Source organism: Pseudomonas vranovensis DSM 16006 (genome assembly GCF_000425805.1).
GTDB classification, from domain to species: Bacteria; Pseudomonadota; Gammaproteobacteria; order Pseudomonadales; family Pseudomonadaceae; genus Aquipseudomonas; species Aquipseudomonas vranovensis.
Genome location: NZ_AUED01000002.1, coordinates 450918 through 644013, shown reverse-complemented (window position 1 = coordinate 644013; position 193096 = coordinate 450918). Strand labels below are relative to the sequence as shown.

The 193096-nt window shown below is 59.9% G+C and carries 181 protein-coding genes (1 of these 181 running past the window's edge); 104 read left to right on the top strand and 77 right to left on the bottom strand.

Annotated features, from left to right (window positions below):
• Positions 1 to 144: 144 nt before the first annotated feature.
• A complete protein-coding gene (locus H621_RS0106955; RefSeq protein ID WP_028942682.1) occupies positions 145 to 1365 on the bottom strand; it encodes a CaiB/BaiF CoA transferase family protein in 1221 nt (406 codons plus the stop codon).
• Positions 1366 to 1379: 14 nt separating this feature from the next.
• The gene (locus tag H621_RS0106950) at positions 1380 to 2561 is read right to left on the bottom strand and encodes an acyl-CoA dehydrogenase (RefSeq protein WP_028942681.1); all 1182 of its coding nucleotides are present in this window, start codon (positions 2559 to 2561) and stop codon (positions 1380 to 1382) included.
• Positions 2562 to 2721: 160 nt separating this feature from the next.
• On the opposite strand from H621_RS0106950, the gene H621_RS0106945 reads away from it, so the two are divergent.
• The 10 genes from H621_RS0106945 to H621_RS0106900 all read left to right on the top strand — a co-directional run bounded on the left by H621_RS0106945 (position 2722) and on the right by H621_RS0106900 (position 12480).
• A complete protein-coding gene (locus H621_RS0106945; protein WP_028942680.1) occupies positions 2722 to 3648 on the top strand; it encodes a LysR family transcriptional regulator in 927 nt (308 codons plus the stop codon).
• A gap of 406 nt (positions 3649 to 4054) precedes the next feature.
• Positions 4055 to 5176, top strand: a complete 1122-nt coding sequence (locus H621_RS0106940; protein WP_028942679.1) for a Re/Si-specific NAD(P)(+) transhydrogenase subunit alpha — start codon at positions 4055 to 4057, stop codon at positions 5174 to 5176.
• An 11-nt stretch (positions 5177 to 5187) separates the two neighbouring features.
• On the top strand, positions 5188 to 5505 hold the full coding sequence (locus tag H621_RS0106935; RefSeq protein ID WP_028942678.1) for an NAD(P) transhydrogenase subunit alpha part 2: 318 nt from the start codon (positions 5188 to 5190) through the stop codon (positions 5503 to 5505).
• Positions 5506 to 5507: 2 nt separating this feature from the next.
• Positions 5508 to 6944, top strand: a complete 1437-nt coding sequence (locus tag H621_RS0106930; protein WP_028942677.1) for an NAD(P)(+) transhydrogenase (Re/Si-specific) subunit beta — start codon at positions 5508 to 5510, stop codon at positions 6942 to 6944.
• Between the two features lie 177 nt (positions 6945 to 7121).
• Entirely contained in the window at positions 7122 to 8615 is a 1494-nt protein-coding gene (scpC, locus tag H621_RS0106925; RefSeq protein WP_028942676.1) for a succinyl-CoA:acetate CoA-transferase ScpC, read from the top strand.
• A gap of 319 nt (positions 8616 to 8934) precedes the next feature.
• Complete coding sequence (locus H621_RS0106920; RefSeq protein ID WP_028942675.1) at positions 8935 to 9150, top strand: DUF1127 domain-containing protein; 216 nt, start codon at positions 8935 to 8937, stop codon at positions 9148 to 9150.
• Between the two features lie 296 nt (positions 9151 to 9446).
• Positions 9447 to 9764, top strand: coding sequence for a DUF2388 domain-containing protein (locus tag H621_RS0106915; RefSeq protein WP_028942674.1), 318 nt, complete (start codon positions 9447 to 9449; stop codon positions 9762 to 9764).
• A 120-nt stretch (positions 9765 to 9884) separates the two neighbouring features.
• Positions 9885 to 10178 (top strand): DUF2388 domain-containing protein, encoded by a 294-nt coding sequence (locus H621_RS0106910; protein ID WP_028942673.1) that lies wholly within the window; start codon positions 9885 to 9887, stop codon positions 10176 to 10178.
• A 26-nt stretch (positions 10179 to 10204) separates the two neighbouring features.
• Complete coding sequence (locus tag H621_RS0106905; RefSeq protein WP_028942672.1) at positions 10205 to 10525, top strand: DUF2388 domain-containing protein; 321 nt, start codon at positions 10205 to 10207, stop codon at positions 10523 to 10525.
• Positions 10522 to 12480, top strand: coding sequence for a DUF7844 domain-containing protein (locus H621_RS0106900; protein WP_028942671.1), 1959 nt, complete (start codon positions 10522 to 10524; stop codon positions 12478 to 12480). Before H621_RS0106905 ends, H621_RS0106900 begins: the two co-directional genes overlap by 4 nt.
• 3 nt (positions 12481 to 12483) lie before the next feature.
• Here H621_RS0106900 and H621_RS26965 read toward each other — a convergent pair whose 3' ends face one another.
• A complete protein-coding gene (locus tag H621_RS26965) occupies positions 12484 to 12885 on the bottom strand; it encodes a GFA family protein (protein ID WP_036989540.1) in 402 nt (133 codons plus the stop codon).
• A gap of 305 nt (positions 12886 to 13190) precedes the next feature.
• On the opposite strand from H621_RS26965, the gene H621_RS0106890 reads away from it, so the two are divergent.
• The 9 genes from H621_RS0106890 to H621_RS0106850 all read left to right on the top strand — a co-directional run bounded on the left by H621_RS0106890 (position 13191) and on the right by H621_RS0106850 (position 23274).
• The gene (locus H621_RS0106890) at positions 13191 to 14498 is read left to right on the top strand and encodes a CitMHS family transporter (protein WP_028942670.1); all 1308 of its coding nucleotides are present in this window, start codon (positions 13191 to 13193) and stop codon (positions 14496 to 14498) included.
• A 73-nt stretch (positions 14499 to 14571) separates the two neighbouring features.
• On the top strand, positions 14572 to 15345 hold the full coding sequence (locus H621_RS0106885; protein WP_028942669.1) for a TerC family protein: 774 nt from the start codon (positions 14572 to 14574) through the stop codon (positions 15343 to 15345).
• Positions 15346 to 15562: 217 nt separating this feature from the next.
• A complete protein-coding gene (locus H621_RS0106880) occupies positions 15563 to 17221 on the top strand; it encodes a Na/Pi cotransporter family protein (RefSeq protein ID WP_028942668.1) in 1659 nt (552 codons plus the stop codon).
• 37 nt (positions 17222 to 17258) lie between these two features.
• Complete coding sequence (locus H621_RS0106875; protein WP_028942667.1) at positions 17259 to 18650, top strand: M16 family metallopeptidase; 1392 nt, start codon at positions 17259 to 17261, stop codon at positions 18648 to 18650.
• A 50-nt stretch (positions 18651 to 18700) separates the two neighbouring features.
• Positions 18701 to 19723, top strand: a complete 1023-nt coding sequence (locus tag H621_RS0106870; RefSeq protein ID WP_028942666.1) for a DUF5924 family protein — start codon at positions 18701 to 18703, stop codon at positions 19721 to 19723.
• A gap of 51 nt (positions 19724 to 19774) precedes the next feature.
• A complete protein-coding gene (locus tag H621_RS0106865; RefSeq protein ID WP_371919694.1) occupies positions 19775 to 20908 on the top strand; it encodes an ABC transporter permease in 1134 nt (377 codons plus the stop codon).
• A 29-nt stretch (positions 20909 to 20937) separates the two neighbouring features.
• On the top strand, positions 20938 to 21708 hold the full coding sequence (locus tag H621_RS0106860; RefSeq protein WP_371919696.1) for an ABC transporter ATP-binding protein: 771 nt from the start codon (positions 20938 to 20940) through the stop codon (positions 21706 to 21708).
• Between the two features lies 1 nt (position 21709).
• Positions 21710 to 22648 (top strand): MlaD family protein, encoded by a 939-nt coding sequence (locus tag H621_RS0106855; protein ID WP_028942663.1) that lies wholly within the window; start codon positions 21710 to 21712, stop codon positions 22646 to 22648.
• The gene (locus H621_RS0106850; protein ID WP_028942662.1) at positions 22645 to 23274 is read left to right on the top strand and encodes an ABC-type transport auxiliary lipoprotein family protein; all 630 of its coding nucleotides are present in this window, start codon (positions 22645 to 22647) and stop codon (positions 23272 to 23274) included. Before H621_RS0106855 ends, H621_RS0106850 begins: the two co-directional genes overlap by 4 nt.
• Here H621_RS0106850 and H621_RS0106845 read toward each other — a convergent pair.
• The 6 genes from H621_RS0106845 to H621_RS0106820 form a co-directional block, all read right to left on the bottom strand.
• Positions 23256 to 24485, bottom strand: coding sequence for a nucleoside recognition domain-containing protein (locus H621_RS0106845; RefSeq protein WP_028942661.1), 1230 nt, complete (start codon positions 24483 to 24485; stop codon positions 23256 to 23258). The genes H621_RS0106850 and H621_RS0106845 overlap by 19 nt on opposite strands.
• A gap of 126 nt (positions 24486 to 24611) precedes the next feature.
• Positions 24612 to 25943: a glutamate/aspartate:proton symporter GltP gene (gltP, locus tag H621_RS0106840; protein ID WP_028942660.1), complete on the bottom strand. Its 1332-nt coding sequence runs from the start codon at positions 25941 to 25943 to the stop codon at positions 24612 to 24614.
• Positions 25944 to 26693: 750 nt separating this feature from the next.
• Entirely contained in the window at positions 26694 to 27164 is a 471-nt protein-coding gene (locus H621_RS0106835; RefSeq protein ID WP_028942659.1) for an inhibitor of vertebrate lysozyme family protein, read from the bottom strand.
• A gap of 2 nt (positions 27165 to 27166) precedes the next feature.
• Positions 27167 to 27331, bottom strand: coding sequence for a DUF1328 domain-containing protein (locus H621_RS28005; RefSeq protein WP_009401691.1), 165 nt, complete (start codon positions 27329 to 27331; stop codon positions 27167 to 27169).
• Positions 27332 to 27370: 39 nt separating this feature from the next.
• Positions 27371 to 27643 carry a hypothetical protein gene (locus H621_RS0106825; protein WP_028942658.1) on the bottom strand — a complete coding sequence of 91 codons (273 nt, stop codon included), beginning with the start codon at positions 27641 to 27643 and terminating at the stop codon, positions 27371 to 27373.
• A 172-nt stretch (positions 27644 to 27815) separates the two neighbouring features.
• Positions 27816 to 28652: a BON domain-containing protein gene (locus H621_RS0106820; RefSeq protein ID WP_051270467.1), complete on the bottom strand. Its 837-nt coding sequence runs from the start codon at positions 28650 to 28652 to the stop codon at positions 27816 to 27818.
• Between the two features lie 208 nt (positions 28653 to 28860).
• Here H621_RS0106820 and algB point away from each other — a divergent pair, with 208 nt between their 5' ends.
• Together algB and H621_RS0106810 are read left to right on the top strand one after the other, a co-directional pair.
• Entirely contained in the window at positions 28861 to 30207 is a 1347-nt protein-coding gene (gene algB, locus H621_RS0106815) for a sigma-54-dependent response regulator transcription factor AlgB (protein WP_028942656.1), read from the top strand.
• The gene (locus H621_RS0106810) at positions 30204 to 31991 is read left to right on the top strand and encodes a KinB sensor domain-containing domain (RefSeq protein ID WP_028942655.1); all 1788 of its coding nucleotides are present in this window, start codon (positions 30204 to 30206) and stop codon (positions 31989 to 31991) included. Before algB ends, H621_RS0106810 begins: the two co-directional genes overlap by 4 nt.
• A gap of 12 nt (positions 31992 to 32003) precedes the next feature.
• Here the strand turns inward: H621_RS0106810 and H621_RS0106805 are convergent, their stop codons facing one another.
• From H621_RS0106805 to H621_RS0106775, 7 genes are all read right to left on the bottom strand, one after another.
• Positions 32004 to 33623: an EAL domain-containing protein gene (locus tag H621_RS0106805; protein ID WP_028942654.1), complete on the bottom strand. Its 1620-nt coding sequence runs from the start codon at positions 33621 to 33623 to the stop codon at positions 32004 to 32006.
• A gap of 75 nt (positions 33624 to 33698) precedes the next feature.
• The gene (locus tag H621_RS0106800; protein ID WP_028942653.1) at positions 33699 to 34475 is read right to left on the bottom strand and encodes an N-acetylmuramoyl-L-alanine amidase; all 777 of its coding nucleotides are present in this window, start codon (positions 34473 to 34475) and stop codon (positions 33699 to 33701) included.
• A gap of 61 nt (positions 34476 to 34536) precedes the next feature.
• Positions 34537 to 36498 carry a GGDEF domain-containing protein gene (locus H621_RS0106795; protein ID WP_028942652.1) on the bottom strand — a complete coding sequence of 654 codons (1962 nt, stop codon included), beginning with the start codon at positions 36496 to 36498 and terminating at the stop codon, positions 34537 to 34539.
• Between the two features lie 28 nt (positions 36499 to 36526).
• On the bottom strand, positions 36527 to 37381 hold the full coding sequence (locus tag H621_RS0106790; protein ID WP_028942651.1) for an endonuclease/exonuclease/phosphatase family protein: 855 nt from the start codon (positions 37379 to 37381) through the stop codon (positions 36527 to 36529).
• 12 nt (positions 37382 to 37393) lie between these two features.
• Complete coding sequence (gene dsbA / locus H621_RS0106785) at positions 37394 to 38026, bottom strand: thiol:disulfide interchange protein DsbA (RefSeq protein WP_028942650.1); 633 nt, start codon at positions 38024 to 38026, stop codon at positions 37394 to 37396.
• A gap of 173 nt (positions 38027 to 38199) precedes the next feature.
• Positions 38200 to 38817 (bottom strand): c-type cytochrome, encoded by a 618-nt coding sequence (locus tag H621_RS0106780; RefSeq protein WP_028942649.1) that lies wholly within the window; start codon positions 38815 to 38817, stop codon positions 38200 to 38202.
• 33 nt (positions 38818 to 38850) lie between these two features.
• Positions 38851 to 39153 carry a c-type cytochrome gene (locus H621_RS0106775; protein ID WP_028942648.1) on the bottom strand — a complete coding sequence of 101 codons (303 nt, stop codon included), beginning with the start codon at positions 39151 to 39153 and terminating at the stop codon, positions 38851 to 38853.
• Positions 39154 to 39346: 193 nt separating this feature from the next.
• Between H621_RS0106775 and yihA the strand changes: the two genes are divergently transcribed.
• The gene (gene yihA, locus H621_RS0106770) at positions 39347 to 39979 is read left to right on the top strand and encodes a ribosome biogenesis GTP-binding protein YihA/YsxC (RefSeq protein ID WP_028942647.1); all 633 of its coding nucleotides are present in this window, start codon (positions 39347 to 39349) and stop codon (positions 39977 to 39979) included.
• Positions 39980 to 40280: 301 nt separating this feature from the next.
• Here the strand turns inward: yihA and polA are convergent, their stop codons facing one another.
• The gene (gene polA / locus H621_RS0106765; RefSeq protein WP_028942646.1) at positions 40281 to 43043 is read right to left on the bottom strand and encodes a DNA polymerase I; all 2763 of its coding nucleotides are present in this window, start codon (positions 43041 to 43043) and stop codon (positions 40281 to 40283) included.
• 74 nt (positions 43044 to 43117) lie between these two features.
• Here polA and H621_RS0106760 point away from each other — a divergent pair, with 74 nt between their 5' ends.
• Complete coding sequence (locus H621_RS0106760; protein ID WP_028942645.1) at positions 43118 to 43405, top strand: DUF2782 domain-containing protein; 288 nt, start codon at positions 43118 to 43120, stop codon at positions 43403 to 43405.
• A gap of 64 nt (positions 43406 to 43469) precedes the next feature.
• Positions 43470 to 44420: a homoserine kinase gene (locus H621_RS0106755; protein ID WP_028942644.1), complete on the top strand. Its 951-nt coding sequence runs from the start codon at positions 43470 to 43472 to the stop codon at positions 44418 to 44420.
• Between the two features lie 61 nt (positions 44421 to 44481).
• Here the strand turns inward: H621_RS0106755 and H621_RS0106750 are convergent, their stop codons facing one another.
• Positions 44482 to 45405 carry a zinc ABC transporter substrate-binding protein ZnuA gene (locus H621_RS0106750; protein WP_028942643.1) on the bottom strand — a complete coding sequence of 308 codons (924 nt, stop codon included), beginning with the start codon at positions 45403 to 45405 and terminating at the stop codon, positions 44482 to 44484.
• A 66-nt stretch (positions 45406 to 45471) separates the two neighbouring features.
• Here H621_RS0106750 and zur point away from each other — a divergent pair, with 66 nt between their 5' ends.
• The 4 genes from zur to H621_RS0106730 all read left to right on the top strand — a co-directional run bounded on the left by zur (position 45472) and on the right by H621_RS0106730 (position 48351).
• A complete protein-coding gene (gene zur / locus H621_RS0106745; RefSeq protein WP_028942642.1) occupies positions 45472 to 45954 on the top strand; it encodes a zinc uptake transcriptional repressor Zur in 483 nt (160 codons plus the stop codon).
• Positions 45954 to 46733: a zinc ABC transporter ATP-binding protein ZnuC gene (znuC, locus tag H621_RS0106740; RefSeq protein ID WP_028942641.1), complete on the top strand. Its 780-nt coding sequence runs from the start codon at positions 45954 to 45956 to the stop codon at positions 46731 to 46733. Before zur ends, znuC begins: the two co-directional genes overlap by 1 nt.
• Complete coding sequence (gene znuB / locus H621_RS0106735; RefSeq protein ID WP_028942640.1) at positions 46726 to 47508, top strand: zinc ABC transporter permease subunit ZnuB; 783 nt, start codon at positions 46726 to 46728, stop codon at positions 47506 to 47508. Before znuC ends, znuB begins: the two co-directional genes overlap by 8 nt.
• 129 nt (positions 47509 to 47637) lie before the next feature.
• Positions 47638 to 48351: a PA5502 family lipoprotein gene (locus H621_RS0106730; protein ID WP_028942639.1), complete on the top strand. Its 714-nt coding sequence runs from the start codon at positions 47638 to 47640 to the stop codon at positions 48349 to 48351.
• Between the two features lie 37 nt (positions 48352 to 48388).
• Here the strand turns inward: H621_RS0106730 and katE are convergent, their stop codons facing one another.
• Entirely contained in the window at positions 48389 to 50611 is a 2223-nt protein-coding gene (katE, locus tag H621_RS0106725) for a catalase HPII (protein ID WP_084167935.1), read from the bottom strand.
• A gap of 141 nt (positions 50612 to 50752) precedes the next feature.
• Between katE and H621_RS0106720 the strand changes: the two genes are divergently transcribed.
• From H621_RS0106720 to H621_RS0106710, 3 genes are all read left to right on the top strand, one after another.
• Positions 50753 to 51760, top strand: a complete 1008-nt coding sequence (locus H621_RS0106720; protein ID WP_028942637.1) for a methionine ABC transporter ATP-binding protein — start codon at positions 50753 to 50755, stop codon at positions 51758 to 51760.
• Positions 51760 to 52431, top strand: a complete 672-nt coding sequence (locus tag H621_RS0106715; protein ID WP_028942636.1) for a methionine ABC transporter permease — start codon at positions 51760 to 51762, stop codon at positions 52429 to 52431. The genes H621_RS0106720 and H621_RS0106715 overlap by 1 nt, the downstream gene beginning before the upstream one ends.
• A gap of 62 nt (positions 52432 to 52493) precedes the next feature.
• Positions 52494 to 53264, top strand: a complete 771-nt coding sequence (locus H621_RS0106710; RefSeq protein WP_028942635.1) for a MetQ/NlpA family ABC transporter substrate-binding protein — start codon at positions 52494 to 52496, stop codon at positions 53262 to 53264.
• Positions 53265 to 53330: 66 nt separating this feature from the next.
• On the opposite strand, the gene H621_RS0106705 is transcribed toward H621_RS0106710, so the two are convergent.
• The 5 genes from H621_RS0106705 to H621_RS0106685 are packed head-to-tail and all read right to left on the bottom strand — an operon-like array spanning position 53331 to position 57235.
• Positions 53331 to 53963, bottom strand: a complete 633-nt coding sequence (locus tag H621_RS0106705; protein ID WP_028942634.1) for an SCO family protein — start codon at positions 53961 to 53963, stop codon at positions 53331 to 53333.
• Positions 53960 to 54859, bottom strand: a complete 900-nt coding sequence (gene cyoE / locus H621_RS0106700) for a heme o synthase (RefSeq protein WP_028942633.1) — start codon at positions 54857 to 54859, stop codon at positions 53960 to 53962. The genes H621_RS0106705 and cyoE overlap by 4 nt, the downstream gene beginning before the upstream one ends.
• On the bottom strand, positions 54844 to 55926 hold the full coding sequence (locus H621_RS0106695; protein WP_028942632.1) for a COX15/CtaA family protein: 1083 nt from the start codon (positions 55924 to 55926) through the stop codon (positions 54844 to 54846). Before H621_RS0106695 ends, cyoE begins: the two co-directional genes overlap by 16 nt.
• Before the next feature lie 9 nt (positions 55927 to 55935).
• Complete coding sequence (locus H621_RS0106690) at positions 55936 to 56529, bottom strand: hypothetical protein (protein ID WP_028942631.1); 594 nt, start codon at positions 56527 to 56529, stop codon at positions 55936 to 55938.
• Entirely contained in the window at positions 56495 to 57235 is a 741-nt protein-coding gene (locus tag H621_RS0106685) for an SURF1 family protein (RefSeq protein WP_028942630.1), read from the bottom strand. Before H621_RS0106685 ends, H621_RS0106690 begins: the two co-directional genes overlap by 35 nt.
• A gap of 63 nt (positions 57236 to 57298) precedes the next feature.
• Between H621_RS0106685 and H621_RS0106680 the strand changes: the two genes are divergently transcribed.
• Positions 57299 to 57502 (top strand): twin transmembrane helix small protein, encoded by a 204-nt coding sequence (locus tag H621_RS0106680; protein ID WP_028942629.1) that lies wholly within the window; start codon positions 57299 to 57301, stop codon positions 57500 to 57502.
• 6 nt (positions 57503 to 57508) lie between these two features.
• Here H621_RS0106680 and H621_RS0106675 read toward each other — a convergent pair whose 3' ends face one another.
• Genes H621_RS0106675 through coxB form a run of 4 tightly spaced genes read right to left on the bottom strand, consistent with a single transcriptional unit; the run spans position 57509 to position 61773 of the window.
• Positions 57509 to 58396 (bottom strand): cytochrome c oxidase subunit 3, encoded by an 888-nt coding sequence (locus tag H621_RS0106675; protein ID WP_028942628.1) that lies wholly within the window; start codon positions 58394 to 58396, stop codon positions 57509 to 57511.
• 12 nt (positions 58397 to 58408) lie between these two features.
• Positions 58409 to 58978, bottom strand: coding sequence for a cytochrome c oxidase assembly protein (locus H621_RS0106670; protein ID WP_028942627.1), 570 nt, complete (start codon positions 58976 to 58978; stop codon positions 58409 to 58411).
• A gap of 25 nt (positions 58979 to 59003) precedes the next feature.
• Positions 59004 to 60593 (bottom strand): cytochrome c oxidase subunit I, encoded by a 1590-nt coding sequence (ctaD, locus tag H621_RS0106665; RefSeq protein WP_028942626.1) that lies wholly within the window; start codon positions 60591 to 60593, stop codon positions 59004 to 59006.
• A gap of 52 nt (positions 60594 to 60645) precedes the next feature.
• Positions 60646 to 61773 (bottom strand): cytochrome c oxidase subunit II, encoded by a 1128-nt coding sequence (coxB, locus tag H621_RS0106660; protein WP_028942625.1) that lies wholly within the window; start codon positions 61771 to 61773, stop codon positions 60646 to 60648.
• Positions 61774 to 62142: 369 nt separating this feature from the next.
• Between coxB and H621_RS0106655 the strand changes: the two genes are divergently transcribed.
• Complete coding sequence (locus H621_RS0106655; RefSeq protein ID WP_028942624.1) at positions 62143 to 62790, top strand: hypothetical protein; 648 nt, start codon at positions 62143 to 62145, stop codon at positions 62788 to 62790.
• 56 nt (positions 62791 to 62846) lie between these two features.
• Here H621_RS0106655 and H621_RS0106650 read toward each other — a convergent pair whose 3' ends face one another.
• The 5 genes from H621_RS0106650 to prlC all read right to left on the bottom strand — a co-directional run bounded on the left by H621_RS0106650 (position 62847) and on the right by prlC (position 69000).
• A complete protein-coding gene (locus H621_RS0106650; protein WP_028942623.1) occupies positions 62847 to 64379 on the bottom strand; it encodes a SulP family inorganic anion transporter in 1533 nt (510 codons plus the stop codon).
• Positions 64380 to 64566: 187 nt separating this feature from the next.
• Positions 64567 to 65286, bottom strand: a complete 720-nt coding sequence (locus H621_RS0106645; RefSeq protein ID WP_028942622.1) for a carbonic anhydrase — start codon at positions 65284 to 65286, stop codon at positions 64567 to 64569.
• A gap of 246 nt (positions 65287 to 65532) precedes the next feature.
• Positions 65533 to 66594: a PA0069 family radical SAM protein gene (locus H621_RS0106640; protein WP_028942621.1), complete on the bottom strand. Its 1062-nt coding sequence runs from the start codon at positions 66592 to 66594 to the stop codon at positions 65533 to 65535.
• Positions 66595 to 66670: 76 nt separating this feature from the next.
• Positions 66671 to 66952, bottom strand: a complete 282-nt coding sequence (locus H621_RS0106635) for a YheV family putative zinc ribbon protein (protein ID WP_028942620.1) — start codon at positions 66950 to 66952, stop codon at positions 66671 to 66673.
• Positions 66949 to 69000 (bottom strand): oligopeptidase A, encoded by a 2052-nt coding sequence (prlC, locus tag H621_RS0106630; protein ID WP_028942619.1) that lies wholly within the window; start codon positions 68998 to 69000, stop codon positions 66949 to 66951. The genes H621_RS0106635 and prlC overlap by 4 nt, the downstream gene beginning before the upstream one ends.
• Before the next feature lie 91 nt (positions 69001 to 69091).
• Here prlC and H621_RS0106625 point away from each other — a divergent pair, with 91 nt between their 5' ends.
• Positions 69092 to 69640: a gamma carbonic anhydrase family protein gene (locus H621_RS0106625; protein ID WP_028942618.1), complete on the top strand. Its 549-nt coding sequence runs from the start codon at positions 69092 to 69094 to the stop codon at positions 69638 to 69640.
• 29 nt (positions 69641 to 69669) lie between these two features.
• Positions 69670 to 70320 carry an HAD family hydrolase gene (locus tag H621_RS0106620; RefSeq protein WP_028942617.1) on the top strand — a complete coding sequence of 217 codons (651 nt, stop codon included), beginning with the start codon at positions 69670 to 69672 and terminating at the stop codon, positions 70318 to 70320.
• A 5-nt stretch (positions 70321 to 70325) separates the two neighbouring features.
• Here the strand turns inward: H621_RS0106620 and H621_RS26960 are convergent, their stop codons facing one another.
• Positions 70326 to 71447 (bottom strand): aminopeptidase, encoded by a 1122-nt coding sequence (locus H621_RS26960; RefSeq protein WP_156905600.1) that lies wholly within the window; start codon positions 71445 to 71447, stop codon positions 70326 to 70328.
• A 68-nt stretch (positions 71448 to 71515) separates the two neighbouring features.
• On the opposite strand from H621_RS26960, the gene H621_RS0106610 reads away from it, so the two are divergent.
• Together H621_RS0106610 and H621_RS0106605 are read left to right on the top strand one after the other, a co-directional pair.
• Positions 71516 to 71929: a PA0061/PA0062 family lipoprotein gene (locus H621_RS0106610; RefSeq protein WP_028942616.1), complete on the top strand. Its 414-nt coding sequence runs from the start codon at positions 71516 to 71518 to the stop codon at positions 71927 to 71929.
• A gap of 53 nt (positions 71930 to 71982) precedes the next feature.
• A complete protein-coding gene (locus H621_RS0106605; RefSeq protein WP_028942615.1) occupies positions 71983 to 72396 on the top strand; it encodes a PA0061/PA0062 family lipoprotein in 414 nt (137 codons plus the stop codon).
• A 3-nt stretch (positions 72397 to 72399) separates the two neighbouring features.
• On the opposite strand, the gene H621_RS0106600 is transcribed toward H621_RS0106605, so the two are convergent.
• Complete coding sequence (locus H621_RS0106600) at positions 72400 to 72633, bottom strand: DUF1161 domain-containing protein (RefSeq protein WP_028942614.1); 234 nt, start codon at positions 72631 to 72633, stop codon at positions 72400 to 72402.
• A gap of 73 nt (positions 72634 to 72706) precedes the next feature.
• Positions 72707 to 73132, bottom strand: a complete 426-nt coding sequence (locus H621_RS0106595) for an OsmC family protein (protein WP_028942613.1) — start codon at positions 73130 to 73132, stop codon at positions 72707 to 72709.
• 183 nt (positions 73133 to 73315) lie between these two features.
• On the opposite strand from H621_RS0106595, the gene H621_RS0106590 reads away from it, so the two are divergent.
• Positions 73316 to 74320, top strand: coding sequence for an LLM class flavin-dependent oxidoreductase (locus tag H621_RS0106590; RefSeq protein WP_028942612.1), 1005 nt, complete (start codon positions 73316 to 73318; stop codon positions 74318 to 74320).
• Between the two features lie 66 nt (positions 74321 to 74386).
• Here the strand turns inward: H621_RS0106590 and H621_RS0106585 are convergent, their stop codons facing one another.
• Both H621_RS0106585 and H621_RS0106580 read right to left on the bottom strand, forming a co-directional pair.
• Positions 74387 to 74608 (bottom strand): DUF1161 domain-containing protein, encoded by a 222-nt coding sequence (locus H621_RS0106585; RefSeq protein ID WP_028942611.1) that lies wholly within the window; start codon positions 74606 to 74608, stop codon positions 74387 to 74389.
• A 105-nt stretch (positions 74609 to 74713) separates the two neighbouring features.
• Complete coding sequence (locus H621_RS0106580; RefSeq protein WP_028942610.1) at positions 74714 to 74929, bottom strand: dodecin; 216 nt, start codon at positions 74927 to 74929, stop codon at positions 74714 to 74716.
• 154 nt (positions 74930 to 75083) lie between these two features.
• Between H621_RS0106580 and H621_RS0106575 the strand changes: the two genes are divergently transcribed.
• Positions 75084 to 75410: an ElaB/YgaM/YqjD family protein gene (locus H621_RS0106575; protein ID WP_028942609.1), complete on the top strand. Its 327-nt coding sequence runs from the start codon at positions 75084 to 75086 to the stop codon at positions 75408 to 75410.
• Here the strand turns inward: H621_RS0106575 and H621_RS0106570 are convergent.
• Complete coding sequence (locus tag H621_RS0106570) at positions 75407 to 76303, bottom strand: LysR family transcriptional regulator (RefSeq protein ID WP_028942608.1); 897 nt, start codon at positions 76301 to 76303, stop codon at positions 75407 to 75409. The genes H621_RS0106575 and H621_RS0106570 overlap by 4 nt on opposite strands.
• A 108-nt stretch (positions 76304 to 76411) precedes the next feature.
• Between H621_RS0106570 and trpB the strand changes: the two genes are divergently transcribed.
• Both trpB and trpA read left to right on the top strand, forming a co-directional pair.
• Positions 76412 to 77629 (top strand): tryptophan synthase subunit beta, encoded by a 1218-nt coding sequence (trpB, locus tag H621_RS0106565; protein WP_028942607.1) that lies wholly within the window; start codon positions 76412 to 76414, stop codon positions 77627 to 77629.
• Positions 77626 to 78438 carry a tryptophan synthase subunit alpha gene (gene trpA, locus H621_RS0106560; protein WP_028942606.1) on the top strand — a complete coding sequence of 271 codons (813 nt, stop codon included), beginning with the start codon at positions 77626 to 77628 and terminating at the stop codon, positions 78436 to 78438. The genes trpB and trpA overlap by 4 nt, the downstream gene beginning before the upstream one ends.
• 48 nt (positions 78439 to 78486) lie before the next feature.
• On the opposite strand, the gene H621_RS0106555 is transcribed toward trpA, so the two are convergent.
• Positions 78487 to 78816: a DOPA 4,5-dioxygenase family protein gene (locus H621_RS0106555; RefSeq protein WP_028942605.1), complete on the bottom strand. Its 330-nt coding sequence runs from the start codon at positions 78814 to 78816 to the stop codon at positions 78487 to 78489.
• 77 nt (positions 78817 to 78893) lie between these two features.
• Here H621_RS0106555 and H621_RS0106550 point away from each other — a divergent pair, with 77 nt between their 5' ends.
• Positions 78894 to 79511: an NAD(P)-dependent oxidoreductase gene (locus H621_RS0106550; RefSeq protein WP_028942604.1), complete on the top strand. Its 618-nt coding sequence runs from the start codon at positions 78894 to 78896 to the stop codon at positions 79509 to 79511.
• Here the strand turns inward: H621_RS0106550 and H621_RS0106545 are convergent.
• Positions 79508 to 80413, bottom strand: a complete 906-nt coding sequence (locus tag H621_RS0106545) for a choline sulfate utilization transcriptional regulator (RefSeq protein WP_028942603.1) — start codon at positions 80411 to 80413, stop codon at positions 79508 to 79510. The two genes, H621_RS0106550 and H621_RS0106545, sit on opposite strands and share 4 nt — an antisense overlap.
• A gap of 114 nt (positions 80414 to 80527) precedes the next feature.
• Between H621_RS0106545 and betC the strand changes: the two genes are divergently transcribed.
• The 3 genes from betC to H621_RS0106530 all read left to right on the top strand — a co-directional run bounded on the left by betC (position 80528) and on the right by H621_RS0106530 (position 84622).
• A complete protein-coding gene (gene betC, locus H621_RS0106540; protein ID WP_028942602.1) occupies positions 80528 to 82039 on the top strand; it encodes a choline-sulfatase in 1512 nt (503 codons plus the stop codon).
• 18 nt (positions 82040 to 82057) lie between these two features.
• Positions 82058 to 82978: a choline ABC transporter substrate-binding protein gene (choX, locus tag H621_RS0106535; protein ID WP_028942601.1), complete on the top strand. Its 921-nt coding sequence runs from the start codon at positions 82058 to 82060 to the stop codon at positions 82976 to 82978.
• Between the two features lie 72 nt (positions 82979 to 83050).
• Positions 83051 to 84622, top strand: coding sequence for a SulP family inorganic anion transporter (locus tag H621_RS0106530; protein ID WP_028942600.1), 1572 nt, complete (start codon positions 83051 to 83053; stop codon positions 84620 to 84622).
• Positions 84623 to 84683: 61 nt separating this feature from the next.
• Here H621_RS0106530 and aroE read toward each other — a convergent pair whose 3' ends face one another.
• Positions 84684 to 85508 carry a shikimate dehydrogenase gene (gene aroE / locus H621_RS0106525; RefSeq protein WP_028942599.1) on the bottom strand — a complete coding sequence of 275 codons (825 nt, stop codon included), beginning with the start codon at positions 85506 to 85508 and terminating at the stop codon, positions 84684 to 84686.
• Between the two features lie 55 nt (positions 85509 to 85563).
• A complete protein-coding gene (hemF, locus tag H621_RS0106520; RefSeq protein WP_028942598.1) occupies positions 85564 to 86490 on the bottom strand; it encodes an oxygen-dependent coproporphyrinogen oxidase in 927 nt (308 codons plus the stop codon).
• Positions 86491 to 86617: 127 nt separating this feature from the next.
• On the opposite strand from hemF, the gene H621_RS0106515 reads away from it, so the two are divergent.
• A complete protein-coding gene (locus tag H621_RS0106515; protein WP_028942597.1) occupies positions 86618 to 87595 on the top strand; it encodes an NADPH:quinone reductase in 978 nt (325 codons plus the stop codon).
• A 67-nt stretch (positions 87596 to 87662) separates the two neighbouring features.
• Here the strand turns inward: H621_RS0106515 and tsaC are convergent, their stop codons facing one another.
• Together tsaC and dprA are read right to left on the bottom strand one after the other, a co-directional pair.
• The gene (gene tsaC / locus H621_RS0106510) at positions 87663 to 88220 is read right to left on the bottom strand and encodes an L-threonylcarbamoyladenylate synthase type 1 TsaC (RefSeq protein WP_028942596.1); all 558 of its coding nucleotides are present in this window, start codon (positions 88218 to 88220) and stop codon (positions 87663 to 87665) included.
• 37 nt (positions 88221 to 88257) lie between these two features.
• Positions 88258 to 89364 (bottom strand): DNA-processing protein DprA, encoded by a 1107-nt coding sequence (gene dprA / locus H621_RS0106505; protein ID WP_028942595.1) that lies wholly within the window; start codon positions 89362 to 89364, stop codon positions 88258 to 88260.
• A 242-nt stretch (positions 89365 to 89606) separates the two neighbouring features.
• On the opposite strand from dprA, the gene def reads away from it, so the two are divergent.
• From def to H621_RS0106480, 5 genes are read left to right on the top strand one after another with little or no spacing between them, the layout of a single operon-like run.
• Positions 89607 to 90113, top strand: a complete 507-nt coding sequence (gene def, locus H621_RS0106500; protein ID WP_028942594.1) for a peptide deformylase — start codon at positions 89607 to 89609, stop codon at positions 90111 to 90113.
• Positions 90114 to 90170: 57 nt separating this feature from the next.
• Positions 90171 to 91103, top strand: coding sequence for a methionyl-tRNA formyltransferase (gene fmt / locus H621_RS0106495; protein WP_028942593.1), 933 nt, complete (start codon positions 90171 to 90173; stop codon positions 91101 to 91103).
• Positions 91100 to 92410 (top strand): 16S rRNA (cytosine(967)-C(5))-methyltransferase RsmB, encoded by a 1311-nt coding sequence (rsmB, locus tag H621_RS0106490; protein WP_028942592.1) that lies wholly within the window; start codon positions 91100 to 91102, stop codon positions 92408 to 92410. Before fmt ends, rsmB begins: the two co-directional genes overlap by 4 nt.
• A gap of 19 nt (positions 92411 to 92429) precedes the next feature.
• Positions 92430 to 93803, top strand: a complete 1374-nt coding sequence (gene trkA / locus H621_RS0106485; RefSeq protein ID WP_028942591.1) for a Trk system potassium transporter TrkA — start codon at positions 92430 to 92432, stop codon at positions 93801 to 93803.
• Between the two features lie 11 nt (positions 93804 to 93814).
• Positions 93815 to 94126 (top strand): tetratricopeptide repeat protein, encoded by a 312-nt coding sequence (locus H621_RS0106480; protein WP_028942590.1) that lies wholly within the window; start codon positions 93815 to 93817, stop codon positions 94124 to 94126.
• 61 nt (positions 94127 to 94187) lie between these two features.
• Here the strand turns inward: H621_RS0106480 and H621_RS0106475 are convergent, their stop codons facing one another.
• On the bottom strand, positions 94188 to 95075 hold the full coding sequence (locus H621_RS0106475; RefSeq protein ID WP_028942589.1) for a lysophospholipid acyltransferase: 888 nt from the start codon (positions 95073 to 95075) through the stop codon (positions 94188 to 94190).
• 39 nt (positions 95076 to 95114) lie between these two features.
• On the bottom strand, positions 95115 to 95666 hold the full coding sequence (locus H621_RS0106470; RefSeq protein ID WP_028942588.1) for a DNA-3-methyladenine glycosylase I: 552 nt from the start codon (positions 95664 to 95666) through the stop codon (positions 95115 to 95117).
• 82 nt (positions 95667 to 95748) lie between these two features.
• On the opposite strand from H621_RS0106470, the gene glyQ reads away from it, so the two are divergent.
• The 4 genes from glyQ (at position 95749) to H621_RS0106450 (ending at position 100116) form a co-directional block, all read left to right on the top strand.
• Positions 95749 to 96696 carry a glycine--tRNA ligase subunit alpha gene (glyQ, locus tag H621_RS0106465; protein WP_028942587.1) on the top strand — a complete coding sequence of 316 codons (948 nt, stop codon included), beginning with the start codon at positions 95749 to 95751 and terminating at the stop codon, positions 96694 to 96696.
• Positions 96693 to 98747, top strand: coding sequence for a glycine--tRNA ligase subunit beta (glyS, locus tag H621_RS0106460; RefSeq protein WP_028942586.1), 2055 nt, complete (start codon positions 96693 to 96695; stop codon positions 98745 to 98747). The genes glyQ and glyS overlap by 4 nt, the downstream gene beginning before the upstream one ends.
• A 3-nt stretch (positions 98748 to 98750) precedes the next feature.
• Positions 98751 to 99284, top strand: coding sequence for a D-glycero-beta-D-manno-heptose 1,7-bisphosphate 7-phosphatase (gene gmhB / locus H621_RS0106455; protein ID WP_028942585.1), 534 nt, complete (start codon positions 98751 to 98753; stop codon positions 99282 to 99284).
• A gap of 61 nt (positions 99285 to 99345) precedes the next feature.
• A complete protein-coding gene (locus tag H621_RS0106450; protein WP_028942584.1) occupies positions 99346 to 100116 on the top strand; it encodes a lysophospholipid acyltransferase family protein in 771 nt (256 codons plus the stop codon).
• A gap of 173 nt (positions 100117 to 100289) precedes the next feature.
• Here the strand turns inward: H621_RS0106450 and H621_RS0106445 are convergent, their stop codons facing one another.
• Together H621_RS0106445 and H621_RS0106440 are read right to left on the bottom strand one after the other, a co-directional pair.
• Entirely contained in the window at positions 100290 to 101912 is a 1623-nt protein-coding gene (locus H621_RS0106445; RefSeq protein WP_028942583.1) for an MFS transporter, read from the bottom strand.
• A 100-nt stretch (positions 101913 to 102012) separates the two neighbouring features.
• Complete coding sequence (locus H621_RS0106440; protein WP_028942582.1) at positions 102013 to 103662, bottom strand: GMC family oxidoreductase; 1650 nt, start codon at positions 103660 to 103662, stop codon at positions 102013 to 102015.
• Positions 103663 to 103800: 138 nt separating this feature from the next.
• Between H621_RS0106440 and H621_RS0106435 the strand changes: the two genes are divergently transcribed.
• Positions 103801 to 104688, top strand: coding sequence for a LysR family transcriptional regulator (locus H621_RS0106435; RefSeq protein WP_028942581.1), 888 nt, complete (start codon positions 103801 to 103803; stop codon positions 104686 to 104688).
• A 3-nt stretch (positions 104689 to 104691) separates the two neighbouring features.
• Here H621_RS0106435 and H621_RS0106430 read toward each other — a convergent pair whose 3' ends face one another.
• From H621_RS0106430 to H621_RS0106420, 3 genes are read right to left on the bottom strand one after another with little or no spacing between them, the layout of a single operon-like run.
• Complete coding sequence (locus H621_RS0106430; protein ID WP_028942580.1) at positions 104692 to 105510, bottom strand: sulfite exporter TauE/SafE family protein; 819 nt, start codon at positions 105508 to 105510, stop codon at positions 104692 to 104694.
• Positions 105507 to 106781 (bottom strand): NAD(P)/FAD-dependent oxidoreductase, encoded by a 1275-nt coding sequence (locus tag H621_RS0106425; protein WP_028942579.1) that lies wholly within the window; start codon positions 106779 to 106781, stop codon positions 105507 to 105509. The genes H621_RS0106430 and H621_RS0106425 overlap by 4 nt, the downstream gene beginning before the upstream one ends.
• Positions 106782 to 106819: 38 nt before the next feature.
• Positions 106820 to 107704, bottom strand: a complete 885-nt coding sequence (locus H621_RS0106420; protein WP_028942578.1) for an MBL fold metallo-hydrolase — start codon at positions 107702 to 107704, stop codon at positions 106820 to 106822.
• A 270-nt stretch (positions 107705 to 107974) separates the two neighbouring features.
• Here H621_RS0106420 and H621_RS0106415 point away from each other — a divergent pair, with 270 nt between their 5' ends.
• Positions 107975 to 109273, top strand: coding sequence for a sigma-54 interaction domain-containing protein (locus H621_RS0106415; protein WP_028942577.1), 1299 nt, complete (start codon positions 107975 to 107977; stop codon positions 109271 to 109273).
• A gap of 206 nt (positions 109274 to 109479) precedes the next feature.
• Entirely contained in the window at positions 109480 to 110097 is a 618-nt protein-coding gene (locus H621_RS0106410) for a hypothetical protein (RefSeq protein WP_028942576.1), read from the top strand.
• A gap of 160 nt (positions 110098 to 110257) precedes the next feature.
• On the opposite strand, the gene H621_RS0106405 is transcribed toward H621_RS0106410, so the two are convergent.
• The 5 genes from H621_RS0106405 to H621_RS26955 all read right to left on the bottom strand — a co-directional run bounded on the left by H621_RS0106405 (position 110258) and on the right by H621_RS26955 (position 116006).
• Complete coding sequence (locus tag H621_RS0106405; protein ID WP_028942575.1) at positions 110258 to 111205, bottom strand: SphA family protein; 948 nt, start codon at positions 111203 to 111205, stop codon at positions 110258 to 110260.
• Positions 111206 to 111217: 12 nt separating this feature from the next.
• On the bottom strand, positions 111218 to 112621 hold the full coding sequence (locus H621_RS0106400) for a DUF1254 domain-containing protein (protein WP_028942574.1): 1404 nt from the start codon (positions 112619 to 112621) through the stop codon (positions 111218 to 111220).
• Between the two features lie 19 nt (positions 112622 to 112640).
• Positions 112641 to 114083: a DUF1254 domain-containing protein gene (locus H621_RS0106395; RefSeq protein WP_028942573.1), complete on the bottom strand. Its 1443-nt coding sequence runs from the start codon at positions 114081 to 114083 to the stop codon at positions 112641 to 112643.
• 9 nt (positions 114084 to 114092) lie between these two features.
• The gene (locus tag H621_RS0106390; protein WP_028942572.1) at positions 114093 to 114881 is read right to left on the bottom strand and encodes a hypothetical protein; all 789 of its coding nucleotides are present in this window, start codon (positions 114879 to 114881) and stop codon (positions 114093 to 114095) included.
• Between the two features lie 69 nt (positions 114882 to 114950).
• The gene (locus H621_RS26955) at positions 114951 to 116006 is read right to left on the bottom strand and encodes a helix-turn-helix transcriptional regulator (RefSeq protein ID WP_084167934.1); all 1056 of its coding nucleotides are present in this window, start codon (positions 116004 to 116006) and stop codon (positions 114951 to 114953) included.
• 131 nt (positions 116007 to 116137) lie between these two features.
• Here H621_RS26955 and H621_RS0106380 point away from each other — a divergent pair, with 131 nt between their 5' ends.
• The 4 genes from H621_RS0106380 (at position 116138) to H621_RS0106365 (ending at position 121912) form a co-directional block, all read left to right on the top strand.
• A complete protein-coding gene (locus H621_RS0106380; RefSeq protein WP_051270463.1) occupies positions 116138 to 117958 on the top strand; it encodes a DUF1302 domain-containing protein in 1821 nt (606 codons plus the stop codon).
• 35 nt (positions 117959 to 117993) lie between these two features.
• The gene (locus H621_RS0106375; RefSeq protein WP_028942570.1) at positions 117994 to 119307 is read left to right on the top strand and encodes a DUF1329 domain-containing protein; all 1314 of its coding nucleotides are present in this window, start codon (positions 117994 to 117996) and stop codon (positions 119305 to 119307) included.
• A gap of 71 nt (positions 119308 to 119378) precedes the next feature.
• Positions 119379 to 120767 carry a DUF1254 domain-containing protein gene (locus tag H621_RS0106370; RefSeq protein WP_028942569.1) on the top strand — a complete coding sequence of 463 codons (1389 nt, stop codon included), beginning with the start codon at positions 119379 to 119381 and terminating at the stop codon, positions 120765 to 120767.
• 104 nt (positions 120768 to 120871) lie between these two features.
• Positions 120872 to 121912: an AraC family transcriptional regulator gene (locus tag H621_RS0106365; protein WP_256585714.1), complete on the top strand. Its 1041-nt coding sequence runs from the start codon at positions 120872 to 120874 to the stop codon at positions 121910 to 121912.
• A 127-nt stretch (positions 121913 to 122039) separates the two neighbouring features.
• Here the strand turns inward: H621_RS0106365 and H621_RS28710 are convergent, their stop codons facing one another.
• The 9 genes from H621_RS28710 to dnaA all read right to left on the bottom strand — a co-directional run bounded on the left by H621_RS28710 (position 122040) and on the right by dnaA (position 135528).
• A complete protein-coding gene (locus tag H621_RS28710) occupies positions 122040 to 122540 on the bottom strand; it encodes an HAD domain-containing protein (RefSeq protein WP_084167932.1) in 501 nt (166 codons plus the stop codon).
• A 378-nt stretch (positions 122541 to 122918) separates the two neighbouring features.
• The gene (locus H621_RS27995; protein ID WP_158259216.1) at positions 122919 to 124763 is read right to left on the bottom strand and encodes a TniQ family protein; all 1845 of its coding nucleotides are present in this window, start codon (positions 124761 to 124763) and stop codon (positions 122919 to 122921) included.
• An 85-nt stretch (positions 124764 to 124848) separates the two neighbouring features.
• Positions 124849 to 125790 carry a TniB family NTP-binding protein gene (locus tag H621_RS0106360; protein ID WP_028942567.1) on the bottom strand — a complete coding sequence of 314 codons (942 nt, stop codon included), beginning with the start codon at positions 125788 to 125790 and terminating at the stop codon, positions 124849 to 124851.
• Complete coding sequence (locus H621_RS0106355) at positions 125783 to 127747, bottom strand: DDE-type integrase/transposase/recombinase (RefSeq protein ID WP_028942566.1); 1965 nt, start codon at positions 127745 to 127747, stop codon at positions 125783 to 125785. The genes H621_RS0106360 and H621_RS0106355 overlap by 8 nt, the downstream gene beginning before the upstream one ends.
• On the bottom strand, positions 127728 to 128366 hold the full coding sequence (locus H621_RS27990; RefSeq protein ID WP_084167930.1) for a TnsA endonuclease N-terminal domain-containing protein: 639 nt from the start codon (positions 128364 to 128366) through the stop codon (positions 127728 to 127730). The genes H621_RS0106355 and H621_RS27990 overlap by 20 nt, the downstream gene beginning before the upstream one ends.
• A gap of 958 nt (positions 128367 to 129324) precedes the next feature.
• Positions 129325 to 131742, bottom strand: a complete 2418-nt coding sequence (gene gyrB / locus H621_RS0106345) for a DNA topoisomerase (ATP-hydrolyzing) subunit B (RefSeq protein ID WP_028942564.1) — start codon at positions 131740 to 131742, stop codon at positions 129325 to 129327.
• 4 nt (positions 131743 to 131746) lie between these two features.
• Positions 131747 to 132850 carry a DNA replication/repair protein RecF gene (recF, locus tag H621_RS0106340; RefSeq protein WP_028942563.1) on the bottom strand — a complete coding sequence of 368 codons (1104 nt, stop codon included), beginning with the start codon at positions 132848 to 132850 and terminating at the stop codon, positions 131747 to 131749.
• A 19-nt stretch (positions 132851 to 132869) separates the two neighbouring features.
• Positions 132870 to 133973, bottom strand: a complete 1104-nt coding sequence (gene dnaN / locus H621_RS0106335; RefSeq protein ID WP_028942562.1) for a DNA polymerase III subunit beta — start codon at positions 133971 to 133973, stop codon at positions 132870 to 132872.
• Positions 133974 to 134013: 40 nt separating this feature from the next.
• Entirely contained in the window at positions 134014 to 135528 is a 1515-nt protein-coding gene (gene dnaA / locus H621_RS0106330) for a chromosomal replication initiator protein DnaA (protein ID WP_028942561.1), read from the bottom strand.
• Positions 135529 to 136108: 580 nt separating this feature from the next.
• On the opposite strand from dnaA, the gene rpmH reads away from it, so the two are divergent.
• The 22 genes from rpmH to H621_RS0106230 all read left to right on the top strand — a co-directional run bounded on the left by rpmH (position 136109) and on the right by H621_RS0106230 (position 157872).
• Entirely contained in the window at positions 136109 to 136243 is a 135-nt protein-coding gene (rpmH, locus tag H621_RS27985; RefSeq protein WP_002551315.1) for a 50S ribosomal protein L34, read from the top strand.
• Positions 136244 to 136256: 13 nt separating this feature from the next.
• Positions 136257 to 136661 (top strand): ribonuclease P protein component, encoded by a 405-nt coding sequence (rnpA, locus tag H621_RS27980; protein WP_167332096.1) that lies wholly within the window; start codon positions 136257 to 136259, stop codon positions 136659 to 136661.
• Positions 136654 to 136899 carry a membrane protein insertion efficiency factor YidD gene (yidD, locus tag H621_RS27975; RefSeq protein WP_082071379.1) on the top strand — a complete coding sequence of 82 codons (246 nt, stop codon included), beginning with the start codon at positions 136654 to 136656 and terminating at the stop codon, positions 136897 to 136899. Before rnpA ends, yidD begins: the two co-directional genes overlap by 8 nt.
• Positions 136900 to 136901: 2 nt before the next feature.
• The gene (yidC, locus tag H621_RS0106320; RefSeq protein WP_028942559.1) at positions 136902 to 138584 is read left to right on the top strand and encodes a membrane protein insertase YidC; all 1683 of its coding nucleotides are present in this window, start codon (positions 136902 to 136904) and stop codon (positions 138582 to 138584) included.
• Between the two features lie 83 nt (positions 138585 to 138667).
• On the top strand, positions 138668 to 140038 hold the full coding sequence (mnmE, locus tag H621_RS0106315; protein ID WP_028942558.1) for a tRNA uridine-5-carboxymethylaminomethyl(34) synthesis GTPase MnmE: 1371 nt from the start codon (positions 138668 to 138670) through the stop codon (positions 140036 to 140038).
• Positions 140039 to 140555: 517 nt separating this feature from the next.
• On the top strand, positions 140556 to 142448 hold the full coding sequence (gene mnmG / locus H621_RS0106310) for a tRNA uridine-5-carboxymethylaminomethyl(34) synthesis enzyme MnmG (RefSeq protein WP_028942557.1): 1893 nt from the start codon (positions 140556 to 140558) through the stop codon (positions 142446 to 142448).
• Entirely contained in the window at positions 142445 to 143089 is a 645-nt protein-coding gene (gene rsmG / locus H621_RS0106305; protein ID WP_028942556.1) for a 16S rRNA (guanine(527)-N(7))-methyltransferase RsmG, read from the top strand. The genes mnmG and rsmG overlap by 4 nt, the downstream gene beginning before the upstream one ends.
• An 18-nt stretch (positions 143090 to 143107) precedes the next feature.
• Positions 143108 to 143899, top strand: a complete 792-nt coding sequence (locus H621_RS0106300; RefSeq protein WP_028942555.1) for a ParA family protein — start codon at positions 143108 to 143110, stop codon at positions 143897 to 143899.
• Positions 143900 to 143908: 9 nt separating this feature from the next.
• Entirely contained in the window at positions 143909 to 144781 is an 873-nt protein-coding gene (locus H621_RS0106295; RefSeq protein ID WP_028942554.1) for a ParB/RepB/Spo0J family partition protein, read from the top strand.
• Positions 144782 to 144930: 149 nt separating this feature from the next.
• Positions 144931 to 145338: a F0F1 ATP synthase subunit I gene (locus tag H621_RS0106290; RefSeq protein ID WP_010222722.1), complete on the top strand. Its 408-nt coding sequence runs from the start codon at positions 144931 to 144933 to the stop codon at positions 145336 to 145338.
• A 16-nt stretch (positions 145339 to 145354) separates the two neighbouring features.
• A complete protein-coding gene (gene atpB / locus H621_RS0106285) occupies positions 145355 to 146224 on the top strand; it encodes a F0F1 ATP synthase subunit A (RefSeq protein ID WP_010222723.1) in 870 nt (289 codons plus the stop codon).
• Positions 146225 to 146367: 143 nt separating this feature from the next.
• Positions 146368 to 146625, top strand: coding sequence for a F0F1 ATP synthase subunit C (gene atpE / locus H621_RS0106280; protein ID WP_003097235.1), 258 nt, complete (start codon positions 146368 to 146370; stop codon positions 146623 to 146625).
• A gap of 57 nt (positions 146626 to 146682) precedes the next feature.
• Positions 146683 to 147153 (top strand): F0F1 ATP synthase subunit B, encoded by a 471-nt coding sequence (locus tag H621_RS0106275; RefSeq protein WP_028942553.1) that lies wholly within the window; start codon positions 146683 to 146685, stop codon positions 147151 to 147153.
• A gap of 12 nt (positions 147154 to 147165) precedes the next feature.
• Positions 147166 to 147702, top strand: coding sequence for a F0F1 ATP synthase subunit delta (locus H621_RS0106270; protein ID WP_028942552.1), 537 nt, complete (start codon positions 147166 to 147168; stop codon positions 147700 to 147702).
• A 21-nt stretch (positions 147703 to 147723) separates the two neighbouring features.
• A complete protein-coding gene (atpA, locus tag H621_RS0106265) occupies positions 147724 to 149268 on the top strand; it encodes a F0F1 ATP synthase subunit alpha (protein WP_028942551.1) in 1545 nt (514 codons plus the stop codon).
• Positions 149269 to 149318: 50 nt separating this feature from the next.
• Positions 149319 to 150179, top strand: a complete 861-nt coding sequence (atpG, locus tag H621_RS0106260; RefSeq protein WP_028942550.1) for a F0F1 ATP synthase subunit gamma — start codon at positions 149319 to 149321, stop codon at positions 150177 to 150179.
• A gap of 27 nt (positions 150180 to 150206) precedes the next feature.
• Positions 150207 to 151583: a F0F1 ATP synthase subunit beta gene (atpD, locus tag H621_RS0106255; RefSeq protein ID WP_028942549.1), complete on the top strand. Its 1377-nt coding sequence runs from the start codon at positions 150207 to 150209 to the stop codon at positions 151581 to 151583.
• Between the two features lie 44 nt (positions 151584 to 151627).
• On the top strand, positions 151628 to 152047 hold the full coding sequence (locus H621_RS0106250) for a F0F1 ATP synthase subunit epsilon (protein WP_028942548.1): 420 nt from the start codon (positions 151628 to 151630) through the stop codon (positions 152045 to 152047).
• Positions 152048 to 152171: 124 nt separating this feature from the next.
• Positions 152172 to 153539, top strand: coding sequence for a bifunctional UDP-N-acetylglucosamine diphosphorylase/glucosamine-1-phosphate N-acetyltransferase GlmU (glmU, locus tag H621_RS0106245; protein WP_028942547.1), 1368 nt, complete (start codon positions 152172 to 152174; stop codon positions 153537 to 153539).
• Between the two features lie 217 nt (positions 153540 to 153756).
• Positions 153757 to 154536 carry a DeoR/GlpR family DNA-binding transcription regulator gene (locus H621_RS0106240; RefSeq protein ID WP_028942546.1) on the top strand — a complete coding sequence of 260 codons (780 nt, stop codon included), beginning with the start codon at positions 153757 to 153759 and terminating at the stop codon, positions 154534 to 154536.
• Complete coding sequence (glmS, locus tag H621_RS0106235) at positions 154536 to 156371, top strand: glutamine--fructose-6-phosphate transaminase (isomerizing) (protein ID WP_028942545.1); 1836 nt, start codon at positions 154536 to 154538, stop codon at positions 156369 to 156371. Before H621_RS0106240 ends, glmS begins: the two co-directional genes overlap by 1 nt.
• A 268-nt stretch (positions 156372 to 156639) precedes the next feature.
• Positions 156640 to 157872, top strand: a complete 1233-nt coding sequence (locus tag H621_RS0106230) for an acetamidase/formamidase family protein (RefSeq protein WP_028942544.1) — start codon at positions 156640 to 156642, stop codon at positions 157870 to 157872.
• Positions 157873 to 157918: 46 nt separating this feature from the next.
• Here the strand turns inward: H621_RS0106230 and H621_RS0106225 are convergent, their stop codons facing one another.
• Positions 157919 to 158797: a LysR family transcriptional regulator gene (locus H621_RS0106225; protein ID WP_028942543.1), complete on the bottom strand. Its 879-nt coding sequence runs from the start codon at positions 158795 to 158797 to the stop codon at positions 157919 to 157921.
• A 129-nt stretch (positions 158798 to 158926) separates the two neighbouring features.
• Between H621_RS0106225 and H621_RS0106220 the strand changes: the two genes are divergently transcribed.
• The 12 genes from H621_RS0106220 (at position 158927) to H621_RS0106165 (ending at position 171312) form a co-directional block, all read left to right on the top strand.
• Entirely contained in the window at positions 158927 to 159883 is a 957-nt protein-coding gene (locus H621_RS0106220) for an AraC family transcriptional regulator (RefSeq protein WP_028942542.1), read from the top strand.
• Between the two features lie 147 nt (positions 159884 to 160030).
• Complete coding sequence (locus H621_RS0106215; protein ID WP_028942541.1) at positions 160031 to 161362, top strand: MFS transporter; 1332 nt, start codon at positions 160031 to 160033, stop codon at positions 161360 to 161362.
• Between the two features lie 72 nt (positions 161363 to 161434).
• Entirely contained in the window at positions 161435 to 162688 is a 1254-nt protein-coding gene (locus H621_RS0106210) for an OprD family porin (RefSeq protein ID WP_028942540.1), read from the top strand.
• Between the two features lie 141 nt (positions 162689 to 162829).
• A complete protein-coding gene (locus tag H621_RS0106205; RefSeq protein ID WP_028942539.1) occupies positions 162830 to 163786 on the top strand; it encodes an AraC family transcriptional regulator in 957 nt (318 codons plus the stop codon).
• Between the two features lie 106 nt (positions 163787 to 163892).
• On the top strand, positions 163893 to 165251 hold the full coding sequence (gene benA, locus H621_RS0106200) for a benzoate 1,2-dioxygenase large subunit (RefSeq protein WP_028942538.1): 1359 nt from the start codon (positions 163893 to 163895) through the stop codon (positions 165249 to 165251).
• On the top strand, positions 165248 to 165736 hold the full coding sequence (gene benB, locus H621_RS0106195) for a benzoate 1,2-dioxygenase small subunit (protein WP_028942537.1): 489 nt from the start codon (positions 165248 to 165250) through the stop codon (positions 165734 to 165736). The genes benA and benB overlap by 4 nt, the downstream gene beginning before the upstream one ends.
• A gap of 25 nt (positions 165737 to 165761) precedes the next feature.
• Positions 165762 to 166772, top strand: coding sequence for a benzoate 1,2-dioxygenase electron transfer component BenC (benC, locus tag H621_RS0106190; RefSeq protein ID WP_028942536.1), 1011 nt, complete (start codon positions 165762 to 165764; stop codon positions 166770 to 166772).
• A gap of 65 nt (positions 166773 to 166837) precedes the next feature.
• On the top strand, positions 166838 to 167599 hold the full coding sequence (locus H621_RS0106185) for a 1,6-dihydroxycyclohexa-2,4-diene-1-carboxylate dehydrogenase (protein ID WP_028942535.1): 762 nt from the start codon (positions 166838 to 166840) through the stop codon (positions 167597 to 167599).
• Positions 167600 to 167619: 20 nt separating this feature from the next.
• Complete coding sequence (locus H621_RS0106180) at positions 167620 to 168741, top strand: muconate cycloisomerase family protein (RefSeq protein ID WP_028942534.1); 1122 nt, start codon at positions 167620 to 167622, stop codon at positions 168739 to 168741.
• Between the two features lie 11 nt (positions 168742 to 168752).
• Positions 168753 to 169043, top strand: coding sequence for a muconolactone Delta-isomerase (gene catC, locus H621_RS0106175; RefSeq protein WP_028942533.1), 291 nt, complete (start codon positions 168753 to 168755; stop codon positions 169041 to 169043).
• Between the two features lie 38 nt (positions 169044 to 169081).
• A complete protein-coding gene (gene catA / locus H621_RS0106170; RefSeq protein ID WP_028942532.1) occupies positions 169082 to 170014 on the top strand; it encodes a catechol 1,2-dioxygenase in 933 nt (310 codons plus the stop codon).
• Between the two features lie 92 nt (positions 170015 to 170106).
• On the top strand, positions 170107 to 171312 hold the full coding sequence (locus tag H621_RS0106165; RefSeq protein ID WP_028942531.1) for a benzoate/H(+) symporter BenE family transporter: 1206 nt from the start codon (positions 170107 to 170109) through the stop codon (positions 171310 to 171312).
• Positions 171313 to 171314: 2 nt separating this feature from the next.
• On the opposite strand, the gene lpdA is transcribed toward H621_RS0106165, so the two are convergent.
• Positions 171315 to 172715, bottom strand: a complete 1401-nt coding sequence (gene lpdA / locus H621_RS0106160; protein ID WP_028942530.1) for a dihydrolipoyl dehydrogenase — start codon at positions 172713 to 172715, stop codon at positions 171315 to 171317.
• 199 nt (positions 172716 to 172914) lie between these two features.
• Here lpdA and cfaB point away from each other — a divergent pair, with 199 nt between their 5' ends.
• Entirely contained in the window at positions 172915 to 174099 is a 1185-nt protein-coding gene (cfaB, locus tag H621_RS0106155; RefSeq protein WP_028942529.1) for a C17 cyclopropane fatty acid synthase CfaB, read from the top strand.
• A gap of 6 nt (positions 174100 to 174105) precedes the next feature.
• On the opposite strand, the gene cls is transcribed toward cfaB, so the two are convergent.
• On the bottom strand, positions 174106 to 175545 hold the full coding sequence (gene cls, locus H621_RS0106150) for a cardiolipin synthase (RefSeq protein ID WP_028942528.1): 1440 nt from the start codon (positions 175543 to 175545) through the stop codon (positions 174106 to 174108).
• Positions 175546 to 175672: 127 nt separating this feature from the next.
• Here cls and H621_RS0106145 point away from each other — a divergent pair, with 127 nt between their 5' ends.
• Positions 175673 to 176200, top strand: a complete 528-nt coding sequence (locus H621_RS0106145; RefSeq protein WP_028942527.1) for a DUF3617 domain-containing protein — start codon at positions 175673 to 175675, stop codon at positions 176198 to 176200.
• Between the two features lie 15 nt (positions 176201 to 176215).
• Here the strand turns inward: H621_RS0106145 and folE2 are convergent, their stop codons facing one another.
• Entirely contained in the window at positions 176216 to 177103 is an 888-nt protein-coding gene (folE2, locus tag H621_RS0106140) for a GTP cyclohydrolase FolE2 (protein ID WP_028942526.1), read from the bottom strand.
• 33 nt (positions 177104 to 177136) lie between these two features.
• Positions 177137 to 177520 (bottom strand): hypothetical protein, encoded by a 384-nt coding sequence (locus H621_RS0106135; protein WP_028942525.1) that lies wholly within the window; start codon positions 177518 to 177520, stop codon positions 177137 to 177139.
• A gap of 116 nt (positions 177521 to 177636) precedes the next feature.
• Here H621_RS0106135 and zigA point away from each other — a divergent pair, with 116 nt between their 5' ends.
• Both zigA and H621_RS0106125 read left to right on the top strand, forming a co-directional pair.
• Positions 177637 to 178845 carry a zinc metallochaperone GTPase ZigA gene (gene zigA / locus H621_RS0106130; protein WP_028942524.1) on the top strand — a complete coding sequence of 403 codons (1209 nt, stop codon included), beginning with the start codon at positions 177637 to 177639 and terminating at the stop codon, positions 178843 to 178845.
• 50 nt (positions 178846 to 178895) lie between these two features.
• Complete coding sequence (locus H621_RS0106125; RefSeq protein WP_028942523.1) at positions 178896 to 179858, top strand: CobW family GTP-binding protein; 963 nt, start codon at positions 178896 to 178898, stop codon at positions 179856 to 179858.
• On the opposite strand, the gene H621_RS0106120 is transcribed toward H621_RS0106125, so the two are convergent.
• Positions 179855 to 180247 (bottom strand): DUF3301 domain-containing protein, encoded by a 393-nt coding sequence (locus H621_RS0106120; protein ID WP_028942522.1) that lies wholly within the window; start codon positions 180245 to 180247, stop codon positions 179855 to 179857. The two genes, H621_RS0106125 and H621_RS0106120, sit on opposite strands and share 4 nt — an antisense overlap.
• A gap of 116 nt (positions 180248 to 180363) precedes the next feature.
• Between H621_RS0106120 and pdxY the strand changes: the two genes are divergently transcribed.
• Positions 180364 to 181236: a pyridoxal kinase PdxY gene (gene pdxY, locus H621_RS0106115; protein WP_028942521.1), complete on the top strand. Its 873-nt coding sequence runs from the start codon at positions 180364 to 180366 to the stop codon at positions 181234 to 181236.
• Here the strand turns inward: pdxY and H621_RS0106110 are convergent.
• Complete coding sequence (locus H621_RS0106110; protein WP_028942520.1) at positions 181233 to 181718, bottom strand: acyl-CoA thioesterase; 486 nt, start codon at positions 181716 to 181718, stop codon at positions 181233 to 181235. The two genes, pdxY and H621_RS0106110, sit on opposite strands and share 4 nt — an antisense overlap.
• A gap of 320 nt (positions 181719 to 182038) precedes the next feature.
• On the opposite strand from H621_RS0106110, the gene H621_RS0106105 reads away from it, so the two are divergent.
• On the top strand, positions 182039 to 183799 hold the full coding sequence (locus H621_RS0106105; RefSeq protein WP_028942519.1) for a cation:proton antiporter: 1761 nt from the start codon (positions 182039 to 182041) through the stop codon (positions 183797 to 183799).
• Positions 183800 to 183947: 148 nt separating this feature from the next.
• Here the strand turns inward: H621_RS0106105 and H621_RS0106100 are convergent, their stop codons facing one another.
• The 3 genes from H621_RS0106100 to uvrD form a co-directional block, all read right to left on the bottom strand.
• Entirely contained in the window at positions 183948 to 184355 is a 408-nt protein-coding gene (locus H621_RS0106100; RefSeq protein WP_028942518.1) for an SMI1/KNR4 family protein, read from the bottom strand.
• Between the two features lie 112 nt (positions 184356 to 184467).
• Complete coding sequence (locus H621_RS0106095; RefSeq protein ID WP_028942517.1) at positions 184468 to 185322, bottom strand: Tim44 domain-containing protein; 855 nt, start codon at positions 185320 to 185322, stop codon at positions 184468 to 184470.
• A 120-nt stretch (positions 185323 to 185442) separates the two neighbouring features.
• On the bottom strand, positions 185443 to 187626 hold the full coding sequence (gene uvrD / locus H621_RS0106090; RefSeq protein ID WP_028942516.1) for a DNA helicase II: 2184 nt from the start codon (positions 187624 to 187626) through the stop codon (positions 185443 to 185445).
• Positions 187627 to 187848: 222 nt separating this feature from the next.
• Between uvrD and H621_RS0106085 the strand changes: the two genes are divergently transcribed.
• On the top strand, positions 187849 to 190719 hold the full coding sequence (locus tag H621_RS0106085) for an EAL domain-containing protein (RefSeq protein WP_028942515.1): 2871 nt from the start codon (positions 187849 to 187851) through the stop codon (positions 190717 to 190719).
• Here H621_RS0106085 and zwf read toward each other — a convergent pair.
• Positions 190716 to 192158 (bottom strand): glucose-6-phosphate dehydrogenase, encoded by a 1443-nt coding sequence (zwf, locus tag H621_RS0106080; protein WP_028942514.1) that lies wholly within the window; start codon positions 192156 to 192158, stop codon positions 190716 to 190718. The two genes, H621_RS0106085 and zwf, sit on opposite strands and share 4 nt — an antisense overlap.
• Positions 192159 to 192262: 104 nt before the next feature.
• On the opposite strand from zwf, the gene hexR reads away from it, so the two are divergent.
• Positions 192263 to 193096, top strand: the 5' portion of a protein-coding gene (gene hexR / locus H621_RS0106075; RefSeq protein WP_028942513.1) for a transcriptional regulator HexR. It continues 33 nt past the right edge of the window; only the first 834 of its 867 coding nucleotides appear in the window; the start codon lies at positions 192263 to 192265; the stop codon falls past the right edge of the window.

Genomic DNA, 193096 nt, shown 5'->3' with positions numbered 1-193096 from the left:
CTTTGAAACTCAAGGAGTTTTCGGTTCCGACTACGCCGGAAGTGGGGCGAATTATAGACAGATCCACAGGGGCGTCAAGGCTTTATTTCAAACTTATGACAATTAAGCCCCTGACGCACCGCTTCCTTATATAGAAGGAAAACGCTACAACACCCCTGCACCACGCAACCGCCCGATCTCCGCCGCGGCCATCCCCAGCACTTCGCCCAGGACCTGTTCCGTATGCTCGCCCAGCAGCGGTGGCGCATTGCGATACTCCACTGGTGTCGCGGACAAGCGGATGGGGCTTGCCACCTGCGGCACAACCCCGGCCAGGGGATGCGGAATCTCAATTGCCAATCCCCGCGCCTTGACCTGGGGATCGGCAAACATCTGCGCCAGGTCATTGATCGGCCCACAGGGCACACCAGCCTTTTCCAGCTGAGCAACCCATTCGGCCGTGGTCTTGAACACCGTTGCCTGACGGATCAGTGGAATCAATTCGGCCCGATTGGCTACGCGCAGCTTATTAGTAGCAAAGCGCGGGTCATCCGCCCATTGCGGCTGCCCGGCCACTTCAGCGAACTTGCGGAACTGGCCATCGTTACCCACAGTGAGGATGAAATCACCGTCGGCAGTAGGGAAGTCCTGGTAAGGCACTATATTGGGATGAGCATTGCCCAGCCGCTTTGGCGGGTTGCCGGTAGTCAGGTAGTTCATCGCCTGATTGGCCAGGCACGCCACCTGCACATCGAGCAACGCCATATCGATATGCTGGCCGCCTCCATCATGGTCACGATGGGCAAGGGCAGCCAGAATGGCTACGGTCGAGTACAACCCCGTGAGGATGTCAGTCAACGCTACCCCCACCTTGACCGGCCCGGCGCCCTCATCACCCTCAGGGCGACCAGTAAGGCTCATCAGCCCACCCAGCCCCTGGATCATGAAGTCATAGCCTGCACGCTTGGCATACGGTCCGGTCTGGCCGAAGCCCGTAATCGAACAATAGATAAGCTGCGGGTTAATTGTCTTCAGGCTTTCATAGTCCAGCCCGTAGGCGGCCAGGCCGCCCACTTTGAAGTTCTCGATGACCACATCCGACTTGGCCGCCAGCTCGCGCACCAGGCGCTGGCCTTCAGGCTGAGTGAAATCGATGGTCACCGACCGCTTGTTGCGGTTGGCCGAGAGGTAATAGGCCGCCTCGCTGGTGTTCTCGCCATAGGCGTCCTTGAGGAAGGGAGGGCCCCAGGCGCGCGTATCATCGCCGGTCCCCGGGCGCTCGACCTTGATCACTTCGGCCCCAAGGTCGGCAAGAATCTGCCCGGACCACGGCCCGGCCAGCACGCGTGACAGATCCAGCACCCGCAGATGAGATAGCGCGCCCATGGGCTGGCTCCTTATTAATAGAAGGCCTGGATGCCGGTTTGCGCACGACCCAAAATCAGCGCATGCACGTCGTGGGTACCTTCGTAGGTATTGACCACTTCCAGGTTGACCAGGTGACGAGCCACGCCGAACTCGTCGGAAATGCCATTGCCGCCGAGCATGTCACGCGCCAGGCGAGCGATATCCAACGCCTTGCCACAGGAGTTGCGCTTCATGATCGAAGTGATCTCGACCGCAGCAGTGCCTTCATCCTTCATACGACCCAAGCGCAGGCAGCCTTGCAGAGCGAGAGTGATCTCGGTTTGCATGTCGGCCAGCTTCTTCTGGATCAGCTGATTGGCGGCCAGCGGGCGGCCGAACTGCTTGCGATCCAGGGTGTACTGGCGAGCGGTATGCCAGCAGGCTTCGGCAGCACCCAGCGCCCCCCAGGAGATGCCATAGCGAGCCGAGTTCAGGCACGTGAACGGACCCTTGAGGCCACGCACTTCCGGGAAAATGTTCTCTTCCGGCACAAAGACGTTGTCCATGACGATTTCACCAGTGATCGAGGCACGCAGGCCGACCTTGCCGTGAATCGCCGGGGCGCTCAGACCTTCCCAGCCCTTTTCCAATACAAAACCGCGGATATCGCCGGCATCGTCCTTGGCCCAGACCACGAACACATCAGCGATAGGGCTGTTGGTGATCCACATCTTGTTGCCGGTCAGGCGATAGCCGCCTTCGACCTTCTTGGCACGGGTAATCATCGAGCCCGGATCGGAACCATGGTCAGGCTCGGTCAGACCGAAGCAGCCAATCCACTCACCGCTGGCCAACTTGGGCAGGTACTTTTGCTTGGTCGCTTCGTTACCGAATTCATTGATCGGCACCATCACCAGTGAGGACTGCACACTCATCATCGAGCGGTAGCCAGAGTCGATACGCTCCACTTCCCGGGCGATCAGGCCGTAGCACACGTAGTTCAGGCCGCTGCCGCCGTATTGCTCCGGGATAGTTGCACCGAGCAAACCGACTTCGCCCATCTCACGGAAGATCGCCGGGTCGGTCTGCTCATGACGGAAGGCCTCCAGCACGCGCGGGGCCAGCTTGTCCTGGGCGAACTGATAAGCGCTGTCACGCACCATGCGCTCTTCTTCAGTGAGCTGTTGATCCAGCAACAGCGGATCGATCCAGTTGAAGCTTGCTTTACCGGCCATGGGCGAATCCTCGAAAGATGGGACCAGAGTTGTTGTGCATTGATCCTAGGCCCGATCAGCCGACGAGACAAACGAGGAATGCGCAAGGTCTTGTGATAATTTCTCACTCCGTAATGCGAACAAAGCCACTCTGTGTGCCTTATTAGTGAGGTTGACGTACATGCGACGCAAGATCCCCAGCACCACCGCCTTGGTGTGCTTCGAGGCCGCAGCCCGGCACGAGAGCTTTACCAAGGCTTCCCAGGAGCTGGCCCTGACTCAGGGGGCCGTATGTCGGCAAATCGCCGGGTTGGAGGAGTTTCTCAATGTCCAGCTATTCCGCCGCTCACGTCGCGGGGTAAAGCTCACAGAGGCGGGCCTTTCCTATAGCCGCCGCGTAGCTGCACAACTTGACGCTGTAGAGCGCGATACCTTGTCGGTGATGGGCCAGCAGGGCGCCAATGTAATCGAGCTGGCCGTGGTACCGACCTTCGGCACCCAATGGCTGTTGCCCAGGCTCAAGGACTTCCAGCTGCGCCACCCCGAGGTCACCGTCAACCTGACCAACCGCACTCGGCCGTTCTTGTTTGCCGACACCAACTTCGATGCCGCCATCTATTTCGGCGATGCCGATTGGTCGGGAACGCAGTCCCATCGGCTCATGGGCGAGAACCCGGTACCGGTTTGCAGCCCGGCGCTGCTGGGCGGCGCAGGGGAACTTGAGCCCGTACAGCTCGCACAACTGCCTTTGCTGCAACAGACCACTCGGCCTTACGCCTGGCGCCAATGGTTCAACAGCCTCGACATGAACGTCCCACGGGACATGACCGGCCCGCGCTATGAGCTATTCTCGATGCTTGCACAGGCGGCCATGCATGAGATGGGAGTTGCGCTGATTCCACCGTTCCTGATCCAGCGCGAATTGGCTGAAGGGCGCCTGGCTATCGCCAACCGGCATGCATTGTCGAGCATCAAGGCGTATTACTTGATGATCCCGGAGCGCAAGGTGGAATCTGCTTCGCTGCGTGCCTTTCGCGACTGGCTAGTTGCCGAAGCCGGCCGCTACGCCGCAGCCCATAAGGATCAAAGCAACAACCTGACCCCGTAGTCAATAAACACTTAACCCTACAGATGTACGGAAATGTCGCAATTCACACAACTGTTATTGCCCCCATCCAATAGCCCTTAACCCTGCTGTTTATGCGGCCTTCACAGCATAAATCGCGTTTTGAACTGGGCATTCAGAGAATTCGGCGGAATTTTTTCAAAATTTACCGTAATCTCCCTGAAGCCCGTACTTGGCGGGCTCCAGGCCTATTCTTGCGACATTCGGTCACAGGGTGACTTGTAGTTTGATTACCGTCACCCTTCAAAACTGGTTGAAGCGATTCCGTAATCGCCTGCAAAATGCCGCGCCCCGCCTGAATTCGGCGGGATCGTGCTGATCGGCCGCCCCAGACGCACCATCCGCAGTGCGCTGGTTTACCAACAAAAGATCACGCAGGAGATTTGACGTGCACATTGGTGTTCCACTCGAAACGCAGACGGGCGAAACACGGGTTGCTGCAACCCCGGAAACCATCAAGAAACTGATTGGTCAGGGGCATCAGGTCACCGTCCAGAGCGGCGCCGGCATCAACGCCAGCGTTCCGGACAGTGCCTATGAAGCAGCAGGCGCCACTATTGGCAGCGCTGCCGATGCGTTTGGTGCACAGCTGGTGTTGAAGGTCGTAGCACCCAACGACAGCGAATTGGCCCAGATCAACAGCGGCACCGTCCTGGTGGGGATGCTCAATCCGTTCAACAACGAAACCATTGCCAAGATGGCCGAACGCGGCGTCACCGCTTTCGCCCTCGAAGCGGCGCCGCGCACCTCACGGGCGCAGAGCCTCGACGTGCTGTCTTCGCAGGCCAACATTGCCGGCTACAAGTCGGTGCTGCTGGCCGCTCACTACTATCCACGCTTCATGCCGATGCTGATGACTGCCGCTGGTACCGTCAAAGCCGCTCGCGTACTGATTCTGGGTGCGGGCGTTGCGGGGCTGCAGGCCATTGCCACGGCCAAGCGCCTGGGTGCGGTGATCGAAGCCTCCGACGTGCGTCCGGCGGTAAAAGAGCAGATCGAGTCGCTGGGCGCCAAGTTCATCGACGTGCCCTACGAAACCGATGAAGAACGCGAATGTGCCGAAGGCGTCGGTGGTTACGCCCGCCCGATGCCGGCCAGCTGGATGCAGCGTCAGGCCCAGGCGGTGCATGAGCGCGCCAAGCAGGCTGACATTGTCATCACCACCGCGCTGATTCCAGGCCGCAAGGCGCCGACGCTGTTGAGCGCCGACACCGTTGCGCAAATGAAACCGGGCTCTGTGGTCATCGACCTTGCTGCAGCCCAGGGCGGCAACTGCCCGCTGACCGTGGCTGATCAAGTGGTGGTGGAGAACGGCGTGACCATCGTCGGCCCGACCAACCTGCCCGCGCAGGTCGGGGCGGATGCATCGGCGCTGTACGCCCGCAACCTGCTCGACTTCATGAAGCTGCTGTTCGACAAGGACGGCGCGCTTGTGATCAACCTCGAAGACGATATCGTCGCCGCGTGCCTGATGTGCCGCGACGGCCAGATCATCCGCAAGAACGGATAAGGAGCCAGACAATGGAAGACATGCTGATCTCTCACGGCGTCTATAACCTGATCATTTTCGTGCTGGCGATCTATATCGGTTACCACGTGGTGTGGAACGTCACACCTGCACTGCATACCCCCCTGATGGCGGTTACCAACGCCATTTCCGCCATCGTCATTGTCGGCGCCATGCTGGCCGCCGCCCTGACCGTGACTCCGCTGGGCAAGACCATGGGTACCCTCGCGGTGGCCCTGGCAGCGGTCAACGTATTCGGTGGTTTTCTAGTCACCCGGCGCATGCTGGAGATGTTCAAGAAGAAAGCCGCAAAGGCTGAGGGGAAGCAGTAAACATGAGCATGAACCTGGTAACACTTCTCTACCTCGTCGCCTCGGTGTGCTTCATCCAGGCGCTCAAGGGCCTGTCGCACCCGACCACGTCGCGGCGCGGCAACCTGTTCGGCATGCTCGGCATGGCCCTGGCGGTCATCACCACCATCGGCCTGATTTACAAGCTGGGTGCAGAGCTGGCCACTGATGGCATCGGCTATGTCATTGTCGGCCTGCTGGTCGGCGGCACAGCCGGCTCGATCATGGCCAAGCGCGTTGAAATGACCAAGATGCCTGAGCTGGTGGCCTTCATGCACAGCATGATCGGCCTGGCGGCAGTGTTCATTGCCATTGCCGCCGTGGTCGAGCCGCAGTCGCTGGGTATCGTTTCCAGCATTAGCGACCCGATCCCGACCGGTAACCGCCTGGAACTGTTCCTGGGTGCCGCCATCGGTGCGATCACCTTCTCGGGCTCGGTCATCGCCTTCGGCAAGCTGTCTGGCAAGTACAAGTTCCGCCTGTTCCAGGGCGCACCGGTACAGTTCAGCGGCCAGCACAAGCTGAACCTGATCCTGGGCCTGACCACCATCGGCCTTGGCCTGATCTTCACCTTCACCGGTAGCTACAGCGCCTTTGCCCTGATGCTGATCCTAGCGTTCATCATGGGCGTGCTGATCATCATCCCAATCGGTGGCGCCGACATGCCGGTGGTAGTGTCGATGCTCAACAGCTACTCGGGCTGGGCGGCGGCCGGTATCGGCTTCTCGCTGAACAACTCGATGCTGATCATTGCCGGCTCCCTGGTGGGTTCGTCTGGTGCCATCCTCTCGTACATCATGTGCAAGGCGATGAACCGCTCGTTCTTCAACGTGATCCTCGGCGGTTTCGGCGCTGCAACAGACGCCGCGGGGCCAGCAGGTGCCCAGGAAGCTCGTCCGGTGAAGTCCGGTTCGGCTGATGATGCAACCTTCCTGCTGAGCAACGCCGATACCGTGATCATCGTCCCGGGCTACGGCCTGGCGGTGGCCCGCGCCCAGCACGCGCTCAAGGAACTGACCGAGAAGCTGACACACAATGGTGTGAACGTGAAGTATGCGATCCACCCCGTGGCAGGCCGTATGCCGGGTCACATGAACGTACTGCTGGCGGAAGCCGAAGTGCCGTACGACCAGGTGTTCGAGATGGAAGACATCAACTCCGAGTTCGGCCAGGCCGACGTGGTGCTGGTGCTCGGTGCCAACGACGTGGTCAACCCGGCGGCCAAGAACGATCCGAAATCGCCGATCGCCGGCATGCCGATCCTCGAAGCCTTCAAGGCCAAGACCATCATCGTCAACAAGCGCTCCATGGCCAGCGGCTATGCAGGGCTTGATAACGAGCTGTTCTACCTGGACAAGACCATGATGGTATTCGGTGACGCCAAGAAGGTCATCGAAGACATGGTCAAGGCTGTCGATTAAGCCTTTTCCAGGCTGTGACAAATAGCCCCAGCGCGGTACCGGCTGGGGCTTTTTCATGCCCTGCCAGCCGACAGAAGGCTCTAGTTCAGGGCTTAGCATTCGACCTTGGTCGCGGGACGGCGCGTTGCTAAAACACTAGACTGCGCATCTAGCTTTAGTAGCCCGAGATAACAATCCATGTACCGTGATCGTATCCGCTTGTCCTCCCTGCACAGCAAGGTAATGAGTGCGGCTGATGCCGCCGGCCTGATCGAGGACGGCATGACCGTCGGCATGAGCGGTTTTACCCGCGCCGGCGAAGCCAAGGCTGTACCCCATGCATTGGCCGAACGCGCCAAACAGTCGCCGCTGCAAATCAGCCTGATGACCGGCGCGAGCCTGGGCAACGACCTGGACAAACAACTGACTGAGGCCGGTGTTCTGGCCCGTCGCATGCCATTCCAGGTCGACAGCACCCTGCGCAAGGCCATCAACGATGGCAAGGTCATGTTCATCGACCAGCACCTGTCGGAAACCGTGGAACAGCTGCGCAACCAACAGCTGAAACTGCCGGACATCGCGGTCATCGAAGCGATCGCCATCACCGAGCAGGGCCACATCGTACCGACTACCTCGGTGGGCAACTCGGCCAGCTTCGCGATTTTCGCCAAACAGGTCATCGTCGAGATCAACATGGCGCACAACGCCAACCTCGAAGGCCTGCACGACATCTATATCCCGACCTACCGTCCGACCCGTACGCCGATCCCGCTGGTAAAAGTCGATGACCGTATCGGCAGCACCGCAATTCCGATCGACCCGGCCAAGATTGTCGGTATCGTCATCACCGAGCAGCCGGACTCGCCGTCCACCGTATTGCCGCCGGATGACGAAACCCAAGGCATCGCCAACCACCTGATCAACTTCCTCAAGAAGGAAGTGGAAGCAGGGCGCATGACCAACAAGCTCGGCCCGCTGCAGGCCGGCATCGGCAGCATCGCCAACGCAGTGATGTGCGGCCTGATCGACTCGCCGTTCGAAGACCTGACCATGTACTCCGAAGTACTGCAGGACTCGACCTTCGACCTGATCGACGCCGGCAAGCTGAGCTTTGCCTCGGGCAGTTCCATTACTCTGTCGACCCGCCGCAACGCTGACGTATTCGGCAACCTGGAGCGCTACAAGGACAAACTGGTCCTGCGCCCTCAAGAAATCTCCAACCACCCTGAAGTGGTCCGCCGCCTTGGCATCATCGGCATCAACACCGCCCTTGAGTTCGACCTGTACGGCAACGTCAACTCCACCCACGTCTGCGGCACGCGGATGATGAACGGCATTGGCGGCTCCGGCGACTTCGCCCGCAACGCGCACCTGGCGATCTTCGTCACCAAGTCCATCGCCAAGGGCGGTGCGATCTCGAGCGTTGTGCCAATGGTCAGCCACGTTGACCACACCGAACACGACGTGGACATCCTCGTCACCGAGCAGGGCCTTGCCGACCTGCGTGGCCTGGCGCCCCGTGAGCGCGCACGGGTGATCATCGACAACTGTGTGCACCCGGACTATCGCGATGCGCTGAATGACTACTTCACCCGCGCGTGCGAGCGCGGCGGTCATACCCCGCACATCCTGCGTGAAGCCCTGGCATGGCACGAAAACCTGGAAGAAACCGGGCGCATGCTCGCCAGCTGAGTCGTACTGTAATACAGCCGGTGATGCGCAATGCTCACCGGCTGAACAGTTGCTACCGATTGATTTTCAAAAACTGTTCTACTGTACCGGTGTTTTTACCCCGGTTTTCCGCTACATCCTTCTTCTCCTGCACATAAATGCACCATTTAAGTGCTGACCGGTACAGTTACGCCTATTTCGAGTGCAACAGTGCCCTTAAACAGTTAACTGGCCCATCACAATGCAGGTGAACTGTATCTACTGTTATGGACGACAGAGGAGGATCATTGGCATCAGTTAAATCACTACCTAATGCCGCCACAAGCGGAAGGATGACATCATGGAACGTACCCTCAGTTCCGGCCTGGTTTTCGAAAACACCGCCAAACAATCCAAGGCTGCGCTGCCACTGCGCGTTCTGGCTAACCTGATGCTGTGGCAACGCCGCATCGCCAGCCGCCACCAGCTGGCCCGCCTGGACTCTCGCCTGCTGGCCGACGCCGGCATCAGCGAAGCACAACGCTACGAAGAGCTGAGCAAGCCGTTCTGGCGTTGATGCAGGGCTCGCTGGCCAAGGCCGGCACCTCGAATTCCACAAAACCCGTCGCAGGTGACTGCTGACGGGTTTTGTCGTTCTGAAGCCGCGGAATAGAGCGGCTACAGCAATGATAGATACAGTTTTCAAAGAGTTATTTTTAACAGGTACAGTTGATAATTCTTGCTGGTATCCTGTCCAATTCACGGACGCTGATCGCGTGATACGCTTAATGCACCCAGCTTGGTATCAATAAGTAGCTCAACAAGCTGAGCGTGCGTCTGACACAAGTACCCGTATTTTTCAGGAGATCGACCATGTACCGTTCACGCTTTGTTGGCGCCGCACTGCTGCTGGCCCTGGCTTCCACCGCCAACGCCACCAGCTTCGTCGTGACAACCGACACCATCGTTCGCGGCGTAGCTGCTTCCACCGACGCCACTTCCGATGTGTCCTCCTCGTTCCGTGACGACAAGATCGTGCGTGCCGCCCGTGACGACGCTGCCAGCTTCGTTGCCAGTCACGGCGAAATTCGCGGCGTGAAGCTCGAGAGCGCTTTCGCCCACATCCGTCAGCAGGCACCGACCCTGCAAGCGAGCGACGCGCAATTGGCCCAGGCCATTCTGGCGATCTGAGGTCGCCTGACTCCGGCTTCGGGCATGTAACAACATGCAACGAAGCCGGGCACCCTGCGCTGGTTCTCGCCAGCGCATTGGGATAGCCTTGCCGGCTGACTCACTAGCCCACCGAGACTCATGCGTTATCTGTCATTGCTGTTGCTTGTGCTGTGCTGGGGCGGTTCTGCCCAGGCACTGGACCTCACCACCAATAACCTTGTCGTCAGTGGTTACGTCACCAGCAAGGTGACCTCGGCACCCTTCGATCGCAAACTGCTATTCGATGCCCAGGATGCTGCAGCGGCGTTTGTCGCCAGCGACGGCCAGCTACGAGGCGCCCGCTTGCAGGCGGCGCTCGACCGCCTGCGCCAGACCAACCCTGAACTTCATGTCGACGACCTTGAACTGGCGCAGGCAATTCTCGTCCAATGATTACCCTGTTCTTCCGGAGATGCTCCATGCGTAACCCGCTGATTGCCGCCACCCTTGGCCTTTTGTTGCTGGCCGACATCGCCCAGGCGCAAACCCTGGTGGCCACCAGCAACATCATCGTGCGCGCTTTCGGTCGTTCGATCGACTTCACTTCCGACACCACCACCTCGATCCGCGATTCCAAAGTGGTGCGCGAAGCCCGTGACGATGCCGCCAGCTATGTCGCCAGCAACGGCAACATCCGTGGTGCCCAGCTCGAAGCCGCCTTCGACACCCTGCGCCAGCGTGTGCCTGAAGCACGCCACGCCAGTGACCAGGACCTGGCCGAAGCCATTCTTGCCCTGTGAAAAACCTGCGCGCCGGGCTGCTGGGCGGCCTGCTGACACTGCTGGGCGCGCCTGCGTTGGCGGACCTGCAACTGCAGCTCAAAAGCGACGGCCTGACGCCTGCACAGCAACAGGCCAGCCAGGCGTTGCTTGATGAAGCGATGCAGGCGCTGCCGCCCCGCTTCAAGACGCGCCTGGATCGACGCATCCAGGTCAGCTGGAGCGCGAAGATGCCGGAGGATGCCTACGGCCAGGCATCGCTTGTCTCGACGCTCGAATTGAACCAAAAGCTGCTGCCGAGCCTCACTGACGGCAGCGCTGCCAGCCAGAAGACCGGACGCCCCCATGGCACTGTTCGCAAAGAGCTGCTGGCCACCGTCCTGCACGAACTGACCCACATCTATGACCGTGCACGGCTCTGGCAGGGCGCTGACCGGCGCCTGATCACCCAGTGTACTCGCCATATGAGCAGCCAGGGCAAGGTAGGCCTGCCCGAACAATGCCGCGGACAAACCGACCGACGCTTCACTCTCAGTGATGATCCGCGCCTGCTTGACCTGGCCGGCTGGCAGCAATATGTAGGCAGGCGAGGGGAGCGCGAGCAACATAATCGCCAGGTGGCGCGCAGCCCGGACAGCTACGAGTTGAGCAGTCCGAAGGAGTTCATAGCGGTCAACATGGAGTACTTCCTCCTTGACCCAAGCTTTGCCTGCCGCCGGCCCGCCCTGCAGACTTATCTCAAGGACCACTTCGACTGGGCACCGGACCATCCGGCCTGCACGCAGGCACTGCCGTTTCTCAATGCTGGCAACGACTTTGCCAAGGCACCGCTGGGTGAAATCGATCCCGAACGCGTCTATGCCGTGGACTACCTGCTGGCTGAAGCCAATCAGAATTGGGTCAGCCGCTGGGGCCACAGCATGCTGCGTCTGGTGATCTGCGCCCCGGGGCGTCCGCGTGGGCCTGACTGCCGCCTCGATCTGGACCAGCACCTGGTGCTGTCATACCGGGCGTTCGTCAATGATGTGCAGCTGTCGAGCTGGGACGGCCTCACCGGCGCCTACCCCTCGCGCCTGTTTGTCCTTCCGCTGGCCCAGGTCATCGATGAGTACACCAAGACTGAGTTGCGCAGCCTGGCGTCGATTCCGCTCAAGCTGGATCGCAGCGAGCTTGAAAGCCTGGTTCGCCAGGCGGCGGAGATGCACTGGAGCTACGATGGCAACTACTACTTCCTGTCCAACAACTGCGCGGTAGAAACCCTCAAACTGCTACGCAGCGGCACCGCCAACCCGCGCCTGAACGACCTGGACAGCATCATGCCCAACGGCTTGCTGGAGGTGCTGGAAGGGCGCGGCCTGGCCGATGTCAGCGTTCTCGATGACCCCCGGGAGGCGTTGCGCCTGGGGTACCGCTTCGACTCCTATCGCGACCGCTACCAGGCCATGTTCCTGGTCCTCAAGCAGCAATTACCGATCCCCCAGGACAGTGTCGAGGCGTGGCTGGAGCAATCTGCCACGCAGCGCCAGCAGTGGTTCAAGCAGGCTGACCTGCGCACCAGCGCCGCCTTGCTCCTGCTGGAACAGGCCAGCCTGCGTCGACAACTGCTACTGGCACAGGACGAGGTCAAGCAGCGCTACCTGACCGGCAGGGAGCAGAACGATGCAAACGTTGCCAAAGCCAACGGCACCCTGCAGCAGATTCTGGCCAACAGCGGTTTTCTCAGTCGTCCGGCCGAGCTGCTTGGCAGCAAGGGCTATGGATTGCCGCAGGAAAGTGAGCGGGCGCTATTGATCAGCGAGTCCAGCCAACGGCAACAGCAACTGCAAACCCTAAGCGCCGACCTGGATAAAGAAGTGCGTGCGCTGCTGGGCCCAGCACGCGCCGCCGAAATCGCCGCCGTAGAGGCCAACATCAAACAGGTGGGCGAGCACCTGCGCGCCCTGCACAAGGCCGCGGGTGGCCTGCAGCTCCCCTGACGGCTAAAGGGTTTCGTGCGGTTCCCCTGGCAGGTGCTCATCCAGGTGCAGCCAGGGCAGGCGGTTGTCGGTCCAGATATGCCGCTTGGGTTGGGCCAGCATCGGGTTATCCAGGGTAGTGACCGTAATATCGATAGTCTCAGGGCTCAAATCAGTGGTCAGTGCCACATGAGCCCCACAGCGACTACAGAAATACCTCACACAGCTGGGTGAGGAGTCGTAGCGTTGTGGCGTACCGCTGAGCCATTGGAAGTCAGTGCAGGGGCGGGTCACCCAGGTGATCAGCAAACCACCGCTGACCTGTCGGCAAACCGAGCAATGGCAATGGGCAACGTCGGTCAACGGCCCTCTGATCTGATAACGCAGGGCGCCGCAGTGGCAGCCACCTTCGTACGTTTCGCTCATCGCATCCTCCTCCCGGCCATTGGCCGATAGCAAACAATGCACCTCTCGTCGCCATTGGGCCAGCGAAAGCTGGCTGAAAGCTTGTCGATTTAGGATGAATCCTACTTCCGGCACAGACCGGTCAGTCAGAGCATCTGATTTTTTTCTCAGCCGCCTGGCCCAATTAACAACAACAATGGTGATTCTGATGTCCGCTTTCAACCGCCTCCCCGCTGCACTCCCTTCGCTACTCCATGCGCCGCGCCTCGCGCGCTGATCCGCCCGACCCGTTTCTTTTTTCGACGCGATATGCCTGGAGTACTCCCATGCTGACCTTCCTCGGCTTTGCCATGGTCATCACCTTCATGTACCTGATCATGACCAAGCGCCTGTCGGCCTTGATTGCCCTGATCCTGGTACCGATCCTGTTCGCTCTGTTCGGCGGATTCTCGGGCGATATCGGCCCGATGATGCTGCAAGGCATCACCAAACTGGCCCCAACCGGGGTCATGTTGATGTTCGCCATCCTGTATTTCGGTCTGATGATCGACTCCGGCCTGTTCGATCCTGCGGTGCGCAAGATCCTCAAGATGGTCAAGGGTGACCCGCTGAAAGTCTCGGTAGGCACCGCGGTGCTGGCCCTGGTCGTGTCGTTGGACGGCGACGGCGCCACCACCTACATGATTTGTGTGGCGGCCATGCTGCCGTTGTACAGCCGCCTTGGCATGAGCCCCCGGATCATGGCAGGCCTGATCATTCTCGCGGGCGGGGTGATGAACATGACCCCTTGGGGCGGCCCGACCGCCCGCGCGGCCAGCGCCCTGCATGTCGACCCTTCGGACATCTTCGTACCGATGATTCCGGCGATGCTCGCCGGTGTCGTGGCGATCCTTGCCATCGCCTACATGTATGGCAAGCGTGAGCGCGCCCGCCTGGGTGAACTGCACCTGCCAGGTGACGAAATCGACCACAGTGAAATCAGCGTGTCGCAGTTCCCCGACGCCCGTCGGCCGAAAATGATCTGGTTCAACGGCGCCCTGACCGCTGCCTTGATGGTTGCCCTGGTCGCAGGCCTGTTGCCGCTGCCGGTGCTGTTCATGGTCGCCTTCAGTATCGCCATGATCGTCAACTACCCGTGCCTGCAAATGCAGAAGGACCGCGTGGCGGCGCACTCCGGCAGCGTGCTGGCCGTGGTCGGCCTGATTTTCGCCGCCGGTATCTTCACTGGCATTCTTTCCGGTACCGGCATGGTCGAAGCAATGTCCAAGAGCTTGCTGGCCGTGATTCCAGACGCCCTGGGCCCGTACCTGGCCGTGATCACCGCCATCGTCAGCATGCCGTTCACTTTCTTCATGTCCAACGACGCCTTCTACTACGGTGTTCTGCCAGTGCTCTCAGAGGCAGCCAGCCACTACGGAATCTCGCCGGTGGAGATGGCCCGCGCGTCGATCGTCGGCCAGCCCGTGCACCTCCTCAGCCCACTGGTACCCTCTACCTATCTGTTGGTGGCCCTGGCTGGCATCGACTTCGGCGATCACCAGCGCTTCACCCTGAAGTGGGCAGTGCTGGTCTGCCTGTGCATAATGTTCGCCGCGCTGCTCATGGGAATTTTCCCAGTGTTCAGCAGCCTATAAATCTACAGATTCGACCAATCGCAGTGGCGCTCCTTGCCCGGGCGCCCTGCAAATACCGCACGAAGGAATACACATGGAATGGCTGACCAGCCCAGAGATCTGGGTTGCCTTTTTTACACTGACGGCCCTCGAGATCGTTCTCGGCATCGACAACATCATCATGATCTCGATCCTGGTCAGCCGCATGCCGAAGCACATGCAGCAGCGCACCCGGATTTTCGGCCTGGCCCTGGCCATGGTTACCCGTATCCTCCTGCTGCTGTCGATCACCTGGGTCATGCGCCTGACGGCCGACCTGTTCGTGGTGTTCGACCAGGGTATTTCCGGTCGCGACCTGATCCTGTTCTTCGGTGGCCTGTTCCTGCTGTGGAAAAGCTCCCAGGAGATCTACCACGGCCTGGAAGGCGAGGACGAAACCCACGAAGAGCCGACTGGCAAAGGCGGCAAGTTCCTCTACACCATCATCCAGATCGCCATCATCGACATCGTGTTCTCCCTGGACTCGGTGATCACCGCCGTCGGCATGGTCTCTCACGTCCCGGTGATGATTGCTGCGATTGTCGTGGCCGTGCTGGTCATGATGCTCTGCGCCGGCGCCATCAGTAACTTCATCGACAAGCACCCGTCGCTGAAGATGCTGGCCCTGTCGTTCCTGATCGTGGTCGGTACCGTACTGATCGCCGAAGCGTTTGAAGTGCATGTTCCGAAGGGCTACGTCTACTTCGCCATGGCCTTCTCGCTGGCGGTCGAAGCCATCAACATCAAGATGCGCACCGCCATGGCACGCAAGAAGAACCAGGAGCAGGGCGAGCCGGTGAAACTTCGCAAGGACATTCCGGGTCAGTAACCCAGAGCGTCAATAAAAAGGGCCCTTCGGGGCCCTTTTTTCATCCGTCTTCATGACGGCTCTGTTTCAAAGCCCCTGTCGGCTATGCGATGCTGGCGCCACGGCCGCTAGCCGACTACAGCTTAAGTGAGCACTGGGAAAAACCGCCTGCGATCAGGCCAGGCTCACGGCACCATCCATTTGCCCCGCTGGGGCGCTTCAACAGGGGGCCTGTTCAATGCTGACCCTGCTCAATCTGCTTTCCGCCGTGGCGTTGCTGATCTGGGGCACCCATATCGTGCGTACCGGCATCCTGCGGGTGTACGGATCAAACCTGCGGCGGGTGTTGAGCCAGAACATGTCCAAGCGACCGCTGGCATTCGTCGCCGGCATCCTGGTGACCGCCATGGTGCAGAGCAGCAACGCCACGGCAATGCTGGTGACCTCCTTCGTGGGCCAGGGCCTGATGTCCCTGACGCCGGCGCTGGCGATCATGCTCGGCGCCGACGTCGGTACCGCCCTGATGGCACGGGTACTGACCTTCGACCTGTCCTGGCTGTCGCCCTTGCTGATCTTCCTCGGGGTGATCTTCTTCCTGTCGCGCAAGCAGACCCGCGCCGGGCAACTGGGTCGCGTCGGTATCGGCCTGGGCCTGATCATCCTGGCCTTGCAACTGATTGTCGAAGCCGCGGCGCCGATTACCCAGGCCCAAGGCGTGAAGGTGCTGTTCGCCTCGCTGACCGGCGACATTCTGCTCGACGCCCTGGTCGGCGCCCTGTTTGCCCTGATTTCCTATTCCAGCCTGGCCGCCGTACTGCTGACCGCCACCCTGGCAGGCGCCGAGCTGATCAGCCTGCCGGTGGCCATCGGCCTGGTCATCGGTGCCAATATTGGCAGCGGCCTGCTGGCCTTTCTCACCACCAGCATGCAGAACGCCGCCGGGCGCCAGGTAGCCCTGGGCAGCCTGCTGTACAAACTGATCGGCCTGATTCTCATCATTCCGGTGCTCGACCCACTGGTGAAGTGGATGGACACCCTGACCTTCAGCGCCCAGGAGTTGGTGATCGGCTTTCACCTGCTCTACAACAGCTTGCGCTGCCTGATCATGCTGCCGACCGTCACCCCGATGGCCCGCCTGTGCAGCTGGCTGCTGCCGGAGCGGTCGGAAACCAATGGCCGCGCCCGCCCACGCCACCTGGACCCTGCAGCCCTTGGCACACCCAGCCTGGCCCTGGCCAACGCGGTGCGCGAAACCCTGCGCATGGGCGACCTGATCGACAACATGCTCGAAGCCATGCAGGGCGTGCTGCGCGGTACTCAGACCGCGATGACCCAGCAGGTTCGCAGCCTGAGTGAGGATGTCGAGGCCCTGAACAACGCCATCAAGCTGTACCTGGCACAAATGCCCCGCGAAGACCTCAGCGACCAGGACAGCAAGCGCTGGGCGGAAATCATCGAACTTGCGATCAACCTCAAGCTGGCCAGCGACCTGATCGAGCGCATGCTGCGCAAGGTGCAGCAGCAGAAGACCTCTCAACGCCGGGAGTTTTCCGACGTTGGCCTGGAAGAACTGGCCGGGCTGCACGGCCAGTTGCTTGCCAACCTGCGCCTGGGGCTGTCGGTGTTCCTGAGCGCCGACCCGGAAAGTGCCCGCCAGTTGCTGCGGGAAAAGCGTCGCTTCCGTGCCCAGGAGCGGCGCCTAGCCCACGCCCATGTCAGCCGATTGCAACGTAAAGTGGTGCAAAGTATCGAGACCAGTGCCTTGCACCTGGAGCTGATTGCCGATATGAAACGATTGAACTCCTTGTTCTGCAGCAGTGCCTATGTGGTATTGGGTGGTTCCGATACCGGCGGCCTGCTGCTCGACAGCGTGCCGGATGATGCCCATTCACCTTGATCGATCCCCCTCAAGAACTCCCGCAAGGAAGCTCGCCATGCGTTGCCTGTTGTTCCTGTGCCTGCTGTTAGGCACCCTGCCTGGCTTTGCCCTCGACCGCTCGCAGGTCGAGGGCTATCTGCTGCCCAACGGCCTGCAGGTACTGCTCAAGTCGGGCTATGAGCGCAACCATGTGTCGATCCGACTGGTGGTCGGCGTCGGCTTCGACGACTTTCCTTGCGCGCAGCAAGAGCTTCCGCACCTTCTCGAACATTTATTGTTCAGTGGCATCGACGAAGGCGGCGAAGGCGGCCTGGAAAAGCGCATGCAGGCGTTGGGCGGAGAATGGAATGCCTATACCAGCAGTGCCGATACCACGTTCGTGATCGAGGCCCCCGCCCGCAACCAGCGCAAGGTTCTGGACCTGTTGCTGGCGGTGATCAAGGACACCGAGATCGATGAAGACGACCTGGCACTGTCAAAGCGAATCGTGGAGCGCGAGGACGGCGGACACTACACCCACCTGCAACGCTGGCTCGATCGCCAGGACATCGGCCACCGCTCCAGCGACCAACTGGCAGTGGAGTTGGGGCTCAAATGCGCCGAGCGTTCGGCGATCGACGAAATGACACTCGAACAGGTCAATGACCTGCGGCAACACTGGTACGCCGCCAACAACATGAGCCTGATCGTGGTCGGCGGCCTTGACCGGCTGCTGCCGGCCTACCTGGAACGCTCCTATGGCGAGCTCACGCCCGCCGAGCCGGGCGAGCGCCGGGCACTGGATGGTGTTACACAAAAAGCCGACGCCCGCCGCGAACTGGACCGGGGCTGGCTCGGCGACAGCGCAAAGTTGCATTGGCTGTTCCTGGAGCCGGTACTGGACAACGACCACGGGCAGACCTTCGACCTGCTGCAGCGGTACCTGGACTGGGCGCTGTATGAAGAGCTGCGGCTCAAGCACGGTGTGTCCTACGGGCCTTATACCCAACGGGAAACCTTTGGCGACACCGGGGTGATGAGCCTCAATGCCGACGTGGACCGTGCCGACCTCAAGGAAGCCGAGCAAGCGCTGGGCGACATGCTCGACCGGTTACGCAAGAACGGCCTGGACCCGGCCACTTTCGCCCGGATCAAGCAAGCGGCGATCGACCGTGAGGCCTGGACTACCCAGGGCAACTCGGCCCTGGCGGACTACTACTGGGGTGCGCTGAACGATTACCTCGACGGCCGCTTCTCTGATCCGGCGCGAACCCTGCGCCGGGTCAGCCTGGAGGATGCCAACCTGGCCTTGAAACAATTGCTGGTCAAGCCTGGGTATGTGCGTATCGAACGACCGTTGATCAGCTACAACGAATTGTATGGCCTGATTGCGTTGGGCCTGGGGCTGATCCTGGCAGGCATCCTGCTGTGGATAAGACACCGCATGCACCGCCGTTCCTACAGGTAATGGGTTAAAATCCTGTAAGCGTTTATTACCTCACCCTGCGAACACCTCTAATGCCTCAGTATCTCCAGCGCTTGATCGAGCTGATCAAGCGCTATCCCGGCGTAATCGCCCTCGGCGGTTTCATCTCCGGTATTGCCAGTTTCATGCTGGTCGACCGCCAGGAAAGTCTGGCGAGCTGGATCGCCATCGTCATGCTGATCAGCTGGATCTGGCTGATGTTGGAAAACACCTTCACCAAACTCTTCGCCAAAGTCTTCAAGCGCGAGATCCCGCAGCCGCTGCTGCGCTACGCCACGCAGATGATCCACCAGGAGAGTCTGTTCTTCGTCCTCCCGTTCTTTTTCGTCACCACCACCTGGAACAGCGGCCAACTGGTGTTTACCGGCCTGCTGGGCGCTGCCGGGCTGATTTCGATCGTCGACCCGCTGTACTACAAGTGGCTGGCCCCGCGACGCTGGCTGTTCCTCGCGCTGCATACCCTGACCTTGTTCGCCGCGCTGCTCACCGCGCTACCGATCATCCTGCACCTGACCACTTCGCAGAGCTTCAAGCTGGCACTGGGTATTGCCATGCTGCTGTCGTTCCCGAGCCTTGCCAGCAGCTTTCCGATCAGCCATTGGCGACGCGGTGTGATGCTGGTGGTCATGACCCTGGCGGTCGGTGCCAGCGGCTGGATGCTGCGCTCCTGGGTGCCGCCGGCAACCTTGTGGATGACAGAAGTAGCGGTCAGTACCCAGGTCGAGAATCGTACCCCCGGCAAGAGCCTAAACGAGATCAAGTCCAGCCAGATCCGCAGCAGCGGCCTCTACGCCTTTACCGCCATCAATGCACCCCGCGGGCTGAACGAGCGCATCTACCATGTGTGGCAGTTCGACGGCAAAGAGGTCGATCGCATCGCCCTGGACATTCATGGTGGGCGCAAGGAAGGCTACCGGGCCTGGACCCACAAGCAGAACTTCCCCGGCAATCCGGTGGGTCGTTGGCAGGTGAGGGTGCTGACCGAAGATGGCCAGGTCATCGGCGTGCTGCGCTTTCGTGTGATTGACGATGGTCAAGCAACCGCCAGCCAGTAACGCTATGCTCTGTGGCGGCGCAGTACCGCGCCGCCAGACAGCATGGAGCTTATGATCAACTCGCCTGGCGCAACCCTGGACACCGCAAGCACACCGTCACGCCTGCAGATCGTCGGTGACTGGACCCTGGCCCACTACGCCGAACTCAAGCAGCACAGCGACAGCGTGAAGGAGCAGTACGACCAGCACACCGAAGTCGACCTCAGCCAGCTGGGCAAGCTCGATACCGCCGGTGCCGCCTTGCTGGTCGAACTGCTGGGGCCCGAACGCCTGTCGCACCTGAGCGAATCAGCACAATTGCCCGAAGCCAGCCGCGCCCTGCTGCAGACGGTCTACTGCTCGGTGCAGAATTTCTGCATCCCGGAAAAACAACCCGAGCAATCGGTACTCATCCAGTTGCTCAGCCGCATCGGCTGCGCGGTCGACACCCTCTGGCAGGACACCCTGCAGATCCTGGGCTTTGTCGGCCTGATCCTGCAGACTATTTTCCTTCGCCTGTTCCAGCCCCGGCGCTGGCGCGTCACGGCAGTGGTCGCCCATATCGAACAGACCGGCCTGGACGCAGCGCCCATTGTCGCCTTGCTGACCTTTCTGGTGGGTGCCGTGGTGGCCTTCCTGGGCGCGACAGTACTGGCCGGGTTCGGCGCCAGTATCTTCACCGTCGACCTGGTCGCGTTCTCGTTCCTGCGTGAATTCGGCGTACTGCTGACCGCCATCCTCATGGCCGGCCGCACCGCCAGTGCCTTCACCGCGCAGATCGGCTCGATGAAGGCCAACGAAGAGATCGACGCTATCCGCACCCTGGGCCTGGACCCGGTAGAGCTGCTGGTGGTCCCGCGCGTATTGGCACTGCTGATCGCACTGCCTCTGCTGACGTTCCTGGCAATGATCTGCGGGATCATCGGCGGGGCCGTGGTTTGTGCGCTGTCGCTGGATATCTCGCCAGCCATGTTCCTGTCGTTGCTGCAAAGCGATATTGGTGTGCAGCATTTTCTGGTCGGCCTGGCCAAGGCACCGTTCTTTGCCTTCCTGATCGCCGCCATTGGCTGTCTGGAAGGGTTTAAGGTCAGCGGCAGTGCCGAGTCGGTGGGCGCCCACACCACCTCCAGCGTGGTGCAGTCGATTTTCGTGGTGATCGTGCTGGATGCGATAGCCGCACTGTTCTTCATGGAGATGGGCTGGTGAGTCAGACAACCACCGACGGCCGCGAGGCAGTGATCGAAGCCCGGGGCATCTGCAACCGCTTCGGCACCCAGAGCGTGCACGAGCAATTGGACCTTGACCTGTACCGTGGCGAAATCCTGGCCGTGGTGGGCGGGTCGGGCAGTGGCAAGTCGGTGCTGCTGCGCAGCATTGTCGGCTTGCGGCGGCCCAACGAAGGGCAGGTGAAGGTATTTGGACAGGACCTCACGGGCCTTAATGACGAGCAGCGCTCGAAGGTCGAACGCCGCTTTGGCGTGCTGTTCCAGAAGGGCGCGCTGTTCTCTTCATTGACCGTGACCGAGAACGTCGCCCTGCCATTGATCGAGCACGCGGGCTTGTCCCGGCCCGATGCCGAGCACTTGGCCGGGGTCAAGCTGGCGTTGGCCGGCTTGCCGATTTCCGCCGCCGACAAATACCCCTCGTCACTCTCCGGCGGCATGGTCAAGCGCGCTGCATTGGCCCGGGCCCTGGCCCTTGATCCCGACATCCTGTTTCTCGATGAGCCTACCGCAGGCCTGGATCCGATCGGCGCGGCGGCCTTCGACCAACTGATCCTGACCCTGCGCGATGCCCTGGGCCTGAGCGTGTTCCTGATCACCCACGACCTCGACACTCTCTACACCATCACTGACCGAGTGGCAGTGCTGTCGCAGAAGAAAGTACTGGTGGCAGGTCCCATTGCCCAGGTCGAAGACACCGACGACACCTGGATTCACGAATATTTTCACGGCCCCCGTGGTCGCGCGGCGTATCAGGCCGCCACAGTGGCAAAGGAGCTCTGAGATGGAAACCCGTGCACATCACGTGCTGATCGGCCTGGTCACGGTCATTGTGGTCACCGGCGCCATGCTGTTCGGCCTGTGGCTGACCAAATCCAGCGTCGACAGCACCTTCAAGGATTACGAAGTGGTGTTCAACGAAGCGGTGTCCGGGCTGTCCCGGGGCAGCTCGGTGCAGTACAGCGGCATCAAGGTGGGCGACGTCACCAGCCTGCGCCTTGATCCCAAGGACCCGCGTCGGGTACTGGCGCAAGTGCGCCTGAGCGCCGATACCCCGGTGAAGGAAGACACCCGAGCCAAACTGACCCTGACCGGCATCACCGGTACCTCCTTCATCCAGCTCAGCGGCGGTACGCCGCAAAGCCCGGAACTCAAGGGCAAGGATGGCAAGCTACCGGTGATCTATGCCTCGCCGTCACCCATTGCCCGGCTGCTTGATGACGGCAGCGACCTCCTGACCAACATCAACATGCTGGTACACAACGCCAACGCCCTGTTTTCCGAAGACAACGCCACCAACCTGGGCAAGACCCTGACCAACCTGGAGAAGACCACTTCAGCCATCAGCGAGCAGCGCGGTGACATCCGTACTGCCATCCAGCAACTGGCTCAGGTCGGTAATCAGGCCAGTTCCATGCTCCAGCAAACCAGCGAGCTGATGCGCAACGCCAATAGCCTGCTCAACAGCCAGGGCAAGCAAGCCTTCGGCAGCGCAGAGCTGGCCATGCAGAACCTGGCCCAGAGCACCGCCACCATCAACAGCCTGCTCAATGACAACCGCGAAGCCCTGAATGACGGCGCCCAAGGGCTGAACCAATTGGCCCCGGCCATTCGTGAACTGCGCGAAACGCTCAATTCGCTGAAGGCGATTTCCCAGCGCCTGGAAGCCAACCCCAGCGGCTACCTGCTCGGCCGTGACACAAACAAGGAGTTCACGCCATGAGTCGTACCTGCCGCTACCTGGCCCTGGCTGCAGCGTTGAGCCTGGGCAGCGCCTGCTCGATCCTGCCAGAGGCCGAACCTGCCGACGTCTATCGCCTGCCGTCGGCCCAAACCAGCCGCCCGGCACCGCAAAGTGCGGTGGTCAACTGGTCGCTGCGGGTGAACAAGCCCCTGGCCAGCGATGTGCTCAACAGCCCGAAAATTGCCGTGGTCCCGGAAGGCAACCTGGTCAGTACCTACAAGGGCGCGCGCTGGAGCGACCCGGCGCCCTTGCTGCTGCGCAACCGAATGCTCGACGCCTTCCAGCGTGATGGCCGGGTGCCGCAGCTCAGTGCCGATGACAGCAACCTGCAGGCCGACTATGAGCTGGCAGGGGAGCTGCAGGCCTTTCAGAGCGAATACAGTGCCAACGGACTAGAGGTGCTGATTCGCTACGACGCGCGGCTGGTTGAAGGCCGCACCCAGCGAATTCTCGCCAGCCGGCGCTTTGAAGTGCGTCAGCCACTCGCCAACAAGCAGGTACCGGCAGTGGTCAACGGCTTCGGCAGCGCCACTGACCAGTTGATGATGCAACTGGTGGCCTGGACGCTGGCCCAGGCCAACCAGGTTCAGGCAAAGAACCAGTAGCAGACACAGATGGCCGCCACCACCCCGGAGAACTCGGCCAGCAAGGCGCAGCCCACCGCATGGCGGGCGCGCTGGATACCGACCGCCCCGAAATACACTGCCAGCACGTAGAACGTGGTTTCGGTGCTGCCCTGGATGGTCGCCGCCACCAGGGCTGGGAAGCTGTCGACGCCGTGGGTCTGCATGGTCTCGATCAGCATGGCCCGCGCCGCGCTCCCCGAGAACGGCTTGACCAGGGCGGTGGGCAGGCCCTCGACGAAGCGCGTATCCATCCCCAGCCACTCCACCACATGACGGATACCGTCCAGGCTCAGCTCCAGGGCTCCTGAGGCACGCAGTACGCCGACCGCGCAGAGCATGGCAACCAGATAGGGCAGAAGGCTCTTGGCGACGTCAAAGCCCTCCTTGGCGCCCTCCACGAAGGTTTCGTACACCTTCACGCGCTTGAACGCGCCAATCACCAGGAACAGCATGATCAGGCCGAACAAGGTCAGGTTGCCCAGGATCGACGACAGCCCGGCCAGCGCTGTGGCCGACAAGGTGCCGAGAAACGCCATGAAACTGCCCAGCAGCAGCGCACCGGGTATCAGGTAGGCCAGCACCACCGGGTCCCACAAGCGCAGGCGCTGCATGACGGCGACCGACAGCAGGCCGACCAGCGTGGAGGCACTGGTGGCCAACAGAATGGGCAGGAACACCAGGGTGGGGTCCATGGCGCCCTGCTGGGCGCGGTACATGAAGATGGTCACCGGCAGCAGGGTCAGGGACGAGGCGTTGAGTACCAGGAACAGGATCTGCGCGTTGCTGGCGGTCGTCGAGCTGGGGTTGAGCTCCTGCAGCGCGCGCATGGCCTTGAGGCCAATAGGCGTAGCAGCGTTATCCAGGCCCAGGCCGTTGGCGGCGAAGTTCAGGGTGATCAGACCCAGGGCCGGGTGACCGGGCGGCACTTCGGGCATCAGCCGGGCGAACAGGGGGCCGAGTATCTTGGCCAGCCAGTCGACGATACCGGCCTTCTCGGCGATTTTCAGAAAGCCCAGCCAGAGCGTCAGGGTCCCGAACAACAGCACCATCACCTCGACCGACAGCTTGGCCATGGCAAAGATGCTTTCGACCATTGCGGCAAAAATTCCGGCGTTGCCGCCCACCAGCCATTGCGCCAGCGCGGAGATGGCCGCGACCACGAAAAAACCAAGCCAAAGGCCGTTGAGCATCCGATGTTCCCCCACAAAGTTGCGACAAATGATGCCACAGCTGCCCCCCGGGGGCGCGCGGTCCTCGGGGGCACAATGCAAAAAGCCCCGACCAGGTCGGGGCTTCTTGTTCAGCCAGGCTGCACCTTAGTGGTTGGCAGTCTTGCCGGCAGGTGCAGCTTCTTTGCTGCGCCAGTGCGGCAGGGAGTTCCAGTAGCGCTGGCCCTTGGCATCGTCATACATGCCTTCCCAGCGAGCGATGACCAGAACAGCCAGGGCGTTGCCGATCACGTTCAGGGCGGTACGCGCCATGTCCATCACGCGGTCTACACCGGCGATGAAAGCCAGGCCTTCCAGCGGAATGCCGACACTGCCCAGGGTGGCCAGCAACACCACGAAGGACACGCCCGGAACACCGGCGATACCCTTGGAGGTGACCATCAGGGTCAGGACCAGCAGCAGCTGCTGGCTCAGCGACAGGTCAATGCCGTACAGCTGGGCGATGAAGATGGCCGCGATGCTCTGGTACAGGGTCGAGCCGTCCAGGTTGAACGAGTAGCCGGTCGGAACCACGAAGCTGCAGATGGCTTTCGGCGCACCGTAGGCTTCCATCTTCTCGATCACACGCGGCAGCACGGTCTCGGAACTGGCGGTGGAGTAGGCCAGCACCAGCTCATCCTTGAAGATGCGCATCAACTTGATCACCGAGAAGCCGAACAGGCGAGCGATCAGGCCCAGCACCATGAAGGCGAAGAAGGCGATGGCGAAGTACACCAGCAATACCAGCTTGGCCAATGGCAGCAGCGAGGCGAAACCGAAGTTTGCAACGGTCACGGCGATCAGCGCGAACACACCGATTGGCGCGTAGTTCATGATCATGTGAGTGACCTTGAACATGGCTTCGGAGACGCCCTGGAAGGTTTTCACCAGCGGGTCGCGGATGTCGGCCTGCAGGCTCGACAAACCAAGGCCGAACAGCACCGAGAAGAAGATGATCGGCAGCATCTCACCGCGCATCAGCGCTGCGAAGATGTTCGATGGGATCAAGTTGAGGATGGTCTCGATGAACGCATGCTCATGCTGAACCTCGGCCGCCGTGGCCTGGTACTTGGAGATATCCACAGTACCCAGCGTGCTCATGTCGATGCCGGCACCCGGGTGGAACAGGTTGGCCAGAACCAGGCCGACCACGATCGCGATGGTGGTGACCACCTCGAAGTAGATGATGGTCTTGAGGCCAATGCTGCCCAGTTTTTTCGCATCGCCAACCCCGGCGATACCCACGATCAGCGACGAAATCACGATCGGGATAACGATCATCTTGATCAGGCGAATGAAGATGTCACCAGCAGGTTGCAGGACGTTACTGATCCACCATGCCTTTTCTGCACTGAAATGATTCAGTAAAGCGCCGATTGCAATCCCCAGTACCAGACCGATGAGGATCTGCCAGGCGAGGCTTAGCTTTGCCTTCTTCATGTCGTTACCTTTTCTTGAAGTGGACACGGGCACCAGGCTGACAACCGCGACCCAGAGCTATTGCCAGCATAAAATGGTCGGTGGTGGCTATCGGCAGGCGACTCCGTAGAAGGTCACCGCGAGCGAGCGTTTGAACGCTCAGGCCAGCGAAAAAAGGCGCAACTATTCCCACGCAAGGGTGCCCCGTCTAATGCCGTAAACGACTACCCTATGCCGAATCGGCATGATATTTCTGCAGCAAAACTTGCGTCCCAAGGGGTTGCGAACGGCTCGTTCGGAATTCCGACGATGGCCAAAGCGCCATATTACGGCCGATTTGGACGTATCCACCTGAATGCAAAAGGCCATTGTTCGACAATCCGAATGCGTGAAATGGCTTTCATCCGAAGGTTGAAACGCGACGAAAAAATATAGATATACGGTCGAGCGAAAATATGCGTCGACGTACTTTGTAGGAAAAGGGAATAACTGAAGGAAGGAATGTCGACAGAGAGTCAAAGCGCTACGGAAGCTCGGTCAGGCATGTCCCCTGAGGCGGGTCGCCCGACCTGAAACTTCCGTTGCTGCTTCACCTGACCCGGCCCTCATCGGGGGCACTCCCTGTACCCCTAGGCCCCTCCGATCCTGAAACAATCAGAGCAGCCCGGCCCCTTGGTCATGCGCCAGCCTTCCTCAGGCGGGCGCATCATAGAAACTGGAAACGGCGAAAGGTTCAGCTTCTATATATGTACATGAATGGCCCGGCGGCATTCAGTACCAGTTCGGATCACGTTTGAGCTGCTCCTTCAGCAACTGCTGCATGCCTGGGTCCGGCTTGCCCAACCAGCGGTAATCGGCATGGCGGGTGGGCGACTTGTCGCCCGGCAAGCCCTCGGGAACCTCGACCAGCATCCCGTAAGCGTCATCCTTGTCCCAGCTGAACGCCACGATCAGCCGCTTGTTAAGGCATTTCTGCTCGGTCTCGCAGAGCGGGCCGACCAAGTACTTGTCGCCGTCTTCCTCCACGGCGGACATCTGTTGCTCGGAAACCCCGCTGAGGTTGAGCACCCACTCGGGCAGGCGCTCCTCTTTTTCGACAGCCTCTTGCCAGGTTTCCCGGTATTCGGGGTCCGAGGCCAACAGTTGGTTGACCCGGACCTGGCCATCATTGGCCGCCATTGCCGCTGTACTGCCGCCCACGAGCAGGGCGGTAGCCAGGGCTCTGTATAGCGTCCCTTTCATGTTCAACCTCTACCGCGACGACCGAAGAAGAAAGAAGCCACGAACAGCACCAGGAAGACAATGAAGAGGATCTTCGCGATACCGGTAGCGGCGCCGGCGATACCACCGAAGCCCAGCACGGCAGCGACAATGGCGATAATCAGGAAGGTGATAGCCCAGCTCAACATGGTGATTCTCCTTACCGTTTTAGAAAGAGTTCCTCTGCCTCAGAACACCCAGCGTTCACGGGGGATTCTGCTCTCGACCGTGGCGGCGTTGGCTGCAGCGGGCGCTGCTTGCGTCAGCACGGCGGAGGCGGGGGTCGGCGCTTTGACCATCAGGGCGGCGCGGGCGGAAAAGGCCCGGGCATCCTGGGCAACTTGCCAGTTGTGATAGAGCTGACCGGCAATCAGGGTCAGCAGCAGTGCCAAGCTGAAAAACAGCCCCTGGCGCAGCTGAAGCGGTGATATCTGCACTAGGGTGGCGGGATGGCGGTTCATGCCGTGCTCCTCCTGCTGCGATTACTGTTGACTTGCAGTAGTCATTGCAGAGCGCATGCCATCCTTTCTCGTTTAAAAATATACTTATTTATCAGCTAGTTATAAAAAACGACGATCATTTATTGGACGTATCCTGCACGATCGCCCCGGTTGCCTCGTGCGTTTTGCATGATCAGCCCTGCACCTTGGTCGCCACTTTGAGCATGTCTGCATCCACGCCCCTGACACCGCGGATCTGTCGGGCAACCTCGACCGCGATGGTTTTCTGCTCATCGCTGACCACTTCACCCGACAGCCTGACCACGCCATCCTGGGTGGCGACCTTGATGTTCGGGCCATCGAGGTTGCGGCTATACATGAAACTGGTCTGGACCTTGTTGTTGATCCAGGCGTCGCTCAGTTGCGGATCACTCCTGACCTCCTGCTGCTCTTCTCGCAGCCTGGCCATGTCGGCAGCGCTCAGGCTGATCAGGTTGTTCACCAGAAAGACGCCTTCGGTTGATCCTGCCAGCACGCCTGCCAGCTCCTTGGCCTCGGCGCTGTTGACCTGGCCACGCAGCGTGACCACACCTTCACGGCTTTGTACCTCTATGGGCGATGCTTGGGTACGCGTGCTCCACAGCAAGCGGGCGCGAATGATCGATGCCAGGGTCGCGTCCTCCAGGCGCTGGGCATAGGCACGGCGCTCAAGCGGCTGCTCGACCAGGTCGGCATTGACCTGCAGGTCATTCTGCACTTTGTCTATACCCCGGGTCGCCAGCGCCACTTGCTCGGCGAGTTGCCGTTCGACATCGTTTTCGACCTGGCCTTGCAGGCGTGCCGTTCCTGCCTGCACCTCGACCTCGATCTTGAATGGATTGAGTAACCGGTTGAGCGCCAGGGCGGTTTGCAACGCGCCTTCCAGCCGCGCCTCCTGCCGTGCAGGGGGTTGTGGTTCAGCGGCAGACGCAGCAACCGACAACAATAAGAGCACAGTAGCGGCGACTAACACGGGATGCGGAACGGGCATGGGACAACCTCCGATAGGCCAGAGAATCATTGGACCGCATCCGAAGCGCCAAGGTCCGGCAGCATCTACAACCGCCCTTTATTCAGCCGGTTAGATATGTACGAGGCTAAGGGCTACCATGCAGGGGCAGGAAAGAATCAGAGCGAATCATGCAACTTGCCCGATTTTTCTGACACTAACCAAGATCAATCTCAAAGGAGCGTAGGAAATGGAATCAGCCCAGGAACATCAAGGCCGCATTCTATTGGTCGATGATGAGACTGCCATCCTGCGTACCTTCCGCTATTGCCTGGAAGACGAAGGCTACAGCGTGGCCACCGCCAACAGCGCCGCCCAGGCTGAAACCCTGCTGCAACGCCAGGTCTTCGACCTGTGCTTTCTCGATCTGCGCCTGGGCGAGGATAACGGCCTGGATGTGCTGGCGCAGATGCGCATTCAGGCCCCCTGGATGCGTGTGGTGATCGTCACCGCCCACTCGGCGGTCGACACTGCAGTCGATGCCATCCAGGCCGGTGCTGCCGACTACCTGGTGAAGCCCTGCAGCCCCGACCAGTTGCGCCTGGCCACTGCCAAGCAGCTTGAAGTGCGCCAGTTGTCTGCGCGCCTGGAAGCACTGGAAGATGAGGTGCGAAAACCCAAGGATGGCCTGGACTCGCACAGCCCGGCCATGATGGTGGTGCTGGAAACCGCCCGCCAGGTAGCCAGTACCGATGCCAACATTCTGATTCTCGGTGAGTCCGGTACCGGCAAGGGCGAGCTGGCCAGGGCCATTCATGGCTGGAGCAAACGCGCCCGCAAGGCCTGCGTGACCATCAACTGCCCCTCGTTGACCGCCGAGCTCATGGAAAGCGAGTTGTTCGGCCATAGTCGCGGGGCCTTTACCGGGGCCAGCGAAAGCACCTTGGGCCGGGTCAACCAGGCCGATGGTGGCACCTTGTTCCTCGACGAAATCGGCGATTTCCCACTACCGCTTCAGCCCAAGCTGTTGCGCTTTATTCAGGACAAGGAATACGAACGGGTCGGCGACCCGGTGACCCGTCGCGCCGATGTGCGCATCCTGGCGGCAACCAATCTCAACCTGGAAGACATGGTTCGCGACGGGCGCTTTCGTGAAGACCTGCTCTATCGCCTTAACGTCATTACCCTGCACCTGCCCCCGTTGCGCGAACGCAGTGAAGATATCCTGGCCCTGGCCGATCGCTTTCTCGCCCGCTTCGTCAAAGAGTACTCACGCCCGGCCCGTGGCTTCAGCGATGAAGCGCGTGCAGCGCTGCTCAACTACCGCTGGCCGGGCAACATTCGCGAGCTGCGCAACGTGATCGAGCGGGCCAGCATCATCTGTGCCCAGGAGCGGGTCGAAGTCAGCCACCTGGGCATGGCCGAGCAGCCGGCCAGTAATGCTCCCCGCATTGGTGCCGCGCTGAGCCTGGACGAACTGGAACGGGCGCACATCGGGGCGGTGCTGGCAACCAGTGATACCCTCGACCAAGCCGCCAAGACCCTCGGCATCGACGCCTCGACTCTGTACCGCAAGCGCAAGCAGTACAACTTATGAAGTGGACGATGAAGCTGCGCACGCGGCTTTTTCTCAGCATTTCGGCCCTGATTACCGTGGCCTTGTTCGGCTTGTTGCTGGGCCTGGTCAGCGTGCTGCAGATGTCCAGCGCACAACAGACATTGATCCGCGAGAATGCCGTTACGCTCGACCTTGGCTTGAAACTGCGGCAGAACCTCGGTGAGCAACTGACGTTGATGCTTGATGACTCAGCCAATACCGAGGCATTGGAGCGCCTGCAAGCGCAATTCCAACAGTTGCTCGACGAGGGCACCAGCCATGAGGCAGAAAAAGCCGCCAATGAAGGTTTTGCCCAGGCCAATCAGCATTACCAACACTATCTCCAGGCCTTTCGCGATAGCAGTGTACCGGCGCGCAGCCTGGGCGCCGACCATCCGCTGGGCCAGGCTTTCAATACCCTGCGCGCCGACCTGGTCAACGCCCACAAGCACGCCTTGGAGCACATCAATCAAAGCCAGCAACAGGCCCATGACCGCGCCCTGCTGATCTCCAGCCTGCTCGGTCTGGTGGGCCTGGCCGTGTTGATCCTGGGGTTTGTGACCGCCCACGGCATTGCCCGGCGCTTTGGCCAACCCATCGAAGCACTGGCAAAGGCTGCCGACCAGATCGGCCAGGGCGATTTTGACGTCACCCTGCCTGTGGTCCAGGCCGTGGAAATGAACCAGCTCACTCGGCGTTTCGGCTTGATGGCCGAAGCCCTTCGCAAGCATCAGGCCACCAACGTCGATGAGCTGCTCGCGGGCCAGCAGCGCCTGCAAGCGGTACTCGACAGCATTGATGACGGCCTGCTGATCATCGATCGCCAGGGACACCTGGAGCACATCAACCCTGTTGCCCAACGCCAGCTGGGCTGGGATGACAGCCGCCTGGGCAGCGGCCTGGGGGAAGCGCTGAACCGCCCTGAGCTGGACGAGCAACTGCGCCTGGTATTGCGTGGCGGCAGCCTCGACCGCCCTCCGGAAGACCTGAACCTGGAAATAGATGAAGAACCGCGCTTGCTGGCCTACAGCCTGACGCCCATGTGCCATGCCGGCGGGCAGATTCTCGGCGCTGTCATGGTCCTCCACGATGTCACCGAACAGCGAACCTTCGAGCGGGTGCGCAGTGAATTTGTGCTACGCGCCTCCCATGAACTGCGCACGCCAGTCACGGGGATGCACATGGCCTTCGGGCTGCTGCGCGAACGCCTTAAATTCCCACCGCAATCACGAGAGACCGACCTGTTCGACACCATCGGTGAAGAAATGCAGCGTCTGACCCAGTTGATCAACGACCTGCTCAACTTCTCGCGCTACCAGAGCGGCCAACAGAAGCTGGAGTTGACCCCCTGCGCCGTCGATGACTTGCTGGCCCGTGCATGCGAGCGCTTTGCGGGACCAGCCGCCGACAAGCAGATCGAGCTGAAGATCGAACTGGATACGCCCCTGCCACGCATCCAGGCCGACCCCTTGCAGCTCGACCGTGTGATGGACAATCTACTCGACAACGCCGTTCGGCATACACCAACGGCTGGGCACATTCGCCTGCACGCCAGGCGCCATGACGAGCGGGTAATTATCAGCATCGAAGACAATGGCGAAGGCATTGCTTACGGGCAGCAGGGGCGGATCTTCGAACCCTTTGTCCAGGTCGGTCGCAAGAAAGGCGGGGCAGGCCTTGGCTTGGCACTGTGCAAGGAAATCGTCCAGTTGCACGGCGGACGCATGGGCGTGTATTCGCGCCCAGGGCAAGGCACCCAGTTCTACATGGCCTTGCCCGTCTGAGACCAACAGGCCTCAGGCTTCATCATCGATGCGCCGCGGCGCCATGCGCCGTCCCCGCGTGATCAGTTCCACGAACTGACGGGCACTGAGCGGATGGGCGAACAGCCACCCCTGACCATAGTTGACCCCCTCGCTATTGAGCAGCAGGGCCTGGTCTTCATACTCGATGCCTTCGGCAATCACCCTTAGCTGCAGGGCGTGGGCCATGCGAATGATGTGCGGCGCCACACCGCTGCTGGCGGCATCATGGCCAAGGGCGTCGATAAAGGCCTTGTCGATTTTCAGGCAGTCCACCGGCAGCGTCTGCAAGTACGCCAGGCTGCAGTAACCGGTGCCGAAATCGTCGATCAGCACCTGATGGCCCACCGCGCGCAGGGCTTGCAGGTTGTCGCGGGCAACGACCACATCGATGAGCCCACGCTCGGTCACCTCGAAGGCGATCTGGCTGGCAGATACATGGTGCAAGGCCAGCAGACGCGCAGCGACCCGGCCAATCCTGGGGACCATCACATCGCAGGCCGCCAGGTTGACCGAGATGTAGAGCTGTCGGTTGGCGCGCAGCAGGTGGCCGAGCTGCTCCAGCACGCGTTGCAGGACAAAATCGGTGATCTGGCGGATCTGGCCAGTATTCTCCGCCAAGGGGATGAAGAGGTCGGGACTGGTCAGCGTGCCGTCGGGACGGCGCCAGCGCACCAAAGCCTCCGCCCCCACACAGCGGCGACTGTTGAGCTCGAAAATGGGTTGGTACAGCACCTGCAGCTCGCCCCGGCGCAAAGCCATCTGCAATTCGGAGCTCATGGAGCGACGCTGACGCACCATTTGCAGCACCAGCCAGCCGATGCACCAGGCCAACACGAGACTGCCGGGAAATAATAGCCAAAGCACCCCGTTCATCTTCAGCGGCATGCTGGCCCGTGGCGCGATCAGCACCAGTTGATAGTCCGGCGATTTGGTCGGCATGCGGTAAATCAGCCGATCGGGTAGTTCCAGCAGTGCTTCCTTGGACGTCGGTGGCCACTGCTCCGCCGGGGGCCAGGCCTGCGGCGGCCCGAGCACCGGAACGGCCCGGGTACCGTTGTCCAACACCACCAGCAGGCTGCCTTCCGGCGGCAGGTCGACCACATCGGTGATATGACCACGGGAGGTTGCGACCAGAAACTTGCCGCGCCCAAGCATCAGCGCGGCAAGGTTGTCGTCCGGCTGGGTGGTGGTGTTGAGCCAGTAACTGTAGGTAGGCCCCTCGATATCCGGGGGGCGCAACGGATTGATGATCTGCTCTCCGATCCGGTTGGAGCAAGCGACGGTGCCATCGACATAGGCGGCTTCATAGACGAAGCGATAGCGGAACGCGACCTCCTGCAGCGTCCGTAGCATCGAGGCATCACAGCCGCGTATAGGTTGGGCCTGCAGCTCGTCGACCCCTTCGCGCAGTTGCCCGAAAATTTGCTCGAGGCGCTCGAGAAACCGCTCACCCCTGGCGTTCATCTGCTCGCTTTCGCTCTGCTGCATCTGATGCATGGCCACGCCGATGCTGGCAATAAGCAACAGGATTGCGCTGGCCGAAGCCGCGAGTGAGGCCAGTAACCAGGGGCGGTAGAACACGTGGCGCAGCATGGACAGGGCAGCTGACATCGAGAATCATCCCGTTGAATACCAAGAGGTATAGCAACTGGCGGTCAACTCAGCCTGTCCGTTGGGCGGCGCCTTTCATCGACGGGTGTTGAGCACCTGCAACATGGCCGCTGTCTGGGCGTCTGGCACCCCGTCGAAGCGCTGGGGGCGGAAGCGCATCTGGAACGCTGCCAGCACATGCTTGGTGCTGACGTCGTACACACCGGTCTGCTCGATGGCATAGCCGAAGCGGGCCAATTGCTGCTGATACCAGGTGATGCTGGGCGGGTTGACGTTGAAGCGAGCCTGCTGCTGGGCCACTGCCCGGGCATCGGGCCAAACGCCCAGACCCGCGTCAGCCAGGCGCTTCCAGGGGAACAGGGGGCCGGGATCGAGCTTGCGCAACGGAGCGATATCGCTGTGGCCAATAATGTACCGGGGCTGAATGTTGTTGCGTTGGACGATGTCCTTGAGCAAGGCGATCAGGGCCTGGATCTGCTCTTCGGTGTACGGATGCCAGACGCGCCCGGTCGGTGTGTCGGTGAAGCCCGGGTTGACGATCTCGATGCCGATTGAGCTGGAATTGAGCCAGGTACGCCCGTCCCATTGGCTATCGCCGGCATGCCAGGCACGGCGGTTTTCATCGACCAACTGATAAATGGTCGCCGGCGAATCACCCACCAGGTAGTGACTGCTGACCTCACCGTGGGTCAGCAATTGCAGGGAGCGCTCCAGGTTAGCGTTTGTGTAGTGCAGCACGACGAACTGGATGCGTCCGTCCTGGTTGACCGAAGGGTGGCTACGGTCGATCCGCAGGCCACTGCTACAACCTGCCAGGGTCAGCAGCAGGAGAACAGTAATAAAGGCTTTCATGGGGAAGGGCACATGTGATGATCTGCAATGCAATAGCATAACGTATCCGCGCTGATGCCACTTATCCCTGTTCGACCCGGTTTCTACCCAGATGTTTCGCCCGGTAAAGGGCTTCGTCGGCGCGCTGGAGCACGATGTCGCTACGTTCGCCCGAACGGAACGCACTGATGCCGATCGACAGCGTGATGGTGACGCGCTCGCCCTTGAAATGGAATGGACAGGCTTCTATTGCTGCGCGCAAGGTTTCGGCCAACTGGCAACCTGCCGCCAAGGTTGTCTGCGGTATCAGCATCACGAATTCTTCGCCGCCGAAGCGGGCGATGAAATCCTTGGGACGAAGGCGCTTGCGCAGCACATTGGCAACAATCTTGAGCACCTTGTCGCCGGCCAGGTGACCATAGCTGTCATTGATGCGCTTGAAGTGGTCCAGGTCGAGAATGGCCATCAGCAGGTGCCCACCCTGTTCCTGCCACTGCGCAATCTCCTGATCAACCTGCTCCGCCCAGGCCGCGCGGTTGGGCAGGCCGGTCAGGGGGTCGATCAAGGCTTTTTGCCGCTGCTCTTCCAGGTGTTCGCGATAGCCCATGGCTTCCTGCTCCATGCTCGCCACGCGCTCGGCCAGGCCGTGCAGACGGCTGGCCATTTCCTGCTCGCGCTGATCGCGTTGATGCTTGTGAGCATCCATAGTGCCCAGCAAACCTTCAAGACGGTTTTCCAGGATGTGCTTGAGGCTGTCCAGGTCGGCAGCACCTTGCACGCTGCTTTGCAGACCATCGACTTGCTCGCGCAACTGGTTGTCCAGGTCGCGGGCGGCGGAGGTATTGTCGGCATGACCTTCGCTAGCTTCATGCAGATGGCTCTGGAAGGACTCGAGGCGTTCGTTGAGTTGCTGCAGATAACGCTCGAATTCGTGCTGGCCGCTGTCATTGATCGCCAGCATCAGCACCGCCAGGTCATCGAGCACCGGCAGCAGTTCGTACCAGTTCAGGCCGTGCTCCAGGCGTTCGCGCAGCGACTGGGCCTGAGCTTTGTAGCGCTCGGGCAAGGTCAGGTCGTCGAGCAGGCCGAGCAGGGTTTGTTCGATATGTTCGGCGACGGAACTATAAGTCGGTTCGGTACCGTCCGGCAGGGCGAAGTGAGCTTCCGTGTCCTCAGGCTGGAGGTGGTCAGGTGTTGCCTCTGACTGCGCCTGCGGGCTTGGGTCGACCTCGGCTGCGGCCCCATCAGGGGCATGCTCAAGGATAGACTCGAGCGGCTCGGCATCGGGCTCCGGCACCAGTTGCGGCTCACTCAGCGGATCAGCTTCAAACTCAATGGCTACAGGCGTGTGGGTTGGCACCTGAGGGGTATGCGGATGCTCCGGCGGCAACGGTTGCAGCTCGTCGGCATCAAGCGTCCCGACGTCAAGATCCCTTTCAGGCAACAAGGGTGGAGCCGAGGGCATGCTGGCTCGGAGGGCGACTTCGGCCAGGGCCGGTTGCAGCGCTTCACCCTCTGCTTCCCGAGCACCAAACAAGCGCTGCAACAAGCCTGGACGCGGCGCGTCTTCCGGTCGTTCCAGCGCCGAGAGTGCCTGGTCCTGCAAGCTGCTCAGCTCACCCAGCAACAGCGGCATCTCGCGCGACTGGCTGGCGCGCATCTCGACTTGCTTGGCGAATTTCTTCAGCGAGCGACTGACCTCGCTGGGCAAGGGCATTCGCTGCAGTTGGGCTACCAATGCGGTAAGGGCCGTGCCGACCTGGGCGATGCGGGTTTCGCGGCGCTGCTCGGAATCGAGTACGGCTTTTTCCAGGCGCGGAATCAGGCCGGCGAGGGCTGCATCCATGTTGTCGGTGCGGATGACCTCGCGCATTTCCTTCATGCACTGATCCACAGCGCGGTCGCTGCCTTCGGCGGCCAAGGTGCTGCGCACCAGGCCACGGCGCAACAGGTCGAGGCGGGCTTCCCAACGGCGCTCGAGCTTTTCTTGCTGTTCGATACTCTTGAGGTACTTTTCTTTCCAGCGCTGGGCTTCGTCGGTCATGCCTGGGTCCGCAGAGGGGTGATGGCAATTAGCTCAAAGCGGGCAGCGTATCCACAGCGAGGGCATCAGGCAAACGAATCTCAACCGCGACCGGAAGATGATCGGAAATAGGCCGGGCCAGCACCTCGACCCGCTCCAGGGTCAGGCTCGGGCTGAGCAGAATATGATCAAGGCAGCGCTGCGGCCGCCAACTGGGAAAGGTGGCTTGCACTTGGGGAGCGACCAAGCCCAGGTCGCGCAATGGCGAGTGCTCGAGCAGGTCGTTGGCGTGGGTGTTCATGTCGCCCATCAGCACTTGATGGCGGTAACCGCCGATCAACTCACGGATGTAGGCCAACTGCAGGGCGCGGGTCTTGGAACCCAGGGCCAAGTGCATCATGACTACTACCAGCGCATCTTCGCCTTCGCCAAAACGCACCAGGATCGCACCGCGACCGGCCGGACCGGGCAGGGGGTGATCTTCGAGCAATTGGGGCTTGAGTCGGCTGAGGACGCCGTTGCTGTGCTGGGCAAAGCGCCCGAGGTTACGATTGAGCTGCTGATACCAGTAGGGGAAGGCACCCAATTGGGCCAGGTGCTCTACCTGATTCACATACCCGGAGCGCAGGCTGCCACCGTCGGCCTCCTGCAGCGCCACCAGATCGAAGTCGCCCAGCAGCTCTCCGATTTTCTGCAAGTTGCCGGCACGCCCATTGTGCGGTAGCAAGTGCTGCCAGCTCTTGGTCAGGTAGTGCCGGTAACGCTCGGTGCTGATACCGACCTGGATATTGAAACTGAGCAGCCGCAGCCGGCCATCCTCTGGCAGGCCATTGGCCTGCAGGTGATGTTCGTTGACTCGCGGATCGTGCAAGCCAACGCCTCGCTCAGTTCTCCACCGGCGCATGGTAGGCGCCGCTTACTTGGCGGCGCGCTCCTTGGCAATCAACTGGTCGGCGACATTCAGGACACCTTGTGGGCCTTGAGCGGTGCCAAGGTCAAAGCGGTACTTGCCGTTTACGACCATGCTCGGAACGCCGGTGATTTCGTACTTCTTCGCCAATTCCTTGGCTTTCTGCACCTGGCCTTTGATGGCAAAGGAGTTGAAGGTCGCGAGGAACTTCTCCTTGTCGACGCCTTGGGTAGCGAGGAAGTCGGCCATGTCTTCAGGCTTGGTCAGTTGCTTGCGTTGATTCTGGATGGCATCGAACACGGCGGCGTGTACGTCATGTTCCACACCCATCGCCTCGAGTGTCAGGAACATCTGGCCGTGGGCATCCCATGGGCCACCGAACATGGCCGGAATGCGCTTGAAGTTGACATCGGCGGGCAGCTTCTCGGCCCACGGATTCACAACCGGCTCGAAGCTGTAGCAGTGCGGGCAGCCGTACCAGAACAGCTCGACCACTTCGATCTTGCCAGGTACCGACACCGGTACCGGGTTGCTCAGCTCGATGTACTGCTTACCGGCCTCGATAGGCTCTGCGGCCTGCGCGGTCATACCGAATACGCTGGCGGCGACCAGCGTGGCGCTGAGAATCAGATTACGCATGCTTCACTCCTGAGCAGACTATTTGGTCGCCTCGACGCGACCTGTCGTAGGACAGGTCGAGGCGGGCCCGAGTTCGTTAGTGTAACGGCAGCGGGCACAAAAAAGGGCGGCCAAAGCCACCCTTTTCATCTTCACGCCGCAGTATTAACCCTGCGTTAACGTTACTGCGCGGATCAGTGCAGACCCTGGATGTAGCTGGACAGCGCTTCGATGTCCTTGTTGCTCAACTTGGAGGCGATGGTGCGCATGGTGGTGGCATCGCCATCGTTGGTGCGGTTGCCTTCGCGGAAGTCGGTCAGTTGCTTGGCGACGTAGCTGGCATGCTGGCCACCCAGGTGCGGGAAGCCGGCCAGGGCGATGCCCGCGCCGTTAGGCGAGTGACAGCCGGTGCAGGCTGGCAGGCCTTTTTCGACGTCGCCGCCATTGAACAGTGCGCGGCCGCGCTCGACCAGCTTCGGATCCGCCGCACCCACGCTGCCTTTCTGGCTGGAGAAGTAGGCGGCGATATCGGCCAGGTCCTGGTCGCTGAAGGCGGCCAGCATACCGGTCATTTCCAGCACGGTGCGCTTGCCCGACTTGATGTCGTGCAATTGTTTTTCCAGGTACTTTTCACCCTGGCCTGCAAGTTTAGGGAAGTTCGGCGCCAGGCTATTGCCGTCCGGATTGTGGCAGGCGCCACATACAGCAGTTTTGGCCTGACCAGCAGCGGCATCCCCTTTGATAGGCTCTGCGGCAGAGGCAACACCGGTGATGCCCAAGGTCAACAGCAGACTCACGAGTAGTTTGTTCATCAGCTAATCCAACTACGGCTAAGGGTGAAAGAGTTATGTATCGGGACTCTGGCTCATCCACTGGATGATCGCCTGGAAGTCCTCGGCACTGCAGTCCATGCACAATCCACGCGGCGGCATAGCCTTGAAACCCTGGGTGACATGCACCACCAGTACCTCCATACCCTGCGCCAGCCTTGGCTCCCAGGCTCCACGGTCACCCACCTTCGGTGCCTGTGGCAGCTGCCCGGCGTGACAAGCCGCACAACTGCGGTTGTACAACGCCTCGGGATCCTGTGTAGCCTGAGCGCTGAAAAACGGTATCAAGACACCGACAACAAGCAGCCATTTCGTCATGCGAACGACCTTTCAGGGTTGGGGGCTGCACTGCGTTCTAATGCGCAAGCTTGAATCCGAAGCCCCCGTGCACATCCTCCTACGCTGGGATAATGCGCACACAAAATCTGGGGCATTATATACTCCCGTTACTGAAACGGAAACGACACCGCTTGCCGAGCCAGCCTCTGGCAACACCCACACCGGATATCCCATGCAAGTCAAAAACCCCATCCTCGGTCTCTGCCAACAGGCCAAATTCGCCCTCAGTGCTGCCAAGGTCGACCAATGCCCGGATGACCAGGGCTATGAAGTAGCCTTCGCCGGCCGCTCCAACGCCGGCAAGTCCAGCGCCCTGAATACCCTGACCCACGCCAGCCTGGCGCGCACCTCGAAGACCCCGGGGCGCACTCAGCTGTTGAACTTCTTCAGTCTGGACGATGAACGGCGTTTGGTCGACTTGCCGGGTTACGGTTATGCAAAAGTGCCGATCCCGCTCAAGCAGCACTGGCAGAAGCACCTGGAGGCCTATCTGGGCAACCGCGAGTGTCTCAAGGGCCTGATCCTGATGATGGATGTGCGCCACCCGATGACCGACTTCGACAAGATGATGCTCGACTGGTCCCAAGCGGCCGGCATGCCGATGCACATCCTGCTGACCAAGGCCGACAAGCTGACCTTTGGCGCAGCCAAGAACACCTTGCTCAAAGTGCAGTCGGAAATCCGCAAGGGGTGGGGCGATGCCGTGACCATCCAACTGTTCTCGGCGCCCAAGCGCCAAGGCCTGGAAGAAGCCTACGGGGTGCTGGCCAAGTGGATGGAACTGGCCGACAAGCCCGCAGAATAAGGGCTGCCCGGTAAACGCCGGGCAAAAAAAACCCCGGACTTCGTATGGGGAGGGGGAAGTTCGGGGTTCAAGTTCCGGACCGCTAGGGCGGGGTCCAGATATCTGCCAACACTTAACACAACATAGGAGCATCGAAGGGCTTCACCAGCCATTCAGTTACTCTGAGTCGCAGTTCACCGGTTTAGTTCCGGACGTTTAAAAACTATTTGCGATAAGAGAGGAATTTCTTTCCCGGCCGGGAAATATCACCCCGCAAGCCGCGACGATATGCCGCAGCTTTTTTCCGATTTTCGCCACTTTTTTAGTGCGCTTCGTCCCAGTTTGCCCCTACTCCGACCTCTACCAGCAGCGGAACATCCAGTTGAGCGGCATTGCTCATGTAGGGACGAATCTGTTGGCGCACCTGGTCGACCAAGTCTTCACGCACCTCCAGCACCAATTCGTCATGGACCTGCAGGATCACCCGGGCATCGAGGCCGGACTCGGTGAGCCAGTTATCCACAGCCACCATGGCGCGCTTGATGATGTCGGCGGCCGTGCCCTGCATCGGCGCGTTGATGGCTGTACGCTCGGCGCCCTTGCGCAGGGCCGGGTTCTTCGCGTTGATCTCCGGCAAGTACAGCCGGCGGCCGAACAACGTCTCGACAAAGCCTTGCTCGGCGGCCTGGGCGCGCGTGCGCTCCATATAGGCCAGTACCCCAGGGTAGCGGGCGAAGTAGCGGTCGATGTAAGCCTGGGATTGCTTGCGATCGACACCAATCTGCTTGGCCAGGCCAAAGGCGCTCATGCCATAGATCAGACCGAAGTTGATCGCCTTTGCGCTGCGCCGCTGGTCGGTCGTGACATCGCCAAGCGCCACACCGAACACCTCGGCCGCCGTGGCACGGTGTACGTCCAGGTCGTTGCGGAAGGCATGCAGCAAGCCTTCGTCCTTGGCCAGGTGGGCCATGATGCGCAGCTCGATCTGCGAGTAGTCCGCTGCCAGCAGCTTGTAGCCAGGCGCCGCGACGAACGCCTGGCGGATGCGGCGGCCTTCGGCGGTGCGGATCGGAATGTTCTGCAGGTTCGGATCACTGGACGACAACCGGCCCGTAGCCGCCACCGCCTGCTGGTAAGAGGTATGGATGCGCCCGGTGCGCGGGTTGATCTGCTCCGGCAAGCGGTCGGTGTAGGTACTTTTCAGCTTGCTCAGAGAGCGGTACTGCATCAGCACTTTGGGCAAGGGGAAATCCATCTCGGCCAGTTCCGCCAGCACCGCTTCGGCAGTGGAGGCCTGGCCTTTGGCGGTCTTGCTGAGCACCGGCATGCCGAGTTTGTCGTAGAGAATGACGCCGAGCTGCTTGGGCGAACCCAGGTTGAATTCCTCACCGGCGATCTCGAACGCCTCGCGCTCCAGCTCAACCAGCTTGTCACCCAGCTCCACGCTCTGGATGCCCAACAGGTTGGCGTCTACCAGCGCACCTTGGCGCTCGATCTTGGCCAGCACCGGCACCAGCGGCATCTCGATGTCAGCCAGTACCGGCTGCACACTCGGTACCTTGGCCAGCTTCTGCTGCAGCACCTGATGCAGGCGCAGGGTCACGTCGGCGTCTTCGGCGGCATAGGGGCCGGCCTGCTCCAGAGCGATCTGGTCGAAGGTCAGCTGCTTGGCGCCCTTGCCGGCAATGTCCTGGAAACCGATGGTGGTGTGGTTCAGGTACTTGAGCGCCAGGCTGTCCATGTCGTGACGGGTGGCGGTGGAGTCCAGCACATAGGACTCGAGCATGGTGTCGTAGGCCACGCCCTGCATCAGGATACCGTTGGCAACATCGCCACCGATGGCGCAATTGGCCAGGATGTTCATGTCGTACTTGGCGTTTTGCCCGACCTTGAGCTTGGTCGGGTCTTCCAGCAGCGGCTTGAGCGCCAGCAGAACGCTGTCGCGGTCCAACTGCTCGGGCACCCCCATATAGGAATGGGTCAGCGGTACGTAGGCTGCTTCATGGGCCTGCACGGCGAACGACAAGCCCACCAGTTGAGCCTGCTGCGCATCCAGCCCGGTGGTCTCGGTGTCGAAGGCAAACAGCGGCGCCTGGCGCAGTTTTTCCAGCCAGGCATCAAAGCGAGCCTGATCGAGGATGGTTTCATACCGGGCTTCGACCACAGGCTCAGGCTCGTCGGCGATGATCTCCTGGCCTGCGCGTTTTGCCTCGCGCTGGACTTCATCGATCCAGCTCTTGAACTCCATTTCCGAGTACAGCTCGAGCAGGGCCTCGCGATCCGGCTCGCCGCACACCAGCGCGTCGACTTCCACGTCCAGTGGCACGTCGATCTTGATGGTCGCCAGTTCGTAGGAGAGGAAGGCCGCATCGCGGTGTTCTTCGAGTTTGGCCGGCAGCGTCTTGGCGCCACGAATGGCCAGCCCCGGCACCTTGTCGAGGTTTTCGTAGAGGTCGCGCAGACCGCCACCGATGCCGGTCAGCAGGCCCACGGCCGTTTTTTCGCCCACCCCCGGCACGCCTGGGATGTTGTCGACCTTATCGCCCATCAAGGCGAGGAAATCGATGATGTGCTCAGGACCGACACCGAATTTCTCATGTACGCCAGCCACGTCCAGCACTGTGCCGGTCATGGTGTTGACCAGGGTAATGTGGCCGTCGACCAGCTGTGCCATATCTTTATCACCCGTGGAGATGATCACCGGGCGTCCAGCGGCGGCACTGCTGCGGGCCAGGGTACCGATCACATCATCGGCTTCGACGCCTTCGACGCACAGCAGCGGATAGCCCAGGGCACGAACGCTGGCATGCAGCGGTTCGATCTGTACCCGCAGGTCGTCGGGCATGCTCGGCCGGTTGGCCTTGTACTCGGCGAACATCTCATCGCGGAACGTACCGCCCTTGGCGTCGAACACCACGGCGAACAGGCTGTCCGGGTACTGCTTGCGCAGGCTCTTGAGCATGTTCAGCACGCCTTTGACCGCACCGGTCGGCATGCCCTTTGAAGTGGTCAGCGGCGGCAGCGCGTGAAAGGCACGGTAGAGGTATGAGGAACCGTCCACCAGGACGAGGGGAGCTTGGCTCATGTGCAGAATCAACCTTTTCGACGGGCCCGGCGCTAGAATGTCCGGAACATTGACGACAAAGGGACAAGGTTATCATGCGTACACTAAATCGCCTGTTGCTGCTCGGCCTGTTGGCGGTCACGCCAGCCGTCACCCTGGCTGCGGATGACGCGCCAACGGCCGATCCAGATGTAACCATTCGCACGGAAGGCGATAAGACCATTCAGGAATACCGTCAGAATGGTTTTCTGTATGCCATCAAGGTCACGCCGAAAGGCGGTAAGCCGTACTTCCTGGTGCGCGCCGATGGTTCGGAGGGCAACTTCATCCGCTCCGACCAGCCGGACATGCTGATTCCCTCGTGGAAAATCTTCGAGTGGTAACGCGTACCCCTAACATCAACCTGGCACTTCCCTGCAGAAGTGCCCGTATGGGCAATTTTTGATCATGTCAGTCTTCACCCCCCTGACCCGGCCTGAGCTGGAAACCTTTCTGGCGCCGTACGGCCTGGGTCGCCTGCGGGACTTCCAGGGCATTGCCGCCGGTACCGAGAACAGCAACTTTTTCGTCAGCCTCGAACAGGGTGAGTTTGTGCTGACACTGGTCGAGCGCGGGCCAATCCAGGACCTGCCGTTCTTCATCGAACTGCTCGACGTGCTGCATGAAGCAGACCTGCCGGTGCCCTATGCCTTGCGTGGCAACGACGGCGTGGCGTTGCGCGAGCTGGCCGGCAAACCGGCGCTGCTGCAACCACGCCTGCCGGGCAAGCACATCAAGGACGTCAACAACCAGCACTGCGTTCAGATCGGCGAACTGCTCGGCCACCTGCACCTGGCTACCCGCGACAAGGTGCTGGAGCGCAAGACCGACCGTGGCCTGGAGTGGATGCTGGAGACCGGCGCCGAGCTGATGCCGCGCCTGAACCCACAGCAACGCCCGTTGCTGCAGGCTTGCCTGGGCGAAATCGAGGAACACAAGGCGCAGATCATGGCCCTGCCGCGGGCCAACCTGCACGCCGACCTGTTCCGCGACAACGTGCTGTTCGAAGGCACGCACCTGACCGGCCTGATCGACTTCTACAACGCCTGCTCCGGGCCAATGCTCTATGACCTGGCCATCACCCTCAACGACTGGTGCTGCGACGCTGCCGGGAAGATCGACGGCCCACGGGCGCGGGCGCTGCTGGGGGCTTATGCGGCGCTGCGGCCGTTCACCTCGGCCGAGGCCAACCTGTGGCCGGTGATGCTGCGCATTGCCTGCGTGCGGTTCTGGCTGTCGCGCCTGATTGCTGCAGAATCGTTCGCCGGGATGGACGTACTGATTCACGACCCGGCCGACTTTGAAGTGCGCCTGGCAGCACGCCAGCACGTGGAAATTGCGTTGCCGTTTGCCTTGTAAAGCCATCGCGGGGCAAGCCCGCTCCTGCATGCAGGAGCGGGCTTGCCCCGCGATCAGGGCGCTACAGTTTCTCCAGGCACCCCGCCAAATCGTTCCCCAGCGTCTCCAGCAATTGCTCGTACCCCTGCGCACTGACCGGCGCCGTCCCGCCCAACGCATCCAACTCAGCCAGCGTAACCGGTAGCCCGGCCGTCAAGGTTTCGGCCAGCCGTGGGCGCAACGGCGGCTCGCTGAATACACAGGTCTTGCCCACTTCCTGCAGACGCTTGCGCATCGCCGCCACGTGCTGGGCGCCCGGCTGCACTTCGGCCGCCACACTGAACACACCCGTGTGCTTCAAGCCGTAGGCCGACTCGAAATAATCAAAGGCCTCATGAAACACGAAGTAGGGCTTGCCACTGACACCGGCCAGGCGCTTCTTCAAACGCGCATCCAAGGCATCCAGACGCTCGCCGAAGGCCTTCAGGTTGCCCTGGTAACGGGCGGCATTGGCAGGATCGGCAGTGCTCAGGTCGCTGGCCATCTTCGCGGCGATCACCCGGGCATTGACCGAAGATAGCCACAGGTGGGCATCCAGGCTGCCAGGACGATGATCGTGATCATGCTCGTCGGCATTGTCGTCGTGATCGTGGGAATGGCTGTCTTCACCAAAGTGGCGCAACTGCAGGCCCGACAGGCCCTGCACGGCAACGCTCGACTTGCTGCGGCCCTTGAGTACCCGCGGCAGGAAACCTTCCATGTCAGGACCAATCCAGTACAGCAGGTCGAAATCATTGACCCGCCGTACGTCGGAAGGACGCAACGCATAGTGATGCGGGGACGCCCCCGGTGGGAGCAGCACTTCAGGGCTGCCTACGCCCTCCTGAACCGCCGCAGCGATCTGTTGCAGCGGCTTGATGCTGGTCAGGACACGCACTTCGGCCTGTGCCTGGGCCATCACCAGGGTGGCGATAAAAGCGACAAATAGGGCAAAAAATCGGGACACGATGACCACTCAAAGGGGCAGGAACAGGTAACATAATAACGTCTCTAATCAGAAGCGTCGCTGCCCATGCCTAAAACCCCGCTGGCCAACCGCCCCCACGACCACTCCCATTGCGTACACAGCGCCCTGGCCGAGGCCGATGCCCTGTGCGCGCGCCAGGGCCTGCGCCTGACTGCCTTGCGCCGCCGTGTGCTGGAGCTGGTCTGGCAGAGCCACAAGCCACTGGGCGCCTACGACATCCTCGCCGTACTGAGCGAGCAGGACGGTCGCCGGGCAGCACCGCCCACGGTCTACCGCGCCCTGGATTTTCTCCTGGAAAACAGCCTGGTGCACCGTATCGCGTCGCTTAACGCGTTCATGGGCTGCAGCCACCCGGAACATGCCCACCAGGGCCAGTTCCTGATCTGCCGCGCGTGCCATGTAGCGATCGAGCTTGAGCAGACCAGCATCAGCGACGCCATCGTTGCCAGCGCCAAGGACGTCGGGTTCAGCGTCGAAACGCAGACCGTCGAAGTCGTCGGCCTGTGCGGCAACTGTCGGAGCGCCTGATGAGCAACGCGTTGATTCGCCTTGAACAGGTTGGCGTGGCCTTCTCCGGCCAGGCGGTGCTCGACAGCATTGACCTGGCGGTGGAGCCCGGGCAAATCGTAACCCTGATCGGCCCCAATGGCGCCGGCAAGACCACCCTGGTGCGTGCCGTACTCGGCCTGCTCAAGCCGCACACCGGCAAAGTCTGGCGCAAACCGCGACTGCGCATCGGCTACATGCCGCAAAAGCTGCAGGTGGATGCAACGCTGCCACTGTCGGTACTGCGCTTTTTGCGTCTGGTACCGGGTGTAGATCGGGCCGCAGCGCTGGCGGCACTCAATGAGGTCGGCGCCGAACAGGTGATCGACAGCCCGATCCAGAACATTTCCGGCGGCGAGATGCAGCGCGTGCTGCTGGCTCGTGCGCTGCTGCGCGAGCCTGAACTGCTGGTGCTCGACGAACCGGTGCAAGGTGTCGATGTGGCTGGCCAGGCCGAGTTGTACAGCTTGATCACTCGCCTGCGCGACCGCCACGGCTGCGGCGTGCTGATGGTTTCCCATGACCTGCACCTGGTCATGAGCACCACCGACCAGGTGGTCTGCCTGAACCGCCACGTCTGCTGCTCCGGGCACCCGGAGCAGGTCAGCGGCGACCCGGCCTTTGTCGAGCTGTTCGGCAGCAATGCACCAAGCCTTGCGATCTACCATCACCATCACGACCACGCCCATGACCTGCATGGTTCGGTGGTTACCCCGGCCCAAGGCGGGCACGTACACGGAGAACACTGCAAGCATGGCTGATTTTCTGCTCTACGCCCTGCTCGCAGGCCTGGCCCTGGCCGTGGTTGCCGGCCCGCTGGGCTCCTTCGTGGTTTGGCGACGCATGGCCTATTTTGGCGACACCCTGTCTCACGCCGCGCTGCTGGGCGTGGCCCTGGGCTTCGTGCTGGACATCAGCCCGGCGCTGGCGGTCACGGTCGGATGTTTGCTGCTGGCGATCCTGCTGGTGACCCTGCAACAACGCCAACCGCTGGCATCCGACACCCTGCTGGGGATTCTCGCCCCGAGCACCCTGTCGCTGGGCCTGGTAGTTTTGAGCTTCATGCATGATGTGCGCATCGACCTGATGGCTTACCTGTTCGGCGACCTGCTGGCGATCAGCCCGGGCGACCTGGTCTGGATCCTCGGTGGCAGCGCCGCAGTGCTACTGCTGCTGGTGGCGCTGTGGCGGCCACTGCTGGCCGTGACCGTGCATGAAGAGCTGGCCATGGTCGAAGGCCTGCCGGTGGCGGCGCTGCGCCTGGCACTGATGTTGTTGATTGCGGTGGTGATCGCCGTGGCGATGAAGATCGTCGGCGTGCTACTGATCACTTCGCTGCTGATCATCCCGGCCGCTGCGGCCCAGCGCCACGCCCGCTCGCCCGAGCAAATGGCCCTGGGCGCCAGCCTGCTTGGCGTCACGGCCGTCTGCGGCGGCCTGGCGCTGTCCTGGTTCAAGGACACGCCGGCCGGCCCGTCGATCGTGGTCTGTGCGGCAGTGCTATTCTTGCTGAGCCTGGCCTGGCCCCGGCGCTGACCCGCAGGGTGCAGCCCCAGCGGTTGCATCCTGCAGCCTGTAAATCATGCAGGGCCTCAAGAATTATTTTCGAGTCTGCGGACTGGGTGTAGACTTGCTCGCTTTTTGCGCAAATAGAGAGTCGCAGGAATGAAGCCGTTCGCCTCCCGTTATCTGCTCCTTGCCGCGTTTTCCCTGATCCTGGCGGCGTGCTCCAGCACCCCGGCCGACAACGCCGCAATCCCTGCTCAGGCCGATGCCTGGCAGCAGTTGGAGCAAAGCATTGCCAGCAGCGAGCTGGCCACCGCTGAAGACCAGTTGGCCGCGCTGCAGGCCCAGGCGCCCAACGACAGCCGTGTCGAGCAATACCAGCGCCAGTTGGCCGAAGCGTATCTGCAACGCAGCCAGATCGTCCTGCAGAAGGGCGACGTCAATGCCGCAGCCACCGCGCTGAGCCGTGCCCGTGCGCTGATGCCCAAGGCACCGGCACTCACCGGAGGGGTCAACGGTGCCATTGCCCAGGCCCGCAAGGCCGAACTGGAAAAAGCCGAAGCGGCTCTCAAGGCTGCCGAAGCCCGGCCCAAGACCCGGGTAATCGACCCGACCGCACCGAGCACCGTCATCGCACTGAAGACGCGCAACATTGCTCAGATGCGCAAGCAACTCGATGATATCGCCGCCGATGTGGTGAATTATCAATGCGACGTGGTGTTCCAGGTGCCGCGCAAAGATGACGCACCGTGGCTCAAGACCTTGCTGAGCAAGCGCGTGAACAAGCTCGATAGCGCATTCGCCCTTGAGCAGTCCCACGAAATCCATCGCGACCAGCCTGCCCAGGTGGTGTTGATACCTCGCCGTCCATGAGTGATCGGGTGCCCACGCGGGCACCCGGATCCAGCCCCTAGGCCGGTATCGCCTGGGCTGCAGCCTCCCGCTCCCACACCCGATGCTTGCTGATGGCCTGGATGAACGCCTGGAAGGTTTTCGGGTCGTCGCCCAAGAGCAAACCGCTATCGGTTTTCAATCCCAAGCTGTCGAGCAATGCCTGGGCCTCTTTGGCCAAGCCCATCGGCTTGAGGTGCTTGTAGGCTTCGAGCAGAAAATGCAGCGCCACGCCGTTGCCCGACAGCGCCTGCAACGACGCCTTGCCGGCTGGCACCCACACCGCATCGAATGCCACCGAGGGCAGCCCCTCCATCGAAGCGTCCACCACCAACGCCTTGCCCTGGGCGGTCTTGACCGCCGCCGAGGTCGGGCCAAGCAGCTTGATCTGGGCACTTTCAGCCTCCAGCGCCTTGACCAGCCCATCGACACTGTCGCCGTCCACCCCATCGGCGACCAGCACCGCGACCTTGCGCCCCTTGATTCCCTCGCCCAGCAGGTTCAACTGACTCAGCGCAGGGGATTGCTTCAGGCGGGTCTCGGGAACCTGCACCGTGCCTTTTTTCGGCGCAGGCAAGCCGAGGTTCTCGGCCACCCGCTTTGCCAGCTTCAGGTCGATATTGGCGAGGATCTCGTTCACTTCCCGGGCGCGGATGTGCTCGCGCTCCACCTTGCCCAGCTCGAAACTGTAGGCACTGATGATGTGCTCCTGCTCAGTCTTGCTCATGCTGTTGAAGAATAACCGTGCCTGCGAGAAATGGTCGGCAAACGAGGGGCTGCGCTGGCGTACCTTGTGCGCCTCGATCCGTTCAGGGTACGACTCGAAGCCGCCATCGCTGGTCGCCGGTGGTGTTTCCTTCGGCCAACCACCATCGATTGAATTCGGCTCGTACGAGGCCCGCCCCTTGTCCAGCGTCACTCGGTGCTGCGCGTCGCGCTGGCCGTTGTGATTCGGCGCAAGCGGGCGGTTGATCGGTATCTCATGGAAGTTCGGTCCGCCCAGGCGGCTGATCTGGGTATCGGTGTAGGAAAACAGCCGGCCCTGTAACAGCGGATCGTTGGAAAAGTCGATGCCAGGGACAATATGCCCGGGGCAGAAGGCAACCTGTTCGGTTTCAGCAAAAAAATTGTCGGGGTTGCGGTCGAGCACCATCTTGCCCAACGGCGTCACCGGCACCAGCTCTTCAGGAATGATCTTGGTCGGGTCGAGCAAGTCGAAGTCGAACTTGTGCTCATCCGCCTCCGGCACGATCTGCACGCCGAACTCCCATTCCGGGTAGTTGCCGGTTTCAATGGCTTCCCACAAGTCACGACGGTGATAGTCAGTGTCCTTGCCGGCCAGCTTCTGCGCTTCGTCCCAGAGCAGCGAACAGACACCCGCCTTGGGCTTCCAGTGAAACTTGACGAAGTGCGACTCGCCCTTGGCGTTGATCATGCGAAACGTGTGCACGCCAAAGCCCTGCATGGTGCGCAGGCTTTTCGGGATGGCCCGGTCGGACATCGCCCAGATCACCATGTGCGCCGACTCCGGCACCAGCGAGACGAAGTCCCAGAACGTGTCATGGGCCGAGCCGCCAGTCGGCATTTCGTTGTGGGGCTCGGGTTTTACTGCATGGACGAAGTCGGGGAACTTGATCGCATCCTGGATGAAAAACACTGGCATGTTGTTGCCCACCAGGTCGAAGTTGCCTTCCTCAGTAAAGAACTTCACCGCAAAGCCGCGCACATCGCGCACGGTATCGCCAGAGCCGCGTGGCCCCTGGACGGTGGAAAAGCGTACGAATACCGGGGTGATTTTCTCCGGGTCCTGCAGGAACCCCGCCTTGGTCAGCGCTGCATGGGACTGGTAGGCCTGGAAGTAGCCATGGGCACCGGTACCCCGGGCATGGACGATGCGCTCAGGAATACGCTCGTGGTCAAAGTGCGTGATCTTCTCACGCATGATGAAGTCTTCCAGCAACGATGGCCCACGGTCCCCGGCCTTCAAGGTGTTCTGGTTGTCGGCGACCTTGACGCCCTGGTTGGTGCGCAAGGCCTGGCCGGTGGCGTCGCTACGAAAGCCTTCCAGGCTCTGCAGCTTGGCGTTGGTGTTGGCCCGGTCCGGCGTCTGGGTGCCGGCCAGTTGACTTTCCTTGGGCGGATTCTTCTTGCTGGGCATTGGAACGCTCTCCTCGATCAGTCTTGGTTCGACCCCACGGCGGGCCCTTTCAGTAGTGACTGGCCAGGCCCTGCGAGCGTTCATTCGGATTGACCACTGATCGTGATATTCCCGTAGCATTGGTCTATTACGAAATAAATGCTAAGAACCTCTATACGAACAGGCTAAAATGCGCGCCCGGCTAACCGCTGACCAAATTTCCATGCGCCCCACAAGGTTCGCTACGTGATCGAGTTTCAAAATGTGCATAAAACCTACCGCGTCGCCGGTAGGGACATCCCCGCGCTGCACCCGACCAACCTGAGTGTCGAAGACGGCCAGGTGTTCGGCCTGATCGGCCATTCCGGCGCCGGTAAAAGTACCCTGCTGCGCCTGATCAACCGCCTTGAAGCGCCAAGCGGCGGCAAGATCATTGTCGATGGTGAAGACGTCACCGCGTTCAATGCCAACGACCTGCGTCGTTTTCGCCAACAAGTCGGGATGATCTTCCAGCACTTCAACTTGCTGGCCTCCAAGACCGTGGCCGACAACGTCGCCCTGCCACTGACCCTGGCCGGCGAGCTGTCGCGCAAGGACATCGACGCCCGCGTCAACGAATTGCTGGCCCGCGTTGGTCTTTCCGACCATGCCAGGAAGTATCCTGCGCAGTTGTCTGGCGGCCAGAAGCAGCGCGTCGGCATCGCCCGCGCCTTGGCCACCAAGCCGAAGATCCTGCTGTGCGACGAGGCCACCAGTGCGCTCGACCCGCAAACGACTGCCTCAGTGCTGCAATTGCTGGCCGAGATCAACCGCGAGCTGAAGCTGACCATCGTACTGATCACCCATGAAATGGACGTGATCCGCCGGGTCTGCGACTGCGTGGCCGTCATGGACGCCGGGAAGATCGTCGAGATGGGCCCGGTTGCCGATGTGTTCCTGCACCCGCAACACCCGACCACCAAGCGTTTCGTCCAGGAAGACGAGCAGATCGACGAAGCCGAGCAGCGCGACGACTTCGCCCACGTGCCAGGCCGAATCATCCGCCTGACCTTTCAGGGCGACGCTACCTACGCGCCGCTGCTGGGCACCGTGGCCCGGGAAACCGGTGTGGACTACAGCATCCTCGCGGGCCGCATCGACCGCATCAAAGACACCCCTTATGGGCAGCTGACCCTGGCCGTCACCGGCGGCGACATGGAAGCGGCGTTTGCCCGCTTCACAGCGGCTGATGTTCATATGGAGGTACTGCGTTAATGGAATTCCTGAGTTTCTTTGCCAACGTCGACTGGGCTGAAATCTGGCTGGCCACCGTCGATACCATGATCATGCTGTTCGGCTCACTGTTCTTTACCGTGCTGCTGGGCCTGCCCTTGGGTGTGCTGCTGTTCCTGTGCGGCCCACGTCAATTGTTCGAACAGAAGGGCGTGTATGCCCTGTTGTCGCTGGTGGTCAACATCCTGCGCTCGTTGCCGTTCATCATCCTGCTGATCGTGATGATTCCGTTCACGGTGCTGATTACCGGCACCTCGCTGGGTGTCGCCGGGGCCATCCCGCCGCTGGTAGTCGGTGCCACGCCGTTCTTCGCCCGCCTGGTGGAAACCGCCCTGCGCGAGGTGGACCGCGGCATTATCGAAGCGACCCAGTCGATGGGCGCCACCACTCGCCAGATCATCATGAACGCCCTGCTGCCGGAGGCCCGCCCGGGTATCTTCGCGGCCATCACCGTCACCGCCATCACCCTGGTGTCCTACACCGCAATGGCCGGTGTAGTGGGTGCCGGCGGCCTGGGTGACCTGGCGATCCGCTTTGGTTACCAACGCTTCCAGACCGACGTCATGATTGTCACCGTGGTCCTGCTGCTGATCCTGGTTCAAGTACTGCAGAGCGTGGGCGACAAACTGGTTGTGCATTTTTCCCGTAAGTAACCCCATGGGTCGGCGACGCCGACGCACCGGGGGCCGGACCGGCCCTCACAAGGAGTGATTTGATGAAAAAGCTGCTTGCTGTTGTTGCCGCCGTCGCGGCCTTCTCCGCCCAGGCCGAGACCCTGACCGTGGCCGCCACCCCGGTGCCGCACGCCGAGATCCTCGAGTTCGTCAAACCGGCCCTGGCCAAAGAAGGCGTGGACCTGAAGGTGAAAGTGTTCACCGACTACATCCAGCCGAACGTACAGGTTGCCGAAAAACGCCTGGACGCCAACTTCTTCCAGCACCAACCGTACCTGGATGAGTTCAACAAGGCCAAGGGCACTCACCTGGTCAGCGTTGCCGGTGTCCACCTGGAGCCCCTGGGCGCGTACTCCAGCAAGTACAAGAAGCTCGACGAGCTGCCATCGACCGCCACCGTGGTCATCCCCAACGATGCCACCAACGGCGGCCGTGCCCTGTTGCTGCTGGACAAGTCCGGTGTGATCAAGCTCAAGGACAACACCAACATCCTGTCCACCGTCAAGGACATCACCGAGAACAGCAAGAACCTCAAGTTCCGTGAGCTGGAAGCGGCGACCATCCCGCGCGTGCTGACCCAGGTCGACCTGGCGCTGATCAACACCAATTACGCGCTGGAAGCCAAGCTGAACCCTGAAAAGGACGCACTGGTCATCGAAGGCAGCGACTCGCCTTACGTGAACATTCTGGTAACCCGTGAAGACAACAAGGATGCCGACGCGGTGAAGAAGCTGGTTGCAGCCCTGCACACTCCGGAAGTGAAGAAGTTCATCGAAGAGAAGTACAAAGGCGCGGTCAAGCCGGCGTTCTGATGCTGTAATCAATCGCGGGGCAAGCCCGCTCCTACACGGTAGGAGCGGGCTTGCCCCGCGATTTTTTTAGTCCCGCTTAACCAAGCCAGGCAACTGAGCAACCAGCTTCTGGTTGTTGAACGGCGCACGAATGAACCCGCGCTGCTTGCCATCCGGCCCGATCACCGCCAGGTTGCCGCTGTGATCGACCGTGTAGTTCGGCTTGCTGGTATCGGCCGGAATGAACGGAATGCTCACCGCGTTGGCCAGTTTCTGAATGTTTTCCAGTGAGCCGGTCAGGCCACGGAAATCCTTGTCGAAATAGCCCAGGTACTGCTGCAACTGCGTCGGCGTGTCGCGGTTGGGGTCAACGCTGACCAAAATGACCTGCAACCGATCGGCCGCTTCCTTGGGCAATTCGCTTTTCACCTGGCGCAACTGGGCGAGGGTGGTCGGGCAGATGTCCGGGCAGAAGGTGTAGCCGAAAAACAGCAGCGACCACTTGTCCTTGAGCTCATCCACCGCCACGGCCTGACCCTTCTCGTCGGTCATCTCCAGGCTCGGTACGGTGCGGCTTTGCGGCAGCAAAATGATGCCGGCGTCGATCAGCTCGGTGGGGTTGCCCTCGCTGCGGCCATTGAGCACCTTGTTGACGGTAAGCCCGAGGATCACGGCGACCAGGGCAACGAGGATGAAGACGGTTTTCTGGGTTCGAGTCATAGGTTCAACAGTAGGTAGTGATCTACAAGCAGCGCGATGAACAGCAGGAACAGGTACCAGATAGAGTACTTGAAGGTCTTGATCGCCGCGTGCGGCCGGCTGCCACGGTACAACACCCAGGCCCATTGCAGGAAGCGCGCGCCCAGCACCACGGCGCAGGCCAGGTACAGCAAACCGCTCATGTGAATGACAAAGGGCAGCAGGCTGACCGCCAGCAGCACCAGGGTATACAGCAGGATATGCACTTTGGTGTAGTGCTCGCCGTGGGTCACCGGCAGCATCGGGATATCCGCCTTGGCGTACTCTTCCTTGCGGTGGATGGCCAGGGCCCAGAAGTGTGGCGGGGTCCAGGCAAAGATGATCAGCACCAGCAGCAATGGCTCGGCACTGATGTGCCCGCTGATCGCTACCCAGCCCAACAGTGGTGGCGCCGCCCCGGCCAGGCCGCCGATGACGATATTCTGCGGCGTGGCACGTTTCAGAAAGCCGGTATAGATCACCGCGTAGCCCAGCAACGAGGCCAGTGTCAGCCAGGCGGTGAGGGCGTTGGTGAATACCAGCAGCAAGGCCATGCCCGACAGCGCCAGCAGCAAGGCAAAGATCAGCGCCGCAGCGGGCGCTACCCGTCCTTCGACCAGGGGCCTTTTATGGGTACGGGCCATCAAGGCATCGATGCGCCGGTCGACCACATGATTCACCGCTGCTGCCGCACCGGCGCAGCAGGCGATGCCCAGGTTGCCAAACAGCAGCACCGTCCACGGTACGCCGGCGCGGGTGGCGAGGAACATGCCCACCATTGAGGTGATCAACATCAGTACCACCACCTTGGGCTTGGTCAGCTCCAGGTAGTCGCGCCAGCCTGCCTGCAGTCTGCGCTCACTCAGAAGCGTCGCCATGCGTTATCTCCCAGATAATGAACCACACCGCCCGTGTTAAGCGGCGTCAGGCGCCAGCCCTGGCTTACCCGGCGCGCCTTGGCCCTGGCCACTACGCGAATGCGGTAATTGACCAGCACCATGCTCAACAACAACATGGCGCCCCCTGCGTTATGGGCCACGGCGACCGCAAGCGGCAGGTGGAACAGCACATTGCTGATACCCAGGCCAATCTGCACGGCCAGCGCCAGCAGAACCAGCCGCGCCAACTTGCTCAGGCCGTGACGGTGCAGTTTCCAGCTCAGCAGCAACAGCACGCAGGTGACCATCAATGCGCCCAGGCGGTGGCTGATATGAATGGCGGTGCGTGCATCACTGTCCAGTTGCCCGCCCAGGTAGTTGGGGCCGATGTGCTGGGTCAGGTGGAAGCCGTTGGCGAAATCCGCCTGCGGCCACCACTGGCCGTGGCAGGTGGGCAGATCGATACAGGCTACTGCCGCGTAGTTGGCACTCACCCAGCCACCCAGGGCGATCTGCCCGATCACCACCAGCAAGGCCAAGGCCGCGATCCGCCGCACGCTCAAGGGGAGCCTGGGCAAGGGCGGGAAGGCCCGCGACAGGCGCAGGCTCAGCAAAAACAGCAGGCTCAACGTCGCAAAGCCCCCTAATAGATGCGCCGTGACCACCTGCGGCCACAGCTTGAGCGTCACCGTCCACATGCCGAAGGCCGCTTGGGCGAATACCACGCCCAGCAGCATCAAAGGCAGGCGATAAGGTTGTCCCTCGCGTCCATGACGGCGCCAGGCTTGCCAGGCGAGCAAGGTAATCACCAGCGCCAGCGTGCCGGCAAAGTAGCGGTGGACCATCTCGTTGCGACCCTTGTGGGCTTCCACTGGCGTGTCCGGGAAGTGCAACTCGGCATGAGCGAGCTGCGCCTCGGTCTTGGGCACGCTGATAAAGCCATAGCAACCAGGCCAGTCGGGGCAACCCAGGCCGGCATGGGTGAGGCGGGTGTAGGCACCGAGCAGAACGACCACCAGTGCCAGCAAGGTGGCGAACACAGCGAGGCGAAATCCAGGTCTGGCCATGGTGAAGTCCTACCCGATATTGGACAGTTTCAGCAGGTGGCGCAGGTCGTTGAGCAGGTCCTTGCCCTTGACCCTGGCGTCATAGCGCAGCACCAGGTTGCCGTGGGGGTCGACGATCCACAATTGAGCATCCTGCTTGCCCTGGCTGGGCACGCCGTATTTGCCCAGGTCCAGCGAATAACGCTGCAGCTGCGGGTATTCACGCTCGAGTCGGGCTTGATAGTCGGTACTCACCGGCTGCGCAGTGGCCAGGGCATGGCTGGCACGACTGGCATCACGGCCCAGGCCGATCTGGATCTGCCGCGCCAGGTACACCAGTTGCTGGCAGTCCAGGCCGCAGCTCTTGGGCGCACTGACCAGCAGCTGCCAGCGCTGCTCGTCGGCGCTCACCCCAAGGTCGGCACGGCTCTGGCCGTTGCCGATCATTTCGCCGTGATAGCTGCGGCTGTCCGGCACCCAGAACTGGAACTTGTACATGCCGGTGGCGAGCAGCATCGGACCGATCACCACCAGCAGGATAAGGATCAGTTGCAGGCGCCCACGGGCGCGTCCTGACGGCGTCTTGCCTTCAGACATGTTGAGTGGACTCGTGACGACTCCCATGCTGTTTCTCCTTGTTGTTATGCCAGCCGAAGTAGAGGTAGAGCAGCACCAGGGCCAACGCCAGGGCAAACCACTGCACTGCGTAGCCCAGGTGTTTTTCCGGGCCCATGGCGACCACTGGCCAGTCCAGTCGATAGCTGGCCGGGCCCGGTTCCAGGCGCAGTTCATGAGCAAAGCCTTCGCGCCCCAGCTGCGACCACAGTTGAGCCGCATCGATGGCCGTCAGCAAGCGCGGCCAGTCGCCGCCCTCGGGGTCCGCGTGCAACTGGAACGTGGCGCCGGGCGCGACGTACACCCAGGCATCCAGGCTCAGGGTTTGCTCCGGCGTAGTGAACTGCACGGAATTGCGTCGGTCCGGCCAGGGCAGCCAGCCGCGGTTGACCAACAGCCACTGGCCACTGGCCTGATCGAGAAAGGGTTGCAGCAATTCGACGCCGACCTGGCCGTCACGCATGCGGTTGTCGAGCAACAGGCTATGGTGGGTATCGAAATGGCCGAACAGATGCACCCGACGATAGGCCGGGTCCTGCAACTGCGACACTTGCGCAACGCCCAAGGGCTCACTGGCCTGCCGTTCGGCATAGCTGACGAGCAGCGCGCGCTTCTGCTCGGCGCGGCCCAGTTGCCAGCAACCCAGCGCAATCAAGCCAGGCAGCAGCATCAGCACCACCAGGGTCGGCACCCAGCCCGGGCGAAATGGCTTCACCCGTTCACCCCATGGTCAATCGCTATACTTAAGGTCATCAATGCATCCCCCCGGAGTTTCGCCATGCTTAAAGCCGCGATTGTCCTGATGCTGCTGGCCACCATCGCCAGCTTGTTCAGTGGCCTGTTCTTTCTGGTCAAGGACGACGGACACTCCACGCGTCTGCTCAAAGCCCTGACGGTGCGGGTCACCCTCGCTGCGCTGACCCTGGCGCTGATTACCTGGGGCTTCTACAGCGGCCAGTTGGTATCTCACGCACCGTTCTAACCGGCACTACAGCACGTACACGAAGATAAACAGCCCCACCCAGACCACATCCACGAAGTGCCAGTACCAACTGGCCGCCTCGAAGCCGAAGTGTTTGTCGGCATTGAAATGCCCACGCATGATCCGCATCAGCATCACGAACAGGATCAACGTGCCCATGGTCACGTGCGCGCCATGAAACCCTGTGAGCATGAAGAAGGTCGCCCCATAGATACCCGAGCCCAGCGTCAGACCCAGTTCGGTATAAGCCTCGTGATACTCGTAGGCCTGCAGGATCAAAAAGGCCACGCCGAGGGCGATGGTCAACGCCAGCCAGAACGTGAGCGGGCCACGGTGGTTCTTGCGCAAGGCGTGGTGGGCAATGGTCACGGTGACACTGGAGCTGACCAGCAGGATGGTGTTGATCAGTGGCAGGTGCCAAGGGTCGATGATGTCCTTGGGTGGCGGAAAGAGTTTCGGGTCGGGCGTATTGAGCAACGGCCAGGCGAACTCGAAGTTCGGCCAGAGCATGTGCGCCACGCCTTTGGCGCCTTCCCCACCCAGCCACGGCCCGGCCAGGGTACGCACATAGAACAAGGCACCAAAAAAGGCGATGAAGAACATCACCTCGGAGAAGATGAACCATGACATGCCCCAGCGGAACGAGCGGTCCAGCTGCGGACTGTAGAGCCCGGCGCGGCTCTCTTTGATGACCGCACCGAACCAGCCGAACATCATGTAGGCCAGGCACAACGCCCCCAGAAAGAAGATCCACGGCCCATGAGAGTCAGGTCGCCCGGCTTTGAGGTCGTTGAACCAGGTGCCCAGGCCAAATACCGTGATGAACATGCCGATGGTGGCAATGATCGGCCACTTGCTTTGCGCCGGTACGTAATAGTGCTCATGCGAAGCCATTGAGTGTTCTCCTTATCGGGCGCCCTGTGCGTCCTGGCCCGCCAGTTGTGCAACCGGCGGGTGGCGAGCGGTGATATCGAACAACGTGTAAGCAAGCGTCAGATGTTTCACATCCTTGGGCAGGTCGCGGTCGACGATGAAGCGCACCGGCATCTCGATACGCTCTCCCGGTTGCAGCACCTGCTGGGTAAAGCAGAAGCATTCGGTCTTGTGGAAGTACGCCGCCGCCTCGGCCGGGGTTATGCTGGGGATGGCCTGGGCGCTCATGGGTCTGTCGGTCGGGTTGCGGGCAATGAACACCATCTGGTTGACCGCGCCGGGATTGACGTCGATCTGGTCGGCGGTGGAATGGAACTCCCAGACCATGTCGCTGGCATTGGTCGACATGAACTGCACCTTCACCGTGCGGTTCGGATCACTGACCTGCGTTCCCTCGTACTGCCCACCGGTCTTGCCGTTGATGCCGAAGGCCTTGCACATCACGTCGTAGATCGGCACCAGGGCAAAGCCGAAGGCAAACATCACCACGGTCAACAGCATCAGCCGTATGACCAGGCGCTTGAGCGAAGCACCTTCACTCATGACTCTCTCCTTCGGCCCTGGCCGTTCATTTCACTTCCGGTGGTGTCTGGAAGGTGTGATAGGGCGCTGGCGATGGCACCGACCATTCCAGGCCTTCGGCACCATCCCAGGGTTTGGCCGGTGCAGGTTTGCCGCCACGGATGCACTTGATCACGATGAACAGGAAGAAAATCTGCGTGGCGCCAAAGGTGAAGGCACCAATCGAGGAGACCATATTGAAATCGGCGAACTGCAGGTTGTAGTCGGGAATCCGCCGCGGCATGCCCGCCAGGCCAACGAAGTGCATCGGGAAGAACGCCAGGTTCATACCGATGAACGACAGCCAGAAGTGCAGCTTGCCCAAGGTCTCGTCATACATGTGCCCGGTCCACTTCGGCAGCCAATAGTAAGCCGAGGCAAAGATGCCGAAGATTGCTCCAGGCACCAGGACGTAGTGGAAATGGGCAACCACGAAGTAGGTGTCGTGGTACTGGAAGTCCGCCGGGGCGATGGCCAGCATCAGTCCGGAGAATCCGCCGATGGTGAACAGGATGACGAAAGCGATGGCGAACAGCATCGGCGTCTCGAAGGTCAGCGAGCCTTCCCACATGGTGCTGACCCAGTTGAACACTTTCACCCCGGTGGGCACCGCGATCAGCATGGTGGCGTACATGAAGAACAGCTCGCCGACCACCGGAATACCCACCACGAACATGTGGTGCGCCCAGACAATAAAGGAAAGAAACGCGATCGCGCCGGTGGCGTAGACCATCGAGGTGTAGCCGAACAGCGGCTTGCGCGAGAACGCCGGGATGATCGAACTGACCGCGCCGAACGCCGGCAGGATCATGATGTACACCTCGGGGTGGCCGAAGAACCAGAACACGTGCTGGAACAGTACCGGGTCACCGCCGCCGGCGGCACTGAAGAAACTGGTACCGAAGTGGATGTCCATCAGCATCATGGTCACCACTCCGGCCAGTACCGGCATCACTGCAATCAGCAAGAAGGCAGTGATCAGCCAGGTCCAGACGAACAGTGGCATCTTCATCAAGGTCATGCCCGGGGCACGCAGGTTGAGGATGGTGGCGATCACGTTGATCGCGCCCATGATCGAACTGATGCCCATCAGGTGGATGGCGAATATAAAGAAGGTCACGCTTTCCGGTGCGTAGGTAGTCGACAGCGGCGCGTAGAAGGTCCAGCCGAAGTTCGGCCCGCCGCCCGGCATGAACAAGGTCGAGACCAGCAGCAGGAAGGCCGCCGGCAACAACCAGAAGCTGAAGTTGTTCATTCGCGGCAGGGCCATGTCGGGCGCGCCGATCATCAACGGAATCATCCAGTTGGCCAGGCCGACAAACGCCGGCATCACCGCACCGAACACCATCACCAGGCCATGCATGGTGGTCATCTGGTTGAAGAATTCCGGCTGCACGATCTGCAGGCCCGGTTGGAACAACTCGGCGCGGATCACCATGGCGAACGAGCCGCCGAGCAGGAAGGCGATGAAGCTGAACCACAGGTACATCGTGCCGATGTCTTTATGGTTGGTGGTCAGCACCCAACGCATCAGGCCCTTGGCCGGTCCGTGGGCGTGGTCATGACCGTGGCTGTGGTCGTCGATCACTGCGCTCATGTCCTGTCTCCTGCAGTCCAGTGGCTGGTGCGGGTACACGCGTCAAGCCGGCTCATTTGCTTTCTGCCTGCTTGAGCGCCAGCACATCTTTTGGCGTGACCATGTCGCCCTTGTTGTTGCCCCAGGCGTTACGTTCGTAGGTCACAACCGCGGCGATATCCACTTCCGACAGTTGCTTGCCGAAGGCGGCCATGGCGGTGCCCGGCTTGCCATGGAAGACAATGCCCAGGTGATCTTCCTTGGGCCCGGTGGCAATTTTCGATCCCTTGAGAGCCGGAAACATCGGCGGCAGGCCCTGGCCTTCGGCCTGGTGACAGGCCACGCAGGTGGTGTGGTAGACCTTGTCACCACGCTCGACCAGCTCCTGCAGCGTCCATTCCTTGCTGGTCAGCTCCTTGAGCTTGGCGGCTTCTGCCTTGCGCTCGCCGAGCCAGGTGTCGTAGTCGGCCTTGGACTTGACCTCGACCACCACTGGCATGAAGCCGTGATCCTTGCCGCACAGTTCAGTGCATTGGCCACGGTAGATGCCAGGCTTCTCGACCCGAGTCCAGGCCTCGTTGACGAAGCCCGGGATGGCGTCGCGCTTGACCGCGAAGGCCGGTACCCACCAGGAATGAATAACGTCGGCGGCAGTCACCAGAAAGCGCACCTTGGCCCCGACCGGCAGCACCAGCGGCTGGTCGACTTCGAGCAGGTAATGCTCGTCCTTGGGGGCTTTGTTGTGGATCTGGTCGGCGGGGGTGGCCAGGTTGCTGAAAAACTCGACGTCCTGGCCCAGGTATTTGTAGTGCCACTTCCACTGGTAGCCGGTGACCTGGATATCGATATCCGACTCACTGGCATCGTAGATATCAATCAGGGTCTTGGTCGCTGGAATGGCCATGGCCACCAGGATCAGGAACGGCACCACCGTCCACATGATCTCGACCCAAGTGTGTTCGTGAAAATGCGCAGGTTGCTGGCCGGTCGAACGACGGTGAATGATCATCGACCAGAACATCGCGCCAAAGACCACCAGGCCAATGATCACGCAGATCCAGAAGATGGTCATGTGCAGGTCGAACACTGCGTTGCTGACTTCAGTCGCCCCTGGCGCCATGTTCACGGTCCAGGCGGCGTTGGCCTGACCGAATACCGACCACAACAGGAGGCCCATCCAGACATGTGGATGTCGCATCATTGCGGGTTCCCCTTATCGTTCTTGTTATCCCGGAGGCGTGGACCTACGGCTAAGGGTACGGCGGCCAAGACTGCGAACTTCGACGACCGAGCCCCTGCGAACTGCAGTCGGGCCTCATCAGCGAATCACTTTCAAACCGGAGTATAGACAGCGACTTCGACCACGCAACGCGACGCGGGAAATCAAAGGGAACAGGTTGAACGTTTGCGCGCCAGCCCGCGGACTGCCTGGCGTACGGCACAATGATGGCATTTCGATATAATCGCAGAATATAAGTGGCTTCGGGTTATGCCAAATACGTCTTAGTCGATTGCAGAATAGAGCTAACTTAGTGTCTTCCGTTTGTCACGCCTTTACCCTGGAGCTGTCATGAACATCGCCGCTTTGCGCGAGCAGATCACCCGTGCCCATCAACATGAGACCGAAACCGGCCAACTGAAAGAGCAACTCGTCCAACAATTGCCACACCTGCACCCCTCGATCCAGTTGCCTGAAATCGACGCTCAAGGTGCATTGACCCGCTTCGTCGGCGCTTACATCGAGCAGGTTCCAGAAATGCTGGAAGCTGCCAATTCCGTTGCCCGCGAGGCCGGTATCGAATCGCAGATCAAGCCGGTGCTGAAAATCGCCGAGCAATATTTCCTGCAACCGCCTGCCATCACCAATACCCACCTGGGCCTGGGATGTCTGCTGGACGAAGCCTACCTGGCGCATCGCTTGGTGGAAGAAGTGAACGACCTGTACATCAAGCACTTCAATCAACCGCTGATCCCGCTGGACACTACCGTGGCCAACCTGATCGCCCACCAACTGATCGGTGAAGAATTCGCCAACCAGCTCGATGAAGTGGTACACCACTCGGTAGACGAAATGCTCAATGAAGAGAGCTTCGCACTGGAGTCGGTGGAGCAGTACCGCGACAAACTCAGCAGCCCGGCAACCGGCGCCGCATGGAAGCGCTGGCCATGCTTGTCGCGCCAACTGGGCGTAGGGCTGGAGCTGGATCAGTCGGCCTGATGTGTTAGCAATAGCGGGGCAAGCGGCTACAAGCAGCTTGCCCCCGATCACCTGAATCAGGCCCCCAGTCCCGCTGTCGTGCGCACCCGCCCTTCCACCCGCCGCTTCAGGCGACGCTGCTCGATCACCAACCTCGAGCCATTGCCAGCATTGGCCCGCCCCCAGTCCTCGAGCAGTTCGAGGCATGAATGGTCGATGTAGCTGAGGTTGGCCAACGGCACATGCAGCGTGGTGCCGGACGGAATGCCTTCGAGCGCCTGGGCCAGGGCCGGCACCTTGAGGAAGGTCGCCGCACCGCTCAACCTGAGTTCCAGATGTCCCGGTGTGTCGAGGCTGACCACGCTGATCTTCAGACGCGCCGCCTTGAACGCCAGCTTGAGAAGTGTCAGAGCAAACCCAAGCAGCACTCCCGTCAACAGGTCAGTGAAGATGATCGCCAGCGCCGTCGCGGCATAAGTGAACATCGGCATCCGGCCATATCGGCCCAAACCGCGAAACGCCTTGAAGTCGACCAATTTGAACCCGGTGTAAACCAGCACACCCGCCAGGCTCGCCACCGGTATCTGCTGCAGCACGCTGCTGAGCACTACCACAAATGCCAGCAACCACACCCCATGCAGAATCGCTGAAATCCGGGTGCGCGCACCGGCCTGTACGTTGGCTGAGCTGCGTACAATCACGCCGGTCATCGGCAACGCACCCAAGACCCCGCAGAGCATATTGCCCATACCCTGGGCGGATAATTCTCGGTCAAAATCCGAGCGTTGACCGTTGTGCATCCGATCCACCGCCGCCGCCGACAGCAAGGTTTCGGCACTGGCGATGAAGGCCAGGGCAAAGGCGGCAATCAAAAGATTGGGATCAGCAAGATTGAGCAGGTCGGCCGGACGCAACCAGTCGATGGCCTGGCTCAAGTCAGCCGGCACCTGCACCCGGTTCACCGGCAGCATCAACCAGATGCAGATTGCGGTCATCAGGGCAACGCCAAGCAAGGCCCCTGGCACAAAACGCAAAGCGTGCGGCCGCATACGCTCCCAGCCCCACATCACGGCAATGGTACCCAGCCCCAATGCACCGGCTTGCCAGCCATTGCCCGCCGTTTCAAGCGGCAGTGCCTTTTGCACCGTGGCGGGAAACCCCATCAGATTGGCAAGCCCCGACGGCTGCGGCGCACTGTCGAACATCACATGTACCTGGGATAGCACAATCAACACGCCAATGCCGGCCAGCATGCCGTAAACCACTGCCGGCGCCGTTACCCGAAACCAGCAGCCCAGGCGTAAGCGCCCGGCCAGCAACTGCAGCAATCCGGCCAGCAGCAGGATGGGACCCAGCATGGCCACGCCATGCTGGCGCACCAACTCGAATACCAATACCGCAAGGCCTGCAGCCGGGCCGCTGACCTGCAAGGGCGAGCCGGCCAGCCAGCCCACCACAATGCCGCCGATGATTCCTGTGATCAGGCCTTTGGCCGGCGGCATGCCGGAAGCAATGGCGATGCCCATGCACAACGGCAGGGCCACCAGAAACACCACCACCGAGGCCAGCAACTCACGCGGCAAGGCCGCTTTGACTTGTGTCTTGTTCACCGTGTCACTCCTTCTTTTTTCGTTTCACAGCCATTCCAATGGCCGATGGCACACCCCTGACAGACGTGCAGGCGCAAACCGCCAGGCGAGCCGGCAGACAATCAGGGGAATTCAAGGCAGCCGATGACCAGGCCGCACCCGTCGGGTGCGGCCGTCAATCAGCGTGTTGCGGGAGTTTCAGGGACGCTTAGTAGCGACCTCTAGGCGTAGCGCAGGGAATTGGCTGGCCTGCGGCCAGGGGCAGGAAACTGTCGCTGGCGGCGTCGTACGCTTCAATCTGACTGGTTTCGATGTCATAGATCCAGCCATGGATATACAACTGGCCAGCCGCCAGGCGCGAGGCTACCGAAGGGTGTGTACGCAGGTGGTGCAGCTGGGCAATGACGTTTTCCTTGGTCAGCACTTGCATGCTTTCGTGCTCGCTGCCGCACGAGCAGTTGTCTTCAACCACGGTGCGGGCCACTTCGGCATGGCGCAGCCAGGCTTTGACCGTCGGCATCTTCTCCAGGCTGTTGGGGTTGAGCACCGCGCGCATGGCGCCACAGTCGGAGTGGCCGCAAATGATGATGTGGTGTACACCCAGCGCCAGGACGGCATATTCGATGGCGGTCGAAACGCCGCCGTTCATCTGCCCGTAGGGCGGCACGACGTTACCGACGTTACGCGTGACGAACAGATCGCCCGGTGAGCTCTGGGTGATCAGCTCAGGTACGATGCGTGAGTCGGCACAGGTGATGAACATCGCACGGGGCGTCTGCGCGGTGGCGAGCTTCTTGAACAGCTCTTGTTGCTCAGGAAATACGTCATGGTGAAACCGCAGAAAGCCATCGACGATATGCTTCAGGGCGGCATCGGCACTCTCGGCAGGCACTTCCGGGACAGCCTTGGATGGGTCCTTTACGGGCATGTTTCATCCTCTTTGACGGTTTTAGGTTAAGTCCATTTTACCGGGTTGATGATTGGAACAGCACATGGCATTTAGATGACAAGTGCCAGCCAATAATCACTTAAATCGTTGGCTGAATTCCTACGCTACTCGGCGAAACTTAACTCAAACTGAATTCGGAGGCTCTAGAACAGGCGTTCCAGACCATGAAACAAGTGCAGTAGATAGTATCAAAAAAACATTAATGGCCAATACCCATTATTGTTTTCACAGTAACGACATCTGCCCACCTGGCGGACAAAACGCACTGCAATCAAGGGCATAGCCCTCGCGTCGGTTGAGCCCCAACCGACGAAGCGCCTTGCTGAAGCGTTGCGCCAACAACTCGGCAAACACACCCTCACCACGCATGCGAGCACCGAAACGACTGTCGTAGAGCTCGCCGCCACGGCTTTGGCGGATCAGACTCAACACATGCGTGGCACGCTGCGGGTAATGGTCCTGCAGCCATTGTTCAAACAGCGGCGCTACTTCCAGGGGCAGGCGCAACATCATGTAGGCGGCACTGAGCGCGCCGGCCGCCTTGGCCGCCTCGAGCAGGTGCTCAAGCTCGCTGTCGTTGATCATCGGGATCATGGGTGAGCACAGTACGCCAACCGGAATGCCCGCCTGACTGAGTACACGGATGGCCCGCAGTCGAGCCTTGGGTGCTGCGGCGCGGGGTTCCAGGGTGCGCTTGAGCTCATCATCCAGGGTAGTGAGGCTGATCATCACCGCCACCAGCCGTTGCTGGGCCAGCTCGGCCAGTAGATCGAGGTCGCGCAGGATCAGCGAGCCCTTGGTCACGATGGTGACCGGGTGGCGATAACGCAGCAGTACCTCCAGCAGCCGTCGGGTGAGCTTCTGTTCACGCTCGATGGGTTGGTAGGGATCGGTATTGGAGCCCAGGTTGATCGGTGCGCACACATAGCCTGGCTTGCTCAATTGCTGTTCGAGCACCGCCGCCGCGTTGGTCTTGGCGATCAACTTGGTTTCAAAGTCCAACCCGGGCGACAGGTCCCAATAGGCATGGCTGGGCCGCGCATAGCAGTAGATGCAGCCGTGCTCACAACCTCGATAAGGGTTGATCGAGCGGTCGAAGGGCAGGTCAGGCGAGTTGTTGCGGGTGATGATGGTCTTGGCGGTTTCGATCCGCACTTCGGTGCCCTGGGTAAGGGGCACTTCCTGATACCAGCCATCGTCCTCGGCCACCGAACGGTTCGGGGCAAAGCGGTTATGCGGATTGCTCGTGGTGCCACGGCCCCGCACCGGGCCTTGAGGAATAGACATGAAAACGCCCCGAGAACTGTTTTTATATACAGTACACGGGGCGTTTGTGCGATGCCAGTACCGCCGGGCGCGCGCCTTACTCGGCTGGCTTCTTCAGCTTCGGATTGGGGAAGAACTGCACCGTCTGTACCTTGGCCTCTGCCGGCTTTGGCTCGACCTTGTTGACCCGGGTCCCCAGTTCCTTGGGCACCGACAACCCCTGCTCGTTGAGCGTGTCGGAGAACCCACAGGCCACGCACTCGCGGTGCGGAACGCTGTCTTCGCTCCACATCATGAGTTTGTCCGGCTCGCTGCACGCCGGGCAGACAGCCCCGGCGATAAAGCGTTTTTTCGTCTTGATCACGGGCGCATCACTCATGCCGCCACTTCCTCACTCAGGCCACAATGGCGCAAGAGTGCATCGATTGACGGCTCACGGCCACGGAAGTCGACGAACAGCAGCATCGGTTCCTGGGAGCCACCACGGGCGAGAATCGCTTCGCGGAAGGCACGACCGGTGTCGGCATTGAGCACACCTTCTTCTTCAAACCGCGAGAAGGCATCGGCCGAGAGCACTTCAGCCCACTTATAGCTGTAGTAACCAGCCGCGTAACCACCGGCGAAGATATGCGCAAAGCTGTTGGGGAAGCGGTTGTACGCCGGTGGGCGCATGACCGATACCTCGTCGCGGATGCCTTCAAGCACCTCCAGCACACTGCGACCATCACCCTGGCTGGCATGCAGTTCGAAGTCGAACAGCGAGAACTCCAGCTGGCGAACCATCATCAGGCCGGACTGGAAGTTCTTCGCCGCCAGCATCTTCTCCAGCAGGTCCTGAGGCAGCGGCGCACCGGTTTCGTAGTGACCGGAAATCAGCGCCAGGCCATCAGGCTCCCAGCACCAGTTTTCCATGAACTGGCTCGGCAGCTCCACGGCATCCCAGGCCACGCCGTTGATGCCGGAAACACCGGCGTGCTCGATGCGGGTCAGCAGGTGGTGCAGGCCATGACCGAACTCGTGGAACAGGGTGGTGACTTCGTCGTGGGTCAGCAGCGCCGGCTTGCCAGGCGCGGCAGGGGTGAAGTTGCACACCAGGTTGGCCACCGGGCTTTGCAGTTGGCCGTCTGCGGCGCGACGACGATCGCGCGCGCCGTCCATCCAGGCACCGCCACGCTTGTTGGCGCGGGCATAAAGGTCGAAGAAGAAGCGGCCCACATGCTGACCGTGCTCCTTGATCTCGAACAGGCGAACATCCGGGTGCCAGGTGTCGAAGCCTTTCAGTTCGGCAATCTCGATGCCGTAGAGGCGCTGGACGATGGCGAACAACCCGGACAGCACCTTGTCGATCGGGAAGTAGGCGCGCAGGGTTTCCTGGGAAACGCTGTAGCGCTGCTCGCGCAGTTTTTCACCGTAGAAACCACTGTCCCAGCTTTGCAGGTCTGCGCAGCCCTGTTCGGCGGCATAGGCCTTGAGCTGAGCCAGGTCCTGCACCGCGAACGGCTTGCTGCGCTTGGCCAGGTCTCGCAGGAAGCTCAGTACCTGATCACTGGATTCGGCCATCTTGGTGGCCAGGCTCAGCTCGGCATAGTTGGCATAACCGAGCAGCTCGGCCAGTTCCTGGCGCAAGTCGAGGATTTCGCGCATCACCGGGCCGTTGTCGAACTGGCCGGCATTGGGGCCCTGGTCGGAGGCACGGGTGCAGTAGGCGGCGTAGATTTCTTCGCGCAGGGCGCGGTCCTCGGCGTAGGTCATCACCGCGTAGTAGCTCGGGAACTCCAGGCTGATCAACCAACCCTCAAGGCCCTTGGCCTGAGCGGCAGCGGCCATTTGCGCCTTGGCCGAATCTGTCAGGCCGGCGAGGGCGGCTTCGTCGGTGACGTGCTTGGTCCAGGCCTGGGTGGCATCGAGCAACTGGTTGGAGAAGCGGCTGCCCAGCTCGCTGAGCTTGCTCTGCACTTCGGCATAACGCTGCTGCTGATCGGCCGGCAGGTCGATACCCGACAGGCGGAAGTCACGCAGGGCATGTTCGAGAATAGTCTTTTGGGCCACATCGAAGCCTGCCGCTTCGGGGCTGGCAATCAGTGCCTCATAGGCCTGGAACAGCTCGCGGTTCTGGCCCATTTCGGTGGCGTAGGCGCTCAATGCCGGCAGGCAGGCCTCATAGGCCTCGCGCAGTTCGGCGCTGTTGCACACGGCATTGAGGTGGCTGACCGGACTCCAGGCGGCGCCCAGCCGGTCGTTGAGCTCGTCCATGGCCAGGATCAGGCCAGCCCAGCTTGGCTGCTGGCCCTGGGTCTTGAGAATCTGGGCAATCGCGGTACGGTTGTCGGCCAGGATCTGTTCAATCGCCGGCTGCACATGCTCGGCACGGATTGCCGAGAAGGGCGGCAAGTCATAAGACTGCAGTAGCGGGTTGGTCGCACTCACGGTTAAACACCTTGGCAGAAGAAACACCGGACCATCTTAATTACAATCGACGCCGACCGCAGCCCTATCAATACCAAAGAGAACTCCTATCATGGCCATCCGCAGCTTCCAGAACCACACCCCCCGTCTGGGCGAACGCGCCTTTGTCGACCGCAGCGCGGTGGTGCTGGGTGATGTCGAGATCGGTGCTGACAGCTCGGTGTGGCCACTGACCGTGGTCCGCGGCGATATGCACCGTATCCGCATCGGTGCGCGCACCAGCGTGCAGGACGGCAGCGTGCTGCACATCACCCATGCCGGGCCCTTCAACCCCGATGGTTTCCCTCTGCTGATCGGTGACGAAGTAACCATTGGTCACAAAGTCATGCTGCACGGCTGCACGCTGGGCAACCGGATCCTGGTAGGTATGGGCAGTACCATCATGGATGGCGCTGTGGTCGAAGACGACGTAATCATTGGCGCCGGTAGCCTGGTGCCGCCGGGCAAGCGGCTGGAAAGCGGCTTTCTGTACGTCGGCAGCCCGGTCAAACAGGCCCGGGCCCTGACCGAAAAGGAGCGGGCATTCTTCCCCTACAGCGCCAGCAACTACGTCAAACTCAAGGACCAGCACCTGGCCGAAGGCTACCACCTGCCTGAGTAAACCTGCCTGACGCCCTTACCGAGATTGCCATGCACCAGCAAAACATCCTCTTCGACCTCGACGGCACCCTGACCGACCCGCGCCTGGGCATCACCCGTTCGATTCAGTACGCCCTGGCCAAGCTCGGCATCGACGAGCCCGACCTGGCGCGCCTGGAACACTTCATCGGCCCGCCGTTGCTGCAAGCCTTCATGCAGTTCTACAGCTTCGATGAGGCCAAGGCCTGGGAGGCTGTGAACTTCTACCGCGAGCGCTTCAAGGTAACGGGGCTCTATGAGAACCGGGTATTCGACGGCGTCAACGAACTGCTCGAAGCCCTGAACGGGCAGGGCAGGACGCTGTACATCGCCACCTCCAAGCCATGGGAGTTCGCCCGTGAAATCGCCCGCCACTTTGAATTCGATCATCACTTCAAGGTGATCTACGGCAGCGAACTCGATGGCACCCGGACCAACAAGGTCGAGCTGATTGCCCACCTGCTGGCCGAAGAGTCACTGGACCCGGCGCAGACCCTGATGATCGGCGACCGCAAGCACGACCTGATCGGGGCTCGCAGCAATGGCCTGCAGGCAGTCGCCGTGGGGTATGGGTTTGGCAGCCACGAAGAACTGACGGCGGAGCAACCGGCTTATCACTTTGCCACGTTGGGTGAGCTGCACCGGGCATTTGTGCGAGGCTGAAGATGTCATCGCGGGGCAAGCCCGCTCGCATCGGAGCGAGCTTGCCCCGCGATACTTTCCAAGGCTTGCCGACGCTGCACCAAAGGCAATCGCCCCAGCGCCTCGACTCGCTCATAAAACGCCTGCCAATCTGCACCCACCTCGGCAAACAACCCCGCAAACGCCGGCACCCATTGATCGTACAAACCGAACGGCAGCAACTTGGCATTGTTCATCGGTGCATCGATCCAGGCGTCATACCGCCCCACACCCTTCCACTGGGTATCGCGCAGCACCCGGTATTCCCGGCGCAAACGCTCGAACTCAGCCTGCTTTCCCGCTCGCATGGCAGGCGCGGTCAGTGGTGCGGCATACAGCGCTTTGAGCCGCTCCCGGCTGGCCAGCACCAACTCGACAAACTGGTCGCGCTGCACGTTCTCGCTCTGTTTTTGCGCTGGCAAACCGCGAGCCGCGCGCCACTGGCGGGTGCCTTCCTGCTCGACGAACGTGGCAAAGGATTCATTGAACGCCGTGTCGTCTGCGACATAGAACCGCTGGTGCGCCAGTTCGTGGAAGATCACCGTGGCCAGGCGCTCATCCCCCCAGCGCAACATGGTGTTGAGAATGGGGTCATCGAACCAGCCCAGGGTCGAGTACGCCTCCACACCACCGATGTACACATCCAGCCCTTGCTGCTTCTGCAACGCCGCCGCACCCCGCGCCGCGCCCTGGCTGTAAAAGCCGCGATAGGCGACGCACCCGGCAATCGGAAAGCAATGAGTTTGCGGGTCGAGGGAAAATTCCGGAGTGGCGAACACGTTCCAGACCACGAAGGGACGCTTGAGGTCGGCATACACCCGATAACTGCGGTTATCCGGCAGCTTGAGGTGTGAACTGGCAAACGCCCGGGCGTGTTCGGCCTGCAACAGATGCTCGCGTAGCTGCGGGGCGGTGGCGGGATCAGCCACCACATCCGCGACTGGCTGGCGTGCCTGCAATAGTTGCCATTGGCCACTGGCCAGCTGCCCGTAGTAGCTGACACTGATACAACCGTTCAGCAGAACGCCCAGCGACAGGGGAACCAAACAGCGAAAAATGCGGTCGAGTGCCCGGTGACTTGAGCGCAACAAAAGAAATAGTCGAAGCATCCGCGTCCCGTCTTCTCGCTCAAGGGTTTATCCGCTTAAAGACTATCTTGCCCGGCTGGAGTTTTGCCATGCGTACACTGCTTGTCGTTAGCGGTTTTGTGCTGTTGTCCGGCTGTGCCGGTCTGCCTGCCCCCGATCCCAACCAGGCCTGGATCGACCTCGCGCCGAGCCCGGACGAAGCCCTGCATGCCGTGCAAGTGGACGATCGCGACTGGGCCGACAAACGCTATTTTGAAGTACCACCGGGCAGCCACGAGCTGACCGTGCGTTACCTGTTCCCGGTCACACCGAGCAATATCGGGCCAGCCAGCGAAACGCTGTGGCGCGACTGCCAGTTGAACGTGAAATACAAGGATTTCAATGCCGGGCAGCGCTATCACCTGGAAGCCGGCAGTATTGGTTTCCGACCCTGGGCAAGGCTGTTCGATGGCGAAGGTAAATTGGTGAGCAAAGGGCTACCGGCGGGCTGCCAGCGTACCTGATAGTGCGAATGGCGCTATGCTTGTGCTTTGTAGCTTGCAAGCGGGAGTTTGCCATGCGCCAGCCAATGATGCTGATTGCCCTCAGTACCCTGGGGGCTTGCGCCAGCCCCTTGCCCCCAGTCGATAACAAGCAAGCCTGGGTCGACCTCTACACCATGACACCCGGCAAACTGCTGATGGCCGACCGCCTGGACGGCGAGCGCCTGAGCGACGGGCGTTTTTTCCAGGTCACCCCCGGCAAGCACGAGCTGACCGTGCGTTTCGACTACGAGGTGTATGCCGGTGGTTTCTCGGTCGATCCGGTCGACCGCACCTGCTACCTGAAAGTGCGCTACGACCATTTCGAAGCCGGCAAACGCTACCGCCTCGAAGCCCGGGCGCCGGCCATGCAGCCGAGCGCCTATCTCTATGACCCGCAGCGCAAAGTCGTTGCCGAAGAAGACAACGACATCTTCTGCATCCCCTGACGCCTAGCGATCATTTTTCTGGTAGATGATCTTCTTGGTGCCACCGTCGCAACTGCCCACCACCATGTTCTGGTCATGGACTTCGTCGTTACGCACGATTTCCAGGGTATAGGACGTTACCCCGCGGGCCTGGATCTTCGCCTCGATCTCGGCCTTGAGTTCTTCGCAGGGTTTGGGCGCAGCCAGTGCGGTAGTCGCCAGCAATGACGCCAGCACAGCGATTGCGACACGAATCATGGGACAGCTCCTTGTGGCGGCAAATAGTTTGCCGACGCTCATTTGACCACAAGAAGCGCGCCCCGGTTCTGACTTAACCCACCAAGGTGGCATCCAGGCTGATGGTCGCATTGAGCACTTTGGACACCGGACAACCGGCCTTGGCCTTGTTGGCCACCTCAAGAAACTGCGCCTGGCTGGCGCCGGGGACCTTGGCCTTGAGGATCAGGTGTACAGCCGTGATAGCAAAGCCATCGTCCTTTTTATCGAGCGTCACCTCGGCGATGGTGTCGATGCGATCAGGCGTAAAGCCCGCCTCACCCAGCATCATCGACAGGGCCATGGAAAAACAGCCGGCATGAGCTGCGCCAATCAACTCTTCCGGGTTGGTGCCTGGTTGGTCTTCGAAACGTGTGTTGAACCCATAAGGGTTCTGCTTGAGCGCGCCACTTTCGGTAGAGAGCAGGCCTTTGCCATCCTTCAGGCCGCCTTGCCAAATGGCTGATGCTGTCTTTTTCATACTGCCTCCTGGGTGTTGGAACGGCGCGGGTTGATGCGCTGCCTAAAGTTCAGAGGCCCCCCGTGCGGCCAAGTTCAGCCCGATTTCACCCCAGGCATTGATTCCTCGGGATCTGCCCATACAGAGAAGTAAAGGCCCTGGCGTACTGCCGGCCGCACGACTGCCCAGGAGGCTCAGCAGCCCATGACGCGACTTGCAGACACCAAATTTTCCGCCCTCGATCTGGTTCCAGTTCGCGCAGACGCCGGTCCGGCCCAGTCCCTGCGCAATTCGCTGGACCTGGCGCAGCATGTGGAGAAGTTCGGCTACAACCGTTTCTGGGTCGCTGAACACCACAACATGGACGGCATCGCCAGCTCGGCAACGGCAGTACTGCTCGGCTACCTGGCCGGTGGCACCTCGACCCTACGCGTCGGCGCGGGCGGCGTGATGCTGCCCAACCATGCACCGCTGGTGATCGCCGAACAGTTCGGTACCCTTGAAAGCCTCTACCCCGGGCGAATCGACCTGGGGCTTGGCCGCGCGCCCGGTTCTGACCAGATGACCGCCCGCGCATTGCGCCGCGAGCGCTCCGGAAGCGCCGACGACTTTCCCGATGATGTAGAAGAGCTGGTGCGCTACCTTGGGCCACGCACCCCGGACCAGAAAGTCATCGCGGTGCCAGGCTATGGCACCCAAGTGCCGATCTGGCTGCTGGGTTCGAGCCTGTTCAGCGCCCAGTTGGCCGGTATGCGCGGGCTGCCCTATGCCTTTGCCTCACATTTCGCCCCGCGTTACGTGCACGAGGCCATCCGCATTTACCGTGACCATTTCCAGCCCTCGGCGGTGCTCGACAAGCCGTATGTGATGCTGGGGGTGCCCTTGGTCGCCGCCGATACCGACGAGCAGGCCGATTACCTGGCGACCTCGGTATACCAGCGCATCCTCGCCCTGATGCGCGGCCAGAGCCTGGTGCAGCGTCCGCCCGTGCAGACCATGGACGGCTTGTGGCTGCCTCATGAACGTGAGGCGGTCGGGAGTTTCCTGGGACTGGCGATGGTCGGCGGGCCGCAGAAGATCCGCGCCAAGCTGGAAGTGCTGCTGGAGCAGACCCAGGCCGATGAGCTGATCTTTACCTGCGATGTGTATGAACATGCGGACCGGATCCGGTCCTACGAGCTGCTGGCGCAGGTGATGCAGGGCGATTGAGGAACTGATCGCGGGGCAAGCCCGCTCCCATAACCATTGTGGGAGCGGGCTTGCCCCGCGATGCATTCAACGTTTATAGACGATTTCCTTGGTCCCGCCTTCGCAGGTACCCACGACCTTGCCGCCAGCGGCAGTGCCCTTGTCGACGATTTCCAGTGAATAACCACTGACGCCCTTGGCATCGATCTTGGCGGCTATTTCGCTCTTCAATTCTTCACAGGGCTTGCCCGCAGCCAGCGCAGTGCCTGCCAGCGTCATCAGTCCCAGTGCAACTACCAACTTCTTCATCGATCGCTTTCCTTGTTCAGATCAAAGTAGAGAGGGGCGCCGGCGCACGTCCGGCCGCCTCAGAACTGTGTAACCCAATTGATCCGCACAAGCCAGTGGCACGGATCAGCTATTGGCGATACGGAAGCCCACCTTCAGCGTTACCTGAAAATGCGCCGCCTTGTTGTCCTTGATGTGGCCGCGCGTGTCGACTACCTCGAACCACTCCAGGTGCTTGATGCTCTTGCCGGCTTCCGCCAGTGCATTGTTGATTGCGTCTTCTATGCTGGTGGGCGACGAGCCGACAAGTTCGATTTTCTTGTAGGTGTGGTGATCGGACATGAGCAGTCTCCTTTTCGGGTGTGAGCTTTGAGCCTAGCAGTGCAGGGCTGTTTTACCTGCGAGGGTTGAACGCCGGAGAAAGTTCGACTGCACTTTCTGACACCTGCGAAGTCGGAACCAGAACAGCTCACTCACACCTCGAAGGAGAGTCACCATGGCCAACCATTCGCTGCGTAAAGCGTCGCTGCAAAGCATGGAAGCGGAGATCGAAAGCCTGCTCAAGTCATTGGAAAGCCTCAAGGACGATGCCTCGGACGAGTCGCGCAAAACCCTGAAGACGCTCAAGGGCAACGCCGAGAACGCCTTGCGTCACTCGCGCAGCCTGCTCAGCGATGCCTACGAAGAGGTGAAGACCAAGACTCGCCAAACCGGCCTTGCCACCCGCGATTATGCCCAGGAACACCCTTGGACCACCGCGGGTGTAGCCGTCGGCGCCCTTGGCCTGCTGGCCGCCTACCTGTTGTGCAAACGCGGCAACTAAGCGACCTGGCGCGCCAATTCGGCGCGCAACCACCCGGCCAATTGCTCGGCGCGCCCGTCTGCGGCGCGTCGCGGCACCCATAGCGCCAGCGCCGCCTGGGTCTGGCAAAAGCCCCAGGGCGCAGCCAGCCGCCCGGCACGCAGGTCATCGGCCACCAATGGCTGTGGTGCAATCGCCACGCCCAAGCCTGCCACTGCCGCTTCCAGCAAGTAATACAGGTGCTCGAAATCCTGCCCGTAGCGAAGCGACTCGGGGTCGATACCCTGTTGCTGGGCCCAACTCGGCCAGGCTTGCGGGCGTGAGGAGGTCTGCAGCAGAGTTTCCTCCAGCAGGGCCGTGGCTGGCGCCTGTTGCAGGCGGGCGAAGCCGGCAAAGTGCGGGCTGAGGACAGGGCCGATACGCTCTTCGGCCAGTACATGCACCTGCATATCCGTTGGCCACGGCGGTTCGGCAAACACCAGCAGGGCGTCCAGCCCCGGGCGGCGCGGGTCGAGGTCACCTTCTCCTGCCGACAAGTGCAAGCGCAGTTCGGGCAAATCCGCCTTGAGCCGGCCCAACCGTGGAATGAACCAGCGCGCCAGCAAGCTTCCGGAGCAACCGAGCACGAAAGGCGCATCGGCGCCGCTCTGGCTCAGTTCGGTACACACGCTGCGCAAGCGATCGAATGCATCGAAACTGGCATCGCGCAGGCGCAGCCCGGCATCTGTGAGTTTAATGCCACGCCCGTCCTTGACGAACAGGCTTACCCCCAGATGCTCTTCGAGCACCTTCAATTGCCGGCTCACGGCCCCATGGGTTACGTGAAGTTGTTCGGCCGCCTGACTGACGCTACCGAGCCTAGCAGTGGCTTCAAACGCTCGAAGGGCATTGAGGGGAGGGAGTTCCTGGCGCATAACGTGTGAGTTTTCCTGACATGTTGTCGCAATCTTATCGGTTTTCAGTCGCGCGTGTCGTGGTTACAGTAAAGCCATTCCCGTCTTGATAACGCCCTGGAGCGACCCATGACTCAGACCAATTTCCGCGCCGGCCCTGATGCCAATGGCCTGTTTGGCGCATTCGGCGGCCGCTACGTGGCTGAAACCCTGATGCCGCTGGTGCTCGACCTGGCCCGCGAATACGAAGCTGCCAAGGCCGACCCCGAATTTCTTGAGCAACTGGCCTACTTCCAACGTGACTACATCGGCCGGCCCAACCCGCTGTACTTCGCCGAGCGCCTGACCGAGCACTGCGGCGGCGCAAAAATTTTCTTCAAGCGTGAAGAACTCAACCACACCGGCGCCCACAAGGTGAACAACTGCATCGGTCAGGTGCTGCTGGCCAAGCGCATGGGCAAAAAACGCCTGATCGCCGAAACCGGCGCCGGCATGCACGGCGTGGCCACCGCCACCGTGGCTGCGCGTTTCGGCCTGCCTTGCGTGATCTACATGGGTGCGACCGACATCGAGCGCCAGCAGGCCAACGTGTTCCGCATGAAGCTGCTGGGTGCCGAGATCGTGCCGGTCACTGCTGGCACCGGCACCCTCAAGGACGCCATGAACGAGGCCCTGCGCGACTGGGTTACCAACGTCGACGACACTTTCTACCTGATCGGCACCGTGGCCGGCCCGCACCCGTACCCGGCCATGGTCCGCGACTTCCAGTCGATCATCGGCAAGGAAACCCGCGAGCAGTTGCAGGCCAAGGAAGGGCGCCTGCCCGACAGCCTGATCGCCTGCGTCGGCGGCGGCTCCAACGCCATGGGCCTGTTCCACGACTTCCTCGATGACACCAGCGTGCAGATCATCGGCGTCGAAGCCGGTGGCCATGGCGTCGACACCGACAAGCATGCTGCCAGCCTCAACGGTGGCGTGCCGGGTGTACTGCACGGCAACCGCACCTACCTGCTGCAGGATGCCGATGGCCAGATCACCGATGCCCACTCGATTTCTGCAGGCCTGGACTACCCTGGCATCGGCCCGGAACATGCCTACCTGCATGAAGTGAAACGCGTCGAATATGTCAGCATCACCGACGACGAAGCCCTGGCCGCGTTCCACACCACCTGCCGCCTGGAAGGCATCATTCCAGCCCTGGAAACCTCCCACGCGCTGGCAGAAGCGATCAAACGCGCCCCGACCCTGCCCAAGGAACACTTGATGGTGGTGTGCCTGTCCGGCCGTGGCGACAAAGACATGCAAACCGTGATGAGCCATATGGCCGCCCAGGAGAAACAGGCATGAGCCGTCTTGAACAACGCTTCGCAGAGCTCAAGGCCGAGGGCCGCTCCGCACTGGTTACCTTCATTACCGCAGGCGACCCGGGCTACGACGCCTCGCTGGCAATCCTCAAGGGCCTCCCGGCTGCCGGTGCCGACGTGATCGAACTGGGCATGCCGTTCACCGACCCGATGGCCGACGGCGTAGCCATCCAGCTGGCGACCCTGCGGGCTCTGGATGCCGGCCAGACCCTGGCCAAAACCCTGCAGATGGTTCGCGAATTCCGTGTCGACAACCAGACCACACCGATCGTGCTGATGGGTTACTACAACCCGATTCACCGCTTTGGCGTCGAGGCCTTCGTGGCCCAGGCCAAGGAAGTGGGTGTGGATGGCCTGATCATCGTCGACCTGCCGCCCGAGCACGACGCCGAGCTGGCGACCCCGGCCCAGGCTGCCGGCATCGACTTCATCCGCCTGACCACCCCGACCACCGACGACGTGCGCCTGCCGCGTGTGCTGGAGCGCAGCTCCGGCTTCGTCTACTACGTGTCGGTAGCGGGCGTGACCGGTGCAGGTTCGGCCACCACCGAACACGTCAGCAGCGCAATCGAGCGCCTGCGTCGGCATACCGACCTGCCGATCAGCGTTGGTTTTGGTATTCGTACGCCAGAACAAGCGGCCGCGATTGCCAGGTTGTCCGATGGCGTGGTGGTAGGGTCGGCGCTGGTCGACAAGATCGCCACTGCCAAGACGGCCGAGCAGGCCGTGGGTGATGTGCTGGAGCTGTGCTCGGCGCTGGCCCAGGGTGTGCGCGCTGCGCGCAAGGCTTGAAGCCTGATCGCGGGGCAAGTCGAGACGTCTCGACTTGCCCCGCGATGACTATTCAAAGATCGACAGATCCAGAGGCCGCACAGCCCCCATCCAGATTGCATGATCCCGGTGATCCGCCAGCTCATCCCCGGTCAGCGGATGCAAAAACACCACCAGCCCCCGCCGATACAATGCCAGCCAAGGCAATACCACTCCCACCACTTCAGGCCCGAACGCCAGCTGGCAGCTCCAGTCCGGATGCGGTCCGACCGGCTTCTGGTGCATGCGCCCCATGGTCACCGGAAACAACGTGGCCGCCTCTTCACACAACTGCCGGGCCTGCTCCAGGGTGCTGGCGTCGTAGTACACGTGGGCGTGATATCCCTTGATCCTCTGCACGAAAACTCCTGAATCTCTGCGAACCCCGGCCTTAGTCCGGGAGTCAAACAATCACCCGTACGCAACGGAGTGATGACGTGAAAAATGCCGAAACCTACACCCTCAAGGTCACGCTGTTCGGCGCCCTGAGCAGCCTGGGCAGTGCGCTGATGGCCGAGCTGCTCAAGCGCCAGCACGAAGTGATCGTGATCGTCGACGATCTCAACCAACTGGCACCCCGGCCGGGCTTGCACTGCAAGCATGGCGGGCTCAAGGATGCCGACCAGGCCGAACAAGGTGCAGCAGGGAGCTCGGCGGTCATATGCCTGTTGCCTGCGCTGGCACCTGATGACCCTCGTGAACAACTTCATGCCGTCCACGCGTTGGTCGATGGCATGTCTCGCACGACTATACGCCGGCTCCTGCTGGTCGGCGATTTCAGCGTGCTCGAGCATCCCGACGATCATAGCGAGCAACACCGCCAGTGCATCGGCCATATGGTCGACCTGCTGCAGCGCAGCACCCTGCAATGGACGCTGATCAATGCCCCGCAGGCGGTCGCTGGCCTGGGCATCGAGCACTTCCATCACACCCACGGCACCCTCGAACCGGGCCTTGCCGAGCCACTGCAACGCCTGGCGCGGGTCGCTGCGGGGATGGTCGATACCCTGGAGCTCAAACTGCACCACAGCGAGCATGTGAACTTCGTACTCTAGCGCGCCTGCTCGTCGCGCAGCCATTCGACAAAACGCTCGATCAGCGCGCCCCGGCGTTTGCGCGGTGGCAGCACCACGTAATAGCCACGCGAAGAGCTCACCTGTTCGCGGATCGGCCGGCACAGCAAGCCTTGCTCCAGCAGGTCATCCACCAGATGGCGCCAGCCAATGGCGACGCCCTGACCAGCGATGGCTGCCTGGATGAGCAGGGTGTAGTTGTCAAAACGCAACGGGCCGGGACTCGGCGGGCTGGCAATGTTCAACTGGCGAAACACACCGCTCCAGTCGAACCAGCGGCTGGCACTCTCGCCGCGTAAATGCAGCAGGGGCATTTGCCGCAAGCTGTGCGCCGGCATGGGCAGAGTGTGCTGCTCGACCAGCCGCGGACTGCATACAGGGAATACTTCCTCATCGAACAGCCAGTGGCTTTCGCCTTGAGGGAAGCGCCCATCGCCAAACAGGATTGCCACATCGATGTCCGGACGCAACATGGCGTGGCTGCGCTCGCTGGTCACCAGGCTGACATCCACCTGCGGGTTGGCCTGGTGAAAGCGCTGCAACCGTGGCATCAGCCAGTAGGCCGCAAAGGCGAAATCGGTAGCGACCTGAAGCACCTCATGCTGGTCGCGGCCGCTGACCTGCGCCACCCCCTCGTCCAAGCAGGCGATGCCCTGATGGACCTGGTCGAACAGTACCTGACCGGCCTCGGTCAGTTCGATGCCGCGATAAATACGATCGAACAGGCGAGCGCCCAACTGTTTTTCCAGTCGCTTGATCTGCTGGCTGACGGCAGGTTGGGTAGTACCCAACTCGACCGCCGCCGTGGTGAAACTGCGCTGGCGAGCAGCGGCTTCAAACACCCGCAAGGCATCCAGTGATAAACCATCAAGGCTTTCAAACATAAGCTTTGCTAATCCCAGTCATTGCCCACCATAGGCTTTACCCCTGTTATCCACAGCCGCATGCTCGATGACAGCAGTTTCCCATAACGAACACCTATGGAACGCGGTGACTCCATGAAGCGCAAGAACATTCTTTTCATCATGGCCGACCAAATGGCTGCGCCAATGCTGCCCATCTACGCGCCCTCGCCAATCCGGATGCCGAACCTGAGTCGCCTGGCCGCCGAGGCCGTGGTTTTCGATGCCGCCTACTGCAACAGCCCGCTGTGCGCGCCTTCACGCTTCACCCTGGTCAGCGGCCAACTGCCGAGCAAGATCGGCGCTTACGACAACGCTGCGGACTTTCCTGCCGACATCCCCACCTACGCCCATTACCTGCGCCGTCTCGGCTACCGCACCGCCCTCTCGGGCAAGATGCACTTCTGCGGACCCGACCAGTTGCACGGCTACGAAGAGCGGCTGACCAGTGACATCTACCCCGCGGACTATGGCTGGTCGGTCAATTGGGATGCACCCGACGAACGCCCCAGCTGGTACCACAACATGTCTTCGGTGCTGCAGGCCGGACCATGCATACGCACCAACCAGCTGGATTTCGATGAAGAGGTGGTGTTCAAGGCCCGCCAGTACTTGTTCGATCACGTGCGCGAGGCCGGTGAGCAACCGTTCTGCCTGACCGTGTCGATGACCCATCCTCACGACCCGTACACCATCCCCAAGGCCTTCTGGGACCTGTATCAGGACGACGAGATTCCATTGCCTAGCCAGCACTGCCCCCAAGCAGATCTGGACCCCCACTCGCAACGCCTGCTCAAGGTCTACGACCTGTGGGACAAGCCGCTACCTGTGGATAAGATTCGCGATGCACGTCGTGCCTACTTCGGTGCCTGCAGCTACATCGACAGCAACATCGGCAAGCTGCTGCAGACCCTGGAGGAAACCGGGCTGGCGGACGACACGGTGATTGTCTTCTCCGGCGATCACGGCGACATGCTTGGCGACCGCGGTCTCTGGTACAAGATGCACTGGTTCGAGATGTCGGCACGGGTGCCACTGCTGGTGCATGCGCCGGGGCAGTTCAAGCCTGCACGGGTCGGTGCGGCCGTCTCCACCTGCGACCTCTTGCCTACCTTCGTAGCACTCGCCGGAGGCAGCCTGGACCCCCAGTTGCCACTCGACGGTCGTTCACTGCTGGGCCATCTGCAGGGGCAGGGCGGGCACGATGAAGTGATCGGCGAATACATGGCCGAAGGCACCGTCGGGCCGTTGATGATGATTCGCCGCGGCGCCTACAAACTCATCTACAGCGAAGACGATCCTTGCCTGCTGTTCGACCTGGAGCACGATCCCCAGGAGCGCGAAAACCTCGCCGGTAGTCCCGACCACCAGACGCTGCTGCAGGCTTTTGTCGATGAAGCCCGGCAACGCTGGAACATCCCGCTGCTGCGCCAGCGAGTACTCGACAGTCAGCGTCGCCGCCGCCTGGTGGCCGAGGCGCTGGCCATCGGCAAACTGCAGAGCTGGGACCACCAGCCCATGGTCGACGCCAGCCAGCAGTACATGCGCAATCACATCGATCTCGACGACCTGGAACGCAAGGCACGTTATCCACAACCCGCCCAGTAATCACCCTGCGAGGCTGTCATGAGAAGGTTATCCACAAGCATCATTGCGGTTGTCTTGAGCCTTGCCAGCCTCGGCGCCCGCGCCGAGAGCGATTGCACCACCGTGAAAATGGCCGACCCCGGCTGGAGCGATATCGCCGCCACCAACGCCGTGGCCCGCCTGTTGCTCGAAGGCCTGGGCTACAAGACCAGGGTCGACAGCCTGGCGGTGCCCATCATCTATGGCGGGCTCAGGGATGGCTTGGTGGACGTATTCCTCGGCAACTGGATGCCGGCCCAGCAGGGTTTTCACGACAAGTTCGTGGCCAGCGGCGAGGTGCAACAACTGGCGCGCAACCTTGAAGGCACCCAGTTCACCCTGGCGGTCCCCGAGTATGTGTGGGAGGCAGGCGTTCGAGACTTTACCGACCTTCAGCACTTTGCCGATCAGTTCGATCAGAAGATCTATGGCATCGGCGCAGGGTCACCAGCCAACCTGTCACTCAAGGACATCATCAAGCGGAATGCCTTCAATCTCGGCGACTGGAAGCTGGTGGAGTCCAGCGAACAAGCGATGCTCGCCCAGGTCCATCGCGCGGCCAAGCGCCAGCGGTTCATCGCCTTCCTCGGCTGGACACCGCACCCGATGAACGTGCAGATGAAGCTGCGCTACCTGAGCGGAGGCGAACAGTGGTTTGGCAGCAATGGCAGCGTCTACACCCTGACCCGCAAGGGTTATCCACAGGCCTGCCCGAACGTGGCGCGGCTGTTCGACAACCTGAAGTTCAGCCAGGACATGGAGAACACCATCATGGCGCAGGTTGTGGATAACAAGGTCAGCTATGAAACGGCGGCCAAGGCCTGGGTGCAAGCGCATCCGGCCCAGCTCGACCATTGGCTCGAAGGTGTGACACGCCTGGATGGTGGCGATGCACGGTCAGCCGTGAAAGCCAGCCTGTAATGGCCCAGCGACTTGCACCGGCGCAGCAGACACCGCACCCTGTGCAGCTTGTGCTTGCGATAGAGACTGCTCATGGCCCGGCCTGACCGCCACCACTTGTTGCCGTTCCTCAGTTGGCTGCCCCAGCAGACCCGGAGCAGTGTGCGCCGCGACCTGCTGGTGGGCCTGAGTGGCGCGATCCTGGCCTTGCCGCAGTCGATCGCCTATGCCCTTATCGCTGGCCTGCCCGCCGAGTACGGACTGTACGCCGCCATTGTACCGGTGCTGATCGCCTGCCTCTGGGGATCGTCGTGGCACCTGATCTGCGGACCGACTGCGGCGATCTCCATCGTGCTCTATGCCAGCGTCAGCCCCCTGGCCATCAGCGGCAGTGACGACTACATCACCCTGATTCTGCTGCTGACGTTTCTGGGAGGGGTCTTTCAGTGGTTGCTGGGACTGTTGCGCTTCGGCGCGCTGGTCAACTTCGTGTCTCATTCGGTGGTGCTGGGCTTTACCCTCGGCGCCGCCGTGGTCATTGCCCTGGGACAACTGCCGAACCTGATGGGGCTCGACCTGCCCAGCCAGGCCACCGCCCTGAAAACCCTGGAAAGCCTGATGGACCATGCCGGCGAGGTCGATTGGTCTTCACTTGGGCTGGGGCTTGGCACCCTGCTCCTTGGCATTACCCTCAAGCTGCTGCGTCCGCGCTGGCCCGGCCTGTTGATAACCCTGGCCGTCGCCAGTGCGCTGGTGTGGCTGTTACCCGGCGTGTTTGGCCATGTGCTGCTGGTGCCCGGCTTCGTCGGCCAACTCCCCCCCTTGAGCCCATTGCCGCTATGGGACCTGGAGCTGATCCTGCGCCTGCTCCCCAGTGCCGTGGCCGTAGGCATGCTGGGCCTGGTGACCAGCCTGTCGATTGCCCGCTCGTTGTCGTCACGTTCGGAGCAGTTGATCGATGCCAACCAGGAGATCCGTGCCCAGGGCCTGTCGAATATGGTCGGCAGCTTTTTCTCCGGCTACCTGTCCTCAGGTTCCTTCACCCGTTCAGGGCTCAGCTATGACGCCGGCGCCCGCTCGCCACTGGCCGGGGTGTTCTCGGCGCTCTGGGTGGCGTTGTTTGCCGTGGCGGGCGCTGGCCTGATCGCGCACATTCCGATCCCGGCCATGGCCGGCAGCATCCTGCTGATCTGCTGGGGATTGATCGATCACCGGGGCATGCGCGCGCTGTGGCGGGTCAGCCGTTCCGAGTTTCTGGTGATGGCGCTGACTGCGGCGGCGACCTTGCTGCTGGAGTTGCAGACCGCCATCTACGCCGGAGTGCTGGCGTCACTGTTCTTCTACCTCAAGCGCACCTCGCGCCCACGGGTGCAGCAATCACGGGAAGGTGATGCCGACGTGCTGCGGGTAGGGGGGTCGATTTTTTTTGGCGCCAGCCATTACTTGCAAGTGCGCCTGCAGCGCTGCCAAGGTCCTGATGTGATCATCGACGCCCGGCAGATCAACTTCATCGACTATTCCGGGGTCGACATGCTGCACCGAGAGGCCCGGCGCCTGGGCCGGGCAGGGGGCAGCCTGACGCTGCATCGGGCGCGGCCGCAGGTGATCGAGGAACTGCACAAGCTGGAAGGCGCTGCGAACTGTCCGATACGGTTCGAGGGGTGAAACCTTCGCGGGGCAAGCCCGCTCCCATCGTAGGAGCGGGCTTGCCCCGCGATTCAATGACCTAACCCCGCGCCAACTGACGGCGAAGCTCATCCAGCACCGGCCCGGTCTCGGGCCGCACGCCACGCCAGATGAAGAACGCTTCAGCCGCCTGCTCGGCAAGCATGCCCAACCCATCCAGCACCTTGGCCGCCTTGTGTGCGCTGGCCCACTGGCAGAACGGCGTCGGCTCCTTGCCATACATCATGTCGTAGCAAACGGTGACGCCCGGCTCGATCAGGTGGGCGGAAATGGGCGGCAGCTCACCGGCCAGGCTGGCGGAGGTGGCATTGATGATCAGGTCGACAGGCTCCTGCAACCAACTGAAACCACTGGCCGCAACCGGGCCGAGGTCGGCGAACTCTCGGGCGAGTTGCTCGGCCTTTTCCACGGTGCGGTTGGCGATCACCAGCGAAGCCGGGTTATGCGCCAGCAACGGCTCCAGCACCCCGCGAACAGCACCACCGGCGCCCAGCAGCAATATACGCTTGCCTGCGAGCTGCACAGCGGCATTGACGGTCAGGTCACGCACCAGGCCCGCACCGTCGGTGTTGTCGCCTTGCAGGCTGCCGTCGGCCAGTTTGCGCAAGGTGTTCACCGCCCCCGCGCGCTTGGCCCGTGGCGTCAGGCTATCGACCAGGCGGTAGGCTTCTTCCTTGAATGGCACGGTGACATTGGCGCCCAGGCCCTGCTTGAAGAATCCCAGGGCGCACGCGGTGAAGTCATCCAGTGGCGCCAGCAGGGTGTTGTATTCCAGCTGCTGGCCGGTCTGGTCGGCAAACAGCCGGTGAATCAGCGGCGACTTGCTGTGGCCGATCGGGTTGCCGAATACAACGTACTGGTCCATTCACGCGGTTCCTGAGTCGGGGCCGGTCTGGCCGGAAAAGTTATCCACAACGGTATCAGCGAACGGGCTTGGCCTCGCCAATCCAGTCACGATCCTGCAGGAAGTACTCGGTCAGGCGAGCCTCTTGACTGCCCGATGCAGGTTTCCAATCGTACCCCCAACGCACCTGCGGCGGCAGCGACATCAGGATCGACTCGGTGCGGCCACCCGACTGCAGGCCGAACAGCGTGCCGCGGTCGTAGACCAGGTTGAACTCGACATACCGGCCCCGGCGGAACTCCTGGAACTCGCGCTGCTGGGCTGTATAGGCCTGGGCCTTGCGGCGCTGGACGATCGGCAGGTAGGCCTCGATATAGGCATCGCCGATAGCGCGCATGAAGGCGAAGCAGGTGTCGAAGTCCCACTCGTTCAGGTCATCGAAGAACAGGCCACCGATGCCGCGCGGCTCGCCACGGTGCTTGAGGTGGAAGTAGCGGTCGCACCAAGCCTTGTAGCGTGGATAGACGTCCGCACCGAACGGTGCACAAGCGCGCTCGGCCACCTGGTGCCAATGCAGGCAGTCTTCTTCGTTGCCGTAGTAAGGGGTCAGGTCGAAACCGCCACCGAACCACCATACGGCTTCTTCACCTTCTTTCTCGGCGATGAAGAAACGCACGTTGGCGTGGGAAGTTGGCACATGGGGGTTGTGCGGGTGGATCACCAGCGACACACCCAATGCCTCGAATCCACGGCCAGCCAGTTCCGGGCGATGGGCGCTGGCCGACGGTGGCAGGCCGCTGCCAAAGACGTGAGAGAAGTTCACACCGCCTTTTTCGATGATCTTGCCCTCGCCGATCACTCGGGTACGGCCGCCGCCGCCGGCTTCGCGGGTCCACGCGTCTTCGACAAAGCGGGCACCGCCGTCTTCGCTTTCGAGGGCGGCACAAATACGGTCTTGCAAGTCGAGCAGGTAGGCTTTCACGGCCTCGGTGCGGCTAGTCATCAGGTCACCTGGAGCGGGCATGAACAAATTCGGCGCGTAGCATACCACCGGCTGCAGGCGGGCCGCAGTTGACGGCGATCAAGCAAAGGCGTCCGATAGGGGTTTGCGAACCGACAGGAGAGTGCAGATGGCCAAGCGTATCCAGTTCAGCCAGCATGGGGGCCCCGAGGTCCTGCATCTGGTCGATTTCGAACCCGCGCCCCCCGGCCCGCAGCAAGTGCGGGTCCGTAACCATGCGATCGGCCTGAACTTCATCGATACCTACTTTCGCAGTGGGCTTTATGCGCCACCGGCGTTGCCATCCGGACTGGGCACCGAAGGCGCCGGGGTGGTCGAAGCCGTGGGCGATCAGGTGACGCGCCTGAAGGTAGGCGATCGCGTGGCCTACGGTGGCGGCCCGCTGGGTGCCTACAGCGAAGTCCATGTGCTGCCCGAGGCCAACCTGGTCAAGCTGCCCGACAGTATCAGCTACGAGCAAGCCGCCGCGGTGATGCTCAAAGGCCTGACCGTGCAGTACCTGCTCAAGCAGACCTACGCCGTGCAGCCTGGCGACACCATTCTGTTCCACGCCGCCGCTGGCGGTGTCGGCTCGCTGGCCTGCCAGTGGGCCAAGGCCCTGGGCGCCAGGCTGATCGGCACCGTCAGCAGCGCCGAAAAAGCCGAGCGCGCCAAGGCGCTGGGGGCCTGGGCAACCATCGACTACAGCCGTGAAGATGTAGCGCAGCGGGTACTGGAACTGACCGATGGCAAGAAGTGCTCGGTGGTGTACGACGGCGTCGGCCAGGACACCTGGCTGACCTCCCTCGACTGTCTGGCACCACGGGGTTTGATGGTCAGCTTCGGCAATGCCTCGGGCGCGGTGAGCGGCGTCAACCTGGGGATTCTGGCGCAGAAAGGGTCGCTGTATGTCACCCGCCCGACCCTGGCCTCCTATGCCAACAACGCGGCCAACACCCAGGTGATGGCCGATGATTTGTTCGCAATGATCGCCAGCGGCAAGGTGACAGTGGATATCCAGCAGCGCTATGCGCTGAGTGACGCGGCCAAGGCGCAGACCGAGTTGTCGGCCCGGCGTACGGTGGGGTCTACAGTGTTGTTGCCTTGAATTGATCGCGAGGCAAGCCTGCTCTACAGCGCCTGGAGCAGGCTTGCCCCGCGATGGTCTTACCGCCTCAACCGGCCCGAACGATATCGCCGGTCACCAGGTCGCGAATCACACTTGGATTGCGCCGCCCGCCGAGGGCGCCGCCCAGCACCAGGTCCAACTGGCCGCGGAAATACTGCTCCACCCGCAGCCGGGTACGCGCCGCTGGCCGCCCTTGAGGGTTGGCCGAGGTCGACACCAATGGCCCGACCAGCGCACACAGGTCACGCACCACCGGATGGTCGCTGACCCGCAGGGCCACGGTGTCATGCACCCCGGTGATCCACTCCGGCAACATGTTCTGGTGCGGTACCAGCCAGGTGTTGGGCCCAGGCCAGGTGCTGCCCATGCGGTCGAGCCAGATTTCCGGGAAGTCGTCGAACAAGAAGTCGAACTGGCGGATGTTATCGGCGATCAGGATCAGCCCCTTGTCGACCGAGCGAGACTTGATCGCCAGCAGACGGTCCACGGCTTCTTCGTTCCACGGGTCACAGCCCAGGCCCCAGACCGCCTCGGTTGGGTAGGCAATTACCGCACCGGCTCGAATTTCACGCGCAGCTTGTTGCACACGCCAGTTGCTCACCATTGATATCACTCCGCGTAAAGGCTGACGAGCAGTGTACTTAGGCAGGCCGGGCAAACCAACGTCCAGCTTCATTACAGACTCGGCCAGCCACCTCAAGCTCGGTCAACGCCGCCAGCACCCTGGGCAACGGCCAGCCGCTGCTATTGGCAAGCGCTTCGCAGGTTTGCGGTGCCGCCAGCAGCAGTTCCTCCAGAACATGGCGCGTACCGGTCGTTTCACCACCGATTGCAGGCGGTAGGCGCTGCCAGCCCTGCAGGGTTTCCATGATCTGTTCGACGCTTTCGACCAGCAACGCACCATCGCGAATCAACTGGTGGCAACCCTTGGCCCCCGGATGGTGAATCGACCCCGGAATGGCGTACACCTCACGGCCCTGCTCGGCTGCCAGCCGCGCAGTGATCAGCGAACCACTGGCCAGGCTTGCCTCGACCACCAGCACGCCCAACGACAGCCCACTGATGATGCGATTGCGCCTGGGGAAATTGCCCGCCACCGGCCCCGCATCCAGGGGAAACTCCGAAACCACCGCGCTGCCGCGCTCGATCATCGCCGTGGCAAGGGCCCGGTGACGTTGTGGATAAAATTTCTGCAAGCCGGTGCCCAGCACCCCGATAGTGTGCCCTTCGACATCCAGCGCCGCCTGGTGGGCAGCACCATCGACGCCCAGGGCCAGGCCGCTGGTGATGACAAAACCACCCCGCGCCAGGCGGCGGGAAAAGGCGGCAGCGGTATCCAGTGCAGGTCGTGACGCACGGCGACTGCCGATGATCGCCAGCTGTGGTTTCTCCAACAGGGCAGGGTCGCCGGCCACGAACAACAGCGGCGGGGCTGCATCCACTTCGGCCAGCAAGGCGGGATAGGCAGGGTCGTCCCACATCAGCAAATGCTGGTCGCGCCGCTCTAGCCAGGCCAATGCAGCCGCAGCGCCCTCGCGCACTTGCGGGCTGCGGCGCGATTCGGTGCTGGCCGCTGGAATACCCAGCGAATACCAGGCACCCGCCGGCGCGCTCAGCGCTGCCGAGGCACTGCCAAAGGCTTGAATGAGGACGTTGAAGCGATGCGGACCGAGTGCCGGCATCCGGTGCAGGCGCAAACGCGCCTCGAGTTCGGCGGGCGAACAGCCCGGGGAAGGTAACTGCGCCATGACGATCATCCTTGATCGAGGGAGAATCCACACCTTGCACAAGCTGTGGATAACTCTGTTGATAATACTTTGACAACCGGTTGAAGGATCTCCCTGAGCGGCAGCCTTTCAGGCTTGTCGAAACAGGGCTGCGGTTGTCTTGAAACACCTTAGCCGACCTTTGCCAGGTGCCGAATCCGGCGAATCCCTTTATTATGTGTGTTCATGTTTGTATTTCATCGCACAGTGCAGCTCATACGCTTATGGCCATTCTGAACATTCTCGAATTCCCGGACCCGCGCCTTCGTACCCTCGCCAAACCGGTGACGGAAGTCGACGACAGCATCCGCCAGTTGGTCGATGACATGTTTGAAACCATGTACGAAGCCCCTGGCATTGGCCTTGCCGCGACCCAGGTCAACGTACACAAGCGTGTCGTGGTCATGGACCTGAGCGAAGATCGCAGCGCGCCACGGGTGTTCATCAACCCCGAGCTCGAAACGCTGACCGACGACATGGACCAGTACCAGGAAGGCTGCCTGTCGGTGCCGGGTTTCTACGAGAATGTCGATCGCCCGGTACGGGTCAAGATCAAGGCGCTGGACCGCGACGGCAAACCGTTCGAGGAAATCGCCGAAGGCCTGCTGGCCGTCTGCATCCAACACGAATGCGATCACCTGAACGGCAAACTGTTCGTTGATTACCTGTCGACGCTCAAACGCGACCGCATCAAGAAAAAGCTGGAAAAGCAGCATCGCCAGCAAGCTTGATCCCCTCTTCCAGAAGGCTTGCTCCGGCAAGCCTTTTTCTTTTTAAGCGAGAACTCCATGCGCATTGTCTTCGCAGGCACCCCAGAGTTTGCCGCCGAACACCTCAAGGCCCTGATCGACAGCCCCTATGACGTGGTGGCGGTCTACACCCAACCGGATCGTCCGGCCGGTCGCGGGCAAAAACTGATGCCCAGCGCCGTCAAGCAACTGGCTGTGGATAACGGCATCCAGGTGCTGCAACCGCCGACCCTGCGCAATGCCGAGGCGCAAGCCGAACTCGCCGCGCTCAAGCCCGACCTCATGGTGGTGGTCGCCTACGGCCTGATCCTGCCGCAGGCCGTCCTGGATATCCCGCGCCTGGGTTGCATCAACAGCCACGCCTCCTTGCTGCCTCGCTGGCGCGGTGCCGCGCCAATCCAGCGCGCCGTCGAAGCCGGCGACAGCGAGAGCGGTGTGACCGTGATGCGCATGGAAGCAGGCCTGGACACCGGCCCGATGCTGCTGAAGGTGACCACGCCCATCAGCGCCACCGATACCGGGGGCAGCCTGCACGACCGCCTGGCCGAAATGGGCCCACCCGCCGTGCTGCAGGCCATTGCTGGCCTGGCCGCCGGCACGCTGCGAGGCGAGGTGCAGGACGACAGCCTGGCCACCTATGCACACAAGCTGAACAAGGACGAAGCCCGCCTGGACTGGAGCCGCCCGGCCGTTGCGCTGGAGCGCCTGATCCGTGCCTTCAACCCCTGGCCGATCTGCCACAGCACCTTGGCCGGTGAAGCCGTGAAAGTCCTGGCCGCCACGTTATCCACAGGCACGGGCCAACCGGGCGAAATCCTCGGCGCCAGCAAGGACGGACTGATCGTCGCCTGCGGTGAACAGGCCCTGTGCCTGACCCGCCTGCAACTGCCCGGCGGCAAGGCGCTGAACTTCAGCGACCTGTTCAACAGCCGCCGCGAAAAATTCGCCACCGGCACGGTGCTCGGCCAATGAACCCACGTCTGGCGGCCGCCCGCGCCCTGGCGGCAGTGCTGAGCGGCAAAGCATCGCTGAACAGCTCACTGCCTGCGCAACTGGACAAGGTCGACGTACGAGACCGCGGTCTGACCCAGGACCTGGCATTCGGCACTGCACGCTGGCAACCACGGCTGTCGGCCCTGGCCGAGCGCCTGCTGCAAAAGCCCTTCAAGAAGGCCGATGCCGATGTCGAGGCGCTGTTGCTGGTAGGCCTGTATCAACTGCTGTACACCCGCATTCCGGCCCATGCCGCCCTGGGTGAAACCGTGGGCTGTGCCGACAAGCTGAAAAAGCCCTGGGCCAAGGCCTTGCTCAATGCCGTGCTGCGCCGCGCACAACGCGAGAGCAGCGACATTCTCGCCGAGCTCGAACGCGATCCAGTGGTGCGCACCGCCCACCCGCGCTGGCTGCAGAAATCGCTCAAGGCCTTCTGGCCCGAGCAATGGGAAACCATCTGTGCCGCCAACAACGCGCACCCGCCGATGATCCTGCGGGTCAACCGTCGTCATCACAGCCGTGATGCCTACCTGCAGCTGCTGAGCGAGGCAGGCATCGAAGCCACGCCGTGCCAGTTCAGCGTCGATGGCATTGTGCTCGCCCAGGCCTGTGACGTACGCAGCCTGCCCGGTTTCGATCAGGGCTGGATCAGCGTCCAGGACGAAGCCGCGCAACTGGCCGCCGACCTGCTTGATCTCGCCCCCGGCCAGCGCGTGCTCGATGCCTGCTGTGCCCCAGGCGGCAAGACCTGTCACCTGCTCGAAGCCCAGGCCGGTCTCGATGCTGTGGTTGCCATCGACCTGGAAGCCAAGCGCCTGGTCCGTGTGCGGGAAAACCTCGACCGCCTGGGGCTGGATGCCCAGCTGATTGCCTGTGACGCCCGCGACACCGCCAGTTGGTGGGACGGCAAGGGTTTCCAGCGCATCCTGCTCGATGCGCCGTGCTCGGCCACGGGTGTGATTCGCCGTCACCCGGACATCAAGATGACCCGCCAGGCCGACGATATTCCGGCCTTGGCCAGCCTTCAGGGCGAGCTGCTCGACGCCTTGTGGCCAACCCTGGAGGTCGGCGGCATCCTGCTCTACGCCACCTGTTCGACCCTGCCGACTGAAAACACCGAAGTCATCGAGGCGTTCCTCGCCCGCACCCCCGGCGCTCGCGAGCTGGACCTGGCGACCCAGGCCGGCCTGCGTCAGCCCCATGGCCGCCAGTTGCTGGCCCAGGAAGGCGGACACGACGGCTTCTACTATGCCAAGCTGATCAAAATCGCCGCCGCGCGCGGATAAATAGAGAAGGGAAGAGCGGATGAAGATCATCATCCTGGGCGCAGGGCAGGTCGGCGGTACGCTGGCCGAGCACCTGGCCAGCGAAGCCAACGACATCACCGTGGTCGACACCGATGGCGAGCGCCTGCGCGACCTCGGCGACCGCCTGGACATTCGTACCGTCCAGGGCCGCGCCTCGTTCCCGACCGTACTGCGCCAGGCCGGCGCCGATGACGCCGACATGCTGGTGGCGGTGACCAACAGCGACGAAACCAACATGGTCGCCTGCCAGGTCGCCTACACCCTGTTCCACACCCCGACCAAGATCGCCCGGGTGCGGGAGTCGGCCTACCTGACGCGTGCGGGCCTGTTCGACAACGAAGCCATCCCGGTCGACGTGCTGATCAGCCCGGAGCAGGTGGTGACCCACTACATCAAGCGCCTCATCGAGCACCCCGGTGCCCTGCAGGTGATCGACTTCGCCGACGGCAAGGCTCAGTTGGTAGCGGTCAAGGCCTACTACGGCGGCCCGCTGGTGGGCCAGCAATTGCGCCAGATCCGCGAGCACATGCCCAACGTCGACACCCGGGTGGCAGCAATCTTCCGCCGTGACCGGCCGATCCTGCCCCAGGGCGACACCGTGATCGAGGCCGATGACGAGGTCTTCTTCATCGCCGCCAAGGCCCATATCCGTGCAGTGATGGGCGAGCTGCGCCGCATCGATGAAACCAACAAGCGCGTGGTCATCGCCGGAGGCGGGCAGATTGGTGAGCGCCTGGCCGAGGCCATCGAAAGCCGTTACCAGGTGAAGATCATCGAGATGAACCCGGCCCGCTGCCGCTACCTCTCCGACACCCTGGACAGCACCGTGGTCCTGCAAGGCAGCGCCTCGGACCGCGACCTGATGCTTGAAGAGAACATCGCCGAGGCCGACATCTTCCTGGCCCTGACCAACGACGACGAGGCCAACATCATGTCCTCGCTGTTGGCCAAGCGCCTGGGGGCGCGCAAGGTGATGACCATCATCAACAACCCGGCCTATGTCGACCTGGTGCAAGGCGGCGATATCGACATCGCCATCAGCCCGCAACTGGCGACCATTGGCACCTTGCTGGCCCACGTGCGCCGCGGCGACATCGTCAGCGTTCACTCGCTGCGGCGCGGCGCGGCGGAAGCCATCGAGGCCATCGCCCACGGCGACTCCAAATCGAGCAAGGTGATCGGCAAGGCCATCGAAGACATCGCCCTGCCGCCCGGCACCACCATCGGCGCGATCATTCGTGACGAAGAAGTGCTTATCGCCCACGACGATACCGTGATCGAGGCGGGCGACCATGTGATCCTCTTCGTTGTGGATAAAAAGTACATCCGTGACGTCGAGAAGCTGTTCCATGTAGGGTTGAGCTTCTTCTGAAGGAGCAGGACATGCGCGAATCACTGGAAAAAATGCTGGCCAAGGGTGTGGATAACGCCCTGTTGCGCTTCGGGTTGGGCAAAGCCTGGCTGGATGAAGGCAATGGTGCCGAGGCCGCCGTTCACCTGCAGCGCTGCGTCGAGTTTGATCCGAAGTATTCGGCGGCGTGGAAGCTGCTGGGCAAGGCCCATCAACTGCACGGTGACCCGGAAGCGGCGCGGCGGGCTTGGCAGCAAGGGCTGGAGGCGGCCCAGGCTCATGGTGACAAGCAGGCCGAGAAAGAGATGACTGTGTTTCTCAAGAAACTGGATAAAGCCGGTTAAGTGATCGCGGGGCCAGCCCGCTCCTACAGTGTAAGAGCGGGCTGGCCCCGCGACAGCGACTTCAATACCAGCGCGCCTCCCCAGGCGGACGCTTCTTGAAGCGCTTCATGCTCCACATGTACTGGCTCGGGTACTGGCTCACATAGCGCTCGACCACCTTGCTCATGGCTGCAGCCGAGGTCTCGGTGTCTTCGCTGTACATCGCTTCGGGTGCCGCTTCCAGGATCACCTTGAACCCGGAACCATCCGGCAGGCGCAGGGCATGCAGGAACACCCCAACCGCCTTGCCGCCCGCCAGCATGTTGGGCACGAACTTGCTGGTCAGCGCCCTGGTAGCGAAGAACGGCACGAAGACCCCAGCCGACTCGGCCGGCTCGGGGTCGGCGGGAATGCCCACCTGACCGCCTTTGCGCACTTCCTTGATGATGCTCAGGATGCCTTCCTTGGTCGATGCCGCCACGCGGTTGCCCAGTTGCACGCGCTGTTCGCGCAACAGGTCATCGACCGCCTTGAGCTTGGGTGGGCGGTAGAAAATGATCGGTTTGCACTGGTTGCAATAGAAGTGATTGAGCACTTCCCAGTTACCCAGGTGGCTGGTGATGCCGACCACGCCCTTGCCCGACGCCAGCGCGGCGTGCAGGACTTCCAGGCCTTCGACTTCGCGAACCAGGTCGATCGAGCGTTGGGCCGGCCAGATCCAGGCACAGGCACTTTCGGTAAACGACTTGCCGATGTCCATCAGGGTACGGCCCACCAGTTTTTCGCGTTCTACCGGGTCCATCGCTGGAAAACACTTGGCCAGGTTGATGCGTACCACGTTGCGCGAACTGTTCGGCACCTTCCACATGATCCAGCCGATCGCTGCACCGACCCGCTGCACCGCACCCCATGGGAGCTTGGCAAACAACCGCAACGCCCCGACCATCAAGGCGCCTTTGAATTTATCCACAGGCTGGTTCCTCTTTCTGCAAGCCGGCCATTGTACCCCTCAGCGCAGCAGCGCGGCGTAGCGATCACAGTCGCTGGTGTGATCCATGACCATGCCGGTGGCCTGCATGAAGGCGTAGCAGATGGTCGGGCCGACAAAGGTGAAGCCGGCTTTCTGCAGGGCCTTGCTCATGGCCTTGGCTTCGTCGGTAACGGCCGGCACATCACTGCGCTGGGTGAAATGATTGATTTTCGGTGAGCCGCCAACGAACGACCACAACCATTCGCCCGGGTTTTCCAGCTCAAGCCAGGCGCGGGCATTGCGCCGCGCGGCATTGAGCTTGAGGCGATTGCGGATGATGCCCGGGTCGAGCATGCGCTCTTCGATTTCCTCGTCGCTCATTTGCGCCAGGCGCTGTGGGTCGAATCCGAACAGCACCTGACGGTAGCGCTCGCGCTTTTTCAGCACGGTGATCCACGACAGCCCGGCCTGGAAGCCTTCGAGCAGCAGCATCTCGAACAGCTGCGTCGGGTCGCGCTGGGGCGTGCCCCACTCCTTATCGTGGTAAGCCAGATAAAGCGGATCGTCGGTACACCAAAAGCAGCGTGGCATAAGGCTCCAAGGGTAGAGGCCTGCGCGAATCGGGTTATACTCCCGCTCTTTATATTCGCAGCCCTAGAAACAGGTGAATTTCGTGAGCCAGCCTACGCCAGCCGTGCGTACCTTCCAAGACCTGATCCTCGCCCTGCAGAACTACTGGGCCGAGCAAGGTTGTGTGGTACTTCAGCCCTACGATATGGAAGTAGGCGCCGGCACTTTCCATACCGCCACTTTCCTGCGCGCCGTCGGCCCGGAAACCTGGAACGCCGCCTATGTGCAGCCTAGCCGTCGCCCTGCCGATGGCCGTTATGGTGAAAACCCCAACCGCCTGCAGCACTACTACCAGTTCCAGGTGGTGCTCAAGCCGAACCCGGCGAACTTCCAGGAACTGTACCTGGGCTCGCTCAAGGCCATCGGCCTCGACCCACTGGTTCATGACATCCGCTTCGTCGAAGACAACTGGGAATCGCCAACCCTCGGCGCCTGGGGTCTGGGTTGGGAAATCTGGCTCAACGGCATGGAAGTCACCCAGTTCACCTACTTCCAGCAAGTGGGCGGCATTGAATGCATGCCAGTCACCGGTGAAATCACCTATGGCCTGGAGCGCCTGGCCATGTACCTGCAGGGCGTCGACTCGGTCTACGACCTGATCTGGACCGACGGCCCTTTCGGCAAGGTGACCTACGGCGACGTGTTCCACCAGAACGAAGTGGAGCAGTCGACCTACAACTTCGAGCACGCCAACGTCGAGAAGCTGTTCGAGCTGTTCGATTTCTATGAAAGCGAAGCCAACCGCCTGATCGAACTGGAACTGCCGCTGCCGACCTATGAAATGGTGCTCAAGGCCTCGCACACCTTCAACCTGCTGGACGCCCGCCGCGCCATTTCGGTAACCGAGCGCCAGCGTTACATCCTGCGTGTACGGACCCTGGCCCGGGCCGTGGCACAAAGCTACCTGCAAGCCCGCGCCAAGCTGGGCTTCCCGATGGCGTCCCCTGAATTGCGTGATGAAGCGTTGGCCAAGCTGGAGGCTGCACAATGAGTGCTCAAGATTTCCTGGTAGAACTGGGCACCGAAGAACTGCCTCCCAAGGCCCTCAGCAGCCTCGGTGATGCCTTCCTCGCCGGTATCGAGAAAGGCCTGCAGGCCGCTGGCCTGAACTACACCGCCAAGCACGTGTACGCAGCCCCCCGCCGTCTGGCCGTGCTGATCCGTCAGCTCGACACCCAGCAGCCGGACCGCAGCGTCAACCTCGACGGCCCGCCACGCCAGGCGGCCTTCGACGCCGAAGGCAACCCGACCCAGGCGGCCCTGGGCTTTGCCAAGAAATGCGGCGTCGAGCTGGACGAAATCGACCAGAGCGGCCCGAAGCTGCGCTTCTCCCAGCACATTCCGGGCAAGGCGACTGCCAGCCTGTTGCCGACCATCGTCGAGGACTCGCTCAACGACCTGCCGATCCCTAAACGCATGCGTTGGGGTGCGCGCAAGGAAGAGTTCGTGCGTCCGACCCAGTGGCTGGTGATGCTGCTCGGTGACAACGTCATCGACTGCACCATCCTCGCCCAGAAGGCTGGCCGCGACTCGCGCGGCCACCGCTTCCATCACCCGGAAGACGTGCGCATCAGCGCCCCGGCGAACTACCTCGAAGACCTGCGCAGCGCCTATGTGCTGGCAGATTTCGCCGAGCGGCGCGAAATCATCAGCAAGCGTACCGCCGAACTGGCGATGCAGCAGGAAGGCACCGCCATCGTGCCGCCAGCACTGCTCGATGAAGTGACCGCCTTGGTCGAATGGCCGGTACCGCTGGTGTGCTCGTTCGAAGAGCGTTTCCTCGAAGTGCCGCAGGAAGCACTGATCACCACCATGCAGGACAACCAGAAGTACTTCTGCCTGCTGGATGCCGACGGCAAGCTGCTGCCACGCTTCATCACCGTCGCCAACGTTGAAAGCCGCGATCCGAAGCAGATCGTCGAAGGTAACGAGAAGGTGGTACGCCCACGTCTGACCGACGCCGAGTTCTTCTTCAAGCAAGACAAGAAGCAGCCGCTGGAAGCCTTCAACGAACGCCTCAAGAACGTGGTGTTCCAGGCTCAACTGGGCAGCGTCTACGACAAGGCCGAGCGTGTTGCCAAGCTGGCAGCCTTCATCGCCCAGCGCATCGGCGGCGACGCCCAGCGCGCCTCCCGTGCCGGCCTGCTGTCCAAGTGCGACCTGGCCACCGAGATGGTCGGCGAGTTCCCGGAAATGCAGGGCGTTGCCGGCTACTACTACGCCCTCAACGACGGTGAGCCGCAAGACGTCGCCCTGGCCCTGAACGAGCAATACATGCCGCGCGGCGCCGGTGCCGAATTGCCATCGACCCTGACGGGCGCGGCAGTGGCCATCGCCGACAAGCTCGACACCCTGGTCGGTATTTTCGGTATCGGCATGCTGCCTACCGGCAGTAAAGACCCCTACGCCCTGCGCCGCGCCGCGCTGGGCGTGCTGCGTATCCTGATCGAGAAGCAGCTGGACCTGAACCTGAACGAAGCGGTGGAGTTCGCCGTTGCCCAGTTCGGCGCCAAGGTCAAAGCTGCCGGCCTGGCCGACCAGGTGCTGGAATTCGTCTTTGACCGCCTGCGTGCGCGTTATGAAGATGAAGGCATCGACGTTGCCACCTACCTGTCGGTGCGCGCACTCAAGCCGGGTTCTGCACTGGACTTCGACCAGCGCGTACAGGCCGTGCAAGCCTTCCGTCAGTTGCCTGAAGCGGCTGCCCTGGCAGCAGTGAACAAGCGTGTATCGAACCTGCTGAGCAAGGCCGAAGGCACGGTTGCCGCCACGGTCGAGCCCAAGTACTTCGACAATGCCAACGAGTTCTCTCTGTACTCGGCCATCCAGCAGGCCGACCAAGCTGTGCAGCCTATGGCCGCCGCCCGTCAGTACAGCGAGTCGCTGGCACGCCTGGCAGCCCTACGTGAGCCGGTAGACGCCTTCTTCGAGGCGGTGATGGTCAACGCCGACGACGCCAATGTACGGGCCAACCGTTATGCCTTGCTCAGCCGCTTGCGCGGTCTGTTCCTGGGCGTGGCCGACATTTCGTTGCTGGGGTAAGTCTTGAAGCTGCTGATTCTCGATCGGGACGGTGTGATCAACCAGGACTCCGACGCCTACATCAAGTCGCTGGACGAGTGGATACCGATCCCTGGTTCCATCGAGGCAATTGCACAGTTGAGCAAGGCCGGCTGGACGGTGGCGGTGGCCACCAACCAGTCCGGCATCGCTCGCGGCTACTACCCACTGGCCACCCTCGACGCCATGCATGCACGCCTGCGTGCATTGGTGGCCGAGCAGGGTGGTGAAGTCGGCCTGATTATCCATTGCCCCCATGGCCCGGATGACGGCTGCGATTGCCGCAAACCCAAGCCCGGCATGCTGCGCACTATCGCCGCGCACTACCAGGCAGATCTGGCCGGTGTATGGTTTGTCGGTGACAGTAAGGGTGACCTGGAGGCCGCTTTGGCCGTCGATGCTCAACCGATTCTGGTAAAAACCGGAAAAGGCGAGAAGACCCTGAGCAAGGGCATTCCAGAGAACACGCTGATTTTCGATGATCTGGCAGCCATCGCCAGAGAACTTATCCACAAATAGCGCGCCTGCAAACCAGGCGCACTTTTACTAGGCGGGCAAGCCCGCAACGGTACATGCCGCTATGTCGATCCTGCAGGCGATCAGAATTTTTCTTTTTTACCTGCTGCTGGGCACCAGCTCCCTGCTGTGGTGCACCCTGAGCTTTTTCATCGCGCCGTTTCTGCCTTTCAGCGCACGCTATCGCTTCATCAACGTCTACTGGTGCCGCTTTGCACTGGTGCTGGCGCGGGTGTTTCTCAACATCAAGGTCAAGGTCAGCGGGGCTGAGAACATTCCCAAGACTCCCTGCGTGATTCTGTCCAATCACCAGAGCACCTGGGAGACCTTCTTCCTCTCCGCCTATTTCTCGCCCCTGAGCCAGGTGCTCAAGCGCGAATTGCTGTATGTACCGTTCTTCGGCTGGGCCATGGCTATGCTGCGGCCGATTGCCATCGACCGCGACAACCCCAAGGCGGCCCTCAAGCAGGTCGCCAGCGAAGGCGACAAGCTGCTCAAGGACGGCGTCTGGGTGTTGATCTTCCCGGAGGGTACTCGCGTGCCCTTCGGCCAGATCGGCAAGTTCTCCCGCGGCGGTACAGCCCTTGCTGTGAATGCCGGCTTGCCGGTGCTGCCAATTGCGCACAACGCCGGCAAGTTCTGGCCCAAGCAGGGCTGGGGCAAGCGCGCTGGCACCATCGAGGTAGTGATTGGCGAGCCCATGTATGCCGAAGGCACAGGTCCTCGGGCTATCGCCGCCCTCAATGACCGTGCAGCCGCCTGGAACGAGCAAACCCAACGCGACCTGGGTTCGTTGCCGGCAGCCGCACCAAACACCGCTGAAGGCGTTGCCTGACGTTCTGTGGATAACGTGTGTACAGTATTTTGATTTCTTGCCAAAAAACTCGCTAAGCCATTAATTTAAATACTTATTTTTCTGTATGACTGTTTTCTGAAAATCGTGCATAAGTTTTCTCTCGGCATAAAAAAACCGGCGCTTACGCCGGTTTTTTTGTACCCGTGGAAACCTCAGACCTTGTCGATATCCACATCGCGGGTTTCTTTCAGGCAGAACAGCCCCACCACCAGGCTCACCCCCGTGATCAATACCGGGTACCATAGCCCATAGAAGATATCGCCGGTGTAGACCACCAGGGCGAACGACACCGTGGGCAGGAAGCCGCCGAACCAGCCGTTACCAATGTGATAGGGCAGCGACATCGAGGTGTAGCGGATGCGCGTCGGGAACAGCTCGACCATCACCGCCGCCAACGGACCATAGGTCATGGTCGCGATCAGGATCATCGCCACGATCAGTACCACCACCATGGTTTCGTTGACGGCAGCAGGATCGGCCTTGGCCGGGTAGCCCGCCTTCTCGATGGCTGCACGCAGTGCCGCCTCATCGAAACCATTGATGCGCTGGTCACCGACCGTCACTACCACTTCGCTGCCAGTGGCAACCGACTCGGAGCTGTACGGGAGGCCTTGCTTGACCAGGAAGGTCTTGACCTTGTCGCAAGGGCTGTCAAAGCGCGCCTTGCCCACCGGGTCGAACTGGAAGGTGCAGCCTTGTGGATCGGCCATGACCACGATCGGTGCCTGGCGGCTGGCGGCATCGATCTGCGGGTTGGCGTAATGACTCAGGGCCTTGAACAGCGGGAAGTAGAGCAGGGTGGCCAACAACAGGCCAAGCATCAGGATCGGCTTGCGCCCGATCCGGTCCGACAACCAGCCGAAGAACACGAAGAACGGGGCACCGATTACCACGCTGATGATCAACAGCGTATTGGCCTGGGCGGGGTCCATCTTGAGCATCTGGGTGAGGAAGAACAGCACGTAGAACTGCGCGGTGTAAAAGGTGACCGCTTGCCCCGCGTTGATACTGAACAGCGCCGTGAGCACCACCTTGAGGTTGGCCCACGAGCCGAAGGACTCACGGATCGGCGCTTTGCTTGCCTTGCCCTGGGCCTTCATTTTCACGAAGGCAGGCGACTCGTGCATGCTCATGCGGATCCAGGTCGAGATCGCCAGCAGCACGATCGAGAGCAAGAACGGCAGGCGCCAGCCCCAGACTTCGAACTGATCTCCACTGATGTAGCGGCTGCCCAGAACGACCAGCAGTGACAACAACAAACCGAGGGTGGCCGTGGACTGGATGAAACCGGTGTGAAAGCCACGCTTGCCCGGTGGCGCATGCTCGGCCACGTAGGTCGCCGCACCACCATATTCACCACCCAGGGCCAGCCCCTGGAGCATGCGCAGAATCACCAGAATGATCGGCGCGGCAATACCGATGCTGGCGTAGGTAGGCAGCAGGCCGACCGCGAAGGTCGACAGGCCCATCAGCACGATGGTCACCAGAAAGGTGTATTTGCGCCCGATCATGTCACCCAGGCGCCCGAACACCAGTGCGCCGAACGGGCGCACCAGAAAACCGGCGGCAAAGGCCATCAAGGCAAAGATAAAGGCAGTGGTGTCGTTCACGCCGGCAAAGAACTGCTTGCTGATGACCGCCGCCAGTGCCCCATAGAGAAAAAAGTCATACCACTCGAACACTGTCCCGAGGGATGACGCGAAAATGATCTTGCGCTCTTCACGCCGACTGTTGCTGGCCGTCGTCGCGCCCTGCTCCTGAATGTAATCCGACATCGTTGCTGTCCTCGGCCTGAAGGCCCCAGTGATTATTCTTGTTGTTCCACTGTCGACGCTGGCAGACCGCGTCCGGCGTCGTTACTGCTACGCACCCTGGTCAGGGCGTCGGTATTGCGCTTTCTTCGTCGATTCGGGTTGTGGATAACGTCCCCCGTGTAATCAGTTGCGCCGCCTTCTCGGCAATCATCAACGTGGGTGAGCAGGTATTGCCGGAAACAATCTGCGGCATGATCGAGGCGTCGGCGATGCGCAGCCCCGGCACGCCATGCACGCGCAGTTGGTCATCGACCACACCCAGTGGCCCGTTGCCCATGCGGCAGGTACCCACTGGATGAAAAATGGTGGTGCCGATCTGGCCGGCGGCCTCATGCAGTTGCTCTTCACTCTGCAGATCTGGCCCGGGCAAATATTCCTTCGGGCTGAACGCGGCCAGGGCAGGGGCCTGGACGATCTTGCGGGTGATGCGGATGGCCTGGGCGGCTACGCGCAGGTCCTCAGGGTCACTGAGGTAGTTGGGGTCGATCAGCGGGGCATCGTCCGGGTTGGCCGAGCGGATATCGATACGCCCGCGGCTGGCCGGGCGCAGGTTGCACACCGAGGCGGTGAAGGCCGGAAAGTGATGCAACGGCTCGCCGAAACGCTCCAGTGACAGCGGCTGGACATGGTACTGGAGGTTGGCTGACGCCTGCTCTGGCCCTGAACGTACAAACGCCCCAAGCTGACTGGGTGCCATGGCCAGCGGGCCGCTGCGGTCGTACAGGTAGCGCAGGCCCATACCCAGCTTGCCCCAGGTGCTATTGGCAACTTGATTGAGGGTGCGCGCCTGGCTGACCTGATAGATCAGGCGCAGCTGCAGGTGGTCTTGCAGGTTGCCGCCGACACCGGGTAACTCATGACGGACGGCGATCCCCAGGCTTTCGAGCAAACCACGCGGGCCGATGCCCGAGCGCTGCAGGATGCCTGGCGACCCCACAGATCCCGCGCACAGGATGATTTCCCGGCGGGCACTGAAGTGTTGCCAGTTACCCTGCCAGCGTGCCCGCACCGCCGAAGCGCGACCGTTGTCGAGGATCACCTGATCCACCAGCACATCGGTCAGGACGGTCAGATTGGGTCGCTTGAGTACCGGCCGCAAGAATGCCTTGGCCGAGTTCCAGCGAATGCCGGAACGCTGGTTGACCTGAAAGTATCCACAGCCCTGGTTATCGCCGCCATTGAAGTCGTCCACGGTATCGATTCCGCTCTGTGCCGCGGCTTCGCGAAAGGCATCGAGAATGGCCCAGGAATAGCGTTGCTGTTCAACCCGCCACTCGCCCTCGTTGCCGTGGACCTCACTGGCCCCGCCAAAATGGTTCTCACTGGCCTTGAACAAGGGCAAGACATCTTTCCAGGCCCAGCCGGCATTGCCTTGCTCGGCCCAACGGTCGTAGTCACCGGCCTGGCCACGCATGTAGATCATGCCGTTGATGGAAGAGCAGCCACCGAGCACCTTGCCCCGTGGATACCCCAGGGCTCGCCCGTTGAGGCCGGGCTGGGCTTCGGTCTTGAAGCACCAATCGGTGCGGGGATTACCGATGCAATAGAGGTAACCCACCGGTATGTGAATCCAGGGATAGTTGTCGCGACCGCCCGCTTCGAGCAGCAACACCCGGCAGCCCGGGTCGGCGGACAAACGATTGGCCAGCAGGCATCCGGCTGGGCCGGCACCCACGACCACATAGTCGTAGACAGGATCGGCTGATGGCATGGGCAACCTCGCGCCTGATTATTATTCTTGTCCCCACCCATGTTATTGATTAATTTCGAGATGAAAACGTTAGATTTCACTCAAGTGCTGTGCGTTTTAGAACAACGTCTCGTGAACGATTCATTCACAAGGAAAAGCATGTTCGACTGGAATGATCTGCGGTTTTTTCTCGAGTTGCAGCGTAGCGGTCGCCTGCTGACCGCGGCTAAACGCCTCAACACCACCCATAGCACCGTGGCCCGGCATATCGACAATATCGAGCAGAGCCTGGGCACTGCATTGTTCGTTCAGCACGCCCAGGGCTATGAACTGACGCCTTCCGGCCAGGCCCTGCTCAAGCACGCCGAAGCCATGGAAAACGTTGCCCTGCTGGCGCAGGAGGAAATCACCCAGGCCATCACCCCGTTGGGCAAGATTCGCCTGGGGGTAACCGAAGGCATCGGCATCATGTTCTTCACCCCGCGCATGGGCAGCCTGTTCGAGCGTTACCCGGGTCTGGAGGTGGAGCTGGTGGCAGTGCCGCGCTTTGTCAGCATCCTCAACCGCGAGGCGGAAATCAGCATCCACCTTGAACGGCCCAACGCAGACCTGTTGATCACCCGCAAACTCACCGACTACCGGCTGGCGCTGTACGCCAGCCCCGACTACCTGGCCAAGGCGCCAGCACTCCATCACCGCGAAGACCTGGCCAGGCACAGCTGGATTGGTTACGTGGACGACCTGCTGTTCAGCCAGGAGCTGCTGTTCCTCAACAGCTTCTGCCGGGCGCCGAACGTGGTGTTTCGCAGCACCAGTGTAATTGCCCAGCAACAGGCCGCTCGGGCAGGGCTGGGCATTGCCGTGCTCCCCAACTACATGGCCCGGCATGACCCGGCGCTGGTCCGAGTGCTGCCCAGCGAGACCATCCAGCGCAGTTACTGGATCTGTACCCGCCGCGAACTGCACAAGTCAGTCCGCCTGCGGGTGGTCTGGGACTTCCTCCTGGCACTGTGCGCTGAAGAGCAGGGCGCCTTGCTCGCAGAGTAGCCCTCAGTTGCCCAGGGCTTTGGCCGCCAGCAGCACTGCCGCGCAGATGCCCACCGTCGCAAACAGTTGCTGCAGACGCGGCCCGGCCAGGCGACTCGCCAGTGGACGGGCGAGCAGCAGCCCCAGCACCGCGCCCAAGGCAAACGGCGCGCCCACCGCCCAATGCATTACACCGCCGATGCTGGCGCTGACCACACTGCCAGTGGATACCAGGGCAATCACCGCCAGCGAGGTGGCGACGATGCTCTTCATCGGCAGGTTGGTGTAGCGGCTCAGGGCCGGGACGATTACAAAGCCGCCGCCCACACCTAGCAGCCCGGAAAGCAGTCCCGACAACAGCCCGGTGAACGCCAGCGCCCGGGCGCAGGGCAGGGTCCAGCGCAGACGTCCCTGCAAGGGGTTCAGTACGCAAGGCATCAGGCTGCGTTCGCCCAGGGGCGGCTCGCCGCGCAACTCACGGCGCGCCTTGAGCAACATGCGCCCGCAGGCGTACACCAGCACGGCGGCGAAGGCCAAGGCCAGTGGCCCGTTCGGCAGTTGGTGCGCCAGCATCAAGCCAATCGGGGCGGCAACAACACCGATCAGCGCGACAAAGGCCGCCGCTCGATAACGCACAACCCCTTGGCGCAGCCCCAGCGCCGCGCCTACCGCGGCAGCCATACCGACGGCCAACAAGCCCACCGGCGCCGCCTCGACCATCGACAAGCCAAGGCCGAAGACCAGTAGCGGCACGGCCAGTATGCCGCCGCCGGCGCCAGTCAATGCCAACACGGCGCCAATGATTGCCCCCAACCCAGTCGCAACAAAAGGCTGTTCGATCACTGCCGAACCTCGACCGGTGCAGCCTGGGGCTTGGCCAGCCACTCCCGCCCCTTAAGCATGCAGCGCCAGTACAGGGGCGGCAGGATCTGCGCCTTGAGCAACCACGCCAGCCGCGTTGGCCGACGGCCGTCCAGCAGCCAGCGCGGAAAGCTCGGCGCTACTTTGCCGCCGTAGGTGAACTCGGCCAGTACGATCTTGCCTCGCTCGACGGTCAGCGGGCAGGAACCATAGCCGTCGTAGTGCGCGACGTTTGGCAGGCGGCCAAGGGCGACCAGCACGTTGTTGGCAACCACCGGCGCCTGCTTTCGCGCGGCGGCGGCGGTCTTGGCGTTGGTGGTGTTGATGCCATCCCCCAACGCGTGAATGTTCAAGAATTTGCGATGACGCAGGGTGGCAGGGTCGACATCGATCCAGCCGCCAGTGTCAGCCAGGGGGCTGTTGCGGATGAAGTCGGGGGCGACTTGCGGTGGGACCACATGCAGCATGTCGAAGGGCTGCACATGGGGTTCGCTGCTGCCATCGGGCAGGGTGCGGATGAACGTGGCCTGCTTGCCCGGACCGTCGACCGCCACCAGGCGATGAGCGTACTGAAGATCCACGGCGTACTTGTCGATGTATTCCATCAGCGCCGGTACGTAGTCCGCCACGCCAAACAGCACTGCACCCGCGTTGAAGAACTGCGCCTGGATGCTGCCCAGACGACCATTGCGCAACCAGTGATCACACGACAGGTACAGGGCTTTCTGTGGCGCGCCGGCGCACTTGATCGGCATTGGCGGCTGGCTGAACACGGCGCACCCCTCGCGAAGGTTCTGCACCAGTTGCCACGTGTAAGGCGCCAGGTCATAGCGATAGTTGGAGGTAACGCCATTGCGGCCCAAGGTTTCGCTCAAGCCTTCGATGGCGTTCCAATCGAGCTTCAGCCCCGGACACACCACCAACTGTTCGTAACTGAGCACGCGGTCATCATCCAGGCTGACGGTCTGCGCCTGGGGATCGAAGCTTTCGACGCGCGCCTTGATCCAGCGAACGCCGGAAGGAATGGTCGAGGCCATGCTGCGCGCTGTGCTGGGGGCGTTGAAGATACCCGCGCCAACCATGGTCCAGCCGGGCTGGTAGTAATGGGTGTCGGCCGGATCGATGATGGCGATATCCAGCGCCGGGTCTCGGCAGATCAGGCTGGAGGCGGCAGCGATACCGGCAGCCCCTGCGCCGACAATCAGGACCTTGTGATGATCGCCTTGGGGCGATTGGGTAGAGCAGGCAGGCATGGCAAGGTATTCCTTTAATAATAATTCTGGGGTGTTGCTCAGAGTGCGTTGAGCGGAATCTTCAGGTAGCGCACACCGTTCGCTTCAGGCTCTGGCAACTGGCCGCTACGCATGTTGATCTGGACGGACGGCAGGATCAGTACCGGCATATCGAGGGTGGCATCGCGGGCTTCGCGCATGGCCACGAAGCTGTCTTCGCTGATGCCTTCGCGCACATGGATATTGCTGGCGCGCTGTTCGGCCACTGTCGTCATGTAGCGCAGCTCGCGGCCGCCGGGCAGGTAGTCATGGCACATGAACAGCCATGTATCCGCGGGCAGGGCAAGGATGCGCTGGATCGAGCGGTACAGGGTGCGCGCGCTGGCGCCAGGGAAATCACAGCGAGCGGTGCCGTAGTCGGGCATGAACAGGGTGTCGCCGACGAACGCGACGCACTGCCCGTCGACCTCCACCACATAGGTCATGCAGGCCGGTGTATGGCCAGGTGTATGCAGGGCGCGGGCACGCAAAGTGCCGATGGCAAATGCCTGCTCGTCCTCGAACAGCACATCGAACTGGCTACCGTCTCGGGCAAACCCCTGATCGGCATTGAACAGGGCACCAAACACCTTTTGCACCTGGGTGATCTGATTGCCGATGGCGACCTGGCCACCGAGGGACTGTTTGAGATAGGCCGCTGCCGACAAGTGATCGGCATGCACATGGGTTTCCAGAATCCACTGCACCTGGCCGCCGAGCGCCTTGACCCGGGCGATGAGCTTGTCGGCCGACGCAGTGTTGGTACGGCCGGACTTGGGATCGTAGTCCAGCACGCTGTCGATCAACGCGCACTGACTACTGCTCCTATCCATCACCAGATAACTGATGGTCGAGGTCGCGTCGTCGAACAACGCTTCCACATACAAATTGCCGCCGATGATCATTACCGCTCTCCAGAATTTCCAGGTGCCATGGCTTCGAGCCGTGTATGGGCATTGGCCAAGCTGTCATCAAGATGTGTGCCACCGTTCAAGCGGACCTTGGTTGCGCTAAAACGCCGGTTTCAGTGGCGGTTCATGGCGTGCCCGGCGACAGACTGCCGTTCGGTCTGTCAGCTCATGGCAGTCCCTGGCAGTTTTTGGCAGTCGCTCTCGCCTTCAGTTAAGCTGCTCGGGTGCTTTTCCTGGTGCCTTATGTCTTATTCTTCGCGAGCAATGCCCGACCCCGCCGTCCAAGCATTGGTGTCCTACCTTGAGCATGACGCACAGCCAACCATCGTGCTGGACACCGACTACAACATTCTGGCGGCCAACGCGGCGTATCAACGCCAGTTCGGTGTCGAAGGCCAGCCCCCGGTGGGCAGCAAATGCCATCGGGTTTCCCACCATTACGCCGTGCCCTGCGACCAGGCAGGCGAGCTGTGTCCGATGCGCAAAGCCTGGGAGAGCCGCACGCCGGAGCGGGTGCTGCATGTACATCACACGCCGCGCGGGCCTGAACACGTTGATGTCGAACTGCGGCCGATCCTCGATCAGCAGGGTGAGGTCGTGGCCTTTGTCGAGCGTCTGACCAGCATTGCCGTTGCATCGGCACAGCCACAGCAGCAAGGGTTGGTAGGGCGCTCTCCGGCATTCCAGGCATCGCTGGCCAGCTTGCAGCGTGCTGCACCCGCGCAGATTCCTGTGCTCTTGCAGGGCGAGTCCGGTACCGGCAAGGAGCTCTTTGCCCGCGCCTTGCACCTGGGCAGCCCGCGGGCCAATGGTCCGCTGGTAGTGGTCGACTGCACCGGCCTCACCGAGTCGCTGTTCGAGAGCGAACTGTTTGGCTACGAGAAGGGCGCCTTCACCGGCGCCTTGCAGCGCAAGATCGGCCTGGCCGAAGCCGCGCATGGCGGTACCTTGTTCCTTGATGAGATTGGTGAAGTGCCGTTGGCCATGCAGGTCAAACTGCTGCGCCTGATCGAGTCGGGAAGCTTTCGCCCGGTGGGCAGCCTGCGTACCGTCCACTCCGACTTCCGCCTGATTTCGGCGACGCACAAGCCGCTCAAGGAAATGGCCGCCGCCGGCACTTTCCGTGAAGACCTCTACTACCGTATCAGCGGTTTTCCCATTCGCCTACCGGCGTTACGGGAGCGGGTAGACGACTTGCCACTGTTGGTCGAAAGCCTGCTGCAGCGCATGGCCGGCAAGACCGCGCCGCAGGTCGACAGCGAAGTGATGAAGCAGCTCAGCCTGCACAGTTTCCCCGGCAATATCCGAGAGCTGCGTAATATCCTTGAGCGGGCGCGCCTGTTTGCCGATGACGGTGTCATCCGCCCAGAACACCTGCCAGCCGAGTTGGCAAGCGAGGAGGGTAGGCACGCACAACAACCAGGACGACGGCGCAGCAAGGACACCCTCGGACAACTGGCTCATGCGCTGGAGAGCTTTGATGGTTCTCGCAGTGAGCTGGCGCAACACCTGGGGTTGAGTGAGCGCACGCTGTATCGGCGTTTGCGCGAGCTTGGACTTTAAGTCCCCCAGAAACAACAAACCCCGGCAGAGGCCGGGGTTTGTTTTTGGGGTGTGGGAACCTGATGTAGGTTCACAAAATAGATGATTCGGTTGCCCCTGCAAACATTGACGAAAACTCACCTTTTTTGTGAGACCGCCGGTTAGGACTCACAAAAAAAATGAGAAGAGCCTATTCGCCTCACACAATAGTTGGTTCCACGTGGAACATGAGCGCGCAGGCGAACCGGCTGAGGAACGGTGAAACCGTGCTTATTGATGGCAGCTTGTCGGCGCTGATTGAATCGCCCCTTGTTTTCCTGAACACATCCACCAGCACGACCAGGCCCCTCAAAAAACTCCTCATCCACTGGTTAAATACACAGGTAGCCCCCCATCTTGTGTTGCAGGGCCAGCGCACCGCTGTCATCCACAGTGAGGAAAGATCTATGCGTTTGATGCTTCAGGCTGTGTTTTCGTTGGCTGTTCCCCTGGCTATGCTCGCCGGCACCAGTGAAGCGAGCGAAATCGCACGTGTTGAGTTTCCAGCGAATCAAGGGAATTACGTTCAGGCCTATGAGAGCGGTGGAACCAAATGGATCGAGCTTGTAACTGTCGATGCCAACGGCCACCGTCGTACTGCTAAGGGGACGGTTTCGTCCGGAAAGGGTGCTGATTTCTCCAAGCGGCTTTACGAGGTCTCAGCTGATTTTGGTCCATGTGGTACAGGGGAACTGATGCAGCCGGACTACGTCGGTAAAACTGTTTACTTTCAGGGCTTCAAAAATGGGACAGGTACATGTGAAATCCAGAATCCTCCCTATGAACTCACGCGGATCATCCGTTAAGTCGATTGAGAACTCCCAGTTTCACTGACGAGAGTCGCTGAGGGTCTGGTAACTTTCTAGTCAACAGCGACAAAGAGAAAGGGGGCGCTGTTTTTAGGCGAACTCTTTCTCCTCGAGGCACGTTAGGCGCACATCGGTGCGAATAACGTGCCTTGCACCTCTATAAAAACGCCAGTGTTAGATTGATGCTAAAGCCATCGCCTTCAGGACGATTCTTGGTATCGAATTCTGGTACCCAGCGGGCACTGATGTTGACCTGCGTGTCAGCAAACTTACCTGTCCAGGCAACTACCGGACCTGCACCGACGGAGCGTCCGCGAAAGCCGCTGGTGGCGCCTTCTCCGGTGTCATCGCTGATTTGCTGGATATAACCTGCCGCCATGCCGGCGGCCCAGCCGTCGCCCAAGCCATGGGTCCACAATGCCTCTAGGGTGAACAACTCGCCGTTCTGGTAGTTGGTTGCATCGTTCTCGGTATAAAACTCCAGCCCACTGGACACGGTGAACTCGCCACCTTTTCCGTCGAGATGTGTGAACGCCACCGTGGGCATGAGGGTGTAAGTGTTTTGGCCGGCATTGGCCAGCCGATCGTCGTTGTATGCACCGGTTGGCATATAGATTGGTAGCGAGAACGAGATATGGTTCACCGCATCGAAGTGGTAACCAGCCGCAATCGGCGTCACCAGCATGTCGGCAAATTGGGTGGCCTCGTCTCCGGTACCCAAGGTCCTCCCTCGGGGACCGGTGATACTCGCACTAATATCAGTGTGCTGCACTGGTACACCGATGGCCGAGGCGTAGTTCCAACGTCCCTTACCTGTGTCCCATACATGGGTGAAGTTTGCCATGGTATAGGAGACTTTCATGTCCAACCCGGTACTCGAGGTGCCCCCGATTGGCACCTGAACATTGCCCTTCAGGTCGCCGTCATACCAAATACTGGTCAAGGACATTACCCAACCAGGTTCCGGTGGGACGATCCCGGCATTGGAGAATACCTGTTGGCCAGTGACCGGCCGGCCGACGCCGCCTTCAACGGCCATTGCTATTGGACTGCTGCCGACCATGCTTAGTGCTAACAGGATGCGCAGTACGTAGGGGTTGAACATGAGTGTCTTCGCTTATTGTTTTTGAGAGACGGGTGTCAGCAACGGAAGTTTCCACTGACCGCTGGTGACTTCCGGCTTGGGCAGGTACAGACGCAGCACTCCGTAGAAAGGCCCGTTTGGTGCTGGCAGCCAGTTGTTTATCAGGTCTTTGGCCGGCGCCTTGTTCTGCACATACAAGGTCAATCCACCATCGGCGTCCAGCTTAAGGTCTTGCACCATGCGCGAGTTGATCAGGTAGCGGTTAATCGGGTTTTCGACCAGTAACTGAGTCTTCCCGTCATACATTGTGAGCGACCAAAAGGCGTTGGCTGGAGGCAGTTGCCCTTTGGGGAAATGCAGGGTGTAGTCGTGGATTTCGGCATTGGCGGCCTTGCCGCTGTTGTCGACGAAGTAGCCCATGTAAGCAGCCTCTTCAGCGGAGTTGCCGAAAATACCCATTTTGGCGCCAGCGTAACGGTACAGATAATTGTTCTTCAGATGTTCGCGAGTGCCGAAAAAGTCTCCACTGACAACTTTGTGGGTATCGACTTGAGATTTCTTGAATGTTTCGAATTCCGCTCGACCGTCATCGATACCTGCTTGCAACACCCGAAGTTGTTCTGCGCTGAGCTTGTGCTCGTCGAATGATTGGCCAGGGCCCACGCCAATCTTGGCAAACCGCTCCATGACGTCTTTCTCACTGGGCACTGTAGGGGCGAAGGACAGCATGAAACTGAGATATCGGAACAAGGCAGGTTGCTGGGTGATGTCGGCATCTGGCTTTGGCCAGTTTATCGTCCCGGCGACAGGTTTGTCGGTTTTACCGAGAAAGGCACTGAGACCCTGGACCTTGTAGCCTTGTTGGACATTCTTGACGTTAGCCAGGTCGCTTTCGTCAAACAGCTGGGTGCGGTACAAGGCGTAGGCAATGTTGCTTTCACTACGAATGAGTTTGTCGATGTTCGCTGGTTTTGTACCTTGCCAGTCTGGGCCAGCGATCATGTATCGACCACCCTTGTTACCGGTTTTACGGGTTCCGAGGTAATCGAAATTCTGAGTATAAAGGTCAATGAGTTGAACGGAGTAGTAGCGGCTGTCTTCGATGGCTGGCAGCGTCAGCACCAGCGGTTCGGCTCTCAAATCCATCCATACGAATGAATAAGGAGTATCTGAGTTCGGCGTAATGATCGCGGTGTCTTTGGGAGTGAAGACGTTGGCACTGTTGCCGATCTGATTGAACGGTGCTTTAAAATTCGGTCCATGTTGATCGATCGCTTGGGCATACAGCGTTTTGTACATTTCAACAGCAGGAAAGCCGTAAAGGTAAGCTTCCTTGGCGATGGCTCGGGCTTCGGCTGGGGTGGCGCTGAAGTCAGCTTGCGCCGTGCTGGCGAGCAGGCCGAAAAGGCCGGCCAAGAACAGACGTGATTTGGTCATTGCATTCATGGCGGCGTCCTTATTTGGCAAGTTGAATGTCATTCAGCTTCCAGCTTTTGTCGAAGTAAGCTTGTGTAGGCGCGTAGAGGCGGAAGTAGCTGAACCAGTGTTTGCCAGGCACTGTCTGCACCCAATTATTTTCCATTCCTACCGGGGCAGTGGGACCGAAGTAAATATCTACCGATCCGTCGGCGTTTTTCTTCAATTCTTGGCGCGACGACAGGTCGGCCTTGCGCTGGGGGTTATCGATCAGACAACGTGTGTCGGTGTCGTAGACCGTTACCGACCAGAACTGCTTGGCTGGAACTCCAGCAGGTACACGCAAGGTGTAGGCGTTGCCACCGTCAAGCCAGTTGCCAGCCTTGTCGGTATAGGCACCGAGGTAAGTCTGCCCCAAGCCAGGCGTCTTGCTGATCATGCCTTTGCTATTGGTCACAGCCTCGTAGTAGTACGCGGTACGCTCCCACAGCTGATCGAAGTACTGCATACGCTGGCTGGGGTCTGCGATATTCAACACCAGATCCCAACCCCGGTCGGGCCAGAACCGGGAGTTAGGGAAGCGCTTGGCAAAGCTATTGGCCTTGGCGATCAATTCGCCGGCTTGCGTCCCTTCAAGCAACGCCTTTTGTTGAGCCGCAGTAGGCGCGAATGGCTTGTCTTTTTCGATGCCTAAACTGGCCAGCATGGCCATATAGAATCGGTCACGCTCGGCGACTGGTTCATCTTGAATGATTGCGTGGAGACGCTGCCAGTAGGCTAAGCCTTGGGGTTGACCCCCGTACCATTTCTTGCCATTTGGTGTGACCTTACGGGTGGCCGGGGGGTTGCCATGCTGGGCATAGGGATACAGCCTGAACTGATCAACAAGAGCCTTTCCTTTGACCGGATCCGGGTCCAGCACGCGAAAACCAAGCATGACGTTCATCGTGCTGGCTTCAACGACGTAGTAACCCTGCGTATCTTGGGGCGCCTTTTCACCTGGGGGGAGTAGTAGGTATTTTCCGCCTTTGCCTTTGTCGGGCCCAGTCTGCCCAAGATCAATCACCGAACGCTGCCAGAAATCACCCACGCCACCTGCAGTCGGTCCGGCTGGTAAGTCAATCACCAGCGGACCTGTCTCTTTCAGATTAACGAAGCTGATGATGTAGGGGGTGGTGGCATTGGCAGTGAGGATGCCGAGCTTGTCCTGATAGTTGTCATAGATAACCAGGTCACCGCTCTTGGCCCCGAAGACCTTTTCGTGAGCTTGTTGCCATTCGGCAAATGCAACGATGGGCAATGCCCAAAGGTAGCTTTGGGTTGCCTGCTGGTAATCTAGCTCTTCGTACAGTTTTGCCACTGACGCTGGGGTCGGCAGCGTGCCCTGCATTTCCAGGTTAGCGAAACGCGTTTCCATGGACGAGGCGTGAGCGATACTCGCTACCAATGTCAGGGGAAACAAAAAACCTATTGTTCTTATCATTGTGCATCCTTACTTACCGAGGGTGATATTCAGTCCAGCGAATACGGTGAATTTGGGTAGACCAGGCCCCTTGTGGTCAACCGTCCACTGCGGTTCGACAAAAGCATTCAGAATGTTGTGCCCGGATTTCCAGGCCTTGCCCACACCCAGGCCCACCGGAATGTAGTGAGTGTCGTCCTTTAGGTTGTAGGTCCAAGTTCCTGTGGAGCGTAGGTACCAACCTTTGGGCAGGTTATGAATGAGGAGGGGTTGGAAGGTGGCAGTTTCTACATGCTGGCGACCATGATCACCAGCGAATGAACTCTGGTACTGCACCAACGCTCCTAGCAGGCCACGCGGCGATGAATCGATGGCGACAGCCGCCAGACCCGCCTGCCATTTGCCGGTGCCCAATTCGTCGAATTCGGCGGTGGGAGCGGTGATCTGCGGACCAATACCGAGCTGAACGCCTTCGGTCTTGAGCAAGAAGATGTCGAACAGATTGAGGTCGCCAACACCGGTGCTGTAGCCATTATGGGGATCTGGTCGAGTGCTGATCGGCAAGGTGGCGCGAAGCAGTTGCGGTACACCGATGAAGTCGCCAGGGGCAAGTGGCAGGGTGCCACGTAGCAACAGGTCATTAGTATGGGCATTGCTGTCGTCAATCGTCGGCGTGTAATAGTCCTGAATATTCAGTCCCGGTGCCAGGTTGAGCGGGTTGTTACTTTTGTTCGCTGTCTCGGCATTGTCGGCCAGCGCATGGGTGGACAATGGCGTGATTGCCGCAATAAATAAGGTGGGCAATGTGTGTTTGAACATCAACGACTCTTCCTTAAGTAGCGTGTGCCGCGTAACGAGGGTCAGCAGAATAGGAGGAAATCAACCAATTTAATACTGGGAGCAAACGCGGCTTTGCGAAAATGCTCTTGGGGCCACCGCGTACCAGCGACGAAAGGCACGGATAAAATTGGAAACCTCTCGGTAGCCCAGTCGCCCGGCTACTTCGCTTACCGCCAGCTCACCCGCCTGGATCAGATCGCCAGCCAAATAACGTCGCTGAGTATCCACAATTGCGTTGAAGCTCCACCCCTCACGTTGCAGGGCACGGTGTAGCGTACGTGAAGCCACATGAAGGTGTCGTGCCGTTTGCTCAAAGTCCGGCCCTGCAGCGAGACTTCCCAGAACCATATCGGCCACTGATTCCAGTATCGAAGGCTTCAGCGTATCCACTGCGTATCTTTCTAACGCGTCTTCCAGCGCAGCGCACACTGCCGGGCTACCTGTTGGTCGCAATTCTTGTAGGGCTTCAATGTCCAAGGCCACCTCATCGCGTTCAGCGCAGAACTGAATTTTGCCGACTGGCAACCGCAACCAAGGCGAAGGATCGATGGGGACTGAGCGACGTAGGCGTAGTTCGCATACAGCGTTGCGTGTGCCTGGCAATCCTTTTAGGTGCTGAACCTGAAGAGCCCCCCAGCAATCCACCTCCTCAATAGCGGGAAATAGTTCTTGGTTGGGTACCAAGGCTACACACAGCAGCCCGTCGCGCTCCATGCACTGCAAGGCCAAGTGGCCGGCCAGCAACGGCCAGTAGCGTACCAGCATCTGCAAGGAGGCCAGGCGGGTAGGCATCATTTGCATCAGATACGCCAAGCCCAACATTTGCCCAGGGTCATTTTGCCGGGCGGCGGCCAGCCCAATGGCTGGATCGCCACTCAGTTCGCGCGCTACCTCCCAGAATCGTCGCCCCAGAAATGCCGGCAAACGTAGTTGCGGTTGTCGCAGCGTGGTGATGCTGACCCCCCAATCGGCTTGTAGGCGCTGCAAGTCCACGCCACGGGCGTCAAGTTCCTGAACCGCTGAATTGATTATGGAGACGCATAACGACGACCTATTTCGATGCTGGGGGAAAGAATTTGTCGGCCAATGATTAACGATCTGCATGCAAATCCTCCCATGGTGGCACTAAGGCCATGCGACTACGTGTGTGTAGCCAAAGGTACGCCGTAGTACGGGCCAACCCTAGCAGCGCCTTGAAGACCTCACCATTACAAAAACAACAGGTGATTCAGCATATGAAGCCGTTCCTCATACCTTATCTAACTGCTATTCGAGCATCGCGCCTGAGCCCTGGCCTCATCGCAGCGGGCCTTGCCCTTGCAACCTCGGGCATGCCGCAAGCCCGAGCCACCACCTGGCAGCTCAATGATGATTGGAATCTGACCAGCAATTCCACCCTAACACTTGGCAGCAGTTGGGCTTTGCGCAACGCCGATCCAAATCAATTGACCACCCCGGATGCCCGTTCCATCGGTAAACGCGGCGAGGGCATCAACTACAGCGCTGACGATGGCAAACTCAACTTTGACAAAGGCGATGCCATCTCACAAATCTTCAAGGGCTTGACCGAATTAGATCTTAATGATGGCAATCAGGGCGCTTTCGTCCGATTCAAGTATTGGTACGACCACGCCTACGAATCCACCAATGGCGACTTCACCCAGTTTGACGACAGTGGTTGGCAGGACCTCGCCAAGTTCAAGGGGTTTGAGGTGCTCGACCTGTATGCATGGAAAAACTTCGAACTGGGTGAGCGTCAACTCAGCCTCAAGCTCGGCAAGCAAGTGCTGTCGTGGGGAGAGGCCCTGTTTCTTCAGAATGGCATCAATGCGATCAACCCTCTGGATGCTTCTGCCTTCAATCGCCCCGGGGTGGAATTGAAAGAAGGCCAATTGCCAGTGGAGATGCTCAGTTTCAGTTATGACCTCAGCGATACGCTGAGCCTTGAGGGGTTCTATCAATACAACTTCCGTCCGACGGTTCTGGACGGTTGCGGCACTTTTTTCTCGGTCGGCGACAACATTCAAGAAGGTTGTCAGATGAACCGACTGATCGTTGTGCCGGCAGGCAATTTGAGTACCGAGCAAGCTATTAATGCGCGCGCATTTGAGACTCGAGGCAGTACTGACTGGGCAAGCGATGACGGCCAATACGGTCTGGCCCTGCGCAAAACCCTCGAAATGCTCAACGATGCCGAGTTGGGAATCTACTACGCCAATTACCACAGTCGTACACCGAGCATGGACGGAAGGGTGCGTACTGGTCTTAGTGCTGGCTCGTTGCCAACCGGTACCTACAACACTGTGTACCCAGAAGACATCCGCTTGTTCGGTATCAGCCTGAGCGGCGTGCTCGGCAGCACTGCGGTGTTCACTGAGTTGAGCTACCGACCCAACCAGCCGCTGTCCTATAACGCTTCTGACGTGGTGGCTGTAGTTGCAGGCGCCGGTGCCAGTACTCCGATCTACGACGGAACTACCCCGAGCTTGGGTAGCGAAGTACAGGGTTACAAGCGCAAGGAGGTATGGCAGTACAGCTTGGGTGCTACCGATAACATCAGCAATATCTTCGGTGCAGAGAAACTTACCTGGATCGCCGAAGCCGGCGCCAACTGGATCGAGGGCATCGATCTGGATGAAGAGCGTTACGGTCGCGCCGCTCTGTTTGGTCGCGTGCAGAACAATGGTGCTGCCTGTTTCAATCCGGCTGCGGGAGGGCTGAACGCTGGGCAGGCTGCCGAGAAAAATGCCGACTTTTGCAACACCCATGGCTACACCACCGGATTCTCCTGGGGCTATCGCCTACGTGCTGCCCTGGCGTTCGAAAGTCTGATTCCGGCCATGGTGGTCACGCCATCACTGAACTTTCGCCATGACGTCGAAGGATACGGCCCGAACTTCCAGGAGGGACAGATGGCCGCGGGTGCGGCACTGACTTTTGATTACCGAAATAACTATTCGCTAGAGCTGGCCTACAACGATTTCTTTGGCTCTAACAAGTTTTCTACCATCGATGATCGCGACTTCGCGTCAGTCAACCTCAAAGTGAGTTTCTAATGATTAATTCAAAAGTTACCAAATGGAGCTTCACATTGACCCTGCTTGCCGCCTGTGCACTGGCTCACGCTAAGCAAACTGATGCCAGCCGACTTGAAGGCCCGTTGACACCCTTTGGCGCCGAACGCGCCGCGAATGCCGATGGCAGTATTCCAGCATGGACGGGGGGGATGCCACCAGGTGCTGCTACGGTTAGCCCCAATGGCAACTATGCCGATCCCTACGCGGCAGAAAAGCCCGTGTATACCATCAGTAAGAGCAACCTGGCTCAATACAAAGATCTGTTGAGCCCCGGTCAGCAGGCGATGTTTATCCGCCACCCCGAATACCGTATGCGTGTATTCCCCAGTCATCGTAGCACCCGGTTGCCGAAAAGATATGTGGATGAAAGCCGCAATAACCTTGGCGCAGTAACGCTGGAAGAGAATGGTTATGGATTGAAGGGATATCACTTCGGTGTGGCCTTCCCTGAGCCGACCGAGGCAAAAGAAGTGCTATGGAACCACCTGACCCGTTTTCGTGGCGGTTCAGTGCGCCGTCAGTTCGCCTCGGCCACCGTACAGGAGAGTGGCGATTACACCGTGGTGGGCTATGACGCCCTTAGCGCTTTTCGCGAGAACATCAGTGACATGCCTGTAGACGCTAACGTGCTGTTCTACAACCGGGTGCTGACCGTTGAGCCTTCTCGCTATTCCGGTGAGGTAACGTTGGTCCAGGAACCACTGAACCAGGTCGCCGAGCCGCGCTCCGCTTGGCAGTACATTCCAGGACAACGCCGGGTCCGTCGTGCGCCAACGGTGGCCTATGACAACAGTGCTCGCTACAGCTTCGGTCAGGTGGTCTCCGACAGCGTCGACGGCTACAACGGTGCTCCAGATCGATACGATTGGAAGTTGATCGGCAAGCAGGAAATGCTGGTCGGCTACAACGCCTTTCCCTTGGCCAGCAAGGACATCAAATACGCTGACATTCTTAAGCCCGGTTACCTCAACCCCGATCTGGCGCGATACGAAAAACACCGCGTCTGGGTTATTGAAGCCACGCTGAAGCCCGGCAATCGGCATGTCTATAGCAAACGTCGCTTCTACATCGATGAAGATTCCTGGCAGATCATGGCTTCGGATATCTATGACAGTCGTGGCGAGTTGTGGCGCTTTTACGAGTCGCACCTGACCCAGCTGCACGATATTGAGATGCCGATAACGGCGGTGGAAGTAACCTACGACCTGATTTCCGGGCGATACGCCGCAAACTACCTAACCAATGAAGTGCCGAAAAAGATCGAAATCGGCTTTGTCAGCACGCGAGCTGAATTCACTCCAGTCCAGCTCAAGCGAATGGGCAAGTAAATATCATCACGCAGCCCGCCAAGTGGGCTGCACCGTGCTTCCGGCGATCGTTCTGTTTCTGGAGATACATCATGCCTACTATGGCTAAAGTTTATTGGGGTCTTGGATTAGCCACTGCCACATTGGTGACGGCAGGCCTGGTGGGTAAAAGCGTTGTCGAACAAGCAAAAGCTACCGCAGACGCCTATCTGTTTGGTTACCCGCTCGTACTGATGGACCTCACACGCCGTTACCATGTGCAGAGCTCAGGCGTAGAGCTCAACCACCTGCGCCACTTGCGCAGCTTTCCGGATGCCAGCTTTCGTTCAGTAGTGTCGCCGAACGCCGACACACTGTATTCAATGGCCCACCTCGACTTGAGCAGCGAACCGCAAGTATTGAGCATTCCAGATATGCGCGGCCATTACTACATGACACCGATTCTGGATGCCTGGACGAATGTCTTTACCTCCCCCGGTACACGCACCACCGGTGAACAGCCACGTGACTATCTCATTGTCGGTCCGAACTGGAATGGCCAGACCCCCGGTAATCTGAACGTGCTGCGATCGCCCACCAACATGGCTTGGATGATCGGCCGGATCGAAAGCCGCGGGCCGACTGACTATTCCGAAATCAATGCCCTGCAAGATCGTATGACGCTGCAGCCCTTGAGTACCTGGCAAGGTAACGACGTTCCGAAGGTCGCGGCAGCAGCGGTAAGCAACACACCTGTGAAGCCGCGTCAGGCGCCGGATCAGCAGTTGGCGACGTGGACCGCCGAGTCATTCTTCACAACGTTCTGCCAGTTGCTCGGCAATAATCCGGCACGGCCTGATGACACGCCAGCGCTACAAAAGATGCGTGAGGCTGGCTTGCTTAATGCGGACTGTCGCCTACAGCAATCTGCGCTTCAGCGCCTGGGTAGTTGGATGGGCTTCCACAAGGTGGTTGCCGCGCTAAACGATAGCGAACACTTGCTAGACAGCCTGCCAACGCACAATGGGTGGCGAATTCCCTATGGAATTGGTGAATATGCAAGCGACTATCGACGCCGGGCGATGGTCGCCAAGTTTGGCCTGGGCGCTAACACCAATGAAGACGCTATCTACCCGACGCTGCGTCGAGATGGAGCTGGCCAGATATTGTCCGGGGCACATCGGTATGTCCTGCATTTCGACAAGCAACAATTACCGCCAGTGAAGGGTTTCTGGTCGCTGACTCTCTACGATCAAGCGCAGTTCTTTTTCGCCAATCCACTGGATCGCTTCGCTATCGGTGACCGGAATGCATTGCACTACAACCCTGATGGTTCACTTGATTTGTACATTCAGGCGCAGGCACCAACAGCGAAGGAACAACTGACAAATTGGTTGCCTGCGCCTGCCACGAACTTCAATTTGATGCTACGCCTGTATTGGCCCGCACAAGCAGTGCTTGATCGCAGTTGGTTACCGCCAGCAATTAAACGTCTCGACTGAAACACTTCATGCAGCCCCGGTCACTGTAGCCGGGGTTTTTTCATCTTGCCGGATCAGTTTGTGCCAGCCATCCTTGGCGGTAACCTCTCCATCGATTGCTGACCATGGCTCGACTTATATCCCACGCTCCCCCGCTGGCGCAATCAACGTTGATCTCTGTGGTGAGCTGTATCGCCGGTACCCTTAAAGGCAGATACGGTATTGACCCAGTACCGGTAATGAACAGCGTCGGAATTGATCCGATAGTGATACAGGACAGCGACCGGCGCTTGACGGTGGCTACCCTGAGCCCGCTATGGCTGCGGTGTGTGGAAGTGACCGGTGATGAAGCTTTCGGCTTATATGCTGCCCGTTATTACCAGCCAGCGCAGTTCTATGGCGTCGATCTGGCCTTGTGTACCGCCGCTACGTTCGGAGAAGCGCTGCAACTCCATGTTCAGTTCATTCGTGTATTAACCACTGCCGCCTTGGCGTCTCTGAAAACCGATGCCGACGGAAATCATCGCCTAGAGATCCATCGTTACGGCCCTGATCGACCTACCGACGCGGCGCTTGATTGCTTTTTCCATGCCTTCTTCATCCGTCTGTTCGAGCGTCAGACCGGGCTACAGGTCAACAAATTACTACGACGTCTGGAACTTCCCCGTGCGGCACCGAATGACCCAACACCCTGGCTGGATCTGGGCATCCCAGTAGTTTTTGGTAGCCCGTGCGGCGCTATGGTATTCAAGCCCCAAGCCTGGGCCTTACCATTACCCGGCGCCAATCCGCTTTTGTTGGCACAGTTGGAAAAACCTATCTTGCGTCAACTGGCCCAACTTCGCCTGCCATTGCCGGCGAGCGCATTGCGTGCACTGCTGGCCGATACGCTTGCCAGCGGCGCTTCTCTCGAACAGTTAGCGCTCGCTCTGCAAATCAGCGCCAGTCAACTGCGAAGTGGCCTGAGAAGCCAAGGCCTGAATTTTAGCCAGTTGCTTGATCAGGCACGCGAAGCTCAAGCGATGGTCCTACTGGCCAACCCAGCCTTTAGCCTGGAACAAATCGCCACCAAACTCGGTTTCAGTGGTTCCAGCAGCTTCAATCGTGCATTTCGTCGCTGGCAAGGCGACACACCATTGAACTATCGCCGCCAAGTCCTAGGCTAAGGATGTAGTGGTCTAATGAATCCGGACACCTTTCTGTGGCGAGCATTCTCGCCTAAATGGGTGTCCGGATTCATTAGACCACTACACTCGACGGACTAGTTCTGGTTATGCGAGCACACGCCGCCGTTCAACATATTTCAACCAGACGGCTTTGAAGCTCTGCTTGAACCTCCGCAGAGCTGAGTCCTAGATCTGGTGAGCAAGCGACTAAGCGTTGCACCGAACTTTCCGCCCATCCTTGTACATCGTCATCCAGTGCGACCCAGTGCCGAAGTTGAGACCGCGCAGCGTACCGGCAGATCTGGTCGTATCGTGTCTTCCCGTCCCATACGCTTTCATCCACCCAGCCTTTAGCCATTGAACTATGCCATGTAGCACCGATAACTCGCTCTTGCAGCTCGTAAGGCAGATAGCCAAGAGCCCGCTTATGGCCGAGGAGTCGAACCCAACTAGTGCTCAATACCAACGAGACCGAAGGAAACTCGTTGAGGAGCTTGGTAAGAATCGGCGCCCACATGAAAAGATTCCCTTCAGCCTTTAGTGTCGGCCCAAGACGACTAAAATAGACGGCGTCGGGATGTAGGACACCATCGAAATCCAAGAAAAGAACAGGTGTACTTTTCTGCACTTAGGTTACTCCAGGTAAAAAGTCGTACCCAATCGACGTTCAATATCAACAACCGAGAAAATATGCTGGGACTCAAAAAGCATCCCACTCAATCATAAGGTTTTGAACTCTTGAACTCGTCCTCTAGCGATCGGAAGCTTCGTGGCCGAGCGGATGGGCCAGACCCACGCAGCGCTGCCTTTACAGCGACTGCTGCTCGCTCGAGCTCCGCATGGGAAGCCGCATAGACAGCTACAATAAGCCTATTGCGACTGTGCATTTTCATTTCCAGCACTCGCAGGGCGCTTTTTTCTTCTCGCAACAGCTCAATATTGTTCATTTTTTCAGGCCTTAATTAGAAAATCGTTGCAGCGCGATGCTGCCTCTACGGCATCAATATCAATCAACTAGATCGTAAATATTAGCTGTGGTGGAAATGTACGCCATAAGCTTTTTCCCCCGTCTCCATACATTCTGGCGGCACGGTGCGCTTAAAATATTAGGACCAGCTATAGGGGAAAAACCTCCTGCTTGTAAATGAAATTGGACATTTACAACATGAGTTCCTAGAATCCGCGCAATTTCTGGAGAAAGGATATAGTTTCTTTCAAAATGCTTTATTGATTGGAGGCTGATCAATTGTGCTGGTCGCCTGGAGCTTTGAACCGTTTCGCTACGAAGCCGACCAAGACGTACAAGAGCGTAAGCAACTTCATCCTTTACACCGAGAGTTTTTGCTGCTTGTGAAACTGACATACCATTCGCGTACGAGGAGGTAAGACTCGTTATACTGTTTTTCTCAAGCTCGTTCGGATCAAAAAGCCATTTCCCAATATTTAGAGCTTCTTTCTCTGCTCTACAAAACACAGGTATAGTCCCAGACTGGATCGCCATTACCAACTCCGGCAAGCCGCCAGATGTAGGCAGATAATGCTTTGCAGCCTGCGATATTGTTATAAAGTTATCGCTGGGATAGGGTAAAAACCGTGGAGGAGCAAGAGAAATTATTGAGCTAAAGTCGACAAACCATTTTTCACCAGCATGTGGAGAGCCGCCAACATAATTTAGTACCCCTGATTTTATTAACTGCTCAACGCGCTTTCTACTGACGCAAAGCAGCCGAGAAGTTTGCCGTAGGTTAAGAGGCTCGTGCACTATTGCAGAGAGCCTTCGCGCTTCTTCAATATCGACGACTACGACAGTTTTACCACAGGAATACCTAAACTCCCGAGCATCGAGCTCACCGGATAAATGCATCCTTCTAAGAAAATTTTCGGGAAGACCAGTTTTTTGCGCTGCCTTGCTGTATGAAAGCCAACGGTGTTCAAGCAATGTGCACTCACTTAAACGCCGATTCCGCAAAGCCAAAGGACCCTCCCAATTTTGAACGATGTACCTTTCGAACTCATCACGAACAAAGTCGTAGCATCGATCGGCCAGAGACAAGTACACGTCATTATAAATTAACCCAAATGCGGAACCTAGTTTAGATGAAAGTTTTGTTCCTCTGATTCTGATAAGATCAGTGAGTAAATCATGAAAGGACCCAGGCCAACCCGAAAGAATTTGGCCCGCCGCTTGAGCTAAGTCAGGAGCTACGTTCCTGCACGCCATCGATGAAACTGTCATGTTCATGAAATGTTTTCGACTCAACGCCCTCACACCGACGCGAACAGCTAATAAATGTAACTGTTCGTAGGTTAGTGACTCAACTCCAGATGTGTTTTCGGTACTTCTCTGCCTTAAACGTTTTTCAAGCTCCACCGACATCCAAACCTTTGACTCATCGGCTGCTAAAGTTGGAAAAGTTACATCCGAAAATGAAAATCCACAGATGTCGCAAAATTTCGTGATCAGTATCTTTTGATTTATTTTCGCCTGACACTTCGGACATCCATATAGCAACTCAACTTTATGGATCGAGCAGGTTGTATAAAGAGTTAGCTCCCATACCTCACGCCAGTAAAGCTCAGTTACAAAACAAACCGGACAAAACTTTGACCTAACTAACGACCAGATTTTTTGATTAGTGAACTTAGGCGATCTAACTACTGTGACCACTTCATGCCAGCTTACAGGCCTTACATCCTCATCCAACCATTCGTATACTTGCTCATCTGTCAGCTCTTTAAATAGCTTTACAACCTCACCATTTCGGAGGGCATTACAATCCCCCAAGCGATGCAGGTATCCGACCAAGCTCTCATCGCACTTTGGCGTAGCATTTACCAATAGACCGAACATGCACCTTATTCCTTCATATAGCATTGCAACGAAAGGCACTTAAATCTTGAATGTCCGTTGTTAACTAACAGACATTGATTAGATCTCAAGCCGCAATGATGTCAAAGTTCTCAAAAGGCTCACGAGCTCCAATTAAAGGTTTGAAGTCGAATACATCACTGAAAGGATTGCGTACATCAGGTGCAGAGCTCCATACCTCATCCTTAAACGCTTCAGACAGTAGTCCCAGATTGATGCCTTCAGAACATCGGTACTGGACCAGCCAAACAGAGCGATCTAAAATTTTTATCAGATAGTCAATTAACCCAAATGAAGCTAGATACATCCGGCGGATAATTTCTTTTTCTGAAAAGCTAATAGACGCTACCGGTAGTAGTTCCTGAATACTTTGGAGAAGTATAGCGAACTGTCTCCAACAAGCTTCGGTCAACATGAACCTATTGTAATCAACCGTGGCAGAGAATCTTCGTCTCAGCTGCTCGTTAGCCCAGAGCAGACCTTCAGTTCGCTTCAGACCGACAAGGACGAATGTAATGCTAGTTTCGTTCATCAGGCTCTTGATCCAGTCCGCCGCCTCGTACGCTGCATTACGCTTGTAATCCACGAGATGCTGCGCTTCGTCTAGAACGACTACTTCAACACCTAATTTGCTTAATAGTTGAATAATTCTCGCAAACTTCGTTTCTGCCGAATGGTTACGCGAGTCCGCGTACGGATCTTTCATCGCGGTCAACACAGCCGTTGCTAGGTTCTTTTTGGTTGGAGAGGACGGAATTTCCACGATGAGCACAGCGCGTTGCCTCGCATCAACTCCGTCAGCAGACTTCAATTCTTCGACGTACTCTCTAATCAAAGTACTTTTCCCAACACCGCTTGGCCCTTGTATAACAAGTCCCTTACTAGTACCTGTGCGTCGTGTGTCTCCATGAACTTCAGTTAGGCGGGCTAGTGCTTGCTCTGCCTGAGGGCTCAGAATGAAGTGGTGACGCAGAGAAAATGAGGCTGGACTTCCTTCATGATTACTCATCACTTAGTCCTCCGCTCAGGTGACGCCGGGTAACCTTGAATGATGTTGCTACATTTGCGGTGCCGCTTGGCTTGTCTAACCAATCCATTTCTGAAAACGCGATGAGAGGCTTTACGGAACCATCGAGCCTCCAACCGTCCTTATCTATCTTGGCACGGGTTACAGCCCGACGTTTACGCAACTTCTGAGAGCGGCGAGCCTCCGCAATATCCTGTGTTAAATCGCGATAGCACTGATGGACCTGGTCAAAGCTTGGGCTATTGCTGCCGCTGTCTTGAAGTGCTTTTTCGGCCGCTTTCCATAATTCACGACTCAACCCGAGCATGCGCTTATCTTTTATGGGTACCTGCAAAAATACGTTTCTGAAACGGTCATGCACCCAAACATGTCCAAGTTCATCACGATATCGAACATTGATTTTCTCCTGCGGTGCCATCAGCATTCTTAGCTCAGCAAGTTCCGGCGAGTGGTACCCGTGACCGCATACTTCAATACCGTAATGATGTACTTTCACCGAACTTCGGCGAGCTAGAATGCATTCAAGGGCATCAAGGTCAACGGGCAACTTGATCAGCCGACTAGTCTCTTCGGAGGCCCATACCTGCGCAGGGGTCCTTTTGCTAAGACTCCGGTGGGGGGTCTGATGATAACCATCAACAATCCATTTGACGACGCTGGCTTCCAGTTGAGCCAGCGTGAAGCACGCATATTTCTCTGATCTGTAGTCTCCCTTCTCTTGGGTGTTGGAAAATGTAGTGCCAGGCAGGTTATGAATCAGTCCGAGATTCTGAGTGCGGAAAAATCTTTCGACCGATCCTTTCATCTCTGGACCTCTTGAGCGAGGATACATAATCTCGATGCCGAGTTCGTTGAATCCGGCAATCAAATCATCTGCATGAAATTCCGCAGCGTTGTCAGGAACGAGTCGTGCGGGGACTCCATGAGCGCGCCACTCGTTTTGTACTTTAGGAAATCGCTCCAGAAGCTCCGTTTTAGGGCGAATGGAACGTTCAATGACGCGAAGGATTGTCTCAGTGTTAGGTGCAGCTAAGTGAATTAGGTAGCCCATGATCATTCGTGAATATTTGTCTAACACGATAGTGATATAGGGGCGGCCTATAACCAATCCAGTTTCTTCGTCTACAAGTAGGACATCCAACAGAGTATGGTCGATCTCCCATCGATCCAAAATCCCCCCAACCACGAGCATTTCTCTCGCAACCCGATGCTTCTTTTTGGCCGCATACTTACCAATACGACGAACATCAACCTCGTATGGATCGAGCCTGGCAATATATCTACGAACAGTCATACCACAAGGCTTGTTTAGCTGATCAGAGGGCAAACGTGTAACGTTCCTCTCATCGACACGCTTCAGATATTCGCCAACTACTTTTGAAACTTGATGCCGTTCTAACTGAAGGTATACCTCGTGGATGACATCTTGTAATATTTCTTCCAACTCACCAGATATTACGCTGGTTCTTCCCTTATCGGCATGTTTAGGAATAAGCTTTACAACATTTCGACCTACGAATTTTGTGTGCCACCTTCTAAAAGTAGATACAGATGGAACAGTTGCATCTCCAATTTTTACGGCAATCTCGGTTAATTTCTCTTGCAGATCATATTTTTTAGGCAATTTTATCTGCCCCTCGGTTACGCACTCAATATACTTACGACGGCGTAAAGCTTCCTCACTGTGCTTTGCGGGAAAACAAGATAGATCCGGGGCTACGTTCCTCACGCATGGAATCTCACCTAGGTAAGGTTGGTCTGTACAGATTTCGATCTCACGTCGCTCATAACCAAGATGAAACTCACGGTCGGTTAAAGTAGTTGGCTCACCATATTGATCAATGAAAAGCAGACGTCTATCGATCAGCCGCCGCTGCAGCGACATCGTTCTACCATGTATAACCACAACTAACTTCGCCTTAAGCAAAAAAGTTTGCATGACGATGTCCTCCTGAAAGAAAGACTTGTGATTGGTTCAGCAAAGGCTTTTCAAGGTCAACACCGACAATACACAGCCCCAACAAACGCCAAGCTTCTACTTCCCCAAATAATGATATGACCTCATGGAATACTTGGGGTTTGTATTTATTCAACTTAAGCCAAACTTCGGCTTGATCTGACGAAGGAAGAGAAGGACTGTATCGGTGATACAGAATTTTTTGGATATTGGTCGCCAATGGTTCTCGCCAGATCAGGCCTTCTGTAACGACGGAAAAACTCCGATCGGTGGCAGAAAAATGGTTCTTAGCTGCACACAGCTTTTGCTTGACGCTACTGACCAAAAGCTTTTTTTCTGGCTTTACTTCGAACCACCACTCACCACCGTCCGCAAGGAAAACACGAAGATCCGGAACGTAATCTACTAATGTATCTCCCAAGAGAAATCTTTCCCGAGACGGCTGCACTTCATAACGAAGAACTGACGGTGAGAGCTCGAGTAAGCGGAGAAAACCTCCTTCCAGCTGGGATTCCCAGGCTACAGGGTGACCATTTTTGATCGAGGGGAAGTACCCTCTGAAATGACATGAGCTGCGAGTAACTACCTTACGTACTGCCATCGCACACCTCCGTAGACGTGTACCGTCGCGGCGCCTGAGAACACAGGCACAGAGCGGCACCCAAGGGGCAGAATCGACAGGCAACACTTTCCCGTCGAGAGCCCTCGATAAAGTCGAAATGATGGGAGGGGATTGACAAGCATCCAAAAAAAGCTGAAATTGCGGCTACCAGACCAGCAACATCGCTTCAAATGGACGCGGTCAAAACCCCTAGGTTTTGGTCGCGTTTTTACATTTCACACCTCCCGCTTTTCATGATCTCGTCCTCTGACATTCATAGCTAAATTAATTCAAGCTTCCTCTCGTTTATACGGTTTTGCTCTAATCTTGCAATTCTTAGCCACTTCCAAATCGAATATTTGACTTGCGTCGGCTTCGGCAAGCTTCTGATTTTATTGCTAGAACAGCTCCAACCTCAATAAATACAATTACCAAATAATATTCCAGACCACTGGGAAAATCCATTGCTTACAACTGAATCTAAGTATTTTTATTGAATACTTACAACACTGAAGGCTCAGAATTTAATCTTTCAACGTATAATATCTTTATACGCTGCATATTTTTAAAATTTCTAATCTCAGGGAAGCCGAGCGGTTTTTTTTCGAATTACGAATGGCCGTAATATGTGTCTTAATTTTTTAGGAGACCCTGCCATAAGATGAAATAATCCGCCTCCCCCAATAAACTTTAGACTCTATATTCAAAGTAAAAATTAAAGTCTCTAAGTGTCATTGAACTCGAGTTCTTTTAGTATTTCTGCTCGGGAATGTCCTGAGCTTCTACCGTTATAACTTATCGATCTTGCCAACCTTACCATAAGGATATTGGCCTTTTTTTGTGCAAAAAAAAGCCCGCTAGTAAGCGGGCCTTCTTTCAACGTGGAATCCTAACTCTAGGAGTTAGTAGTTCCATTTATTTGTGAAAATGCGCAACTATTCAGTGAACCTACACCTGATCAGAAGTCCAGGTTCGAGACCGCCAGGGCGTTGCTTTCGATGAACTCACGACGAGGCTCAACGGCATCGCCCATCAGGGTGTTGAAGATCTGATCGGCAGCGATCGCGTCTTCGATAGTCACCTTGAGCATGCGGCGCACGGTTGGGTCCATGGTGGTTTCCCACAGCTGGTCAGGGTTCATCTCGCCAAGACCTTTGTATCGCTGGATGGTGTGGCGCTTGGTGCTTTCGGTCATCAGCCAGTCGAGTGCTTCCTTGAACTCGTTGATAGCCTTCTTGCGCTCGCCACGCTGAACATAAGCGCCTTCGCCGAGCAGGGTGCTCAGTTGTGCGCCCAGGGCGGTGACGGTGCGATAGTCATTGCTGCCGAAGAAGTCGCGGTTGAAGGTCACGTAGCTGGCCAGGCCATGGGAGGTGATTTCCACTTCCGGCAGCCAGACATTACGTTCCTTGTCTTCGCGAAGGCTCGCCTTGTAGAGCAGGCCGGACTTCTCGCTGGTACGCAGGCGCTCTTCGAGTTTGCCGAGCCATTCCTGCATGGCCGCGTGGTCGCCCAGTTGCTCCAGGGACACAGCTGGCAGGTAGACGAAGTGCTCGGTCAGCTCCTGCGGGTACAGACGCGACAGACGTTTGAGAGTCTTCATCACGGTGCGGAATTCGTTAACCAGGCGCTCCAGCTCTACGCCGGAAACCGGTGGCGCGGATTCGTCCAAGTGCAGGCTGGCATCTTCCAGGGCCGACTGGGTCATGTACTCTTCCATGGCCTCGTCGTCTTTGATGTACTGCTCTTGCTTGCCCTTCTTGACCTTGTACAGCGGCGGCTGGGCAATGTAGATGTAGCCGCGCTCGACCAACTCCGGCAGCTGACGGAAGAAGAAAGTCAGCAGCAGGGTACGAATGTGCGAACCGTCGACGTCAGCATCGGTCATGATGATGATGTTGTGATAACGCAACTTGTCGATGTTGTACTCTTCGCGACCGATACCACAGCCCAGGGCGGTGATCAGGGTGCCCACTTCCTGGGACGAGATCATCTTGTCGAAACGTGCTTTCTCGACGTTGAGGATCTTGCCCTTGAGCGGCAGGATCGCCTGGGTCTTGCGGTTACGACCTTGCTTGGCCGAACCACCTGCGGAGTCACCCTCCACCAGGTACAGTTCGGAAAGAGCAGGGTCCTTCTCCTGGCAGTCCGCCAGTTTGCCTGGCAGGCCAGCGATATCCAGCGCGCCTTTGCGGCGGGTCATTTCCCGCGCCTTGCGCGCTGCTTCACGGGCACGCGCGGCGTCGATCATCTTGCCGACAACCGCCTTGGCTTCGTTCGGGTTCTCCAGCAGGAAATCGGAGAAGTACTTGCCCATCTCCTGTTCCACGGCAGTTTTCACTTCCGAAGAGACCAACTTGTCCTTGGTCTGGGAGCTGAACTTCGGATCCGGGACCTTCACCGAAATGATCGCGGTCAGGCCTTCACGGGCATCGTCACCGGTAGTCGAGACCTTGTTCTTCTTGGCCAGGCCTTCCTGTTCGATGTAGTTGTTCAGGTTACGGGTCAACGCCGAGCGGAAGCCGACCAGGTGAGTACCACCGTCGCGCTGCGGAATGTTGTTGGTGAAGCACAACAGGTTCTCGTTGAAGCTGTCGTTCCACTGCAGGGCGATTTCCACGCCCACACCGTCTTCACGCTGAACGCTGAAATGGAACACCTGGTTGACCGGAGTCTTGTTGGTGTTCAGGTACTCAACGAAGGCACGCAGACCGCCTTCATACTTGAAGTGCTCTTCCTTGCCCGAGCGCTCATCCTTCAGCAGGATGCCAACGCCAGAGTTGAGGAAGGACAGTTCACGAATCCGCTTGGCCAGGATGTCCCAGCTGAAGTGGATGTTCTTGAAGGTTTCAGACGACGGCTTGAAGTGGATGTGGGTACCAGTGGTTTCGCTCTCACCTACGATTTTCATCGGGGCTTGAGGCACACCGTGAACATAGGTCTGTTCCCAGATCTTGCCACTGCGGCGAACGGTGAGGATCAACTGTTCGGACAGGGCGTTCACCACCGACACACCTACGCCGTGCAGGCCGCCGGAAACTTTATAGGAGTTGTCGTCGAACTTACCGCCAGCGTGCAGGACGGTCATGATGACCTCGGCGGCGGATACGCCTTCCTCTTTATGCACGTCGACCGGAATGCCGCGACCGTTGTCGCGAACACTGATGGATTCATCCGGGTGAATAATTACGGTGATGTCATCACAGTGGCCGGCGAGTGCCTCGTCGATCGAGTTATCGACCACCTCGAACACCATGTGGTGCAGGCCGCTACCATCATCGGTGTCGCCAATGTACATACCGGGACGCTTGCGCACGGCATCTAGCCCTTTCAGCACTTTAATGCTGGAGGAGTCGTACGTTTGATTTTCGCTCATGCCTTCACTCCCGATGGTCGTGGGTCTGGGTGATACGGCCCTGTTCCACGTGGAACAGAGCAACTGGCGTTTCCGTCTGCCAGCCTTCCCTCAATAATTCGTGGTCTACACAGGTGATAAATACCTGGCAGCGTAAGTCTTCCAACAAGCGGCAAAGTGCGCGACGGTGCTGCTCGTCCAGTTCAGACGGCAAGTCATCCACTAGATAAATACATTGGCCACGCCGAGCCTGGCTGACCAGATGTCCCTGGGCGATGCGCAATGCGCAAACCACAAGCTTCTGCTGGCCCCGAGAAAGAATATCGGCGGCGTTATGTGCGCCGAGTCTCAGGCGCAAATCAGCTCGTTGTGGTCCGGCCTGGGTATGGCCCATCTGCTGATCTCGTTGCAGGGAGGAGGCGAGGACTTCACTGAGTTCCCGGTCCTTGTCCCAGCCACGGTAATAGCTCAGGGTCAGCCCTTCGAGCTCGACCAAATCGCTCAGGGTTCGCTCAAAGACTGGCTTCAAGGCCTTGATGTAATTTCGGCGGTATTCATCTATTTCAGCGCTGGCCAGGCACAGTTCCCGGTCCCAGGCCGCTTGAGAAACAGCGTCAAGTGTACCATGCCGCAACCATGAGTTCCGCTGCCGCAAAGCCTTCTGCAGGCGTTGCCAAGTGGCCATGAAGCGTGGTTCCACGTGGAACACACCCCAATCGAGGAACTGCCGGCGAATTTTCGGAGCGCCTTCGAGCAAGCGAAAGCTGTCCGGGTTGATCAATTGCAGCGGCAGAATCTCCGCCAGCTGTGCGGCACTGCGGGCGTTTTGCCCGTCGATGCGGATGGTGAACTCCCCTTGCCGATCCCGCGAAATCCCCAGGTTACTGGTGCCGCCTTCGTTAAGCTCAACCTGACCGAACACCGTACACGCCAACTGCTCGTACTGAATGACCGGTGTAAGACGAGTGCTACGGAAAGAGCGGGCCAGGCCCAGCAGATGAACAGCTTCCAACACACTGGTTTTACCACTGCCGTTGGTGCCGTACAGGATATTGATGCGGGGGGAGGGGGAGAAGGTCACCGGGTGCAGGTTACGCACCGCGGTGACAGAAACGCGACTGAGGGACATCTAGAGTCTGCTGGACAAGTTACAGACGCATCGGCATGACAACGTAAGCGGAGTCGTCATTGTCAGCTTCCTGCAGCAGGGCACTGCTGTTGGAATCCGACAGGATCAGACGAACTTGCTCGGTAGTCATGACACCCAATACGTCCAGCAGGTAGCTGACGTTGAAGCCGATTTCCAGCGAGCTACCGTTGTAGTCGACGCTGATCTCTTCTTCCGCTTCTTCCTGCTCAGGGTTGTTCGCCTGGATCTTCAGCTGGCCATTGGCCAACTGCAGGCGAATGCCGCGATATTTCTCGTTCGACAGAATGGCAGTACGGCTGAACGCTTCGCGCAGCGCCTGACGATCACCGATCACCAGCTTGTCGCCACCTTTAGGAAGCACGCGCTCGTAGTCCGGGAACTTGCCATCGACCAGCTTGGAGGTGAAGGTGAACTCACCGGTAGTAGCACGAATGTGGTGCTGACCCAGTACGATGCTGACCATACCATCAGGCTCGGTGAGCAAGCGCGCCAGCTCCAGGATGCCCTTGCGGGGCACGATGACCTGGTGACGGTCGGCCTGACCAATATCGGCACGCATCGAGCACATGGCAAGACGGTGACCGTCGGTAGCCACGGCGCGCAGCGTATCGGTAGACACTTCCAGCAGCATGCCGTTGAGGTAGTAGCGCACGTCCTGCTGAGCCATGGCAAAGCTGGTGCGCTCGATCAAGCGGCGCAGACGGCTTTGCTCAAGGTTGCAGGTCAGCGAACCCGGGCCTTCTTCCACAGTCGGGAAGTCGTTGGCCGGCAGGGTCGACAGGGTAAAACGGCTGCGGCCTGCCTTGACCACGATCTTCTGCTCGTCGAGCTTGATGTCGATCAGTGCGTCGTTAGGCAGGCTTTTGCAGATATCCATCAGCTTGCGTGCCGGCACAGTGATCTCGCCTGGCTCGGCGGGCTCTTCCAGTTGCACACGACCAACCAGTTCCACTTCCAGGTCAGTACCGGTAAGTGACAGTTGTTGGCCTTGAACTACCAGCAATACGTTGGACAATACCGGCAAGGTCTGGCGGCGCTCGACGACGCCTGCGACCAGTTGCAGGGGTTTCAACAGGGCTTCGCGTTGAATGGTGAAATGCATGGTCTAGTCCCTTGCCTTTAATAAGCTGCGCTGACGCCGATCACGTCGTCAGGGTCCGCAGCAGGTTCTTGTAGTCCTCGCGGATATCCGCGTCGGATTCCTTGAGTTCGTTGATCTTGCGGCACGCGTGCAACACCGTGGTGTGGTCGCGACCGCCGAAGACGTCACCGATTTCCGGCAAGCTGTGGTTGGTCAGTTCCTTGGACAGTGCCATGGCCACCTGACGTGGGCGGGCCACCGAACGGGAGCGCCGCTTGGACAGCAGGTCGGAAATCTTGATCTTGTAGTACTCGGCCACGGTGCGCTGGATGTTATCCACACTCACCAGTTTGTCCTGCAGTGCCAACAGATCCTTGAGCGATTCGCGAATCAGCTCGATGGTGATATCGCGTCCCATGAAGTGCGAGTGAGCGATGACTCGCTTCAGCGCGCCTTCAAGTTCACGGACGTTGGAGCGAATGCGCTGGGCAATGAAGAAGGCCGCGTCATGCGGCAGGTCTACCTTGGCCTGGTCGGCTTTCTTCATCAGGATCGCGACACGGGTTTCCAGTTCCGGTGGCTCGACGGCCACGGTCAGGCCCCAGCCGAATCGCGATTTCAGTCGCTCTTCCAGCCCTTCGATCTCTTTCGGGTAACGGTCACTGGTCAAGATGACCTGCTGACCGCCTTCAAGCAAGGCGTTGAAGGTGTGGAAGAACTCTTCCTGGGAACGCTCCTTGCGGGCGAAGAACTGAATGTCATCGATAAGCAAGGCGTCAACCGAACGGTAGAAACGCTTGAACTCGTTGATGGCATTGAGTTGCAGCGCCTTGACCATGTCGGCGACAAAACGCTCGGAATGCAGGTACACCACTTTGGCATTCGGGTTCTTCTTGAGCAGGTGGTTACCCACAGCATGCATCAAGTGCGTTTTACCCAAGCCTACGCCGCCATACAGGAACAGTGGGTTGTAGCCATGCTTGGGATTATCGGCGACCTGCCAGGCGGCCGCGCGGGCCAGTTGGTTGGACTTACCCTCTACGAAGTTCTCGAAGGTAAAGGTGCGGTTCAGGTAGCTGGTGTGCTTAAGCGCACCTTCGACCTGCACCGTGCGTGTTTCGGTGCGACCACTTGGCGCCGGGGCGGCATTGGACTCGCCCATCGAATCAAAGCTGTCACGCGAAGGCGCGTCCTCGACCTCGGCTACCGCCGGGGCGGCAATAGGTGCCTGGACAGGCTCCTTGGCCACGGCAGTCTGTGCTGCCTGGGCCTGGGAGGCAGCGGCAGCCGCTGCCAATGGCGCATTGGGGGCGGCACGAGGCGTCGAACTGCGTCTGCTGCCTATTAATAAGGAAAGGGCAGGCGCAATACCGTTGCCGTGTTCGCCCAACAGCTCGAGCAGACGGCTCAGGTACTTTTCATTGACCCAGTCGAGAACAAAACGGTTGGGCGCATAGACGCGCAACTCGTCGCCTTCGGCTTCGACCTGTAGCGGACGGATCCAGGTGTTGAATTGCTGGGCAGGCAGTTCATCGCGCAGAAGCTCCACGCACTGCTGCCAAAGTTCCACTGACACGGATATCCCCTGAGTTGAAAGCCGGTGAGGCAAAAACAAGCCGCCATTGTACCGAGCACCAGCGCAGTTATCCACATGCAGGTGCGCTAAGGGTGGCGATAAATCAGCAGCTTAGTGACCAAAATGACCTTGCGGCACTGTGAATAAGCTCTGTGGATAACCGTGCCTGAGGTCTTTGCACAACTGGGGGCTGAAGTCGGTGGATAACTTGGCTGTGGATAACCATCGATTTGATCCACAGGTTTTCCGAGCATTCGACACAGCCGCAGCACGTCTTCTCGACAAGGTTTCAGATCTCTGTACATAGCGAAAATAAAGGCATGCAGCGTTTTATCCACAGAAATTCTTCGCTTAAGTTCTATAAGTTTTACAGAAAAGCTTTAAATAATTCCTCTCTCTTTTTTTATGTTTAAGCGTGTGTTGGTTCGCACGACCTGGCTCACCCGTCCATCCGAGTGATTTCCCGTCTATAAGGAAAAGCTGGTTGGAAATTGACCTGTGGCCCTGCTTTCTCTAGAATCGCCGGTCTCTTAAAACGGGGGCCATTCCGGCCCGTTGTGGACGAACCAGGTAACACGCCATGAAACGTACTTTCCAACCAAGCACCATCAAGCGCGCTCGCACTCACGGTTTCCGTGCCCGTATGGCTACCAAGAACGGTCGCGCCGTTCTGTCGCGTCGCCGTGCCAAAGGCCGTAAGCGTCTGGCAGTTTGATTTTTCGGCACTGGTGGTGAGTCAGGACTTCAGTCGGGAAAAGCGTCTGCTTATTCCCCGACACTTCAAAGCGGTCTTCGACTCCCCAACCGGCAAGGTTCCAGGGAAAAACCTGCTGCTCCTTGCCCGCGAGAACGGTCTGGATCACCCCCGCCTGGGGCTTGTGATCGGGAAAAAGAGCGTCAAGCTCTCCGTTCAACGCAATCGCCTGAAACGCCTGATGCGCGATTCGTTTCGCCTGCACCAGCATTTGCTTGCTGGGTGGGATATCGTGATCGTCGCGCGCAAAGGGTTGGGCGAGATTGAAAACCCAGAATTGCACCAACATTTTGGCAAGCTCTGGAAGCGCCTCGCACGCAGTCGGCCCGCTCCAGTGGTGAACACCGACTCTGTGGGGGTAGACAGTCAAGATGCGTAAACTGGCGCTCGTTCCGATCCAGTTTTACCGTTATGCCATTAGTCCTCTGATGGCCAGCCACTGTCGTTTCTACCCCAGTTGCTCCTGCTATGCGCTAGAAGCCATCGAAAACCATGGCCTTTTGCGCGGTGGGTGGCTAACCGTTCGTCGCCTGGGGCGTTGTCATCCGTGGAATGCCGGCGGTTTTGACCCGGTTCCGCCAGCTCCCTCTTCCCGTTCTTCTTCGATAGCCGAGTAATCATGGATATTAAACGCACGATCCTGATCGTCGCCCTGGCAATCGTGTCCTACGTTTTGGTCCTTAACTGGAACCAGGACTACGGCCAAGCTGCCCTGCCGACTCAGAATACTGCTGCCAGCAACGTTGCCCCGGCACTGCCGGACACCGCGCAGGCCGGTAACACTGGCGCCAGCGCCGATGTGCCGAGCGCCAACGCTGAATCCAGCCCTGCCGAACTGGCTCCGGTTGCAGTCAGCAAGGACCTGATTCGGGTCAAGACTGATGTCCTGGACCTGGCTATCGATCCAAACGGCGGTGATATCGCCCAGCTGATGCTGCCCAAGTATCCGCGCCGTCAGGACCATCCGGACATTCCGTTCCAGCTGTTCGACAACGGTGGCGAGCGTACTTACCTGGCGCAAAGCGGCCTGACTGGCGTCAACGGTCCGGATGCACGCCCGAGCGGTCGTCCGCTCTACGCCGCTGATCAGAAAACCTATCAACTGGCCGATGGCCAGGATCAGATGGTCGTTGACCTGAAGTTCAGCGATAACGGCGTCAACTACATCAAGCGCTTTACCTTCAAGCGCGGTGAGTATGACCTGACCGTTACCTACCTGATCGACAACCAGAGCGCTCAGCCCTGGACCGGTAACCTGTTCGCGCAACTCAAGCGCGACGCGAGCTCGGATCCATCCTCGAGCACCGCCACCGGTACTGCTACCTACCTGGGTGCAGCCCTGTGGACAAGTTCGGAGCCCTACAAAAAGGTGTCGATGAAAGACATCGACAAGGGGAATCTGAAAGAAAATGTTTCCGGTGGCTGGGTAGCCTGGCTGCAGCACTACTTCGTTACCGCCTGGATTCCGAACAAGTCTGACAACAACATCGTTCAGACCCGCAAAGACAGCCAAGGCAACTACATCATTGGCTTCACCGGTCCTGCGCTTAACGTAGCCGCTGGCGCCAAGGCTGAAACCAGCACCGTTCTGTACGCCGGTCCAAAGATTCAGGATAAGCTCAAAGAGTTGTCCCCAGGTCTGGAACTGACCGTCGACTACGGCATTCTGTGGTTCATTGCCCAGCCCATCTTCTGGCTTCTGCAACATATCCACAGCCTGCTGGGCAACTGGGGCTGGTCGATCATCGTCCTGACCATGCTGATCAAGCTGCTGTTCTTCCCGTTGTCGGCCGCCAGCTACAAGTCGATGGCCCGCATGCGCGCCGTGGCGCCGAAACTGGCAGCCCTGAAGGAACAACATGGTGATGACCGGCAGAAAATGTCGCAGGCCATGATGGAGCTGTACAAAAAAGAGAAGATCAACCCGCTGGGCGGCTGCTTGCCGATCCTGGTGCAGATGCCGGTCTTCCTCTCGCTGTACTGGGTTCTGCTGGAAAGCGTCGAGATGCGTCAGGCGCCATGGATGTTCTGGATCACTGACCTGTCGATCAAGGATCCGTTCTTCATCCTGCCGATCATCATGGGCGCAACCATGTTCATCCAGCAGCAGTTGAACCCGACTCCGCCGGATCCGATGCAGGCCAAGGTGATGAAGCTGATGCCGATCATCTTCACCTTCTTCTTCCTGTGGTTCCCTGCAGGTCTGGTGCTGTACTGGGTTGTGAACAACTGCCTGTCGATCGCACAGCAGTGGTACATCACTCGCAGCATCGAAAAGGCTACCAGTAAAGCCGCTGCATAACGGGTTAGTCAGCTAACCTGTGGACAAACGCCCCCTCGTGGGGCGTTTTGCTATCTGTCGTTTTTGTTGTGAGGCCTTCGAGCATGAACACTGTGCGTGAAACCATTGCCGCCATTGCCACCGCCCAGGGACGTGGGGGAGTGGGGATCGTGCGGCTTTCCGGGCCCCTGGCCAAGCAGGCCGGGGTTGCGATCTGCGGGCGGGAACTGATGCCCCGCTATGCCCATTACGGCCCCTTCCGGGCTGAGGACGGCCTGGTCCTGGATGAAGGTATTGCCCTGTTCTTCCCCGGGCCAAACTCATTCACCGGGGAAGACGTGCTGGAACTTCAGGGCCATGGTGGTCCGGTGGTGCTGGATATGCTCCTGCAACGCTGCGTACAACTGGGCTGCCGCCTGGCACGGCCGGGTGAGTTCAGTGAGCGGGCGTTTCTCAATGACAAACTCGACCTGGCCCAGGCCGAAGCCATCGCAGACCTGATCGAAGCCAGTTCCGCGCAGGCAGCCCGCAACGCCTTGCGTTCATTGCAGGGGGAATTCTCCCGGCGGGTGGATAACCTCACCGAAAAACTGATCAGCTTGCGCATCTACGTGGAAGCCGCCATCGACTTCCCCGAAGAAGAAATCGACTTCCTCGCCGATGGCTATGTATTGAGCATGCTCGATGATGTCCGGGCCAATTTATCCACAGTACAGCGTGAGGCCGGGCAGGGGGCGTTGCTTCGTGATGGCATGACCGTGGTCATTGCCGGGCGTCCGAATGCCGGAAAATCCAGTTTGCTCAACGTCCTGGCCGGGCGTGAAGCTGCCATCGTCACCGATATCGCCGGCACCACCCGGGACATCCTGCGCGAACACATCCACATCGACGGCATGCCGCTGCATGTGGTCGATACCGCAGGCCTGCGTGACACTGACGACCATGTCGAAAAGATCGGTGTGGAACGCGCACTCAAAGCCATCAATGAGGCTGATCGAGTGCTGCTGGTGGTCGATTCGACGGCGCCAGAGGCCAGCGACCCGTTTGCCTTGTGGCCAGAGTTCCTCGATCTGCGGCCAGATCCAGCCAAGGTCACGCTGATTCGCAACAAGGCCGACCTCAGCGGCGAGACCATTGCGATGGAACAGAGTGAAGATGGCCATGTGACCATTACCCTTAGTGCCAAGGACACCGACATGGGCCTCGAGCTGTTGCGCGAGCACCTCAAGGCCTGCATGGGATATGAGCAGACCGCCGAAAGCAGCTTCAGTGCGCGCAGAAGGCACCTGGAAGCGTTGCGTCAGGCCAGTACGCATCTTGAGCACGGTCGTGCCCAGCTGACCCTGGCCGGTGCTGGTGAGCTGCTAGCCGAAGACCTTCGTCAGGCTCAGCAGGCCCTTGGAGAGATCACGGGCGCCTTCAGCTCTGACGACCTGTTGGGTCGCATTTTTTCCAGCTTCTGCATCGGCAAGTAAACGTCTTTATCCACAGCCGGGTCTGCAACGGACCCGGCTGACGCCTCTTTTTTCCACCCGACCCCCCTCTCGCCAGGACAGCAAATTCGCTCGTCCTGCCCTCTCGCTTGTCTTTCTATCCCGATTTGTGCGGATTAAGCCCTGTGGAAAACTCGCCTTCAGCTCCGTTGATAACTGGTCTTCAAAACTGAAGATAACTGCGCCTGTGGGTAAGTAGCACTTTAATCCACAGGCTTAAAGCGCTTATCCAGAACGCTCATGACCACTAGACCACAGGGTTTTGAATCGCTGTACATAAGGTAAACAAAGGCCTACAGCTGTTTATCCACAGAATATGCGGTGTATAAGAATAAACATAAAAACAAAGCTTTAATAAATTTCTCTCTCTTTATTTCTATTGCACGCCACTCATCCACAGCCTGGTTAAATTTTGTGCAAAAGGTTCCTTTAGAGGGGGGTAAGTCCCTATACTTGTGCGTTATCCCTATCTATTCCCGAAACAGGCACGAGGTGCGTGGTGGATTTCCCTTCCCGTTTTGAAGTGATCGTCATCGGCGGCGGCCATGCCGGTACCGAGGCTGCGCTTGCGTCTGCACGCATGGGCGTAAAAACCCTGCTGCTGACCCATAACGTGGAAACCCTCGGTCATATGAGTTGCAACCCGGCCATTGGTGGTATTGGCAAGAGCCACCTGGTCAAGGAAATCGATGCGCTCGGCGGTGCCATGGCACTGGCCACTGACAAGAGCGGTATCCAGTTCCGTGTATTGAACAACCGCAAAGGCCCTGCCGTGCGCGCTACTCGTGCACAAGCCGACCGGGCCATCTACAAGGCGGTGGTGCGCGAAATTCTTGAGAACCAGCCCAACCTGTGGATATTCCAGCAGTCCTGTGACGACCTGATCGTCGAACAGGACCAGGTCCGTGGCGTGGTCACTCAAATGGGCCTGCGTTTCATGGCTGACTCGGTGGTACTGACTACCGGGACTTTCCTGGGCGGACTTATCCACATTGGCCTGCAGAATTACTCCGGTGGTCGGGCGGGTGATCCTCCTGCCATTGCCTTGGCCCATCGCCTGCGTGAATTGCCGCTGCGCGTCGGTCGCCTGAAAACCGGTACCCCCCCGCGTATTGACGGTCGTTCCGTGGATTTCTCGGTAATGACCGAGCAACCAGGCGATACACCGATCCCGGTGATGTCGTTCATGGGCGACAAGGCCATGCATCCACGCCAGGTCAGTTGCTGGATTACCCATACCAACGCCAGGACCCACGAGATCATTGCGTCGAACCTCGACCGTTCGCCGATGTACTCCGGCGTAATCGAAGGCATTGGCCCACGCTACTGCCCGTCGATCGAAGACAAGATCCATCGCTTTGCCGATAAGGAAAGCCACCAGGTGTTCATCGAGCCCGAAGGCCTGAACACTCATGAGCTGTACCCGAACGGGATATCCACATCCTTGCCGTTCGACGTGCAGCTGGAGATCGTCCGTTCGATCCGCGGCATGGAAAACGCACACATCGTGCGGCCGGGCTACGCCATCGAGTACGACTACTTCGATCCGCGTGATCTCAAGTACAGCCTGGAAACCAAAGTCATCGGTGGCCTGTTCTTCGCCGGACAGATCAACGGTACGACCGGTTACGAAGAAGCCGGTGCCCAGGGACTGCTCGCCGGAACCAACGCCGCTCTGCGTGCGCAAGGCCGCGAAAGCTGGTGCCCACGTCGCGACGAGGCGTACATCGGTGTGCTGGTCGACGACTTGATCACCCTGGGTACCCAGGAGCCTTACCGGATGTTCACTTCACGTGCCGAATACCGGTTGATCCTGCGCGAAGACAACGCCGACTTGCGTCTGACCGAAAAAGGTCGCGAGCTCGGCCTGATCGATGACGAACGTTGGGCGGCCTTCAGTGCCAAGCGCGAAGGCATCGCACAGGAAGAACAACGCCTGAAATCTACCTGGGTGCGCCCGGATACGGCGCAGGGTCAGGCCATTGCCGAGAAGTTCGGTACACCATTGAGCCACGAATACAACTTGCTCAACCTGCTGACCCGCCCGGAAATCGACTATGTGGGCCTGATGGAAGTGACCGGCGGTGCCGAAATCAATCCACAGGTCGCCGAGCAAGTCGAGATCAAGACCAAATACGCCGGTTACATCGACCGGCAACAGGAAGAAATCGCCCGCCTGCGTGCCAGCGAAGACACCCGCCTGCCCGACGATATCGACTACAGCGGTATTTCCGGTCTGTCCAAGGAAATTCAGAGCAAGCTCGGCCAGACTCGGCCCGAGACCCTGGGCCAGGCATCGCGTATCCCCGGCGTGACCCCGGCGGCGATTTCTCTGTTGCTGATTCATCTGAAAAAACGCGGCGCAGGCCGCGAGTTGGAGCAAAGCGCTTGAGTTCTCTGGTCACCCCTCAACACGCCGAAGAGTTGTCCACAGGTGCCCGCCAGCTTGGTGTCGAGCTGAGCGAGGCCCAGCACGCGCAATTGCTGGCCTACCTGGCCTTGCTGATCAAGTGGAACAAGGCGTACAACCTGACTGCCGTGCGCAATCCGGACGAAATGGTGTCCCGCCATCTGCTGGACAGTCTGAGCGTCATGCCGTTTATCCACAGCGAGCGGTGGCTCGATGTCGGCAGCGGTGGCGGCATGCCGGGCATTCCGCTGGCTATCCTGCATTCGGACAAGCAAGTCACGGTACTCGACAGCAACGGTAAGAAAACCCGCTTTTTGACCCAGGTGAAACTGGAACTGAAGCTGGACAACCTGCAAGTTATCCACAAACGGGTCGAGGAGTACCAACCGGAGCTCCCCTTCACTGGAATTGTGTCCCGTGCCTTCAGCAGCATGGAGAACTTCACCAACTGGACGCGCCATCTCGGCGACGGCCAGACGCAGTGGCTGGCAATGAAAGGGCTGCATCCTGCCGATGAACTGGTAGCATTGCCGGCAGATTTCAGAGTAGATAGCGAGCAGGCCTTGACCGTACCGGGTTGCCAAGGCCAACGCCATCTGCTGATACTGCGCCGCACGGCATGACTGGGAACACAAGCAAGAATGGCTAAGGTATTCGCAATCGCGAACCAGAAAGGGGGGGTGGGTAAAACCACCACCTGTATCAATCTCGCAGCATCGCTGGTGGCAACCAAGCGCCGCGTACTGCTGATCGATCTCGATCCACAGGGCAACGCCACCATGGGTAGCGGTGTGGATAAACACGTCCTGGAACACTCGGTCTACGACCTGCTGATCGGTGAATGCGACCTGGCCCAGGCCATGCATTTTTCCGAACACGGTGGTTACCAGCTGCTGCCGGCCAACCGCGACCTCACCGCTGCCGAAGTGGTGCTGCTGGAAATGCAGATGAAGGAAAGTCGCCTGCGCACGGCGCTGGCGCCCATTCGCGAGAATTACGACTACATCCTGATCGATTGCCCGCCGTCGCTGTCGATGCTGACCCTCAATGCGCTGGTGGCCGCCGATGGCGTCATCATTCCGATGCAATGTGAATACTTTGCCCTGGAAGGCTTGAGCGACCTTGTGGATAACATCAAGCGCATCGGCGAACGCCTGAACCCGAACCTGAAGGTCGAAGGCCTGCTGCGGACCATGTACGACCCGCGTCTGAGCCTGATCAACGATGTCTCGGCGCAGCTCAAGGAGCATTTTGGCGATCAGCTTTACGATACGGTGATCCCCCGTAACATCCGCCTGGCCGAGGCTCCGAGTTTCGGTATGCCGGCCCTGGCCTATGACAAGCAATCGCGTGGAGCACTGGCTTACCTGGCCCTGGCTGGGGAACTCGTACGCCGTCAGCGCCGTCCATCTCGCACTGCACAAACAACTTAAGGAATCCGTATGGCCGTTAAGAAACGGGGTCTCGGACGTGGGTTGGATGCACTGCTCAGTGGTCCTACCGTCAGCGCGCTCGAAGAGCAGGCTGTAAAGGTCGACCAAAAAGAACTTCAACATCTGCCGCTCGACCTGATCGAGCGCGGCAAGTACCAGCCACGCCGGGACATGGACCCGCAGGCGCTGGAGGAACTGGCTCTGTCGATCAAGAGCCAGGGCGTCATGCAACCGATCGTGGTCCGCCCGATTGCCGAGAACCGCTACGAGATCATCGCCGGTGAGCGTCGCTGGCGCGCCAGCCAACAGGCCGGAATGGAAACCATCCCGGCCATGGTCCGCGATGTGCCCGATGAAGCAGCCATCGCCATGGCCCTGATCGAGAACATCCAGCGCGAAGACCTCAACCCGGTGGAGGAGGCGATCGCGTTGCAGCGTTTGCAGCAGGAGTTCCAGCTGACCCAGCAACAGGTCGCCGACGCGGTGGGCAAGTCACGGGTAACCGTGGCCAACCTGCTGCGCCTGATCTCGCTGCCTGAGGTCATCAAGACCATGCTGTCCCATGGCGATCTGGAAATGGGACATGCCCGGGCATTGCTCGGTTTGCCGGATGAGCAACAGGTGGACGGGGCGCGTCATGTTGTCGCACGTGGGCTGACCGTGCGCCAGACTGAGGCACTGGTTCGACAGTGGCTCAACGGCAAGCCGGAGCCTGTCGAACCCGCCAAGCCAGACCCGGACATTACCCGCCTTGAACAGCGTCTGGCAGAGCGCCTGGGCTCGGCGGTACAGATACGACATGGCAACAAAGGCAAAGGCCAACTAGTTATCCGATACAACTCGTTAGATGAGTTGCAAGGTGTGCTAGCACACATCCGCTGAAACAATTCCTTTTGTAGCGCGTAGTCGGAAATCACTACCCGGCAGTTGAATAGGGGTTAAACCGCCCCTATACTCTGCGCGCATTTTGTCGGCACAAATTATGCCAAGTCATTGCTGACTGGTTGGTCGACTTTCGAGGAGCAGTTGTGATGGAAACCCGCACGCCAAACCGCCTGCCTTTCCATCGCTGGGCGGTTTTTCCGGTACTGTTGGCTCAATGTGTCGTGTTTCTGTTGGCAACTTTGGCGTTGTGGCAGTGGCACGGGGCGGTCAGTGGATATTCAGCACTCTGCGGAGGACTGATTGCCTGGCTGCCAAATGTGTATTTCGCCTGGAAGGCTTTTCGTTACACGGGGGCCAGGGCAGCGCAGGCTATCGTCAAGTCGTTTTACGCAGGCGAAGCAGGCAAATTGATTTTGACGGCAGTGCTTTTTGCACTGACGTTTGCAGGAGTGAAGCCATTGGCGCCGTTAGCAGTCTTCGGTGTCTTTCTGTTGACCCAACTGGTCAGCTGGTTCGCGCCCCTGCTGATGAATATAAGACTTTCGAGACCTTAGGGCGTTTGAGGCAACCATGGCAGCAGAAACCGCTTCGGGCTATATCCAGCACCACTTGCAGAACCTGACCTTCGGTCAACTACCAGACGGCGGTTGGGGCTTTGCCCATTCCGCAGCAGAAGCCAAGGCAATGGGCTTCTGGGCTTTCCACCTGGACACCCTGGGTTGGTCGGTCGCACTGGGTCTGCTTTTCGTATTCCTGTTCCGCATGGCAGCCAAGAAGGCAACTTCCGGCCAGCCTGGCGGCCTGCAGAACTTCGTTGAAGTGCTGGTGGAGTTCGTTGACGGCAGCGTCAAGGACAGCTTCCACGGTCGCAGCCCGGTGATCGCCCCACTGGCGCTGACCATTTTCGTCTGGGTCTTCCTGATGAACGCCATCGACCTGATCCCGGTCGACTGGATTCCTCAGCTGGCCATCCTGATCTCCGGTGATCCGCACATTCCTTTCCGTGCCGTTTCGACCACCGACCCGAACGCCACCCTGGCCATGGCCTTCAGCGTGTTCGCCCTGATCATCTTCTACAGCATCAAGGTCAAGGGTATCGGCGGATTCCTCGGCGAACTGACCCTGCACCCGTTCGGCAGCAAGAACATCTTCGTTCAGATCCTGCTGATTCCGGTCAACTTCCTGCTTGAATTCGTCACCCTGATCGCCAAGCCGATTTCGCTGGCCCTGCGTCTGTTCGGCAACATGTATGCCGGCGAGCTGGTGTTCATCCTGATCGCCGTGATGTTCGGCAGCGGCCTGCTGTGGCTGAGCGGCCTGGGTGTGGTGCTGCAATGGGCGTGGGCTGTGTTCCACATCCTGATCATCACCCTGCAAGCGTTCATCTTCATGATGCTTACCATCGTCTACCTGTCGATGGCTCACGAAGATAACCATTAAGACCGCCTGGCGTGTCTGATGACCCTTCCGCAGGTATCGGGGAGGGTCGAAAACGTCCGCAAGGGCAGCTGTACCAAACGATTTTGTTTTACCGCTTCAAACTAAAAAACCTAACCAATACGACGTAAAAGTCGGGAGGAAAGATGGAAACTGTAGTTGGTCTTACCGCTATCGCTGTTGCTCTGCTGATCGGCCTGGGTGCTCTGGGTACCGCCATTGGTTTCGGCCTGCTGGGCGGCAAGTTCCTGGAAGGCGCTGCTCGTCAGCCAGAGATGGTTCCAATGCTGCAAGTTAAAATGTTCATCGTTGCCGGTCTGCTCGACGCCGTCACCATGATCGGTGTTGGTATCGCTCTGTTCTTCACCTTCGCTAATCCCTTCGTTGGTCAAATCGCCGGCTAATCACTCGAATTCTCGAGTGGTTTGGTGTGATGGACAAAGAACGAGCGAGGTGTTGGCGTGAACATTAATGCAACCCTGATTGGTCAGTCCGTTGCGTTCTTCATTTTTGTGCTGTTCTGCATGAAGTTCGTGTGGCCTCCGGTCATCGCGGCATTGCAAGAACGTCAGAAGAAGATCGCGGATGGACTGGACGCTGCCAACCGAGCAGCTCGCGACCTGGAGTTGGCCCAAGATAAAGCGGGTCAGCAACTGCGCGAAGCGAAAGCTCAGGCAGCCGAAATCATTGAGCAAGCCAAGAAGCGCGGTGCTCAGATCGTCGAGGAAGCCCGTGATCAGGCCCGCGTCGAAGCTGACCGTGTGAAGGCTCAGGCTCAAGCCGAGATCGAACAGGAAATTAACAGCGTCAAAGACGCGCTGCGCGCCCAAGTGGGTAGCCTGGCCGTTGGCGGTGCTGAAAAGATCCTTGGCGCCACAATCGATCAAAACGCGCATGCGGAGCTGGTTAATAAACTGGCCGCTGAAATTTAAGCGAGGGCGATCATGGCAGAACTGACCACGTTGGCCCGACCTTACGCTAAGGCGGCCTTTGAGCACGCCCAGGCCCATCAGCAACTGGCCAATTGGTCAGCCATGCTCGGCCTGGCTGCTGCAGTGTCGGAAGACGGCACAATGCAGCGCCTGCTCAAGGCCCCGCGACTGACGAGCGCAGAAAAGGCCGCCGCGTTTATTGACGTGTGCGGTGACAAGTTCGATGTACAGGCACAGAATTTCATTCATGTTGCCGCGGAAAACGACCGTCTCCTGCTGTTGCCGGAGATTGCGTCTTTGTTCGAGCTGTACAAGGCCGAGCAAGAAAAATCCGTGGACGTGGAAGTCACTAGTGCTTTTGCGTTGAACCAAGAACAGCAAGACAAACTCGCCAAGGTTCTCAGTGCACGGCTCAGCCGGGAAGTGCGCCTGCATGCGACGGAGGACGCCTCCCTAATCGGTGGTGTCGTGATCCGCGCCGGCGACCTGGTAATCGATGGCTCGGTTCGCGGCAAAATCGCGAAACTGGCCGAAGCATTGAAATCTTGAGTTTGAAGGGGCAGCAGAGCAATGCAGCAACTCAATCCTTCCGAAATTAGTGAAATCATCAAGGGCCGCATCGAGAATCTCGATGTAGCCTCTCAAGCCCGCAACGAAGGTACCGTCGTCAGTGTTTCTGACGGTATCGTGCGGATTCACGGTCTGGCCGACGTTATGTACGGCGAAATGATCGAGTTTCCAGGTGGCGTGTTCGGTATGGCCCTCAACCTGGAGCAAGACTCCGTTGGTGCGGTAGTACTGGGCGCATACGACACCCTCGCTGAAGGCATGAGCGCCAAGTGCACCGGTCGCATCCTCGAAGTTCCAGTTGGTAAGGAACTGCTGGGTCGCGTTGTCGACGCACTGGGCAACCCAATCGACGGCAAAGGCCCACTGGGCAACACCGAGACCGACGCGGTCGAGAAAGTTGCCCCGGGCGTTATCTGGCGTAAGTCGGTAGACCAGCCTGTACAGACTGGCTACAAATCCGTCGACGCCATGATCCCTGTCGGCCGTGGCCAGCGTGAGCTGATCATCGGTGACCGTCAGATCGGTAAGACCGCCATGGCGATCGACGCCATCATCAACCAGAAAGACAGCGGTATTTTCTGTGTTTATGTAGCCGTCGGCCAGAAGCGTTCCACCGTTGCCAACATCGTTCGCAAGCTGGAAGAAAACGGCGCCCTGGCCAACACCATCGTGGTTGTTGCCAGTGCTTCGGAATCCGCCGCACTGCAATTCCTGGCGCCATACGCCGGTTGCACCATGGGCGAGTTCTTCCGTGACCGCGGTGAAGACGCTCTGATCGTTTACGATGACCTGTCCAAGCAGGCCGTTGCCTACCGTCAGATCTCCCTGCTGCTGCGCCGTCCACCAGGACGAGAAGCGTACCCAGGTGACGTGTTCTATCTCCACTCCCGTCTGCTGGAGCGTGCATCGCGCGTTTCCGAAGAGTACGTCGAGAAGTTCACCAACGGCGCTGTAACTGGCAAGACCGGTTCCCTGACCGCACTGCCGATCATCGAAACCCAGGCTGGCGACGTTTCCGCGTTCGTTCCGACCAACGTGATTTCCATCACCGACGGTCAGATCTTCCTGGAATCGGCCATGTTCAACTCGGGCATCCGTCCTGCAGTTAACGCCGGTGTTTCGGTATCCCGTGTAGGTGGTGCCGCTCAGACCAAGATCATCAAGAAGCTCTCCGGTGGTATCCGTACCGCTCTGGCTCAGTACCGTGAACTGGCGGCATTCGCCCAGTTCGCCTCTGACCTGGACGAAGCCACCCGTAAGCAACTCGAGCACGGTCAACGTGTTACCGAGCTGATGAAGCAGAAGCAATACGCTCCAATGTCCATCGCGGACATGGCGCTGTCGCTGTATGCCGCTGAGCGTGGGTTCCTGACCGACGTTGAAATCGCCAAAGTCGGCAGCTTCGAACAAGCGCTGATTGCTTACTTCAACCGTGATCACGCCGAACTGATGGCGAAGATCAACGTGAAGGGTGACTTCAACGACGAAATCGACGCTGGCATCAAAGCCGGTATCGAGAAGTTCAAGGCCACCCAAACCTGGTAAGCCGCAGCGGGGGCTTTGCAGCCCCCGCTTGCTAACCTGATAGGTGTTACATGGCAGGCGCAAAAGAGATTCGCAGTAAGATTGCGAGCATCAAAAGCACGCAAAAAATTACCAGCGCCATGGAAAAAGTGGCGGTCAGCAAGATGCGCAAGGCTCAAATGCGCATGGCTGCTAGCCGTCCTTATGCGGAGCGTATCCGCCAGGTTATTGGTCATCTGGCCAACGCCAACCCGGAATACCGTCACCCGTTCATGATCGACCGCCCTGTAAAGCGCGTTGGTTATGTCGTCGTGAGCAGTGACCGTGGTCTGTGCGGTGGCTTGAACACCAACCTGTTCAAGGCCCTGGTCAAGGACATGGCGGTCAACCGCGAGCAAGGTATCGAGATCGATCTTTGCGTGGTTGGCAGCAAGGGTGCGGCGTTTTTCCGCAGCTTCGGCGGTAACGTCGTTGCAGCGATCAGCCACCTGGGCGAAGAGCCGTCGATCAATGATCTGATCGGCAGCGTCAAGGTCATGCTGGACGCTTACCTGGATGGTCGTATCGATCGTCTGTCCGTGGTATCGAACAAGTTCATCAATACCATGACGCAAACCCCAACGGTCGAGCAGTTGATTCCGTTGGTTGCAACCCCGGATCAAGAACTCAAGCACCACTGGGACTACCTCTACGAACCTGACGCCAAAGAGCTGCTGGACGGCCTGATGGTGCGTTACGTGGAGTCGCAGGTCTACCAGGCGGTGGTCGAGAACAACGCAGCTGAACAAGCTGCCCGGATGATCGCAATGAAGAACGCCACCGACAACGCCGGTGATCTGATCAGCGAATTGCAGCTGATCTACAACAAGGCGCGTCAGGCTGCGATCACCCAAGAGATCTCGGAAATCGTCGGCGGCGCTGCCGCGGTTTAACGGTTCAAATATTCAGAGGATCCAGCTATGAGTAGCGGACGTATCGTTCAAATCATCGGCGCCGTCATCGACGTGGAATTCCCACGTGACAGCGTTCCGAATGTCTATAGCGCGCTGAAAGTACAAGGCGCGGAAACTACTCTGGAAGTTCAGCAGCAGCTGGGCGACGGCGTAGTTCGTTCCATTGCGATGGGTTCGACCGAAGGCTTGAAGCGCGGTCTGGACGTCGTCGACACCAAGGCTCCTATCTCGGTACCGGTCGGTAAAGCGACCCTGGGCCGTATCATGGACGTCCTGGGCAACCCGATCGACGAAGCTGGTCCGATCGGCGAAGAAGAGCGCTGGGGCATTCACCGCCAAGCGCCTTCCTTCGCTGACCAGGCAGGCGGCAACGACCTGCTCGAAACCGGCATCAAGGTTATCGACCTGGTTTGCCCGTTCGCCAAGGGTGGTAAGGTTGGTCTGTTCGGTGGTGCCGGTGTAGGCAAGACCGTAAACATGATGGAACTGATCCGTAACATCGCGATCGAGCACAGCGGTTATTCCGTGTTCGCCGGTGTGGGTGAGCGTACTCGTGAGGGTAACGACTTCTACCACGAGATGAAGGATTCCAACGTACTGGACAAGGTTGCTCTGGTTTACGGCCAAATGAACGAGCCACCAGGAAACCGTCTGCGCGTAGCGCTGACCGGCCTGACCATGGCCGAGAAGTTCCGTGACGAAGGTAACGACGTTCTGCTGTTCGTCGACAACATCTATCGTTACACCCTGGCCGGTACCGAAGTATCCGCACTGCTGGGCCGTATGCCTTCGGCAGTAGGTTACCAGCCGACCCTGGCTGAAGAGATGGGCGTTCTGCAAGAGCGTATCACTTCGACCAAGGAAGGCTCGATCACCTCGATCCAGGCCGTATACGTACCTGCGGACGACCTGACCGACCCGTCGCCAGCAACCACCTTCGCCCACTTGGACGCCACCGTCGTACTGTCCCGTGACATCGCCTCCCTGGGTATCTACCCAGCGGTCGATCCACTGGACTCGACTTCGCGTCAGCTGGACCCGAACGTGATCGGCAATGAGCACTACGACACCGCTCGCGGCGTTCAGTACGTGCTGCAGCGCTACAAAGAGCTGAAAGACATCATTGCGATCCTGGGTATGGACGAACTGTCCGAATCCGACAAGCAACTGGTATCCCGCGCTCGTAAGATCCAGCGTTTCCTGTCCCAGCCGTTCTTCGTGGCAGAAGTCTTCACCGGTTCCCCAGGCAAATACGTTTCCCTGAAGGACACCATTGCTGGCTTCAGCGGCATCCTCAAAGGTGACTACGACCACCTGCCAGAACAAGCGTTCTACATGGTCGGCGGCATCGAAGAAGCGGTCGAGAAAGCCAAGAAACTGTAATCCCGGCGCCCCGAAAGGGGCGCTAATCAGGTTGAGGCAAGCAGATGGCTATGACAGTCCATTGCGATATCGTCAGCGCAGAAGGAGAGATTTTCTCCGGTCTGGTCGAGATGGTGGTTGCGCACGGTAACCTGGGTGATCTTGGTATCGCTCCAGGCCACGCGCCGCTGATCACTAATCTGAAGCCAGGTCCTATCACGCTGACCAAGCAGGGTGGCGCCCAAGAGGTGTTCTACATCTCTGGTGGTTTCCTCGAGGTCCAGCCGAACATGGTCAAGGTGCTTGCCGATACCGTGCAACGTGCTGCCGACCTGGACGAAGCCCAGGCTCAGGATGCCCTCAAGGCTGCTGAGAACGCCCTGAACGAAAAAGGCGCGGAGTTCGACTACGGCGCCGCCGCCGCACGTCTGGCCGAGGCCGCAGCTCAGCTGCGTACCGTCCAGCAAATGCGCAAAGGCAAGTAATCTGGCCACGGCCAATCACTTGTGATGCGATTGAGTTAAAGGGTAGCCTCGGCTACCCTTTTTCTTTTTCTGCGTTTTCTTCTTTTGGTCACATCGCTGACCACCCAGGATTGGTAGCCAGTCAATGTCCCTCGATATCGTTATTCTCGCCGCCGGCCAAGGCACCCGCATGCGTTCGGCGCTGCCCAAGGTCCTGCACCCGGTCGCCGGCAATTCCATGCTCGGCCATGTTATCCACAGCGCCCGCCAGCTTGAGCCACAGGGTATTCACGTGGTTATCGGGCACGGCGCGGAGCTTGTTCGTGAGCGCCTGGCCGCCGACGATCTGAATTTCGTCCTGCAAGACAAACAACTGGGTACAGGCCACGCCGTCGCCCAAGCCCTGCCGGCACTGAATGCCGACACCGTGCTGATCCTTTATGGCGATGTACCGCTTATCGAGGTGGATACCCTCAAGCGCCTGCTGGCCAAAGTAACCCCTGAGCAATTGGGCCTGCTGACCGTCACCCTTGATGATCCTACCGGCTACGGTCGTATCGTGCGCGATGCCCAGGGCCAGGTGGCAGCTATTGTCGAGCACAAAGACGCAAACGAGGCACAGAAAGCCATCAAGGAAGGCAACACCGGCATCCTGGCTGTTCCAGGTGCACGTTTGGCCGAATGGCTGGGCCGTCTGTCGAACAACAACGCCCAGGGCGAGTATTACCTCACCGACGTGATTGCCATGGCCGTTGCCGATGGCCTGGTGGTTGCCACCGAACAGCCGCTGGACGCGATGGAAGTGCAGGGCGCCAACGACCGTCGCCAATTGGCTGAACTGGAGCGTCACTACCAGCTGCGTGAAGGCCGCCGCCTGATGGCCCAGGGCGTGACCCTGCGCGACCCGGCGCGTTTCGATGTACGTGGTGAAGTAACTGTCGGCCGTGATGTGCTGATCGACATCAACGTGATTCTCGAAGGCCGTGTGGTCATCGAAGACGACGTGGTGATCGGTCCGAACTGCGTGATCAAGAACACCACGTTGCGCAAAGGTGCGATCGTCAAAGCCAACAGCCACCTCGAAGGCGCGATCATGGGTGAAGGCAGCGACGCAGGCCCGTTCGCCCGCTTGCGTCCGGGCAGTGTGCTGGATGCCCGTGCCCATGTGGGTAACTTTGTCGAACTGAAGAACGCTCACCTCGGTGAAGGCGCAAAGGCTGGCCACTTGTCCTACCTGGGCGACGCCGAAATCGGCGCACGTTCCAACATCGGTGCCGGCACCATCACCTGCAACTACGACGGCGCGAACAAGTTCAAGACCATCCTGGGTGAGGATGTGTTCATTGGTTCCAACAGTTCGCTGGTGGCGCCTGTGGATATCGGTGCCGGGGCTACCACCGCAGCCGGTTCCACCATCACCCAGAATGTGGAAGCCAGCCAGCTGGCAGTGGGGCGTGCACGTCAACGCAACATCGACGGCTGGAAGCGGCCGGAGAAAATCAAGAAGAGCTGACGTTATCCATAGCCGTGAAGAAAGGCCGACTGGATTGTGCATAAGTCGGCCTTTTTATTTTTTGTGGATACATTGCGGTTCGAGCCCGCAGGTAGGCGCCGGCTTGGCCTTCGAGTGAGTTATCCACACTCGATTTTTTCGTCTGCCCGCTTGACGCATATCCTTCTTTAGGTTTTGATTGGCATCGTTATCTTTCGAAACGAAACTTAAAGACACCATGTCGAAACGAAACACCCCCCAACGCCGACACAACATTCTTGCCTTGCTCAATGAACAGGGCGAGGTGAGTGTCGACGCCTTGGCCAAACGTTTCGAAACCTCGGAAGTGACCATCCGCAAGGACCTGGCGGCCCTGGAGGCCAACGGTCTGCTGCTGCGTCGCTACGGGGGAGCGGTGACCCTGCCTCAGGAGCTGATTGCCGATCAGGGCCAGCCTGTCTCCCTCTACAAGCAGGCCATTGCCAAGGCTGCAGTTGGGCGTATCCGCGAACACGCGCGGATCATCATCGACAGCGGCAGCACCACAGCGGCAATGATTCCCGAACTCGGCCATCAGCCTGGCCTGGTGGTGATGACCAACTCCCTGAATGTGGCCCGTGCCCTGAGCGAGTTGGAGCATGAGCCGGTGCTATTGATGACCGGGGGGACCTGGGACCCGCATTCCGAATCCTTCCAGGGTCAGGTTGCCGAGCAGGTACTACGCTCCTACGATTTCGACCAGTTGTTCATTGGCGCCGATGGCATCGACTTGGCCCGTGGGACTACAACCTTCAACGAGTTGCTGGGCCTGAGCCGGGTCATGGCCGAGGTGGCGCGAGAAGTGATCGTGATGGTCGAGTCAGACAAGGTCGGGCGCAAGATCCCCAACCTCGAGCTGCCCTGGGGCAGTCTGAACACCCTTATTACCGATGAGCGCTTGTCCCTTGAGGCACGCGAACAGATTGAAGCCCGCGGCATCCATGTGATTTGCGCCGCACTCTCCAAGGAGCATGAATAATGTGTGGAATCGTTGGTGCCGTCGCCGAACGTAATATCACTACCATTCTGATCGAAGGCCTCAAGCGCCTTGAATACCGTGGCTACGACAGCGCTGGATTGGCCGTCTATACCCAGCAGGGCAACCTGGAGCGCCGTCGTCGAATCGGCAAGGTCAGCGAACTGGAAGCGGCCGTTGCCGCTGAGCCGCTGGTCGGCAACCTGGGCATTGCCCACACCCGCTGGGCAACTCACGGTGCACCGACCGAAGGGAATGCTCACCCGCATTTCTCCGGTCAGGAGCTGGCGGTGGTGCACAACGGTATCATCGAGAACCATGAAGAACTGCGCGAGCAGCTCAAGGGCCTGGGCTATGTGTTCAGCTCCCAGACCGACACCGAAGTCATCGTCCACCTGCTGCACAACACCTTGAAAACCGTGCCGAACCTGGCCGATGCCCTGAAGTCTGCAGTCACGCGGCTGCATGGCGCCTACGGCCTGGCTGTGATCAGCGCGCATCAGCCTGACCGCCTGCTGGCCGCCCGTAGCGGCAGCCCGCTGGTGATCGGCCTTGGCCATGGCGAGAACTTCCTGGCCTCCGACCAACTGGCCCTGCGCCAGGTCACCGACCGCTTCATGTACCTGGAAGAAGGCGACATCGCCGAAATCCGCCGCGACCAGGTCACCATCTGGGATGTAGCCGGTGCTCAGGTCCAGCGTGAAACCGTGCAGTATCACGAAGGTGCGGAAGCAGCCGACAAAGGTGAATACCGCCACTTCATGCTCAAGGAAATCCACGAGCAGCCAACTGTGGTGCAACGCACCCTGGAAGGCCGTCTGGGCAAGGATCATGTGCTGGTCCAGGCGTTCGGTCCGCAAGCCGCCGAGCTGTTTGCCAAGGTGCGCAATGTACAGATCGTCGCCTGCGGCACCAGCTACCACGCCGGCATGGTTGCCCGTTACTGGCTGGAAAGCCTGGCAGGTATTCCTTGCCAGGTCGAAGTCGCCAGCGAGTTCCGCTACCGCAAGGTCGTGGTACAGCCCGACACCCTGTTTGTCTCGATCTCGCAGTCTGGTGAAACCGCAGACACCCTGGCCGCGCTGCGCAATGCCAAGGAGCTGGGTTTCCTCGGTAGCCTGGCGATCTGCAACGTCGGTATCAGCTCGCTGGTGCGTGAGTCCGACCTGACCCTGCTGACCCAGGCCGGGCCGGAAATCGGTGTGGCGTCGACCAAGGCATTCACCACCCAGCTGGTGTCGCTGATGCTGCTGACCCTGTCCCTGGGCCAAGTGCGTGGCACCCTGGAAGCCGGTGTCGAAGCCGAACTGGTCGAAGAATTGCGTCGCCTGCCGGCCCGTCTGGGTGAAGCCCTGGCGATGGATGCAATCGTCGAGAAAACCGCCGAGCTGTTCGCCGACAAGCACCACACCCTGTTCCTCGGCCGTGGCGCTCAGTTCCCGGTGGCAATGGAAGGTGCCCTGAAGCTCAAGGAAATCTCCTACATCCACGCCGAAGCCTATCCTGCCGGAGAGCTCAAGCATGGCCCGCTGGCCCTGGTGGACAGCGACATGCCGGTCGTAACCGTGGCGCCGAACAACGAACTGCTGGAGAAGCTCAAGTCCAACCTGCAGGAAGTACGTGCCCGTGGAGGCGAGCTGATCGTGTTCGCGGATGCACAGGCTGGCATGAGCAACGGTGAAGGCACCCACGTAATCGCCGTACCGCACATCATCGATGCGCTGGCGCCGATCCTCTACACCATCCCGCTGCAACTGCTGTCGTACTACGTAGCCGTGCTCAAGGGCACCGATGTTGACCAGCCGCGCAACCTGGCCAAATCGGTGACTGTGGAATAGCCGTTACTGCGTTCGAACCAAAACGGGTTTGATGAATAAAAACTGTCGCAACAGGAAGGGAGCCATTCATTGGCTCCCTTCTTGTATCCGGCAATCGATCAACGATGCCTGGCTGGTGTGGACGAGCGCTCCATTTGGGGAACGTTGTTGCACTGTTTAGAGGCGGTTTCTGCTTCGCTTTAGCTGTGCTGTGGTTGAAAACAGTCACTTTGTACTTTGGCGTGGATTTTGCGATGGCCTGGTTGAGCTAAATCAACGAGGACGATTCATGCTTGCCAACAGCCGCTTCATTTCTTGTTTTCTTCCATTTGCCTTTCTCCCTCTGGCCGAAGTTGCTCAGGCTGAAAAACAGTCATCTTTTTCCATTCTGGAGCAGCTCTCTGCTACTGCGACCAAGTTGGAACACGGTCAGTATGCGGGGAATTTCTATGTACCTTCTTCGCTGGAGAATGTCAGTTGGGGGTACTTGCCGAATCGCACCGCGAAGCCGGTGTTGACCGTCCCATCCGGAAGCGTGGTGACCTTTGACACGTTGTCTCATGAAGGCCTCATGGAAGATCAGGGGCGAGATCCGGTCGCCTATTTTGGAGCGCACGGCGTCAAGCCAGGGCAGGTGTTGAAGGAAGCGATTGCCTTGACAGCCTCCGATCGCGCACATGATTTCGCCAAGGATGGGCCCCACGTGGTCACGGGACCCGTTGCCGTGAAAGGAGCGCAGCCGGGCGATGTGCTCAAAGTTGAAATTCTGGCAGTCGAGCCACGGGTTCCCTATGGCGTTATTTCAAGTCGACACGGCTTTGGCGCGCTTCCGGGCGAATACCCCAAAAAACCGGCCCAGGCCAATGCCAGCGCCGAGCATCCGGAGCGTTACGGCAACCTGTCGATCTTCACTCCCATCGAACAGGGCGAGGAGGGGTATGTCGGCACGCTGGATGGCGGCGCGGGCAAGAAGATCCGATTTCCGTTGCATCCCTTCATGGGCATCATGGGCGTTGCGGCTAACACCGACCAGCCCGTACATTCTGTTCCCCCGGCCCACTATGGCGGCAATCTGGACGTGAACGATCTGGGCGCGGGCGCCACAGCCTACTACCCGGTAATGGTCCCCGGTGCGCTGTTCTACACCGGCGATAGCCACTTTGTTCAAGGGGATGGCGAGGTGGCGCTGACTGCGCTTGAAGGTTCGTCCCGGGCAACCTTTCGCCTAACGTTGCTGAAAAGCGGCGCCAAGCAAATTCCTGGCAGTTCGATTTCCCAACCGATGGGCGAAACAGATGATTTCTGGATCACCCTTGGGTTGGATGAGGATCTGGACGAGGCGATGAAAAAGTCCACACGCGAAGCGATCCACTTCCTCAAGACGAAATACGGCATCGATGAAGCGATTGCGTTCGCCTACCTCAGTGCCGCGACTGATTTTCAGGTCTCTCAGGTGGTCGATAGAACCAAAGGCATCAACTCAATGATCCGCAAGGCAGACTTCAGCGAGTTCGAGGATTAAAAGCTGCAACGCCTCTAGCCCTTGGGCAATTGAAGACAACGATGATTTATGAATGCCCGATCATTGCTTCAATCAAACCCAGGCAGTGCCTGACCTGCGGCGAGTTATCCCCAGCGCGGCGACTGAGAATGATCGGTGAAACCGCCGCCGACTCGCTCAGCGGCGCGTAGACGATATCGTCGCGGTGCTGGCGCTGTACCGAGGCGGGCACCAGCGTTATCCCCAGGCCCGCAGCCACCAGCCCGAGCGCAGTCTGCAGTTCATTGGTCCATTGGATCACCTGCACGCTCAGGCCCTGATTGGTGAACAAAGCCATGATGTGGTCGGCATAGCTTGGGCGCGGCGTGACGGGGTAAAGCACGAATGGTTCAAAGGCCAGGCGCACCAGGTCGATTGGCCGGCCGATCATCGGATGTCCACAGGGCAGGGCGACCACCAGCGGTTCTTCGCGCAGCACGTGCTGGTCGATGGCCGGGTCCTTGATATGGATGCGCCCGAAGCCGATGTCGATGCGTCCTGCCTTCAGGGCTTCGACCTGTTGCAGGGTGATCATTTCCTGAAGGCCCAGCTCCAGTTCCTGTTGGTTGCGCAGCTGGCGGATCAGCTCGGGCAGCAGGTCGTAGAGGGTCGAAGGCGCAAAGCCGATGCGCAGCCACTGGCGCTCACTGTTGGCGATACGTCGGGTGCCGTCGCCAATCTGTTCCAGCTGGTCCAGCAACATTGCACTTTGCTCGTAAAAGTAGCGCCCGGCCTCGGTCAGGCGCAACGGCCGGCTGCGCTCCAGCAGTTCGACGCCCAGGGTTTCTTCCAGCTGCCGGATCTGCCGGCTCAAGGGCGGTTGGGCAATGTGCAGTTGTTCGGCGGCGCGGGTGAAGTTCAGGGTCTGCGCCAGCACCCGGAAGTAACGCAGATGGCGCAGTTCCATGATACCTCCTGGGTATTGTTGCCCACCCAACAGATATTGGACTGCTAGCCGGGGCTGACGCAAGCTGGCGCCTTGTGGATAACCAGACCCTGTGGATATCGTCCGCCAAGAACAATAAGAGGGCAGCCCATGAGCAGCCACCTGTTGAGCGAGCGCAGCTGTGTGTTTGAGCGCGCCGACCCTTATGCCGTGTCCGAGTACGTCAACCAGCATGTTGGGGGACATAGTCTGCGCTTGCACCGCACCGGCGATCTGCAGGCGAGTATCAACCATCGAAAGTTCGCCAGCCTCGATCTGTGTCGCCTGAGTTATGGCGGCAAGGCACGGATCACTTCGCCAGCGCTGGGCACGTTGTATCACCTTCAGGTATTGCTCAGCGGACACTGCCAGTCCAGCTGTCGGGGCAACGAACATCACTATGTCCCCGGCGAGCTGATGCTGATCAATCCCGATGACCCGGTGGATCTGACCTACTCGGCCGACTGCGAGAAGTTCATTTTGAAAATGCCGGTCGGCCTGTTGGAACAGGCCTGCGTCGACCAGCGTTGGCAGGTGCCTGAAGGCGGCATCCGCTTCACCCGTGCGCGTCATGTCACGCACGAGCTTGAGGGGTTTGTCGGCCTGCTCGGGCTGATCTGCGAAGAAGCGGAATCCACCCAGTCATTGCTGCAGGTGCAGGAGCATTACGCCCGCATCGTTGCCAGCAAGTTACTCAGCCTGCTGGGCAATAATGTCCAGCGTAGCGAGCCGGCGCAGCAGGCCCACTCGTTCGAGCAGCTGGCTGCTTATATTGATGCCCATGTGCAGCAGGACATCAGTGTTGCGCAACTGATGAACGTGGCGCGGGTAAGCGAGCGTTCCTTGTACTCATTGTTCGAACGCCATGCCGGCTTGTCGCCCAAGGGTTATGTGCGCCAGCGCAAACTGGAGCGAATTCATGCGGCCCTTCAAGACCCGGCAAGCTCGGTGCGCAATGTCACCGAAATCGCCCTGGACTTCGGCTTTCTGCACTTGGGGCGCTTTGCCGAAAGCTATCGCCAGCGCTTTGGCGAGCTGCCGTCGGTGACCTTCAAGCGTCACCGCTGACCCCTGATCGCGCCTTGCGCAAACTGGATATTGATTCGCAGGAATCGGCTATTGGCCCTTTTGCTGTGCTCCTAACCTGAGGCTGCGAACACTGCTCGGCAGGTTCGCCATACGGTTTCGATAACAACAACAAAAGAGACACGCCTCATGCGAACGATCGATATCAACAGCCTGATCGATCAGGCGAAGTTCAATGCCTTTCACTGGCGTGTGCTGTTCTGGTGCGCGCTGATCATCATCTTCGATGGCTACGACCTGGTCATCTATGGCGTGGTGCTGCCAGCGCTGATGCAGGAGTGGGGCATGACCCCCTTGCAAGCCGGTGCCCTGGGTAGCTACGCGCTGTTTGGCATGATGTTCGGGGCGTTGGTGTTCGGCCCGTTGTCGGACCGTATTGGCCGCAAGAAAGCCATCATGATCTGCGTAATCCTGTTCAGCGGTTTTACCGTGCTCAACGGTTTTGCCCGCAACCCCACCGAATTTGGTACCTGTCGTTTTCTGGCCGGGCTGGGTATCGGCGGGGTGATGCCCAACGTGGTCGCCCTGATGAATGAGTACGCGCCTAAGCGCATGCGCAGCATTCTGGTGGCGATCATGTTCAGCGGCTATTCGGTGGGCGGCATGCTCTCGGCGGGTCTGGGCATTGCGCTGTTGCCGCGTTTTGGCTGGCAGTCGGTGTTCTATGTGGCAATCATTCCGCTGCTGCTGTTGCCATTGATCCTGCGTTTTCTGCCTGAGTCACTGGGGTTTCTGGTGCGCCAGGGACGTACCGAACAAGCCAGCCAGTTGTTGGCGCGGGTGGAACCGAGCTACCAGCCTCAGGCGGGTGATTGTCTGGATGTGGCGACCGGCACGCAAGTCGGTGGCTCTGTGCCGCAGCTGTTTCGCGAAGGTCGGGCATTGAGCACCCTGATGCTCTGGGTGGCGTTTTTCTGTTGCTTGCTGATGGTCTATGCGCTCAATTCCTGGTTGCCCAAGCTGATGAATAATGCGGGCTACGGCCTGGGTTCCAGCCTGGCATTCCTGCTGGTGCTCAACTTCGGGGCAATCTTCGGTGCGGTGGGCGGTGGCTGGATGGGTGACCGCTTCAAGCTCGACCGAGTGCTGGTGGTGTTCTTTGCCGTGGCGGCCCTGTCGATCAGCCTGCTCGGCTTCAAGAGCCCGACCCCAGTGCTGTACCTGCTGATTGCCATCGCGGGGGCGACCACCATCGGCACGCAGATCCTGGCCTATGCCTGTGTCGCCCAGTACTACCCGATGGGCATTCGTTCCACCGGCCTGGGCTGGGCCTCGGGCATTGGGCGCAGCGGGGCGATTGTCGGGCCGATCCTGGGCGGCATGTTGCTGGGCATCCAGCTGCCGCTGGCGCTCAATTTCATGGCCTTTGCCGTCCCGGGGGCCGTGGCTGCGGTGGCCATGATGGTGTTTGCCGGCCGTGGGGTGGCGCAGGCCCGAGCTGGGTTGCCGGTATCGGGATAGGCCCGCCCTTGCAGGGGTGGGAGCGGGCTTGTCCCGCGATCTAATAACAACAATAAAAAGAGTGCACGAACCATGAACAACCTCCGCCAAGCCGGGTTGCTGCCCTTGTTCGGCCTGAGTTTTATCACCCAGGCCGCCGAAGCTGATTTCTTCAAGGATGCCGCCGCTACCCTGCAAGCCCGTAACTACTACTTCAGCCGCGACTTCTCCGGCATCGTCGGTGCCAACCAGCAGTCCAAGGCCGAGGAGTGGGGGCAAGGTTTCATCTTCAACTACAAATCCGGCTATACCCCGGGCGTTGTTGGTGTGGGTGTGGATGCCATCGGCCTGCTCGGGCTCAAGCTCGACAGCAGCCCGGACCGCACCGGCACTGGCTTGTTGCCGGTCCAGGACGATGGCCGGGCGGCCGATGAGTACAGCCGGCTCGGTGCGACCGTGAAGCTGCGGTACTCGAAAACCGAGCTCAAGGTCGGCGAGCTGCAGACCAACCTGCCGATCCTGCAGTACAACGACTCTCGCCTGCTGCCGCCAACCTACCAGGGCGCCAGCATCACCTCGGCCGAGATCAGCGGCCTCACTCTCCAGGCCGGCCACTTGAGTTCAACCAGCCTGCGCAATGAAGCCGGTGATGAAAAGTTGATTGCAATGCTCGGGCATTTGCCCCAGCGCCAGGCCGATAGCGATGCCTTCAACTTTGCCGGTGGCGATTACAGCTTCAACGCCAACCGCAGCACCTTGAGCCTCTGGTACGGGCGCCTGGAAGATATCTATCAGCAGGGTTTTTTCGGCCTCAAGCACAGTGAGCCGGTTGGCGATTGGGTGATGGGTGCCAACCTTGGCTACTTCAGCGCCAGGGAGCAGGGAGAAGCCCGCATTGGCGATGTCGACAACCAGGCGTTCTATTCGCTGCTGTCGGCCAGGCGCGGCGGCCATACTTTCAGCGTTGGCTACCAGGGCATCTTTGGTGATGATGCGTTTCCCAGAGTGTTTCCGAACATTTCGCCGCTGGGCAATGAAGTGCCGACCTATGAGTTTTCCTATGCTGATGAACGCTCCTGGCAGGTGCGTTATGACTACGATTTCGTGGCCATGGGCATACCGGGACTTACAGCGACGGTGCGCTATCTGAAAGGCAACAATGTCGACACCGGGCTTGGCTTCGAGGGCAAGGAACACGAACGCGATCTGGACCTGGGCTACGCGGTGCAGAGCGGGGTGTTCAAGGGGTTGGGAGTCAGGTTGCGCAACGCGGTGGCACGTTCGAGCTACCGCTCGGACATTGATGAGAATCGGGTGATTCTGACGTATACGTGGAGTCTTTTATAGGGCGATCGCGGGGCAAGCCCGTTCCCACAAAATGTGTAGGAGCGGGCTTGCCCCGCGATCGCTTCACCGTCCATCCCCACACTGGGCCACTGACCAGAGGATCGCTTAGACTGGCCGGACAACTACAACGAGTGTCCTGGTATGGAGAGTCCCCTGCTCAGTGAGCGCAGCCGGGTTTTCGATCGTGCCGATCCTCATGCCGTGTCGACCTACGTCAATCAGCATGTCGGCGTGCACCACATCCGCTTGCCGCGCTACGGGCATCCCGAGGCATGCCTCGACCACCGCAAGTTTGCCAGCCTCGATTTGTGCCGGATCAGTTATGGCGGTGAAGTGCGGGTGATGTCGGCAGCCCTGGAGAACGTCTTTCACCTGCAGATCCTGCTGCGTGGCCACTGCCTGTGGCGACGCGGGCGTGCCGAGCGTTTGCTCGGGCCCGGCGAGCTGCTGCTGATCAACCCGGATGAACCAGTGGATCTCGCCTATTCGGCCGACTGCGAAAAATTCATCCTCAAGCTGCCCAACCGCCTGCTCGAAAGTGTCTGTGACGAGCAACGCTGGCAGCGCCCCAGCGAAGGCGTGCGGTTCATCCAGAACCATTACCAGTTGCTGGCGCTGGAAGGGTTTGCCGGGTTGCTGGCCATGGTCTGCCATGAAGCCGAAGCCAGCGAGCCATTGCTGCGGGTGCAGGAGCACTACAGCCAGATTGTCGCCAGCAAGCTTTTGACCCTGATGCCAACCAATGTCAGGCGCGAGGCGCTGGGCGGGCAAGCGTCGTCGTTCGAGCGTATTGCCGAGTACATCGAGGCAAATCTGAAGCAGGACATGTGCAGCGAGCAACTGGCCCGCCAGGCCAGCATGAGTCTGCGCTCACTGTACATTCTGTTCGAGCGCAACGCCGGCACCACGCCCAAGGTCTACATCCGCGATAAAAAACTCGCGCGCATCCGAGCCAGCCTCAGCGACCCGCAGTGTACGGTGCGCAATATCACCGAGCTGGCCATGGACTATGGCTTCGTCCACCTCGGCCGTTTCTCGGAAACCTACAAGTCGCTGTTCGGCGAACTCCCCTCCGATACCCTCAAGCGTCGCCCCTGACACTTTGCAGAAAACGGATAAAGGTCTGCACAAAGCGGATATTTGCCGTGCCCCTCGCTCCCTAACCTGACATGGCCTGAACACAATAACAACGGAGGCCCCGGCCATGTCCCTGGGATTCGATTACCTTAATTCCCTGCTTGAAGAAGATCAGGAGAAGGGCGTCTTTCGCTGCAAGCGCGAGATGTTCACCGACCCCCGTCTGTTCGATCTGGAAATGAAACATATCTTCGAAGGCAACTGGCTGTACCTTGCCCACGAAAGCCAGATTCCTGAAAAGAACGACTTCCTCACCACCACCATGGGGCGCCAGCCGATCTTTATCGCGCGCAACAAGGATGGGGTGCTCAATGCCTTCCTCAATGCCTGCAGCCACCGCGGTGCGATGCTTTGCCGGCACAAGAGCGGAAACCGCTCCTCCTACACCTGCCCCTTTCACGGCTGGACGTTCAACAACTCTGGCAAGCTGCTCAAGGTCAAGGACCCGGTGGACGCCGGCTACCCGGCCAGCTTCAACTGCGAAGGCTCCCACGACCTCACCAAGGTCGCCCGCTTCGAGTCTTACCGCGGCTTTCTGTTTGGTAGCCTGAACCCGGATGTGGTGCCCTTGGTGGAGCACCTGGGTGAGTCGGCCAAGATCATCGACATGATTGTCGACCAGTCGCCTGAAGGCCTGGAAGTGCTGCGCGGCTCGTCTTCCTACATTTACGAAGGCAACTGGAAGCTGACCGCCGAGAATGGCGCCGACGGTTACCACGTCAGCGCCGTGCACTGGAACTACGCCGCCACCCAGAACCAGCGCAAGCAGCGCGAGGCCGGTGATGAAGTCAAAACCATGAGCGCTGGCGGCTGGGCCAAGAGCGGTGGTGGTTTCTACTCCTTCGACAAAGGTCACCTGCTGCTCTGGACCCGCTGGGCCAACCCCGAGGACCGTCCGCTGTTCGAGCGCCGCGACGAGCTGGCTGCCGACTTCGGCCAGGCCCGTGCCAACTGGATGATCGAGAACTCGCGCAACCTGTGCCTGTACCCGAACGTGTACCTGATGGACCAGTTCAGTTCGCAGATCCGTATTGCCCGGCCGATTGCCGTGGACAAGACCGAGATCACCATCTATTGCATTGCGCCCAAGGGCGAAAGCGCCGAAGCCCGGGCCCAGCGCATTCGTCAGTACGAAGACTTTTTCAACGTCAGTGGCATGGCCACCCCGGACGACCTGGAAGAATTCCGCTCCTGCCAGATGGGCTACCAGGGCGGGCGAGGCTGGAACGATATGTCGCGTGGTGCCACCCACTGGATCGAAGGTGCCGACACAGCCGCCCAGGAAATCGACTTGCATCCGCAGATGAGCGGTGTACGCACCGAGGACGAAGGCCTGTTCGTGCTGCAACACAAGTACTGGCAGGACACCATGCTCAAGGCACTCGCCACCGAGCAGCAACTGATCCCCGTGGAGGCCGTGCAATGAGCATTTCCTTCGAGCACGTACGGGACTTTCTCTACGAAGAGGCGCGTTACCTGGACGACAGCCAATGGGACCAGTGGCTGGAGTGCTACGCCAGCGATGCCACCTTCTGGATGCCGGCCTGGGACGATAACGACCAGCTCACCGAAGACCCGCAACGGGAAATTTCGCTGATCTGGTACGGCAACCGTGGCGGCTTGGAAGACCGGGTGTTCCGCATCAAGACCGAACGCTCCAGTGCGACCATGCCCGACACCCGGACCTCGCACAACATCAGCAACATCGAGCTGCTGGAGCAGGGCGAAGGCCTGTGCAAGGTGCGCTTCAACTGGCACACCCTGAGCTTTCGCTACAAGACCGTGGACAGTCACTTCGGTACCAGTTTCTACACCCTTGATGTGCGCGGTGAACGACCGCTGATCAAGGCCAAGAAGGTGGTGCTCAAGAACGACTACGTGCGTCAGGTCATCGACGTTTACCACATCTAAATCCAGCTTTTACGCGAGGTGCGCCATGCACAAGATCGCCTTGAATTTCGAGGACGGGGTCACCCGTTTCATCGACGCCACCGCTGACGAAACCGTGGCCGATGCCGCTTACCGCCAGGGCATCAATATCCCGCTGGACTGCCGTGACGGCGCCTGCGGCACCTGTAAATGTTTCGCCGAAGCCGGTCGCTACGACCTGGGTCAGGAGTACATCGAAGACGCCTTGAGCGAGGAAGAAGCCGGCCAGGGTTATGTGCTCACCTGCCAGATGCGTGCGCAAAGCGATTGCGTGGTAAGGATCCCGGCATCGTCCCAGGTGTGCAAGACCGAACAGTCCAGCTACCAGGCCAGCATCAGCGCCGTACGCCAGCTCTCGGACAGCACCATTGCCTTGTCGATCAAGGGTGAGGCGTTGAGTCGCCTGGCTTTCCTGCCGGGGCAATATGTGAACCTTGGCGTGCCTGGCAGCGAGCAGACCCGCGCCTACTCCTTCAGTTCGTTGCAGAAGGACGGCGAGGTCAGCTTCCTGATCCGCAACGTACCGGGCGGCCTGATGAGCAGCTTCCTCACCGGCCTTGCCAAGGCGGGCGACAGCATGACCCTGGCCGGCCCCTTGGGCAGTTTCTACCTGCGCGAGATTCGTCGGCCGTTGTTGCTGCTGGCCGGTGGCACGGGGCTGGCGCCGTTCACCGCGATGCTGGAGAAAATCGCCGAGGAGGGCAGCGAGCATCCGCTGCACCTGGTCTACGGCGTGACCAACGACTTCGACCTCGTCGAACTCGACCGCCTGCAGTCGTTCGCCGAGCGCATCCCCAACTTCAGCTTCAGCGCGTGTGTGGCCAACCCCGAGAGCCAGCACCCGCTCAAGGGCTATGTCACCCAGCACATCGAGCCTCGCCATCTCAACGAAGGCGATGTCGATGTCTACCTGTGCGGTCCTCCGCCGATGGTCGAGGCGGTCAGCCAGTACATCCGCGAACAGGGCATCACCCCGGCGAATTTCTACTACGAAAAGTTTGCCGCCGCCGCTGCCTGAACCCGTTTTACGGGGCCGGGCGCATCGTGCGGGTACGGTCGGTCCCTTTTTTATTCGAGGTTGTCATGAACAACAGATTCGACAACAAAGTCGCGCTGGTTACCGGCGCAGCGCAGGGGATCGGCCGTCGTTTGTGCGAGCGCCTGCTCGACGAAGGCGCGACCCTGGTGGCGGTGGACCGCTCGGAGCTTGTTCACGAGCTGCAAGGCGAAGGTGTACTGACCCTGACCGCCGACCTTGAGCAGCACAACGAGTGCAGCCGGGTAATGGCAGCAGCGGTGGAGCATTTTGGCCGGCTGGATGTGTTGGTCAATAACGTTGGCGGCACCATCTGGGCCAAACCGTTCGAGCACTACGAAGCGGCGCAGATCGAGGCGGAAGTCCGGCGCTCGCTGTTCCCTACCTTGTGGTGCTGTCATGCGGCGCTGCCCTACATGCTGGAACAGGGCAGGGGCGCCATCGTCAACGTGTCCTCGATTGCCACCCGCAGTGTCAACCGCGTGCCTTATGGCGCGGCCAAGGGGGGAGTGAATGCACTGACCGCTTGCCTGGCATTCGAGACCGCTGGCCGCGGTGTGCGTGTCAATGCCACCGCGCCGGGGGGCACTGAAGCACCGCCACGGCGGGTGCCACGCAACCGTGCCGAGCAGAGCAGCGAAGAGAAAGCCTGGTACCAGCAGATCGTCGACCAGACCCTCGACAGCAGCCTGATGAAACGCTACGGCAACCTCGATGAGCAGGTTGGCGCGATCCTCTTCCTGGCCTCCGACGAGGCTTCCTACATCACCGGCACGGTGTTGCCGGTCGGCGGCGGCGACCTCGGTTGAGCGCCCCTGGAGAACCTTCGATGAGTCATCCCTTGATTGAACGCATCTCGACCCTGATCGTCGACTTGCCCACCATTCGCCCGCATAAGCTGGCGATGCACACCCTGCAGAAGCAGACCCTGGTGATCATCCGCCTGCACTGCTCCGACGGCATCGAAGGCCTGGGCGAGGCCACCACCATCGGCGGCCTGGCCTATGCCAACGAAAGCCCGGAAAGCATCAAGCAGAACATCGACAGCTACTTTGCACCGCTACTGATCGGCCAGGATGCCAGCAACATCAACGCTGCCATGCAGCGCCTGGACAAGGTGATCAAAGGCAACACCTTCGCCCGTTCCGGCATCGAGAGCGCCTTGCTCGATGCTCAGGGCAAACGCCTGGGCCTGGCGGTCAGTGAACTGCTTGGCGGGCGCGTGCGCGACAGCCTGGAAGTGGCCTGGACCTTGGCCAGCGGCGACACCGAGCGCGACATCGCCGAGGCCGAGCAGATGCTCGATTTGCGCCGCCACCGCATCTTCAAGGTGAAGATCGGCGCCAACGACGTTGCCCATGACCTCAAGCATGTGATCGCCATCAAACGGGCGGTGGGCGAGCGCGCCAGTGTGCGGGTCGACGTCAATCAGTACTGGGACGAGTCCCAGGCGATCCGCGCCTGCCAGGTGCTGGGTGACAATGGTATCGACCTGGTCGAGCAACCGATCTCGCGCATCAACCGCGCCGGACAGATTCGCCTGAACCAGCGCAGCCCGGCACCGATCATGGCCGATGAATCCATTGAAAGCGTCGAGGACGCCTTCAGCCTGGCCGCCGACGGTGCCGCCAGCATCTTCGCCCTGAAGATCGCCAAGAACGGTGGCCCCCGTGCCGTGTTGCGTACAGCGCAGATCGCTGAAGCGGCAGGTATCGCCCTGTATGGCGGCACCATGCTCGAAGGTTCGATCGGCACCCTGGCCGCCGCCCATGCCTTCGTAACCCTCAACCAGCTGACCTGGCACACCGAGCTGTTCGGCCCGCTGCTGCTGACTGAAGAGATCGTGATCGAAGCACCGGTGTACCGCGACTTCGCCTTGCACGTACCTCGTACCCCAGGCCTGGGCCTGACCCTGGACGAAGAGCGCCTGGCGTTCTTCAGCCGCACGTAAGGAGAGATGCCATGTTGTTCCACGTGAAAATGACCGTGAACCTGCCCCTGGACATGGACCCGGCCAACGCCGCGCAGCTCAAGGCCGACGAGAAGGCACTGGCCCAGCGCCTGCAGCGCGAAGGCGCCTGGCGCCACTTGTGGCGAATCGCCGGCCACTACGCCAACTACAGCGTATTCGACCTGCCCAGCGTCGAGGCGCTGCACGACACCCTGATGCAGCTGCCACTGTTCCCCTACATGGACATCGAGATCGATGGCCTGTGTCGCCACCCGTCTTCGATCCACAGCGACGACCGTTGAACGCCAAACGCCGATAACAACAATTCGAGGTACCTGTCATGACCGTGAAAATTGCCCACACTGCCGACGTGCAGACATTCTTCGAAGAAGTCAGTGGCCTGAACAATGACCTGGGCAGCCCACGCCTGAAGCTGCTGACCAACCGCATCGTCAACGACGTGGCGCGCATCATCGAAGACCTGCAAGTGACACCCGATGAGTTCTGGAAGGCCGTGGACTACCTCAACCGCCTGGGCAGTCGCCAGGAAGCTGGCCTGCTGGTCGCGGGGCTGGGAGTGGAGCACTACCTGGACCTGCAACTGGATGCCCAGGATGCCGAGGCCGGTATCAGCGGCGGTACCCCGCGCACCATCGAAGGCCCGTTGTATGTGGCGGGCGCGCCGATGGCCGAAGGCGAGGTGCGCATGGACGATGGCCTGGACTCGGGTACGGTGATGTTCCTTCAGGGCCGCGTGCTGGACGAGCAGGGCCAGCCGGTGGCCGGTGCAGTGGTGGACCTGTGGCACGCCAATACCCAGGGCACCTACTCCTACTTCGACAGCACCCAGTCGGACTACAACCTGCGCCGACGCATCGTCACCGATGCCGACGGCCGCTACCGCGCGCGCAGCATCGTGCCGTCGGGCTATGGCTGCCCTGAAGACGGCCCGACCCAAGAGTTGCTCAACCAGCTCGGCCGCCATGGCAATCGCCCGGGGCACATTCACTTCTTTATCTCGGCGCCGGGGTATCGTCACCTGACCACCCAGATCAACCTGGCGGGCGATGAGTACCTGTGGGATGACTTTGCTTATGCCACCCGTGACGGCTTGATCGGCGAGCTGCGCTTTGTAGAGGATGCGGCCGCAGCGGATGCCCGGGGTGTGGAGGGGCGCTTTGCCGAAATGGATTTTGACTTCCAGTTGCTCGGTGCGCCCAAGCCTGCGAATGAAGTGCGCAGCCAGCGGCCGCGGGCATTGCAGGACGCCTGATATCCGGGTTGAATCCATCGCGGGGCAAGCCCGCTCCTACAGAAATCCCTGTACGAGCGGGCTTGCCCCGCGATGCTCTTTAAGGATGATCAATGAAAACAATAATTCAGGACTTCTCCCTTTCCGCCTTGGTCGCCGGCTTCATTGCCACGCTGATTTCTTACGCAGGCCCCTTGGTGATCATTTTCCAGGCCGCCCACAGCGCACAGTTGTCGGCGGCCGAACTGTCTTCGTGGGTATGGGCAATTTCCATCGGCAGCGGCGTGCTGGGCGTGGTACTCAGCCTGCGCTACAAGGTGCCGGTGGTGATTGCCTGGTCTGCGCCGGGATCGGCCCTGCTGGTGGCGCTGCTGCCGGATATCGCCTTCGCCGAGGCGGTGGGGGCCTATATCGTCGCCAACCTGGTGATCTTGCTGGTCGGCGTTTCCGGTGCCTTCGACCGCATTGTCAGCAAGCTGCCACCGGCCATCTCTGCTGCCATGTTGGCGGGTATTCTGTTCAGCTTCGGCACCGGGTTGTTCATCTCGCTGAAGTCGCAACCGCTGCTGGTGTTGGCAATGTTCGTCACCTACCTGATGTTCAAGCGCATTGCCCCTCGCTATGCGGTTCTGGCCGTGCTGGTGTGTGGGGTGAGCATTGCGGTGTTCAGTGGTGAGATGAACAGCTCGGCGCTGGTAGTGGGCCTGGCCACGCCGGTGTGGACCACGCCGGCGTTCACTTGGCATGCGCTGTTGAGTATCAGCCTGCCGTTGGTGATGGTGGCGCTGACCGGGCAGTTTGTGCCGGGCATTGCCGTTTTGCGCAACGACGGCTATCGCACACCTGCCAGCCCGATCATTTCCAGCAATGCCCTGGCCAGTGTCTTACTGGCGCCCTTTGGTTGCCATGGTCTGAACCTGGCGGCGATCACTGCGGCGATCTGCACCGGCCGCGAAGCGCACGACGATCCGGGCAAGCGCTATTGGGCGGGGGTGTCGGGTGGGGTGCTGTACCTGCTGCTGGGGGTGTTCGGCGCGACCTTGGTGTCGCTGTTTACCGCCTTTCCGGCGGCCTTGATTGCAGCGTTGGCCGGGCTGGCGTTGTTCGGCGCCATCGGGGGGGCACTGGCGGGAGCGATGAGTGTGCCGAGTGATCGCGAGGCGGCGCTGATCACCTTTCTGGTGACAGCCTCGGGTATGTCCTTCATGGGCTTGTCGGCGGCGTTCTGGGGGCTGATCTTCGGCCTGTTCGCCCACCTGCTGCTCAACCTGCGGCGACCAGCGCCGCAGGCGAGCAGGGCAGGGCTGCGAACTGACTGAGGTCAGATCTGCATGGCCATGCCTTCGACGTTCATCGCGGCCTGGCGCAAGGCCTCGGAACGGGTCGGGTGCGGGTGGCAGGTCAGGGCGATGTCTTCGGCTGACGCCGAGAACTCCATGGCCACGCAGAACTCGCCGATCATTTCGCTGACGCTCGGGCCGACCAGGTGTACACCCAGTACTTCGTCGGTCCTGGCATCAGCCAGGACCTTGGCGAAGCCTTCTGTCTCGTGGTTGATCTTGGCCCGGCTGTTGGCGGTGAAGGGGAACTTGCCGACCTTGTACTCACGCCCTTCGGCCTTGAGCTGCTCTTCGGTCTTGCCGACGCTGGCCAGTTCCGGGCGGGTGTAGATCACCCCGGGAATCAAGTTGTAGTTGACCTCATGGGGCTTGCCGGCGATTCGCTCGATGCAGGCAACCGCTTCGTCTTCGGCCTTGTGCGCGAGCATCGGGCCTGAGGTGACGTCGCCGATGACCCAGATGCCCGGTACTGCAGTGCGGTGATGCTCATTGGCAAGCATGCCGCGCTTGTCGGTTTCCAGCCCGACGCTCTCCAGGCCCAGGCCCTTGGTGTAGGGCCGGCGGCCGATGGCGACCAGCACGTAGTCGGCTTCCAGGCTTTCGCTGGCGCCGCCGGCGGCAGGCTCAAGGGTCAGGTTGACGGCGTCTGCCGAGGCGCTGGCCTGGGTCACCTTGCTGCCCAGCTTGAAGGTGATGCCTTGTTTGGCGAGCGAGCGTTGCAGCGTCTTGGCGGTCTCTTCATCGGTACCCGGGCAGATGCGGTCCAGGTATTCGATGACGGTGACCTGGCTGCCGAGGCGACGCCATACCGAACCCAGCTCCAGGCCGATCACACCGGCGCCAATCACCACCAGGTGCTTGGGGACGCCCGGCAGCGAAAGGGCGCCGGTGGAGTCGATGATGCGCTGGTTATCAATCGTCACGCCGGGCAGCGGGGTTGGCTCGGAACCGGTGGCGACGACTATGTCCTTGGCCTGCAGTTCGGTGACGCTACCGTCTTCGGTGCTCACATTGACCCGGCCCGGGCCTGCCAGTTGGCCCCAGCCTTTGATCCAGTCGACCTTGTTCTTGCGGAACAGGAACTCGATGCCCTTGGTCAGGCCAGTAACGCTTTCGTCTTTCTGTTTCATCATCTGGGCCAGATTCAAGGTCGGCTTGACCTCGATACCCAGGTTGGCGAACTCGCTGCCCACGGCCGCTTCGTAAAGCTCCGAGGCATGCAACAGCGCCTTGGACGGCATGCAACCAACGTTCAAACAGGTGCCACCAAGGGTTGAACGGCCTTCGACGCAAGCCACGCTCAAGCCCAGCTGGCCAGCACGAATAGCGGCGTTGTAGCCGCCGGGGCCGCCGCCGATGATCACCACATCATAGGTTTTCATTGTTGTACTCCAGGATGAAGAATCGACAATGGCGCCAAGATTAGTCTGCTGGGCGAGTGATTGTATACAATTTATCGCACCGTCCGAGGGTCTGGAACGGGCGTGACAGTTCCAGACCATGGTCGCGCTAGGCTGAAAATTATTCAGTATGAACTACCCTTCTGCGGTGACGTCCGAAGAAAAAAGGAGGGTTCATTTCATGCTTGCGCAACTTCCACCTGTTCTGCAAAGCCTGCGACTGCCCCTGCGCCTGAAGCTGTGGGATGGTCATGAATATGATCTGGGTCCCCAGCCGCAGGTCACCATTCTGGTCAAGGACCCGCAGCTGATTACCCAACTGACCCACCCGAGCCTGGACGAACTGGGCGCAGCCTTTGTCGAAGGCAAGCTGGAGCTGGAGGGCACCATCAGTGAGGTGATCCGGGTTTGCGACGAACTCAGCGAAGCGCTGCTCAAGGATGAAGTCGACGATCAACCGGTGCGCCGCGAGCACGACAAGGCCACCGATGCAGCGGCGATTTCCTATCACTACGACCTGTCCAATGACTTCTACCAGTTGTGGCTGGACAAGGACATGGCCTATTCCTGTGCCTATTTCAAAACCGACCAGGACACCCTGGAACAGGCCCAGCAGAACAAGTTCGAGCACCTGTGCCGCAAGCTGCGCCTGCAGCCGGGTGACTACCTGCTCGATGTCGGCTGTGGTTGGGGAGGGCTGTCACGCTTTGCCGCCCGCGAGTTTGGCGTCAAAGTGCTGGGCATCACCCTGAGCAAGGAGCAGCTCAAGCTCGGCAAGGCGCGCATCAAGGCCGAAGGCCTGCAAGACAAAGTAGAGCTGAAGATTCTTGATTACCGCGATATTCCACAGGATGGCCGTTTCGACAAGGTCGTGAGTGTCGGTATGTTCGAACACGTTGGCCATGCCAACCTGGCGTTGTATTGCCAGCGCCTGTTCGGCGCGGTGCGCGAAGGCGGCCTGGTGATGAACCATGGCATCACCGCCAAGCATGTGGACGGGCGTCCGGTAGGGCGGGGTGCTGGCAGCTTCATCGATCGTTATGTGTTCCCCCATGGTGAGCTGCCGCACCTGTCGATGATCACGGCCGCCGTCAGCCAGGCGGGGCTGGAAGTTGTCGATGTCGAGAGCCTGCGCCTGCACTATGCGCGCACATTGCAGCACTGGAGTGACCGCCTTGAAAGCGAACTGGACAAAGCCTCTACGATGGTGCCGGAGAAGGCTTTGCGAATCTGGCGCCTGTACCTGGCGGGCTGCTCCTATGCCTTCGCCAAGGGTTGGATCAACCTGCACCAGATCCTCGCAGTCAAACCTTTTGCCGACGGCCACCATGACCTGCCACTGACTCGCGAGGATCTGTACCGCTAAGCGCGCTCAGAGAATGGGTGAGATCAACCGGGCGATACGCATGCCCAGTTGTTGCAAGCGATGGGTGTCCTCGCTGTCTTCGGCGGTTATCTCCCGGGCCAGGTCGAAGTCATGCAGGAGCATGGTTTCGACCTGGTCGGCGAAGGCGCGGTCGACGGTCAACAGCATCACTTCGAAGTTCAGGCGGAAGGAGCGATTGTCCAGATTGGCGCTGCCGATGGCGCTGATCTCGTTGTCGATCAACACCACCTTCTGATGCAGGAAGCCTGGTCCGTAGCGGTACATCCTCACCCCGGCGCGCACGGCCTCGAAGGCAAACAGGCTCGAGGCTGCATAGACGATGCGGTGGTCGGCACGCGACGGCAGGAGGATGCGAACGTCCACACCACGCAATACCGCCAGGCGCAGCGCAGCAAACACTGCTTCATCGGGAATGAAGTAGGGACTGGTGATCCAAACGCGTTCGCGGGCTGAATGAATCGCTTCGACAAAAAACAGCGAGCAGGTCTCCTGTGAGTCGGCCGGGCCACTGGCGAGCACTTGGCAGAGCACGCCATCTTCGGGATAGGTATCGGGCAGGATCAGTGGTGGTAACTGGCGAGTGGCCCAGTACCAGTCTTCGGCAAACGATTCCTGCAGGCAGGCCAGCACCGGGCCGCTGACTTGCACATGGGTGTCGCGCCAAGGCGAGAGCTTTGGTTTGCCCCCCAAGTATTCATCGCCCACGTTGTGGCCACCGACAAAGCCTTGCAGCCCATCGACCACGACGATCTTGCGGTGGTTGCGAAAGTTCACCTGGAAGCGGTTGAACCAGCCGCGGCGGGTGGCGAAGGCGCGAATATTCACGCCGCCGTCTCGAAGGGTCTGGCTGTAGGCGGAGGGTAGGGCATGGCTGCCGACCCGGTCATACAGCACATAGACCCTCACGCCTTCGGCGGCTTTCTTGAGCAGCAGGCTGTGAAGTGAGCGGCCCAGCGTGTCGTCATGAATGATGAAGAACTGTACCAGCACTGTGTCGCGGGCTTGGCTGATGGCCGCGAAGATGGCATCGAATGTGGCCTTGCCATCGATGAGCAGACTCACCTGGTTGTTGGCCAGGCAGGGCATTCGCCCAAGTTTGGGCATGGCCCGCAGGGCGCCATAGGACTCTGAATTACGCGCGGTGAGCGCTTCCTCAACCCAGGGCCGCCAGTTGAGGTCGGCCATGGCCACATGCATTTCGCGGTTGGCCTGGCGACGCGCCTTGATGTAGGCGTCGAATGTCCGGCTGCCAAACACCAGATAAGGGATCAGGGTGAAGTAGGGAATGAACAGCAGCGACAGGGCCCAGGCAATGGCTCCCTGGGCTGTACGTACGGTGAGCACCGCATGTGTCGCGGCGATGGCCCCGAGCAGGTGCAAGGCACCGATGAGGTAACCGAAGAAGTAGGGGCTGTGGTAATCCATACGCATCCTGCTGTCCAAAGGCACGGCCTCTAACAGAGCATGTTCCACACCCCAGTTGCAACCCAAAGGCCAAATTGACGTCTAAGCTCTGTTCCAGCTTGGGGCTGGAGTTTCGAGGAGTCATTACATGAAAAGTCGTCTGCCGATGCTCGCACTGGTGTTGGGGCTGTCGAGTCCGTTGGTGCATGCGCAGATGTTGCAACCGGGGTTGTGGGAACTGACGACCAGCAACATGCAGGTCGATGGAAAGCCACTGCCTGATATGGGTTTCATGCTCGGTCAGTTGAAGAACCTGCCACCCGAGCAGCGGGCGATGATTGAGGGTGGCTTGGCTCAGCAGGGCATCAGTGTGGCTGGTCAGGGGGTGCGCTCATGCCTCACACCCGAGCAGGTGAAGACCGATGATATTCCGCTGCAGGACCCCAAGTCGGGCTGCACCCAGAAGATCACCGAACGCACGGGCAATGTGTGGAAGTTCACCTTCAGTTGCCCGAAAGCGCAAGGTGCAGGGCAGGCGACTTTCCTCAGTGACCGCGAGTTTCTTACGCAGGTCAGCGGCACCTTCAATGCCTCGGGTGTTCAGCAGCAGGGCAGCATGAACACGCGTGCGGTCTGGTTGGGCAACGACTGCGGCACAGTCAAACCGCGTACTTAGCATTTGCCTGAAGAGTTACCAGCGCCACTGGCTCTGGGCGACCGCGTCGTGGGCATGCAGGCTCTCTGCATGTTCCACGCGCAGATTGAAGCCAGTCAGCCAGTTCAGGTGTTGAAGAGTAATGTGCAACCGCCTTGCCGCATCTTCACAGAACATCAGATTTTGACCATTGGCCAAGGCGAAAGCTTGTTCGTCTGCACGCTTCACTGCGGTTTGCACCGCGGTGCCCAAAGCGGATTCTGCCTGATCGATCAGTTCCGTAATCGGCAATTCGCAAACTTCGGGTTTCAGGCGAATGTTCAATGTTGCGGTGCTGCGTTGGCTATGTGGGGTTGCCACAATGCCCTGCGTATTTCCCAGCCAGCTCAATACAGCTTCATGACTGAGGCTTCGATTGCCAAAATCGTTCAGGAATCGTTGTTGAATGAGCTGCCTGGACAAGGCAGCAGAGCAGGGGCAGGTGGAGGAGTATTCCAGCCCAACTTTTAGTTCCACGTGGAACACTTTGTCTTTCAGGTGCGCTGCCAGGCTCACCGGATAAGATTTCCAACCCGCCAATGGACTGATCAATGCCGGACGTTTGAGCAATAGTTCAAAGCGCAAATTCAGGTAGGCGCTGGCTGACAACCCACGATGGCTGTCGAGGAAACGCTCCAACACTGTGTGCAGCAACGGCACGCTCAATGGCTCGGATTCAAAACTTTCCAATGCCAGGTACAGTCGCGACATATGGATGCCGCGCGAAGTACCGTCGTCCAGGCTGACCCCAGCATCGGCACTGGCGCGAAGTGTGTCGCCTGCAAAATGTACCGGCAAGGCGATATTGCACATGCCGACCCACTCCAGCGGCAAGTTGGTATGGATGGCTTGTGCAGCAATGTCCGGGAGCGTGAGTGCTGTCATGAACGGCTCGAAAGTGTGTGACGGTAGAGAGTACTAGTGGCAGCCGCTCAGGCGATTGCAGCGCAGGGTGAAACGTTGACCGCTGGAACTTGAAACGCTGTTGAGGGTAGTCCAGCCGATTTTTCGGCTGTAACCCACCCAGGTTTCACCGTCGCTGGCCAGGCCTGTGTAAAAGGTCAATTGCCCGTAGCGACTGTTGGTTTGTGTCCACAGCCGCCGGCCTTGTGCTTCATAGCCACGCAAGTAGGTCGTGTTGCCGGCAGTTTGTACGCTGTAGTAGTTGCCCAGCGCATCGCCACAGGCCAGCAACGTAGCACTGCGTGTGCACAGCGCCAGACCTTGGCTCAAGGGAATGGCTTGGGAGCTGGTGCTCAGGCACAGCAGCGCAACGGTGGCGGACAAGCCCGGCAATCTCATTTTGTGGTGTCTCTTGGTCGTATTCAGGGGAAGCGGGTTGGCGAGATTGTATTGTTACTATATAACATTGCGCAATGCATCATTTGAATGCACTCGCCCTGATGAGGACCCGTCCCATGCCCAATCGCCTTCCCGTCACTGTGTTATCCGGCTTTTTGGGAGCCGGTAAAAGCACGCTGCTCAATCATGTGCTGCGCAACCGCGAGAACCTGCGGGTGGCAGTGATCGTCAACGACATGAGTGAAATCAACATCGATGCCAGCGAGGTGCAGCGCAATGTCAGCCTCAACCGGGCTGAAGAAAAACTGGTGGAGATGAGCAACGGCTGCATCTGCTGCACCCTGCGTGAAGACCTGCTTGAGGAGGTGGGGCGGCTGGCCCGTGAAGGGCGCTTTGACTACCTGCTGATTGAGTCCACCGGCATCTCCGAGCCACTGCCTGTCGCCGAGACTTTCACCTTCCGTGATGACCAGGGTCGCAGCCTGGCCGATCAGGCGCGGCTGGACACCATGGTCACCGTGGTCGACGGGCTCAACTTCCTGCGCGACTACCAGGGTGCGGAGAGTCTCGCCAGCCGCGGCGAAACCCTGGGTGAGGAAGACGAGCGCTCTATCACCGATCTGTTGATCGAGCAGGTGGAATTCGCCGATGTGATCCTGCTCAGTAAGATTGATCTGATCAGCAGTCACGAGCGTGATGAGTTGAGTGCCATCCTGCGGCGTCTCAATGTTCACGCGAAGATAATGCCGATGGTGATGGGCCAGGTGCCGCTGGAGGCGATCCTCAACACCGGCCTGTTCGACTTCGAGCGGGCGTCCCAGGCCCCCGGCTGGCTGCAGGAACTGCGCGGCGAGCATGTCCCGGAAACCGAGGAGTACGGCATCGCCGCCACCACCTGGCAAGCCCGCCGGCCGTTGCATCCACAACGCTTCTTCGACTTTATCAACGGGCCCTGGAGCAATGGCCGGTTGCTGCGCTCCAAGGGCTTCTTCTGGCTGGCCAGCAAGCACCAGGACGCCGGTAGTTGGTCCCAGGCCGGGGGCATGATGCGCTATGGATTTGCCGGGCGCTGGTGGCGCTTTGTCCCGCGCGAGCACTGGCCGCAGGACGAGCAGAGCACTGCTACTATCCTCAAGCACTGGACGCCGGATTGCGGTGATTGCCGTCAGGAATTGGTGTTCATCGGCCAGGACATTGATTTTGCCCAGCTGGATGCCGAGCTGCAGGCGTGCCTGCTGACCGAGGTGGAGATGGCCGGGGGTGTCGAAAGCTGGCTGCAACTGCCAGATCCTTTCGGCCCCTGGTATGTCGAGGAGGTGGCTTGAAGGGCTGACCTCAAGGCATAGTGACGAAAATCCCGAGCACTTGGCGTCCTATGCTGCAGAACATCCCCACTCACGTTATTGCCGGGCCCTTGGGCGCCGGCAAGACCAGTCTGATTCGCAACTTGCTCGCCCAACGACCGGCTGATGAGCGCTGGGCAGTGCTGATCAACGAGTTCGGGCAGATCGGCCTGGATGCCGCGCTGCTGAGCACCGACGATCAGGGCATTGCCATGGGCGAGGTGGCGGGCGGGTGTTTGTGCTGCGTCAATGGCACGCCATTCCAGATCGGCTTGGCGCGGTTGTTGCGCAAGGCCAAACCGCATCGGCTGTTCATCGAACCCTCAGGCCTGGGGCATCCGCTGCAATTACTTGAACAACTGCGCCAGCCGCCCTGGCGCGGTGTGCTGGCAGTTCAGCCGGCTGTGGTCGTGCTGGATGCCGAACAACTGGCAGCCGGCGTTGCCTTACCCAGTGCCCAGCAGGAGGCGTTGCTCGAAGCGGGTTTGTTGGTATTGAATAAATCGCAGCCTGTGGACAGTGAAAAACGTCTGTGGATAACGGCAAATCTGCCAAAAAGAACGTTGTTCTGGACAGATCACGGTGAGCTGCAATTGTCGAAACTGCCTGTTGATATCAGTCCGGGCGAGGCTGTGGGTAAGCTGACATTGCCCAATGAAACTGGGCCGTTGGCGAGTCTGTGGATAAATCCGGAGGAGCCCATTTGCTGTGTACAAGATGTTGCAGAGGGTTGGAGCATCGGCTGGCGCTGGCACCCTCGACAGATTTTTTATCCACAGCGCATTGAGCTGCTGTTACGCGATTTTGACTGGCGTCGGGCCAAGCTGGTTATCCACAGCCCCCAAGGGTGGCAGTCGATCAACGCCTTGGCAGGGCAGCATGAGTTGCGCTGGCAGCCCAGTGAATGGCGGCGTGATTCACGTCTTGAGTTGATTTTTTCCACTGCCCAGGACGTGGAAGCGCTGCAGCAAGCCATGCAGGCCTGCCGTCTTTAGTTTCGCCAGCGATTGTGATCCTGACGCCACTGGTTCATTTCAATGACGTTATCGGCATGCGGGACTGTTTTGATTTCGAACGGGTAGGGCGCCAGTTCGATCTGCATGCTGTGAGCGCCAAACTGAGTGACGGTGCCGGGGTGGCGTTGCTCACCAGTGACGGTGAACTCAAAGTTATACACACGGGCCAGGCGCTTGCGCCCTTGGGCATCGCGAACGAAGCCGATTCGCTTGAGCGCCACATTACCGTCGAGCAGTTCCAGGTCGAGTTTTGCACAGTGCTGCTTGACCCGATCCAGGGCCTTTTCACGCAATCCGTGGTTATGCCACAGCCAGGCGCCACCAGCACCCAGCACCATCAGCACGAAGAGATTACCCAGGGTCAGCATTACATTTGCTCCAACGAAGTACGCCCAGCTTACCTGCCTCTCCGGTCTGTCGTACAGGTGCCTTTTAGCGCCATACTGCGCGCCGTGTTTTCATTTATCAGCTTCGGAAGTCCTGCATGAAACGTACGCCGCACCTGCTCGCTATCCAGTCCCATGTGGTTTTCGGTCACGCCGGCAATGGCGCGGCGGTGTTCCCCATGCAACGGGTCGGTGTGAATGTGTGGCCCCTCAACACTGTGCAGTTCTCCAACCACACTCAGTATGGTCAGTGGACCGGGGAAGTGCTTGCGCCAGCGCAAATTCCCGCGCTGGTGGAGGGTATTGCGACGATCGGTGAGTTGGGCAATTGCGATGCAGTGTTGTCTGGTTACCTGGGCAGTGCCGAGCAAGGGCGGGCGATTCTCAGTGGCGTGGCGCGGATCAAATCCGTCAATCCCAAGGCGTTGTACCTGTGCGATCCGGTAATGGGACATCCGGAGAAGGGCTGCATCGTTCCGGCGGAAGTCAGTACGTTTCTGCTGGATGAGGCGGTGGCGGTAGCTGATGTGTTGTGCCCCAATCAGCTGGAGCTCGACAGCTTCTGTGAGCGGCGCCCCGAGTCACTGGAAGACTGCGTCGCCATGGCGCGCAGTCTGCTGGAGCGCGGACCAAAAGCGGTGCTGGTCAAGCACCTGGTCTACCCGGGGCGCGGCGCGGAAGAGTTTGAAATGTTGCTGGTGACAGGTGAGGGCAGCTGGCATTTGCGCCGTCCGCTGCTGGCCTTCCCGCGCCAGCCTGTGGGCGTGGGTGATCTGACCTCGGGGCTGTTCCTGGCGCGAGTGCTGCTGGGCGATAGCTGGGTAGCGGCGTTTGAATTCACAGCAGCCGCTGTTCATGAGGCGCTGCTCGAAACCCAGGCCTGCGCCAGCTACGAGCTTGAGCTGGTACGGGCCCAGGACCGCATCGTGCATCCACGGGTGCGCTTCGAGGCCCGACGTCTTGACGCTTAGATCGCGTCGCCCTTGAGCTCCTGATAGCGTTTTTCCAGCTCCTGGCGAATCTGGCGGCGTTGCTTGCCCTGCAGGAAGCGGCGTTTTTCTTCGCTGCTTTCTGGCTGGCGGGGTGGCACGGCAACCGGCTTACGGTCGTCATCCACTGCGACCATGGTGAAGAAGCAACTGTTGCTGTGGCGCACCGAACGCTCGCGAATGTTTTCGGTGACCACTTTTATGCCCACCTCCATCGAGGTGTTGCCGGTGTAGTTGACCGAGGCAAGAAAGGTCACCAACTCGCCGACATGCACCGGCTCGCGAAAGACCACCTGGTCAACCGACAAGGTCACCACGTAGCGGCCGGCATAGCGGCTGGCGCAGGCATAGGCGACTTCGTCGAGGTACTTGAGCAAGGTGCCGCCATGAACGTTGCCAGAAAAATTGGCCATGTCCGGGGTCATCAAGACAGTCATCGATAGCTGGGCGTTTCCAGGTTCCATAGTGTGCTCACGGTGAGGTTGCGCTGAGGCGGGGTGGCGACTGGTATTCACGCTTCTATCCCCTATTACGATTCCCATCTAATGACGGGACGCTGACAGCGGCCTTGCCGTCACGCTGTTTGTGCCATTAACGGCGTTGATTTGGTCGATCTGTTTCCACTTATTGCATCGGCTTTTCGCAACTGGCGGCGGTGTTAACCTGAGGAAACCCATGCAAGGTGGGTTTCCTACATTAAAAACACTATGTCCCTGCAACTCAATCAGTCAAATCTGAGGAGGTCGCGGGGTGTTCATTGTCTTGGGGTAAGGAGTACCGCGCCGTGCATGCCATCAGTTTCATCCAGGATCTGGCAGTGATCATGCTCGTCGCCGGTGTGGTCACCATCCTCTTTCACCGCTTCAAGCAGCCGGTGGTGTTGGGCTACATCGTTGCCGGCTTCATTATCGGCCCCCACACTCCGCCGTTTGGTCTGATCCACGACGAAGACACCATCAAGACCCTCGCGGAGCTAGGGGTGATCTTCCTGATGTTCTGCCTGGGCCTGGAGTTCAGCCTGCGCAAGCTGTTCAAGGTGGGGGCCACGGCATTCATCGCGGCATTCCTGGAAATCGTCCTGATGATCTGGATTGGCTTCGAGATCGGCCGCTGGTTCGGCTGGAGCACCATGGACTCGCTGTTCCTCGGCGCCATCCTGGCGATCTCCTCGACCACTATCATCGTCAAGGCGCTCAACGACCTGAAGATGAAAAACGAGCGCTTCGCACAGCTGATCTTCGGCGTACTGATCGTCGAGGACATTCTGGGCATCGGCATCATTGCCTTGCTGTCGGGCATCGCTGTCAGTGGCTCGGTCAGCTCGGGCGAGGTGTTCTCCACGGTCGGCAAGCTGTCGCTGTTCATGATCGTCGCGCTGGTGGTGGGCATTCTGCTGGTGCCGCGCCTGCTGGCTTATGTAGCGCGTTTTGAAAGCAACGAGATGCTGCTGATTACCGTGCTGGGGCTGTGTTTCGGCTTCTGCCTGCTGGTGGTCAAGCTTGAATACAGCATGGTGCTGGGCGCGTTCCTGATTGGCGCGATCATGGCCGAGTCCCGCCAGTTGGTGAAGATCGAGCGGCTGATCGAGCCGGTGCGGGACTTGTTCAGTGCCATTTTCTTTGTCGCCATCGGCATGATGATCGACCCGCTGGTGCTGGTCGAATATGCCTGGCCGATCGTGGTGATCACCATCGCCGTGGTGCTGGGCAAGATGTTGTCCTGCGGCATGGGAGCCTTTATCGCCGGCAACGACGGACGCACCTCGCTGCGAGTGGGCATGGGCCTGTCACAGATTGGTGAGTTCTCATTCATCATCGCTGCATTGGGCATGACCCTGCAGGTCACCAGCGACTTCCTGTACCCGGTCGCGGTGGCGGTATCGGCCATCACCACCTTGCTGACACCGTACCTGATCCGTGGGGCTGATCCGTTGTCGCTCAAGCTTTCCAAGGTGGTGCCGCAGCGCCTGGCGCGAGTGCTGTCGCTGTATGGCGAGTGGCTGCGAAGCATCCAGCCGCATGGCGAGGGCGCACTGCTGGCGTCGATGATCCGGCGCATCCTGCTGCAGGTGGGGGTGAACCTGGCACTGGTGGTGGCGATCTTCTTCAGCGGCGGCTATTTCGCTGCGCGCATCGGTGTCTACCTGGGCGAATGGGTCAGCGACGTTGGCCAGCAGAAGGCGATGATCTGGGGCGCTGCGCTGCTGCTGTCACTGCCGTTCCTGATCGCCGCCTACCGCAAGCTCAAGGCACTGTCGATGCTGCTGGCCGAGATGGGGGTCAAGCCGGAAATGGCCGGCAGGCACACCCAGCGGGTACGTCGGGTGATTGCCGAAGTGATCCCGCTGTTGTCATTGCTGGTGATCTTCCTGCTGCTCTCTGCACTGTCTGCCAGCATCCTGCCGACCAGCGAGTTGTTGGTGTTGATCGTGGTGGTGGCGGCAGTTGTGGCGGCCTTGCTGTGGCGCTGGCTTATCCGCGTGCACACGCGGATGCAGGTCGCCTTGCTGGAGACGTTGGAAAACCATCAGGAGAATCACCACTAGGGTGATGAGAAGAAACGCTTCCTGCGGGGGGCGATTCGAATGTCCGAGGGGATGGAGCGGTAGCGAATCGCCTCGCCGCGCAGGAAGGCGTGGCGATTCTACGAACATTAATAGCTAAGAGCCATCATTTTGTGAGGATATTTCTCATTCAGCTTTCCAGCCAGACATCCCGCACCCAGTGCCAGACCGATTCCCAGCTTTCCTCGGTGACAATCTCTTCTTCACCCGACCACAGCACCACGGTGCCATCTTCCTCGACACAGTAGTAATCGTCACCATCCTGGCAGATCGGGATCAGGTCACGAGGAACACCCGCGTCCCAGGCGTTGGCCGCTACTTCCGGCAGGTAGGTGTGCGACTGTGGGTCAGTGACAGTGACGGGCTCAAGGCTGCCATAGACCACATCGCTGACCGTCAGCAGGTACTCCTTGAAGACGAAGGGAATGTTGATGAACAGCTCTTCTTCAATCTCGACCAGTTGGTCTTCATCCGGCAGCTCAAGCGGCACCGGCACTGGTTCGTTGGCTTCTCGGAGCTGTTCGATGACTTCTTCCACGGTTCTATCCTCTAACCTATTGCGACACGCTGCGCGTTATACCCTAGTAGCCTGCAGTGAAAAAGCAAAACCCCGGGACAAGCCCGGGGTTTTTTTGTGCAATGCCTCAAGATCAGCCGTTCTGGCGGATCCCTGCGACCAGCCAAGGTTGGTTTTCGCCCTGGGCACGTTCCATGTTCCAGCTTTCACTGAACACTTCGCCCTGGTCAAAGCGCGAGGTCTTGGACACGCCACTGAAGGTCAGGGTGGCGATGGTCTTGTCGGCGCGATCGTCGACGCCATCAAGCTGCACGTCCAGATTGTCGATGTAGGTGGACTGGAAGCCTTCGCCCAGCTCGGCACGTTCCTGCTTGAGGAACTGCAGCAACTGAGGGGTTACGAACTCGGTGATCTTGTCCATTTCGTTGGCATCCCAGTGCTGCTGCAGCGACTGGAAGTGGTTGCGCGCGGCAGCCAGGAAGCTCTGCTCGTTGAACCAGGCCGGGGCGTTGATCACTGGACGGGCAGCGGCGGCAGGGGCGGCCGAACCACCGAAGATCGACGGCTGGGCAGGCTGCTGGTGCACTTCACGCTCGTAAGGGGCGTGGCCGGCGGCGGCCATTTGTGGCTGCTGCTTGCGACGACGGGCGGCGATGAAGCGGAACGCCAGGAAGGCGATCAGTGCGATGATCAGGATGTCGAAGATCTGCATGCCGTCGAAGCCATCGCCCATGAACATCGAGGCCAGCAGGCCACCGGCGGCGATACCGGCCAGAGGGCCGAGCCAGCGCGAAGCACCGCTGGCGGCTGCAGGTGCACGACCTGGAGCGGTTGGCGAGGCGGCCGGTGTAGCCGGGGCTGCCTGGCGGGTCTGGTGGGTTGGCGCGGCGCCCGAGCTCTTGCCGCCGCCGAAGCGCTTGGCGTTGGCGTCGAGGCTCATCGTCAGGCCGATGCACAGCGCCAAAGCGATGCTAAGAAAACGTTGCATAGAAGGGTATTCCCATTTTGTGGATTGCACGCGCGTCATGTTGCACAGGTTGTAGGACACATGACCAGCGCCATAATGTTTCTAGCTTTTGCCTGGCTGCAGGAGCGGGTCAGCCCGCGCCTACAGCGCTTCCAGCTTGGCGTAGCCGAGCATCAGCCACTTGCTGCCTTCGGCAAAGTTGACCTGAACCCTGGCCTGGGCGCCGGAACCCTCGAAGTTGAGGATCACGCCCTCGCCAAACACCGCATGCTGCACGCGCTGGCCAAGGTTGAAGGCGGTTTGCGGAATGTTCGCGTTGGCGAACAGGCTGCTGGTGCCGACCTTCTGCGCGGCGCCGAATGGACGGCTGACGCTGTTGGACAGGCGCACCTCCTGGATCAACCCGGCCGGAATCTCGCGAACGAAGCGCGACACCTTGTTGTAGGTTTCGCTGCCATACAGGCGTCGGGTTTCGGCGTAGGTCATCACCAGCTGCTGCATGGCCCGGGTGATACCCACATAGGCCAAGCGGCGTTCCTCTTCAAGGCGGCCGGGCTCTTCCAGGCTCATCTTGTGCGGGAACAGGCCTTCTTCCATGCCCACCAGGAACACATAGGGGAATTCCAGGCCCTTGGCGCTGTGCAGGGTCATCAGCTGAATGCTGTCTTCGTGCTCGTCGGCCTGGGCGTCGCCGGCTTCCAGCGAGGCATGGCCGAGGAAGGCCGCCAACGGCGAGAGCTCGGCGTCTTCTTCGCTGCTTTCGAAGTTGCGCGCAGCGCTGACCAGTTCCTCGAGGTTTTCTACCCGTGCCTGGCCCTTTTCACCTTTTTCTTCCTGGTGATAGATGATCAGCCCGGACTGCTCGATGACGGTCTGGGTCATCAGGTGCAGCGGCATCTCCATGACCTTGGCGGCGAGGTTCTCGATCAGCTCGATGAACGCAGCCAGGGCACCGGCGGCGCGGCCCTTGAGGCCCTTGTTGGCGATCAGCAGGCTCATCGACTCCCACATCGACACTTGTGCGTGGCGGGCGTGGTCGCGAATCGCTTCGACGGTTTTTTCGCCGATGCCCCGTGGCGGTACGTTGATCACCCGCTCAAGTGCAGCATCGTTGCCGCGGCCTTCGAGCAGGCGCAGGTACGCCATGGCGTTCTTGATTTCGGCGCGTTCGAAGAAGCGCTGGCCACCATAGATGCGGTAAGGAATACGCTCGCGCAGCAGGGCTTCTTCAAGCACGCGCGACTGGGCGTTGGAACGGTAGAGGATGGCAATGTCGCTGCGTGCCAGGCCGGTCTTGAGCACGCTCTCGATGGTCTCGACCACATAGCGCGCTTCATCGTGTTCGTTGAAGGCCGCGTACAGGCTCAACGGCTCGCCATCGCCGCCGTCGGTCCACAGTTCTTTGCCCAGGCGACCGCTGTTGTTGGCGATCAGGGCGTTGGCCGCTTTGAGGATGCCGGCGGTGGAGCGGTAGTTCTGCTCCAGGCGGATCAGTTCGGCGTCGGGGAAGTCAGCGGTGTACTGATGGATGTTCTCGATCTTGGCTCCGCGCCAGCCGTAGATGGACTGGTCGTCATCGCCGACGACCATCAGGCTGTCGCCGCCCTTGGCCAGCAGGCGCAACCAGGCGTACTGCACGGCGTTGGTGTCCTGGAACTCGTCTACCAGAATGTGGCGGAAGCGGCGCTGGTAGTGCTCGAGCAGCCCCGGGTTGTCACGCCACAGGTCCAGGGCACGCAGCAGCAACTCGGAGAAGTCGATGACCCCAGCCCGCTGGCAGGCGGCCTCATAGGCTTCATAGATGCTGCGCATGGTGCCCAGGAACAGGTCGCCACTGGCCTGGATATGTTGCGGGCGCAGGCCTTCGTCTTTCTGGCCGTTGATGAACCACTGGGCCTGGCGTGCGGGCCAGCGTTGCTCATCGAGGCCCAGTTCGCGGATCACGCGCTTGACCAGGCGCTGCTGGTCGTCGCTGTCGAGGATCTGGAAGTTCTGGTTCAGCCCGGCCTCTTGCCAGTGCGCCCGCAGCAGGCGATGCGCCAGGCCGTGGAACGTGCCTACCCACATGCCGGCCGGGTTGATGCCCATCAGTTGCTCGATGCGCTGGCGCATCTCGGCAGCGGCCTTGTTGGTGAAGGTCACCGACAGGATCGAGTGCGGCGAGGCCTGCTCGACCTGGATCAACCAGGCGATGCGGTGCACCAGCACACGGGTCTTGCCGGAGCCGGCACCGGCCAGGACCAACTGACGACCAACGGGGGCGGCTACGGCCTGGCGTTGGGCGTCGTTGAGAGAGTTCAACAGGAGAGAGAGATCATCGCGCATCCGGGCATTTTAGGGGCGCGGGCAACCCTTGGGCAAATATACAGTAGAAAAACTTTGCCCTGACGACCGGGCAGTCATCGGCTGCAGCCCAAGGCCTGCGCGCTTGAGCGCTTTCGTCGGAAAATCGATCCGATGAATAATGATCCAGAGCAGTTTGGCAGGGGCTCTTGCTTGTGTATGCTCCGTGCACGTTTAGGGCTAACCATTACAAGAACACTGCCTATGACATCCGTTTCCGACTCCGTCGGCGTGCCTTTGCAGACACGTGGGAGTATCCGTAGACACTTCGCTACACAACTGGCGGTAGAGCGCACCCGGCTGCTCTATCAAGGCTCGTTGCTGCCCACCTTGTTCATGCTGCTCAATGGTCTGGTCTGTGCCTGGATGCTCTGGAGCCCGGCCCGCTACCTGTTGGTCAGTGTCTGGGTGGTGTGGCTGATGGCGCTGGTGGCCTTGAGGGTTATCCAGGTGGCCGCATTCGATTCGGCCATGCCCGATCGCCAGGCCCAGCCCAGTTGGTGGCGAATGTTTCTGCTGGGCTCGGCCTTCAGTGGCCTGACCCTGGCCAGTGCGGCGATTGCCCTGGTGCCTGTGGATAACTTCGTGCAGCAGGCCTGGGTATTCGGCCTGCTGGGCGCGGCCACCTTGTCTGCCAGTATCGCCTATGCCGTCAGCTTGCCGGCGTTTCTCAGTTTCACCTTGCCCTGCCTGCTGCCGCCCATTGCCTTCCTGCTCTGGAGTGGTGATGCGCACCAGCATGGTTGGGGTTGGCTCGGGCTGATTCTGTTGGGGGCATTGATAGTGGTGGCCTGGCAGGTCAACCGGCTGATCGAGGACAGCCTGTTGCGGCGCTTCCAGAACCAGGCCCTGATCGAGCACCTGCAAGCGGCCCAGACGCGTAGTGAACGGCTCAACCAGGCGTTGGCGGATGAGGTGGAGCAGCGACGCCAGATCGAGGAGCAATTGCGTCAGGCACAAGTGGGGCTGGAGTCGCGGGTAGTTCAGCGTAGCCAGGAGCTGGAGCAGGCCACTCACGCCTTGATCAAAAGCGAGCAGCGTCTGGCCCTGGCTCTGGAAGCGAGTGAGCTGGGCCTTTGGGACTGGAACCTTGAAACCGATGAGATCCATCACACCCAGCTGCGCGAGTTGTTCGGCATTGACCCCGACCAGGTTCGCGAAATGCTTGCCCATCTCAAGCCGCGTCTTCATCCAGACGATGTGCCATTGCTCAAGCGCACGCTGGTGGACCATCTGAAAGGGCGCACCGAGGACTATCGCATCGAGTACCGGGTGCGCCACAGCGAGGGGCACTGGTGCTGGATCGAAGACCGCGGCCGTGCGGTTGAGCGAGACGCCTGCGGTCGCGTGCTGCGCATGCTGGGAACACGCCGGGACATCAGCGAGCGCAAGGCCCAGGAAGAGCAACAGCGGCTGGCGGCCACAGTATTTGAAGCGGCCAGCGAAGGCATCGCGATCCTCGACCCGGACTACAGCCTGCTGGCGGTCAATCAGGCGTTCTGCCGGGTCACAGGTTATGTTCGCGAAGAGCTGTTGGGAGGCAAGCTGCTGGCGTTGCCCTGCAGTCGCGATGCCTGGCGTCACCACCAGGCCATCGAGCAAGCCCTTGAGCAGCAGGGCAGTTGGCAGGGGGAGCTGGTTGAGGCTCGCAAGAACGGAGAGCTGTACCCTCAGTGGCTACAACTCAATGGCGTGCGTGATGCTCGCGGCCATTTGAGCAGCATCGTTGGCTTCTTTACTGACCTGTCGGCACGCCGCGAGTCAGAGGAGCGATTGCGTTACTTGGCCCACTACGACGAGCTGACGGGGCTTGCCAACCGTGCGCTGTTTCGTCTGCGCCTGCACGAGGCCGGCCAGCGCGTGCGCCTGAGCGGGCGGGGCCTGGCCTTGCTGCATATCGATCTGGACCGCTTCAAGCTGCTCAATGACAGCCTGGGTCATGAACAGGCTGACCACCTGCTGAAACAAATGGCCCGTCGCATTGGCAATGCCGTGCCCGAGGCCGATACGGTGGCGCGTTTGTCTGGCGATGAGTTTTGCGTGCTGTTCGATGGCTACACTCACTTGTCGAGCCTGGTGCGGGTCGCCACCCGCTTGCTGGAAAAGCTGCGGGTGCCGCTGCGTGCCGACGGTCATGAATTGGTGGTCAGCGCATCGGTGGGTATCAGCCTGTTGTCCGACGCCAGCCGGGACGTCACCGCGTTGGTCAGTCAGGCCAATATGGCCATGCAGCATGCCAAGCACCTGGGCGGCGACAATTTCCAGTTCTACACCGAAAGTCTGCAGGCCAGTACGCTGCAGCGGCTGCAGTTGGAGAATCATCTGCGCAAGGCCATCGAAGAGCGTCAGCTGCAGGTTTATTACCAGCCAAAATTGTGCCTGGCCACCGGGCGCCTGCATGCCGCCGAAGCTTTGGTGCGCTGGCAGCACCCGCAGTGGGGCATGGTGCCGCCAGCGGATTTCATCGGGCTTGCCGAAGAGACCGGGCTGATAGCGCCGATGGGCGAGTTCGTTCTGCGCCAGGCGTGCTGGCAAGCGTGTGAGTGGCAGCGCCAGGGGCTTGAGCCGATTCGTGTGTCGGTCAACCTGTCGGTCTATCAACTGCGCCAGGGCAAGCTGGTCAGCCTGGTGCGCCAGGTGCTGGATGAAAGCGGGCTGGCGCCGCACTTGCTGGAGCTGGAACTGACCGAGAGCCAATTGCTCGACAGTGTGGAGCACATCATTGCAACGTTCGGCCAATTGCATGAGCTGGGCGTGAAGCTTGCGATTGACGATTTCGGCACTGGCTATTCATCGCTCAGCTACCTCAAGCGCTTCCCGGTGGATTTCGTGAAAATCGATCAGGCGTTCATTCGCGGCTTGAGTGAGGGCAGCGAAGACGCCGCCATCACCCGGGCGATCATTGCCATGGCCCAGAGCCTGGGCCTGAAGGTGGTTGCAGAAGGGGTCGAGACCCGCGAGCAACTGGAGTTTCTTCGCAGGCAGGGTTGCAATGAAGTGCAGGGCTACCTGATCAGCCGGCCGGTAACGGCACCGGAGCTGGCCGCGTTGCTGGCCAGCCGTCACCCGTTCTAGAGATGCCAGGCGCGCCCCTGGTGCGCCAGCAGGCTGTGGGCCTGGTCCGGGCCATTGGAGCCGGCGTGGTAGGGGCGCGGGGCCTGGAAGTGCTCCTGCCAGCCGATGAGGATCGGGTCAATCCAGGCCCAGGCGGCTTCTACTTCGTCGCGGCGCATGAATAGCGTCGAGTCACCATCAAGCACATCCAGCAGCAAACGTTCATAGGCGTCCCACAGGCGAGTCTGTCCGAACACCTGAGCGAGGTTGAGGTTCAGTTCAACCGGCTCCAGGCGCATGCCTTTGCCAGGGCTCTTGGTCATCATTTGCAGGCTGATGCGCTCGTCCGGCTGCAGCTGGATCAGCAACTGGTTGGCCTGGTCACCCTCGAACAAACGATGAGGCACCGGCTTGAACTGGATGACGATCTGCGAGGAGCGCTTGGCCAGGCGCTTGCCGGTGCGCAGGTAGAACGGCACGCCGGCCCAGCGCCAGTTGTCGATATGCGCCTCAACGGCGACGAAGGTCTCGGTATCGCTGTCGTTGTCGACATCTTTCTCGAAGTAGTAGGCCGGCACTTCCTGCCCGCCAATCTTGCCGGCGCTGTACTGGCCGCGCACAGTCTTGTCCTGCACATCCTGGCCGCTGATGGGCTTGAGGGCTTTGAGGATCTTCACCTTCTCGTCGCGTACGGCTTCAGCTTCGAACTGCGCTGGCGGCTCCATGGCCACCAGGCAGAGCAGTTGCAGCAGGTGGTTCTGCAGCATGTCACGGGTGGCGCCGGAACGGTCGTAATAGGCGCCCCGGTTTTCCACCCCCAGGGTTTCACACACGCTGATCTGCACGTGATCTACCTGGCTGTTGCGCCAGACAGGTTCGAGCAGGGCGTTGGCGAAGCGCAGGGCCATGAGGTTCTGCACGGTTTCCTTGCCCAGGTAGTGGTCGATACGAAACACCTGCGACTCGTCGAACACTTCGCCGATGGCCTGGTTGATCGCGGTGGCCGACTCCAGCGAATGGCCGATGGGCTTTTCCAGGACGATGCGTGCTTCGCTGTCGGCCAGGCCCGCAACTTTGAGGTTCTTGGCAATGGGCACGAACAGGTTGGGGGCGGTGGCCAGGTAGTAAATTCGGGTCAGGCCGCCCGGCTCACCCAGAAAGCGTGCCAGGCGACCGAAGTCGGCACTCTGCGAAGCGTCCATGGAGAAGTAGTCCAGTCGCGCGCAAAAACGCGCCCAGACATCTTCCTCGAAGTCGTTGCGGGCGATCTGGGCCCGGCAGCGCCGTTCGGTGAGCTTGAGAAATTCATTTCGTGGCAGCGTGCGCCGAGCCAGGGCAATGATGCGTACGGCGTTGTGCAGGCGCCCCTCGCGATACAGGTGATAGAGCGCCGGAAGCAGTTTGTGCAGGGCCAGATCACCGGTGCCGCCGAACACCAATATGTCGCAAGGGATAGTCAATACCACCACTCTCCTAGTTCGTTTAGCTGGGCGGGTCGCCGGTCATGTAGTATAACTACAAGAAAGCTACAACCCGGTCAGTCGATCATAACCGAGTCCTGCCCTTGAATCTGTTGCAACACATCGCCCAGTCGCGCCATCTGCTACGCAAATCGGAACTGAAGGTTGCCGATCACGTGCTGCTGGATCCCGCAGCCGTCATGCATAGCTCCATGGCCGATCTTGCCCATAGCGTTGGTATCAGCGAGCCAACCATCGTGCGCTTTTGCCGTGCCATCGGTTGCTCCGGGTTCCAGGACCTCAAACTCAAGCTGGCCCAGAGCCTGGCGGCCGGTGCCAGTTTTGGCCAGTTCGCCATTCATGAAGACGACTCGGTTGCCGACTACAGTCTGAAGATTTTCGACACCACCCTGCATACCCTGATGGAGGTGCGCGAGCATCTCGATCCACAGGCCTTGCAACGTGCCGTGACGGCCATGGCCAACGCCCAGCGCGTCGAGTTCTATGGCTTTGGTGCTTCCGGTGCGGTGGCGGCGGATGCCCAGCACAAGTTCTTCCGCCTGCTGCTGACGGCCGCGGCGTATTCCGACCCGCACATGCAGGCAATGTCGGCCGTGACCCTCAAGCCGGGTGATGTAGCCATCTGCATTTCCCAGTCCGGGCGCTCGAAGGATCTGCTGATCACTGCCAACCTGGTGCGTGAAAGCGGTGCCACCTTGATTACCCTGTGCCCGAGCCAGACGCCATTGGCCGAGTTGTCGACGGTCAACCTGGCCATCGACGTGCATGAAGACACCGAGATCTACACCCCGCTGACCTCACGTATCGCTCACCTGGTGGTCATCGACGTACTGGCCATGGGCGTAGCCATGGCGCGCGGCCCTAGCCTGGTCAACCACCTCAAGAGCGTCAAACGCAGCTTGCGCAGCCTGCGCCTG

Coding starts and splice junctions, on each gene's coding strand:
- H621_RS0106955 (WP_028942682.1), bottom strand. CDS start 1,365: ATGGGCGCGCTATCTCATCTGCGGGTGCTGGATCTGTCACGCGTGCTG.
- H621_RS0106950 (WP_028942681.1), bottom strand. CDS start 2,561: ATGGCCGGTAAAGCAAGCTTCAACTGGATCGATCCGCTGTTGCTGGAT.
- H621_RS0106945 (WP_028942680.1), top strand. CDS start 2,722: ATGCGACGCAAGATCCCCAGCACCACCGCCTTGGTGTGCTTCGAGGCC.
- H621_RS0106935 (WP_028942678.1), top strand. CDS start 5,188: ATGGAAGACATGCTGATCTCTCACGGCGTCTATAACCTGATCATTTTC.
- H621_RS0106930 (WP_028942677.1), top strand. CDS start 5,508: ATGAGCATGAACCTGGTAACACTTCTCTACCTCGTCGCCTCGGTGTGC.
- scpC (WP_028942676.1), top strand. CDS start 7,122: ATGTACCGTGATCGTATCCGCTTGTCCTCCCTGCACAGCAAGGTAATG.
- H621_RS0106920 (WP_028942675.1), top strand. CDS start 8,935: ATGGAACGTACCCTCAGTTCCGGCCTGGTTTTCGAAAACACCGCCAAA.
- H621_RS0106915 (WP_028942674.1), top strand. CDS start 9,447: ATGTACCGTTCACGCTTTGTTGGCGCCGCACTGCTGCTGGCCCTGGCT.
- H621_RS0106910 (WP_028942673.1), top strand. CDS start 9,885: ATGCGTTATCTGTCATTGCTGTTGCTTGTGCTGTGCTGGGGCGGTTCT.
- H621_RS0106905 (WP_028942672.1), top strand. CDS start 10,205: ATGCGTAACCCGCTGATTGCCGCCACCCTTGGCCTTTTGTTGCTGGCC.
- H621_RS26965 (WP_036989540.1), bottom strand. CDS start 12,885: ATGAGCGAAACGTACGAAGGTGGCTGCCACTGCGGCGCCCTGCGTTAT.
- H621_RS0106890 (WP_028942670.1), top strand. CDS start 13,191: ATGCTGACCTTCCTCGGCTTTGCCATGGTCATCACCTTCATGTACCTG.
- H621_RS0106885 (WP_028942669.1), top strand. CDS start 14,572: ATGGAATGGCTGACCAGCCCAGAGATCTGGGTTGCCTTTTTTACACTG.
- H621_RS0106880 (WP_028942668.1), top strand. CDS start 15,563: ATGCTGACCCTGCTCAATCTGCTTTCCGCCGTGGCGTTGCTGATCTGG.
- H621_RS0106875 (WP_028942667.1), top strand. CDS start 17,259: ATGCGTTGCCTGTTGTTCCTGTGCCTGCTGTTAGGCACCCTGCCTGGC.
- H621_RS0106870 (WP_028942666.1), top strand. CDS start 18,701: ATGCCTCAGTATCTCCAGCGCTTGATCGAGCTGATCAAGCGCTATCCC.
- H621_RS0106865 (WP_371919694.1), top strand. CDS start 19,775: ATGATCAACTCGCCTGGCGCAACCCTGGACACCGCAAGCACACCGTCA.
- H621_RS0106855 (WP_028942663.1), top strand. CDS start 21,710: ATGGAAACCCGTGCACATCACGTGCTGATCGGCCTGGTCACGGTCATT.
- H621_RS0106850 (WP_028942662.1), top strand. CDS start 22,645: ATGAGTCGTACCTGCCGCTACCTGGCCCTGGCTGCAGCGTTGAGCCTG.
- H621_RS0106845 (WP_028942661.1), bottom strand. CDS start 24,485: ATGCTCAACGGCCTTTGGCTTGGTTTTTTCGTGGTCGCGGCCATCTCC.
- gltP (WP_028942660.1), bottom strand. CDS start 25,943: ATGAAGAAGGCAAAGCTAAGCCTCGCCTGGCAGATCCTCATCGGTCTG.
- H621_RS0106835 (WP_028942659.1), bottom strand. CDS start 27,164: ATGAAAGGGACGCTATACAGAGCCCTGGCTACCGCCCTGCTCGTGGGC.
- H621_RS28005 (WP_009401691.1), bottom strand. CDS start 27,331: ATGTTGAGCTGGGCTATCACCTTCCTGATTATCGCCATTGTCGCTGCC.
- H621_RS0106825 (WP_028942658.1), bottom strand. CDS start 27,643: ATGAACCGCCATCCCGCCACCCTAGTGCAGATATCACCGCTTCAGCTG.
- H621_RS0106820 (WP_051270467.1), bottom strand. CDS start 28,652: ATGCCCGTTCCGCATCCCGTGTTAGTCGCCGCTACTGTGCTCTTATTG.
- algB (WP_028942656.1), top strand. CDS start 28,861: ATGGAATCAGCCCAGGAACATCAAGGCCGCATTCTATTGGTCGATGAT.
- H621_RS0106810 (WP_028942655.1), top strand. CDS start 30,204: ATGAAGTGGACGATGAAGCTGCGCACGCGGCTTTTTCTCAGCATTTCG.
- H621_RS0106805 (WP_028942654.1), bottom strand. CDS start 33,623: ATGTCAGCTGCCCTGTCCATGCTGCGCCACGTGTTCTACCGCCCCTGG.
- H621_RS0106800 (WP_028942653.1), bottom strand. CDS start 34,475: ATGAAAGCCTTTATTACTGTTCTCCTGCTGCTGACCCTGGCAGGTTGT.
- H621_RS0106795 (WP_028942652.1), bottom strand. CDS start 36,498: ATGACCGACGAAGCCCAGCGCTGGAAAGAAAAGTACCTCAAGAGTATC.
- H621_RS0106790 (WP_028942651.1), bottom strand. CDS start 37,381: ATGCGCCGGTGGAGAACTGAGCGAGGCGTTGGCTTGCACGATCCGCGA.
- dsbA (WP_028942650.1), bottom strand. CDS start 38,026: ATGCGTAATCTGATTCTCAGCGCCACGCTGGTCGCCGCCAGCGTATTC.
- H621_RS0106780 (WP_028942649.1), bottom strand. CDS start 38,817: ATGAACAAACTACTCGTGAGTCTGCTGTTGACCTTGGGCATCACCGGT.
- H621_RS0106775 (WP_028942648.1), bottom strand. CDS start 39,153: ATGACGAAATGGCTGCTTGTTGTCGGTGTCTTGATACCGTTTTTCAGC.
- yihA (WP_028942647.1), top strand. CDS start 39,347: ATGCAAGTCAAAAACCCCATCCTCGGTCTCTGCCAACAGGCCAAATTC.
- polA (WP_028942646.1), bottom strand. CDS start 43,043: ATGAGCCAAGCTCCCCTCGTCCTGGTGGACGGTTCCTCATACCTCTAC.
- H621_RS0106760 (WP_028942645.1), top strand. CDS start 43,118: ATGCGTACACTAAATCGCCTGTTGCTGCTCGGCCTGTTGGCGGTCACG.
- H621_RS0106755 (WP_028942644.1), top strand. CDS start 43,470: ATGTCAGTCTTCACCCCCCTGACCCGGCCTGAGCTGGAAACCTTTCTG.
- zur (WP_028942642.1), top strand. CDS start 45,472: ATGCCTAAAACCCCGCTGGCCAACCGCCCCCACGACCACTCCCATTGC.
- znuC (WP_028942641.1), top strand. CDS start 45,954: ATGAGCAACGCGTTGATTCGCCTTGAACAGGTTGGCGTGGCCTTCTCC.
- znuB (WP_028942640.1), top strand. CDS start 46,726: ATGGCTGATTTTCTGCTCTACGCCCTGCTCGCAGGCCTGGCCCTGGCC.
- H621_RS0106730 (WP_028942639.1), top strand. CDS start 47,638: ATGAAGCCGTTCGCCTCCCGTTATCTGCTCCTTGCCGCGTTTTCCCTG.
- katE (WP_084167935.1), bottom strand. CDS start 50,611: ATGAACGCTCGCAGGGCCTGGCCAGTCACTACTGAAAGGGCCCGCCGT.
- H621_RS0106715 (WP_028942636.1), top strand. CDS start 51,760: ATGGAATTCCTGAGTTTCTTTGCCAACGTCGACTGGGCTGAAATCTGG.
- H621_RS0106710 (WP_028942635.1), top strand. CDS start 52,494: ATGAAAAAGCTGCTTGCTGTTGTTGCCGCCGTCGCGGCCTTCTCCGCC.
- H621_RS0106705 (WP_028942634.1), bottom strand. CDS start 53,963: ATGACTCGAACCCAGAAAACCGTCTTCATCCTCGTTGCCCTGGTCGCC.
- cyoE (WP_028942633.1), bottom strand. CDS start 54,859: ATGGCGACGCTTCTGAGTGAGCGCAGACTGCAGGCAGGCTGGCGCGAC.
- H621_RS0106695 (WP_028942632.1), bottom strand. CDS start 55,926: ATGGCCAGACCTGGATTTCGCCTCGCTGTGTTCGCCACCTTGCTGGCA.
- H621_RS0106690 (WP_028942631.1), bottom strand. CDS start 56,529: ATGGGAGTCGTCACGAGTCCACTCAACATGTCTGAAGGCAAGACGCCG.
- H621_RS0106680 (WP_028942629.1), top strand. CDS start 57,299: ATGCTTAAAGCCGCGATTGTCCTGATGCTGCTGGCCACCATCGCCAGC.
- H621_RS0106675 (WP_028942628.1), bottom strand. CDS start 58,396: ATGGCTTCGCATGAGCACTATTACGTACCGGCGCAAAGCAAGTGGCCG.
- H621_RS0106670 (WP_028942627.1), bottom strand. CDS start 58,978: ATGAGTGAAGGTGCTTCGCTCAAGCGCCTGGTCATACGGCTGATGCTG.
- ctaD (WP_028942626.1), bottom strand. CDS start 60,593: ATGAGCGCAGTGATCGACGACCACAGCCACGGTCATGACCACGCCCAC.
- coxB (WP_028942625.1), bottom strand. CDS start 61,773: ATGATGCGACATCCACATGTCTGGATGGGCCTCCTGTTGTGGTCGGTA.
- H621_RS0106655 (WP_028942624.1), top strand. CDS start 62,143: ATGAACATCGCCGCTTTGCGCGAGCAGATCACCCGTGCCCATCAACAT.
- H621_RS0106645 (WP_028942622.1), bottom strand. CDS start 65,286: ATGCCCGTAAAGGACCCATCCAAGGCTGTCCCGGAAGTGCCTGCCGAG.
- H621_RS0106640 (WP_028942621.1), bottom strand. CDS start 66,594: ATGTCTATTCCTCAAGGCCCGGTGCGGGGCCGTGGCACCACGAGCAAT.
- H621_RS0106635 (WP_028942620.1), bottom strand. CDS start 66,952: ATGAGTGATGCGCCCGTGATCAAGACGAAAAAACGCTTTATCGCCGGG.
- H621_RS0106625 (WP_028942618.1), top strand. CDS start 69,092: ATGGCCATCCGCAGCTTCCAGAACCACACCCCCCGTCTGGGCGAACGC.
- H621_RS0106620 (WP_028942617.1), top strand. CDS start 69,670: ATGCACCAGCAAAACATCCTCTTCGACCTCGACGGCACCCTGACCGAC.
- H621_RS26960 (WP_156905600.1), bottom strand. CDS start 71,447: ATGCTTCGACTATTTCTTTTGTTGCGCTCAAGTCACCGGGCACTCGAC.
- H621_RS0106610 (WP_028942616.1), top strand. CDS start 71,516: ATGCGTACACTGCTTGTCGTTAGCGGTTTTGTGCTGTTGTCCGGCTGT.
- H621_RS0106605 (WP_028942615.1), top strand. CDS start 71,983: ATGCGCCAGCCAATGATGCTGATTGCCCTCAGTACCCTGGGGGCTTGC.
- H621_RS0106600 (WP_028942614.1), bottom strand. CDS start 72,633: ATGATTCGTGTCGCAATCGCTGTGCTGGCGTCATTGCTGGCGACTACC.
- H621_RS0106595 (WP_028942613.1), bottom strand. CDS start 73,132: ATGAAAAAGACAGCATCAGCCATTTGGCAAGGCGGCCTGAAGGATGGC.
- H621_RS0106590 (WP_028942612.1), top strand. CDS start 73,316: ATGACGCGACTTGCAGACACCAAATTTTCCGCCCTCGATCTGGTTCCA.
- H621_RS0106585 (WP_028942611.1), bottom strand. CDS start 74,608: ATGAAGAAGTTGGTAGTTGCACTGGGACTGATGACGCTGGCAGGCACT.
- H621_RS0106580 (WP_028942610.1), bottom strand. CDS start 74,929: ATGTCCGATCACCACACCTACAAGAAAATCGAACTTGTCGGCTCGTCG.
- H621_RS0106575 (WP_028942609.1), top strand. CDS start 75,084: ATGGCCAACCATTCGCTGCGTAAAGCGTCGCTGCAAAGCATGGAAGCG.
- H621_RS0106570 (WP_028942608.1), bottom strand. CDS start 76,303: ATGCGCCAGGAACTCCCTCCCCTCAATGCCCTTCGAGCGTTTGAAGCC.
- trpB (WP_028942607.1), top strand. CDS start 76,412: ATGACTCAGACCAATTTCCGCGCCGGCCCTGATGCCAATGGCCTGTTT.
- trpA (WP_028942606.1), top strand. CDS start 77,626: ATGAGCCGTCTTGAACAACGCTTCGCAGAGCTCAAGGCCGAGGGCCGC.
- H621_RS0106545 (WP_028942603.1), bottom strand. CDS start 80,413: ATGTTTGAAAGCCTTGATGGTTTATCACTGGATGCCTTGCGGGTGTTT.
- betC (WP_028942602.1), top strand. CDS start 80,528: ATGAAGCGCAAGAACATTCTTTTCATCATGGCCGACCAAATGGCTGCG.
- choX (WP_028942601.1), top strand. CDS start 82,058: ATGAGAAGGTTATCCACAAGCATCATTGCGGTTGTCTTGAGCCTTGCC.
- H621_RS0106530 (WP_028942600.1), top strand. CDS start 83,051: ATGGCCCGGCCTGACCGCCACCACTTGTTGCCGTTCCTCAGTTGGCTG.
- aroE (WP_028942599.1), bottom strand. CDS start 85,508: ATGGACCAGTACGTTGTATTCGGCAACCCGATCGGCCACAGCAAGTCG.
- hemF (WP_028942598.1), bottom strand. CDS start 86,490: ATGACTAGCCGCACCGAGGCCGTGAAAGCCTACCTGCTCGACTTGCAA.
- H621_RS0106515 (WP_028942597.1), top strand. CDS start 86,618: ATGGCCAAGCGTATCCAGTTCAGCCAGCATGGGGGCCCCGAGGTCCTG.
- tsaC (WP_028942596.1), bottom strand. CDS start 88,220: ATGGTGAGCAACTGGCGTGTGCAACAAGCTGCGCGTGAAATTCGAGCC.
- dprA (WP_028942595.1), bottom strand. CDS start 89,364: ATGGCGCAGTTACCTTCCCCGGGCTGTTCGCCCGCCGAACTCGAGGCG.
- def (WP_028942594.1), top strand. CDS start 89,607: ATGGCCATTCTGAACATTCTCGAATTCCCGGACCCGCGCCTTCGTACC.
- fmt (WP_028942593.1), top strand. CDS start 90,171: ATGCGCATTGTCTTCGCAGGCACCCCAGAGTTTGCCGCCGAACACCTC.
- rsmB (WP_028942592.1), top strand. CDS start 91,100: ATGAACCCACGTCTGGCGGCCGCCCGCGCCCTGGCGGCAGTGCTGAGC.
- trkA (WP_028942591.1), top strand. CDS start 92,430: ATGAAGATCATCATCCTGGGCGCAGGGCAGGTCGGCGGTACGCTGGCC.
- H621_RS0106480 (WP_028942590.1), top strand. CDS start 93,815: ATGCGCGAATCACTGGAAAAAATGCTGGCCAAGGGTGTGGATAACGCC.
- H621_RS0106470 (WP_028942588.1), bottom strand. CDS start 95,666: ATGCCACGCTGCTTTTGGTGTACCGACGATCCGCTTTATCTGGCTTAC.
- glyS (WP_028942586.1), top strand. CDS start 96,693: ATGAGTGCTCAAGATTTCCTGGTAGAACTGGGCACCGAAGAACTGCCT.
- H621_RS0106450 (WP_028942584.1), top strand. CDS start 99,346: ATGTCGATCCTGCAGGCGATCAGAATTTTTCTTTTTTACCTGCTGCTG.
- H621_RS0106445 (WP_028942583.1), bottom strand. CDS start 101,912: ATGTCGGATTACATTCAGGAGCAGGGCGCGACGACGGCCAGCAACAGT.
- H621_RS0106440 (WP_028942582.1), bottom strand. CDS start 103,662: ATGCCATCAGCCGATCCTGTCTACGACTATGTGGTCGTGGGTGCCGGC.
- H621_RS0106435 (WP_028942581.1), top strand. CDS start 103,801: ATGTTCGACTGGAATGATCTGCGGTTTTTTCTCGAGTTGCAGCGTAGC.
- H621_RS0106425 (WP_028942579.1), bottom strand. CDS start 106,781: ATGCCTGCCTGCTCTACCCAATCGCCCCAAGGCGATCATCACAAGGTC.
- H621_RS0106420 (WP_028942578.1), bottom strand. CDS start 107,704: ATGATCATCGGCGGCAATTTGTATGTGGAAGCGTTGTTCGACGACGCG.
- H621_RS0106415 (WP_028942577.1), top strand. CDS start 107,975: ATGCCCGACCCCGCCGTCCAAGCATTGGTGTCCTACCTTGAGCATGAC.
- H621_RS0106410 (WP_028942576.1), top strand. CDS start 109,480: ATGAGCGCGCAGGCGAACCGGCTGAGGAACGGTGAAACCGTGCTTATT.
- H621_RS0106405 (WP_028942575.1), bottom strand. CDS start 111,205: ATGTTCAACCCCTACGTACTGCGCATCCTGTTAGCACTAAGCATGGTC.
- H621_RS0106400 (WP_028942574.1), bottom strand. CDS start 112,621: ATGACCAAATCACGTCTGTTCTTGGCCGGCCTTTTCGGCCTGCTCGCC.
- H621_RS0106395 (WP_028942573.1), bottom strand. CDS start 114,083: ATGATAAGAACAATAGGTTTTTTGTTTCCCCTGACATTGGTAGCGAGT.
- H621_RS0106390 (WP_028942572.1), bottom strand. CDS start 114,881: ATGTTCAAACACACATTGCCCACCTTATTTATTGCGGCAATCACGCCA.
- H621_RS26955 (WP_084167934.1), bottom strand. CDS start 116,006: ATGCAGATCGTTAATCATTGGCCGACAAATTCTTTCCCCCAGCATCGA.
- H621_RS0106380 (WP_051270463.1), top strand. CDS start 116,138: ATGAAGCCGTTCCTCATACCTTATCTAACTGCTATTCGAGCATCGCGC.
- H621_RS0106370 (WP_028942569.1), top strand. CDS start 119,379: ATGCCTACTATGGCTAAAGTTTATTGGGGTCTTGGATTAGCCACTGCC.
- H621_RS0106365 (WP_256585714.1), top strand. CDS start 120,872: ATGGCTCGACTTATATCCCACGCTCCCCCGCTGGCGCAATCAACGTTG.
- H621_RS27995 (WP_158259216.1), bottom strand. CDS start 124,763: ATGTTCGGTCTATTGGTAAATGCTACGCCAAAGTGCGATGAGAGCTTG.
- H621_RS0106360 (WP_028942567.1), bottom strand. CDS start 125,790: ATGAGTAATCATGAAGGAAGTCCAGCCTCATTTTCTCTGCGTCACCAC.
- H621_RS0106355 (WP_028942566.1), bottom strand. CDS start 127,747: ATGCAAACTTTTTTGCTTAAGGCGAAGTTAGTTGTGGTTATACATGGT.
- H621_RS27990 (WP_084167930.1), bottom strand. CDS start 128,366: ATGGCAGTACGTAAGGTAGTTACTCGCAGCTCATGTCATTTCAGAGGG.
- gyrB (WP_028942564.1), bottom strand. CDS start 131,742: ATGAGCGAAAATCAAACGTACGACTCCTCCAGCATTAAAGTGCTGAAA.
- recF (WP_028942563.1), bottom strand. CDS start 132,850: ATGTCCCTCAGTCGCGTTTCTGTCACCGCGGTGCGTAACCTGCACCCG.
- dnaN (WP_028942562.1), bottom strand. CDS start 133,973: ATGCATTTCACCATTCAACGCGAAGCCCTGTTGAAACCCCTGCAACTG.
- rpmH (WP_002551315.1), top strand. CDS start 136,109: ATGAAACGTACTTTCCAACCAAGCACCATCAAGCGCGCTCGCACTCAC.
- yidD (WP_082071379.1), top strand. CDS start 136,654: ATGCGTAAACTGGCGCTCGTTCCGATCCAGTTTTACCGTTATGCCATT.
- yidC (WP_028942559.1), top strand. CDS start 136,902: ATGGATATTAAACGCACGATCCTGATCGTCGCCCTGGCAATCGTGTCC.
- mnmE (WP_028942558.1), top strand. CDS start 138,668: ATGAACACTGTGCGTGAAACCATTGCCGCCATTGCCACCGCCCAGGGA.
- H621_RS0106300 (WP_028942555.1), top strand. CDS start 143,108: ATGGCTAAGGTATTCGCAATCGCGAACCAGAAAGGGGGGGTGGGTAAA.
- H621_RS0106295 (WP_028942554.1), top strand. CDS start 143,909: ATGGCCGTTAAGAAACGGGGTCTCGGACGTGGGTTGGATGCACTGCTC.
- H621_RS0106290 (WP_010222722.1), top strand. CDS start 144,931: ATGGAAACCCGCACGCCAAACCGCCTGCCTTTCCATCGCTGGGCGGTT.
- atpB (WP_010222723.1), top strand. CDS start 145,355: ATGGCAGCAGAAACCGCTTCGGGCTATATCCAGCACCACTTGCAGAAC.
- atpE (WP_003097235.1), top strand. CDS start 146,368: ATGGAAACTGTAGTTGGTCTTACCGCTATCGCTGTTGCTCTGCTGATC.
- H621_RS0106270 (WP_028942552.1), top strand. CDS start 147,166: ATGGCAGAACTGACCACGTTGGCCCGACCTTACGCTAAGGCGGCCTTT.
- atpA (WP_028942551.1), top strand. CDS start 147,724: ATGCAGCAACTCAATCCTTCCGAAATTAGTGAAATCATCAAGGGCCGC.
- atpG (WP_028942550.1), top strand. CDS start 149,319: ATGGCAGGCGCAAAAGAGATTCGCAGTAAGATTGCGAGCATCAAAAGC.
- atpD (WP_028942549.1), top strand. CDS start 150,207: ATGAGTAGCGGACGTATCGTTCAAATCATCGGCGCCGTCATCGACGTG.
- H621_RS0106250 (WP_028942548.1), top strand. CDS start 151,628: ATGGCTATGACAGTCCATTGCGATATCGTCAGCGCAGAAGGAGAGATT.
- glmU (WP_028942547.1), top strand. CDS start 152,172: ATGTCCCTCGATATCGTTATTCTCGCCGCCGGCCAAGGCACCCGCATG.
- H621_RS0106240 (WP_028942546.1), top strand. CDS start 153,757: ATGTCGAAACGAAACACCCCCCAACGCCGACACAACATTCTTGCCTTG.
- glmS (WP_028942545.1), top strand. CDS start 154,536: ATGTGTGGAATCGTTGGTGCCGTCGCCGAACGTAATATCACTACCATT.
- H621_RS0106230 (WP_028942544.1), top strand. CDS start 156,640: ATGCTTGCCAACAGCCGCTTCATTTCTTGTTTTCTTCCATTTGCCTTT.
- H621_RS0106225 (WP_028942543.1), bottom strand. CDS start 158,797: ATGGAACTGCGCCATCTGCGTTACTTCCGGGTGCTGGCGCAGACCCTG.
- H621_RS0106220 (WP_028942542.1), top strand. CDS start 158,927: ATGAGCAGCCACCTGTTGAGCGAGCGCAGCTGTGTGTTTGAGCGCGCC.
- H621_RS0106215 (WP_028942541.1), top strand. CDS start 160,031: ATGCGAACGATCGATATCAACAGCCTGATCGATCAGGCGAAGTTCAAT.
- H621_RS0106210 (WP_028942540.1), top strand. CDS start 161,435: ATGAACAACCTCCGCCAAGCCGGGTTGCTGCCCTTGTTCGGCCTGAGT.
- H621_RS0106205 (WP_028942539.1), top strand. CDS start 162,830: ATGGAGAGTCCCCTGCTCAGTGAGCGCAGCCGGGTTTTCGATCGTGCC.
- benA (WP_028942538.1), top strand. CDS start 163,893: ATGTCCCTGGGATTCGATTACCTTAATTCCCTGCTTGAAGAAGATCAG.
- benB (WP_028942537.1), top strand. CDS start 165,248: ATGAGCATTTCCTTCGAGCACGTACGGGACTTTCTCTACGAAGAGGCG.
- benC (WP_028942536.1), top strand. CDS start 165,762: ATGCACAAGATCGCCTTGAATTTCGAGGACGGGGTCACCCGTTTCATC.
- H621_RS0106185 (WP_028942535.1), top strand. CDS start 166,838: ATGAACAACAGATTCGACAACAAAGTCGCGCTGGTTACCGGCGCAGCG.
- H621_RS0106180 (WP_028942534.1), top strand. CDS start 167,620: ATGAGTCATCCCTTGATTGAACGCATCTCGACCCTGATCGTCGACTTG.
- catC (WP_028942533.1), top strand. CDS start 168,753: ATGTTGTTCCACGTGAAAATGACCGTGAACCTGCCCCTGGACATGGAC.
- catA (WP_028942532.1), top strand. CDS start 169,082: ATGACCGTGAAAATTGCCCACACTGCCGACGTGCAGACATTCTTCGAA.
- H621_RS0106165 (WP_028942531.1), top strand. CDS start 170,107: ATGAAAACAATAATTCAGGACTTCTCCCTTTCCGCCTTGGTCGCCGGC.
- lpdA (WP_028942530.1), bottom strand. CDS start 172,715: ATGAAAACCTATGATGTGGTGATCATCGGCGGCGGCCCCGGCGGCTAC.
- cfaB (WP_028942529.1), top strand. CDS start 172,915: ATGCTTGCGCAACTTCCACCTGTTCTGCAAAGCCTGCGACTGCCCCTG.
- cls (WP_028942528.1), bottom strand. CDS start 175,545: ATGGATTACCACAGCCCCTACTTCTTCGGTTACCTCATCGGTGCCTTG.
- H621_RS0106145 (WP_028942527.1), top strand. CDS start 175,673: ATGAAAAGTCGTCTGCCGATGCTCGCACTGGTGTTGGGGCTGTCGAGT.
- folE2 (WP_028942526.1), bottom strand. CDS start 177,103: ATGACAGCACTCACGCTCCCGGACATTGCTGCACAAGCCATCCATACC.
- H621_RS0106135 (WP_028942525.1), bottom strand. CDS start 177,520: ATGAGATTGCCGGGCTTGTCCGCCACCGTTGCGCTGCTGTGCCTGAGC.
- zigA (WP_028942524.1), top strand. CDS start 177,637: ATGCCCAATCGCCTTCCCGTCACTGTGTTATCCGGCTTTTTGGGAGCC.
- H621_RS0106125 (WP_028942523.1), top strand. CDS start 178,896: ATGCTGCAGAACATCCCCACTCACGTTATTGCCGGGCCCTTGGGCGCC.
- H621_RS0106120 (WP_028942522.1), bottom strand. CDS start 180,247: ATGCTGACCCTGGGTAATCTCTTCGTGCTGATGGTGCTGGGTGCTGGT.
- pdxY (WP_028942521.1), top strand. CDS start 180,364: ATGAAACGTACGCCGCACCTGCTCGCTATCCAGTCCCATGTGGTTTTC.
- H621_RS0106110 (WP_028942520.1), bottom strand. CDS start 181,718: ATGGAACCTGGAAACGCCCAGCTATCGATGACTGTCTTGATGACCCCG.
- H621_RS0106095 (WP_028942517.1), bottom strand. CDS start 185,322: ATGCAACGTTTTCTTAGCATCGCTTTGGCGCTGTGCATCGGCCTGACG.
- uvrD (WP_028942516.1), bottom strand. CDS start 187,626: ATGCGCGATGATCTCTCTCTCCTGTTGAACTCTCTCAACGACGCCCAA.
- H621_RS0106085 (WP_028942515.1), top strand. CDS start 187,849: ATGACATCCGTTTCCGACTCCGTCGGCGTGCCTTTGCAGACACGTGGG.